A 176,563-nucleotide genomic window follows, 5' to 3' on the forward strand; every position below is an offset into this window, starting at 1 on the left:
GGGCCGTGGACGCGGATGCGGCTCCGGCGGGGGCCGCGGGGCGGCGGACGCAGGCCCGGGCGAGGGCGCGCCGCCCGGACGGGGCCGTGGACGCGGATGCGGCTCCGGCGGGGGCCGCGGGGCGGCGGACGCAGGCCCGGGCGAGGGCCCGCCGCCCGGACGGGGCCGTGGACGCGGATGCGGCTCCGGCGGGGGCCGCGGGGCGGCGGACGCAGGCCCGGGCGAGGGCCCGCCGCCCGGACGGGGCCGTGGACGCGGATGCGGCTCCGGCGGGGGCCGTTGGATGCGGATCAGGCCCGGGCAGGGGCCACGCACGCGGGGCAAGGCCCAGGTACGGCGCGCGACGCGAGCAACGCTCAGGCAGGGCAGGACACGGGCAGGGCCCGGGCGGAGCGCGACCCGATCAGGGCTCGGGCGGCGGCCCCCGACGCATATCACCCCCGAGCAGGAGCCACACACCCGGGCAAGGCCCAGGTACGGCGCCGCGACGCGAACAACGCTCAAGCGGGGCAGGACACGGGCAGGGCCCGGGCGGAAGTCGCGCACGCCCGGGGCGGAGCCCAGGACCGAACCCCAGACGCCCAGCAAAGTCCAGGCCCAGGCCACCCACGCCGGGCAAAGTCCAAGCCCGGGCGCCCGCGCCGGGCAAAGCCCACACCCACGCCGCCCGCACCGGGCAAAGCCCACACCCACGCCGCCCACGCCGGCGGAACCCGGACCGGGCGGCCGGCCGCCCGGTCGGCCCCGCCGTTACCGGCAGCCGCAGGCCGCGAGGGCTGTGGCTGCCCGGTCCAGGGCGGCCTGGGCGGCGTCCGCGGACGGGGTTTCCTCGGTCAGGAAGGCGAAGGCCAGCAGGTGGCCGTCGCGGTCGACGGCGGTGCCGGCCAGCGCGTTGACGCCGGTCAGCGTGCCCGTCTTGGCCCGGACCACCCCGGCCGCGCCGCCCTCGGTGTAGCGGCCGCTCAGCGTGCCGGTGAAGCCGGCCACGGGCAGGCCGGTGAGGACCGGCCGCAGTTCGGGGTGGGCCGGGTCGGCCGCCTTCCGCAGCAGCGCGGTGAGCAGGTCGGTGGTGAGCTTGTCGGCGCGGTTCAGGCCGCTGCCGTCGTGGAAGGCGGCGCCGGCCAGCGGCAGGCCGAGCCCCTTCAGCCGGGCGGTGACCGCGGCGGCGCCGCCGGTGAAGTCGGCCCGGCCGCCGGTGGCGGCGGCGGTCTGGCGGGCCAGCGCCTCGGCGATGTCGTTGTCGCTGTTGGTAAGCATGCGTTCGACCAGGTCGGACAGCGGGGGCGAGGAGACGGTCGCGAGGGTCTGCGAGCGGCCGGTGGCCTTGGACGGGCCGGGGGCGGTGGTGTGCACGCCGTGCGCGGCCAGCAGGCGGGCGAAGGTGCGGGCCGCCTCGGCCGCCGGGTCGGCCACCCGCGGCGCCGGGCCGCTCTCCGAGCCGTCGGTGCGGCCCTCGTCGGTCATCAGGGCGCTGACCGGGGCGAGGTTCTCGTTGACGCCGATGGGGTGCAGGACGGGACCCGTGTACAGGGTGGTGTCGTAGGACAGCGTCACCCTGCTCACGCCCCGCTGGGCCAGGGCCGCCGCCGTGCGGTCGGCCAGGGTGCGCAGGCTCGCCCGGCCGCGGGCGTTCTCGCGGGCGGTCAGCGTGGGGTCGCCGCCGCCGACCAGGACGAGTTCCCCGGTGTCGGGTTCCAGGGCGGCGCGGGTGGTGAGGCGGTGGTCGGCGCCGAGGGCGGAGAGCGCGGCGACCGCGGTGGCGATCTTCGTGGTGGAGGCGGGGGTGAGCGCCTCGCCGGTGTCCCGGCCGTACAGGCGCCGCCCGGTGGTGACGTCGACGACGGACGCGGACCGGCGCGCGCCCAGGGAGGCGTCGGCGAGCAGCGGGTCCAGGACGCCGGCGAGGGCGGGCCCGTCGGCGGCGGACTTCACCACGGGGCCGCCGCCGGTGAGGCCCGCCAGCACCGGAGGAGCGCTGGGCGCGGCCGGGGCGCCGTCGGGCGCGCCGGAGGCGGCGGAGGTGCCGGACCGGCCGGACGTACCGGACCGGTGGCCGTGATCTGCGCCACCCGCGCGCTCCAGGGCGATGGCCCGGTCGCGCTCGGCCGTACGCTGACCCGTGGAGTCCCAGGGGCCGGCGGCGGTCACCACCCCGGCGGCCAGCGCCAGCCCGGCGGTGGCGGCACCGGCGGTGAACTGCCAGGTCCGCGGCACGGCCGGGCGCTCGCGGACGGTCCACGCGGGCCGCGCGATCCGCGGCCCGGCGGCCTTCAGCGCCCGCGCGAGACGCGGTCGTGCGGCCCGCGCGAGGCGTGCCAGACGCGGTCCCGCCGCCCGCCAGGCCCTCAGCTCCGGCACGACCACCAGCCCCTTTCGCGATCACACACCTGCGTGAGGGACACTTAATCACCAGAACTATGTGCTGATCATGGAGGAGCCACCGGTGGAGTTCGACGTCACGATCGAGATTCCGAAGGGTTCGCGGAACAAGTACGAGGTGGACCACGAGACCGGTCGTATCCGCCTGGACCGCCGACTCTTCACGTCGACGAGCTACCCGGCCGACTACGGCTTCGTCGAGAACACCCTCGGCGAGGACGGTGACCCGCTGGACGCGCTGGTCATCCTGGACGAGCCGACCTTCCCCGGTTGCCTCATCAAGTGCCGCACGATCGGCATGTTCCGGATGACGGACGAGGCCGGCGGCGACGACAAGCTGCTGTGCGTGCCGGCGTCCGACCCGCGGGTGGAGCACCTGCGGGACATCCACCACGTGTCGGAGTTCGACCGTCTGGAGATCCAGCACTTCTTCGAGGTCTACAAGGACCTGGAGCCCGGCAAGTCGGTCGAGGGCGCCAACTGGGTGGGCCGCACCGAGGCCGAGGCCGAGATCGAGCGGTCCGTCAAGCGCTTCCAGGAGCACGGCGGTCACTGACCGGCGCGCTGCCATCGGGCCGCGGGCCCCCCCGCGGGGGGCACGCGGCCCGTTCGTGTCGCGGCGCCCTCGGCCGGTCGTGTCGCGGCGCCCTCCGCCGGTCGTGTCGCGGCGCCCTCTGCCGCGCATACTGAGAATTACGGAATGTGTCGTTCAGGGAGCGTTGCTCAGTGACGGATGCGGAGGACCGCAAGCCGCAGTCGGACCAGGCCGGGAGCGCCTTCACACCTCCCAGGGGAACGCCGGTGAACCAGGTCACCCAGGTGATGCCGGTGGTTCCCGCCCCGCCCGCCACCCCGCCGGCCGACGGGGAGTCGTCCACGACGTCCGAGTTCGCCGTCCCCAGGGGGCTGGCCGTGCCCAAGGCGGGCAGCGAGTCGGAGACCACCTCCGAGTTCGCGCTCCCGGCGGGCCTGGAGGCGCCCGAGCCGCCGGCGGCCGAGCCGGAGGGCTCCGCGTTCAGCCGGCCGAGCCTGTACAGCGCCCGGCAGGCGCCGCCCGCCTTCACCCCGCCGGGCGGGACCCCGGCGGTCAGCCTCACCAAGGACGTCCCCTGGCAGGACCGGATGCGCACCATGCTGCGCATGCCGGTGGCCGAGCGCCCGGCGCCCGAACCGGTGCAGAAGGCCGAGGAGGGCGGCCCGGCCGTCCCGCGCGTGCTCGACCTCACCCTGCGCATCGGCGAGCTGCTGCTCGCGGGCGGGGAGGGCGCCGAGGACGTGGAGGCGGCGATGTTCGCGGTCTGCCGCTCCTACGGCCTGGACCGCTGCGAGCCGACCGTCACCTTCACCCTGCTGTCGGTCACCTACCAGCCGTCCCTGGTGGACGACCCGGTGACCGCCTCGCGCACGGTACGGCGTCGCGCCACCGACTACACCCGCCTGGCGGCCGTGTTCCGGCTCGTGGACGACCTGAGCGACCCGGAGACCCATGTCTCCCTGGAGGAGGCCTACCGGCGGCTGGCGGAGATCCGCCGCAACCGGCACCCCTACCCCGGCTGGGCCCTGACCGGGGCCGCGGGGCTGCTCGCGGGCGCGGCCTCCATGCTGGTCGGCGGCGACCTGGTCGTGTTCGTGGCCGCGGCGCTCGGCGCGATGCTCGGCGACCGGCTGGCCTGGCTGTGCGCGGGGCGCGGGCTGCCGGAGTTCTACCAGTTCACGGTGGCCGCGATGCCGCCGGCCGCGATCGGCGTGGCGCTCACGGTGGCGCACGTGGACGTGAAGGCCTCCGCGGTCATCACCGGTGGGCTGTTCGCGCTGCTGCCCGGGCGGGCGCTGGTGGCCGGCGTGCAGGACGGCCTGACCGGCTTCTACATCACCGCCTCCGCGCGTCTGCTGGAGGTCATGTACTTCTTCGTCGGCATCGTCACCGGGGTGCTGCTGGTGCTGTACTTCGGCGTGAAGCTGGGCGCGCAGCTCAACCCGGACGCGGCCCTGGGCGTCAACGAGCGCCCGGTGGTGCAGATCGTCGCCTCGATGCTGCTGTCGCTGACCTTCGCGGTGCTGCTCCAGCAGGAGCGCTCCACGGTGCCGCTGGTGACGCTGAACGGTGGCGTGGCGTGGGTGGTCTACGGCGCCATGCACTACGTGGGAGGCATCTCGCCGGTGGCCTCCACGGCCGCCGCGGCAGGCCTGGTGGGGCTGTTCGGGCAGCTGCTGTCGCGCTACCGGTTCGCCTCCGCGCTGCCGTTCACCACCGCCGCGATCGGTCCGCTGCTGCCGGGCTCGGCGACGTACTTCGGCCTGCTGGCCATCGCGCAGAACAACATCGACAAGGGGCTGGTGTCCCTGGCCAAGGCGGTGTCGCTGGCCATGGCCATCGCGATCGGGGTGAACCTCGGCTCGGAGATCTCCCGGCTCTTCCTGCGGCTGCCGGGCGGCGCCGCGGCGGGACGCCGGGCGGCCAAGCGGACCCGGGGCTTCTGAGCCGCGCGCCGCACCGCCCGGCCGCCGCACCGCCCTGCCGCCGCGCACCCGGCGCCGCTACGGCGCGCGGTAGTACCCGCCCTGGTCCGGGTGGCGCACGTCCTGGCCGTACTCGTGACCGTCGCGGCCGTACCCGTTCCCGCCGGACCCGTTCGCGTCGTACCCGTTCCCGCCGTACCCGTTCCCGCCGTACCCGTCGGCGCCGCGGCCGTACTCGTTCCGCTGCTGCTCGCCGCCGTAGGGCTGCTGCGGGTACTGCTCCCCGTAGTGCTGCTGGTCGTGGCCGTACTGCTGGTCGTGGCCGTACTGCTGGTCGTGGCCGTACTGCTGGTCGTGGCCGTACTGCTGCTCCGGCCGGGGCGCCTGGTCGCCGTACGGGTACGGCGGCTCGATGCGGCGCAGCCGGGTCGTGGCGTCGTCCGTCACGGGCTGCTGGTACGCCTGCTGGTACGGCTGCTGCCCGTACGGCGCGGGCGCCTCCGCCTCCTGCCGGAAGGCCGGCCCGGACGGCCCGGACGGCCCGGACGGCTTGTCGCCCCGCTTGGCGCGGGCGCGCAGGTACTCGATGGCGATCGGGACCACCGAGACGAGGACGATCAGGATCAGGATCGCCTCGATGTTGTTCTTGACCACGTCGTGCTTGCCCAGCCAGGAGCCCAGCAGGGTCACGCCCGCGCCCCACAGCACGCCGCCGATGACGTTGAAGGTGACGAAGGACCGGTACCGCATGCCGCTGACGCCGGCGATGATCGGCGTGAACGTGCGCACCACCGGTACGAAGCGGGCCAGGACCAGGGACTTCGGGCCGTACTTCTCGAAGAACTCGTGCGCCTTGGTGACGTTCTCCTGCTTGAACAGGCGCGAGTCGGGGCGGTTGAAGAGCGAGGGCCCGACCTTCTTGCCGAACATGTAACCCGCCTGGTCGCCGAGGACGGCGGCAAGGCAGATGAGGGCGATCGCGGCCCACAGCGGGAAGTCCATCTTGCGGGAGGTGATCAGCAGACCGCAGGTGAACAGCAGGGAGTCGCCCGGCAGGAAGAACCCGATGAGCAGACCGGACTCGGCGAAGACGATGAGGAGCAGGCCCCAGATGCCGAAGGTGTCGAGGAGATGGTTCGGATCCAGCCAGCTCGGTCCGAGGGCAAGCGTCGTCACGGTTCCGGGCTCCTGAGGGGGTGAGGGCGTACGGCGGCGGGTCGGCCTCCGTGGTGCTGCCGCACAAAGCTATCAACGCCCGGTGGGCCCGCCGGGTTCCACGGGTGCCGGCGGGCCCGGCCCGGGAGCGACCGCCCCTCACCGCCCGCTGCCGGGCCGGTGCGCTCAGGCGGCGTGCCGGGCCGCGTTCGCGAGGATCGCCTCGCGCAGATAGGCGGCCAGCCCGGGCCGGATGCTCTCGTACGTCGCGGTGAAGCGCGGGTCCGCGACGTACATCTCGCCCAGGCAGGTGTGCATCTCGTACCCGCAGTCGTAGAAGCTCGCGGAGACGAACCGCCGGTGCTCCTCGGCCACGTCCATGGCGGCCCGCGAGCCGGCCGGCTCGCCCGCCTCGAGCAGCCCGGCCATCCTGCGGTGGATGGCGTCCTGCTCGTCGTTGATCCGCTTCCAGTCCTCCTTCGTGTACGACGCGGTACGGCGCCGGGACTGCCGCCAGGCCTCGGTGTCGCCCCAGCGCTCCTGGACCTCGCCGGCGTACCGGTCGGGGTCGAAGTCCCCGAACACCTCGAACTTCTCCTCAGGGGTCAGGTTGATCCCCATCTCGCGCGCCTCCAGTGCGTGCTCCACGGCCGCGGCCATCTTGCGCAGCTTCTCGATCCGGTCGGTCAGCAGCTCGTGCTGGCGGCGCAGGTGCGCGCGCGGGTCCGTGTCCGGGTCGTCGAGCAGGGCCGCGACCTCCTCGAGCGGGAAGCCGAGCTCCCGGTAGAACAGGATCTGCTGCAGCCGGTCGAGGTCGGCGTCGCTGTAGCGCCGGTGGCCCGCGTGGCTGCGCCCGCCCGGGACGAGCAGGCCGATCTCGTCGTAGTGGTGCAGCGTGCGCACCGTCACCCCGGCGAAACCGGCGACCTGTCCCACGGAGTAGCCCACTTCCGCTCCCTTCCCTTCTTTTCCGTGCACCCCCAAGGCTGCGGCCTCACGCGGCGTGAGGTGCAAGTCCGTGCGGCGCGAGCCCCCCTCACGGCCCGGACGGGCCGGACGACCCCGGACGGCCCCGGAAGGCCTCGGACAGCCCGGACGGCCCGGACAGCCCCGGACAGCTCGGACGGCCCGGGCGGTCCGGACGGCCCCGGATGTTGCACCCGTTTTGTCGGCTTGATCCGCTTATGGTGTTGCGGTGGCCCAGGACAGCGCACGGCAGGCACCCGCCGCTCCCGCGGCGCCCGCCCGCGCCCTGCTGGCCTCGTTCCTGCCCGCCCTCGCCGTCGGCATCGGCTCCAGCGTGCTGTACCTGCTGATGAGCGGGCTGGCCGAGCGGCTGCAGGAGGTGCTGTGGGGGCCCCTGCCGGACGCGCTGGGCATCGGCCCGTACTCCGCGGTCTGGATCCTGGTCATGCTGACCGCGACCGGCGTCCTGGTGGGACTCGTGGTGTGGAAGGCGCCGGGCCACGCGGGCCCCGACCCGGCCACGCTGGGCCTGACCGCCGTCCCGCTGCCGGTGGGCACGCTGCCGGGCCTGGCGATCGCGGCCATGCTGATGCTGGCGGGCGGGCCGAGCCTCGGCCCGGAGAACCCGATCATCGGGGTGAACGTGGCGCTGGCGTTCTGGCTGGGCCACCGGCTGGCCCCCCGGGCGCCCGGCCCGCTGTGGCCGCTGCTGGCGGAGGCCGGCACGATCGGCGCACTGTTCGGCACCCCGGTGGCGGCCGCGCTGGTCGTCTCCGAGGCGCTGGCCGGGCGGCCGATGAGGGGCGCGCTGTGGGACAACCTGTTCGCGCCGCTGACCGCCGGAGCCGCCGGCGCCATGACGACAAGCCTGATCGCCCACCCCACCTTCGACCTGGGCCTGCCCCCGCTCGGCCACCCCGGCTGGGCCGACCTGCTCGCCGCCGTGGTGATCGCCTGTGCGGGCGCCCTGCTCGGTCTGACCGCCGTGTACGCCTTCCCCCACGTCCATCGCGCCTTCTCCCGGCTCGGGCATCCGATGCTGGCCCTGCCGCTCGGCGGGCTCGTACTGGGCGGGCTCGGCGTGCTGGGCGGTCATCTGACCCTGTTCAAGGGACTGTCGGAGGTCAAGGAACTCGCGCACGACCCCGGCGGCTGGACGGCGGGGCAGTTCGCCGGCATGGCCGTGGTGAAGCTGGCCGCCCTGCTGGTCGCCGCCTCCTGCGGCTTCCGCGGCGGGCGGATCTTCCCGTCGGTCTTCATCGGCGCCGCCCTGGGACTGGCCGCCCACGCCCTCGTGCCCGGCGTGCCCGAGACGCTGGGCATCGCGGCCGGGGTGCTGGGCATGCTCCTGGCCATCACCCGGCAGGGCTGGGTGAGCCTGTTCACGGCCGCGGTCCTCGTGGCCTCGCCGACCATCATCGCCCTGCTGTGCGTCGCCTCGCTGCCGGCCTGGCTGCTGGTGACCGGGCGACCGCAGATGCAGCTCAAGGAGGACGGGACGGCGATCAGATGACCGTCCCGGCCGATGGTTCCACTTCCCAGGAGGCCGTTGCATGCCGCTGCACCCAGGACACGACAGGCCCGACGAGCGCCCGCTGTCCGTCAACCCGTTCTACGGGCTGGCCAACCCGGCCGCCGAGATGGCCGAGGCGCCGCCCAAGCACCGGCTCGCCGAGACACCCCTGACGCCGTCGACGGCGTACCAGCTGGTGCACGACGAGCTGATGCTGGACGGCAACTCCCGGCTGAACCTGGCCACCTTCGTCACCACGTGGATGGAGTCGCAGGCCGGGGACCTCATGGCCGAGTGCCGCGACAAGAACATGATCGACAAGGACGAGTACCCGCGCACCGCCGAGCTGGAGCGGCGCTGTGTGGCGATGCTCGCCGACCTGTGGCACGCGCCGGACCCGTCGGCGGCCGTGGGCTGTTCGACGACCGGGTCGAGCGAGGCCTGCATGCTCGCCGGGATGGCGCTCAAACGGCGGTGGGCCCGGCGCAACGCCGACCGCTACCCCTCGCCGGACGCCCGCCCCAACCTGGTCATGGGCGTCAACGTCCAGGTGTGCTGGGAGAAGTTCTGCAACTTCTGGGAGGTCGAGGCCCGCCAGGTCCCGATGGAGGGCGAGCGGTACCACCTGGACCCGCAGGCGGCCGCCGAGCTGTGCGACGAGAACACCATCGGGGTCGTCGGCATCCTCGGTTCCACCTTCGACGGCTCCTACGAGCCGATCGCCGACCTGTGCGCGGCCCTGGACGCCCTCCAGGAGCGGACCGGCCTGGACGTCCCGGTGCACGTCGACGGGGCGTCCGGCGCGATGGTGGCGCCCTTCCTGGACGAGGACCTGGTGTGGGACTTCCGCCTGCCGCGCGTGGCCTCGATCAACACCTCGGGACACAAGTACGGGCTGGTCTACCCGGGTGTGGGATGGGCGCTGTGGCGGGACCAGGCGGCGCTCCCCGAGGAGCTGGTCTTCCGGGTCAACTACCTCGGCGGCGACATGCCGACCTTCGCGCTCAACTTCTCCCGCCCCGGCGCCCAGGTCGTGGCCCAGTACTACACCTTCCTGCGGCTGGGCCGTGAGGGGTACCGGCAGGTGCAGCAGACGACCCGGGACGTGGCGCGCGGGCTCGCCGGCCGGATCGCGGAGCTGGGCGACTTCCGGCTGCTCACCCGCGGCGACGAGCTGCCCGTGTTCGCCTTCACGACCACGCCGGAGGTGAAGGCGTACGACGTCTTCGACGTCTCGCGGCGGCTGCGGGAGAGCGGCTGGCTGGTGCCCGCGTACACCTTCCCGCCGAACCGCGAGGACCTGTCCGTGCTCCGGGTCGTCTGCCGCAACGGCTTCTCCACCGACCTCGCCGAACTGTTCCTGGAGGACCTGCGCCGGCAACTGCCCGGTCTGCGCCGCCAGCCGCACCCCCTCACCCACGACAAGGCGGCAGCGACCAGCTTCCACCACTGAGACCAGCCGGCCCGTTCCGGGCGACCTCCAGGCCCCTGGCCCGGGCCGTCGCGGCCACCCGGGCCGGGGGACGGGTTCGCCGGTCCGGGGCCGCCCGGGCCGGGGGGCGTCGCGGGCGGGTGGGGCGGCTAGTGCTGCGACCGGAAAGGTTCACCGGCTCACGACGCCCGGCACGGCACCTCGCCGCGTTGTCGCATCACCCGAGTACGTCCAGTACGCGGGTGATGCTCCGCCTTGCGATGCACCGCACCGGACGCCGCGAGCTTTCCGGCAAACCTTTCCGGCCACAGCACTAGAAGGGGAACGCGCTCCGGCCGTGCTGGACGGAGATCCACTTCACCGTGGTGAAGGCGTCCAGCATCGCCTCGCCGTTCAGCCGGCCGATGCCGGAGTGCTTCTCGCCGCCGAACGGGACGATCGGCTCGTCGTGCACCGTGCCGTCGTTCACGTGGAACATGCCGGAGTCGACGCGCTTGGCGAAGGCGACGCCCCGCTCCACGTCCGCGGTGTGCACGGCGCCGCTCAGGCCGTAGGGCGTGTCGTTGACGATGCGCAGCGCCTCGTCCTCGCCGTCGAACGGGACGAGGAAGACGACCGGGCCGAAGACCTCCTGCCGCAGCAGGGCCGAGTCGGCGGGGACGTCCGTGAGCACCGACGGCTCGACCAGGTTGTCGGTCGTACGGCCGTGCACCAGGGCCGTCGCGCCCTCGGCGACCGCCTGCTCCACGACGCCGGACACGGCGTTCGCCTGGGTGGAGTTGATCACCGGGCCGATCACCGTGTGCGGGTCGCGCGGGTCGCCCACCTTCAGCGACTTCACCTTGGCCACGAACTTCGCGGTGAACTCCTCGGCCACCGAGCGGTCGACCAGGACGCGGTTGGCCGCCATGCAGACCTGCCCCTGGTGGACGTAGCGGCTGAAGACGGCCGCGTCCACCGCGTACTCGACGTCGGCGTCGGCGAGGACCACGAGCGCGCTGTTGCCGCCCAGTTCGAGGACCGAGCGCTTGAAGTGCCGGGCGCAGACGGTCGCGACGTGCCGGCCGACCTTGTCCGAGCCGGTGAAGGAGATGACCTTCGGCACCGGGTGCTCGAGGAAGGCGTCGCCGATCTCGGCGATGTCGGTGACCACCACGTTGAGCAGGCCGCCCGGCAGACCCGCGTCCTCGAAGATCTTCCCGACCAGGGTGCCGCCGGTGACCGGGGTGTTCTGGTGGGGCTTGAGGACCACGCCGTTGCCGAGGGCCAGGGCCGGCGCGACCGACTTCAGCGACAGCAGGAAGGGGAAGTTGAAGGGGCTGATCACGCCCACCACGCCGACCGGGACGCGGTAGACGCGGTTCTCCTTGCCGTCGGCCGGGGACGGCAGGATCCGCCCCTCCGGGCGCAGCGCCAGATGGACCGCCTCGCGCAGGAACTCCTTGGCCAGGTGCAGCTCGAAGGCCGCCTTGAGCCGGGTGCCGCCGAGCTCGGCGATGATCACCTCGGCGATCTCCTGCTCGCGCTCCTCGACCAGGCGCAGCGCCTTCTCGAGGACCGCGCGGCGGGCGTAGGGGTTGGTGGCGGCCCACTCCTTCTGCGCGCGGGCGGCCGCTCTGTAGGCCTGATCCACCTCGTCCGCCGTGGCTATGGTGATCGAGGCCAGCTTCTCGTCGTCGTACGGGTTGAAGTCGATGATGTCCCAGGACCCGGTGCCCGGGCGCCACTCGCCGTCGATGTACTGCTGGGCCAGGTCGGTGAAGTAGGACGACATGTGATCCCTCAATCCCCTGCTGCCGAGGCGGTGAAGCAGTCGGAGCCGAGCAACTTCCGATCACTTCTTCACGGTCTGATCGTTCACACCTGATCGTTCACAGCCGATCCTGCGCGGTCTGATCGAACGTCATCGTACTTGCGCGGCGGGACAGTTGGCTGCCGGCTTCGATGTCCCGCCGACGTCCTGCGGACGTTCCGGGGAGGTCCCGCGGACGTCGCCCCGCGGCAGGGCCCGCTAGGAGAGCTGGAGCAGCCCGCGGAGCACGTCGCGGCTCGCGTCCGGCCCCGGACTGTCGTGCTGCAGCTGCTCGATCGCCTTCTCGTACTGGGCGACGTCCTCCCGCTTGTCCAGATAGAGGGCGCTGGTGAGCTGCTCCAGATAGACGACGTCCGACAGATCGGACTCCGGGAAGCTGAGGATGGTGAACGCGCCCGACTCGCCGGCGTGCCCGCCGAAGCTGAACGGCATCACCTGCAGCCGCACATTGGGACGCTCGGAGACGTCGATCAGGTGCTGCAACTGGCCGCGCATCACCTCGCGGTCGCCGTAGGGGCGCCGCAGGGCGGCCTCGTCCAGGACGATGTGCAAGTCGGGGGCGTTCTCCGAGACCAGGTACTTCTGCCGCTCCAGGCGCAGCGCCACACGCCGCTCGACATCGGCCTCGCTCGCGCCCCGCATGCCCCGCCGGACCACCGCGCGGGCGTACGCCTCGGTCTGCAGCAGCCCGTGCACGAACTGCACCTCGTAGACGCGGATCAGCGACGCCGCGCCCTCCAGGCCCACATAGGTGGGGAACCAGCTCGGCAGCACGTCGGAGTAACTGTGCCACCAGCCCGCGACGTTGGCCTCCTTGGCGAGCGAGAGCAGCGAGGTGCGCTCGGCCTCGTCCGTGATGCCGTACAGGGTCAACAGGTCTTCCACGTCCCGGGTCTTGAAGCTCACCCGGCCCAGTTCCATGCGGCTGATCTTCGACTCCGAGGCGCGGATCGAGTACCCCGCCGCTTCCCGCGTGATCCCCCGTGCTTCACGCAGCCGCCTGAGTTGCGAGCCGAGCAGCATGCGCCGCACCACCGATCCTGGCTCTCCCGCGCTCACGTTCGCCAGCCTCCCCAACCGTCTTCAGGGGCCGCAGTCTGCCACTAAATCACTCCGAGCTGTACTCGTGCGATTACGGAAACGGAAAGAGAGCCAAGAAAACGCACAGCGAGAGGCAAGAAGGAGGCAAGCGACGGACGAGAAGATGGCGGAAAAAATGACCAGCAAGCGGTACAGGAGTGTCCAATTCGGTCGCGTGCACGTGCATCTGCCCTTGCATCTGCTGTACGCATCCGAAACCATGGTCCCGCACCACCGCCGCATCGCTTCGACCGCGAATTCCCGGGAGTGCCTCGCATGGGGACGAATGGATCGACCATGCTCGAGCCGTTACGGCAGGGCCTTCCGCCGCTGGACCCCGCGGCCGTGTCCAGCGCCGCCTCCTGCGCTCTGCCCGCCCGCTACGAAGCCGTGCGCGAGGCCCGGAAGTTCACCCGCGTCACTCTGGACCAGTGGGAACTGGCCGACCGCTTCGACGACGTCTGCCTGGTGGTCTCGGAACTGGTCACCAACGCCCTCCGGCACGCGCTGCCGGCGTCCGCGCCGCGCTGTCGCGAGCCGGGCCGGGAGGCCTCGCCCGTGCGGCTGCACCTGCTGCGCTGGACCGGACGCCTGGTCTGCGCGGTGCGCGACCCGAGCCAGGACAGCCCGGTCGCCCGGGAGACGGACGACTTCTCGGCCGAGTCGGGCCGCGGCCTGTTCCTCGTCGACTCCTTCAGCGACGGCTGGGGCTGGCACCCGATGGCCGGCGCCCTCGGCGGCAAGGTCGTCTGGGCGCTGTTCCGGCTCCGCCCCGGCGAATGACGCTCCGCCGCGTCCGCGCATGCCGCTTTTCTACGCGCGTCACCCGGTGCGCGGCGGCGGGTGCACGGCGGCGTCCGCCGCACCCCCCGGGTCTCAGCCCGCGATCAGATGGTCGAACTCGCCGTCCTTGATGCCGAGCAGCATCGCCTCGATCTCCGCGCGCGTGTAGACGAGCGCCGGACCGTCGGGGAAGCGGGAGTTGCGCACGGCCACCTCTCCGCCCGGCAGCCGCGCGAACTCCACGCAGGAGCCCTGCGAGTTGCTGTGCCGGCTCTTCTGCCAGGCCACCCCGCGCAGCTGCGTGGCCGCCATGCCGTTGTACACGTCGTACTGCCCGTACACGTCCTCAACGTCGTGGTCCACAGGTCGCTCCCCGGTGGTGCACTGGCCGTGCGGTGCGGCCATTGATGCATCGGTCAACTGACCCGGATCATAACCCCGTTCACCTGCAGATGCATGAGCATATGCACGTGCACGTGGAGTGGTTCGATGGTTACAGCTTTGACGTTCGCTTTACCGAGACTGCCGTGCGCGGCCGTCCCGCGACCGCGGCCGTCCCTCGTACGCGGCCGTCCCCCCGGCCGCGGCCTCACGGGAGCCGTTCCAGCGCCTGCCCCAGAGCCCGCAGCACATGCGAGCGCCAGCCCCCGTCCATGATTCTGCGTGCCATCATCTGGGCGGGGTCGTCCGGATCGAATCCCTCGTGCACAAGGAAGAGACGCGTACCGCGGCCTTCCTGTTCCAGCGTCCATGTGAGGGTCCAGTGGACGGTGCCGGCCGGATCGGCGTCGGCCCAGCGGACGGACAGCGTCCGCCCGGCCTCGTAGGCAAGCACCTCGACGTCGACGGCCCCGGAGAAGTTCGTGTTGGGCCGCGGGACCGAGGTCATCCGGTAGCGGTGGCCGACCTCCAGCCGGAAGCCGTCCGCCCCCTCCATCTGCCACTGCGCGAGCAGCGCGGGCTCGGTGAGGGCACGCCAGACCTTGGCGGGCGGGTGGGGGTAGAACCGGTCGACCCGGATGGTGGTGAGGTCGTCGGACGCGGAGGTGTCGTGGGGGTCGGGCGGAGTGGTCATGGGCGGTCATCGTCGGGCATGCGGTCGAGCAGATCGCCGAGGTCCTTCATGCGGTCGCGCCAGAACCGCTCGTACGGGTGCAGCCAGTCCTGCACCTCGGCGAGCGGGGCCGCCTCCAGACGGTAGATGCGCTGCCGGCCGGAGCGCTGCTCGGAGACGAGACCGGCCTCCCGGAGCACCTTGAGGTGTTCCGAGAGGCTGGGGCGGCGCATCGCGAAGTGGTCGGCCAGGGCCTGGACGGGCTGGGGGCCGTCCTCCCGCAGCAGTCGCAGCACCTCACGGCGCGTGGCGTTGGCGAGCGCGGCGAAGACGCGGTCCTCGGCGGCGGTTCCCGTCCCGTTCATCAGGCCGTCAGAAGCCTTCCTTCTCCGTCAGGAGCATCAGGCCGTTGCCGTCGGGGTCGCGGAAGGCGGCCATCCGCCCCCAGGGGAGGTCGTCCGGCCCCTGCACGGACACCCCCGCCCGCGCGAGCCGCGCGCAGTCGGCGTCGACATCGGTGGTGACCAACATGATCCCGCGGGCGGAGCCGGGCACGAAATCCCCCATGCCCGGGCCGGACAGCGTGAACACGGTCTGCGCGCCCGCGGGGGCGACCTGGAGCCACCGGCCCTGGGGCATCTCCCGGTCCACGACGACGTCAAAACCGAGGACGTCCTGGTAGAAGCGCAGGGCCCGGTCCTGGTCGGTGACGGGGAGGGTGACGAACGAGGCGTGAGTGATGTTCATGGGAAGGACAATAGGTAGGAGTTTCCCTACGTGTCAACCGTAGGAATTTCCCTACCACTATGGGGGCGGGCCCGGCAGTTGGTAGCTTGCTGCGGTCGTACCGGCCGCCGGGCGGCCGACCGGTTCAAGCTTGGGGGCACGCAGTGACCAGGACGACGAGGGCGGCCACGACGGCCGGGGCGGTGCGCATCGCGGCGGCGGGTCTGCTCGGCGCGCTGGCGCTGACCGCGTGCGACAGCGGCGGCTCCGGGGACGACGGCCCGGCCGCATCCCGCGCGACCAGGACCGCGGACACCGGTGGCGGCACGGGCGGCGACGGCAAGAGCGGCGGCGCGAGCGGCGGTACGACGGCCAAGGCGGGCGAGCTGGACGGCAGTTGGCTGACGACCAGCGGCGGCCGGGCCGTGGTGCTGATCCTCCACGGCAGCCGGGCGGCGCTGTTCTCCACCGACCGGACCACCTGCTCGGGAACCGTCTCCGGGGCGGCCGGCGGGCAGGTGATCCGGCTCGACGCGCAGAAGTGCGGGGCGCGCGCCGAGGGCACGGTGGACTCTGTCAACAGGACGACGCTGCGCGTTACCTGGAAGGGTGATCTTGGGCAGGAGTCGTACACCCGGTCCGAGGGGCCGGCGCTACCCTCGGGTCTCCCCACGGCGAGTATCGGCTCCTGACGTTCACCAAGGCCGGTGGCGGGGCGGGCAACCGTGCCGCACGCTCGTACGTGATGATCCTTGAGCATCGTCACGACCCAAGGAACCACCTCATGCGCGCCATTCCGATCACCGTCACCGCTCTCGCCGCGGCCCTTCTCCTCACCGCGTGCGACAGCGGCGGCGGAAGCAGCAGCGGCCCCGACACCGGCAGCAAGAACACCGACGGCACGGCCTGCCGGATCGGCCAGGTCGGGCTGCAGGTCGGCCCCGCCAACGAGGCCCCCGCCGCCGGGGACACCGGCAACGTGCCCGTCACCCTCACCAACCGGGGTGCCAAGTGCACCCTGGAGGGCTTCCCGGGCATCGTCCTGTCCGCCGGGAGCACCTCCGCGACCGTACCGGCGGACAAGGCCGGCCGGCCGCAGAAGCTGACCCTGGCCAAGGACGACACCGCGTCCTTCACCCTCACCTATGTGCGGGGCGAGGAGGGCGACGCCAAGAGCCTGCGCGCCTCGTCGCTGAAGATCGCCCTGCCGGGCACGGCCGACGCCCAGAGCTTCAAGTGGTCCTACGGACCGGTACGGGGCAAGCAGGCCGTCACCGACCCGGACGCGTCGGTGACGGCGTTCCAGCAGGCTGGAGACTGACGCGGCACCCCCGCCGCCCGTCCTGGGCCCGACCGTCTCCGGGGCCGACCGTCTCCGGAGCCACCCGTCCCGGGCCGACCATCCCGAGGCTGCCCGTCCCTGGGCCGCCCGTCTTCCGGGCCGCCCGTCTTCGGGGCCGACCGTCTTCCGGGTCGCCCGCCCTGGGGCCGCCCGTCTTCGGGGCCGGCACCTGGCCGGCCGGACCACCGCCATCCCGGGACCGACGCCCGTCCGGCGGGCACTCACCCGAGGCGGGCGGCGTGCGTCAGCGCAGTGGGGGGCGTGGGGGACGCGTCTCCTGGGGACGGGGCCCGACCCGAGCCCGGTCCGCCGCGCGGGCGCCCTCCGTCCAGCCCGCCGCGTCGCTCACCCCGCGCAGCCGGGTCGTGGTGGTCTCCGGGAACATGCGCTCGAGCCGGTCGCTCACCGCGACGTCCCGGCTCGCCAGGACGGGCAGCAGGTCGTCGGTGACCTGGGCCCGGGCGGCGGTGGCGAGGCGGGTGCCGATGCGGTGGGCGTAGGCGGCGAGGAAGGACTGCCGGAAGGTCTTGGTGCGTCTGCGCCCGCCCGCGCGCTGGGCGGCCTCCGCCCGGGTCATCGCGGCGGTGGCCTGCACGAGCAGCGAGGTGTAGAGAAGTTCGACCGCGTCGAGGTCGGCCTCGAAACCGACGACGGTGGAGAAGCCGAAGGGTTCGTTCCACACGGCCCGGCAGTGGTTCGCGTCGGCGACGGCGTCCAGCAGCACGGCCTTGGCCTGCTCGTACGGCGGCTCGACGCCGATCCGGCAGGCGCTCGGCGCGTCGGGCGAGGGCGCATGGGCGGCGAGCAGCGCCTCGTCGATGCTGTGCCGGGCCATCAGCTCCTGCGCCTTGGCGCTCAGCGCCTCCGCCTCCTCCGGGTAGCCGGTCGCCTCGGCCTTGGCGAGCAGCGCGCGGATCCGGGCGAGCATGCGGGACCCGGCCGCGTCGGCCGTACGCCCGTGCGCCCCGCCCGGCCTTCCCTCGCCGCCGCCGTACTCGTCGAGGGGCTCCAGGGCGGGCAGGCGCAGCAGCAGGCGGTAGAGCTCCAGGACGGCGGTGGCGTACGAGAAGCGGTCGGTGCGGGGCGGCTCCCCCGCGGGCAGTGCGGCGAGCTGGGCGGTCCAGCGGGGTCCGCGCGGCCGGTCGCGCCCGGCCTGCGCCCGGACGAGCGCGGCCGCCAGCCGTACGTGCGTGTCGTCGAGCTCCCGCCGCACGATCCGCACGACGTCGGCGGGCTGCCAGCCGCGCCGCCAGGCCGCCGCGACGAACTCCTCGCCGCGCCGGGCGAGTTCGGCGTCGGCCGCCGGGTCCGCGGCCAGCAGCGAGGCCGCCGCGTCCAGGTCCTCGTCGGCGGTGGTGCCGAGGGCGGCGCGGAAGGCGCGGTCGACGGTGGTCGGGGTGCTCACACGCCGATCGTGCCACGGGGGTACGACAACCGGGCGGGCGCGGGTCGAGCGCACTGTCCACAGCCTGTGGACAACGGGCGGTAGGGCGATGGACGGGCCGGAAGGCCGGACAGAGCCCGGGCGACAGGGACCGGGCGGAGGGCGAGCGGTAGCCGACGGCGGGGGCGGACGGCGGGGAACGGACGGCGAGGACGGACGGACCGGCCACCCTCAACTGTCAACCCACGGTTGACGGCAAGCCCGGCGTCAACCTACGGTTGACACATGACGAACCCCTCCATGCGGCCGACCGTCCGTCTGGACGACCTCATCTCGGCCATCAAGAAGGTCCATCAGGAACCCCTCGACCAGCTCCAGGACGCCGTACTCGCCGCCGAGCACCTCGGCGAGGTCGCCGACCACCTCATCGGGCACTTCGTCGACCAGGCCCGGCGCTCCGGCGCCTCCTGGACCGACATCGGCAGGAGCATGGGCGTCACCCGGCAGGCCGCGCAGAAGCGGTTCGTGCCGAAGGAGTCCGCCGATCCCGACCCCAGCGGGGGCTTCAGCCGCTACACCCCGCGCGCCCGCAAGGTCGTCATGGCCGCCCACGAGGCGGCCCAGGCGGCCCGCAGCCCCGAGGGACTGCCCGCGCACCTCGTGCTCGGCCTGCTCACCGAGCCGGAGGCCCTGGCCGCCCGGGCCATCACCGGCCAGGGCCTCTCCCTGGACGCGGTCCGCGAGGCCGCGACCGCCGCGCTGCCGCCGGCCTCCCCCGACGCGCCCGAGCTGGTCCCGTACGGCCCGGCCGCCAAGAAGGCCCTGGAACTCACCTTCCGCGAGGCCCTGCGCCTCGGCCACAACTACATCGGCACCGAGCACATCCTGCTGGCCCTGCTGGAGCTGGAGAACGGCGAGGGCCTGCTCAGCGGTCTCGGCCTGGACAAGGCGCGCACCGAGGAGTACGTCGCGGCGGCGCTCGCGGAACTGCTGAAGGACCGCGAGCCGGAGGAGCAGCGGCAGCAGGAGGAGCAGCCGGAATCCCGCCGCGCACCCCGGCAGGACGGCGAGCAGGCGTAGGGGCCGCTCCGGCTGCCCTCCTCTCCGTCCGGTCTCCGTCCGGTCTCCGTCCGGTCTCCGTCCGGTCCGTCCGGTCTCCGTCCGGTCTCCGTCCGGTCCGTCCGGCTGCTCACCTCTCCGTCCCCCTGAATCCGCAGGCCGGGGCCGTTGTCAGCGGTGCCTGCGACACTCGCGGCATGACCGGCCGATGGGCTCTGGCTCCGACCGAGGACGGTGGCGCGGAGGTCGCCCCCCTCGGTCCCGGCGGGCTGCCCGCCGGGCCGGTGCGCCGGGAGCCGGACCTCGTCGCGGCCGTACGCACGCGGCCGGACGTCACGCGCTGGGTGTGGCGCGCCACCCAGGAGGTCTATCCGCGTCTGCTCGCCGCGGGGGTGCGAGTGGAGCGGTGCTACGACATCGAGGACGCCGAGACGCTCCTGCTCGGGCATGAGGGGCGGCACGGGGAGCCCCGCTCGGCGGCCGCCGCCCTGGCGCGGCTGCGCGGCGGTCCCGTGCCGCCCGACCCGCCGCAGCGGTCCGCCGCACCGGGCGCACAGTCCCCGCTCTTCGAACCGCCGGTGGCACGTCCGCCGCTGGAGGACCTGCTCGCGGTCTACGCCGAGCAGCAGCGGCGGCACGACCGGACCACGCACCCGGACCGGATGCGCCTGCTGACCGCCGCCGAGTCCGCGGGCATGCTGGTGGCCGCCGAGATGAACCGCGCGGGCCTGCCGTGGAGCGCGCAGGTGCACCGGGAGGTGCTGCGCGAACTGCTCGGCGAGCGGTACGCGGGCGGTGGCGAGCCGCGCCGCCTGGCCGAGCTCGCCGACGAGGTCTCCGCGGCCTTCGGGCGCCGGGTGCGGCCGGACCTGCCCGCCGAGGTGATCAAGGCGTTCGCCCGGGCGGGGATCAAGGTCAGGTCCACCCGGCGGTGGGAGATCCGCTCCGTGGACCACCCGGCGGTGGCGCCGCTGCTGGAGTACAAGCGGCTGTACCGGATCTGGGTCGCCCACGGCTGGTCGTGGCTGCAGGACTGGGTGCGGGAGGGACGGTTCCGGCCGGAGTTCCTCGCCGGCGGGACGGTGACCGGCCGCTGGGTGACCCACGGCGGTGGCGCCCTGCAGATCCCCAAGGTCATCCGCCGGGCCGTCGTCGCCGATCCCGGGTGGCGGCTGGTCGTCGCCGACGCCGACCAGATGGAGCCGAGGGTGCTGGCGGCGATCTCCCGCGACCCGGGTCTGATGGAGGTCGCCGGCCGGGAGAGCGATCTGTACCAGGCCGTCTCCGACCGCGCCTTCTCCGGCGACCGTGCGCAGGCCAAGCTCGCGGTGCTCGGCGCGGTCTACGGCCAGACCTCGGGCGACGGCCTGAAGAACCTGGCCGCCCTCAGACGCCGCTTCCCCAAGGCCGTGGCCCATGTCGACGAGGCGGCACGGGCCGGTGAGGAAGGGCGGCTGGTGCGGACCTGGCTCGGCCGGACCTGCCCGCCGCCCGCCTCCGCGGCCACGGAGGCGGACGAGGACGCGACCGGAGAGGCGGGACTCCCCCAGGACGACCCGGCCGAGCCGCCCGGACGGGGCGGGTGGGGCGGGTCGGGCGGCCGGGGCGGACGCGCCGGACCGTCCGGGCACCCGGACTCCCCCGACGACACCGAACAGGGCTGGATGCCCGGGTACGCCTCGGGCGACGCCCGCGCCCGGGGCCGCTTCGCGCGCAACTTCGTCGTCCAGGGCAGCGCCGCCGACTGGGCCCTGCTGATGCTCGCCGCGCTGCGCCGGGCCTGCCGGGACATGGCGGCCGAACTGGTCTTCTTCCAGCACGACGAGGTGATCGTGCACTGCCCCGAGGAGGAGGCCGGCGCGGTCGTCGAGGCGATCCGGGAGGCGGCGGAGCTGGCGGGACGGCTCACCTTCGGCGAGACCCCGGTGCGCTTCCCGTTCACCACGGCGGTGGTCGAGTGCTACGCCGACGCCAAGTGAGCACGCACGGGCGGGTTCCGCCTCACACCGGCTCCGGGGCGGGCGGCGCCCCGGCGAGGAGCCTTCTCAGTTCGCCGGTGACGGCCCTGTCGTCCGTGCCGTCCAGGGCGGCGAGCGCCGCCCGCCACTGGGCGTACGCCTCCTCCGGGCGCCCCTGCTCGCGCAGCAGAAGCCCCTGCTGGTGGCGGGCGAGGCCGCCGGTGTAGCGGTCGGCGCGGGCGTCGGCGCGGCGCAGCAGTTCGGCGCACTCGCGGTGGGCCCGTTCCACGTCGTGCAGCCGGCGCAGCGCGCGGACCAGACCGAGCCGGGTCTGCGACTCCCCGTGCCAGTCGCCGTGGCCGCCCAGGATGCGCAGGCTCTCCTCGAAGTGCCGTGCGGCGGCGGCCGGTTCGCCGAGCGTCAGACGGGCGTACCCGATGTTGCAGTGCGCGGTGTGCTGCACGATCACCGCGCCGATCGCGTCGCCGATGGCGAGCGAGCGCAGGTGCTGCTCGATGGCGGCCCGGGGGTCGGTGTGCTCGTAGAGGTTGCCCAGGTGGCTGTGGGTGACGGCCTCGCCGTAGGGGTCGTTGAGCCGGCGGGAGTACGCCAGGCTCTGCCGCAGGGCCTCGCCCGACTCGGCGTACCGGCCGAGTCCTTCGAGCAGCAGGCCCCGGTTGTTCAGGCCGCGCCGGACCCGCGAGGCGACGCCGAGCCGCCGCCAGATCGCGAGGGAGCGGTCGTTGAGGGCGAGGGCCTCGCTGTGCCGGCCGGTCAGGAAGTGCAGCCCGGCGAGATCGCCCAGCGCGTACGCCTCGGCCGCCTCGTCGCCCAGCCGGCACGCCACGTCGAGCGCGGCCCGCCCGAGCACCTCCATCTCGGCCACCCGCCCGCTGCGCTGGGCGTACGGGAAGAACAGCCGCAGCAGCGTGGAGAGGTGGGCGGCCCGTCCCCGGCCGGGGTGGCCGCCGCCTGAGCCCGCGTGCCCGTCGGCGCCCTCGGCGCCGTACCGCTCCGCCAGGGCGACGACGTTCTCCAGCTCCGCGTCGGCCCAGGCGAAGGCTTCCTCGGCGGAGCCGAAGGGCGGCACGCCGAGCACGTCGTCGGGGTGCCCGGGCGGCCGGCTCGCGGTCGGCCGGCGCCGGTCGTCCCGCTCGTGCCCCGGCTCGAGGAGGGCGGTGAGCAACCGGTCCGAGACGGCGGCGTACCAGCGCAGCGCCACCTGGACGGGATCGGCGCCGTCGCGGGAGGCGGCGGTCCCGGAGACGGCGGTCCCGGAGACGGCGGTCCCGGAGACGGCGGTCCCGGAGACGGCGGGCGCGGAGACGGCGGGCGCGGAGACGGCGGGCGCGGAGACGGCCGGGGGCTGGGCGTCCGGCTGGGCGTCCGGCTCGGCGTCCGGCTCGGCGTCCGCGAGCTCGCGGGCGAAGTCCCGTACCAGGTCGTGCGGGGCGTACCGGCCGTAGGCGGGCTCCTCCAGGAGGGCCACGTCGACGAGGCGGTCGAGGGCGGCCTCGGCACGGGGCTCGCCGGTGCCGGTGAGGCGGGCGAGCAGCGGCGCGCCGTACGAGGGCAGGTCGAGCGCGCCGATGCGGCACAGGGCGAGCGCGGCGTCCCGGTCGGCCTCGCGGTCGGAGGCGGCGAGCGCGTCGTGGGCCACGGCCAGCGAGCGGCGCACGCTCAGGTCGTCGTACTCCAGGTGCCGCAACCTGCTGCCGGTCTCGGCCAGTTGACCGGCCAGCACGTCCGGGGTGAGGGCGCTGCGGGCGGCCAGGCGGGCGGCGACGACGCGCAGGGCCAGCGGGAGCCCTCCGGTGAGTTCGACGAGCGGGTGCCACGCGCCCGGCGCACCGCCGCCCGCCTCCGTGCCGTCCCGTCCGGACACCGCGCGCAGCAGCGCCGCGCTGTCCTCCCCGGACAGCGGCGCGAGCGGGAAGCGACGGGCGCCGTCGAGGGCGGCCAGCGGGGAACGGCTGGTGACGATCACCGCGCAGCCCGCCCCCGCCGGCAGCAGCGGCCGTACCTGTGCGGCGCTCGCGGCGTCGTCCAGGACCAGCAGCGTGCGGGTCGGCGCGAGCAGGGAGCGCAGCAACGCGGCGGCGTCGTCGGGGTGTTCGGGGATGTGCCGCGGGTCGGCGCCCAGGTCGCGCAGCAGGGAGCGCAGCGCCTGGGCGGGGCCGAGCGGTTCCATCCCGGGGGTGGCGCCGTGCAGGTTGACGTAGAGCTGACCATCGGGGAAACGTTCCAGCAGCCCGTGCGCCACCTGGAGCGCCAGGGCGCTCTTGCCGACGCCCGCCATACCGCTGACCACGACGACGCGGGCTCCCTCGCCGCCCCGGCCGGTCAGCTCCCGGCGCACGGCGCGCGACACGTCGTCCCGCCCGGTGAAGTGAGCGGGCGGGGGTGGGAGTTGGGCGGGCCGGGGTGGTGGTGGGGCGTGGGTGGCTGGGGTGGTGGGGGTGTCGGGGGTGGCGCCGGTGGCTCGCCCGGCAGGCGATTCGGGCTCGCCGGGTCCACGGCCCTCGCCCGGCCCGACCGACTCGTGCGAACCACCGGACTCGTGCGAACCACCGGACTCGTGCGAACCCCTCGACTCGTGTGACCCGCGGCATTCTTTCGGCACACCAGACACATGTGGCCCACCGGACGCGCCCGGCCCGTCAAAGCCCCGCGGCCCTTTTCCTTGCGACCTCTGCGACTCCCGGGCCTCGGTTGACTCCCCGACCTCCGTGGACTCCCCACCCTCCGGAGACTCCCCGCCCTCCACGGACTCCCCGGCCTCCCGCGCCCCTCCGCGCCCGTCGCCCGGAGCGCGGAGCACCTCCAGGTGCGCCTCGCGCACAGCCGCCCCCGGTTCGACGCCCAGTTCCCCGACCAGACGGGCGCGCAGGTCGCGGTGGACGGCCAGGGCCTCGGAACGGCGGCCGGTGCGGTGCAGGGCGAGCATCAGCTGCCGGTGATACGCCTCGCGCAGTGGATGCTGGGCGGCCAGGGCCGCGAGTTCGGGCACGAGGCCGGCCGCCCGGTTGCCACCCAGGGCGAGCTCGGCGTCGTAGCGCCACTCCAGGAGCAGCAGCCGCTCCTCCTCCAGCCGCTGGACGACGCCGTACCCGCCCGGGACGGTGGGCAGGCCGCTGAGCGGCGTGCCGCGCCACAGGGTGAGCGCCGCCGTGCAGGCGCGCACCACCGCCGCCCAGTCCGCTCCGGCGTGCGCCGCGCGTGCCTGCGCGAACCGGGCCTCGAAGAGATGGAGGTCCAGCTCGCCCCGCTCGGCCCGCAGCACATAGCCGGGCGGTACGGTGCGCAGCCGTCCGGGGTCGTCGAGCAGACGGCGCAGCCGCGTGACGTGGTTGTGCAGCGAGGCCCGCGCGGAGGCCGGCGGGTCGCCGTCCCACAGCGCCTCCTCCAGCGCCTCGGCGGAGACGACGCGCCCGGCCTCCAGCAGCAGCGCCGCGAGCAGCGCGCGCACCTTGGGGCTGCCGATGGGCCGGACGGCGGGCCGGGGAAGGAGCCTGCCCGCCGTACGGGCCTGGCCGGCATCGTCGGTCCGGTCGCCCTGGCCGGCCTGGCCGGCCCGGCGGGCCTGGCCGACCTGGTCGGCGCCGCGGGCCGGCCGGCCGGCGCCGTACTCCTCGTGCGCGACGGGCTCGTACAGGATGGGCGGTCCCAGCAGTCCGAACCGCAGCCCGTACCGCGTCACGCCGTCCACCGTCCTCCAAAGGGGCCGCCGACGGCCGTGCCTCGACGGCGGGCGCTTCCCGTCGCCCTCGGCCGGGCGGCGGCCGGTCCGCACCCACCGGGCGAATCATTGGCCACATGTTAGCGATCCGTTGGCCCGATCTGATGTGATCATTCCATCGGATCCGGACCGACGGTGCGCGCGTAGGACGCGCAACTCGGGGGAGTGTCGCCGCCGGCCCTGGTCCGGGAACGCGAGGGGTCCCGGTCGGCAGAGGTGAACGACCGGGGCCTCGTCCGCGCCCGGCCACCGCACGGACCGCGCCTTCCCGGCGACGCCTCGTCGGCCCGCCCGACCGATCCCCGCAGGACCGCAGCTTCCCCGGCGGCGCCTCGTACGCTACCCCTGAAGATCGACACCCGGCCCGGGGCGCCCGCCGCCCACCCGCCGCACCGTGCCTCAGGGGGAGAAACCGCCATGCGTCTGCGCTGTGCCGTACTCGACGACTTCCAGGGCGTCGCCACCACCGTCGCCGACTGGTCGCCGCTCCAGGACCGGGTGGAGGTGGTGTCCTTCACCCGGCACCACACCACCGAGGACGAACTGGCCGCGGCGCTGGCGGACTTCGACATCGTGGTCACCCTGCGCGAACGCGTGCCCTTCCCCGCCTCGCTGCTCGACCGGCTGCCGCGTCTGAAGCTGCTGGTCGCCTCCGGTATGCGCAACTCGGTGATCGACTACGCGGCGGCCCGGGCCAACGGCGTGACCGTCTGCGGCACGGAGAGCTCCTCCACCCCGCCCGTCGAACTCACCTGGGCCCTGCTGCTCGGCCTGGCCCGGGGCATCGTCACCGAGAACGAGGCGCTCCGCTCCGGCGGCCCCTGGCAGTCCACGCTGGGCGCCGACCTGCACGGCCGCCGGCTGGGCCTGCTCGGTCTGGGCAAGATCGGCGGCCGGGTCGCGCAGGTGGGCCTGGCCTTCGGCATGCACGTGACGGCCTGGAGCAGCAACCTCACGCGGGAGCGGGCCGACGAGGTCGGCGCCGAACTGGCGGCGTCCAAGGAGGAACTCCTCGCGACCAGCGACTTCGTCTCCGTCCACCTGGCCCTCGGCGACCGGACCCGCGGCCTGCTGGGCGCCCCGGAACTCGCCCTGATGAAACCCACCGCCTACCTGGTCAACACCTCGCGCGCCGCGATCGTCGACCAGGACGCCCTGCTGGCGGCCCTGCACGAGGGACGCATCGCCGGCGCGGCCGTGGACGTCTTCGACACCGAACCGCTCCCGGCCGGCCACCCGATGCGCACCGCGCCCCGCCTGCTGGCGACCCCCCACCTGGGCTATGTCTCACGGGCGAACTACGAGCGCTACTACGGGCAGGCCGTGCAGGCCGCCGAGGCGTACCTGGCGGGCACCCCCGTACGCGTCCTGGGCTGAGCCCCGGGCCCCCGGGGCCGGCCGCCGGCCCACGGGGGCGTCCCGGGCCCGCTGTCGTGCCCCGGGCCCGCGGTCGTGCCGTCGAACCTGCTCGAATCGTGGCGCGGAAGGTCGCGGCGGCCGGCCCGTCCGGCGCAGCCTGGTGGCTCGCAGATCGCGGCCGGGGGACGTCGGCGCAGGTCGGCGTACGTCGGCGCTCGATGAAGGGGAACGCATGACCAGCAGTTGGACCCACGTGGTACGGGCGGTGGCCGTCGTCGCGCTGGCGGCCGGCGGGATGGCGGGCATGGGCTCCACCGCGCAGGCCGCCCCGACCGGATGCGACGCGCACGCCCTCTCCAACGGCTACTACGTGTACTGCGCCGGCGGGAGCGGACAGTACCGCGCCGCCGTCACCTGCTGGTACAACCACGGCACCCAGAGCCGCAGCCGGTACGGCGTGTGGCGTAACGCCGGAGGACTGCCCTCCCAGGTCAGCTGTCTGAGCAGCGAGGAACTGGGCGGCTACCGCACCGAGAAGAAGGGCTGACCCGGCCCCGCCGTGCGCGCCGGAAGGCCGCCCCGCACCCGGGAGCGGCCTTCCGGCGGACGGGCTACTTCGTGAAGCAGATGTACTTCCACGGCCCGTAGGTCGTGGAGTTCACGCTGTCGCCCGAGGTGCCGTTGATGTAGGCGGAGCGCACACGGGCGCGGATGCCGGACTCCCGGGGTGCCGCGAGCCTGACGGCGGACTTGCCGTTGGCGGCCAGCGCGAAGTACTCGCTGCCGGAGTCGTACCACTTGCCCTGGTAGTAGACCTCCACCTCGAACCGCTGCTTGCGGCCCTTGTAGTAGGTCATGGTGGTGGTGAACGTCGGCGCGGTGTTCTTGTGGAACCAGTGGTAGTCGGTCTTGCCGATCCTGCCCGTCCGGTAGTGCTTGGAGACGGCCGTCGCAATCCTGACGCGGGCGTAGGACTCGACCTTGACCGTCCTCGGCGCGTAGCGTGCGTCGCCCTTGAAGACCGCGGTGACGGTGGTGTCGCGGGTCATGTCCACGGTCGCGGAGAGGTCGCCGTGGGAGTTGACCCTGCCGGTCCTGAGGAGCTTCTTCGGCTTGTCGCCGCCGTAGGGGTCGGCCCACAGTTCGACCGTGCGGTTGGTGTAGGTGGTCCCCAGGTGGGCGGTGAAGGAGACGTCGGTGCCGTAGGCGTAGACGCTCTTGTTGTGGTTGAGCGTCAGGGCCGGGGTGGCGCGCGAGACGTTCACCGCGGTCGAGGCGGACGCCGGCAGGTGGTCCGCGTCGCCCGCGTAGGACACCTTGTACGTGACCTTGCCGCCGGCGGGGGGCGTGTCGCTGAAGGAGAACTTGCCGCCGGCGCCGAGCTTCCTGGTGCCCAGCGACTTCCCGGACGGCGAGGCCAAGTCGGTGCGGGTGACGGTGAGCGGGGTACCGGCGGGCAGCGGCAGCGTGGACTTCAGCGAGCCGGAGACGGTCAGCGCCTTGGCCCGTGGCGCACTGGCCGGGGCGGTGACCGCCAGCGTGCCGGTGTACTTGCGGGGCTCGGTCACCACCGTCAGCGCGAGCCGCTCGCCGTTGTCTACTACGGCGAACAGACGGCTGCCGTCGGGGGCCCACGCGAGCGTGTGCCGGTCGAAGGTGAGGGTCCGCTGCAGATTGCGCACGCTGGCCGGCCGGTCGGCGCCCTTGGCGAAGACGTACGTCTCGCCCCGGTCCTCGAAGTCCTGGTGCGCGCCGGCGACGGTGCCGTCCGGGGCGATGGTGACCGACTCGGGCTCCTCCGGCAGGGGGTAGCTGCGCATGTCGGTGAGGTCGGTGAGCCGGTACTCGGACAGGCCGAGGTCGCCGCGCTTGGCGACCACGAGGCCCGTTCCGTCCGGGGTGAGCGCGGCGTCGTGGTAGAAGCCGCCCTTCTCGGCGGTGGTACGGATCTGCGGGGTGCCGCTGCTGATGTCGTACAGCACGATCGGGGCGTTGCTGATGCCGCCGTCCAGGGCGACCAGCGTGCCGGGCACCTTGGGCGAGGTGAGCAGGATCGGCGGGCTGGACCAGTCGAAGCCGCCGGCGAGGTCGAGGTGCACGGCCGGGGCGTCGCCCGTCAGGTCGACCGCTCCGAGACCCGAGTCCCACTGGTCCCCATAGGAGAACCAGATCCGCCCCTCGGCGACCGCGACACGGGAGGGGTCGGTGCCGGTGCCGGTCGGGTACTCCGCGGTCTGCCGCAGCGTCGCCGTGTCGACGGCGACGATCTTGTCGGCGTCGGTGACGGCGGCGTACAGCGTGCCCGAGTCCGGGCTCAGCGTCATGTGCGTGACCCTGGGCAGGCCGCCGAGCGTGGTCACGACCTTCCCGGCGTAATCGGTGACGACGATCTTGTTGTCACCGCTGATGAAGGTGTGCCGGTGGACACCGTCCACGACGATGTCCTGGAAGCCCCCGTCGTTGATCGGGATGCTGCCGCTGGTGTCCGCCGCCGCGGTGCCCGCGGAACCGAGCGACAGAGCGACCGAGCCGACCAGGACCGCCAACGCGGTCGCGGCCGGAAGCGTGCGTCTGAGCACGAGGCTGTGACCCCCACCCTGGGAAGAGGCCCGCGAGTCCGGGCCCGAAGATCGAACATGAGATCACTCATGAGACACGCGTCGGGGCGAAGGGGTTGTAGCACAGGGGGAGTTGAAGTGCCGGCCCACCACACCGCGGAGCCGAACAGACCCGGCCGGCGCCGTCGCGCCCGCTGAACGAGAAAACCCCAGGTCAGAGCATTCCTGACCTGGGGTTTCAGTGGAGCCGCTTTCGGGATTCGAACCCGAGACCTACGCATTACGAGTGCGTTGCTCTGGCCATCTGAGCTAAAGCGGCGCGTTGCCCGCACCCATGGTGCGATCGGCAACGTCGGTAAGTCTACACAGTTTCGATGGGTGCTTCGTACCCGGTTCGGGTGCGCCGCCGCGGGGGCGGGGGGAGGGGCTATGAGCAGCGCTTTCCCGGGGGCGGCGGGGTGCCGCGGAGCAGGTAGGCGTCGATCGCGGAGTCGATGCAGCGGCTGCCGCGGCCGTACGCGGTGTGGCCGTCGCCGTCGTAGGTGAGCAGGCGGCCGGAGGCGAGCTGGCGGGCCAGGGACTGGGCCCAGTGGTAGGGGGTCGCCGGGTCGCGGGTGGTGCCGACGACCACGATGGGCGCGGCGCCCTTCGCCTCGATGCGGTGCGGTGCGGCGGTGGGGGCCACGGGCCAGTACGCGCAGTTCAGGGCCGACCAGGCCAGCCCCTCGCCGAAGACCGGGGACGCCTTCTCGAAGGCGGGGAGGGACTTCTCCACCTGGTCGGGGGCGGTGAAGGCGGGTGGGAGGTCGAGGCAGTTCACGGCGGCGTTGGCGAACATCAGGTTGCTGTAGTGGCCCTCGGAGTCGCGCTCGTAGTAGCTGTCGGAGAGGGCGAGGAGGGCGGTGCCGTCCTTGTCCTTGCCGGTCATCGCGGAGTTCAGCGCCTCGCGCAGCTGCGGCCAGGCGCTCTGGTCGTACATCGCCGCGATCACGCCCGTGGTGGCCAGCGCCTCGCCGAGCCGGCGGCCGTCCGGGTCGCCGGTGGAGAGGGGGGAGGCGTCCAGCCGGCGGAAGAAGGCCGCGAGGCGGTCGCCGGCCTGCCTCGGCGTCGTGCCCGGGCCGCCCAGCGGGCAGTCGCTCTGCCGCACGCAGTCCCTCGCGAAGGCGGTGAACGCCGTCTCGAAACCCGCCGCCTGGTCGAGGTTGACCTGACGCGAGGGCAGGGACGGGTCCAGTGCCCCGTCCAGGACCAGACGCCCCACCCGGTCCGGGAACAGCCCGGCGTAGGTGGCGCCCAGGAACGTGCCGTAGGAGGCGCCGACGTAGGTGAGCCGGCGGTCGCCGAGCACCGCCCGCAGGAGGTCCATGTCGCGGGCCGCCTCCACGGTGGACACGTGCCGCAGCAGCCGGGGGTCGTGCGCTCCGCAGCCCTCCGCGAACTTCCGGTACGCCCCGACGAGCGCGTCGACCTCCTTGTGGTCGTCGGGTGTCACGTCGGTCTGCGTGTAGGTGTCCATGTCCCGGTCGTCCAGGCACTCGACGGGCTCGCTGCGGGCGACGCCGCGCGGGTCCATCGCGACCATGTCGTAACGGGCACGGATCTCGGCCGGGTAGCCGGTGGCGGCGTACTGCTGCAGGTAGCCGATGGCCGAGCCGCCGGGCCCGCCCGGGTTCACCAGGAGCGAGCCGAGCGGTTTGCCCTTGCCGGTGGCCTTCTTGCGGGCCACGGCCAGCCGGATGTCGCCCCCGGTGGGCCGCGCGTAGTCCAGCGGCGCCTTCAGGGTGGCGCACTGGAAGCCGGGGACGCCGCAGTCGCGCCAGGTCAGCTTCTGCGCGTAGTACGACGCCAGGGTCGAGGGAGTGGCCTTCGGCAGCGCGGGCAGCACCGTGTCCGCCGCCGGAGGGGTCCTGTGACGGGTGCCGTCCGCGGAGCAGGCCGAGACGAGCAGGGCCGCCGCCGCGGCGAGGACACCGGCCCTGCGGACCGTGCGGGACAGAACCGGACCTCGACCGTCCGGGCGGAGGGCGCGCCTGATGTGCATCGAACGAGCGTAACCGTCCGCGATCCCGGGGGCACTGTATGCGCACAGCGTGGCTCGTAAGAGTGAGGGGAGGGCCGGTGCGCGGGGGCGGAGGCTGGCAGAGGCAGAGGCGGAGGCGGGGCACTGCCCGTCTTCCTCCCGCTCAGCCCGCTCAGCCCGCTCAGCCCGCTCTGAGCGCCATCGTCATCGCCTCCACCGCCAGGAGCGGCGCCACGTTGCGGTCGAGGGCGTCGCGGCAGGCGGCGATGGCCTCTATGCGGCGCAGGGTGGACTCCGGGGAGCTGCCGCGGGCGAGGCGCTCCAGGGTGTCCTCGGCGTCGGCATTGGCGATCGCCACACGGGAGCCGAGCTGGAGGGCGAGCACATCGCGGTACAGGCCGGTGAGGTCGGTCAGGGCGAGGTCGAGGCTGTCGCGCTGGGTGCGGGTGCGGCGGCGCTTCTGCTTGTCCTCCAGGTCCTTCATCACGCCCGCCGTGCCGCGCGGCAGGCGGCCGCCCTGGGCCGCGCCCAGGGCGGCCTTCAGCTCCTCGGTCTCCTTGGAGTCGAGTTCCTCGGCGAGCACCTTGGCGTCCTCCGTGGCGGCGTCGACCAGCTCCTGGGCCGCCTTGAGGCAGCCGCCGATCTCGTCGATCCGCAGCGGGAGCCTCAGCACGGTGGCGCGGCGCTCGCGCGCGGCCGGGTCGGTGGCCAGGCGGCGGGCCCGGTCCACGTGGCCCTGCGTGGCGCGGGCGGCGGCGGCCGCGACGTCGGGTTCCACGCCCTCGCGGCGCACCAGCATGTCGGCGACGGCGGCCACCGACGGGGTGCGCAGGTTGAGGTGCCGGCAGCGGGAGCGGATCGTGGGCAGGACGTCCTCGATCGAGGGCGCGCACAGCAGCCAGACCGTGCGCGGGGCGGGCTCCTCGACCGCCTTGAGGACGGCGTTGGCGGACTTCTCGTTCAGCCGCTCGGCGTCCTCGACGAGGATCACCTGCCAGCGGCCGTTCGCGGGCGAGGTGAACGACTTGCGGACGGTGTCACGCATGTCCTCGGCGAGGATCTGCGTGCCGACGGCGGCGACCGTGGTGACGTCGGCGTGGGTGCCGATCAGTGCCGTGTGGCAGCCGTCGCAGAAACCGCAGCCGGGGGCGCCGCCCAGCGCGCGGTCGGGGCTCACGCACTGCAGGGCGGCGGCGAAGGCCCGCGCCGTCCGGGTGACCCCGGCTCCGGGCGGTCCGGTGAACAGCCAGGCGTGGGTCATCTTCGACGCCTCCGGCGGCGGAGCGTCACCGGAGGCCGCCGTGACCAGGGCGTCGGCGTCCCGGGCGGCGGCGGCCAGCTGCTCGCCGACCTTCTCCTGCCCGACGAGGTCGTCCCACACGCTCATGGGTCACGCCGCCCTTTCGTCGTCCTGTTCCTTGCTGCCGGTCCTTGCTGCCGGTCCTTGCTGCCGGATCCATTGTGCGGGGAGCCACTGACAACGGGGGGCGGGCGGCGGGCCACGGACGACATGGACCGTGCTGGGCGTGGACCGTGCGGGGCATGGACCGTGTGCGCCGTGGCGCGGCGCGGGCCGTGCGGGGCGGGGGCCGGCGTCAGCGCCTGCGGCCCCCGGTCCCGGCGGGGCAGGGCCCGTGTCAGCGCCTGCGGCCCCGTCCGCGGCCACCGCGGCCACCGCCCTGTCCGTCCCCGCGGCCGTCGCCGGAGTCCTCGTCGTCCCCCTCGTGCGGTCCCAGCAGTTCGTCCGCGAGCGTCGGCAGGTCGTCCAGGGGGGTCTCCTCGGCCCAGTCCGGCCGGGGTCGCCGGCGTGCGCCGCCCTCCTCGACCTGGGGAAGCTCGCGCGTACGTTCGTCGCCCCCGCCGGCGGCGCCACCGGACCGCCCGGTGTCCGCCGGCCGCTCGTCCCGGAACAGGCCCGGCGGCACCCGGTCCGCCGGGTTCGCGTCCGCCGCGACCGCGGGCAGCACCGCCGTGTCGTCGACGGCCGCCTCACCGGAACCGACCGGCGGCAGCACCGCCGTCTCGTCGGCCGCACCCGCGGGCGGCACCGGCGGCAGCACCGCCGTCTCGTCCGCGGCCGGCGCCGGGGCGCTGGGCGCGGGCGGCTTCGGCAGCTTGGCCGTGACCTCCGACTCCGACTCCCCCGCGGCCCACGCGGCACGCCCGGAGGCGGCGCGCGCGGCGCCCGGGGAGCCGCTCGGGGAGGCGTCCGTGGAGATGTCCGTGGAGGCGTCCGTGGAGGCGTTCTCCGCGGGCACCGCCGGCACCGCCGGCAGGACCGCCGTCTCGTCCACCGGGCCGCCCGACGCGTTCGTCGGCGTCACCACGGGGGTCGGCACGGTCACCGCGTCCGGCGGCACCGCCGCCGCGGGAGCCTGTGGCGGTGCCGCCGCGGCCGCGGGAGCCTCCGGCCGGCGCGGGCCCGCCTGCGCGGCCGCGGCCGCCTGCTCCGCCGCCCGACGGGCCTCCTCGGCCCGCAGCAGGGCCTCCTCCGCCTTGCGCTGCTTCTCCAGCCGCCGCTCCTCGGCCTCGGCCCGCAGCCGGGCCTCCTCCTCGGCCTGCCGGCGCCGCCGCTCCTCCTCGGCCTTCCTGCGCGCCTCCTCCTCGGCCCGGGCCCGCTCCTCGGCGAGCAGCCGGGCCTGTTCCTCCTCGGCGCGGCGGCGGGCCTCCTCGGCGCGCTGCCGGGCCTCCTCCGCCTGCCGCTCGGCCTCGCGCCGCTGCGCCTCCTCCAGCTCGCGCCGCTTGCGCTCCTCCTCCTCGGCGCGCAGCCGGGCGAGCTGCTCCTGGCGCTCCCGCTCCAGGCGCTCCTCCTCGGCCTTCCTGCGCGCCTCCTCCTCGGCCTTGCGGCGTGCCTCTTCCTCCGCCTTGCGGCGCGCCTCCTCCTGGGCCTTCAGCTCGGCCTCGGACAGCGGGAGCATCTGGTCCAGCCGGTGCCGGACGACGGTGGTGACGGCCTCGGCCTCCTGGCCGGCGTCCACCACCAGGTAGCGCCCGGGATCGGCGGCGGCCAGCGTCAGGAATCCGGCGCGCACGCGCGCGTGGAACTCGGCCGGCTCGGACTCCAGCCGGTCGGGCGCCTCCGTGAACCGCTCCCGGGCCGTCTCCGGCGAGACGTCCAGCAGGACCGTCAGATGGGGCACCAGTCCGTTCGTCGCCCACCGGGAGATGCGGGCGATCTCCGTCGGGGACAGGTCCCGCCCGGCGCCCTGGTAGGCGACGGAGGAGTCGATGTAGCGGTCGGTGATCACCACCGCGCCGCGCTCCAGGGCGGGCCGTACGACCGTGTCGACGTGCTCCGCGCGGTCGGCGGCGTAGAGCAGTGCCTCCGCGCGGTGCGACAGCCCCTGGGAGGACACGTCGAGCAGGATCGACCGCAGCCGCTTGCCGACCGGGGTGGCGCCCGGTTCGCGGGTGAGGACGACCTCGTGGCCCTTGGCCCTGATCCAGTCGGCGAGGGCCTCGGCCTGGGTGGACTTGCCCGCCCCGTCTCCGCCCTCCAGCGCGATGAAGAAGCCGGAGGAGGCGGGTGCCGTCACCGGGTCGTCGCCGCCGCGCAGGGCGTCCACCAGGTCCTGCCGCAGCGGGACGCCGGAGCGGTCGTCGACCTTGGCGAGCACCAGCGCGGCCACCGGCAGCAGCAGCGCGCCGACCAGCATCAGCGTGAAGGCGGCGCCGCCGTGCGCGAACACGAACCGGCCGTTCTCCAGTCGGTGCGGGCCGATCCCGGCGGCGACCACCGGCGCGAGCACGGCGCCGAGCGCCACGAAGACGCGCACCACCGCGTGCAGGTGCTCGGTCATGCGGGGCCGGCGGTAGTCCTCGGCCTCCTGGTCGAGCAGCGCGTGTCCGGTGTTGGCGGCCACGCCCGCGCCGGTTCCGGCCAGGGCGAGGACCAGCAGGACGGTGGTGACGTCCGGGACGAGCCCGGCGGCGAGCAGGGCGACGCCGGTGAAGGCGATCGCCAGGGCCAGCAGGCGGCGCCGCGACAGCGACACGAGCGCCTTCGGCGCCGTACGGATGCCGGCGACGACCCCGCCGGTCAGGGCGAGCACCGCCAGCCCGTAGAGCACCGGGCCGCCGCCGAGGTCCTTGGCGTGCAGCGCGCAGACGGCGACCGCGGCGGCGATCGCCCCGGCCACCGAGGCGCAGGCGAGCACGAGCAGCGGCACGGCGCCGGTGCGGCCGTTGTCGACGCCGGTGCCCGTCCTGGGGCGGCGCAGCCCCTCGAGCGGCGACCGCGCGCGGGGGGTGCGGGTGCCGGGCAGCTCCAGGTGGGTCAGCACGGACAGGGAGGCGGCGAACAGCCCGGCGGCCACATAGGCGCCGAGGGCCGCCTGGTGCTGGTCGAACCAGGCGATGCCGGTGCCCAGGAGGTTGTTGAGCAGCGAGGCGAGGACCAGGGCGGCGGCGGCCAGCGGGACGGCCGCGAAGGTCGTGCGCAGGGACAGGCGGCGCAGGGCGTCCAGGTGGTCGGGCAGCGGGCGGACGGTGGCGCCCTCGGGCGGCGGGGCGGGCAGCAGCGCGGGGGCCGCGCTCTCCCGGCACACCGTCCACAGGCGCTCGGCGACCCCGGTCACGAAGACGGTGACCAGGAGCAGGACGAGGGCGTGGCCGGGCGTCCAGTCGATCCACAGCGGTGCGACGAGCAGCAGCAAGGCCCGCGCCCCGTCCGCGCCGACCATGGTCCAGCGCCGGTCGAGCGGGCCCTCCTGGGAGGTCAGCGAGGTGAGCGGGCCGAGCAGGACCGCCCCGAAGAGCACGGTCGCCAGGATGCGCGTCGCGAACACGGTCGCCACCGCCAGCGCCACGCCCCGGTAGCCGCCGCCGAGGGAGCCCTCGGCGACCGCGGCCTGGAGGGCGAGCAGGACCAGGACGAGGAGCGCGAGGGTGTCCGCGACGCCCCCCACCAGATGGGCGCTCCACAGCCGTTTCAGCTGCGGACGGCGCAGCAGGGCGCGGACGGCGCGCTCACGGGAATCCGCTACCAGGGCGTCGTCGGGGGCCGGGGTGTGGGCCGTTGGCTGCTCGGCTCGCGTCATGCGGTCAGCCTATCGGGACGTACCGACAGCGCGTGGTGACCGTCCGAACGTGCGCACGCCCCGGCACCGATGTGGTGCCGGGGTGTGCGAGCGGTGAAGATCCCTGTCCGCACGCGGGGCGCCGGGTCAGTCCTCCGCGGCCTGCGAGGCCGCCGCCTTCTTCGCGGCGGTGGACGCCGTCTTCTTGGCGGCCGTCTTCTTGGCCGTGGTGGTCTTCTTCGCGGCGGTCTTCTTGGCGGCGGTCTTCTTCGCCGCCGTGGACGCCGTCTTCTTCGCCGTCGTCTTCTTGGCCGCGGTCTTCTTCGCGGTCTTCTTGGCCGGGCCCTTGGCGCGCTTCTCCGCGAGCAGCTCGTACCCGCGCTCCGGTGTGATCGTCTCCACGCTGTCGCCGGAGCGCAGCGTCGCGTTGGTCTCGCCGTCGGTGACGTACGGCCCGAAGCGCCCGTCCTTGACCACCACCGGCCTGCCGCTGACCGGGTCCTCGCCCAGTTCCTTCAGCGGCGGCTTGGCCGCGGCGCGACCGCGCTGCTTGGGCTGGGCGTAGATCGCCAGCGCCTCCTCCAGCGTGATCGTGAAGATCTGGTCCTCGGACTGCAGGGAGCGCGAGTCCGTGCCCTTCTTCAGGTACGGGCCGTACCGGCCGTTCTGCGCGGTGATCTCCTGGCCCTCGGGGTCGGTGCCCACCACCCGCGGCAGTGACATCAGCCGCAGCGCGTCGTCCAGGGTGACGGTGTCCAGCGACATCGACTTGAACAGCGACGCCGTGCGCGGCTTGACCGCGTTCTTGCCCGTCTTGGGGGTGCCCTCGGGCAGGACCTCGGTGACGTACGGGCCGTAGCGGCCGGCCTTGGCGACGATCGTGTGACCGGTCGCCGGGTCGGTGCCCAGCTCGACGTCGCCGCTCGGCTTGGCGAGCAGCTCCTCGGCGAGTTCGACGGTCAGCTCGTCGGGCGCCAGGTCGTCGGGGATGTCGGCGCGCTGGTGCTCCTCGGTGTCCTTCTCGCCGCGCTCGATGTACGGGCCGTAGCGGCCCACCCGCAGCACGATGCCGTTGCCGACCGGGAACGAGGACACCTCGCGGGCGTCGATCGCGCCCAGGTCGGTCACCAGCTCCTTGAGGCCGCCGAGGTGGTCCCCGTCGCCGTTGCCGGCCTCGGCCGCCCCGCCGTTGTGGGTGCCCTCGCCGAAGTAGAACCGCTTGAGCCACGGCACGGCCTGCGCCTCGCCGCGCGCGATGCGGTCGAGGTCGTCCTCCATCCGGGCGGTGAAGTCGTAGTCGACGAGCCGCCCGAAGTGCTTCTCCAGCAGGTTGACCACGGCGAAGGACAGGAAGGACGGCACCAGCGCGGTGCCCTTCTTGAACACGTAGCCGCGGTCGAGGATGGTGCCGAGGATCGACGCGTACGTCGACGGCCGGCCGATCTCGCGCTCCTCGAGCTCCTTGACCAGCGACGCCTCGGTGTAGCGGGCCGGGGGCTTGGTGGCGTGCCCGTCCGCGGTGATCTCCTCGGCGCTCAGCGCGTCGCCCTCGGAGACCTGCGGCAGCCGGCGCTCGCGGTCGTCGAGCTCGGCGTTCGGGTCGTCGGCGCCCTCGACGTAGGCCTTCAGGAAGCCGTGGAAGGTGATCGTCTTGCCGGACGCGCTGAACTCGACGTCCCGGCCGTCGGCCGAACGGCCGGCGATGCGCACCGTGACGGAGTTCCCGGTCGCGTCCTTCATCTGGGAGGCGACCGTGCGCTTCCAGATCAGCTCGTAGAGCTTGAACTGGTCGCCGGTCAGCCCGGTCTCGGCCGGGGTGCGGAAACGATCACCCGAGGGGCGGATCGCCTCGTGCGCCTCCTGGGCGTTCTTCACCTTCCCGGCGTACGTCCGCGGCTGCGGCGGCAGGTAGTCGGCGCCGTACAGCTGCGTGACCTGGGCGCGCGCGGCGGAGATCGCCGTCTCGCTCAGGGTGGTGGAGTCCGTACGCATGTAGGTGATGTAGCCGTTCTCGTACAGCTTCTGGGCGATCTGCATGGTCGCCTTGGCGCCGAAGCCGAGCTTGCGGCTCGCCTCCTGCTGCAGCGTCGTCGTACGGAACGGGGCGTACGGCGAGCGGCGGTACGGCTTGGACTCGACGGAGCGCACGGAGAAGCGGGTGTGCTCCAGTGCGGCGGCGAGCGCGCGGGCGTTCGCCTCGTCCAGGTGCAGGGTGTTCGCGGTCTTCAGCTGCCCCAGGGAGTCGAAGTCGCGGCCCTGCGCGACCCGCCGGCCGTCGACCGACTGCAACCGTGCGACCAGGGACGACGGGTCGGACGGGTCACCCGCCCGGCCGGTGGAGAAGGTGCCGGTCAGGTCCCAGTACTCGGCGGAGCGGAACGCCATGCGCTCGCGCTCCCGCTCGACCACGAGCCGGGTCGCGACCGACTGGACGCGGCCGGCCGACAGCCGCGGCATGACCTTCTTCCAGAGCACCGGCGAGACCTCGTAGCCGTAGAGGCGGTCGAGGATGCGCCGGGTCTCCTGGGCGTCGACCAGGCGCTGGTTGAGCTGGCGCGGGTTGGCGACGGCCTCGCGGATGGCGTCCTTGGTGATCTCGTGGAAGACCATGCGCTTGACCGGGATCTTCGGCTTGAGCACCTCCTGGAGGTGCCAGGCGATGGCCTCGCCCTCGCGGTCCTCATCGGTGGCGAGGAAGAGCTCGTCGGAGTCCTTCAGCAGATCCTTGAGCTTCTTGACCTGCGCCTTCTTGTCCGCGTTGATCACATAGATCGGCTGGAAGTCATGTTCTACGTCCACACCGAGGCGCCGGACCTCGCCGGTGTACTTCTCCGGGACCTCCGCGGCCCCGTTCGGAAGGTCGCGGATGTGCCCGACACTCGCTTCGACGACGTAGCCGGGGCCGAGGTAGCCCTTGATCGTCTTCGCCTTGGCAGGCGACTCGACGATGACGAGTCGGCGGCCGCCCTGTGCGGTCTCGCTGGTCGGGGACAACTTCGCTCTTCTCTCCGGTCGGCGCTGGATCTCCCCAGGCCTTGATTTTCCCGGGGTCGGGTCGTGCTGACGCTGCGGAGTGTGACGGTACATCCCGCCCCCGTGTCAAACGGGAAAAGCCCGCAACGGCCACTCGAACGGTAACCCGACTACCGCCCTTCCTGCCGCCCGGAGTGTCCACCAGCACTTTCGCGGCGATGCGGAGTGTGACGTCCCGGTTACCGGGACCGCGGCGCCGCGGCGGTCCTCACAGACGGGTGAAGCACCACGTCCCGACCGCCAGGGCCGCCACGGCGGTGCCGCCCGCGAGGGCCGCGGACGCCGTCCGGTTCACACCGGCGGCGACCGGCCGGCGATGCCGCACCCGGACCGTCGTCCAGAGCAGCAGCGCCGCTCCGAGCAGGGCGAACACCGACCCGGTGAAGATCGCCGGCCCCGTCTCCATCTACGTCCCCTCCCACCTTCCGGATACCCCGGACGGGGAGGCTGGCACGCGCGGACGACACCCGGGCCAACGCCCGGTGAACTCCGGGCGGACGGCCCGGCCGGCCGCGCACCGCGGTCACGCGCCGCGCGCCGCGGTCACGCACCGTGGCCGCGGCGGGTGTCCGACGTGACCGAAAAACAGTTCATTCGGCGGGCTCGAGAAATCCCTGTTCGACCAGGAGCCGGATCTGGGCGGGCGTGCGGTCGCGCAGCACCACCGGGTCCTCACCCATCAGCTGTGCGATGGCGTCGAGGATGCGGCCCGCGCTCAGCGTGCCGTCGCAGACGCCGGCGAAGCCCGCGCCCACGGTGTCCACGGCGGTGGCCCGGCGCATCCCGCGCTGCTGGCGCAGCACGACGTGCTCGGGGTCCTCGGCGCCGGGCAGCCCCACCTGCTCCTGCACGATCTCGCGCACCAGCCGGAAGTGCGCGTCCAGCAGTGCCGCGTCGTCGTGCTCCCGCAGGTAGTCGAGCCGGCGGAAGTGCGCCCGGACCGTGTCGCCGAGCGGCTGCTCGACCGGGTGCGGCCACTCCTCCACGGTGACCGAGGGCACGGCGGCCCCGGCCCTGCGCAGGGTGATCCAGCCGAAGCCCACGGCCCTGACCTTGCGCGCCTCGAACTCCTCCAGCCAGGCGTCGTAGCGCGCCTGGTACTCCGCCGGGTCGACACGGTGGTCTCCGGCGTCCCTGAGCCACAGCTCGGCGTACTGCGTGACGTCCTGCACCTCGCGCTGCACGATCCAGGCGTCGCAGCCGCGCGGCACCCACGACCTGACCCTGTCCTGCCAGTCCTCCCCCTCGACGTGCTGCCAGTTGGCGAGGAACTGGGCGAACCCGCCCTCGTTCAGCCGCGCTCCCGCCTGCTGGACGACCGTGCGGCACAGATCGTCCCCGCCCATGCCGCCGTCGCGGTAGGTGAGCCGGGCGCCGGGAGAGATCACGAAGGGCGGGTTCGACACGATCAGGTCGAACCTCTCGTCGTCGCGCAGCGGCTCGAACAGGGAGCCCTGCCGCAGGTCGGCGGCCGGGGCGCCGGACAGCGCGAGGGTGAGGGCGGTGATGTGCAGGGCGCGCGGGTTGACGTCCGTGGCCGTCACGCGGGTGGCGTGCCGGCCGGCGTGCAGCGCCTGGATGCCGGAGCCGGTGCCGAGGTCGAGCGCGGACGCCACGGGCGTGCGGACCGTGATCCCCGCCAGGGTGGTGGAGGCGCCGCCGACACCGAGGACGACGCCCTCCTCGCGGCTGCCGATCCCGCCCGCGCCGCCCACCGCGCAGCCCAGGTCGGACACGATGAACCAGTCCTCCCCGTCGAGTCCGCCGTACGGCCGTACGTCCACGGTCGCGGCGACCTCGTCCGCGCCGGCGCGCACCAGCCAGCCGGTCTCCAGGCACGCCTCGACGGGCAGGACGTCCGCCACGCGGGCGTGCGGCACGGGCTGCTGCAGCAGGAACAGCCGGACGAGCATCTCCAGCGGCGTGTCCCCGCGCGTGGCCCGCAGCGCGGGCACGGTCTCGCTGCGGGCCAGCGCCGCGTAGGCGGGCGCGCCGAGCAGGTCGAGCAGTCCGTCGGCGGTGAAGGCGGCGCCGAGCAGGGCGTCGCGGAGCCGGGCGGCGACGTCGGGGCGGTCGGCGGCGGGCAGGGCGGGCAGGCGGGAGTCACTCACGCCCACCATTGTGTCGGCTCGCACGGACATCGCACGCGCGCGTGCGGCGCCCCTCGCGGCCGTCCCGGGTCACGGCCGGGCGTTTTCCGGGCGGCCGGCGGTGCCGGGCAGTCGGCGGGTCCGGGCGGCCGGCGGGCCCGGGGCCTCGCGGGCCCGGACGTACGGCGCCTCGCGGGCCCGGAGGTTACGGCGTCCCGGCGCCCGCGGGTCCAAGGCCGCGCGGGCCCGGACGTACGGCGTGCCGGGCGCCCGCGGGTACGGCCCCGGGCGCCCGGGTCAGCCGTTGGTCGCCGGGGCGCTCGCCGAGGACGCGGCGGACTTGCAGCTCGGCTGCCGGGCCATCGCCTTGCCGACGTCGCCCTCCTCGAGGTTCTTCAGGGCGTCGCTGCCGGTCCTGCTCAGCTTGTCCAGCTGGGTGGCGATCTCCTTCAGACCGTCGGCGAACTTCGCCTGGTCCTTGGTGTTCAGCTTGTCCACCTGCTGCTTCAGGGAGACGTAGGAGGCGCTGAGCGCGTTGAGCTCCTTGACGGCGTCCTGCTGCTTCTTGCGGCCGTTGTCGACGTCGGGGGCGCCGGCCCGGTTCACCGCGGCGCCGATCGCCTTGTAGGCGTCGGCCATGTCCTGGAAGGCCTGTGCGTCGGTCTTCTGCACGGTCTTCGTCGGGCTGTTGTCGGAGGTCTCCTTCTGGATCGCGGCGCTGGCGGCCTCGATCTTCTTCGCCTGCGGCTGCACCGCGTCGCACACCTGCTTGGCCCAGGAGTTCAGCGCGTCGTTCTTGTCGTCGCCGCCGTTGCTGCTGCATCCCGTCAGTGCCAGTACCAGTACCGCACCGCCGGACAGCGCGGCCGCGAGCTTCTTGTTCACCGGTTTGGTCCCTTCCATGGCTCTCGGCCCCGGAACATACACGCCGTATGGGCGACAACCGGGAGTCGGACGCCCGGTACGACCCGTCTTGCAGCCATTTGCACCAAGCGAGAGAAGGCTCACGGGGACGGCGCGTCCGCGCAGACGGCGGGCGGGCGACGCGTGGTGCGCGCCGCCCGCCCGCCGCTCGAACCGGGCCGGAACGAAACCGCCTACGACACCACCGCGGGATCGGCCGGCTTGGACACCCGCTCGGCGTCGTCCTCGTCACCCACGGCGATTCCGCGCCGCTTGGAGACGTAGACCGCGCCGACGATGACGATCAGCGCGAGGACCGCGATGCCGATCCGTACGCCGAGGTTCTTGTCGTCGCCGTAGCTGAACTTGATGACCGCGGGCGCGATCAGCAGCGACACCAGGTTCATCACCTTCAGCAGCGGGTTGATCGCGGGACCGGCGGTGTCCTTGAAGGGATCGCCGACCGTGTCGCCGATGACGGTGGCGGAGTGGGCCTCGCTGCCCTTGCCGCCGTGGTGGCCGTCCTCGACGAGTTTCTTGGCGTTGTCCCAGGCGCCGCCGGAGTTGGCGAGGAACACCGCCATCAGCGTGCCCGCGCCGATGGCGCCCGCGAGGTAGGAGCCGAGCGCGCCGACGCCGAGCGTGAAGCCGATGAAGATCGGCGCCATCACGGCGAGCAGTCCCGGGGTGGCCAGTTCGCGCAGGGCGTCCTTGGTGCAGATGTCGACGACCTTGCCGTACTCGGGCTTCTCGCTGAAGTCCATGATCCCGGGCTTCTCGCGGAACTGCCGTCGCACCTCGAACACCACCGCACCCGCCGACCGCGACACCGCGTTGATCGCCAGCCCCGAGAAGAGGAAGACGACCGCCGCGCCGGCGATGAGCCCGACGAGGTTGTTGGGCTGCGAGATGTCCATCATCAGGCTCAGCGGAGCGCCCGCCCCGGAGAGTCTCTCGCCCACGTCCTGCGCCCCGGTGGTGATCGCGTCGCGGTAGGACCCGAACAGCGCCGAGGCCGCCAGGACGGCGGTGGCGATGGCGATGCCCTTGGTGATGGCCTTGGTGGTGTTGCCCACCGCGTCCAGGTTGGTGAGCACCTGCGCCCCGGCGCCCTCGACGTCGCCGGACATCTCCGCGATGCCCTGCGCGTTGTCGGAGACCGGGCCGAAGGTGTCCATGGCGACGATCACGCCGACCGTGGTGAGCAGGCCGGTGCCGGCCAGCGCCACCGCGAACAGCGCCAGCATGATCGACGTACCGCCGAGCAGGAACGCCCCGTAGACGCCGAGGCCGATCAGCAGGGCGGTGTAGACGGCCGACTCCAGGCCGACGGAGATGCCGGCGAGGACGACGGTGGCCGGGCCGGTGAGGGAGGTCTTGCCGATGTCCCGGACGGGACGCCGGCTGGTCTCGGTGAAGTAGCCGGTCAGCTGCTGGATCACGGCGGCCAGCAGGATGCCGATGGCCACGGCGACCAGCGCCAGGACGCGCGGATCGCCGTCCTTGCCGCTGATGGCCGCGTCGCCGACACCGGTCAGATCGGAGTACCTGGACGGGAGATAGGTGTAGACGGCCACCGCGACCAGCGCGAGCGAGATCACCGCGGAGATGAAGAAGCCGCGGTTGATCGCGGACATGCCGCTGCGGTCGGCCCGGCGCGGTGCCACCGCGAAGATGCCGATCATGGCCGTGATCACGCCGATCGCCGGCACCAGCAGCGGGAAGGCGAGCCCGTCGTTGCCGAAGGCCGCCTTGCCGAGGATCAGCGCGGCGACCAGCGTGACGGCGTACGACTCGAAGAGGTCCGCCGCCATACCGGCGCAGTCGCCGACGTTGTCGCCCACGTTGTCGGCGATGGTCGCGGCATTGCGCGGATCGTCCTCCGGAATGCCCTGCTCGACCTTGCCGACCAGGTCGGCGCCGACGTCGGCGGCCTTGGTGAAGATGCCGCCGCCGACCCGCATGAACATCGCGATGAGCGCCGCGCCGAGGCCGAAGCCCTCGAGCACCTTCGGCGCGTCGGCCGCGTACACCAGCACCACACAGGAGGCGCCCAGCAGGCCGAGCCCCACCGTGAACATGCCGACGACGCCGCCCGTGCGGAATGCGATCTTCATGGCTTTGTGCGAGACGGCGGTGAGATCCTTTTCGGGCTCGCCTTCCGCCGGAGTCGCCTCCCGGGCCGCCGCGGCGACACGCACGTTGGTGCGTACGGCGAGCCACATGCCGATATAACCGGTGGCGGCCGAGAAGGCGGCGCCGATCAGGAAGAACACCGACCGTCCGGCGCGCTGATTCCAGTCGTCCGCGGGCAGCAGCATGAGCAGGAAGAACACCACGACGGCGAAAACGCCGAGGGTGCGCAGCTGACGGCCCAGATAGGCCTTGGCGCCTTCCTGCACCGCTTCCGCGATCTTCTTCATGCTGTCGGTGCCCTCGCCCGCCGCGAGCACCTGGCGCACCAGGACGCCGGCGACCACGAGCGCGGCCAGCGCGACGACCGCGATCACCGCCACGATGATGCGATTGTCGTCGGTGAGCACCGCGGCTGCGAGGGTTGTGGGTTGGCCCAACTGATGAGGGGTAGAAAGCCCCGCCATTCGTCCTCCTTGACGCTTGGGCTGAGCTCAAGATGTGGACGGATTGTAGGTACCGGAACACGATCAAAACAGTGCGCGGTAAAGGGAATCGGCCTTCACATGCTCCTCAGCAAATGATCGGCCTGCCCTCACGGAACCCGAAAGCGGTAATGCCCCTGAAGCATTGACGCTTGATCCATTATCGGCCTATTGATCGTGAAGGAATTCACGAAATCGCTGTACGCCTACTGTATGCCTGGTCGCCGTCATACCGACATGCCGAAGGCCCCCCTTCGGCGGGGCCCTTCGGTAGTGGCGCCGGGACCGGAGGCGGCCCCGCGGCCGAACGGGCGGCGCGCCGCCGGCGAACGAACGGTTCGCAGCGCGAACGGACGACGTGCGTTCACTTCGCGCGGGAACGGACTGCGGACGGGCGGCCCGGACCGGGACAGGGGATCACAACGGGGACAGACGGGGCGGTGCCGGAGGCGACCCCGACTCGGCCGAGCGGTCGGCGGGTGGGTGGTCCCGGGCGGTCCGCGGGTGGGTGGTCCCGGGCGGTCCGGACGGCGGGTCCCGGGCGGCGGCCCGAGCTCGGACAGGGCGGGCGGTCCGGGCTCGGCCGAACGGGTGCGCCGTCCCGGTCAGGCGGACGGCCCGAGCGGGCGGTCCGGACGGTCGGAGCCCGGACAGGCGGGCGGTCCGGGCGCGTTGGGCGGGTGGGCCGCTCGGGTCAGGTGAGTTCCGCGGGCGGCGGTGTGGTCGGCCAGGTCATCCTGATGGACCCGCCGTGCTCGCCGGCCGAGACCTGCACGTCGTCGACGAGGCCGCTGATGACCGCGAGGCCCATCTCGTCCTCCTCGGCCTCGTCCGCGGCCCCCGGGGCGCCCCCGGCGGCGTGCGACGCGTGCCGCGCCTCGTCGCCGACCTCGATGGAGAACTGTTTCTCCTCCTCGATCAACAGCACCTTCACCGGTGCCACGATCCCGCTGTTCTGGTGCAGCCCGACGGCACGGCTGCAGGCCTCACCGACGGCGAGCCGCACCTCGTCGAGGGCGGCCTCGTCCACTCCGGCCCTGCGCGCCACCGCTGCCGCCACCAGACGGGCGGTCCTGACGTGTTCGGGCAGCGCGCTGAAGCGGAGTTCGACGGTGGCCATGCATCCCCCTCTGAGCTACGGGCGTGCTACGCGAGGGGCCGGGCCGCACTCGGGCCCGGTCCCCCGCGGATACTTCCTCCACCCCGGGCCGCCGGCCCGGGACCGGCGGTCAGTCGGTGGCCGCCACCGCTTCCTCGACCGAGCTGTGAATGGGGAACACCTTGGTCAGGCCGGTGATGCGGAAGATCTTGAGAATGCGCTCCTGGTTGCAGACCAGGCGCAGCGAGCCCTCATGGGCACGCACTCGCTTCAGACCACCGACCAGCACGCCGAGCCCGGTGGAGTCGAGGAAGTCCACGCCCTCCATGTCAACGACGAGGTGGAAATTCCCGTCGTTCACCAGCTCGACCAGCTGCTCGCGCAGCTTGGGCGCGGTATATACGTCGATTTCGCCACCGACCTCGACGACCGTACGATCGCCGACGGTACGGGTCGACAGGGACAGGTCCACGGATCCTCCAGCACCTTGCTATCGAGCGGTCGCCCCTCGGGCACCTCGGCTTGAAGCCCCCGGGACGGTTCGCCAGCCGCGATGGCATTCAATCACTTACCGGCAGGCGTGCACGACGCCTTGGCTCCATTGTCCGTCACGCCGGTGACACACTCGGTGCCGATGGCCAAGAATCACCGATCCGATCGATCCCCGACGGACCCCGCAACCCGCCTGACACCGGGCGCGGTTCTGGACCGGCTCGCCTCCGGGCCGAGCCGGGCTGCGCGCATCACTCATACGGAGCACTTGCCCCCGCGGGCGGGTCGCCATGCCGTCTGGCCCGACCGGATTCGGCCGGAGGTCATCGCGGCCGTCCAGAGCTGCGGAATCGCACACCCGTGGGCCCACCAGGCACGCGCCGCGGAGCACGCCCTCGACGGCGAGAGCGTGGTCGTGGCCACCGGCACCGCCTCGGGCAAGTCGCTCGCCTATCTCGTCCCGGTGCTCTCCACCCTCCTGGACGGCGCCGAGGCCGCCAACGGCCGCGGCGCCACCGCCCTCTACCTGGCCCCCACCAAGGCACTGGCGGCCGACCAGTGCCGCGCCGTGCGGGAGCTGGCCCGGCCCCTGGGCAACGCCGTGCGCCCGGCCGTGTACGACGGCGACACCCCGGTCGAGGAACGGGAGTGGATCCGCCAGTACGCCAACTACGTCCTGACCAACCCCGACATGCTGCACCGCGGGATCCTGCCCTCCCACCCGCGCTGGTCCTCCTTCCTGCGATCCCTGAAGTACGTGGTGATCGACGAGTGCCACACCTACCGGGGGGTCTTCGGCTCGCACGTCGCCCAGGTGCTGCGGCGCCTGCGCCGCCTGTGCGCGCGGTACGGCGCCTCCCCGGTCTTCCTGCTGGCCTCCGCGACCGCGGCGGAGCCGGCGGTGGCCGCCCGGCGGCTCACCGGCCTGCGCGTGGTCGAGGTGGCCGACGACGCCTCACCCCGCGGTGAACTGGTGTTCGCCCTGTGGGAGCCCCCGCTCACCGAACTGCGGGGCGAGAAGGGCGCCCCGGTCCGCCGCACGGCCACCGCCGAGACCGCGGACCTGCTGACCGACCTCACCCTGCAGGGCGTCCGCTCGGTCGCCTTCGTGCGCTCCCGGCGCGGCGCCGAGCTGATCTCGGTGATCGCCCAGGAGCGGCTGGCGGAGATCGATCGTCCGCTGGCCGGGCGTGTCGCGGCCTACCGGGGCGGCTACCTCCCCGAGGAGCGCCGCGCCCTGGAACGCGCCCTGCACTCCGGCGAACTGCTCGGTCTGGCCGCCACGACCGCGCTGGAGCTGGGGGTCGACGTCTCCGGTCTGGACGCCGTGGTGATCGCCGGGTATCCGGGGACCCGCGCCTCGCTGTGGCAGCAGGCGGGCCGGGCGGGCCGGGCCGGCCAGGGGGCGCTGGCGGTGCTGGTCGCCCGGGACGACCCGCTGGACACCTTCCTCGTGCACCATCCGGAGGCGCTGTTCGACCAGCCGGTGGAATCCACGGTCCTCGACCCCGACAACCCTTACGTCCTGGCCCCGCACCTGTGCGCCGCCGCCGCCGAGCTGCCGCTCACCGACGAGGACCTGGACCTGTTCGGCCCCACCGGGCGGGAGCTGCTGCCGCAGCTGGAGGCCGCGAAGCTGCTGCGCCGCAGGACCAGGGCCTGGCACTGGACGCGCCGGGAGCGGGCCGCGGACCTGGCCGACATCCGCGGCGCGGGCGGACGGCCGGTGCAGATCGTCGAGGCCGGCACCGGCCGGCTGCTCGGCACGGTCGACGAGGCCGCCGCGCACACCACGGTGCACGAGGGCGCCGTCCACCTGCACCAGGGCCGCACGTACCTGGTGCGCTCCCTGGATCTCGCGGACTCGGTGGCCCTGGTCGAGCGGGCCGATCCGCCGTACACGACGGTCGCCCGGGACACGACGTCGATCTCCGTCCTGGAGACGGACGTCGAGGTGCCCTGGGGCGCGGGCCGCCTGTGCTACGGCTCGGTCGAGGTCACCAACCAGGTGGTCTCCTTCCTGCGCAGGCGGGTCATCACCGGTGAAGTGCTGGGCGAGTCGAAGCTCGACCTCCCTCCTCGTACGCTGCGCACCCGCGCGGTGTGGTGGACGGTCACCGAGGACCAGCTCGACGAGGCGCGGATCGCCCCGGAGATCCTCGGGGGCGCGCTGCACGCCGCCGAGCACGCCTCCATCGGCATGCTGCCGCTGTTCGCCACCTGCGACCGCTGGGACATCGGCGGCGTCTCCGTGCCGCTGCACCCGGACACGCTGCTGCCCACGGTCTTCGTCTACGACGGCCACCCCGGCGGAGCGGGCTTCGCCGAGCGCGCCTTCCACACCGCCCGGGCCTGGCTCACCGCCACCCGCGAGGCCATCGCGTCCTGCGAGTGCGACGCCGGCTGCCCCTCCTGCATCCAGTCCCCCAAGTGCGGCAACGGCAACGACCCGCTGCACAAGCGCGGCGCCGTGCGGCTGCTGACGGTGCTGGTGAAGGGCGCACCGGAAGTACCGGAGGAACCCGAGAAGCCCGAAGAATCCGAGGAACGGCAGAAACGGCAGGAATCCCAGGACCGCCAGGAAAAGGACACCGGCGCTTAGCCCACGCGGGTGACGGCGGGCCCGCTCGGCTCAGCGAGCCGGCGGACTCTGCGCCCCGGAAGGACCAGGCGGACCCAGTGGTCCCGGCCGGTCCGGTGGACCCAGTGGTCCCGGCCGGTCCGGCGGGCCCGGCGGGCCCGCTCTCGCCCGCACGCGGGCCGTGAACGGTCCGCGTTCCGACAGCGCCGTGACGTCGGAGGTGTCGCCCACGATCACGCACCGGACGAGCGTGCCGCCCTGGGCCCGCGCCACCCGGTCCGCGCGGGCGCAGGCCGCCGTGCCGCCCTCCGCCCAGTGGCCGGCCGCCGCCAGCGCCGCCAGGTCGGCGGCCCCGGCCGCCCGGTGCCGGGTGACCACGGCCTGCCCGAGGGCGAGACCGGCACCGAACACCACGCAGAGCAGCGCGACCGCCCCCACGCTCCACACGGTGGCCGACCCACGGTCGCGCTCGGCCGGCGGAAGGAGCGGGAACCGGCCCCGGCACAGAAGCCGGCACCGGCGCAGCACACGTCTCATCGTCCCGCCTCCCGCCCGGCCCCCGGCACCGCCGTCTGCTCGGCCTCCGCCACGGCCTCCTCCCTCAGCTCGAAGGGCAGCGCGCCCATCCCCGGCGGGTCGGCCACGACGACCACCCGGACCTGGTCGCCCTCCCGGGCCACGGTCACCCTCGCGCCGCGCGGCGCCACGCCCCGGGCCAGCGCGGTGACCGCCCCGTCCGGGTCCTGGCGGGCGGCCGCCCGGGCGCCCGCCCGTGCCGCGTCCACGCACTCGATCTGCGCGAGGACCACCAGCAGCCCCCACACCAGGGCGGTGACCACCAGCACCAGCACGGGCAGGACCATCGCGGCCTCCGCCGTCACGAACCCCCGGTCACCGCACCGCCCGCCCCGGCGTTCACGTCCGCGCACTGAGCGCCCGCCTCACGATGTTCTGCAGCTCCGTCCTGACCTGCCCGCTCGTCACCACCTCGTAGAGCAGCACCGCGAAGGCCACCGCCGCGATGATCCCCATCGCGTACTCGGAGGTGACCATCCCCGCGTCCCGCCGCATCCGGCCCACCAGGGCACACAGCCGTGCCCGTGCCTTTCCGTACATCTCAACCCCCGTGAGTTCCTGGTTGGTTGGTCGTCGTCCGCGAGCGCGCTCGTCGCCGCCCGCCGCTCGGTGCCGTACTCGCCGCCCTCTCAGCCACCACCTCCGCTCAGCAGCCCGCCCGCGAGTCCGATCAGCACGGGCAGCACGCCGACCGCGACGAAGGCGGGCAGGAAGCACAACCCGACCGGCGCGCTGACCAGCACGGCCGCCCTGCGGGCCCGGGCGGTGGCGGCACGCGCCCGGTCGGCGCGCACGTCCGCGGCGAGCCGGGCGGCCGGCCCGGCGGCGGGCAGACCGGACTCGTCGGCCCGGTCCAGCAGGCGGGCCAGCGCACCGGCTCCCGGTATCGCGGCGAGCCCCCGCCAGGCGTCGGACGGTTCACCGCCGAGCCGTACCTCGGCGGCTCCGCGCGCCAGCCCCTGTCCGACGGGCCCGCCCAGCGCCTCGCCGACGGCCTGGGCCGCGATCACCGGACCGGCTCCGGCCGCGATGCAGGCGGCCACGAGATCGGCGGCGAGCGGGAGTTGGCGGGCGGCCTCGGCCTCGTCGAACCCCTCGGCGGGCCGTACCGCAGCCCGGCACCGCTCCCACCACCACAGCCCCGCCGCGCCCGCCGTCCCGGCCAGCGCCCCGGTGGCTCCGCCCACCACGACCCACCCCGCGAGCGCGACCACGGCCGGCACCGGCAGCTTCCGAACGGCGGTGGATGCGGTCGACCACCGCCCCAACCACCGGCGTTCGGCCGCCGGCGGCGCTTCGGCGCCCAGCAGCGAGGCCGTCCGCCGTCGCGCCGCGCGCCCGCGGCGCACCGACACCGACCACCGCACCAACGGCACCACGATCAGGAGCAGGAGCACCAGGAGCGCCGCTGCTCCCTCTACCGTCCCCAGCCTGTGGACGACTTCGGCACTCATGCCGACTCCGCCCGTCGCACGATGCGCAGGGCCCACCACAGCCCCGCGGCCTCCAGCGCCCCTCCGACCAGCAGACAGCCCAGGCCCGCCGTGGTGTGCAGCAGCACGCGCAGGGGGTCGGCGCCCATGGCGGTGCCCAGCAGCAGGCCCAGGGCCGGCAGGCCGGCGAGCATCAGCGCGGTGGCGCGGGCGCCCGCCAGCTGGGCGCGCAGTTCGGCCCGTTGGTCGCGTTCGGCGCGCAACGCGCCTTCGAGGCGGTCCAGTCCGGCGGTCAGGCCCGCGCCCTGGTCCACGGCCACCCGCCAGCAGGCGGCGAGTCCCCGCAGTCCCTCGGCTCCCGGCTGCCGCGCCGCCGCGGCCAGCGCGCCGGGCACGTCCCCGCCGAAGCGGGCCGCGGCGAGCACCGCCGCCTGGGCGTCCCCCAGGCCACCGGAGTCCCGCGCGGCGCGCAGCAGCGCCTCGGCGGGCTGCCGCCCGGCCCGCACCTCCCCGGTGAGCGCCCCGCACAGGGCGATCACCGCGTCCGCGCGCCGCTCCCGTGCCCGGCGGGCGGCCCGGGCCAGCCGGGTCCGCCGCAGCAGCGGCACCGCGGCCGCCCCCGCGGCGACCGGCAGCACGGAGGCGCCGAGCACCGCCAGCACCAGCCCCGCGGCCGGCGCCCACCACTCGGGCCGCAATCGCCGCCGCAGGCGGGCCAGTTCGCTCAGCGTCCACACCCGTGCCGGTGGCCCGGTAGCCACCGCGGCGCCGCCCGCGAACAGCAGCCGGGCCCGGCGCGCTCCCGGGCGCCGTCCGCCGAACAGCCACACCGCCGCCCCGGCGCACAGGACGGCCACCGCCGTCGGCACCGGGTCCGCCTCCGGCCCCGGCCAGGCACCGCCCGCGGACCGCACCCCCAGGGCCACCGCGGTCAAGGACGACTCATACGACATCTCCACCCCTCCCCCGAGCGACATCTCCGCCCCCTCCCGAAGCCGCCCCGGGGTCGAGCAGCCCCCGCAGCCGCTCCCACCCGGGCTCCCGGACGAACGCCCGGCTGCCCCAGCGCAGCGCGGGCACCGTCCGCACCAGACCGGACGCGTCCCGCTCCAGCACCCGCACCTCGGCGATCCGGCGCCGCCCGGCGCGGTCCCGCACCAGGTGCAGCACCACCGACAGCGCGGCCGCCAACTGGCTGTGCAGCGCGGCCCGGTCCAGCCCGGCCGCCGTGCCGAGCGCCTCCAGCCGGGCGGGCACGTCCGCGGCGGCGTTCGCGTGCACGGTGCCGCAGCCGCCGTCATGGCCGGTGTTCAGCGCGGCCAGCAGATGGACGACCTCGCCTCCGCGGACCTCGCCGACGACCAGCCGGTCCGGCCGCATGCGCAGCGCCTGCCGCACCAGGTCCTCGAGCGTGACCAGGCCCGCGCCCTCCTGGTTGGGGGGCCTGGTCTCCAGCCGGACGACGTGGGGGTGGTCGGGCCGCAGTTCCGCGGAGTCCTCGGCGAGCACGATCCGTTCGCCCGGGCCGACCAGTCCGAGCAGCGCGCTCAGCAGGGTGGTCTTGCCGCTGCCGGTGCCGCCGCTGATCAGGAAGGACAGCCGCGCCGCCATCAGGGCCCGCAGCACGCCGTCGCCGCCGGGCGGGACCGTGCCGGCGGCCACCAGCTCCCCGAGGGTGAAGGCACGCGGCCGTACGACGCGCAGGGACAGGCAGGTGCAGCCGACGGCGACCGGGGGCAGCACCGCGTGCAGCCGGGTGCCGTCCGGCAGCCGGGCGTCGACCCAGGGCCGGGCGTCGTCGAGCCGGCGTCCGGCCACGGCGGCCAGACGCTGCGCGAGGCGCCGTACGGACGCCGCGTCGGGAAAGGACACACCGGCCCGTTCCAGTCCGCCGCCGCGGTCCACCCACACCCGGTCGGGGGCACAGACCAGGACGTCGGTGACCGAGGGGTCGGCGAGCAGCGGCTCCAGCGGCCCGCTGCCGATCAGCTCGGACCGCAACTGCTCGGCCGCTCCGAGCACTTCCGCGTCCCCCAGCACCCGCCCCTGCTCGCGCAGCGCCTGCGCCACGCGCGCGGGCGTCGGCTCGGCGCCGCTCTCGGCAAGCCGGCGCCGCACACCGGCCAGCAGCTCCCCGGGCAGCGCGGGACCGGCCGGCACAGCACCGGACAGCGAGGCACCGGACAGCGTGCGACCGGGCGGCACGGAACCGGCCGGCGAGGCACCAGGCAGCACAGGACCGGGCGGCGACGCACCGGTCAGCACGGCACCGCCAGCGGGCCACCGGCCGCCCCGCACGCCGGGCACGGCGGGCGCAGCGGGCCCGGCGGACGCAGCGGGCACGGCGGACGCACCGGGCACGGCGGACGCACCGGGCGCAGCGGGCACGGCGGGCGCAGCGGGCCCGGCGGACGCACCGGGCACGGCGGACGCACCGGGCACGGCGGACGCACCGGGCCGCCGGAGAGACGGCCGCCGCTCCTGCGCCGCCCTCACGCGGCACCCGCCTCGAGCAGGGCCCGCTCCCAGAAGGCCGTGCAGAAGCGGGCCAGCGGCGACCGCGCGGCGGCGCCGGGCGGCTTCCCGCTCTCGCCGGCCCGCAGCCCGGACTCCACCGGGACCTCGCCGGCCAGCGGCAGTCCGAGCAGCCGGGCCACCTCGCGGTCGTCGAGGCCGGGCGCGTACGGCCCCCGTACCGCCACGCGCAGGTCGCGCAGCACCATGCCCACCGCGGACGCGACCCGCTTGGCCGCGGCGACCGCGCGCAGCTCGGCGGGGACCACGAGCAGCCCGAGGTCGAGCTGGGCGAGGATCTCGGCGACTCCTTCGTCGACCCGGCGGGGCAGGTCGACGACCACCGCGCCACCGCCCCGGCGGGCGGCGGCCAGCACCGCCCGGACCGCCTGGGGCGGGACGGCCACGCAGTCGCCGCGGTCCCAGCTGAGCACCCGCAGCGCGTGCAGCTCGGGCAGCGACTCCTCCAGCGCGCCCCCGCCGACCCGGCCGCGCGAGGCGGCGAACGCGGGCCAGCGCAGCCCCTCGGCCGCCTCCCCGCCGAGCAGCACGTCGAGCCCGCCGCCCAGCGGATCGGCGTCCACGAGCAGGGTGCGCAGGCCCTCCCGCGCGGCGGTGACGGCGAGCGCGCAGGCCAGTGTGGACGCTCCCGCTCCGCCCCGGCCGCCGATGACGCCCACGGTGAGCGCGGGCCGGCCGGCGCCCTCGGCGACGTCGGCGATGCGGTCGACGAGCCACTGCTCCCCGTCGGGCAGCATCAGCACGTGGTCGGCTCCGATCTCGACGGCGCGCCGCCAGACGCCCGGGTCGTCCTGGTCGCGGCCGACCAGCACCACTCCGCGCCGGCGCGCCGCGCCCCGCACGCGCCGTGCGGCGTCGTCGCCCACCAGCACCAGCGGCGCGGCCTCCCAGCCGCCCGTGCGCTCGGGCACCCCGTGGTGGACCTCGGGCGTCGCACCGGCCGCCGCGCACAGGCGCAGCAGGTCGTCGAGGAGCTCGGTGTCCTCGGTGACGATGAGCGGTCCGCCGGGCCGTCCGACGGCTCCGGACGGCGGATCGTGTGTGACGGTTCGGGACACGGGCCCGTCCCCCTTCGCAGCATGTGCCGCGCGGCCCTCACGGGCCCCGCGAACCCCGGACAGGTGAGAACCGGCGAGCGGTCCCCCTAGGGCGGCCGATACGAACCGGCCATACGCGCCCGCAAACGGGAACCGGCCATGAACTCGCCCGGAACTCGCCGCGAGCGGTGCGCGCAGGAATCACGGTGCGGCGATCCGGGAAATCATGTGGATCTTGGTCCAAAACTGTGGACAACTCGGTGGATGTGAATATCGCCTTCACCCAAACCGGCGACCTCTGTACTGGTTTCCCGTGCGACTTCCCCAGCGCAGTCCCACGACTACGGACCGTGACGGATCATGATGTCGCAGGTCGGGGAGGTGCGACGGGGGGAGGTGGGGCCGGCGGTGGCCTGCCGAGGCGCGAAAACCCGTCCGGACATGCGACGACCCCCGCCGGGGGGGAGAGCGGGGGTCGTCTCCACGGCCGACTCGGGGGGGGAGGAGTCGGACCGGGTTAGCACGGTCGCGAACGATCCGTGACTTCCATGGTGTACCCGAGAGCCCTCTCAGGCAAACCCACGCGCCCACCTTACGCCGAATGGGCTGCCCCTATGCTCAGGGGCGTGGAAAACCACTCCTTGCCCCGCACAGCGGCCTTCTTTGATCTGGACAAGACGGTCATTGCGAAGTCGAGCACGCTCACCTTCAGCAAGTCGTTCTACCAAGGCGGTCTGATCAACCGCAGGGCCGTCTTGCGTACCGCGTACGCCCAGTTCGTCTTCCTCGCCGGCGGCGCCGACCACGACCAGATGGAGCGGATGCGCCAGTACCTGTCCGCGCTGTGCCGCGGCTGGAACGTGCGGCAGGTCAAGGAGATCGTGGCCGAGACGCTGCACGACCTGATCGACCCGATCATCTACGACGAGGCCGCGTCCCTCATCGAACAGCACCACCGGGCCGGACGCGACGTGGTCATCGTGTCCACGTCGGGCGCGGAGGTGGTCGAGCCGATCGGCGCGCTGCTGGGCGCCGACCGCGTGGTGGCCACCCGGATGGTGGTGGGCGAGGACGGCTGCTTCACCGGCGAGATCGAGTACTACGCGTACGGCCCCACGAAGGCGCAGGCGATCCGGGAGCTGGCCGAGTCCGAGGGGTACGACCTCGACCGCTGCTACGCCTACAGCGACTCGGTCACCGACCTGCCGATGCTGGAGTCCGTCGGGCACCCGCACGCCGTCAACGCCGACCGGGCCCTGCGCAGGGAGGCCGTCGCGCGCGGGTGGCCGGTCCTCGACTTCCACCGGCCGGTACGGCTCAAGCAGCGGCTGCCCGCGTTCTCCGTGCCGCCCCGTCCGGCCCTGGTGGCGGCCGCGGCCATAGGAGCGGCGGCGGCGACCGCGGGACTCGTCTGGTACGCGAGCCGGCGCCGGAACGCGGTCGCCTGAACCGCGGCCCCCGGCAGGGGGCCGGTTTCCTGGGTAACGAGTAATGGGCACGGCATTCGGCCGCACGGCGAATCACGTCCGTTTGGCTCCTGTTTGCGCCCAAAAGTAAAGAAGCGTGGGCAGGGCTTCCGCTTGCTCCCGGCTTGCAGTACAAAGGACTTAACGGCCCGCGAGACCGAAGGACATCCGAGAGGATCACCTTCAAAGCGCATTTGGCCCCACGGACCGAGCATGAACACCGGGCACCCACGCGACGTCGACCCGTCGATTACGGGCCAGCCGCACCAGGTGACGGGCGAAGTTCCCGACCTGATGGGCGACATATCGAGGACGCTTGGTAACTCGGTGGTCATGCCAGCGGCGGTACGAGTCCTCGTACCGCCGCATTTTCGCGCCCGCCTCGCCCGCCCGCACGGGACCGCCTGGGCCCCCCGGCCCGCCGAGACCGCCGGACCGCCGGACTGCCGGGACTGCCGCCCCCCTGGGCCGGTCAGGCCGCGCCGCGCTGGAGCGCCTCGCACACCGCCGTCGACTCGCGCGCACCGAGCTCGATCGCCCTGCCGCAGTGGGCGATCCAGGCGGCCATGCCCTCCGGGGTGCCGGAGAGATACCCGTCGAAGGCCGCGAGGTAGGCCGCGCGCCCCAGTTCCGCGTGTCCCACCTCGGCCGGGCAGACCGCCTTGGGGTCCAGTCCGCTGCCGACCAGGACGATGCGCTCGGCGGTCCGCGCCACGAGCCCGTTGTGCGAGACGAAGGGACGCAGCGCCAGCAGCTCCCCGTGCACCACGGCCGCCGTCACCAGGGCGGGCGCGGAGCCACCCGCGATGATCAGCTCCGACAGGCCCTCCAGGCGCCCGGAGACCTCCCCCGCGTCCGGCAGCGCGGACTCGACCAGCGGCTCGTCGACGGCCTCGTCCCGCCGGCGCGGCCGTCCGACGGCGTCGTCCTTGCTCGCCGCGGCCACCAGGTGCAGCCGGGCCAGGACGCGCAGCGGCGACTGGCGCCAGATGGACAGCAGCTGGCCGGCCTCGGCCGTCAGCCTCAGTGCCGCACCCATCACGCGTGCCTCGTCGTCGCCGCTGAAGTCGGTGCGCCGGCGCACCTCCTCCAGGGCCCAGTCCGCGCCGGACAGGGCCGCGGAACCGCGGGCGCCGCGCAGCGCCGCCTCGGAGGTGATCTCGTTGCTCCGGCGCCGCATGACCCGGTGCCCGTAGACCCGGTCCACGGCCTTGCGCACGGACTCCACGGACTCGGCCACCCCGGGCAGCGAGCCCAGGGCGGCGAGGGGGTCCGCCCGGTCCGGGCCCGGACGGGAGCTGGCGGGAGGATCGGCGGGCGCGCCTGTCGTACTCATGAGTACGACATTACGCACCCGGGCGCCGCCCCCACGAAGGAGTGGTCTTCTTCACGCACCCATGCCACTGACCGCAGCCATTCCACTACGCTTGGTGAACATGAAAATTGCTTTCGTCGGGAAGGGCGGCAGCGGCAAGACCACTCTGTCCTCCCTGTTCGTGCGCCACCTGGCGGCCTCCGGGGCCCCCGTCGTGGCCGTCGACGCCGACATCAACCAGCACCTGGGGGCGGCCCTGGGCCTGGAGGAGGCCGAGGCCGCCGCGCTGCCCGCGATGGGCGACCACCTGCCGATGATCAAGGACCTGCTGCGCGGCACCAACCCGCGCATCGCGTCCGCCGAGACGATGATCAAGACGACCCCGCCCGGCGAGGGATCGCGCCTGCTGCGCGTGCGGGAGGACAACCCGCTCTACGACGCCTGCGCGCACCCGGTGGAACTCGACGGCGGCACCGTCCGCCTGATGGTCACCGGCCCCTTCACGGACGCCGATCTGGGGGTCGCCTGCTACCACTCCAAGACGGGCGCGGTCGAGCTGTTCCTGAACCACCTCGTGGACGGCCGCGACGAGTACGTCGTGGTCGACATGACGGCGGGCTCGGACTCCTTCGCCTCCGGCATGTTCACCCGCTTCGACATCACGTTCCTCGTCGCCGAGCCGACCCGGAAGGGGGTGTCCGTCTACCGCCAGTACAAGGAGTACGCCCGCGACTTCGGCGTCGTGCTGCGCGTCGTCGGCAACAAGGTGCAGGGCAGGGACGACCTGGACTTCCTCCGCGCCGAGGTCGGCGACGACCTGCTGGTGACCGTCGGGCACTCGGACTGGGTGCGCTCCATGGAGAAGGGCCGGCCGCCCCGGTTCGGACTGCTGGAGGACGCCAACCGCCGCGCCCTGCGCATGCTGCACGTCGCCGCCGACGCCACGTACGAGCTGCGCGACTGGGACCGCTACACGCGCCAGATGGTGCACTTCCACCTGAAGAACGCCGCCTCCTGGGGCAACGAGCGCACCGGGGCCGACCTGGCGGCGCAGATCGACCCCGGGTTCGTCCTCGGCGAGAACGTCACCGCTCCCGTCTGACCGCGCGCTACGGCCTGGGCGCCCCGGGCACGCCCCTGGGCGCCGGGGCCCGGTGACCGGACAGGAAGGACGCCCAGCCCTGCCGGGGGGTCTCCCCGACCTTCAGACCGCGCAGCTTGTCCAGCGTCTGCGGGTCCTGGGCGTCCAGCCAGTCGGCCAGCCGGCGGAACGACACGCAGCGCACCTCGGGCTTGTTGCACACCTCCTTCACGACCTCCTCCACGGCGCGCATGTAGGTGCCGCCGTTCCAGGACTCGAAGTGGTTGCCGATGATCAGGGGCGCGCGGTTGCCGTCGTAGGCGCGGTAGAAGCCCTTGAGGAGGCCGTCGCGCATCTGGTCGCCCCAGTAGCGGTACATGGCGGGGTCGCCCTGGGTCTGGGTGCCGGACTGGTTGACCATGAAGTTGTAGTCCATGGTCAGCTGCTCGAAGGTGTGGCCGGGGAAGGGGACCAGCTGCATCGACAGGTCCCACAGGCCGTAGCGCTTCTTCGGCCAGACCTGGTCGTTGACGCCGCTGGTGTCGTAGCGGAAGCCGAGCTGGCTCGCCGCCTTCATGAAGTTCTTCTGGCCCTCCAGGCAGGGCGTGCGCGCGCCGACGAGTTCCTTGTCGTAGTCGAAGGGCAGCGGGGCGGCGTCGCGCAGGCCGGTGTTCGTCCTCCAGGTCTTCACGAACTGCTTGGCCTGGGCGATCTCGCTCTTCCACTCCTCCACCGACCACTGGCCGACCCCGCCGTCGGGCCCGCAGAAGTGGCCGTTGAAGTGGGTGCCGATCTCGTTGCCCTCCAGCCACGCCAGGCGCAGCTGCTCGACGGTGTCGGCGATGCCCTTCTCGTCGTTGAAGCCGATGTCCGAGCTGCCGGGGGCGTGCTGCGGGGGGTGGTACAGGTCGCGCTTGTCCTCGGGCAGCATGTACACGCCGCTGAGGAAGTACGTCATCGTCGCGTTGTTCTCCTTGGCGACCCGGCGGAAGTGGGAGAACAGCTTCTGGCTGTCCTCGCCCGCCCCGTCCCAGGAGAAGACGACGAACTGCGGGGGCTTCTCACCGGGCTTGAGCCGCTCCGGTCTCGGCAGGTGCGGCTGGGGCCCGGTGTACGCGGTGGACCCGTCGCCGATGAGGCGGACGGCGCTCCCGGGCGCCGGCGCGCCCTGTCGCGGGCCGTGCGCGCCCTGCCTGGGAGCCTCGCGGCCACTCGCACAACCGGCGAGTGACGAGGCGAAGGCCGCGGCGGCGACGACCCCCGCGGCGATCCTCTGGGTGGCGGCCATGTTCGGCCCACCTTCTTCCTTCTCTCGGCCGGCGCCGGGACGGCGCGTGCTGGTGGTGTGCCGGGCGAGCCGACAGCGCCGTCAAGGTCGCATGAGAAGGAAGAGCGAATTAATACGACAAGCCGATAAAAAGCCCGCTTCACTCATCGAGGTGATTCGCTGCGCCAATCGCGCCAAGAATAAGGACTTTACCTTTACGTGGCATTACGTTCGCTTTACCTGGTGTTGGCTCGGCCGATCCCTGTGTGCCGGCTCAGCCAGACCCCGCGGGACCAGCAATCCCGCGACCGCGCCACCCGGAGGAAGAGGGAACATGTCAGCCTGCGTCCCCCCGCCCACCGCCGACTCGGCCCGGACCGAGCGCTCCCACCCCCCGCACAGCCCGCCCCGGCGGCCGCGCCGCTTCCGTGTCGCGGGCGCCGACCTGTCCGCCGCCGTCGCGGTCTTCCTGATCGCCCTGCCGCTGTCCCTCGGCATCGCCCTGGCCACCGGCGCCCCGCTCCAGGCCGGTCTGGTGGCCGCCGCAGTCGGCGGACTCGTCGCGGGACGCATCGGCGGCTCCCCGCTGCAGGTCAGCGGCCCCGCCGCCGGGCTCACCGTGGTCACCGCCGACCTGATCCACCGCTACGGATGGCGTACGACCTGCGCCGTCACCGTGCTCGCCGGCCTCGCCCAGCTCGGCCTGGGATGCCTGCGGGTGGCCCGCGGCGCCCTCGCCGTCAGCCCCGCCGTCGTCCACGGCATGCTGGCCGGGATCGGGGTGACCATCGCCGTCGCCCAGCTGCACATCGTCCTCGGCGGCAGCCCGCAGAGCTCCGTGATCGACAACCTCCTCGCGCTGCCCGCGCAGCTGGCCGGCCCCGACCCCGCCGCTCTCGCCGTCAGCACGCTCACCCTGGCCCTGCTGCTGCTCTGGCCCCGGCTCCCCGGCCGCGCGGGCCGGCCGCTGCGCCGTGTGCCGCCCGCGCTGGTCGCCGTCGCCGGGGCCACCGCCGTCGCCACCCTGGCGGGGCTGGCCCTGCCCAGGGTGGACCTGCCGTCCTGGCACAGCCACGCCCTCGCCGGACTGCCGCAGGGGCCGGTGGCCGGCCTCTTCGCCGCGGTGCTCAGCACGACTCTGGTGTGCAGCGTGCAGTCACTGCTCGGCGCGGTCGCCGTGGACAGGCTGGCCGCCGCCCGCTCCGGACCGGGCACCCGCGTCGCCCGGTCGGACCTGGACCGGGAGCTGCTCGGGCAGGGCGCCGCCAATGTCGTGTCGGGCGCCCTCGGCGGGCTGCCCGTGGCGGGGGTGGCGGTGCGCAGTACGGCGAATGTGCGCGCGGGAGCCGTGAGCCGGAACTCCACGATGCTGCACGGCGTTCTCGTAGTGATCGCCGCGCTGCTGATGGTCCCGCTCCTGGAGCTCATCCCGCTCGCCTCGCTCGCCGCCCTGGTGATGGCCGTCGGCGTCCAGATGGTGTCCCTGCACCACATCCGCACGGTGACCCGCCACCGCGAGGTGCTGGTGTACGCCGCCACCACCCTCGGCGTGGTCGCGCTCGGCGTCCTGCAAGGGGTGGTGCTCGGGATCGCCGTGGCGGTCGCCGTCGCCCTGCACCGCCTGACCCGCACCCGTATCACGCACCACGAGCGGGAAGGGGTCCACCACGTCCATGTGCGGGGCCAGTTGACGTTCCTCGCGGTGCCGCGCCTGAGCCGGGTTCTGCACCGAGTGCCCCAGGGGGCCGACGTGGTCGTCGGGCTGGACGGCTCGTTCATGGACCACGCGGCGTACGAGTCGCTGCAGGACTGGCAGCGGACGCACACCGCGCAGGGCGGCTCGGTCCAGCTCACCGGGCGCCGCGCGGGGGTCCGGATCGCCGAGCCGACCGGCCCCGCGGGCTCCGTCTGCCGCTGCCGGCCGTGGACGCCCTGGCGCAACCACCAGTGCGAGGGCGGCCCGCGGCGGGTGTCGCCGGCCCCCGCGCCCGCCGGGGCCGGCGGCCGGCCGTCCGCCGGCCCCGGCTCCCCGCTGCCCGCCGCCGGTGACGGCGCGCGGACGGCCACCGGCCGCCGGGCCGGCACCACCGGTGACCACGGGACCGAGGCCGGCACCGGCCCCCACGCCGGCACCGGAACCAGCACCGGCACCAGTACGGGCGGGCAGGCCGGACACGCCCGCGGCACCGCCGGCACCGCCGCGGCCACCCCTGTCACCCACGCCCCGGCCGCCACTCCCCTCCCGGCGCACCACCCCGGCCTGAGCAGGCAGCAACTGGCGCGCGGCATCAGCATGTTCCAGCGCGCCACCGCCCCGCATGTGCGGGACGAGCTGGCCCGGCTGGCCCGGGAGGGACAGCAGCCCTCCCAGCTCTTCCTCGCCTGCGCCGACTCACGGCTGGTCACCTCGATGATCACCTCCAGCGGCCCCGGCGACCTCTTCGTCGTGCGGAACGTGGGCAACCTCGTGCCGCCGCCGGGGCAGGACGGCGGCGACGACTCGGTGGCGGCCGCCATCGAGTACGCGGTGGACGTGCTCGGGGTGCGCTCGATCACGGTGTGCGGCCACTCCGGCTGCGGCGCCATGCAGGCACTGCTCACCTCGGGCCACGGCGGTGACGGCGACGACGGCCCCCGCCCCGGCACCGGAACCGGCCCCGCGACCGGCCCCGGCACCCCCGAGCCCTCTACGTCACTCGGGCGCTGGCTGCGGTACGGGCTGCCCAGCCTCCAGCGGCTGGCCGACGAGAACCGCCCCGCCCCCGGACTGGCCGGACGGCGGCCCGCCGACACGGTCGAACGGCTCTGCCTCGTCAACGTCGTGCAGCAGCTGGAGCACCTGCGCGCCCACGACTCGGTGGCCCGCGCGCTGCGGGAGGGCGCGCTGGAACTGCACGGCATGTACTTCCACGTCGGTGAGGCCCAGGCGTACCTGCTCACCGGCACGGACGACGGAGCCGCGGTGTTCGCGGGCGTGGACGTGGGCGCCGGCGGGGACCCGAGTACGACTGCGGAGCCGGGCACGACCACGGATCCGGACACGACCACGGACCCGGGTACGCCCGCGGCCCCGGGCACGACCACGGCCCCGGGCACGCGCGCGATCACGGGCGCGGTCGGGAGCCCCGCGAGCCCCGCCCACAACCTGTCCGGCCCGGTGTGCGACACGCCCGGCGTGGCGGCGTCGGCCGTGGTGGCCCGGGGTCATGCTGAACTCGGGCGGCCCGGCGTCCGTGGGAAGGAGTGACCGGGAAGTGAATGCCGCGGCCACCCATTCGGGGAGACAGGTCTAAACCAATTGTCCGTCGACCCTTGTCATCCGACCCCCGCGTCTGATGAGCTGTGGCCCGGGACACAACGGACACCCTGGGAAAGGGAGATGTCGTGAGCAACGAGAGCCTGGCCAACCTGCTCAAGGAAGAGCGCAGGTTCGCGCCCCCGGCCGACCTGGCCGCGGGCGCCAACGTCACGGCGGAGGCGTACGCGCAGGCCAAGGCTGACAGGCTCGGCTTCTGGGCCGAGCAGGCCCGCCGTCTGACCTGGGCCGAGGAGCCCACCGAGACGCTCGACTGGTCCAACCCGCCGTTCGCCCAGTGGTTCAAGGACGGCACGCTCAACGTGGCGTACAACTGCGTGGACCGGCACGTCGAGGCGGGCCACGGCGACCGGGTCGCGATCCACTTCGAGGGCGAGCCCGGCGACAGCCGCGCCATCACCTACGCCCAGCTCAAGGACGAGGTGTCCCGGGCCGCCAACGCCCTGCTCGAACTGGGTGTGCGCAAGGGCGACCGGGTCGCCGTCTACATGCCGATGATCCCGGAGACCGCGGTCGCCATGCTGGCCTGCGCCCGGATCGGCGCCGCGCACTCCGTCGTCTTCGGCGGCTTCTCCGCGGACGCGCTCGCGACCCGCATCCAGGACGCCGACGCCAAGGTCGTGATCACGGCCGACGGCGGCTACCGGCGCGGCAAGCCGTCCGCGCTCAAGCCCGCCGTCGACGAGGCGATCGCGCGCGTCGACAACGTCGAGCACGTGCTGGTCGTCCGCCGCACCGGCCAGGAGGTCGCCTGGACCGAGGGCCGGGACGTGTGGTGGCACGAGCTGGTGGACGGCCAGTCCGCCGAGCACACCCCGGAGCCGTTCGAGGCGGAGCACCCGCTGTTCATCCTCTACACCTCCGGCACGACCGGGAAGCCGAAGGGCATCCTGCACACCTCCGGCGGCTATCTGACGCAGGTCGCGTACACGCACTGGGCCGTCTTCGACCTCAAGCCGGAGACCGACGTCTTCTGGTGCACGGCCGACGTCGGCTGGGTCACCGGCCACTCGTACATCGTGTACGGCCCGCTCGCCAACGGCGCCACGCAGGTCATGTACGAGGGCACGCCCGACACCCCGCACCAGGGCCGGTTCTGGGAGATCGTCCAGAAGTACGGGGTGACGATCCTCTACACCGCGCCGACCGCGATCCGCACGTTCATGAAGTGGGGCGACGAGATCCCCGCGAAGTTCGACCTCAGCAGCCTGCGCGTCCTGGGCTCGGTCGGTGAGCCGATCAATCCCGAGGCGTGGATCTGGTACCGGAACAACATCGGCGGGGACCGCACCCCCGTGGTCGACACCTGGTGGCAGACCGAGACCGGCGGCATCATGATCTCCCCGCTGCCGGGCGTGACCGAGGCCAAGCCCGGCTCCGCCCAGCGGCCGCTGCCGGGCATCTCGGCCACGGTGGTCGACGACGAGGCCAACGAGGTGCCCAACGGCGGCGGCGGTTACCTGGTGCTGACCGAGCCGTGGCCGTCGATGCTGCGCACCATCTGGGGCGACGACCAGCGGTTCATCGACACCTACTGGTCCCGCTTCGAGGGCAAGTACTTCGCCGGCGACGGCGCCAAGAAGGACGACGACGGCGACATCTGGCTGCTGGGCCGCGTGGACGACGTGATGCTCGTGTCCGGGCACAACATCTCCACCACCGAGGTCGAGTCCGCGCTCGTCTCCCACCCGTCGGTCGCCGAGGCGGCCGTGGTGGGCGCGACGGACGAGACGACCGGGCAGGCGATCGTCGCCTTCGTGATCCTGCGCGGCACCGCCGCCGAGACCGAGGGCCTCGTGGCCGAGCTGCGCGACCACGTCGGCAGCACCCTCGGCCCGATCGCCAAGCCGAAGCGGATCCTGCCGGTGGCCGAGCTGCCCAAGACCCGCTCCGGCAAGATCATGCGCCGGCTGCTGCGCGACGTGGCCGAGAACCGGCAGCTCGGCGACGTCACCACGCTGACGGACTCCACCGTCATGGACCTCATCCAGGCGAAGCTCCCGACGACGTCCGCCGAGGACTGAGCACCTCACCCGGACGAGGAGCGCGGCGGGCGGCCGAGGACACACGGCACGTCCCCGAGGGGCACCCGGCACACACCGGGTGCCCCTCGCGCGTCCCCGGTCCGTTGTCCGTTCCCGGCCGCGAGGGGGCCCGCAGGACGACACCGGACCGCACCGGCCCCGCTTGGGTAGGCTGGGCACAGCGACCGCAACGCAACAAGGTCCTCAGGTGCGCCGGGAAGTCTGGTCGGCATGTGCTCGTCCCTGCCCACCCGGAGGTTCCCGTGGCCGCCCCCCGTCCCACCCCCGCCCCCCGCAAGGTGTTCGGACGCCTCTCCCTGCCCGAGCGCACCTTCGTCATGGACGCCCTGCGCACCGAGACGGTCGGCGGTGTCCTGCTGCTCCTCGCCGCGGTCGCCGCGCTCGTCTGGGCGAACGTCCCCGCGCTGAGCGCCAGCTATGAGAGCGCCGGCCACTTCCACCTCGGCCCCGCCGCCCTCGGCCTCCACCTCTCCGTCGAGCACTGGGCCGCCGACGGGCTGCTGGCGGTCTTCTTCTTCGTCGCCGGGATCGAACTCAAACGCGAACTCGTCGCCGGCGACCTCAAGGACCCCAGAGCGGCGGTCCTCCCGGTCGTCGCCGCGCTGTGCGGGATGGCCACCCCCGCGGCCGTCTACACCCTCACCAACCTCGTCGGCGGCGGCTCCCTCGACGGCTGGGCGGTGCCCACCGCGACCGACATCGCCTTCGCGCTGGCCGTGCTCGCGGTCATCGGCACCTCGCTGCCCAGCGCCCTGCGCGCCTTCCTGCTGACGCTCGCCGTCGTCGACGACCTGTTCGCCATCCTGATCATCGCGGTCTTCTTCACCGAGCGGCTGGACTTCGCCGCGCTCGGCGGCGCGGCGGTGGGCCTCGCCGTCTTCTGGCTGCTGCTGCACAAGGGGGTGCGCGGCTGGTACGTGTACGTGCCGCTCGCCCTCGTCATCTGGGGGCTGATGTACAACAGCGGCGTGCACGCCACCATCGCCGGCGTCGCGATGGGCCTGATGCTGCGCTGCACCCCCCGCGAGGGGGAGGAGCGGGAGCAGGCCCCGGGCGAGCGCGTCGAGCACTTGGTGCGCCCTGTGTCGGCGGGCCTCGCCGTGCCGCTGTTCGCGCTGTTCAGCGCGGGCGTGCCGATGTCCGGCGGGGCGCTCGCGGAGGTGTTCACCCGGCCCGAGACGCTGGGCGTCGTCCTGGCCCTCGTCGTCGGCAAGACGCTCGGCATCTTCGGCGGCACCTGGCTCACCGCCCGGTTCACCGGGGCCCGTCTCGGCGACGAACTGGCCTGGGCGGACGTCTTCGCCCTCGCCGTGCTGTCCGGCATCGGCTTCACCGTCTCCCTGCTGATCGGCGAGCTCGCCTTCACGGACGACGCGGCGCTGACCGACGAGGTCAAGGCGGCCGTGCTGACCGGCTCCCTGATCGCGGCGGCGAGCGCCACGCTCCTGCTGAAGCTGCGCAACGCCCGCTACCGCCGGCTGTCCGAGGAGGAGGAGCGGGACGAGGACCTCGACGGCATCCCCGACGTCTACGAGCAGGACGACCCCGACTACCACCTCCGTGTGGCCGCCATCCTGGAGCGCAAGGCCGCCGAGCACCGGCGCATCGCCGCCCGCAAGGCCGCCGAACGGGCAAGCCGGCTTGCCGAAGTGCCGGGCGGGGCAAGCGAGGAGGACGACCGTCCGGCATGATCTGACGGGACGGTACAAAGTTCTCGCAGCAGACTCGCAGAAACAGGGAGACCGCGATGAGCGCACCCGACGGCAGCCCGGTCGGCGCCGAACGCAGCATCGGCCAGCTGTTCGCCTCGGCCACGACCGAGATGTCGGCGCTGGTGCACGACGAGATCGCACTCGCCAAGGCCCAGCTGAAACAGGACGTCAAGCGCGGGGCGACCAGCGGCGGCGCCTTCAGCGCGGCCGGCCTGCTGCTGCTGTTCTCGCTGCCCATGCTCAACTTCGCGCTGGCGTACGGCATTCGGACCTGGAGCGGCTGGAACCTCGCGGTCTGCTTCCTGCTGTCCTTCGCCGCCAACGTCCTCGTCGCCGGCGGCCTCGCCCTGATCGGCGTGGTCTTCGCCAAGAAGGCCAAGAAGAGCAAGGGGCCGCAGAAGGTCGCCGCGTCGGTGAAGGAGACGGCGGGCGTCCTGCAGAAGGCCAAGCCGCACCCGCGCCCGGAAACCCCCGCTCCGGCGGACCGGTCCCCCCAGGCCATCGAGGCTGTGGCACGCTCGTCCTCATGACGGAGCCCGCCACCCCTTCGGCGCAATCGGCACACTCGGCGCAGACCGTACGGATCGAGGCCGTCGGCGGCCGCACGGTCACGCACCGCGACGTCGCCGCCAACGGCGCGCGATTCCACATCGCCGAGCTCGGCGACGGACCGCTGGTACTGCTGCTGCACGGCTTCCCGCAGTTCTGGTGGACCTGGCGGCACCAGCTGGTCGCCCTGGCCGACGCCGGCTTCCGGGCGGTGGCGATGGACCTGCGCGGCGTGGGCGGCAGCGACCGCACCCCGCGCGGGTACGACCCGGCCAACCTCGCCCTCGACGTCACGGGCGTGATCCGCTCGCTCGGCGAGCCCGACGCCGCGCTGGTCGGCCACGACCTCGGCGGCTATCTGGCCTGGACGGCGGCGGCGATGCGCCCGAAGCTGGTGCGCCGCCTCGCGGTCGTCTCCATGCCGCACCCGCGGCGCTGGCGCTCGGCGATGCTGGCCGACGTCCGGCAGACCGCGGCGAGCTCCTACATCTGGGGCTTCCAGCGGCCCTGGATCCCCGAGCGGCAGCTCACCGCCGACGACGGCGCGCTCGTGGGCCGGCTGGTGCGCGACTGGTCGGGCCCCCGGCTGCCGGACGACGAGGCGGTCGACAGGTACCGGCGGGCGATGTGCATCCCCTCCGCGGCGCACTGCGCCATCGAGCCGTACCGCTGGCTGGTGCGCTCCCTGGCCCGGCCCGACGGCATCCAGTTCTACCGCCGGATGAAGCGCCCGGTGCGGGTGCCCACACTGCATCTGCACGGCTCCCTCGACCCGGTCCAGCGCACCCGCAGCGCGGCCGGCTCGGGCGAGTACGTCGAGGCGCCCTACCGCTGGCGCCTGTTCGACGGGCTCGGCCACTTCCCGCACGAGGAGGACCCGGTGGCCTTCTCCACCGAACTCGTCAACTGGCTGAAGGACCCCGAGCCCGACCGGTGACCCCGCCGGCGCGGTATCCGGACGCGAACGGCTGTCCTACGAACGGCCACTTGCCCGGCGCATAGGCCAATTGGGGCCGCCGGGGGCGGTTATCGACCTTGGGGCGGGGGCAGACGTCGGGGTATGGGCTGGACGCACGACTACAGTGACGCAGCACGCACCCGCCGTTCCACGGGCGGCGGACTCGGCTCCCACCAGCGGGGCGCCCCGCAGCTGACGGGCACCGACCTCCGGGTGGGCATTCCGCGCATCCTGCGCCGCCGCGCCCGCTGGGTCTCGGTACGCCTGCGTCACCCGCGCGGCTGACCGCGCCGGCTACAGCGCACAGCTGTCGCTGTCCACCTGCCGGTTCGCACTGCGCCCCTGGACGATGTCCGACCGGATCTCGTCCGTCGTGAGCGCGTAGCCGGTGTCGGCGTCGTCGAGCGACTTGGCGAACACCACGCCGTACACCTTGCCCTCGGGGGTGAGCAGCGGGCCGCCGGAGTTGCCCTGGCGGACGGTCGCGTAGAGCGAGTAGACGTCACGGCGGACGGTGTCGCGGTGGTAGATGTCCGGTCCGTTCGCGGTGATGCGCCCGCGCACGCGCGCGGCGCGCACGTCGTACGAGCCGTTCTCCGGGAACCCGGCGACGATCGCGCCGTCCCCGCTGTGCGCCTGACCGGACGTGAACTTCAGGGCCGGCGCCCGCAGATCCGGCACGTCGAGCACGGCGATGTCGCGGCGCCAGTCGTACAGGACGACCTTCGCGTCGTACCGCCTGCCCACGCCGCCCACCTGGACGGTGGGTTCGTCGACGCCGCCGACGACGTGCGCGTTGGTCATCACGCGGCGGTCGGCGAAGACGAAGCCGCTGCCCTCCAGGACCTTGCCGCAACCGTGCGCGGTGCCCACGACCTTGACCACGGACCGTCTCGCGCGGCCCGCGACCACGCTGTCGCGCAGCGCGGGGTCCGGGGGCCGTACGTCGGTGATCGGCTCGTTGGCGAACGGGCTGAAGACCTGCGGGAAGCCGTTCTGCGCGAGGACCGAGGTGAAGTCGGTGAACCAGGTGTCGGCCTGCGCGGGCAGCACCTCCGAGACGCCGAACAGCACCCGGGAGTTGCGCACTTCCTTGCCGACCGTCGGTATCGTCGTGCGGCCCAGGAGCGAGCCGATCAGCCAGGCGACGAGCAGCAGGGCCGCCACATTGACCAGGGCGCCGCCGGTCGCGTCCAGGGCCCGTGCCGGGCTCCAGGTGATGTAGACCCGCAGTTTGCTGCCCAGATGGGTGGTCAGCGCCTGTCCGACCGAGGCGCAGACGATGACCACGATCACCGCGACGACGGCCGCGGTGGTGCTCACCGGTGTGCCGTCCGTCAGGGCGTCCCAGACGACCGGCAGGCCGTACACCGCGACCAGGCCGCCGCCCAGGAAACCGATCACCGACAGGATGCCGACCACGAATCCCTGCCGATAGCCCACGACCGCGAACCACACGGCGGCGACCAGCAGCAGGATGTCCAGCACGTTCACCGCGTCGAGCCTCGCCTCATCGTCTTCCCGTCACCGGTCACCACAGCTCGGCCGGGGACCCGGCCCGCCGCACGGCGGCAGCGGACACGGACACGGCGTCCCCCGAGGCAGCACGGCACGGAGCCCACCCTGTCATGACCGCCAGTCGAGCGGGACCTGCTTGTCCCGGTCCCACGGGCGCTCCCACCCCGCGTAGTGCAGCAGACGGTCGATGATTCCCGCGGTGAAGCCCCAGACGAGGGCCGATTCGACCAGGAATGCCGGACCCCGGTGGCCGCTGGGGTGCACGGTGGTCGCACGGTTGCGCGGGTCCGTGAGATCCGCCACGGGGACCGTGAACACCCGGGCGGTCTCGGCGGGATCGACCACCCCGACCGGGCTGGGCTCCCGCCACCAGCCGAGCACGGGCGTGACGACGAAGCCGCTGACCGGGATGTACAGCCGGGGCAGCGCGCCGAACAGCTGGACGCCGCCCGGGTCGAGCCCGGTCTCCTCCTCGGCCTCGCGCAGCGCGGCGCGCAGCGGGCCCTCGCCCTGGGGGTCGCCGTCCTCCGGGTCGAGCGCCCCGCCCGGGAAGGACGGCTGACCCGCGTGGGAGCGCAGCGAGCCGGCCCGCTCCATCAGCAGCAGCTCGGGCCCGCGCTCCCCCTCGCCGAACAGGACGAGCACGGCGGACGGGCGTCCCGCGCCGTCCTCGGGCGGCAGGAAGCGGCTGAGCTGGACGGGCCGGATGGTCTCGGCGACCCGCACGACCGGCTCCAGCCAGCCGGGCAGCCCTTCCTTGCTGAGCACCACCGGATCGCCCCGCGTCTCGCTCGCCCACGTCATCGCCGCCCCCGTCCCGTCCGTCCTGCCGTGTCCAACGCCCGAGCGCGCCGAGATCGTTCCACCGGCCGCCGCGGGCGGACGCGGTCCTCGGGGACGGGCGGCACTGCCGTACGCGCCGTCACCCGGCCCCCAGGGGCGGGGCCGGCCTGCCGCCCGCGTCCAGGTAGGACTGCGGGGGCTTGAGCCGCTGGCCGGGGAAGCCGCCCTTCTCGTACTTCAGCAGCTTCCTCGCCTTCTCCGGGTCGGTCTCCCCTTCTCCGTACGCCGGGCAGAGGTGGGCGATCGGGCAGGCGCCGCACGCCGGCTTGCGCGCGTGGCAGATGCGCCGGCCGTGGAAGATCACGCGGTGCGAGAGCATCGTCCACTCGCTCTTCGGGAAGAGCGCGCCGACCGCGGCCTCGATCTTGTCGGGGTCGGTCTCCTCGGTCCACTGCCAGCGCCGCACCAGCCGCTGGAAGTGCGTGTCCACGGTGATGCCGGGGCGGCCGAAGGCGTTGCCGAGGACCACGAAGGCGGTCTTGCGGCCGACTCCGGGCAGCTTGACGAGGTCCTCCAGCCGGTCCGGGACCTCACCGCCGAACTCCTCCACCAGGGCCTTGGACAGGCCCATCACCGACTTGGTCTTGGCCCGGAAGAAGCCGGTGGGCCGGAGGATCTCCTCGACCTCCTCGGGGTTGGCCGCGGCGAGGTCCTCCGGGGTGGGGTACCGGGCGAACAGCGCGGGCGTCGTCTGGTTGACCCTGAGGTCCGTGGTCTGGGCGGACAGCACCGTGGCGACCAGCAGCTGGAAGGGGTTCTCGAAGTCCAGCTCCGGGTGGGCGTAGGGGTACACCTCGGCCAGCTCGCGGTTGATCCGGCGGGCGCGCCGGACCAGGGCGGTGCGCGACTCGTTCTTCGGCGGCCGGGGCGCGATGGTCCGGGCGGGCGGGGCGTTGCGTACGGTGGCGACGGCTTTCTCCGGGACGACGGCGATCTTCTTGGGCGGCGTGGCCTTCCTGACCAGGGGCTCGGCCTGGGCGGTGGTCTTCCTGGCGGTGGCCTTTGTGGCCTTCTTGGCGGTGGCCTTCTTGGCGGTGGCCTTCTTCGCGGGGGTCTTCTTCGCGGCGGTCTTGCCGGCGGTGGTGGCGGACTTCGCGGCAGTGGCTTTCTTCGTGGCCGCCTTCTTCCCCGGTTTCTCGGCGGCAGCCTTCTTGGCGGCGGCCTTCTTGGCGGCCGCCTTCTTGGCGGGAGCCCTCTTCACTGGGGCCTTCTTGGCCGTGGGCTCCTCCGCGGGGGCGTTCCCGCCGACGCGCCCGCCGCTGGTCCTGGCGGCGCCGGTCTTCGCGGCGCCGGTCTTCGCGGCGCCGGTCTTCGCGGCGCCGGTCTTCGCGGCGCCGGTCTTCGCGGCGCCGGTCTTCGCGGCGCCGGTCCTCCCGCCGGCAGCCGCCGTCTTTCCGGTGGGCGCCCTTTTCGCCGCCTTCGCCGGTTCCGTGCCGCCGTCGGGCTCGTGTTCGCCCACAGCGGAATCCTGATGTTCAGCCACCCGCCCAGCCCCCTCGGCCTGTGCTCTCACCGGCGATTTGGACACCCGGCCAGCCTAAAGCCCGGCACGGACATCCGCCCCGGACCCCGAAGATCGGCGCCCGATTGGACCCCTGCCGCTTACCGCGGGACACCTGTGCGGCATCCTTGTGACAGATCACACTGTTTGGACCGTCCGGCAAAATGGGGAACACGGTCCCCTGGCACACGGGGGAGCAAGATCCCCTGAGCAGGTCGACAAGGAGAGAACTCGTGGACGACGTTCTGCGGCGCAATCCGCTCTTCGCGGCGCTCGACGACGAGCAGGCCGCGGAGCTCCGCGCCTCCATGACGGAGGTGACCCTCGCACGGGGCGACTCGCTGTTCCACGAGGGCGACCCGGGCGACCGTCTGTACGTGGTCACCGAGGGCAAGGTCAAGCTGCACCGGACGTCGCCCGACGGCCGGGAGAACATGCTGGCCGTGGTCGGCCCCGGCGAACTGATCGGAGAGCTGTCGCTCTTCGACCCGGGCCCGCGCACCGCTACGGCGACCGCGCTGACCGAGGTCAAGCTGCTGGCCCTCGGCCACGGCGACTTCCAGCCCTGGCTCAACGCCCGGCCCGAGGTGGCCGGCGCCCTGCTGCGCGCCGTCGCCCGCCGGCTGCGCAAGACCAACGACCAGATGTCCGACCTGGTCTTCTCCGACGTTCCGGGCCGTGTCGCCCGCGCCCTGCTGGACCTGTCCCGCCGCTTCGGCGTGCAGTCCGAGGAGGGCATCCACGTCGTGCACGACCTGACGCAGGAGGAGCTGGCCCAGCTGGTCGGCGCGTCCCGCGAGACCGTGAACAAGGCGCTGGCCGACTTCGCCCAGCGCGGCTGGCTCCGCCTGGAGGCCCGCGCGGTGATCCTCCTGGACGTGGAGCGCCTGGCGAAGAGGTCGCGCTGACCTCGGGGGCGTACCGGCATCGGAGCCGTGCAGGCTCCGAGCCCACCGTGACCCGGGGGGCGCACTGACCCCGGGGACGCAGTGACGCCGGGGACGCGCTGGCCCAGGGGACGTAACTGCCCCCTGGGCCCTGCGAGTCCCCGTGGCTAGATGATGCCGTGCTCGCGCAGGTAGTCGAGCTGGGCGCGCACCGACAGCTCCGCCGCCGGCCACAGCGAGCGGTCCACGTCGGCGTACACATGGGCGACGACCTCGGCGGGGCTGCGGCAGCCGTCCTCGACCGCCGTCTCCACCTGCGCCAGCCGGTGGGCGCGGTGGGCCAGGTAGTACTCCACGGCGCCCTGGGCGTCCTCCAGGACCGGGCCGTGCCCCGGCAGGACGGTGTGCACACCGTCGTCGACCGTGAGGGACCTGAGCCGGCGCAGGGAGTCCAGGTAGTCGCCGAGGCGGCCGTCGGGGTGCGCCACGACCGTCGTGCCACGCCCCAGGATCGTGTCGCCGGTGAGGACCGCCCGGTCGGCCGGGAGGTGGAAGCACAGGGAGTCCGCGGTGTGGCCCGGGGCGGGTACCACCCTCAGCTCCAGGCCGCCGACCTCGACCACCTGCCCGGCGCCCAGGCCCTCGTCGCCCAGCCGCAGGGCCGGGTCCAGGGCCCGCACCCGGGTGCGGGTGAGTTCCGCGAACCGGGCGGCGCCCTCGGCGTGGTCGGGGTGACCGTGGGTCAGCAGGGTCAGGGCGACGCGCTTGCCGGCCTTCCCCGCCATGTCGACGACGTTTCTGAGGTGGCCCTCGTCCAGCGGTCCGGGGTCGATCACGACCGCCAGCTCGGAGTCGGGCTCGGAGACGATCCAGGTGTTGGTGCCGTCCAGGGTCATGGCGGACGCGTTGGGCGCGAGCACGTTGACGGCCCGCGCGGTGGCGGGACCGGTGTGGACGCCGCCCCGGGGCTGTCCGGGGAGCGCTGCTGCGTCCGTCATGCGGAGGGACCTTCCTCGACGTCGGTCGTGGGCGTACGGGGACGGGGACGGGGCGGGCTCACCCCTGGCCGGCCGGCGGAGGACCGGCGGCGGGACCGGTGCGCGCCGCGGCTCCGGTGTCCGCCGTGCCGGTTCCGGCCGCGGCTCCGGTGTCCGCCGTGCCGGTCGGGATGTGCTTGGTGAACTCGTCGTGGCCCGGCCAGGACAGGACGACCTCGCCGTGCACCAGACGGGCCCGTGCGAGCACCGGGGTCAGGTCGCGCTCCGGCGCCGCCGCGAGTGCCTCGGCGGAACTGCCGTGGGGGATCAGCTGGCGCAGGGTGGCGATGGTGGGCGGCATCATCAGCAGCTCACCCCTGTCGTACGAGGCCGCGGCGTCCTCGGGGCGGATCCACACCGTGCGGTCGGCCTCCGTGGAGGCGTTGCGGGTGCGCTGGCCCTCGGGCAGGGCGGCGACGAAGAACCAGGTGTCGTAGCGGCGCTGTTCGAACTCGGGAGTGATCCAGCGCGTCCAGGCGCCCAGCAGGTCCGAGCGCAGGGCGAGGCCGCGCCGGTCCAGGAACTCGGCGAAGGACAGCTCACGGGCGACCAGGGCGGCCCGGTCGGCCTCCCAGTCCTCCCCCGTGGTGTCGCCGACGACGGAGTCCGGGCCGGGCCCGGCGAGCAGGACGCCCGCCTCCTCGTAGGTCTCCCGCACGGCGGCGCAGACGATCGCCTGCGCCTCGTTCTCCGCCACGCCCAGCCGGCCGGCCCACCACGCGCGCGTGGGCCCCGCCCAGCGGATCTGATGGTCGTCGTCACGGGGGTCGACTCCCCCGCCGGGGTACGCGTATGCGCCCGCGGCGAAGGCCATCGAGGCGCGTCTGCGCAGCATGTGCACCACCGGACCGGCGTCGGTGTCCCGCAGGAGCATCACCGTGGCCGCACGCCGCGGCGTCACGGGGGTGAGGGTGCCGTCCGCGAGCGCGCGGATGCGGTCCGGCCAGTCGGGGGGAAACCACTGCCCATTCGCCATGGGCGGAGGCTATCCCGTGGGGAGCGAATGTTCGAGGGGCGCCCGAGGTCAGGGCCGGTGGAGCCGCGCCCGGAGCCGCCCTGACGGTCACCGCCGGGGGCGGCTCCGCCGGGCCCCTCCGGCGTCGGCCCGTACGGCACCCGTACCCGACGCGCCCCCAGGGCTCGGCCCGTACGCGCCACTCGATCTGCCTCCGTATCGGGCCCGTACCCGCACCCGATACGCCGCCGAACCAGACCCGGCCTGCACCCGATACCTCCGAACCAGGCCCGGCCTCCACCCGCTACCTCCGAACCGGGCCCGCGGATGCCTACGGCACCAGCTCGACCTGGATCTCCACTTCCACCGGCGCGTCCAGCGGCAGCACCGCCACGCCGACCGCGCTGCGCGCGTGCACGCCCTTGTCCCCCAGCACCTCGGCCAGCAGCTCGCTGGCGCCGTTGAGGACGCCCGGCTGCCCGGTGAAGTCCGCGGCCGAGGCCACGAAGCCCACGACCTTCACCACGCGCGCGACGCGGTCCAGGTCGCCGGCGACGGACTTGACGGCGGCCAGCGCGTTCAGCGCGCAGGTGCGGGCCAGGTCCTTGGCCTCCTCCGGGGTGACCTCCAGGCCCACCTTGCCGGTGACCGGGAGCTTGCCCTCCACCATCGGCAGCTGGCCGGCCGTGTACACGTACGGGCCGGAGCGCACGGCCGGCTGGTAGGCGGCCAGCGGCGGCACGACCTCCGGCAGCGTCAGACCCAGTTCGGCCAGCCTGGCCTCGACCGCGCTCATCCCTGCTTCTCCCGCTTCAGGTAGGCGACGAGCTGCTCGGGGTTCGGGCCCGGCACGACCTGCACGAGCTCCCAGCCGTCCTCGCCCCAGGTGTCCAGAATCTGCTTCGTGGCGTGGACGAGCAGCGGCACGGTTGCGTATTCCCACTTGGTCATGTGGCCGACTGTAGCCCCTGCGGTCCGCCGCACCGGCGGCCGACCACGACGACAGTTGTCCACAGCCTCCCGCGTGACCCGTGGGCGGACTGGTTAGGCTCGAAGACGTGAGCAGGCTCCAGGTCGTCAGCGGCAAGGGCGGGACCGGAAAGACGACGGTCGCCGCCGCCCTCGCGCTGGCCCTGGCCACGGAGGGGAAGCGCACGCTCCTCGTCGAGGTCGAGGGCCGGCAGGGCATCGCACAACTCTTCGAAACAGAGGCATTGCCCTATGAGGAACGGAAGATCGCGGTCGCACCCGGGGGCGGTGAGGTCCACGCCCTCGCCATAGACCCGGAACTGGCGCTGCTGGACTACCTCCAGATGTTCTACAAGCTGGGCGGCGCGGGCCGGGCCCTGAAGAAGCTCGGCGCCATCGACTTCGCCACCACCATCGCGCCGGGCCTCAGGGACGTCCTGCTGACCGGCAAGGCGTGCGAGGCGGTCCGGCGCAAGGACAAGGGCGGCCGCTTCGTCTACGACTACGTCGTCATGGACGCGCCCCCCACCGGACGCATCACCCGGTTCCTGAACGTCAACGACGAGGTGGCCGGTCTTGCCAAGATCGGCCCGATACACAATCAGGCGCAGGCGGTCATGCGCGTGCTGAAGTCGCCCGAGACGGCCGTGCACCTGGTGACGCTGCTGGAGGAGATGCCGGTCCAGGAGACCGTGGACGGCATCGCGGAACTGCGCGCCGCCCGGCTGCCGGTGGGCCGCATCATCGTGAACATGGTGCGTCCGCAGGTGCTGGACGCCGCCGACCTGGAACTCGTACGGACGGTTCCGCGCGCCGCGCTGGCCCGGTCGCTGTCCGCGGCCGGCCTGGGCGGCGCCCGCCGCGGCGGCGGTGCCGAGCGGCTGGTGGAACCGCTGCTGGACCAGGCCGGGGAGTACGCGGAGCGGTACGCGCTGGAGCAGGAGCAGCGGTCCGTCCTCGCCGAACTGGGTCTGCCGTCGCACGAACTGCCGCTGCTCGCCGAGGGCATGGACCTGGCGGGCCTGTACGAACTGGCGACCGAGCTGCGGAAGCAGGGGATGTCATGAGCCCGGACCCGGCGCAGGCGCGGGAGACCGAACGTTCCTCCGGCGAGGGGCGCGAGACGCCCGGCGCCCGGCGGCTGGCACCCGCGCGCGTGCTCGGTGTCGACGCGCTGATCGACGACCCGGGGACGCGCATCGTGGTGTGCTGCGGCTCGGGCGGCGTCGGCAAGACGACCACGGCGGCGGCCCTCGGGCTGCGCGCCGCCGAGCGCGGCCGGAAGGTGGTCGTGCTGACCATCGACCCGGCCCGCCGGCTCGCGCAGTCGATGGGCATCGACTCGCTCGACAACGTCCCGCGCCGGGTGAAGGGCACGGAGGGCGACGGCGAGCTGCACGCCATGATGCTCGACATGAAGCGCACCTTCGACGAGGTCGTCGAGGCGCACGCGGACCCCGAGCGGGCCGCCGCCATCCTGGCCAACCCCTTCTACCAGTCGCTCTCGGCGGGCTTCGCGGGCACGCAGGAGTACATGGCGATGGAGAAGCTGGGGCAGCTGCGGGCCCGGGACGAGTGGGACCTGATCGTCGTCGACACGCCCCCCTCGCGCTCGGCGCTGGACTTCCTGGACGCGCCCAAGCGGCTCGGCTCCTTCCTCGACGGCCGGCTGATCCGGCTGCTGACCGCGCCCGCGAAGCTGGGCGGACGGGCGGGGATGAAGTTCCTGAACGTCGGGATGTCGATGATGACCGGCACGCTCGGCAAGCTGCTGGGCGGTCAGCTGCTGAGGGACGTCCAGACGTTCGTGGCCGCGATGGACACCACCTTCGGCGGGTTCCGCACGCGCGCGGACGCGACGTACAAGCTGCTCCAGGCGCCGGGCACGGCCTTCCTGGTGGTCGCGGCCCCGGAGCGGGACGCGCTGCGCGAGGCCGCGTACTTCGTGGAGCGGCTGGCCGCGGAGAGGATGCCGCTGGCCGGTCTGGTCCTCAACCGCGTGCACGGCAGCGGCGCCGACCGGCTGTCGGCCGAGCGGGCGCTCGCCGCCGCGGAAAATCTTGAGGAAGCCCGCATTGTGGATCAGGCGGACGGGAAAGCTGGACTTCGTAACTCTCCCGAAACGTATGGCAGTTCAGAGGCTTCCGGCCCCTTCCCCGCTTCCTCTCCCACGGCGGGGGAGCCGGCGTCCGGCCACCGTCCGGACGATGCGCCGACGTCACCCGGCACATCCGAGACCCCGGACGCACCCGATGCCTCGGATGCGTCCGACGACGAGACGTCCCACGACGACGCACCCCACGACGAGGCGTCCGCCGGCTCCGCCGAGTCCGCCGACCGGGTCGCGGCGGGCCTGCTGAGGCTGCACGCCGAGCGCATGCAGCTGCTCTCCCGCGAGCAGCGCACGCGTGACCGCTTCACCGCGCTGCACCCCGAGGTGGCGGTCGCCGAAGTGGCCGCGCTGCCCGGCGATGTGCACGACCTCGCGGGGCTGCGGGACATCGGGGACCGGCTCGCGGACAACCGGCGCGAGCTGCCCGACGCGGCCGGCTGACCAGAAGCCGCGCTGACCAGGAGCCGTGGCACGGCGGCCGTCCGACCAGGAGCCGCGGCACGGAGGCCGCCCGGCCGGGGGTCGCGGCACGACGCCGGCCCGGCCGGCAGCCGCGGCACGGCGGTCGCGTCACGCCTGGGGGACGCCTCCCGCCGCGCGACCCGGCGGCACCCGCGCGGGTGCCGCCCTCAGCTCACCGCCGCGTAGTTCTCGTACACCTGGTCGTCGTCGAGGGGCACCAGGCCGGCCCCGCGCTCGTACTCCGAGCGTGCCGTCTCGAGCAGCCGGCGCCACGAGGTGACGGTCGGCCGCCTGCGCAGCAGTGCGCGGCGCTCCCGCTCGGTCATGCCTCCCCACACACCGAACTCGACACGGTTGTCGAGCGCGTCGGCGAGACATTCGGTGCGTACCGGGCATCCGGTGCACACCGCCTTGGCCCTGTTCTGTGCTGCTCCCTGAACGAACAGTTCATCCGGATCGGTAGTGCGGCAGGCCGCCTGCGCACTCCAGTCGGTTACCCAGCCCATACCGGCGCCGTCCTCTCCCGAATCGAGGCTCCCCCACGGCGGCAGCGGCATATTCACCGCCGCCAGTTGAGGACGTTACGGAAGGTGGGCACGGCGCAACACCCCCAGCGGGCCCAATCTTGAATGGCCCGAACGGACTATGGGTTGGCCGCAGATCACCCGGGGGAGTGAGGTGACGACATACGCGACATTCCCCGTCACACAGGGGCATTCGCCTTGCGCCACAAGGGACGCGGGGTGTCACACAAGGCGAATTCGGGCACGCATTCCACACGCTTTCGCCGCTCTCGCCGCCCCGGCCGGCCTCACCCCCCGGAACCATGCCGACCAACAAAGTCGGAAGGAGCCGGAACATTTCGAGGCCGCCGCACGTATGGATACGTGGCCGCACCGTTGTGACAGTTGAGAGCAGCTTAGGCCAACGCCTGGACGCCTGTCCGGCGAATGGGAAGGTCGGCATCCCACGGTGCCGTTCCGTGATCCGCCGGGGAGCTCATGTCACGATCCGGCACCCGAACATCCCGAGGGGCACCCGCTCCCGCGGAACCCTCAGCACGACGGATTAGGCTGCCCTCATGCCAAAGAAGCGCTCGGGCGGAGGCCTGTCGCCCACGCAGCAGGCCGCCAAGTTCCTCGGTGTGAGTGTGCTCGCGGGGGCCGTCATGGCCGGCATCGCGCTGCCCGCGGCCGGCGCGCTCGGCCTGGCCGCCAAGGGGTCGGTGCAGGGGTTCGACGACATCCCGGCCAACCTCAGGCGCCCGCCGCTCAGTCAGCGCACCACGATCCTCGACGACCAGGGCCACCAGCTCGCCCAGGTCTACTCCCGCGACCGTACGGTGGTCGAGCTCAAGGACATCTCGCCCTACATGCAGAAGGCGATCGTCGCCATCGAGGACTCGCGCTTCTACCAGCACGGCGCGATCGACCTGAAGGGCGTGCTGCGCGCCCTCAACAAGAACGCGCAGAGCGGCGGGGTCGCCCAGGGCGCCTCCACGCTCACCCAGCAGTACGTGAAGAACGTCTTCGTGGAGGAGGCGGGCGACGACCCGACGAAGGTCGCCCAGGCCACCCAGCAGACCCTCGGCCGCAAGATCAAGGAGCTGAAGTACGCGATCCAGGTCGAGCAGGACCTGGGGAAGAAGAAGATCCTCGAGAACTATCTCAACATCACCTTCTTCGGCGAGCAGGCCTACGGCGTCGAGGCCGCCGCCCAGCGCTACTTCTCCAAGCACGCCAAGGACCTCACCCTCCCCCAGGCGGCCCTGCTGGCCGGCATCGTGCAGTCCCCGAGCCGCTACGACCCGGTCAACGACGAGGCGGAGGCCACCAAGCGCCGCAACGTCGTGCTGCAGCGCATGGCCGAGGTCGGCGACGTCTCCCAGGCGGAGGCCGACAAGGCCAAGAAGGAGCCGCTGGGCCTGAAGGTCACCCAGCCGCGCAACGGCTGCATCACCGCGGTCAAGGGCGCCAGCTTCTTCTGCAAGTACGTCGAGCAGGTCTTCCTCAACGACCCGGTCTTCGGCAAGACCCGCGCGCAGCGGGCCAAGATCTGGAACCAGGGCGGCCTCACCATCCGCACCACGCTGGACCCGCAGGCGCAGGCCTCCGTGCAGGACTCGCTGAAGTCCCACGTCTACCAGTCGGACCGGGTCGCGGCGGCGTCCGTGCTGGTCGAGCCCGGCACCGGCAGGATCGTCGCGATGGGCCAGTCCAAGCCGTACGGCTACGGCAAGAACGAGACCGAGATCAACTACTCGGTCGGCAGCGACATGGGCGGCTCGAACTTCGGCTTCCCGACCGGTTCGACGTTCAAGCCTTTCGTGGCGGCGGCCGCGCTGGAGCAGGGCAAGCCGCCCACGCAGGAGTACTCGTCGCCGTACAAGATGCCGTACCCGAGCCCGGTCCAGGCCTGCAACGGCAAGACCTGGGTCAACCAGGACCACGACAACGTCGAGAACGAGAGCACCTCGGAGCACGGCCCGTACGCGATGAAGGAGGCCATGGCGAAGTCGGTCAACACCTACTTCGTGCAGATGATCTCCGACATCGGCCTGTGCCCGGTGGCCGACATGACCGACAAGCTGCACGTGGTGCAGGGCAATGGCGACAAGCTGCCGCAGGTGCCGGCGATCGCGCTCGGCTCCAAGGGCATCTCCCCGCTGACGATGGCGAGCGCGTACGCCGCCTTCGCCTCCCGCGGCATGTACTGCACCCCGGTCGCCATCGAGTCGATCACGCGGAAGATCGGCGACGAGGAGAAGTCGCTGCCCGTGCCGCGGTCGACCTGCTCCCGCGCCATGTCGGAGAAGACCGCCGACACCGTCAACACCCTGCTCCAGGGTGTGGTCGACTCCGGCACCGGCCGCCAGGCGGGCCTGTCCGACCGCGACAACGCCGGCAAGACGGGTACGACGGACGAGCGCAAGAACGCCTGGTTCGTCGGCTACACCCCGAACCTGTCGGGCGCGGTCTGGGTGGGCAGCGCCACCCAGAAGGTGAAGATGACCGACATCACCATCGGCGGTGTCTACAACAGCCTGGTCTACGGCGGCCAGGTACCCGGCCCGATCTGGCGGGACGCGATGACCGGCGCGCTGCAGGGCAAGCCGGCCCCGTCGTTCAACCTCGTCGACATCCCGGACGCCAAGGACCGGGACAAGGACAAGCACAAGGACAGGGACCGGGGAAAAGGCCGGGGCCGCGGCAACGGGGGAGGAAACGGTGACATCGGCGGCCTGATCGGCGGTCTCTTCGGCGGCCCCACCGACGGCGGCACCGGCGGCAGCGACGCCGGCAACACCAACGGCGGCACCGTCCCGAACCCGACCTTCTCCGTCCCGCAGGGCTTCGTCCAGGGCCAGAACGGCAGCACGAACGGGAACGGCAACGGGGGGCGGCGAGGCTGAGGCGGCCCCACGGCGATGAGGCCGCGCGGGCCCCGGCCCGCGGCCGCCCTCTCCTGGGGCAGCCCCGCGTACGTCCCTTCCTGGGCCTGGGGTCAGCCGGCCAGACGCCGCTTCACGGCCGCGGCGACGCGCCCGCCCTCGGCCTGCCCGGCGACCTTCGGGTTCACGATCTTCATGACCGCACCCATGGCCCGGGGCCCCTCGGCCCCCGCCGCCCTGGCCTCCTCGACGGCCTGGGCCACGATCGCGTCCAGCTCCTCGTCGGACAGCTGCTTGGGCAGGTACGCGGCAAGCACCTCGCCCTCCGCGCGCTCCCGCTCGGCCGACTCCGCACGGCCGCCCTGGGCGAAGGCCTCGGCCGCCTCCCGGCGCTTCTTGGCCTCCTTGGTGATCACCTTGAGAACCTCGTCGTCGGAGAGCTCGCGCTTCTCCTTGCCCGCGACCTCCTCCTTGGTGATCGCGGCGAGCGTCAGCCGGAGCGTCGAGGAGCGGAGCTCGTCGCGCTCCTTGATCGCGGCGTTGAGGTCTTCGTGCAGCTTCGACTTGAGCGTGGTCATGACTCCGATTGTCGCAGCTACGACCCCGCATCCGCGCCGATTTACCGGGCGCCCCGGCCCCGCTCCCGGCGGACTCCCCCCGTCGGCCCACCCGTTGGCGGCGGACCGCCGCCCGGCCCGACCCGGCTGATTACCACCGCACGGCCCGCGCCTGAGACGATGGACACATGCGCGCGCGATACGGAGTTCCCCTGGGCATCACGGCGGTCGCTGCCGCCGGTCTCCTCTACTCGGCGGGCTTCGAGGCCCGCTCCTTCCGCCTGCGGCGGGTGACGGTCCCCGTCCTGCCCTCGGGCATGCGCCCGCTGCGCGTCCTGCAGGTCTCCGACATCCACATGGTCGGCGGCCAGCGCAAGAAGCAGCGCTGGCTGCGCTCGCTGGCCGGCCTGCGCCCCGACTTCGTGATCAACACCGGCGACAACCTCTCGGACCCCGAGGGCGTCCCGGAGGTCCTGGACGCGCTCGGCCCGCTGATGCAGTTCCCGGGGGCGTACGTCTTCGGCTCCAACGACTACTACGGCCCCAAGCTGCGCAACCCCGCCCGCTACCTGCTGGAGAAGGCCAGCGGCCGCCACGGCCTCAACGGCAACGCCCCGGCGGTCGGCGTGATCCACAACCCGTGGGAGGACCTGCGCGACGGCTTCGACGCGGCGGGCTGGCTCGACCTGACCAACACACGCGGCATCCTCAAGGTCGAGGGCGTCTCGGTCGAGCTGACCGGCCTGGACGACCCGCACATCAAGCGCGACCGCTACGCCAGGGTGGCCGGCGGCCCCTCGGGCTCGGCCGACTTCTCGATGGGCGTGGTCCACGCCCCCTACCTGCGCGTACTCGACGCCTTCACCGCCGACGCCTACCCCCTGATCCTGGCCGGCCACACCCACGGCGGCCAGCTCTGCATCCCGTTCTACGGCGCGCTGGTCACCAACTGCGACCTCGACACCGACCGCGTGAAGGGCCTGTCCACCCACACGTCCGAGGGCCACACGTCCTACCTGCACGTCTCGGCCGGCTGCGGCACCAACCGCTACACCCCGGTCCGCTTCGCCTGCCCCCCGGAGGCGACGCTGCTGACGCTGGTCGGCAAGGAGTAACCCGATCAGCACACCCCAATAGCCCCTTATACCCCTCTTACCTACCGTGAGGTCATGCCCGCCCGCATACCTCCGGCCTCCCGCGCCTCGCGCGCCTCACATGCCGCCCGCACCGCCCGCACCGCCCGCACCCGGCGGGTCCCCCCGGCTCCCCCGACTCCCCCGATCCCCCGGGACATCCCGGACCTCCCCGCGATCCCCCGCCTGGCCGCCCTGACCCCCTCGGCCGTCCCCGCGACGGCGGTGGTGGCACCCACCCGCCGGCGCCGGGCGGCGGCCTACCGCCTCCTGGTCGCGGCGACGACGGCGGCGGCCGTGGCCGTGGAGATCGCCCTCGGCTCCCCGGCCCGGGTCCTGAGCCACTTCGCGGTGCAGAGCGGCGTCTTCGCGGCGCTGGTCCTCGCCCTGTCCGCCCGCAGGGCCTGGACCGCCCGCCACCCGCTTCCCTCCGGGGTGACGGGGGCGGCCCTGCTCTACGTCACCGTGACGGCCCTGGCCCACCACCTGCTCCTGCCCCGCGGCGCCCCGTCGTTCTCGTTCACGGGCACCCCCGGCACCCACCCGCTCTGGCAGACGGCGGCGACCCACGTCCTCACCACGGCCACCCCGGTCGCGGCCCTCCTGGACTGGCTCCTCCTGACCGCCCCGGCCCGCCTCCACCTGCGCCAGGCCGGCCCCTGGCTGCTGTACCCCCTGGCGTACCTGGCCTTCACCCTCACCCGCGCCGAACTGCTCCCCCCAGGCGCCCCCGACCGCTACCTCTACCCCTTCCTCACCGCCGACCGGCACGGCTACGAGCACGTCCTGGGCAACGCCCTCCTGCTCAGCCTCTCCGTCTACGCCCTGGCCCTGCTCCTGGTGGCCGTGGACCACGCCCGCCCGGACCCGACCCACCACCCCGCCAAAACCGGATTTCGTCTCCAGCCACCAGTGGGCTAAAGTAAACGACGTCACCGCGACGAGCAGTGACATCGGGGTGTAGCGCAGCTTGGCAGCGCGCTTCGTTCGGGACGAAGAGGTCGTGGGTTCAAATCCCGCCACCCCGACACAGGTCAGAGGCCCATTCGCATGATCGCGAATGGGCCTCTGAGGGTTTGTACAGCAGCGGAGTACAGCAACCTCTATGGCTCTTGCTGGCCGTCCTCGCCCGGCCGCTCTTCCTGCTTGCGCTTGCCCTTCTTCTTGCCATCCTTCTGCTTGCTGCCACCCAGCGCCTTCCCGAGCTTCCGGAGCGCCCGCCGGGTCTCCGACGAGGGCACGTGGGTGTACACCTCCATCGTCACCGCAATCTCGGAGTGGCGAAGGATCTGCATGGCGATCCGGGGATGCACATCGAGGGCGGCCAGGAGCGAGGCGCAGGTGTGCCGGGTGTCGTGCACGCGGATCTGCCGGACGCCGGCACGGTCGCACCGCCGGTTGAACTCACGGGTGAAGTTCCGCGGCTCGACCGGGGTGCCGTAGCGGGTAGTGAAGACGAGATCCGATTCCGTCCAGAGGTCACGCGCCGCCACCTTCGCCGCCTCCTGTTCCTTCCGCCGGAGCCGGAGGGCGGTCAGGCAGATGTCCGGCAGCGGAAGCACCGCCTCGGACGCCTCGGTCTTGGCCGTGTCGGTGTGGATCAGACGCCGGCGGACCCGCTGAAGCTGGTGCCGGATGTGCAGCTCCCCCGTGTCCAGGTCCACGTCCGACCAAGTGAGCCCCAGGACCTCCCCCTTTCGGAGACCGAGGACGAGGATCAGGACGTACGCCGCGTACAGGTAGTCTCGCCACTTCTGCGCGTTCTCCAGGAAGGTGCACGCCTCCTCGACCGACCACGGGTCCGGACGCTTGCGCCGAGCCCGCTGGACCTTGACCAGCTGGGCGACGTTCTTCGAGATGCGCTCTTCCACCATGGCGTTGGTCAACGCACTGCGGAGGATCGTCCGCGCATCGTTGACCGAGCGCTTCGAGAGCGTCTGTCGGCAGCACTTCCCCTTGGCACAGCAGCGCCGCTTTTCCTCGGGCCGCTTGGGCCCGCAGCGAGCGCAGGAACTTCGTCCAAAACGGCTTCGATTCGCTGTCGCCGACCATCAGCCCGAGGATCTCGCGGTGCCCGGTGGCGGAGATCCCGGTGGCGATGACCACGGCCTGCGATGCGATCCGGTGGTTGACCCGGGCCTTGCAGTAGGTGGCGTCCAGGAAGACGTAGGGGAAGACGGTGTGGTCCAGCGGCCGTTCCTTGAACGCGGTCAGTTCCTCGTCCAGCTCACCGCAGATGCGGGAGACCTCGGACTTGGAGATCCCGCTATCCGCACCGAGTGCTTTGACCAGGTCATCGACCGAGCGGGTCGAGACACCGTGCACGTATGCCTCCATCACCACAGCGAACAACGCCCGGTCGATCCGCCGCCGGCGTTCCAGCAGAGACGGGAAAAATGACCCGCTGCGCACCTTCGGGATCTTCAGGTCCAGGTCGCCGGCCTGCGTGGTCAGCAGCCTCTCCCGGTGTCCGTTGCGCCAGGTCGTGCGCGTCTCGGCGTGCTCGCGCGGCGCGGCACCGATCACATCGGTGGCTTCGGCCTCGATCAGCTCCTGCAGGATGCGCTCGTACGCCACCCTGATTGCTTCAACTCCGTCGGCCCGACGTAGTGACTCAAGCAGCCGCATCAATTCAGACTGGGACAAGGCCATCGCGTGCTCCTCCGGTCGAACTGCCCGTTCACCAAGGAGACTTGCGCGATGGGCCTGCCCTTGTTCAGGGAGCATGCAAGGCCAGCGGATGCACGCCCCGGGCAAACACCCGCGCGTTCCGGGACCCTGCCCGGCTACACCACTTCATGGGACGCGATCCGATCAGGCCATGACCAGCCTCGGTGGCAACCCCGAGTGGGAGATGCTCGTCCGGGCATGGCTTCAGCGCGTCGCCGAACAACAACCAGGAATCTCAAGCCGCGGTCCTCTCCGCCTCACCGCACCGTCACGGTGACGAGGCCGGGATCCGGGAGTTCCGTCGGAGGGGTGTCGCCGTACCAGGAGAACTCCAGGGCCGAGAGCTTGCCGTCGCTCACCCAGACCAGCAGTTCGCCGAACAGCTCGCCGGAGTCGTCCGTGACCGTACCGGTGGCCGGGATGACGCCGTCCTCGATTGCCGCTTCCGGAACACCGGGCGGCACGTCCAGATCGACGCTCGGGGACTCACTCCCCCAGGGACGGGTGACACGGGTCTGCGCCAGTTGGTTCCTCAGCTCCTGCGCGCCCGGGAACTCCGCCGAGAGGAGCTTGACGAGGACGCGCTGTTCGAGGGGGGAGAGCGGTCTGGTGGCAGGGCGGTCCGTCATGGTGTCTTTCCTGGAAACTTGTCTTGGATGAACGCGGTTCCGACGCGGGGTATCCCGTTGACCATGGCGCCGCGGATGGTGACCGTTTCTCCGTCGATTGTACGGTCGACAACGAAACCACCGGATTCTGGAAGGTCGTCGCTCTCCCCGAGACTGTTGACGATACGCCGGAACGCTTCGGAGCGTCCTCCCGAATTCTTTACTATCTCCTCGAAGCCGTGCTTCGGGGGATCGATGACGTGTTCGAGCTTTCGCGGCGTATTGTCCATCTCGAAGGCCTTGTCAAGCGCCTCCTGAGTGCACTTCACCAATCCCGTCGGGTCGATCCACCGGAAGGGGTTGAGTATGTACACGTGATGGTTCGGCGCCGGATCAAGACCGAGTGGGTCGGGCGAAAGATAGCGTGCGGTTTCCGGATCGTAGAAACGGAAGTAGTTGTAGTGCAGCCCGGTTTCGGCATCGTGATACTGGCCGGGGAAACGCAGGGGGCAGTCCACGGAGCCGGTCTCCGCCCCGGAGCCGATCGGTGTCCCCCACAGCGAGGTACGCCGTCGCCACGCCACGGCTCCGTCCGCCGTAACCAGCTCGGTCGGCGTGCCTGCCGCGTCGGTGACCACGGCGTGGAAGCGAGGGGCGTGATCGGCGGCGGTCTCCTCCGCCAGCCGGGCCAGGAAGGAGGTCTCCGCGGCGCATCCGGAAGGCCGGTGGTGGGTCTGGGCCAGCGGGCGGTGCGTGCCGGGGGCGTACTCCCAGGTGGTCGTCGTGCCGTCGGGGTCTGTCTGCTCGGCCAGGCAGGTGTCGTCCCAGGTGAACTCCGTGCGCTCGGCCGGAGAACCGTCCTCGGCCAACCGGTACTTGGCGATGCGCCGGCCCAAGGGATCGTAGGAGTAACACCAGCGACTGCCGTCCGGCGTGACGACCTCCGTCAGGCGGTCCTCGGCGTTCCAGGCGTACGTCCAGGTCCGTCGCTCCCCGTTCAGGAGCCTGCGGATCTTGGCGACGAGCCGGCCCTGGCTGTCGTGGTCGTACGTCGTGCTGCCCGAGCGGCGGATGACCGTGCCGGTGAACTCCCTGTCACCTGGTGCCTCGTGCGCGGGTGCGGCGGCGTGCGACACGTTCCCCACCGTGTCGTATGCGTAGGTCTCGGTCCAGCCGAGCGCCCGTACGCCGGTGACGCGGCCCGTGGAGTCGAGATCGAAGCTCCGTGTGCCGGCCGTGAGTTCTCGGATCTCGGTGAGGTAGCCGTCGGCACGGTAGGCGTACTCCCGATGCTCCAGGAGGCGGCGGGCCTCGCCCGCGACCGGTGCCGACGTCAGCGACTGGACGGCGAGACGACCAGCCGCGTCCCAGCTCTGGGTGAGGGACACGTCGGCACCGAGACGGCGCTCCGTCTCACGACCGACGGCATCGTAGGCGAAGGAGAGGCTCCCCGCGAAGGAGGCCAGCGCGGTGGGACGCCCCGCCGCGTCGTACGTCCAGCAGGAGATCAGGCCGGAAGGGGTGGTGCGGCGGATCCGCCGTCCCAGGGCGTCGTAGGCGTGTGTCGTCGTCCGGCCGTTCACGGTCTCCGACAGCACCCTGCCAAGCGCGTCCCGCTCGTACACCAGCTCCGCCTCCGGACCGGCGGCGCGCGCGAGATGACCGGTGGGGGCGTACGCGTACGTCGTGACGTCTGCTGTGCCGCTCCGCTGTTCCAGGATCCTGCCGAGGGCGTCGCGGGTGAAGGCCGTGGTCTCGCCCGCACCGTTGGTCCGCGACAGCAGGCCGCCCACGGCGTTGTGCGTGTACGTGACGGTGCGGCCGTTGAAGTCCGTCTCGGCCACGAGGCGACCGGCCTCGTCGTAGGTGTACGACCAGGTGTGACCCAGCGGGTCGCGGACGGCCGTCAGGCGGAGTTCCGTGTCATAGGCGAACTCGTAGTGCGCCCCGTTCGGGTCGGTCCTTGTTGCGGGCACGTCGAAGTGGTGCGGGGTGTGCAGGGTGGTGTTGCCAGCGGCGTCCGTGTGGGAGAGCAGGTTGCCCTCGCCGTCCCAGGACCAGGTCTCCCGGGCCCCGTCGGGATGTTCGCGCCAGGCGGGTTTGCCCTCCGTCGTCCAGCCCAGGCGGGTACGGTTCCCGAGTGGGTCCGTCACCTCGATCACCCGGCCGAAGGAGTCTCGGCGGATGGTCGTCGTGTGGCCCAGCTCGTCGGTGAGGGCGAGGGGCAGGCCGGCGTCGTCGTAGGCGAAGGCGCGGGTGTGCCCGAGGGCGTTGGTGACCGCCGTCGGGCGACCCGCCGGGTCGTACGCGTACCGGCTCTCCGCGCCGAGCGGGTCGATGGTCGTCAGCAGGTTGCCCCGCTCGTCGTACGTGTGCCGCCAGAGGGCGCCGCCCGGCTCGGTCACCTCGGTCGGGAGACCGAGCGCGTTGTACACGGCCCACGCGACCGATCCGTCCGGCAGGGTGAGTTCCGTCAGATTGCCGACGTCGTCGTACGTGTACCGCGTGGTGTGGCCCAGTGGGTCCGTCACCGCGACAGGACGGGCGCCGTACTCGTCCCATTCCGTGCGGGTGACGTGTCCGAGCGGGTCCGTCTCCTCCACCACGAGGCCCTCGGCGTTGTACCGGTGGACCGAGGTGTGGCCCTGGGAGTCGGTGTACGTCGTCGTGCGGGTGGTGTCGTCGTACGTCAGGGTGCCGGAGAGGATGCCGTCGATGCCCTCGGTGCGGGCGACCCGGCCGCGGTCGTCGTAGACGTACGAGAACCAGGTGCCGTTGCGGTCGGTCCAGTGGGTGACGCGGCCCTCGGAGTCGTAGGTGAAGCGCAGGGGCTCGCCGCTGGAGTTGATGATCTCCGTGAGGTTGCCGGCGGTGTCGTAGCCGTAGCGCATCACGACCGTGCCCTCGTCGGGCGCGGTGGACGGGCGGTAGCGGGAGGGGGGTTCGTCCAGGAGGCGCAGGGCGGTGATGCGGGGGCCCTGGGTGTCAACGGCGACGTAGTAGCCGCCTGAGTGGCGGATGCCGAACGGGATGCCGTTGTCGTCGCGTTCGACGTCGATGCGGTTGTCGTTGCGGTCGCTCCAGGAGTCCAGGGCCAGGTGGAAGACGCCGAAGGAGGGGGAGGGGACGGGGGCGGCGAAGGTGCGGGTCACGCCCGTCGAGGGGTCGGTGACCGTCATCGCGCCGTCCGGTTTGCCGTCCCACTCCAGAGGCCAGCGTGGGCCCTTGGCCGGCATCGTCGGGACGCCAGGCTGCGGCACTGGGTAAACCAGGCGCATGCCGTCGGCCGCGGCGAAGACGACGCCCTCGCCGTCGATCTGGAGACACTCGTCCAGGGTGGAGATCCAGGTCGGGCCGAAGCAGACACCGCCCCGGTACGAGGAGAGGTGGGTGCGCGTGAACTCCAGAGGCAGGCTGCCGGGCAGGGTCAGGTCCGTCTGTGTCATCAGCATGGCGCCGGTCGCCACGTCGATCGGCTCGCCCACGCACGGGGTCCGCTCGGCGTTGCGGGCCGCCGGGCCCAGCTCCACCAGGTCCGGGCGGAGCGACGGCGGGCGCAACAGGAGCGGGGTGGTGTCGGCGAGGCCGCCTTCCATGCTCGCCTTGAGCAGGCCGCCGCCCGCTCCCAGCGCGCCGCCGAAGATCATGCCGTCCTTGGCGGCCTGGTTGACCTCGTCCAGGCTGAAGCCGTGCTGCAGGCCGGTCGCCATCTTCAGTGGCTGGGCCACGGCCAGGTCGACGGCGACCGATTCGACCCCGCCGAAGGCAGCGGCGACGAGGGTTCCCGCAGCGATCTCGGCCACCGTGGTGGTGACGGCGACGCCCATCGTGGCACCGAACTCGATGACCGCCTCCGCTGCCGCTACGGCGGCCCCGGAGGCCAGGCCGGCGGTGAAGAAGGCCAGTGCCACTCCGCCCGCGATGACTGCCGCGTCGATGCCGATCTGCGTCCACAGCTTGTTGATGGCGTCGTCGATGGCATCGGCGAACTTCTCCAGCGCCTTGGCCATCTCCCGCGCGGAATCCGCCAGATCCTTCAGCCAGCCGCCGCCCTCGTCCTTGGCGTAACGGCCCCAGAACTTGCTGAACGCCTCGATCGACTCACCGGTGTTGTGATGGATGATCGAGGACGCGCTGCGGTGCACGGGTGCGCGCACGTCGTCCACGGAACCGGCGAAGGTGCGCCAGGCTTTCGCGGCGTCTCTCAGCTTGCCGGCGTCGGCCTCGGGCCACCACATGCCCAGCTCGAGAAGAATGTGACGGGCTTTGTCCTCAACGCTCACCGGCACCGTCGCTCTGCTTGTCGGTCTTCACCTTGGTGAACATGCCGGCGATCAGCTGGTCGTTGTCCACCTGACCGTCCGAGAGGTCCACCAGGGCCTCGTGAATGCTCGTCAGACCGAGCACGAGCACACCCGCCGCGCTCTCGATCTTCTTCTGCTGCGGCTTGTAGGCGTTGCCGAACTTGTCACCCTGTTCGTCGTGGCCCCAGGGCTCCCCCAGACCGTCGAGGGTGTGTATCAGCGTGGTCAACGCCTTGCTCAGATCGATGGCCCCTTGGTGGAAGGCCGGTGCCGCCGCCTTGATGTCGGCGGTCTTGATGTCCAGCACCTTGCCAGGGACCTTGCCGTCGCCCACCGATGAACCCCCGTTCGCGGTCGCGGTATCCGGCCATAGGACAAGCGGGTAAAGGAAGTGTCATGTCGACCCGCGCGTATAGGTGCCCGCCGAGTGTTCGTCTCGGAGTCCTCCTGCTGGTTGGCCGTGATGGCGTTCCCAGGAGTGGGTGGGTGATCACATCGTTAGTCGGGGAGATGACCAGGAGGCCGCGGTGATGCGGGCCTGCGCCTCCGCCGGAACCCGAGGTCGAACGGGTGGCGCGTAGGCGTGCAGAGCCCTTCGGGACGCACGCCCTGGGAGCCATCTGGGAGCCGACCCGCTCCCCGATCCCCATCCCGGCCACGCGACACCAACCGAGCCCACCGCTCCCACCTGCGAAGACGCCATCAAGGCTGGCAGGCTCACCCACCGAACCTCATTCGGGACGAAGAGGTCGTGGGTTCAAATCCCGCCACCCCGACAGTGAAGTATCAGGTCAGGGGCCTGATCCGCTTAGCGGGTCGGGCCCCTGAGTGGCTCCCTGGGGCCTTTTGGGAGCCGTTTGGGCGCCACCTTCGGAATCCGGCTCCCATTCCTCTCGCACGGTGGCAGCGTCTGGACGCACCACGGGGATCCCGAAGGGCACACGCGCGACTGAGGTGCGGCACAGCCAGGCGGCCGCTGATACGGACAGCCCGTGTGTGCGCCTCCGTTCCTGATGCGCCACCCTGGGGGCTCGTCGGTCGCCGTACTGACCACCCCGCGGGACGGGCGCGGACAGATCGTCCGGATTCACGTCCCCCGGCGCGGGGCGAGCGAGTTGGACTAAGGCGCGCTTGGTTGGGACAGCGTGCTCGACGTTACCCCTGGCCTTCGTCGTCCAGGCTGCCGACACTCACCCCTTCCTGGTCGGTACGAGAGGTCGGAATGCGGCGAGGGCGGCTTCCCAGTCGGATGCGACCGGGTCGTCCGGAGGGAGGGCGGGAAGGTCCTCTGCCGCGCGCAGCACGGCGGAGGCGAGCTCCGGCGCTGTCGTCCGTGCGGCGACTCCGTCCTTGCCGGCGACCGACAGGCCGTCTTTGGTCCGTCGCACGACAAGGCCGAAGGAGGTGTCGGCACCGGTGAAGCTCAGCATGCGGGCGTAGCCTCCAGCATGCCGTCGATGTCAAGACCACCCGTGGCGACATGGGCGGCCGCGGACGCGTCGGTGAGGTTGCCGGCGCTGTCGTACGCGTAGGTTTCGCTCCAGCCATGGGCGCGTACACCCGTCACTCGGCCCATGGTGTCGATGTCGAAGCGGCGCGTGCCCGCTGTGAGGTCTGTGTGAGGGTCACGCCACTGCCCAAGTGACGTTGTGTCTCGCGCCCTGCCGCGTCATGCGTAAAGGTCAGCGCGCCCGCTTCGGACCGCAGCTGTGTCGGCCTGCCCACCGGATCGTATGTCCAGTGCGAGGCCAGTCCCGATGGGGTATCGCGTCGGACCCGGCGCCCCAGCGCGTCGTAGGCGTACGTGGTGGTGCGGCCGTTGACGGTCTCGCTCACTTTGCGATCCATCGCATCCTGGGTGAGCGCGACGTCCGTGTCCGCCTTCACCGACTGCGCGAGGCGGCCGTCTGCCGCATGAGCGAATGTCGTGACGTCCTCCGCGTCCGATCGTGGGTTTCGAGTTTCGGCGTCCGAATCTCACACCTGCTGCCGGATGGAAATCCGATCCGCCCTGACATGAGACGTGCAGTCGCTCCGGGAACAGGGAGTCCGGCCGGCACTGTTGTATCGACCGCGGGACCGACGCTGCACGGGCGGGGAACTCGGAAGCCACGAGGTCAGGTCATCTGCCCCGACAGCATCCGGGCCTGGGATCGCGACAGGCCCGTCGTGCGCTCGGAACAAGACGTACTGCTGCAGGAGGACTGCTTGATGACTGATCGGCCCTTGACGCTCATGGCGGTGCACGCCCACCCCGACGACGAGGCCACCGGAACCGGAGGGATCCTCGCGCGGTACGCGGCGGAAGGCATCCGCACCGTACTCGTGACGTGTACCGACGGCGGTTGCGGTGACGGACCGGGGGGTGTCAAGCCGGGCGATCCCGGGCACGATCCGGCGGCCGTCGCATTGATGCGCCATCAGGAACTCGAGGCAAGCTGTGATGTCCTGAAGGTCAGCGATCTGGAGATGCTGGGGTACGCCGACTCCGGGATGATGGGCTGGCCGAGCAACGACGCGCCCGGATCCTTCTGGCAGACCCCCGTGCAGGAAGGCGCCGCCCGGCTCGCGGAACTGATGAGGCATTACCAACCCGATGTGGTCGTCACCTACGACGAGAACGGCTTCTACGGCCACCCCGACCACATCCAGGCCCACCGCATCACGATGGCGGCGCTGGAGATGACCGCGCTGACACCGAAGGTGTACTGGACCACGATGCCCCGCTCGAAGATGCAGCGGTTCGGCGAGATCATGCGCGAGTTTCATCCGGACATGCCGGAGCCGGATCCGGCCGAGGCCGCCGCGATGGCCGAGATCGGTCTCCCCGACGATGAGATCACCACGTGGGTGGACACCACCGCGTTCAGCGATCAGAAGTTCGACGCGTTGGCCGCGCACGCCAGTCAGGGCGAGAACATCTTCTTCCTCAAGATGGGCAAGGAGCGGTTCGGCGAGTTGATGGGCATGGAGACCTTCCTGCGTGTCCAGGACGCCACCGGCACGGCCCTGCCCGAGAACGATCTCTTCGCCGGACTGCGCTGATCCGCTCTGCCGGGGTGGGCGGGTGGGCGGGTGACTCAGCGTGCGTCAGATGGCCCCGGCGAGTGGGCGTGGATCTCGCTCCAGCCGTGGGCACGCGTACGGCTGAAGCGGCCCACGTCATTCAGGGGGACGATCCGGCAGGGGGTGGTGGTTCAGGTGCCGGCGGGCTGTTCCGGCGGGACCGGTGTCGTCACTCCGGCGCGCACGGCGCCCGTGGACGACGGGGCGATCCGGGCCACGCTTCCGTCCCTGGCGTTGCGGGCGATGAGCGCGGGGGCGCCGGTTGCGGTTGGGATGTGCCGTACAGACCAGCCCGTCGTCTCGAAATAGGTCCGCACACGCGCCATCGCCTGAGTCGTTTCCTCCTCTGTGAGCGGCAGGGTCGACCAGGCGTGGTGGACGAAGGCGTCCTCGGATTCCTGATGGGCGCTGACGCCGTCTCCCGCCGGGGCCGGGGCGTGTCGTACGCGCAGTGCGTCGTAGATCCGGCTGGAGTGGGCGAGAGCCAGTTGCCTGGCGTGCTCGTCGGCCTGCGTGCGGAGGAAGGATGCGGGGTCGGCTGTGGACCCTTGATTGGATGCAAAGCAGGGGGAAGTCACGGAGATGGCTGCGAGGCCCTCGCCTTTGGCACGATCCACAACGCCAGTGAGAGCTGTCATCCAGAAGTCATCAGGTTCGGTTCGCATGCTGACCGAGGGGAAGGGATCGGACCAGTCGCCATCCTGTGACTGGAACTTGTAGCCCAACTTCACCCAGGCGTCTCGCGCCTGGCGTACCAGCGACTTGGCTTCGCTGCCTGGAACTCCGGTCAGCTGATAGGTGAGTCGATACTGCACGCGGTCGTCTGGTCCGCCATCATCTCGGGCGATGCATGCACCCAAAGGGCGAAGGCCCGTACGCTTGAGGCTCGGCTTGGGCGACATACCCTCCACCGCCTGATGAACGATCTCTTCCGCGCGTGCGCTTGCTTGCTGCTCGTCCATGGTGGCCTGCCTGGATTTCTTTGCGCCATTCCCGTTGCCGCCCTGCTGGCTCCCGCAAGCCGTGATGGCGACTGCCGCACACAGCAACACGATGATTGACGTAATTCGGTTCGGTTTCACCTGGCCCCTCCAGTTGCGATCTTTGCCATGTTCTTCAGTGAATCCGCCTCCCAGTACTGAGAGTGGGCAGGCATGAGTTCCCAATCCCAACCCGGAAGATGCCCATCGCCGACCTTGAAAGTGCGCCCACCGAATTCATCGGATGTCGGATCCGTCCCGTACATGACCGAGTGGTCGTCAAAGAGGTGCCTGTATGCGTTTGGATTCAGGGGTGCCAGCGGGCCGGCATCCGGTGGGGCCATGTTGACCATGTCGTTCCGAGCAGTTGCCGCCCAGACGTGATCCGCTGGAATATGCAGGTCTTTGGCGTTATCAACCCCAGCACCCGGGCTGCCGACCAGAATCGCGTTGTTCACCGGCAGGTCCGGGTAGTCACGCATTGTCTCGCCGACCACCAGAGAGCCGTAACTGTGACCCAAGATAGTGGAATTCACATGCTCTCCATGATGGGCCGCGTCAAGGCCAGCCAGAAAGTTGCTGAGCGGCCCGCGCGCATTGTCTGCCCAGTGGGTGTCGTAGGTCGCATCGGGCACGAGGCTCTGGGGAGGATCGTAACCAAGCCACAGTATCGAAGCCGTCGAATGTGTGGGATCCGTGATGCGGGCCTGGTCTTGAAGTAGTTCAGCTCTTGAAATGAGACCGTGGACACCGCTCAGGTTCGAACCGGTTCCGGGGACGTATGTCACCACATTATCGGCAGTGTTCGGGTTTCCGATGGAAACGACGGCATGCCCGAGATTATGGTTGTCGAATCCGAGTAGATAAGGTCGGGTGCTTTCGTCTCCGACGAAGTCATCATAACGGCTCTGAATCGCGTCCATGCCGTCGATCCGCCCCTGCAGATCCTTCCGCTTCGCTTCCCACTTCTGCCATGCGGCTTCGCTTTCAGGGGTCGTGACGGGGACCTCCACCTCTTCGCCCGTGTTGGGGTTGAGCTGGTGGATGGTCTGGTAGCGGGCGGGCTCCTTGGCCATCCAGGCGTCCAGTTCGACCTGGGCGGTGCCCCGGGTCTCGGCCAGCACGGTTCGGTTCGCCTCGTCGCGCACGGTGGCGGGAAGGCCGTCCATCCACCCGATCGAGTCGGGGTGGACAGCCATGTAGTCGGCCCGCTGCTCGTCGGTGAGGTTCTTCCACCACTGAGCGTTCTTCTCGGGAGTGCCGTGCTTGGGGGGTTCCTTGATCGAGTGCAGGTAGTCCTCGGCTCCCTGGAGTACGCCCGCAGTGTCCTTCTTGACGTCGGCCCAGTCCCGGCCGGAGACGGTCAGGTCGTCGTCGGCCTTCAGCGCCCGCAGCTTCGGTGCCCACTTCTCGTCGGCCGCCGTGGCTTCTTTGAGGGCGTCGGCGATGAGGTCGGCGTACTCCTGCGCGTACCGGGCGTTGGGGTTGGGGTCGAACCTGGCCGCCTGGCGGCCGATCGCGTCGGCGGTCTGGTCTCCGATCAGGGCGGTCATGGTGCCGCCTGCCGGGATCTCTCCGTCCGTCTTCTCACCGGCCGGCGGGTAGCTGACCGAGCCGTCGGCGTTCACGGTGAAGTTCCTGGCGTGCGCCTCCTCGACCGCGGCGTCCAGCTTCCCCTTGGCCGCCTCCATGCCGTACGCGAATCCGTCGAGCGCCGTGCCGATCAGGCCGCATTCGACCTGCGTGTAGTGGAAGTTCTTCGCCAGTTCCCGTAGTTGGCCATCGGCCGCGGTCGCGGCCTCCCCCTCGTTGGCCGCCCTCATGGCGGCGAGTATCTGCAGATCGATGCGGTTCTTGGCGGCGCCGGCCATGTCGCTCACCGCGCGGAAGCCGCTCGCCGCATCCGCGTACTCGGACGGCTTCAGCGCTTTCAGTGTCGCGTAGTCCATGAGATCCGGTCACCGGCCCTTCGCCTGGCCGCCGACCGCCGGCGTGTCCGCGTACTCCGTCTTCAGCTTCGCGATCTCGGCGCTGATCGCCTCGTCCGTCCTGAGCTGATCGTGACCCACCTTCTCCAGCAGGCCGGACAACCTCTCGCAGCGTCCGCTCACATGCCGGACGTACTGCTCCCAGGACGTGTGGACCTCCCGCCGGGCGGCGGCGGTCAGGCACCCGGCGTCCTTGCCGAGGCCCTTCTGCGCGTCCGCCAGTTTCGCCAGCGCCTTGCCGATGTCGCCCCGCAGCCCGCCGACGCCGACACCCGCCTTGGACCACGCGGCCTTGTCGGACCTGAGCCTTCCGGGCCCGCCGGCACTTCCCCCGCCGCCGGGGTCGGCCACGTGGTCGATCTGCATGTGGCCGGTGCCCCGTTGGGCCGCGGCGGTCTTGAGCTGCTCCCATTCGTCCCACGCCATGCGTGGCCCCTCCCCCGTGTCCCGTCGTACGTCGCCGGGATCCTGTCAATGTGCGCCCGCAACGCTGCGGTGGTCGAAAGCACAGTAATGACGCCGCCTCAAGTGACCCATCGGTACCGGCCACCAGCCCGTATGAGTACGCGTACTCATACGGGCTCGGTGTCGCCGGTGAGTGTCGGGGCGAGGTGCGGGTGGCGGGTCTGGGTGGCGTCGAGTTGGTTGTGCGTGCAACTGGCCGGGGTTTCGAGGCGTGTTGGTAGGGTGATCGTCGAAGCCGAGTGATCGCGGCGTGAAGTACTCGGCCATCGCTCTCCTGCGCCCCAGGTCGATGAGGACCGCATTCCGGCCGGGGCGACCGGGCGCGATGGCCGTGGTGACGGGGGATTCCGTAAGGTGCGGGCGCCAGGTGATCGGGCGACCGCGCCCGCAGGTGGTGCCTTCTGCTCCGATGCGCGCAGAAGGGCTTCTTGGCTACTGGGACGAGAATCCCCGAGCTGCGACATGTCGGCGTATACGGGGGCATGTTGTCCCTCATACGCAAGAAAGGGAGCATGATATGAAGCTGCGAATCGGTCGTGTCGGCGCGGGGGCGATGGCGTTGGCCGCTGCGGCCACGTTGATGGCGGGTGCCGGGAGCGCCTCCGCCACGACGGATCCCGGGGTGCCGTGGGACCACACGTACTCGGCTCCGGGTGTGCGGGTCTACGTCAAGGAGTACGGCGACGTCATCTCCGTGTGCGACACGAAGGCGAACGGGGAGCCGGCCACGGTCCAGGTCCGCGCCACCGACGTGTGGCCCTACAACTACGAGATGACGGCCAGCGGTGGCGTCAACAGCTGCAAGAGTCACCGGGCCAGCGACGGCGGCAAGTACAACCTGAGCGAGCGCGGCATAGACCTCGCCTTCGACGGCGACGGCGGCTACTGGTCGGGCGAGGGCTACTTCCTGAACGACCACTGATACGCCGGTCGGTGCCTGACCCGTGGGCGCAGGTCGTCCACGGGGTCGCTGCGGCACGGACGGGGGGCAGCCCGCGCGGGGTGTCCCCCGTCCGGCCGACGGGGCGCCGGCCCGCACGCGCCGTCGGAGGTCGTGCCGGCGTCGTCATGTGGGCGCCACGCGGATCGGGGCGGTGGTTCGCCGGGGGTTCACCGGGGGCTGGTGCAGTGGGGCGCGTTGGCACCCCTCCGTCCCGTTCGGGACGCCTCAAGGAGTCGATCCATGCACAGACCGTCCCGTAGCCGTCTCGCCACCGCCACCGCGCTGCTGGCCGCCGTCGCCGTCACGGTCTCCGCGGGCGCCGGCGCCACCGACACCGCACACCAGGCCAGGAACGCCGTCCAGGGCGGCAAGGCCAGGAACGTCATCCTGCTGATCGGCGACGGCATGGGCGACTCCGAGATCACCCTGGCCCGCGACTACACGGTCGGCGCCGGCGGCCGCCTGAACATGGACCGGTTCCCGCTCACCGGCGCTTACACCACCTACGCGGTCCACGCCGACGGCACCCCGGACTACGTCACCGACTCCGCGGCCGGCGGCACCGGCTGGGCCACCGGCGTCAAGACGGTCAACGGGCGGATCTCCAAGACGCCCGGCACCGACAAGGCCGTACCCACGGTTCTCGAGCTGGCCCAGAAGAACGGCTACGCCACCGGCAGTGTCACCACCGCCGAACTCACCGACGCCACCCCGGCCGTCCTCGCCTCCCACGCCACCGACCGTTCCTGCCAGGGTCCGGCCGACATGGCCAAGTGCCCCGCCGACACCATCGCCGCCGGCGGCCCCGGGTCGATCGCCGAGCAGTCCGTCAGCCACAAGGTCGACGTGCTCTTCGGCGGCGGCAGGCAGCGGTTCGAGCAGAAGGTCACCGACGGCCGGTACAAGGGTCTGACCGTCACCGATCAGGCGCGCAGGCTCGGCTACCAGGTGGTCACCGACGACGCCTCGATGAAGGCCGCAAAGCCCGGCAGGCCGGTGCTCGGCCTGTTCGCCGGCGGCAACGTGCCGGTCGAGTGGACCGGCAGGGCGGCCGCCGTCGGCGGGACGGACCCCCAGCGGTGCGTCACCTCCAACCCGGGCCGCCCGTCGGGCACTCCGAGTCTGGCGGACTCCGCCACCAAGGCGATCCAGCTGCTGGAGGCCAAGCAGAAGCACGCCCGGAACGGCTTCTTCCTCCAGATCGAGGGCGCCTCGATCGACAAGCAGGACCACTCCGCCGACCCCTGCGGCCAGATCGGTGAGACGGCCGCGTTCGACCGCGCGGTGAAGGTCGCCCGCGACTACGCGGCCAAGCACCCCGACACGCTCGTGGTCACCACCGCCGACCACGGCCACACCAGTCAGATCGTCCCCCTGGAGGCCACCCCGCCGGGGCTGTCCTCGACCCTGGTCACCGACGAGGGCCGGCGGCTGAAGGTCAACTACTCGACCAACACCCCGGGCCGGTCCCAGGAGCACACCGGCACCGAGGTCCGTATCGCGGCCCAGGGCCCGCTGGCCTACCGCGTCCTCGGCGTCACCGACCAGACCGACCTGTTCACCACGCTGCGCGAGGCGCTGCGCCTGAGGTGAGCGCGCGGTGTCCCGCACCGGCGTCCCGCACAGGAGCCCCGCACCCGTGTCCCGCACCGGTGTCCCGCACCGACAGGAGAGCGTGCCGTCCGCCGGGCGGCACGCTCTTCGTCAGTCCCCCGCGCCGACCGTGGGCCGTGCCGTGGGGAAGCGCGGTGTCGCCGGGGGCTCCCCGACGGCTCGGGTGGGAGCCGACGACGGAGTGGGGAACGCCGGCGGGGTCGGCCGGACGCGGGGGCTCGGGGGCGCGGAGCGCGGGGGCACCGAGCGCGCGTCCGGGGTCTGCGGGGGGTTGGGGGCCGTCGACGGGAAGGGGGACGCCGAGGGGGAGGGGCGCGCAGGGGTCGAAGGGCGGGGTGTGGGCGTCGACTCGGTGGTGGGGGCCGGCGGGGCGAGCGGGGTGACCGGGCGGGGCGGGGGGGTGTGGGCCGTCAGGCGGAGGGGAACGGCGATCAGGGCCGCCGCCGCGCAGGTGAGGGCCGCACCGGCCGCGGTGCGCAGCAGGCGGCGGCGGGTCGCGGTGCGGCGGACCCGCTCGTAGTGGCCGGGGGGCGGCGCGAGGTAGTCGGGGTGGGCGGGGCGGAGGATGACCGTCAGGGGGTCGTCGGGGCCGGGGCCGCGCTCCGGGACGTCGTCAACGCGTGTGGTCAAGGCTCCTCCTCAGGTGGTCGCGGAGCAGTTCGCGGGCCGCGTGGAGGTCGGCCTTGACGGTTCCTTCCTTGCGCCCGGTCAGCACGGACACCTCCCGGATCGGCATGTCAGCGTAGTAGTGGAGGAGGATCGGGACGCGGAGCCGTTCGGGCAGCGACTGCACCAGCAGGCGCACCGACGGGTCGGCCGGCTCGGCGTGCGGGCGGATGGCCGCCTCCACGGTGACCCGGCGCACCGCCCGGCGCTCGCGCTCCAGTTTGCGCCAGTGGTCCCGGACCAGGTTGGCCGCGGTGACGTAGAGGAAACCGCGGGGTTCCTCCACGGACGTCCAGCGGGCCCACAGCCGGGTGAACGCCTCCGAGGCGACCTCGTGCGCCGTCTCGTCGTCGTCGACGAGACGGCGGCACCAGCCGGCCAGGCGCGGGTACAGGGCGGCGAACAGCTCGGACGCCGCCCTGTCGCGGGACCTTCTCGAGGACCTTTTCAACGCTCTCCAGAGTTCTGCGGGCTCCGGGCTCGGGGCTCGGGGCTCCGGGCTCAGGGCTCGGGGCTCGGGGCTCGGGGCTCCGGGCTCCGGGCTCAGGGCCGTGGCGGCGGCTCGGGCCGGGTCGCGGGTCCGGGCGCGCTGCGGACGGACGGACCCGTGGCCCGTCCCGTGCCGCCCGGCGGTCAGTTCGCCGTCGTACTGCCAGTCCCGGGCGTCAGGGCGTGGCGGTCAGGGCGGCGAAGACGATCACGTTGTCCCGGTAGCCGTCGCCGGCGCGTGGGCCGCCGCAGGTGATGAGCCGCAGCTCGGGGCGGTTCACATTGCCGTAGACCTCGTCCGTCGGGAAGTGCGACTTGGCGACCGTCCGTACGGAGCCCACGGTGAACCGCGCCGACGTGCCGTTCCCCAGGCGCACCTCGATCCGGTCGCCCCGGTGGAGCCGCGCCAGGTGCCGGAACACCCCGTCGCCGTAGCGGCCGACCGTCACGTGGCCCAGGAGGACCGACGGGCCGAGCTGCCCGGGAGTGGGCGAGTGGCCGTACCAGCCGGCCTGGTCGTGTGCCGTGACGGGCGGCACCCGCACCGTGCCGTCGGGCGCCAGGCCCAGGCGCATGACGGGGGTGTCCACGCCGATGGCGGGGATGCGCAGCCGGACCGGGACCGAGCGGGCCAGGGCGTGCGCCGCCGCCCCCGTGGTCCCCGCGGAGGAGGGCGGGTGCGACGGCGCGCCGGCGGACCGCTGCGGTGCGGTGGCCCCCGTCCGCGGGGGGTGGGCCGCACCGGTGCCGTGGTCGGCGCCGCACGCCGTGACCGCCAGGAGCAGGGCGGCCGTCATCGCGGCGGCGCGCACGCGCCCCAGGAACGGGCCGCCGGGGTCTGTCCGCCCGGGACACACGCGCCCGGCGGGGGCCGACGCATCGCACGCCCGGCCTCCGGACGCGTGCCCGGCGGACGCCCGCCCGGCGGACGCCTGCTCCGCGGACGCGTGCCCGGCGGTGGCTCGCCCGGAGAGCCGGATCATGCCCTGGTCGCCCGCCGGCGGCGTACGACGAGGAAGCCCGCGCCGCCCACCGCGAACGCCGCGGCGGCGCCCCCCGCGATCAGCTCCGTGCCGGTGCCGGAGACGGCGGACGCGGACTTCTCCGACACTCCGGTGTCGGGCGCGCCCTTGGGCACGACGGCGACCTGGCCGCCGCGGGACGGCGCGCGGGTCGGCGCCGCGCTCGGGACCGGGCGGGCGGGGGCCGGCGCCGCACTGGGCTCCCCGGTCCTGGGCTCGGTGGGGGCCGGGGAGGCGGGGGCCGGGTTCCGGGTCGGGGCCACGGTGGGGACCGGGGAGGCCCCGCCGGCGAAGGCGGGCACGGTGCTCGCCAGTACGGCGGTGCACGCGAGTGCCACGGCGCTGAGGACGGTGCGGCGCATGGGGTGCTCTCTTTCGCTCATGGGTCGGTCGGTTCCGGTTGGTTCGGTCGGTTCGGTCGGTTCGGTCGGTTCGGTCGGTTCCGATCGGTGGACCGGACCGCCCTGCCGGCCGGCGGACCTGATCGGACCGGACCGGACCGGACCAGATCGGACCTGATCGGACCGGACCGGGTCGGATCGAGCGGAGAGACGAGGCCGGGGTGGGGCGGGTTGTAAAGGGACGGCAAAGTCCCCAACGGGGGCCCGGAGTTCGGTTTCTGGATGCGGTGAACTTTCATCTTTTTTCGCGAAACGGCCATCCGATCGCCGCTCCGCTCCGTATCACCTACAAGGAACTTCCGGTGGGAGGAATGACATGGCGATCTTCAGCGCGCTGTTCCCTGCAAAGCACCGTGACCACGGTGGACGCAGCGGCCACGGTGGCCACGGCGGCCACGACCACGGCAGCGGATCCGGGCACGGCGGATTCTCGGGCCACGGACGCCGGCACGGCCGCGGCGACCACAGCGGTGGCCACCGGGGTCACGGTCACCACTGACCTCGGACCGAGCGGACCGGTGATCGAAAGACCCGGTCCGCTCGGACGTCCGGTCACGAGGAACACCTGCCATGGCGCGTCTTCTGCGGCGTCTGCTGTCAGTGGGCGGGGAGTCCGACGCCGTTGTCGAGGCTGCCCCGGCGCTGACGCCGCGCGAGGTGTTCCGGCGTTTCTGGCCGTATACGCGAGGGCGCCGGCGGTGGCTGGTGCCCCTCGTGCTGTTCAGCATGGCCGGGCCGCTCGTCGACGCGGGCGAGCTCTGGCTGTTCAAGGTCGTGGTGGACGAGGTGCTCGTTCCCCGCGACCTCACTCCGCTGTTCTGGATCGCGCCGACGTACCTCGGGCTCATCCTCGCCTCCGGCGTCCTCGGCTTCGCGGACGACATGATCTCGGCGAACGTCAGCGAGCGGTTCCTGCTCACGTTGCGCGCAGACGTCTTCCGCCATGTCCAGGGGCTGTCGCTGGGCTTCTTCGAGCGGCGGCGCCTCGGTGACGTGCTGTCGCGGGTCACGGGCGACGTGGACGCCGTCGAGACGTTCCTGCTGTCGGGGATCGCCGACGGGCTCTACTACGTGCTCCAGCTCGGCGTCTTCCTCGGCCTGCTGTTCTACCTGGGCTGGGACCTCACGATCCTGGCGCTCGTCATCGTGCCGCTGTTCTGGGGCGCCGCCCGGCACTTCTCCCGGCTGATCAAGGAGGCGTCGCGGGAGCGCAGACGGCGCAGCGGCTCGCTGACCGCGGTCGCCGAGGAGTCGCTGGGCAACGTGGCGCTGGTGCAGGCGTACAACCGGCAGGCCTGGGAGGAGCGCCGCTTCGAGCGGGAGAACGTGGGCAAGTACCGCGCGGCGATGGCCTCGGTGCGGATCCGGGCCGTGTACCGGCCGCTGGTCGAGCTGATCGAGGTGTGCGGCGCCCTGGCCGTCATGGGTTTCGGCACCTGGAAGCTGGCCCAGGGCCAGCTCAGCCTGGGCGGGCTGCTGGTCTTCCTGGCGCTGATCGGCAAGCTCTACGGCCCGGTCCGCGACCTCTCCCGGCTGGGCGCCACCTTCTACGCCGCCGCCGCCTCCGCCGAGCGCATCGCCGAACTGCTCGACCAGCGGCCGCAGGTCGTGGAGTCCCCCACCGCCCGGCGGACCGGGCGGACACGCGGCGGGATCGAGTTCGACGGGGTGTCCTTCCGCTACCCGGGCACCTCCCGCTGGGCGCTGTCCGACGTGTCCTTCCACGTCGCGCCCGGCGAGACCCTGGCCCTGGTCGGGGCCAGCGGGGCCGGCAAGTCCACGATCGCCAAGCTGCAGCTCCGCTTCTACGACCCCGACCACGGCACCGTCCGGCTCGACGGGACCGACCTGCGGGAGCTGTGCCTGGCCGACGTGCGCGACAACGTCGCCGTGGTGCTGCAGGAGACCCTCGTCCTGCACGGCTCCGTACGGGAGAACATCGCCTACGGCCGGCCCGACGCGAGCGAGGCGGAGATCGTCGCCGCGGCGCGGGCGGCCGACGCCGACGAGTTCATCCGGCTGCTGCCCGAGGGCTACGACACCGTGGTCGGCCAGCGCGGCCGGACGCTGTCCGGCGGGCAGCGCCAGCGGCTGGCCATCGCCCGCGCGATGATCAGGGACGCGCCCGTACTGCTCCTGGACGAACCCACCACCGGCCTCGACGCGCAGTCCGGACGCCGGATCATGGAGCCGCTGCGCCGGCTCATGGAAGGCCGGACCACCGTGGTCATCTCGCACAACCTGCTCACCGTCCAGGACGCCACCCGGATCGTGGTCCTGGACCACGGACGGGTCGTGGAGTGCGGCAGCCACGACGAGCTGTTCGTACGCGACGGGACGTACGCCCGGCTCCAGCGGCTGCACGCGCTGACCGCGCCGCCGGTCGCTCCCGCGGCACCCGCCGCTCCCGCGGGGTCCGCGGCGCCCGTTGCTCCCGCGGCGCCCGCGGGATCCGCGGGGCCCCCGGCGGACGTCCGGCGGGGCCGGAACGGGACGGTACGGCCATGACCGCCACGCGCATCGAGTCCGCCACCGGGTTCGCCACCGCCACCGGGTCCGCCCTCCCGCTCGCGCCGGGCACGCGACCGATTGCCGGGTACGAGGTCCTGGCGCATCTGACCCGCACCGGCTGGCTCGACCTGTACGACTCCTGGAGCGCGGAACGGGCCTGCCGGTGCGTCATCAAGGTCGTACGTCCCGACCGCGGCGCCGAGGAGCATCTGGCCGAGCGGCTGCTGCGCGAGGGCCGCTGGCTGCGGGAGTTCACCCACCCGCACCTGGTCCGGGCGTACGAGTCCTTCACCTCGCCGCAGCCGCTGGTCGTCCTGGAGACGCTGACCGGCGAGACGCTCGCCCACCTCGTGCACCGGCTGCGGCGGCGGCCGTCCGCCACCGACGTGGCCCTGCTGGGCACGCAGCTGTGCTCCGCGGTCCACTACCTGCACGGACGGAACCTGCTGCATCTGGACCTCAAGCCGTCCAACGTGGTCGTGGAATGCGGGCACGCCAAGCTGCTCGACCTCAGCGTGGCCCGCCCGCCCGGGGACGCACCGCCCGGGGTGGGCACGTTCAGTTACCTGGCCCCGGAGCAGGCCCGCGGCGGGACCCTCACCACCGCGGCGGACGTGTGGGGCATCGGGGTCACGCTGTACGAGGTGGCGAGCGGGGACGTGCCGTTCGACCGGGGGGAGACCCTGCCGAGCGGGGAGGGGACGTACGGCCGTGGCACGGGGGACGACGACTGGTACCCGCAACTGGAGGCGGACGCCCCGCCGATCGCCTCGCGGCGGCGGCTGCCGGCACCGCTCGCCGCGGCCATCGACGGCTGCCTGCGGGAGGACCCGGCGGACCGACCCACGGTGCCGGAGCTGTGCGCGGCACTCGCCGCGCTGCTTCCCGGCCCCCAGCCGGGCGAGGCCTGACCGGCCGCGGGCGGGCGAGGCCTGTACCTGGCCCGCCGCACCGGGTGCCTGCGCCTGACGGCGGCGGCAGGTCGCGGGACAGGTCGCGGGCGGGCCTGGCGCACCTGCCGGCCGCGGCGACCGGTCCCGGCATCGCCGCGCCCGCCCGGCCGCGTCCGGGACGCCCGCCGGGCCGGCGTCCCAGGGGGCCGCCCGGCCGTGTCCGGGGCATGGGTGCGGGCGGCGGCTGTGGCGCGGTCGTAAGCCTCGGCATGTCCGTGTGGCGGTCCGGTCATGGCCTGGGCACCGCCTGTGGCCGGGAGCCGGCGCGCGTCCGTGACGCCTGGTCCGCGTGGCAGCCGTCCGTGTCGCCGCCCGCCCCTGCGCCGCCCGCCCGTGCGGGCGCCGGGCGCCGGTCCGTGTCGTCGTCCGCTGGTCGCGGCCTTGCGGACGGACCCGTAGCTCCCTGGGCCGACGGCCCGTCAGGCCTCCGCGCCCGCGGCGAAGCGGGCCGTGGCCAGGACCGTGCCGTCGGGTGCCGTCAGCCGGGCGCCGGCCAGGGTGGCGGGGTCCACGGCGGCGGGGGCGCCCCAGGAGCCCTGGCCCTCGTGCAGGGTGAAGGTGCCCACCCGGATGACGCTGCCGTCCTTGCGCACCAGCTGACAGGCGGCCTTGCCGCTGTACGCCGGGCCGGCCCGGGGGAGCTCGACCGACATGTAGACCCAGCCCGGCGTTCCGGGGTGGGCGTAGACCTCGCCGGCCGGGCGCCCGACTGCCGCCCGGGCGGACGTCAGCCCGCCCCACATCATGCCGGGGCCCTGTCCCGCGGACTGGGCGGGCCGCACGGTCACGGTGTCCTCGATCGCGGTGCCCACCGCCCAGCCGCCGAACCCGACGGCGAGGGCCAGCGCGGCGGCGAGCCCCGCGGTCCAGGGCCGCACCCGGGCGAGCGGTCCGGTCCGCGCCGCGCCACCGGCGTACGCCAGGGCGCCGGAGCGCACCGGCTGGGCACCTGGCCCCCGGCCCTGCGGCCGCCCCTCCCGCCCAGGGCCCTCACCCCCGTGCACCTCGGGCCCGTGCGTTTCGGGTCCGTGCACCTCGGGTCCGTGCGTTTCGGGTCCGTGCACCTCGGGTCCGTGCGTCTCGGGTCCGTGCACCTCAGGCCCGTACGTCTCGGGTCCGCGCGTCTCGGGCGCGAGTGCCCCGCCCGTCCCCGCGCGTGCCCGCCGCCTGCGGATCAGGCCCGTGCGCCCACGCCCGCCGCGTGTGCCCGCCTGGTGCCCGCCTGTCTCCTGCCCCTGTGCCTCCCGCGCCTGCGCGTCCCGCCCCTGTACGTCCGCCGCGCACACGTCCGGCGCACGCACATCCTGTGCACGCACATCCTGCGCGCGTGCCCCGTTCGCCGTCGCCGCGAGCCGGGTCAGGGCCTGGGCGACCCTGGTCTCGAAGCCGACGGGCGGCTCGCTGCACGGCAGCAGGCCGATCAGCCGGTCGCCGGTCTGGGTCAGCTGCTCCACGTGCTCGCGGCAGTCCGCGCACTGCTCGAGATGCGCGACCGCGCCGGCCCGCTCCCGTCCCGGCAGCACGCCGAGGGCGAGTTCGGCGCCGAGCTCGCGCAGCTTCTCGCAGGTCACGTCAGCGGCCATGGTCACCTCCCCGGGGCGAGGGGGAGGCGAGCATGTGCCGCAGCTTGCCCATCGCCGCCCGGATGCGGGTCTTGGCGGTGCCCAGCGGAATCTGTTCCCAGTCGGCGATCTGCTGGGCGGTCATGCCGTAGATGCCCGCCATCACCAGGGCACGGCCCTGTTCGGGAGGCAGCTCCGCGACGGCGGCCCGCAGCCGGGACGACGCCTCGTCGGCCAGCGCGAACTGCTCGGGCGTCTCGCTGACCACCCCCAGAACGGCGTCGAGGTCCTCCGGGGCCAGCGGTTCCGGCCGCCGGGAGCGCACGGTGTCGATGGCCAGGTTGTGGGCGATCGTCGTCAGCCAGGTCATCACCGAGCCGCGGCGGGAGTCGTAGATCTGCGCGTGCCTCCAGGCCCGCTCGAAGGTCTGCTGGGCGATGTCCTCGGCCAGCTGCGGGTCCCCGGTGACGGCGATCGCGACGCCGAAGACCCGGTGCTGGAACCTCCTGACGAAGCCGACGGCGAGTTCCGGATCGCCGGTGGCCAGCCCGGACAGCAGAGCCTCGTCCGGGAGACGGCCCACGGGGAACGGGAACCTCGGCATGTCCGTATATACGGTTCGCCGACGCCCGGGGATTGCCCGACCGTTTCGGAATCCCATGTTCCGATTCTGCTCCCGTGCGGCGGAACGCGCGCTCAGAGGAGATCGGCCAGGCGGTGCACCTGATCGGGGTCGAGGCCGTAGCAGTACAGGACGACCTCGTCGGCTCCCAGGTCGCCGTAGGCGGTCAGCGCCTCGCGGATCTCCCGCGCGGTGGTGAGCAGCCCGGAGACCATGCGGTCGGGCGCGCCGGTGAAGGCGTAGTACGCGTGCATGCGGGCGCGGGCGTCCTCGACGGTCCGGTCCGGGCCGAGGGCGACGTTGACCTGCGCGACGATGCGCGGGGCGCCGGTGCGGCCGTACCGCGTCCACTGGGCGCGGACGGTGTCGAAGAGGCCGCCGGCCCAGGACGGGGGCGCGGCCGCGAGGAAGCCGTCGCCCCAGCGGGCCACCCGCTCCAGGGCGGCGGGCCGGAAGCCGCCGAACAGCACCTCGGGCCCGCCCGTGCGGGCGGGGGCGGGGCCGATCGGACCGGTCCGCTCCACGGCCTGCCCGCCGTCGTCCACCGCCTGCCCGCCGTCGTCGTACGGTGCGCCGGACCACAGGCGGTGGAGCAGCGCCATCTGCTCGTCCATGCGGCGGCCCCGGGTGCGGATGTCGGTGCCCGCGGCGCGGTGGTCGTCCTCCCGGCCGCCGACGCCCAGGCCCAGTACCAGCCGGCCGCCGGTCATCCGGTCCAGGGTCGCCGCCTGTTTGGCGAGCAGGGGGGTGTCGCGCAGTGGGGCGAGCAGGACCTCGGTCTGCACGCGGATGCGGGAGGTGGCGCCGGCCAGGACGGCGAGGGCGACCAGCGGTTCGGGGTTGTCGTACACCAGCCGGTCGAGCAGGCCGAGGGTGGTGAAGGGGCCGGCTTCGGCGCGCCGGGCCCAGGTGAGAAGGCCGGCCGGGTCGCCGATGGGCAGGCCGATACCCACGTTCATGAGGAGCCTCCAAAAGGAGAGGAAGGGTCGACAAGGGCTGCTGCCGCCCCTCCGGCACCTCGATGAGGTGGAACGCTCCCGCTCTGCGGCGTACTTCCGGGGAGGTCGCTTCGAAGTGCCACCAGCCTAGGGGCGGTCGGGCGCCGCGGGCCACTGGATTTACGGCCGGGACCGGGATGCACGGCCGGGACCGGGATGCACGGCCGGAACCACGATGCACGGCCGGAACCACGATGCACGGCCGGAACCGCGATGCGCGGCTGGAACCGCCCCCGCCGGTGCGGCAGTCTCCTCACTCGTGGGGAGCGTTCCGTATCAGAGTGGTGCGCCGGGCGGCGCCGGCGCGCACATGGTGGTGTGCGGGGACGACGCGCTCGCGCACCGGCTGGCCGCCGAACTGCGCGGTGTGTACGGCGAGCACGTCACGCTGGTCGTGCCGCCCGCCGAGCGTGCGGTGCGCCCGCCGGTGGTGGGGCGGGCGCGGGGCGCCTCGGCGCTGCTGGACCGGGTGGTGAGCGCGACCGTGGGCCGGGCCTCGGGCAACGGCACGGGCGGCGGGGGCGGTCCGGGGAGCGGGGCCGGCAGCCGGGCCGGTGCCGGGTCCCGGCCGGGCGCGGGGCCGGGCAGCGGGGACCGGCCCCCGGCGGCCGACCGCGTGCTGGAGGCCGGTGAGGCGACCGAGGCGGTGCTCGCGGAGGCGGGTGTGGAACGGGCGGCGGCGCTCGCCCTGGTGTACGACGACGACGAGACCAACATCCGCGCCGCCCTCACCGCCCGCCGGCTCAACCCTCGGCTCCGGCTCGTCCTGCGCCTGTACAACCGCCGATTGGGCCAGCACATCGAGGAACTCCTCGACCAGGCCGCCACCTTGGCGACGGGCGACGGCGACGGCGAGGACGGGTACGCGGCGGGCGGCGACGCCTCCACGACCGTGCTGTCGGACGCCGACACCGCCGCGCCCGCGCTGGCCGCGAGCGCCGTGGCCGGCACCACCAAGGTCGTGCAGACCGACGGGCTGCTGCTGCACGCGGTGGAGCGGCCGCCGCCCGCGCCGGGGCAGGTGGCCGATCCCGGGCTGTGCACACTGGCGCTGCTGTCGGCGACCTCCAGCGACCCGGCGGGCGCGGACGGGTCCGAGGGCAGCGGGGAGCAGCGGCCGCGGCTGCTGCCCGACGAGGCGATGGTGCGGGAGGCCACCGGGCGCGGGACGGTGGTGCTGGAGCAGGTGTCCTACGCCGCGGGGCCGCCGTTGCCCGCCGGGCGCGGCGGTGGTGTGGTCACGGCGCTGACGTCGTTGTTCTCGCGGCGGCTCCGCTGGTCGCTGGCGGGGCTGGTGGCGTGTGTGTTCGCGCTCGCGGTGGCGCTGTGGCTGGTGACCGGGGTGCATCCGCTGGGGGCGCTGTATCTGACGCTGCTGGACCTGTTCGCCATCGACGACCCCGCGCTGGGGCAGCCGACCGGCCGGCAGGTCCTCCAACTGCTGTCCGGGCTGGTGGGGTTGCTGCTGCTGCCGGTGCTGCTGGCGGCGGTGCTGGAGGCGCTGGGCACGTTCCGGACGGCGTCCGCGCTGCGCAGACCGCCGCGCGGACTGGGCGGGCACGTGGTGCTGCTGGGACTGGGCAAGATCGGTACCCGGGTGCTGACGCGGCTGCGGGAGCTGCACATCCCGGTGGTGTGCGTGGAGTCCGGCCCGCACGCCCGGGGCCTGGCCACGGCGCGGCGGCTGCGGGTGCCGGTGGTGCTCGGGGACGTCACCCAGGAGGGGGTGCTGGAGGCCGCGAAGATCCACCGGGCGCACGCGCTGCTCGCGGTGACCAGCGCGGACACCACGAACCTGGAGGCGGTGCTGTACGCGCGGTCGTTGCGGCCGGATCTGCGGGTGGTGCTGCGGCTGTACGACGACGACTTCGCGACCGCGGTGTACCGGACCCTGCGGGCCGCGCATCCGGGGGCGCTGACCCGGAGCCGGAGCGTGTCGCACCTGGCGGCGCCGGCGTTCGCGGGGGCGATGTTCGGGCGGCAGATCCTGGGGGCGATCCCGGTGGAGCGGCGGGTGCTGCTGTTCGCCTCGGTGGTGGTGGGCGGGCATCCGCAGCTGGAGGGGCGGACGGTCGCGGAGGCGTTCCGGGCGGGGCACTGGAGGGTGCTGGCGCTGGACACCGCCGCCCGGACGGGCACCCCGGGCGGGGAGCGGCGCGAGTCCTCCGGGGAGGGCACGGGCGAGGACGGCGGGCGGGGGCTGGTGTGGAACCTGCCGGGGACGTACGTGCTGCGCGGCGAGGACCGGGTGGTCCTCGCCGCGACCCGGCGCGGGCTGGCGGAGCTGCTGGGGCGCAGGTCCCGCGAGCCCGCGGGCGGGTGAGCCGACCGACGCGGGCGCGTCGGCGGGGCCGGTCAGCCTGACAGGTGGCGGGCCGGTCAGCCGAGCGGGCGGCGGGGCCGGCCAGCCCGGCAGGTGCGGGGCCGGCCAGCCCGGCGTGGCGGGGCAGGTCAGCCCGGCAGGTGGCGGGCGGCGAAGTCAAGTTCCAGGCGGAGCTGCTTGATGCGCTCGTCGACCACCAGGGAGCCGTGGCCGGCGTCGTAGCGGTAGACCTCGTGGGGGACGCCGCGGGCCTCCAGGCGGGTGACGTAGTTGTCGACCTGGCGGATGGGGCAGCGCGGGTCGTTGACGCCGGCGGAGATGTACACCGGGGCCTTGACCTGGTCCACGTAGGTGAGGGGGGAGGAGGCCTCGAAGCGTTCGGGCACCTCCTCCGGGGTGCCGCCCAGCAGGGTGCGGTCCATGGCCTTCAGGGCCTCCATCTCGTCGTGGTAGGCCGTCACGTAGTCGGCGACCGGGACGGCGGCGATGCCCAGGGTCCACGCGTCCGGCTGGGTGCCCAGGCCGAGCAGGGTGAGGTAACCGCCCCAGGAGCCGCCGGTGAGGACCAGGCGCTCGGGGTCGGCCAGGCCCGAGCCGATCGCCCACTTACGGACCGCGGCGATGTCCTCCAGCTCGATCAGGCCGACCCGGTGCTTCAGGGCGTCCGTCCAGGCGCGGCCGTAGCCGGTGGAGCCGCGGTAGTTGACGCGGACCACCGCGTAGCCGTGGTCGACCCAGGCGGCCGGGCCCGCGGCGAAGGAGTCGCTGTCGTGCCAGGTGGGACCGCCGTGGATGTCGAACACCGTGGGGAACGGGCCGGTGCGGCCGGCCGGCTTCTGCACCAGGGCGTGGATGCGGCCGCCGGGGCCGTCCACCCACACGTCCTCCACCGGGACCGAGCCGGGGCACTTCATGCCGGGCGGGTCCAGCACGACCCTGCCGTCGGTGGAGCGGACCGCGGGCGGCTCGGCCGCCGAGGACCACAGGTACTCCACGCTGCCGTCCGGGCGGGCGGTCGCGCCGGAGACGCTGCCGCGCAGGGTGGGCACGCGGCTCAGCTCGCGTGTCGCCAGGTCGTAGCGGTACAGCTCGCTGCGGGCCTCGTAGCCGTGGGCGATCAGCAGGCCGCTGCCGTCGGGGTACCACTCGGCGCTGACGTCGCCGGGCAGGTCCAGGGCCAGGTCCGTCTCCTCGCCGGTGGCGACGTCCCAGATCAGCGGCTCCCAGCGGCCGCGCCGCTGGTGCCCGATGAGCAGCCGGGTGTCGCCGTCCACCGGGGCGAAGCCCAGCACCTCCAGACCGAGCTCGACCGTGCCGCCCTTGGTGTCGTCCAGCTCCGCGACCGCCGAGCCGTCCGGGCGCAGCACGCGCAGCGCCGAGTGCATCGCGTCCCCGTGCTCGGTGTGCTCCACGGCGATCAGCGTGCCGTCGTGCGAGAGGTCGCCCACGCCCGCGGACTCTCGGTGGCGGTAGATCTCCACCGGAGCCGCACCGGCCCGCGCCAGGTGGATCGTCGTGCCGTCCTCGTCCGTGGAGCGGCCCACCACCGCGGTGCGGCCGTCCCGGCCGAGCGCCAGGCCCGCCGGGTAGGAGGGGGCGAGGCCCGGCACGGCCGGCTCGTCGGGGCCGCCGGAGAAGGGCTGGCGGCGCCAGACGCCGAACTCGTCGCCGTACGACGGCAAGTCTGAAACGGAGGAACCCATGCCGTCGTCGAACCACCAGATCCACTCACCGTCGGGTGAGAGAACCCCTTCCGTGGTGCCGTCCGGCCGGTCGGTGACCTGCCGCTGGTAACCGGTCTTCCGGTCCCACGCGTACAGCTCATACGTCCCGGTCGCGTTCGACACGAACAGGCAGCGGTTGGGGGCGTCTTCCGCCCAGTGGGGCAGGGAGACGCGCGGTGCGCGGAACCGCTTCTCCCAATCGGGCATGGCTTCTGTGTCGCTCATGCCCCCTATCAAACCCGATGTGTCGGACCTGGTGCACAGCCCTTCTCAAGACTTCGAAATCCTTTCGAATTCGGGGCCGAGAATGTTTTGTTCGGGATCAAGTTCGAAGTAAAATCGAAAACAATGCACAACAAGGTTCGAGTGGTGGGCTGCGGTCGGAAGTCGGCAACCCGTACGGAAGACGAGAACTCCCTTTCCATCAGCGCCCAGAAGCGCGATCTCCAATACTGGGCCGATACGCCCGGACAGAACCGCATCGTTATCGGTTGGGCTCTGGACACGAATACCTCCGGAACAACCAATCCTTTCAAGCGGGAACAGCTCGGCCCGCGACTGACGGACCGCATGGACGAGTGGGATGTTCTGGCATTCCCTCGCATCGACCAGATTTCCCGCAAGGTCCGGTACTTCTCCGAACTTCTCGACTGGGTTGAGGACAACGGAAAGCACTCCGTCACCGTTGACGGAAGTCTGAACACTCAGGCGGCCGGTGGTAGCGCCGTCGCCAAGGTTTCCGTTCTGGCCGAAGAAGAACACCGGGAGATCCGGAAGAACGTCACCACCGGAATGCAGACCCTGCGGGAACCGGGACGCTTCACCGGCGGCCCTCAGCCCTTCGGTTACCTCTCCATCGATTCCGACGACGAACACCGAATCCTCACTCCAGAACCCTTATACGCCGAACTCCTCCGCGAGATAGCCGGGCGCGTACGCGACCGCAATCCACGTACGCCATAGCCGACGACCTCAACAAGCGGAGCGTCACAGCCATCGCTAAGGCCCTGGGAATCTCCCGCGCCACCTTGTACCGGCACATCGGCGAGAGCACCTGAGACGAACGCACAGCGACGCGGCCAGTACCAGCCACTGACCACTGCCCGAAGCATCTGGGCCGGGGCCGTGCCGCCGGCACACCCCCTGAGCGAGTAGATCAGCGGCGCAGCTGAGTCGTTCCGCCATTCGTCCGGCAATCAGGAGCGATCTACTCGTCGGTCAGAGAGTCGGGCGTCGACCGCTCATAGACCGTCACCCTCCGCCCACGGACCTGCTTGTCAGACACTGCCGTGAAGTACTTCTTCAGTACGGAGATCTTCGCCTTGTCCCGATCGGCCGAAACCGGTTTCGCCACCTGAGCTGCGTCCGTCACGAGCAGGATCCTTTGCTGGGCCAGCATCGCAGCACGTATGCGGTCTGGGCTTGCCTCGACGCCTTTCAGCGTCCCGGACCCTTCTGGGCTCTCCGCGAGAGCTATGTCCCGCAATCCCGCGAAGGCCTTCGGCGACACGGATTTGGTGTCGCGACGTGCCGACGGTACGAAGAGCACCGCGCTCCCGGTCCCCTTCATCCGCTGCACGTCCGATGCCACCGCCAAGACGTCGTCCACTCTGCTAGCCGGAGACCGCTTTGCCAGTGACTGGGGCAGCAGTGCCACCATCGCCGCGACCACCGCTGCGGGGAGAATCCACATCGAGGCTCTGGGGAGCCGGGGCCGGACTGCGTGTATTGCCGAACCGAGGGCTGCGCCGATCAGCAGTGCCAGGCCCAGCAGACTGTAGAGAACGTACCGATCCAAGAACAGAGGCTTGAACAGGGAAAGAGAGATGAGGCCGATCTGTGGCACCGCCAGCAGTGGCAACCCGACGGCTGCCACAGACAGTCGGCCTGCCTGCGGCCGATCCAGCAGGGCACCCACGCCACCAATGGCCAGGAGGACCGCAGGCCCGATCAGCATGTGCCAGGACAGCGGGGGGATCCACGACACTTGTGCGGACTGGCCTCGGCTGAAGACGACCAATGGCAGCACACAGGCCGTGGCGACCGCAGAAGCTGCCGTCCAGCGAACCCAGACTCCGCGCCCGGCTCGGGTCCACAGCAGAGTCGCCAGGTGTGCCAGAAGCATCATGAGCGAGAGCCAGTTCAGAAGCCCCATCAGCACGACCGTGCCACCGTAGGCAGTCCAGTGCAACGTCCGGGCACGCCGTTGGAGCCGGATCACGAGCAGCAAGGTGGACACGCCAGCCCCTGCTGCGACAAGTGCGTACGGCCGACCCTCTTGGAGGTAGAACTGCACAGAGGGCAGCAGTCCGAATGCCATCCCTCCCGCCAAGCCTACCCACACGCCGGCTAGCTGCTGGCCGATGACCGCTACACAACCCGCCGCCATTGCCGTGGCCAGCACCGAGGGCAGCCGAAGCGTCGTGGTGCTGGGTCCGAAACATTCGAACAGGGCGTGCATCAGCAGGTAGTAGCACCCGTGCACGACGTCGACGTTTCCCAGCATGTGCCAGATCTCGGCCGTGGAGCGTTGGGCCACCTGCCAGGTCGCGGCCTCGTCCCGCCACAAACTGCCCTGCCTCGACAGCCCCCACAAGCCAAGGGCGAAGGTCCACAGCACAGGTATCAGCCAGACGAGTCTGTCTCGGCGAGGTGGGATGGCAGTTCCAGATGGCGTGAGCGTTGCACCGCTAGCCGGGTAGCGCGGCGAGGAACGTAACCTGCGGTCACTCGACATGTATGAGGGCTTCCAGAGTGGCTGTTGAACAGAGCGGAGTGCCAGGAGTCACTGACTGACCACGAATCGTACGCACCCCAACATCCTGCGCGGCCTCGTGCTCACTACCTCGGAGCTGAACGAGACAGCCTCACCCCACGCCGCAACGACATTCAGGACCACGTGCGGGGTTGGGATGCCATCGGGCTGGGCTACCTCCTCCCCGAAGCAGGTCCGTCCGGGAGGGCCCCGGTCACGCCCTATCCCGTCGTCACGATGTCGCGCATGCGGAGCGTCGCTGAGCGTCCGCGGGGTCCGGCGCCAAAACACCCGTGCCACATCGGCCGGTTACGTTACCAAGGCTTACAGGAAGCTTGGCCAGTCAGAACCGCGACAAGCAACCCCGCGCCGCATTCAGCCCACGGGTCCCGGAGGCGCCGAAAACGCGCCGCTGTCCGAAATCCATTGCCGCTCATTTTGTGCCAGCTTTACCACCCAGGTCACTGGTTTCGGCCAACTCTTCCACGGTGAACGATCACCCTGTTGCGCCGCGACCACCGTCCGTATCAAAGTCTTGACTCGTTCGGATCAATCTCTTACCGAAAGGTGGTTCATTCATGAACAAGAGAAGCGCGCTCAAGGCAGCTGTCGCCTCCGCCGCCCTCATATTCGCCGCAGCCACTCCGGCGCTGGCTACGACTATCGACGTCGCCGGCGGCAAGTGGAGCTACGACCAGGGCGCCAACACGGCCTGGTCGAACTTCAAGCACCCGAGCAACTACCACGCGTCTTCGGTGAAGATTGGCAGCCAGACCTTCAAGAGCGGCTGCACGGTGCCGGGGCAGTGGTCCCTGGCCTCGGGGACGAAGAACGGCGGCGGCATCTCGTACTACTACGACCCGAGCTGCTGAGTCTCCTGCTCGAACCCCGAGTTTGTGTGCGCGGTGACGTGACTCATGCGTGCACAGCTTGTTTCAGCTGTGGGGGTGAGCGCCCCTCGCCCCCACAGCTGCTTTCTTCTGATTTCAACTTCCCGGTTGCGCCAGGGCGCTCTTATCCTAGGTATCACATGCTGCATCGAGGCATAAGGTTCGTACACGCTGCCGTCTTGGCCTTCTCTGCAGCGATGGCTTTCCTGTTCATCCGGGGGCTGGACGAGACCGGGGTACTGGGAAACTCGGCCCTGGTTGAGGTATTCGACTCCAGTGGCGCGACGAACGGGACGCACGTCGTCCAAGCTATCGAGTCGTTTTCTGCAAAACATGGTGTCGGGGTGGCACGCGAGGTTCCCGATCTGAGAAACCCCGACGGCCTTCGCCATCTGTACATTGCCTCGGGTCGGACCAATTCAATGACAGCGGCATGGCTGGACAATGGATATCCGGAATTCAGCAGACATTATGCATCGCGGGTGCACCAGATATCCGAGATCGCACAACTGGATCCGCGAGGATCCTACTACGTGTTCGGATCGTCAGCAGCCGCTGACGCCCTGGTGGCCAAGTTCAATGACCTCGGCCTGAACGCGAGCGTCACTCACCCCTTGTCATACGCCGAACTGGCCGACCGGTATTCGGGCGATCCCCTGTTCCGGTCATTCTGTGTGGTCGCGCTCGCGGCACTGACGATGACAGGTGCTAGCGTGCTGCTGAGCGCGAAAGCATACGGGGTCCTGCGTATGCAAGGCATGTCCTTCTTCGCCATCCTGTTGCGCGATCTGAGACGTCTGGTGGTCTTCTGGCTCGCAGCGGCCGGCGCTGTGGCCGTGGTAACGCTTGCCGCCCTCGGCTTCTACAACGGCTTCGCATGGTTGGGACTGTTCACCTCCGTGGCCATCATGATCGCCGCACTGCTACTTGTCGTGACACTCCTGGCGCATGCTGCCGCCCTCGCTCTGACCTTCAAGGTAGACATACTGTCTGCCCTCAAAGGCCAGCTGCCGTCGTGGGCAGCGTCCATTAGCGTCTACCTCGTGCGCATCCCTGCGCTCCTGCTTGCTCTCAGCATCGCTACGAACGTCACCCTCGCCGGCCGGAACGTACTGCTGCGCCTGGAGAACCGGGAAGCGTATGCCTCCGCCGGCGACGCCGTCTCGATCCGACTCAGCGGCGCGTATGCGATGCACACGGACGAATTGGATGACCACGTGGGGCCGTGGCTGCGCCAAGCCGACAAGCGTGGCGAGGTCACCCTGGCCGGACGCAGAGACCTCCAGGTCTCCACTCCAGGTGCACATCTGCCTCCCGGGGAAATCCTCATCGTCAACGACACGTATCTCGACAAGCAGCCAGTTTTCGACCCGGCAGGACGGCGTATCACCTATGAAGCGCGCAGCAAGAAGGCGCCTGACTCGCGCTCAATAAGGGTCATCATCCCAGATCCCCTTGCATCTCGCACGCCGGTCATCATGAAGGCGGCATCCGACATCTTGGACCCGCATCAAAATCGCCGCATCCCCCTTAAGGCGTTCAGGAGCAAGAGGGGCCAGCGCCTCTTTGGCTACAATACGGGCGCTTATGTTTATAACTCGGCACACAGCCCCGATGAGGATCGGTCCATGGTGCGCGACCCGATCGTGATCGCCGTCCCCAATGGTTCACATTTCCTCAGCAATGATGCCTACACCACATATGCCACTCAAGCCGGTGTGGTCTTCTCTGATCCAAACGATGTACTGAACGGCATCAAGGCGAACAAGCTGGAGAACTACATCAATTCCATGAGTCCCGTCGGACAGAAGACAGCTCTGGATCTCAGGAGCGCAGTCAACGAACTGCGGCTGCAAATATTCAACCTCGTCGTTGCTGTGATCGTTCTGCTTGTAGCAGGCGTTGGCGTATGCATCATCTACTCCCGCAAGCAAGCTCAGAACATATTCGTGCGACACATTAGCGGCTGGAGGTACGTGGCTACCCATCGCTTCATTCTCGCCATAGAGACGGCAATTGCAGTTATCTTTGCGACAAGGGTGCCCTTCGAAGCTTGGCAGCAAAAACAGGAACTGATGAAACTTGCCGCCAACGGCGCACCAGCCCCCTTCCAACCCATTCACCTGACCTCTCTAGACCTTGGTGTTATCACCGGTCTTGTCGCCTTCGAATTTGGTGCCGCGCTGCTCGCTCTGGTGTTCTTCCACCGCCGGACCGTGAAGGAAGGGGCGACTGTTGCGTAATCCTGTCAAGAATCGGCCCCTCTCCTTGCTCTCGGAGCGTACTGTGATAGAGATAGAGAATCTCTCCAAGTCCTTCGGAAATCGCGTCTTGTGGCACGGTATCAACCTCACTGTCAGCCACGGCGAAATGTTGGCCCTTGTTGGTCCGAGCGGATCGGGCAAGTCAACCCTTCTCAATTGTCTCGGGTTGCTCGACAAGCCGACTAGCGGGGCGATCCGATACGAGGGGAAGGACATTACCCGATTCGGAAAGGGCGAGACCCGTCGGTTCCGTCGCAACACCCTCGGCTACCTGTTCCAGAACTATGCTCTGATCGAAAATGCAACTGTTCACGAGAATCTCGAAGTTGCTGTCAGGCCCGGGCGCTCATCGCAGGGCAAAGGCGGCACGGCTCTTGCTGAGGCCCTTGACCGCGTGGGCATGCTGGGGCAGGAAAAAGAGAAGGTCCACCACCTCAGCGGTGGAGAACAGCAGCGTGTGGCCCTGGCCCGTCTGATGCTCCAGCGGCCCGCCCTTGTGCTCGCAGATGAGCCGACCGGCGCCCTCGACGAGGCCAACACCGCTGTAGTCATCGACGTCTTGCGCGAGATGAGTGGAACCGGATGCGCAGTCATCCTTGCCACGCATGACGCCGTCATCCGCGACGACTGTGACTTCGTGTTCGACGTGCACGAGTGCTCGCTCGTCGATGCCCCACGGCGTGAATCAGTCAGTTCCTGATACTTCAGCGTCGAAGGTTCACCACGGAGCCGCCCGGCCCCCTCCTGTGTCCTTGTCCGGAAGGGGCCGGGCGCAGCGTCTCTGCATAGACGCGACTACGCGTGATCTCGCAGAAACCCGTGCGGCCGGAGGGGCACGGCCAAGGGGGAGCGGCACGGCGACGGGGCTCACTGAGGGACCCCGTCCTTCCTGCTCAGACTGGACATACGTTCTCGACTACCGGCACAATCGATCGCCGTCCTTGTCGTCGAACCACCAGATCCACGCGCCGTCCGGGGAGAGCACACCGTCCGTGGTGCCGTTGGGCCGGTCCGTGACCTGCCGCTGCTCGCCGCTCGCCCGGTCCCAGGCGTACAGCTCGTACGTCCCCGTCGCGTTGGACACGAACAGGGAGCGGTCCGGCGCGTCCAGCGCCCAGTCGGGCAGCGACACCCGCGGCGCCCGGAAGCGCTTCTCCCAGTCCGGCATCTCCTCGGTCGGTTCCCACTGGTCCCGCGAGGCGGACCCGTTGCTCTCAGTCATGGCCCCATAGTGCCTGGCCGGAGGGGAAGTGCGCCGCCCCCTTCCCCAGCCTGTGGACAACTTCGACCCCCGGTGGGCCGCCCGCGCGCCGCGGCACCGTACCGTGGGGGCGTGTACCGGTTTCTGCTGACGCCCCGCTGGTGGGGCATCAACGTCTTCGTCCTGCTCGCCATCCCCTTCTGCGTCTTCATGGGGTCCTGGCAGCTGGGCCGGTTCGAGGACCGGGTGCAGGACCACCGGACGGCGACCGACCGGGCCGCCTCGCACCGCACGGAGGCGGCGGTCGCGCTGGACCGGCTGCTGCCCGTGGACAAGGCGACGTCCGGCCGGCGGGCCACCGCCACCGGCCGGTACGGCGAGCAGCTGCTGGTCCCGGACCGGGAGCTGGACGGCAGGCGCGGGTACTACGTGCTGACGCTGCTGCGGACCGGCTCCGGCAAGGCGCTGCCGGTCGTGCGCGGCTGGCTGCCGGGCACCGCCGCCCCGGACAGGGCCCCGGCGCCGCCCCCCGGCGAGGTCACCGTGACCGGAGCGCTGCAGGCGTCCGAGTCGCCCGGCGACGACGGGGTGAGCGCGGCGGGCGGGCTGCCGCGCGGGCAGACCGGGGTGATCGGCGCGGCGTCCCTGGTCAACCTCGTCCCCTACGACGTGTACGACGCCTGGATCACACTCGACAAGGCCGACGCGGGGATGAAGGCGGTGCCGGCCAAGGCGCCGGCCAACACCGGGCTGGACCTGAAGGCGTTCCAGAACCTCGGCTACACCGGCGAGTGGTTCGTCTTCGCCGGGTTCGTGGTGTTCATGTGGTTCCGGCTGGTGCGGCGCGAGGTGGAGGCGGTACGGGACGCGGAACTGGGGCTGACCGAGGACGCCCCGGGTCCGGCGCCCGCACCGGCGGCGGGCGGCCCGTCCGGCGTCTGACGCGGCGGGCTTCCGGGGGCGGCGGGTCCTTGGAGGCAGCGGGTGCCGGGGCGGTCGTCCGCGTCCCGCGGGGTCCGCGCGTCAACTGCGAGCGTCCGCTGCGCGCATCCCCTGCGCTCGTCTACTGCGCGCCCCCTGCCCGCGTCTACTGCGCCGGCAGCACTCCCGTGCGGTAGACGGTGCCCGCGCACGCGTTGGTCACCGTGACCGACAGCGTGGGCGAACCGGCCTCCGGGGTGTGGGAGACCACGACGCTGCCGTCGGCCGTGCCGTCCTCCCTGACCATCTGGGTGGAGGGACCGCTGTCCGCGCCGGTGGTCGCGGCGCCCGTGGCACCGGCGGCCTGGGTGGGGGACGGGTCGGGCGAGGGGCCGCCGGTCTCGGTGCCGCCGGTTCCGGTGCCGCCTCCGGTGGAGGCGGGACAGGACGCGGAGGGCACCCAGGCGAACTTCACCTCGTAGGCCGAGCCGGGGGCCAGGACCAGGCCGGCGGCCTGGGTGGAGGGGTCGGGCAGCCCGGCGGCCGCGTCGCCCGAGACGTGGTTCACCACGGTGATCTTCGTGGCGTCGGCCGCGCCCTGCGCGGAGGACGTCACCGCGCCCGCGCCGCCGACGGCGCACTTGGCGGAGGAGACGTTGGTGACGTGGAAGGTGCCGTAGACGATGCCGGCGGAGTCGGGGACGTCCGTCGTCGCCGTGGTGGAGCCGAGCTGGGCGGCCGTGCACACCGGGGTCCCGGTGCCGGTGGTCGACGAGGGGCTGTCGCCGCCGCCGGGCCCGCTGCCGGGCTCGCCGCCCTGGCCGCCCTTCTGCCCGCCGCCGGCGGTCTCGCGGCCCTTCTCCGTGGCCCTGCCCGAGGCATCGCCCCCGGTGCTCGCACCGCCGCCGGGGTCCTTGCTCGGGCCCTTGCCGCCCTGCGCCTCGGAGGTGTGCCCGGCCATGGCCGGGTTGGCCTCGGTGCCACCGGAGCCGGAGACGTGCACCAGGGCGGGAACGGCGGTGCCGAGGAACAGGGCGGCGGCGGCCATGCCGACCGCTGCCTGCCGCTTGCGCGCCCGCCGCGCGGGGACCGCGTGCCGCAGCCGGTCGAGGGCGCCGTCGCGCGGCTCGATGTCCCGCACCGCCTCGTGCAGCATCCTGCGCAGTGCCAGCTCGTCCGGCTCGTGCCCGTCGGGGCCGAGTTCGTCGGGGCTGTCGTTCACGGTTCCGTTCCCAGCGTGCGATGACGTGTGCTCTTGCTCCTGCGGACGCGTCGGCTCGTGCCACGCGTAGGGCTCGTGGCGCTCGTGCGACTCGCGCCCCTCACCGTTCTCGCTCATGCCCGCGCCCCCATGGCGACACGCAGGGCCGCGATGCCCCGGGAGCCGTACGCCTTCACCGAGCCGAGCGATATCCCGAGGGTCTCCGCGACCTGGGCCTCCGTCATGTCCGAGAAGTAGCGCAGCACCAGCACCTCGCGCTGGCGGCGCTGCAGGCCCTTCATCGCCTTGATCAGGGAGTCGCGCTCGAGCTGGTCGTAGGCCCCCTCCTCGGCGCTCGCCATGTCCGGCATCGGCTTGGACAGCAGCTTGAGGCCGAGGATGCGGCGGCGCAGCGCCGAACGGGAGAGGTTCACGACCGTCTGGCGCAGATACGCCAGCGTCTTCTCCGGGTCCCGCACGCGCTTGCGGGCGGAGTGCACGCGGATGAAGGCCTCCTGCACGACGTCCTCGCAGGAGGCGGTGTCGTCGAGGAGGAGCGCGGCCAGGCCCAGCAGCGACCGGTAGTGGGCCCGGTACGTCTCGGTGAGGTGGTCGACGGTGGTGCCGGCCGCCACGCTCTCCTCGGCGCCGTCACGCTGGTTCGGTATGCGGGCGGGCCGCGCGGCGGGCATGGGCGCGATCACCGGCATGCCGCCGGGCGCGACGGACATGCGCGGCCGGGCCGCCCGGGACGGCCTGAGCGCCGCACCCCCGCCCGCCGCCGGAAGTACCCCCTGCTCGAACAGCGCGGGGGAGAAGTCGAGAACCTCTGCCACGCCAGTTGGACATCTGTCACCCCGTCGAGGTTGTACGTGCCGGGCGTCACTTTTACGTCGAGTGTCCCGGCCGACAACGTTCTCGCGGCAGGCGGCACGACGGACCGTGCCTCATATGCCCTCATGCGTCCCGCTCTTCCCCTACTGTCGTAATGGCGGGGCGTCCCCACGCCCCGCAACGTCCCCACGCCCCCGAAGGGCGACCGCAAAGACGCTCCCCGCCCTCCGCGCGGTTGCGGTGGACGGGGAAGGAAAATCTTCGGACGCCGCAGAGGTGCGGATCAAGTGGTCCGGACCATCGGCTCCTGTCACTTGCCTTACTTGAATCTTACAAATAATCGGCGCCGCGACCAGCGGTTTACCTGCGGTAACGCGGCATTGCGGGCGACATCACGCGGTCTCGGCCGCCACCAGCTCGGCGATCTGGGCCGCGTTGAGTGCGGCTCCCTTGCGCAGATTGTCGCCGCAGACGAAGAGCTCGAGCGCGGTCGGGTCGTCCAGCGCCCGCCGCACCCGCCCGACCCACGTCGGATCGGTGCCCACCACGTCGGCCGGGGTCGGGAACTCGCCTGCGGCCGGGTCGTCGCACAGCACCACCCCGGGGGCCGTGGCGAGGATCTCGCGCGCCTTGCCGACGGTGACCTCGCCCTCGAACCGGGCGTGCACGGTCAGCGCGTGCGCGGTGACCACCGGAACCCGGACACAGGTCACGGCGACCGGCAGCCGGGGCAGCCCGAGCACCCTGCGGGACTCCTCCCGCACCCTCATCTCCTCCGACGACCAGCCCTCGTCGCACAGCGCGCCGGCCCAGGGCACCACGTTCAGCGCCACCGGCTCCGGGAAGGGCCCGGTGTCGTCCCCCACCACCCGCCGTACGTCACCGGGGCTCGTGCCCAGCTCCGTGCCCGCGACCAGGGACAGCTGGCGGCGCAGCGTCTCCACGCCCGCCCGCCCGGCCCCGCTCACCGCCTGGTACGAGGAGACGACCAGCTCGCGCAGCCCGAACTCGGCGTGCAGCGCGCCCAGCGCCACGATCATGGTGAGGGTGGTGCAGCCGGGGCTCGCGACGATCCCGCGCGGCCGCCGGCGCGCCGCGTGCGGATTGACCTCGGGCACCACCAGCGGCACGTCCGCGTCCGGCCGGAACGCGGACGAGGTGTCGACCACCACCGCTCCCCTGGCCGCCGCCACCGGCGCCCAGTGCGCCGCGACCTCGTCCGGCACGACGAACAGGGCGATGTCCACCCCGTCGAAGGCGTCCTCGGTGAGGGGGACCACCTCGACCTCCTCGCCCCGCACGGTCAGCTTGCGGCCGGCCGGGCAGGAGGGGGAGGAAGGGAAGGAGGGGGTGGTGCGGCCGCCCCGGTACGCGGGCGGCGCGGCGCCCGCGGGGGAGGCGATCAGGCGGATGTCGCCCCAGATGTCCGCGCGCTGGGACAGGATCCGGAGCAGCACCGCGCCGACGGCTCCGGTCGCACCCACGACCGCGAGCGCCGGTCGGTGGGTCATCGTCGTACGCCTCCGTGCGCGGGGGCGGCCGCCCGCCGCCGGGGAAGGCGGCGGGCGGCGCGCCGGCGGACGGTCATCGTCCGGTGCCGCCGTAGACGACGGCCTCGTCGCTGTCGGAGTCCAGCCCGAAGGCGGTGTGCACGGCGCGCACGGCCTCCGGCACGTCGTCCTTGCGGGTGACGACCGAGATACGGATCTCGGAGGTGGAGATCAGCTCGATGTTCACGCCCGCGTCGGACAGCGCGGTGAAGAAGTCCGCGGTGACGCCGGGGTTGGTCTTCATGCCCGCGCCGACCAGGGAGATCTTGCCGATCTGGTCGTCGTAGCGCAGCGACTCGAAACCGATGCCGGCCCGGTTCTTCTCCAGCGCGTCGATGGCCTTGCGGCCCTCGGTCTTGGGCAGCGTGAAGGAGATGTCCGTCAGGCCGGTGGCGGCGGCGGACACGTTCTGCACCACCATGTCGATGTTGATCTCGGCGTCGGCGATGGTGCGGAAGATGGACGCGGCCTCGCCGGGCTTGTCGGGCACGCCGACGACCGTGATCTTGGCCTCGGAGGTGTCGTGCGCGACACCGGAGATGATGGCCTGCTCCACCTGCTTGTCCCCTTGCTCGATCGGCTCGCTGCTGACCCACGTGCCCTGCAGCCCGCTGAAGGAGGAGCGGACGTGGATCGGGATGTTGTACCGGCGGGCGTACTCCACGCAGCGGTGGAGCAGCACCTTGGAGCCGGACGCCGCCAGCTCCAGCATGTCCTCGAAGGAGATCCAGTCGATCTTCCGGGCCTTCTTCACCACGCGCGGGTCGGCGGTGAACACGCCGTCCACGTCGGTGTAGATCTCGCACACCTCGGCGTCCAGCGCGGCCGCGAGGGCCACCGCCGTGGTGTCGGAGCCGCCGCGGCCCAGCGTGGTGATGTCCTTCTTGTCCTGGCTGACGCCCTGGAAGCCGGCGACGATGGCGATGTTGCCCTCGTCCAGCGCGGTCCGGATACGGCCCGGCGTGACATCGATGATGCGCGCTTTGTTGTGGACCGAGTCGGTGATGACACCTGCCTGGCTGCCGGTGAACGACTGGGCCTTGTGCCCCAGGTTTTTGATCGCCATGGCCAGCAGGGCCATGGAGATCCGCTCTCCGGCGGTCAGCAGCATGTCGAGCTCGCGCCCGGCAGGCATCGGGGAAACCTGCTCGGCGAGATCGATCAGCTCGTCCGTCGTGTCGCCCATCGCGGAAACGACCACGACAACGTCGTTGCCGTTCTTCTTCGCTTCCACGATCCGCTTGGCGACGCGCTTGATGCCCTCGGCATCGGCTACGGAGGAGCCTCCGTACTTCTGCACGACAAGGCCCACGTGCGCTCCTCGCTCAGTCCGTGTTCTGCCGCACGTACGCAGCTGCGGTGCGGTCGGCTCAGTCTATCGAGCGTCCGAAATTCCCCTTCGCGAAACCGCATGGTGAGACGTCGGACGCCCTTCGCTCAGGACGGCTCATGCCCAGGCGGACGTGAGCCACTCGGAAAGTGCGCGGGGTCACAGCGCCGCGGCGGTGGACAAGGGCGCGGGGTCACAGCGCCGCGGCGGTGGACAAGGGCAGGCACGGGTTCACTGCGCGACGGTGGGCGGGGGCGCGGTGCGCGTCACTTCGCCCCGCGCACGCCCAGCGGTCCGCCGATCTCCTGGGCCATCACCTGGCCGGCCTCGAACTCCAGGGTGTCGTCGCCCACACCCTGGTCGGTGTCCAGGCCGTCCAGCTCCTCCAGCGGCTGGTTCAGACGCACGTGGGCCACCACGGACTGCAGGGCGCGCAGGGTGGCGGAGGCCGTGGAGCCCCAGTTGGAGAAGTAGGAGAACTGCCACCACCACAGGGCCTCGGAGGTGCGGCCCGCCCGGTAGTGGGCCATGCCGTGGCGCAGATCGGCCACCACGTCGGCGAGGTCGTCGGAGATACGGGCGGGAACGGGGGCCCGGCGCGGCTCGTAGGGGTCGAAGACCTCCGAGTAGACGTCGATGGGCTCCAGCAGCCGGCCGAGGTTCTCCCGGAGCTGGTCCACGTCCTGCTCCGGGCCGGGGTCCGGCTCGTAGCGCTCGTCGGGCACGATGTCCTCGTGCGCGCCGAGCCGGCCGCCGGCCAGCAGCAGCTGGGAGACCTCGAGCAGGAGGAAGGGCACCGCCGAGTCCGGCTCGTCGCCCTTGGCCACCTCGGTGACCGCGACGAGGAAGCTCTCGATCTGGTCGGCGATCTGGACCGCGAAGTCGTCCGGATTCTGGCTGGTCGCGTGCAGCGTGGCGTCAGACATCTAGGAGTCGTCTCCCCTCGAAGGCACGGCCGAGGGTGACCTCGTCCGCGTATTCCAGATCGCCACCCACCGGCAGGCCGCTGGCCAGGCGGGTGACCTTCAGGCCCATGGGCTTGATCATGCGGGCGAGGTACGTCGCCGTCGCCTCGCCTTCGAGATTCGGGTCCGTGGCCAGGATCAGCTCCGTGACCGTGCCGTCCGCGAGGCGGGCGAGCAGCTCCCTTATCCGCAGGTCGTCGGGGCCGACGCCCTCGATCGGGCTGATCGCCCCGCCGAGGACGTGGTAGCGGCCGCGGAACTCGCGCGTGCGCTCGATCGCGACGACGTCCTTCGGCTCCTCGACGACACAGATGACCGACGGGTCGCGGCGGCTGTCGCGGCAGATCCCGCACAGCTCCTCCTGCGCGACGTTGCCGCAGGTCGCGCAGAAGCGGACCTTCGCCTTCACCTCGAGCAGGGCCTGGGCGAGCCGCCGTACGTCCGCCGGTTCCGCCTGCAGGATGTGGAAGGCGATCCGCTGGGCGCTCTTGGGACCCACGCCGGGCAGCCGCCCCAGCTCGTCGATGAGGTCCTGGACCACGCCTTCGTACAACGGACTGCCGTCCTTCCTGACGGATTCCTCGGTGTCGGTTTTCCTCGGTACGTACGGTAGTTGCCCGCGGGCCGCCTCAGAAAGGCAGCCCGGGGATGCCGCTGCCGCCGCCCAGGCCCTGGGCGAGCGGACCGAGCTTCTGCTGCTGCAGCGCCTGGGCGTTCTCGTTGGCCGCCTGGACCGCCGCCACGATCAGGTCGGCGAGGGTCTCGGTGTCCTCCGGGTCCACCGCCTTGGGGTCGATCCGCAGCGAGCGCAGCTCGCCCGCGCCGGTCACCGTGGCCCGGACCAGACCGCCGCCGGCCTGCCCGTCGACCTCGGTCTGCGCCAGTTCCTCCTGGGCCCGCTGCAGGTCCTGCTGCATCTTCTGGGCCTGCTGGAGCAGTTGCTGCATATTGGGCTGGCCACCACCGGGAATCACGATCGGCTCCTGCTTTCGTACGGCTGTCCGGACCGGGGCTCCTCCGCGGACTCCCCGCTGGCACGAGCCTACGTGGTCCGGCCAGGTGGCGCCCCGCCACTCTTTCGAGTGAGTCCCGGGTGAGTCGTATACCCGACCAAGGCCCTCTTCCGGGCGGAAAAGAGGTGCTTGGTGTCTCTTCGCCACCCATTGGGGGGTAGGAAGGGTCCGGCGCCGCGGCCCGCGGCCGTGTCCGCGCCTGCCAGCGTCACGCACCGTGATCATGAGGGAGTGCCGGGTGGGTCAGCCGGAGATGCAGCCCGAGCGTCCGCCGCAGGACGGGCGGGACGACGGGACGGCCGGACGGCGGCCCGGTGATCTGACCGGGCGGCCGTTCCCGCACGGCGACTGGGGCGAGCCCGCCGAGCGGCTGGAGGAGCTGTACCGGTGGGTGGAGCGGGGGGCGCTGCAGACGGCGGCGTGGTACCTCGCGGAGCGGGTGTGGAAGCGGCGCGGGGCACGGCTGCTGCGGTGCGGGACGGCGGCGGGCGCGGTGGCCGGCGCGGCGCTGCCGCTGCTGGACCTGACCGGGGTGGCCGGCGGGGCGGCGCCGTGGGGCTATCTGGCGCTGCTGCTGTCCGTGGCCTGCGTCGGGACCGACCGGTACTTCGGTGTCACGTCCGGGTGGATGAGGGACGTGGCGACCGCGCAGGCGGTGCAGCGGCGGTTGCAGGCCCTTCAGTTCGACTGGGCCGCGGAGAGCGTGCGGGAGGTGCTGGGCCCGGCCGAGGGCACGGCGAGCGAGGCCGCCGAGCGGTGCCTGGTGGTGCTGCGGCGGTTCTCCGAGGACGTGACGGAGCTGGTGCGCACCGAGACGGCCGACTGGATGGTCGCCTTCCGCGTCGGCGCCGCCCCGATGGGGCTGCAGAACGCGACGGCTCACGCCCGCCGCCCCGACCCGGGCCCCGCGTACTCCCGCTCCCCGCTCTCCCCCGGCGCGGCCCGCCCGAACATGCCGCGCCAGCGACCGCCCGAGCCCCGCTGAGGGCGCGGGGCGCCCGGGGTGCCCGGGACGCCCCGGGCACGCGGTCACTGCCTCGTGTAGACGAGCTGCTCCCCGCTGTCCGTGTTCACCCGCCGCAGGGTGCCGTTCGGCAGGAGGGTCACCTGCGTCGCCGCGCCCGGTGTGCAGGCCGACATCGGCTGACCGGTGGTGACGGTGGAGGGGCCGATCTCCAGGGGGCCGTCCGCGGCCGGCCGGCGGGTGAGCCGGGCCTCGAAGACGCAGTGGTAGCTGCCGCCGCCGTCGGTGGGGCCGTCGGCGACCAGGGTGAGCACGGTGTCGCCCACCTCTCCCGGGCTGATGGTCAGCTGCCGGGGGTTGGCGCCGAGGGCGTTGTCGATGGTGGCCGTCCAGCTGCCGAGATAGGCCTTGGGGACCGCCCCGCCGGCCGGGGAGGGCGAGTCCGCCGGGGAGGGGCCCGGGGTGTCCGCGCCGGAGGTCACGGGCGCGCTGGTGACCGGCGAGGGCCGGGGCCCGCCGCCCTTGTCCTCGCTGCCGCCGCGCATCAGCGCGTACACCGAGCCGCCGGCGCCGAGCGCCACCACCAGCGCCACCGCGACCAGCGCCGCCGTGGACCGGCCGCCGCGACGCGGCTCCTGCCCGGACAGCGGGCCCGGACCGTACGGCGGGGTCGCGCCGAACGGCGGCGGACCGTAGGGCGGGGTCGCGCCCGGGCCGCCCTGGGCGTGCGGCACCGGCCCGCCGGCCTGCTGCGGGTAGCCGTAGGCGGCGGGGTGGGGCCGGGAGTGCTGGTGGGGTTGCTGGGATTGCTGCTGGGGGAAGCCGTACGCCGGGTGCGCGGGCGCGGCGTACGGCGTGGGCCCGGCGTTCGGCGCGGGCGCCGGACTCTGCCCCTGCGCCGGCACCTGTCCCTGCCCCGCGGTCATGGTGGGGAGGTGGTCCACCTGGGCCGGTGGCCCGCCGCCGGGCGGTCCGGGCGGCGGAGCGGCGGGCGCACCGGGCGCGGCGGGCACACCGGGTACGGCGGGCGCACCGGGCGCGGCGGGCACACCGGGTACGGCGGGCACACCGGGTACGGCGGGAACGCCTGGGGTGCCGGGCCCGCCGGGAACGCCACCGGGAGCGGCGGAAGCCGAGGCGCCGGCGGTGACGGCGTGCCCGGGCGAGGACCCGGGCGCGGGCCGGGGTGCGGCGGCTCCCACGACGTCGGCCGACGGGGCGGCGGGGACCGGCCCGGCCGCCCCCGCGGCAGCGGCGGCGTCCTCCCCCGGCGCCTCCCGCCCCTGGGCCCGTACCTCCTCCGGGTTCTCCGTGTCCAGCAGCCGCACCGCGTGCCGCCCGAGCTGGGCCACCAGGGCGCTCGGCAGCCACGGGTCGCGGAACCGGCCGTCGGCCACCGTGTCCCCGGCGCCGGTGCGCTCCAGGATCCGGTCCAGCGAGGGGCGGGCGGCCGGGTCCTTCCTGAGGCATTCGCGGACCAGGTCGGCGAGCCCCTCCGGCAGCGCCTCCAGGTCGGGCTCCTCCTCGGCGATGCGGAACATCAGCGCGTGCACCCCGCTGTCGGCGCCCCCGAAGGGCAGCGCGCCGGTGGCGGCGTACGCGAGCACGGAGCCGAGGCAGAAGACGTCGCAGGCCGGTGTGACCCGGTCGCCCCGCACCTGCTCGGGCGCCATGAAGCCGGGCGAGCCGACCAGCGCCCCGGTCCGGGTCAGTCCGCCGTCGGCGACGGTCTCCAGCGCCCGGGCGATGCCGAAGTCGATGACGCGCGGCCCGTCGATCGTGACCAGGACGTTGGAGGGCTTGAGGTCGCGGTGGATCAGCCCGGCGGCGTGGATGTCCTTGAGGGCGCCCGCCAGCCCGGCCGCGAGCACGCGCACCGAGCGCTCGGGCAGCGCGCCGTGGTCGTGCCCGACGATCTGCTGCAGGCTGGGCCCGGCGACGTAACCGGTGGCGACCCAGGGCACGGGGGCCTCGGTGTCCGCGTCCAGCACGGGGGCCGTCCAGTACCCGCCCACCCGTCGCGCGGCCTGCACCTCCTGCCGGAACCGGGCCCGGAACTCCTCCCGCTGCGCCAGCTCCTGCCGCACGAGCTTCACCGCGACGGTCCGCCCCCGGTCGGACCGGGCGAGGTAGACCCGCCCCATGCCGCCGGCCCCGAGCCGCCCCAGCAGCCGGTACGCCCCGATGTGCTGCGGATCCCCCGGCGCCAGCATCTCCACGGCGCGACCGCCTCCCCCCGGTATCCCCCGATACGCCCCTGCGCGACAGATCGAGGATAGTGCGGGGACGCGGGGCGACGAGCGGCCCCGGGTCTACGGTTCCGTAACAGCGGAGGCAGCCGTACCGCACCACCGGCCCCGCACGGCCGGCCCCCGCACCGCCGCCCGCCGCCTTCGCCGGCCGCCCGCTCCCCCTCCACGCCCGACAACCTGTCGTGAAAACCGCGCGACCGCAGACAGGACGCCCATACTGCGTCCGCATCCCGGACACCTACCCTCGCTCGCATGACCCCTCAGCCTTCTCAGCCGAACCCCGCGGCGGGTGCCGCCGTCAAGGCCGCCGACCGCGCCCACGTGTTCCACTCCTGGTCCGCGCAGGAGCTCATCGACCCCCTGGCCGTGGCCGGCGCCGAGGGGTCGTACTTCTGGGACTACGACGGCAGGCGCTACCTGGACTTCACCAGCGGGCTCGTCTACACCAACATCGGCTACCAGCACCCCAAGGTCGTCGCCGCCATCCAGGAGCAGGCCGCGCGCATGACGACCTTCGCGCCGGCGTTCGCCGTGGAGGCCCGGTCGGAGGCGGCGCGGCTGATCGCCGAGCGGACGCCGGGCGACCTGGACAAGATCTTCTTCACCAACGGCGGGGCGGACGCCGTCGAGCACGCGATCAGGATGGCGCGGCTGCACACCGGGCGGCCCAAGGTCCTGTCGGCGTACCGCTCGTACCACGGCGGCACCCAGCAGGCCGTCAACCTCACCGGCGACCCGCGCCGCTGGCCCTCCGACAGCGGCTCGGCCGGGGTCGTGCACTTCTGGGCGCCCTTCCTGTACCGCTCCCGCTTCTACGCCGAGACCGAGGAGCAGGAGTGCGCGCGGGCGCTGGAGCACCTGGAGACGACCATCGCCTTCGAGGGGCCGTCGACCGTCGCCGCGATCGTCCTGGAGACCATCCCGGGCACGGCCGGGATCATGGTGCCGCCGCCCGGCTACCTCGCCGGGGTGCGGGAGCTGTGCGACAAGTACGGCATCGTGTTCGTCCTGGACGAGGTGATGGCCGGCTTCGGGCGGACCGGTGAGTGGTTCGCGGCCGACCTGTCCGGCGTGGTCCCGGACCTGATGACCTTCGCCAAGGGCGTGAACTCCGGGTACGTGCCGCTGGGCGGTGTCGCGATCTCCGGGGCGATCGCGCAGACCTTCGGCAAGCGGCCCTACCCGGGCGGCCTGACGTACTCCGGGCATCCGCTGGCGTGCGCGGCGGCCGTCGCCACGATCAACGTGATGGCCGAGGAGGGCGTCGTGGACAACGCCCGGCGACTCGGCGCGGAGGTCCTTGAGCCGGGGCTGCGCCAACTGGCCGAGCGCCACCCGAGCGTCGGCGAGGTGCGCGGCGTGGGCATGTTCTGGGCGCTGGAGCTGGTCCGCAACCGTGAGACGCGGGAACCGCTGGTGCCCTACAACGCGTCCGGGGAGGCCAACGCGCCGATGGCCGCGTTCGGCGCCGCCGCGAAGGCGCACGGCCTGTGGCCCTTCATCAACATGAACCGCACCCACGCGGTCCCGCCGTGCAACGTGACCGAGGCCGAGCTGAAGGAGGGCCTGGCGGCCCTGGACGCGGCGCTGTCCGTGGCCGACGAGCACACGGCGTAGGGCGGACCCCGGCTCGGACACGAGCCGGGCGGGCGGCCAGCCCGGCCGGACTCGTGCCCGATCCGCGGGCGAGCCCGCGCCGGAGCCGTGCCCCGGTCCGCGGGCGAGCCCGGCCGGGACACGAGCCCCGCCCGGCAGGCGAACCCGGCCGGGAAGGACCGGCCCGAGGGCGGCCCCGATGGGCGGTCTCCGGGCCTCGGGCGGAACCCGAACGCGTAAGGTGGCGTGCTCGTAGACATGCACGCGTACCCACTGGGGCGAGTACGCCACCGCACGCGTAAGGGAGACGCCCGGACCATGCCCGGCATCAGCGGCAGTGCCGCCGTGACGCGCAGCACCCTGCGGCAGCAGATCGCCGACGCCCTCAGGGACGAGGTGCTGGCCGGGCGGTTGCAGCCGGGGCAGGAGTTCACCGTCAAGGAGATCGCCGAGCAGTACGGGGTCTCCGCGACGCCGGTGCGCGAGGCGCTGGTCGACCTGTCCGCGCAGGGCCTGCTGGACGCCGACCAGCACCGCGGCTTCCGGGTGCACGAGTACTCCGCCGCCGACCTGCGCCAGATGATCGAGGCCCGCGCCCTGGTCACCGGCGGCATGTTCGAGGAGCTGGCGGCCGGGCGGCCCGAGTTCTGGCGCGACCCGCTCCCCGCGCGCACCTCGGCCACGCTCACGGTGGTCCGGCGGCGCGGCGAGGAGGCCCGGCGCGCGGCCCTCGCGGGCGACCTGACCGTGCTGATCGGCTACGACCTGCGCTTCTGGCGCGAGCTCGGGGTCCTGTACGGCAACCCGTACCTCGCCGACTTCCTGCACCGGCTGCGCGTGCGGTCCTGGGCGGGCGCGGTGCAGCATCTGCGACGGCTGAGCGATCTGCGCGGGGTGCTGTGGTCCGGGCACACCGAACTCGTCGACGCCCTGGTCGCACGCGACACCGCGGCCGCCCGCGCGATCGTCGCCGCGTACGACGCGCACTCCCTCGCCCTCGTCGAGCGGCTGGCGGGCGCATGAGCGGGACCGTCACCGGCGTCGTCGACCTGTCCGTCGTCATACCGGCCTACAACGAGGAGCGGCGGCTCGGGCCGACCCTCGACGCCGTCACCGGCTATCTGAGCGACAACGAGGGCCGGTTCGGCCAGTGGGAGGTCGTCGTCGCCGACGACGGCTCCACCGACGGCACCGGCGCCCTGGTCACCGCCCGCCGGGACCCGCGCGTACGGCTGGTCGCCGGCGCGCGCAACCGCGGCAAGGGCCACGCCCTGCGCCTGGGCGTCACCGCCACCCGGGGCCGGCGGGTGCTCGTCACCGACGCCGACCTCGCCGCCCCCATCGAGGAGCTGGAGCAGCTCGACAAGGCGCTCGGCGAGGGCCACGCCGCCGCCATCGGGTCCCGCTCGGTGCCCGGCGCGACGATAGAGAGCCGCCAGCACCGGGTGCGCGAGCTGCTGGGCCGCGCCGGGAACCTGCTGATACGCCGGGTCGCGGTGCCCGGCATCCGGGACACCCAGTGCGGTTTCAAACTGTTCGAGGGCGACCGCGCCCGCGAGGCCTTCGCCGCCTCCCGGCTCAACGGCTGGGGCATCGACGTGGAGGTCCTCCAGCACTTCCGGCGCGCCGACTGGTCCGTCGCCGAGGTCCCGGTCCGCTGGTCCCACCAGGCCGGCTCCAAGGTCGGCCCCCTCGACTACGGCCGGGTCCTCGCCGAGCTGGGCCGGCTCAAGGCGCGCTCCGTCCGCCCGGCCGACCTCTTCGCCGTCGCCCTGTTCCTGCTCATGGCGGTGACCCTCTACTCGGGCCGGCTCTTCGACCCCGCCCACCGCTATCTGCCGGACTCGCTGCAGGACCAGAACCAGTGGGAGTGGTTCTTCGCGGTCACCGCCGACAACGTGGCCCACCTGCGCAACCCGCTGTTCACCGACCTCCAGGGCTTCCCGGACGGGGTGAACCTCATGGCCAACACGGTCATGCTGGGCCTGTCCGTGCCCTTCGCCCCGCTCACCCTGGCCTTCGGCCCGGCGCTCTCGCTCAGCGTCTGCATGACCGCGGGCCTGGCCGCGACCGCCGCCGCCTGGTACTGGCTGATCGTCAAACGGGTGACACGGCAGCGGGGGGCCGCCTGGGTCGGGGCCGCCCTCGCGGCCTTCGCGCCGCCGATGGTGAGCCACGCCAACGCCCACCCGAACTTCGTGGTCCTGTTCATGATCCCGCCGATCGTGGACCGCGCGCTGCGGCTGTGCGAGGGCACCCGGGTGCGGCGGAACGGGATCGTGCTCGGGCTGATGGCGGCGTACCAGATCTTCCTGGGCGAGGAGCCGCTGCTGCTGGCCGCGATCGGCATGACGCTGTTCGCGGCGGCGTACGCGGTGGTGCGCAGGGATGTCGCCGGGGCGGCCTGGCGCCCCCTGCTGAAGGGCCTCGGGACCGGCGCGGCGGTCTGTCTGCCGATCGTCGCCTTCCCGCTGTACTGGCAGTTCGCGGGCCCGCAGAGCTACAGCGGCGTGCTGCACGGCGACAACGCGGGCAACAGCCCCCTCGCCCTGCTGTCCTTCGCCGAGCGCTCCCTGCTCGCGGGCGACGCGGAGCGGGCCGACGCGCTGTCCCTGAACCCCACCGAGCAGAACGCCTTCTACGGCTGGCCGCTGCTGCTGCTGGCCTTCGGGATCGTCGTACGGATGTGGCGACGGCCTGTCGTCAGGGCGCTGGCGGTGACGGCGGCCGGCGCGGCGCTGTTGTCGCTCGGTCCGAAGTTCCGCATCCCGCTGACCGACACGGTGTACCCGGGGCCCTGGGCGCTGTTCGCCCACAGGCCGCTGTTCGAGTCGGTGATCGAGGGCCGGCTGGCGATGATCTGCGCGCCGGTGCTCGGCATGCTGCTCGCGATCGCCCTGGCCCGGCTGTCGGCGACGCCGAGGATCGGCACCCTCTACTGCGGGCTGCTCGCCGTCGCCCTCGCGCTGCTGCCCCTCGTCCCGGCGCCGCTGAAGGCGGTGGACCGCGCGCCGGTGCCGGAGTTCGTCTCCGCGGGCCTGTGGAAGTCGTACGTCCGCGACGGCGAGTCGCTCGTCCCGGTGCCGCTGCCCGACCCGGGCGCGGCGGAGGCGCTGCACTGGCAGACGGCGGCCCACCTCGGTTTCAAGCTGCCCGGCGGCTACTTCAACGGGCCCTACGGCCCCGACCGCATCGGCATCTACGGCGCCTCGCCCCGCTACACCTCCAACATGCTGCGGGACGTGCGCTACACGGGCGTGGTGCCGGCCATCGGCGCCCAGTGGCGGGCCCAGGCCCGGCGGGACTTCGCGTACTGGCACGCGGGCGCCCTGGTCGTGGCCCCGCAGGAGAACGACGACAAGCTGCGCCGGGTCGTCACCGAGCTGGTGGGACGGCCGGGGAAGTGGACCGGCGGGGTGTGGGTATGGGACCTGCACGAGGGGAGCTGAGGCACGAGGGGAGCTGAGGGGGGCGGCCACCGACTACGCTCTACACCCCCCGGCCCCCGCGCCGGCCCCCGTGCCGCCGACCACCGAACGCACCCGGTTCTGCCCTATGCGAGGAGTCCTCCTTGGCCTGTGACCTGTGGCTGGTACCGCTCGTCGACGTGTTGTGCCACACCCCCGACAACCCGTTCGCCGAGGAACTCGCGCAGTACGACAAGGTGCTCGCCGAGAACGGCCTGCCCCCGGTACCGGTGTACCAGTACATGCCGGGCCTGTCGGGCGAGGTGGCGCCGGTGGCCGGCTTCGACTACGACGCGCTGCACTTCCTGCGCCGCGCCTACCTGCTCCAGGTCTGCGGCCTGCCGCTGACCCCGGTCGACGAACTGGGCGGGGACTACGAGCAGTTGCTGGAGATGTTCGAGTCGACGGCCCAGCAGTCCCACCTGGTCTGGCACTACGACCACGCGGGCGCCTACGTCCCGCTGGACTTCCCCCAGCCGCTGTCCAACGACGAGCTGCTGGCCGGCGGCGGGCCGCTGGGCTCCTCCCAGGCGCTGCTGCGGGAACTGGAGCACGTGGCCCCGTCCCTCGGCATCGACCCGGCCAACCCCCCGGCCGCCCCGGAGCCGCCGCTCGGCCCCACGGAGCTGGAGCAGCCGGCCGCCCCCGCCCCGTACGACCCCAGCCCGTTCGCCCGGGAGCGGCACGTCTGGCTGGGGCTGCACGCGGCGGCGACCCGGAGCATGGCCCAGGGCTCGATGATCGTCTTCAGCTGAGCCGGGACCGGGCGGACGCGGACCAGACGGACGGACACCGGGCGGACGCAGACCGGACGGACGGACACCGGGCGGACGCGGACCGGACAGCCGGACACCGGCCGGACATCGGACGGACGGCGGGGTGGCGCGGAGGCCGGACGGACGGACGGCAGGGTGGCGCGGGGGCCGGACGGCGGGGCGATCGGGTGACCCGGGGGTGCCGGGTCACCCGTACCGCTTCCGCCTACAGGAACGAGTTGATCTCGATCGTCTCGTCCCGGCCCGGGCCGACGCCGATCGCGGAGATCGGGGCGCCGGACATGTCCTCCAGCGCCTTGACGTAGGCCTGGGCGTTCTTCGGGAGGTCGGCGAAGGTCTTGGCCTTCGTGATGTCCTCCTGCCAGCCGGGGAGGTACTCGTAGACCGGCTTGGCGTGGTGGAAGTCGGTCTGGGAGTAGGGCAGCTCCTCGACGCGCTCGCCGTCGATCTCGTAGGCGACGCAGACCGGGATCTGCTCCCAGCCCGTGAGCACGTCCAGCTTGGTGAGGAAGAAGTCGGTCAGGCCGTTGACCCGGGTGGCGTAGCGGGCGATCACCGCGTCGAACCAGCCGCAGCGGCGGTCGCGGCCCGTGGTCACGCCCCGCTCGCCGCCGATGCGGCGCAGCGCCTCGCCGTCCTCGTCGAACAGCTCGGTCGGGAACGGGCCGGAGCCGACGCGGGTCGTGTACGCCTTCAGGATGCCGATGACCCGGCCGATCCGGGTCGGGCCGACGCCGGCGCCGGTGCAGGCGCCGCCCGCGGTCGGGTTGGAGGAGGTGACGAAGGGGTACGTGCCGTGGTCGATGTCGAGGAGGGTGCCCTGACCGCCCTCGAACAGGACGACCTTGTTCTCGTCGAGGGCCTGGTTGAGGACCAGGACCGTGTCGGCGACGTACGGCTCGATCTGCTCGGCGTAGCCCAGCAGCTCCTCGACCACCTGGTCCACGGCGATGGCGCGGCGGTTGTAGAGCTTGGTCAGGATCTGGTTCTTGACGTCGAGGGCCGCCTCCACCTTCTGGGTGAGGATCGACTCGTCGTACAGGTCCTGGACCCGGATGCCCACGCGGTTGATCTTGTCCGCGTAGGTCGGGCCGATGCCGCGGCCGGTGGTGCCGATCTTGCGCTTGCCGAGGAAACGCTCGGTGACCTTGTCGACCGTCACGTTGTACGGCGTGATGACATGCGCGTTACCGCTGATCAGGAGCTTGGACGTGTCGACGCCGCGCTCGTTCAGACCGCTCAGCTCGGAGAGCAGGACCGACGGGTCCACGACGACGCCGTTGCCGATGACCGGAGTACAACCGGGGGACAGGATTCCGGAAGGGAGGAGGTGCAGTGCATACTTCTGGTCGCCGACGACGACCGTGTGGCCGGCGTTGTTGCCGCCCTGGTAACGCACCACGTAGTCCACCGAGCCACCGAGCAGGTCGGTGGCCTTTCCCTTGCCTTCGTCACCCCACTGAGCACCGAGCAGCACAAGTGCGGGCACGCGCGTACACCCCTTCCGGGCGGGGCATGTCCAGGATCAGGGGCGTACGCGGGCTCACCGCCGCGTACACCGCGCGACCGTCGTTGGCCGCACCACCGTCGGACCGGATGCCCCGGAATAGACGAAGCCCCTGGCGCAATAGCGCAAGGGGCTCTTGCACAAAGATGCTACCCGAGGAAGCGAGGCAGGACCGAGGTGGCGACCTATCCGACGTCCGACCAGCTGCTGGTGGTCATCGACCCGGTGGCCCGGCACACGGACGGGGAGTCCGTACGGATCGCGAAGGACGTGCTCAGCGCGGGTGCGGCCACGAAGGTGTGCCTGCCGGAGGGACCGGAGGAGTTCGCCCGCGCGCTGGAACGGCGCGGCTCGCGGCGGCCGGTGGTGGTGGGCGACGACCGGGCACTGCTGCGGGCCGTCGCCGTGCTGCACCGCCGGCGGGAACTCGCCTCGTGCGCACTGTCGGTGGTGCCCGTCGGGGGTGCGATGTCCCTGGCCCGCTCGCTGGGTGTGCCGGCCGGACCGGTGGCGGCCGCGCGGGCGGTGCTCGAGGGCGCCGAGCGCCGGCTCGACCTGCTCGTCGACGACAGCGACGGGGTGGTGCTGGGGACGCTGCGCATCCCGCCGCTGTCCCCGCGGGACGTTCCGGCGGGACCGGCGGCGGTCGGCGCGGGGGCGGGCGCCGCGAGCCGTGACTGGCTGCGGACCTGCCAGTCGCTGGTCCGGACCCTGGTGGCACGCCCTGTCCGCACGACGGCACAGGCCCAGCCCGGGCCCGCCCGGCTGCGGGTGGAGGTCGACGGGCGGACGGTGGTGGACCTGGACCAGCCGGTGGAGGCGGTCTCGGTCGCGCCCGGCAGCGCGGGAGCGGCGACCGTCGAGGTGCGGCCGCTGTCCGGGCCCGGCGCGGAGGCGTCCCCGCTGCTGGCCGAGGGGCGCACGGTGACGGTCACGGGAGCGGACTTCCGCTACCGCGCGGACGCGGTGGTCTCGGGGCCGGTGCGCCGGCGGACGTGGACGGTCCGGGAGGGAGCCTGGGGGCTGACCCTGCCCCCGCGGGGGTGAGCGGGGCGGGCTGTGGTCGCTGGGGCGGCGGGCCGGGGCCCTTGGGGCGAGGGGCGAAGGGGGTCAGCGGGCCGCGGTGGTCGGGGCGGCGGGGGCGAAGGGGATCCGGGGGTCAGCGGGTTCCGAAGAGTTCGTCCCGCCGCGCACGCCAGCGGTCCATCATCGCGGCGATCTCGGTGTCCACGAACTCGAAGAAGGCCAACGTCTCGGCCAGCCGGCGGCCGGCCGGGGTGGCTTCGCCGAGGCTCTGCACGCCCTCGCGCAGGGCGTGCTCCCAGCGCTTGATGACCGCCTCCCGGCTGGTCAGCGCCTCGTACCACTGGTCTCCGTGCACCCGGTACCGCTCGCGGCGGGAACCGGGCTCCCGCTCCCGCGAGACCATGTGCACCTGCGCCAGGTAGCGCACGGCGCCCGAGACGGCGGCTGGGCTGATCCTCAGCTGCTCGCCGAGCTCGGCGGAGGTCAGCGTGCCGGAGTCGGACGCGAGCAGAGCGGCGAAGACCCTGGCCGGCATCCGCGGCACGCCCGCCTCGACGAGCTGGGCCGCGAAGTGCTCCACGAACCGGGACACCGCCTCGGGGTCCCGCTCCACCGCCTCCGGGTCCACCTCGGGTGATCGGGCGGCCGTTCCCGGCACCTGCGAGGCTCCCCGGTCCGCCGGGTCCGGCCCACCCGCCCGGTCCGGCCGGTCCGGCCGCGGGGACCGCTCGGCCCTCCCCTTCCGCTGTGTCATTCCCGGATCATCTCCCCTGATCAGGCACCACCCTCGCGCACCGGCGCCGGCCACGTCGCGTACAAGCGCAGTTTATACGGTTCCTTAACTTCACAAATTTGTGAAACAAGCGTACGTTGCGAAGCATGACGAAGGCAATCACCGTCTCGGGTCTGCACAAGTCGTTCGGTGCCACCCACGCGCTGGACGGACTCGACCTGGACGTGGAGACCGGCGAGGTCCACGGCTTCCTCGGCCCCAACGGCGCCGGCAAGTCCACCGCGATCCGCGTGCTGCTCGGACTGCTGCGCGCCGACTCGGGCGCCGCCCAGGTACTGGGCCGCGATCCGTGGCAGGACGCGGTGGAGGTGCACCGCCGCATCGCGTACGTGCCCGGGGACGTGACCCTGTGGCGCAACCTCTCCGGCGGCGAGGTCATCGACCTGTACGGCCGGCTGCGCGGGGGCCTGGACGCCCGGCGCCGCGCGGAGCTGATCGAGCGCTTCGAGCTGGACCCCACGAAGAAGGGGCGCACCTACTCCAAGGGCAACCGGCAGAAGGTCGCCCTGGTCGCCGCCTTCGCCTCGGACGTCGACCTGCTGATCCTGGACGAGCCGACGTCCGGACTCGACCCGCTGATGGAGGAGGTCTTCCAGCGCTGCGTGGAGGAGGAGCGCGCCCGCGGCCGCACCGTCCTGCTGTCCTCCCACATCCTCAGCGAGGTCGAGGAGTTGTGCGACCGGGTGAGCATCATCCGCAAGGGCCGCACCGTGGAGAGCGGTTCGCTGGCCGACCTGCGCCATCTGACCCGCACCAGCGTCAGCGCCGAACTCGCCGGGCCGCCCAACGGACTCGCCCGGCTGCCCGGCGTCCACGACCTCGACGTCCAGGGCAACCGGGTCCGCCTCCAGGTGGACACCGACAAGCTCGACGGAGTGCTCCGCTCGCTCAGCGAGTCGGGCGTGCGCTCGCTCACCTCCACCCCGCCCACGCTGGAGGAACTCTTCCTGCGGCACTACCAGGACGACGCCCGCACGGACGCCGCCGGAACCACGCCCGGAGCCGGGGCCGGGGCCGGGGTGGGGGCCGGAACCGGGGCCGGGGCCGGAACCGAGGCCGGAACCGGGGCCGGGGTTGGGGCCGGAACCGGGGCCGGGGTTGGGGCCGGAACCGAGGCCGGAACCGGGGCCGACGGGACGGTGGCCCGATGACCGCCCCTGCCTTCCCCTCACTCGCGGCGCGCCCCGGCGGCGCCCGCCGGCTGGCCGGCACGGCGACCCTGCTGAGGTTCTCCCTGCGCCGCGACCGCGTGATGATCCCGGTGTGGGTCGCGGTGAACGCGCTGATGGTGCTCTCCATGCCGAACACGCTGAAGAGCCTGTACGCCACCCCCGCCGAACGCGCCGAACTGCTGGGCCAGGTGGCCGGCAACACCTCGCTGCGCGCCATGGTCGGCCCCGTCTTCGGCGACTCCCTGGGGGCGCTGACGGCCTGGCGGGTGGGCGTGTACGCGGGAGCGCTCGCGGCCGTGACGAGCCTGCTCGTCGTCGTACGGCACACCCGGGACGAGGAGGAGAGCGGCCGTCAGGAACTGCTGTCGTCCGGCATGGTCGGCCGCCGCGCGCCGCTGACGGCGGCACTGCTGGCGGCGGCGGTCGCCAACACGGCGCTCGGGCTGCTGATCGCGGCCGGGCTCGCCGGGCAGGGGGCGTCCGGAGCGGCCGCCCTCGGACTCGCGGTGGCCGGCACCGGCATGGTGTTCGCCACGACGACGGCGATCGCCGCCCAGCTCACCGAGAGCGCGCGGGCCGCCCGCGGCCTGGGCGCGGCGGTGCTGTGCGCGGCCTTCGTGCTGCGGGCGGCGGGCGACTCGGCCAGTGCCGACGGTTCCTCCGTGTGGACCTGGGCGTCCCCGCTGGGCTGGCTGGAGGAACTGCGGGCCTATGCCGGCGAGCGCTGGTGGGTGCTGCTGCTGTTCGCCGCCGCCGTCGTCGTGCAGGGCTGGGTCGCCTACGCGCTGGCCGGGCGGCGGGACGTCGGCATGGGCTTCCTGCCCGCCCGGCCCGGACCCGCCGAGGGCGGGCTCGGCACCGCGGGCGCGCTGGCCTGGCGGCTGCACCGCGGCGGCGTGCTGGGCTGGAGCGCCGGCTTCTTCCTCGCCGGAGCCGTCTACGGCTCGATGACCGACGGCGCGGCCGATCTCGTCGGCGGCAACGAGAAGGCGCGCGAGATCTTCGAGCGCATGGGCGGGCAGTCGGCCCTGACGGACGCCTTCCTCGCCGCGCTGGTCGGCATGCTCGGCCTGGTCGCCTCCCTCTACATCGTCTCGTCCGTGCTGCGGCTGAGCGGTGAGGAGACGTCCGGGCGCGCCGAACCCGTGCTGGCGGGCGCGGTGGGCCGGCTGCGCTGGGCCGCGGGCCATCTGCTGATCGCCTTCGGCGGCTCGGCGCTGATCATGCTGCTGGCCGGCCTGGGCTTCGCCGTCGGCTACGGCAGGGAGATCCTGCCCATCCTGGGCTCCTGTCTGCTCCAGGTCGCCGCGGTCTGGGTGATCGGCGGCATCGCCGTGCTCCTGTACGGCGTCCTCCCGCGCGGCGCGGTCGCGGCCTGGGCCGTGGCGGGCGCGGTCCTGCTGATCGGCTGGATCGGACCCGCCCTCGACGTCCCGCGGGCCGTGCTGGACCTCTCGCCCTTCGGTCATCTGCCCAAGCTGCCGGGCGGGCACATGGAGTGGGCCCCGGTGGGCGTCCTCCTCGCGCTCGCGGTGGTGCTGGTGGCCGGCGGCCTGGCGGGCCTGCGCAGACGCGACCTGACCACCTGACCGGCCGGTCCCGGCCTTCCTGCCCAGGGACCGGCCGGTCCCGTCCGGACCGGCGTCCTAACGGACCTCCACGCTCAGCCCTTTCAGACCGCGGATCACGAAGTTGGGCTTGCGGACGGGCTCGGCGGCGAGGGTCAGGGTCGGGGCCCGGTTCAGCAGGGCCGTCATGGAGGCGGTCAGCTCCAGCCGGGCCAGCGGCGCGCCGATGCAGTAGTGGATGCCCGCGCTGAAGGAGATGTGGGGGTTGTCCCGGCGGGCGAGGTCCAGCCGCTCCGGCGCGGCGAAGACCCCGGCGTCGTGGTTGGCCGAGCCGAAGAGCATGGCGATCTCCGCGCCCCTCGGGACGACCGTGCCGTCGATCTCGATGTCGTCGAGCACCCACCGCTCGAAGAGCTGGAGCGGGGTGTCGTAGCGCATCAGCTCCTCGACGGCGGAGGGGACGAGGGAGTGGTCCGCGCGCAGGGCCGCCAGCTGGTCCGGGTTGCGGAAGAGCGCCCACCAGCCGTTGACCGTCGCGTTCACCGTGGCCTCGTGGCCGGCGTTGAGCAGCAGGACCGCCGTGGAGATCATCTCCTGCTCGGTCAGCCGGTCGCCCTCGTCGTGTGCCGCGATCAGCCCGGAGATCAGGTCCTCGCCCGGCTTCTCGCGGCGGGCGGCGATCAGCTCCCGCAGATACTCCGAGAACTCCACCGACGCCCGCACCGCCCTGGCCGCCGTCTCCTCGGACGGGTTCAGCTCGTACATCCCGCAGATGTCCGCCGACCAGGGGCGCAACTGGGCGCGGTCCGCCTCCGGGATGCCCAGCATCTCGGCGATCACGGCGACCGGAAGCGGCTCGGCCACATCGGTGAGCAGGTCACCGCCGCCCGCCTCCACCAGGGCGGCGACCAGCTCGTTCGCCAGGCCGTGGACGTACGGCCGCAGCCGCTCCACCGTCCGCGGGGTGAACGCCTTGGACACCAGCCGCCGGATCCTGGTGTGGTCCGGGGGCTCCAGGTCGAGCATCCCGTGGTCGTTGAGCACATGGAACGGCTCGTGCTCCGGCGGGGGCGCCGTACGGCCGAACTCCTCGTGGGTGAACCGGTGCTGGTAGCTGCGGCCCAGGCGGCGGTCGCGCAGCAGCGCCGAGACGTCCGCGTGCCGCGGGACCAGCCACTGGTCGCTGGGCTCGTAGTAGTGCACGCGGCCCCGCGCGCGCAGTTCGGCGTAGGCGGGGTAGGGGTCGGCGACGAAGGCCGGGTCCCACGGGTCGAAGGCGAGGTCGGAAGGGGCTGCCATGGACGGACGGTAGCCCGCCGTCCCGTCCCCTGACCAGGGTCAGCCGGGCGTCACCAGCCGCGCCTCGTAGGCGAACACCGCCGCCTGCGTACGGTCCCGCAGGCCCAGCTTGACCAGGATCCGGCTCACGTGGGTCTTGATCGTCGACTCGGCGACCACCAGCCGCTCCGCTATCTCCGCGTTGGACAGGCCCTGCGCGATCTGCACCAGCACCTCCGTCTCCCGTTCGGTCAGGTCGCCGTACGCCGCGTGCGCGCCGGCCGGCAGCCTCGGGGTGTCGGACATCTTCGAGAACTCGGTGATCAGCCGTCTGGTGACCGAGGGGGCCAGCAGTGCCTCGCCGGCCGCCACCACCCGCACGCCGTCGGCGAGCTGCCGCGCCGAGGCGTCCTTGAGCAGGAACCCGGAGGCTCCCGCGCGCAGCGCCTGGTACACGTACTCGTCGAGGTCGAAGGTGGTCAGCACGAGCACCTTCGCCGTGCCGTCCGCGGCGACGATCTCCCGGGTCGCCTCGATGCCGTTGAGCTCCGGCATGCGGATGTCCATCAGCACCACGTCCGGCGCCAGTTCGCGCACCCGCTCCACCGCCTCGCGCCCGTTGACGGCCTCGCCGACGACCTCGATGTCCGGCATCGCGTTCAGCAGCACCGAGAAGCCCTCGCGCACCATCATCTGGTCGTCCGCGATCAGCACCCGGATCGTGTCCGCCGTCATGCACCGGCCCCGCTGTCGTCCGTGCCCTGCCACACCGTGGCGACCGGCAGGAACACCACCACCTCATAGCCACCGTCGCCGGTCGGGCCCGTCTGTATCTCACCGCTGAGCATCGAGACGCGCTCGCGCATGCCGGTGATGCCGTGGCCGGCGCCCGGCGAGGGCTTGACCATGGACGGCTCGGGCGCCGGCCCGTTGACCACGCGCAGTCCGAGCCCGCCGAGGACGTAGCCGATCTCGACCCGCGCGCTGGCGCCGGGCGCGTGCCGCAGAGTGTTGCTGAGGGCCTCCTGAACGATCCGGTACGCCGACAGCTCCACGCCCTGCGGGAGTTCACGCACCGCGCCGGTGACCGTCTTCTCCACCTCCAGGCCGGCCTCCCGCACGTTGGCCAGCAAGGTGTCGAGGTCGGCGAGGGTGGGCTGCGGGGCCTCGGGGGCCTCGTAGTCCTCGGCGCGCACCACGCCGAGCACACGGCGCAGCTCGGTCAGCGCCGCCACCGCGTTCTCCCGGATGGTGGCGAAGGCCTTCTCCAGTTCCGGCGGCGGATTCTCCACCCGGTAGGGGGCGGCCTCGGCCTGGATCGCGACCACCGACATGTGGTGGGCGACGACGTCGTGCAGTTCACGGGCGATCGTGGTGCGCTCCTCGAGCAGGGTGCGGCGGGAGCGCTCGTGCGCGGTCACCGTCTGCTGTGCGGTCACCTCGCGCTCGGCGCTGCGGCGTATGTGCCACACGGTGACGGCCAGCATCGAGAAGGCCGACAGCACCAGCATGGGGGCCGAGTTGTCGATGGCGTGGTAGCCGGAGGCGGTCTCGGCGAGGAAGGAGTAGAGCGCGGTGAGCACCCACATCCACGCCGCCGTGCGCGGCCGGGTGCGTATCGCCACCACCGTCATCACCGTCAGGTGGGTGACGTAGGCGCCGGGCTGCCAGGGCCAGTCGCCGAAGGCCCCGGCGGTCACCGAGGTGACCGCGGCCGCCACCAGGGACAGCCAGAACGCCCCGACCGGCCGGGCCAGCGTCAGCAGCACCGGTATCAGGGCCAGCAGGCCGGACACGGGCGCCTGCGGGCCGTCGCCGTCGGCCGTCCAGCCGACGAACATCGCCAGCAGGCCGGCCGCGACCACCAGCGCGTGCGGCGCCCAGGCCGCGTATCCGCGGGTGCGGCCGGACAGCCGCCTGGTGAGCCGGCCGCCGCCCGTCCTGCGGGGCAGTGGGCGGTAGGCGAAGGCGTCGTGGAACAGCTCCTGCCTCAGCCCGCGCAGGGCGTCCGCGGCCAGCCGGAACTCCGGGCTGCGTGGCTGGGACGCGCCGTTGCCGTCCGGCGTCGTCCGCGTCTGGGTCGTCTCGGTCACGATGAGAACGGTAGGCGCAGGCGGGGGTCGCGGTCGTCCCCAGTGAGAGGGGTCCTTCGCCGTCCGCCTCAAGTACTACGGGTACTCCGCGCACGTCGGCGCTCCCCCGGCCGGGACGCCGGGCCGCCCACGCCGGCTCTCCCGCCGCGGGCACTCCCGGCCGTCCGCGGCGCCCGTCCCTGCGGCGCCCGTCCCCTCGGCCCCGGCCCTGCTGCGCCCGTCCCGCGTCAGTATCCGGCGGGGCGGACCAGGCCCGACTCGTAGGCGAAGACCGCCGCCTGGGTACGGTCCCGCAGGCCCAGCTTCACCAGGATGCGGCCGACATGGGTCTTCACGGTCTGCTCGGCCACCACCAGCCGCTCGGCGATCTCCGCGTTGGACAGGCCGTGCGCGATGAGGGTGAGCACCTCCGTCTCCCTTTCGGTCAGATCCCCCACACGCGTCTTCAGCGGGGTGCGGGGCCTGCCGTTCATCCGGGAGAACTCCGCGATCAGCCGGCGGGTGACCCCCGGGGCGAGCAGGGCGTCGCCAGCCGCGATCACCCGGACGGCCTCGGCGAGCTTGTCCGCGGAGGCGTCCTTCAGCAGGAAGCCGGAGGCACCGGCGCGCAGTGCCTCGTAGACGTACTCGTCGAGGTCGAAGGTGGTGAGCACCAGCACCCTCGTGTCCGGCGTGGCGGCGCCGGTGGTGATGCGGCGGGTGGCCTCGATGCCGCCGAGCTCGGGCATGCGGATGTCCATGAGGACGACGTCCGGGGCGAGTTCGGCGACCTGGGCGACGGCGTCCAGGCCGTTCACCGCCTGGCCGACCACCTCGATGTCCGGCTGGGTGTTGAGCAGCACGGTGAAGCCCTGGCGGACCATCTGCTGGTCGTCGGCGATGAGGACGCGGATGCTGCCGCTCGTCATGGGGTCTGCTCTCCTGTCGCGGGCGGGGGGCCGTCGGCCGTCGTGTCCAGGCGGGCCGTCTCCTGGTGAGTCGTCCCCTGATGGACGGCCGGGGCGGCCGGCGGTTCCACGCGGACGACGACGGGCCCGTCGGGCTCGGGGTGGATGACGGGCGCCTCCCCCGACGCGGGCGGGGCGGGGACGGTGAGCGGGGTGGCGCCGTCACGGGGCAGGAAGGCGGAGACCGAGAAGCCTCCGTGCAGGGTCGGCGCCGCGTCGACGTGCCCGCCGAGCATCGCCGCCCGCTCCCGCATGCCGAGCAGGCCGTGCCCGGCCCCCGGTGAAGGCGTCACGGGCTGCCCGGGACGGGAGTTGACCACGTTGAGGTACAGGCCGTCCGGGACATGGACCAGCTCCACGCGGACCGTAGAACCCGGCGCGTGGCGCAGGGCGTTGCTCAGCGCCTCCTGGACGATGCGGTAGCCCGACAGCTCCACGCCGGGCGGGTACGGGCGCTTCTCGCGGCGCGTGTCGGTGACGTCCAGGGCGACCGTGAGGCCCGCGGCACGGGTGTTGTCCACCAGGGTGCCGAGCCGGTCGAGGGTGGGCTGCGGGGAGTCGGGGGCGGTGCCGGACTCGCCGAGCCCGTAGGGGTCCTGCGGGTTGTCCGAGCGCAGCACGCCGAGCACGCGGCGCAGTTCCGCGAGGGCCTCCAGGGCGTTCTGCCGGATGCCGGCGAGGTTCTCCCTCAGCTCCGGTGAGGGGTTCTCCGTCAGGTGCGGCGCCACCTGGGCCTGGATGGAGATGACCGACATGTGGTGGGCGACCACGTCGTGCAGTTCGCGGGCGATGCGGCTGCGCTCCTCGAGCAGGGTGCGCCGGGCCCGCTCCTCCGCGGTGAGGGTGGTCTGGCGGCCCAGCTCCGCCCGGGCCTCGCGGCGCCCGCGCAGAGCGGTGCCGAGCACCACCACGACCGCCGACAGCACCATGGCGAGCACACCGGTGGGCTGCTGCCCGGCCGAACCCCACAGGGCCTGCAGCACATAGGTGACCAGCACGGTCAGCGCGAACGCCTCCACGGCGACGCGCAGGCGCACCCGCAGCGCGAGCAGCAGCAGCACGAACAGGTGGGCGACGATGCCGGCCGCGCTCCACGGCCAGGGGAAGTCGTGCACCTCTCCCGCCGCCAGGGGTGCGCTCAGCACCACCGCCCCCAGCACCGTGGCGGCCAGGGACAGCCACCATGCCGGGACGGGCCGCCACAGGGCGAGCGCCATCGCGCCGCTCTGCCCCACGGCCACGGGGAAGGCGTAACCGAAGCCGAGGCCGCCGTTGTCGGAGAGCTGCCCCAGGCCGCCGACCAGCACGCCGAAGGCCGCCAGCCACACGATGCCGTGCGGCAGCCAGCGCAGCCACACGGAGGGCGGCAGCGGATCCTGGCGCACGGTCCACAGGTCGTCGCGCAGCACCCGCAGCCCTCGCCCGGCCAGGCTCCCCCATCGCATCACGCGCCCACCCTAGGGCCTGGTGCGGTGACCGCCCCGGGGCTTTGCGACCGCACGGTCCGGGGAGCGCGCCGGCCGCCGCCCCGCTCGAAGCCCCGGAAGGCCGCCCAGCAGACTGCCAGCGCGAGCGTGAGGACGGGGAGCCAGGCCAGGCGGGCCACCACCCAGCCGGGACCGTCGGGAACGGTGTGCAGCCCGGCCAGTGGTCCCACTGGAAGGAGTACGGCGGTCGTCGCCATCAGGGCCGTCTGGTGCCAGAGGAAGACCGTCATCGCGGAGAGGTTGACCAGTGCCACGGCCGCCCAGGCCGCCGGGCGGCGCATCGCCCGGCGCAGCGGTGCGCGCAGCAGCAGGGCCAGGCCGCACTGCGCCAGGCCGAAGGCGACCGCGGCCAGGGTCGGCGGGTTCAGGTTGGAGACGGCGGCGCCCGGGACGCCGACCATCGACGCCGGATAGCCCGCCAGGGCGACGAGGACCGCGGTGGCCGCCGCGCCGCCGGTCAGCAGCGTCCAGCCCGCGCGACGGCGGTCCAGCTCGCCCCGGGTCCAGGCCGCGCCCACGGTGAACGGCACCAGCCACCCGGCGGGCAGGTTCAGCCAGCCCAGCCAGGCGGGGCCGCCGAGGCCAAAACGCAGCAGGTCGACATGGAGGACGACGGCCGCCGGCCACAGCGGGTTGAGCCGGGTGAGCAGCGGGGTCGCGGCCGTGAGGGCGGCGAACACCAGCAGGAACCACAGCGGGGACAGGGCGAGCCCGACCAGGGCACGGACCGTGCCGGGGTCCGCGCCGGTGAGGAGCAGGGTGGCCGAGGTGACCGCCCACAGCGTCAGCACGGCGGCGACCGGCCGGAACAGGCGGGACAGCCGGGCGCGCAGCCACTGGCCGTAGGGGACGCCGCGGGCCCGGGACGAGCCGTATCCGCGTGTCGCCACATGGCCGCCGACCAGGAAGAACACCGCGAGGGTCTGGAAGAGCCAGGAGACGGGGGCCAGAGCGGGCATGTGCTGCAGCGGGCTCGTGGTGCGCAGGGCGGGGTGCGTACCGCTGCCGGTGCCGGAGACCAGGGCGGTGACCAGCCAGTGGCCGAGCACCACGCCGAGGATCGCGCACGCCCTCAGGGCGTCCACCGCCCGGTCCCGGCCCTGCGGGGTCGCGGCGTGGACACGGAGGGCGGCGGCGCGCAGGCCCCCGCGTACGGCGGGACGAACGGGTACCGGGACGTCGGTCACCTCGCACCTCCTTCCGCGGTGCCGAGGACGATCCTGCCGAGGTGGGCGAGGGACGGGGAGCCGGGAGTAAGGTAGGCGCTGTGACCGCCCCGCCCGGCGTCGAAGACGCGGGCGCCGAAGGCGGGGTCCATCGGGTCGGCGCCGAGGCCGAGCGTGGTGCCGAGGAGGTCGGCGCGCACATGCGGCACGTGCGCCACCCAGTCGCCGGCGCCCCGGGCCGCCCACACCCGGGCGGGGGTGCGCAGTTCCGCCACGGAGTCCGCGCCGGTGCCGGGACTGCCGATCAGGGCGATGTCGTCCACGTCCAGGCCGGCCGCGGCGCGCCCGCACACCACCGAGCCGTAGGAGTGGCACACCAGCGTGATGTGCGGTGCCCTGCCCAGCACGTCGCGCAGGCCGTGTATCAGCCGCCGCAGGCCCGGGGCGGCCTGCTCGGCGCGGCCCGTGGTGAGGACCGTGGAGCTGACCGTGCCCGGTGTCTCGTAGCCGAGCCAGGCCACGACCGCCGTGCGCGTCATGGCGGGGGCCTGCCGGGACAGCTCGCGGGACAGGGACAGGGCACCCTGCCGGAACCGGCCGTAGGTGTCGAGCGAGGTGTCTGAGCCGGGGACCAGGACCGCGACGCGGTCGGCGTGCGCCAGGTCGCCGAGCACCTCCGTGGCACGGCCCTGGCCCCGGCCGTCGAAGGCGAGCAGGTGCCGTCCGGGCGCCGCGAGCGAGGCGTCCGCGGACGCACGGTGCGTGTCGCCGTGGGCGGCCGCCATCCGGGACGCCAGGGCCGCGTTGGCCCGGTTCGCCGCGTAGGCCGCCTCCAGGGTGCTCCGGGTGAGGGGCGCGAGCGCCGCCGGGGGCGGAGCGGGTATCCGGGGTCGGGCGGCACCCGAGAGCGGCACCACCACCGCGGCGGCGACGAGCACCGCCAGGAAGGCCCGGCACAGGCGCCGGGCGCGGTGCCCGGAGGCGGTGCCCGGCGGAGCCCCGCCCCCGCACGCGCCCCCGCCCTCACCCTTGCCCTCGCCGTCCCCCCGCGCCGCATCCCCGTCCGCGGGCATGTCCGCACTCACGTCGGCACTCACGTCCGCGCGCCTGTCCGCACTCACGCCGGCGCGCATGTCCGCGACCCCGACCGGCCGTGCAAGCCCCATGGCTCGTCCCCCTCCGTTCCGGGCCCGCCATCGGGCCGGCACGGAAGGGAAATTACGGATCGTGCGTCGTCGCCCGCGTCCCGCCGGAGGGGTGTTCCGCGCCGTGGCTCTCAGGTACTACGGGTATGACCGGGTGCCCGGCGCCGCACTTCCGGACCGCGGACGGCGAGCGCCCGGCCCGGGACGGGCCGGGCCGGGGACGTCCCGGAAGGGCCAGGGATATCCCGAGGCGGCCGGGGATGTCCCGAGGCGGCGTGGGATGCCCGGGAGAGCCGGGATGCCCGGGAGAGCCGGGACGGCCCGGGGCGGCCCGGATTCACCACGCCAGCTGGGCTATCTCCTCCGCCACCACCGCGCACGCGTCCACGGCCGGGTCGATCAGGGGGAAGTGGCCGACGCCCTCCAGCAGGGTCAGGCCCACCACCTCGCCGGCCTTCGCCGCCGCCTCCGCGTAGGACTCGGCGACGGCCTGCGGTACGACCACGTCCGTGCGCCCCTGGACGAGAGTGGTGGCGATGCCCGTCGGCAGCAGCAGCGCCGGATCGGCATAGGGCTGGCGCTCGGTGAACTTCTCCTCGCCTCCGAGCAGTTGGAGGGCCGCCTGGCCGCACACGTCCAGTTTCCCGGCCACCGAGAAGTCGGCGATCGGGGCCAGGGCGACCACGCCCCGCAGGGGCGCCGGGCCCTGGGTGCGCCAGGGGGCGTCCGCCGGCAGGAGGTGCCGGGCCGCCGCCCACAGCGCGAGATGGCCTCCGGCCGAGTGCCCGGTGACCACCGTGCGCCGCGTGTCCGCCTGCGGCAGCGTCTCGCGCACCAGCGCGGGCAGCGTGTCGAGCGCCGCCGCCACGTCGTCGAACGTGTCCGGCCAGCGGCCCGCGACCGGGCCCGCCGCGGTGTCCTCGGCTCCGTCCGCGGGACCGCGCCGGTACTCGACACTGGCCACGGCGAAGCCCCGGCGGGCGAGGAAGGCGGCGAACGGGCTGATGTGCCGGCGGTCGTAGGGGGCCCGCCAGGCACCGCCGTGCAGCACCACCACGAGCGGGACCGAGGCGGCGGCGCCGGCGGGGCCGGTACCGGCTCCCGCGCCAGTGCCCGTCCCAGTGCCGCCGCCGCTGCCGCTGCCGCGCGGTGCGTAGAAGTCGATCACCTGGTCGGGGTGCTCGCCGTACGCGGCCGTCGCGTCGGGGTCGACGGGCGCGTGCGAGAAGGCCGAATCCTCCTCCGCGGCGGCTCGCCCCGCGGTGTCGGCATCCCAGGGTGCGGCGTCGTCCGGCATGCTCCAACCTCTCAACGGCAGAACGGGATTGGCGGACCAGGCAGGTGATCCGCGGTTGGCGGGGACGGTACCAGGCCGGCCACGTGCGCCCACACGCGGATGTCACGCTCGGTGAGCCCCGCGACCGCGGGGCTCACCGGCCCACGCCGCGAGCCCCCGGCCCCGCCCCCTACCGAGCCCGACCGAGCCCGATCGAGCCCGACCCACGAACCCAGGTTCCGGCCGCGGCCCCGACCCGCGAACCCCGGTCCCGGTCCCGCCCCCGAGCCCTTACGCCCCTCCCCTCTCCAGCACCTCAGCCAGCACCCGCGCCGCCCGCTCCGCGTCCGCGAAGCCGACGTACAGCGGGGTGAACCCGAACCGCAGCACGTCCGGGTGGCGGAAGTCGCCGACCACGCCCCGCCCGATCAGCCGCTTCATCACGTCCCCGGCCTCGGAGACGGCGTCCCCGGCGCCGGGGGCGGGACAGCGCAACGCCACCTGGCTGCCCCGCTCCTCGTGCGCCACCGGCGTCAGACACTCCACGCGCCCGTCGGGCACGTACGCCGCCACGCACTCCAGGAAGAAGTCCGTCAGCGCGAGCGACTTGGCCCGCACGGCCTCGATCCGCACACCGTCCCAGACCTCGAGCGCCGCCTCCAGGGCGAGCATGGACAGGATGTCGGGCGTGCCCACCCGGCCGCGCCGCGCCCCCGCCACCGGCTCGTACTCCGGCCGCATCCCGAAGGGCTCGGCGTGCGAGTTCCACCCGGGCAGCGGCGAGTCGAAACGGTCCTGCAGCTCGCGGCGCACATAGAGGTACGCGGGCGATCCCGGGCCGCCGTTCAGGTACTTGTACGTACAGCCGACCGCCAGGCCGACCCCGTGCTCGTCCAGCCCCACCGGCAGGGCGCCCGCGCTGTGGCACAGGTCCCACACGGCGTACGCCCCCGCCGCGTGCACGGCGGCCGTGAGGGAGGGCAGGTCGTGCAGGCGGCCGGTGCGGTAGTCGACGTGGTTCAGCAGGACGGCCGCGGTGCGGTCGGACAGGGCGCCGGGCACCTCGGCCGGGGCGACCGGGCGCAGTGTGCAGCCCGTCATCCGGGCGGCCGACCGTGCGATGTAGCCGTCCGTGGGGAAGGTGGTCGCGTCGACCAGGATCTCGTCCCGCCCGCCGCGCCCGTCGCCCGCCGTGCCGCCGGCCGCCGTGCTGCCGCCGCTCGCCGTACCTCCGCCGTCCGCCGTGCCCCCGCCGTCCGCGCGGGCCATCCGTACGGCCGCCACCAGGGCCTTGAAGACGTTGACGCTCGTGGAGTCGCCCACCACGATCTGGCCCGGCGCCGCCCCGACCAGCGGGGCGATCAGGTCGCCGATCCGCTCGGGCGCGGTCCACCAGCCGCTCTCCTCCCAGGAGCGGATGCGCAGCCGCCCCCACTGGCGGCGGACGACGTCCGCGACCCGGTCCGGCACGTTCGCCGGGAGCGCGCCCAGCGAGTTGCCGTCCAGGTACACCACCTCGTCGAGGACGAAGCGGTCGCGCAGCGCGGCCAGTTCGTCCGCGGCGTCCAGTTTCTCCGCCTTCGACGCGAGCTCGGACCACGCTCCGGTGTCAGACATGGGACCTCGCCGTCCACAGCTCGGGGAAGACGTTCTTCTGCGCCCGCTTCTCCAGCCAGGCCACACCGGCCGAGCCGCCCGTGCCGGGCTTGGCCCCCATGGCGCGGCGGGTCGCGACCAGGTGGTCGTTGCGCCAGCGCCACACCAGTTCGGCGACGTCCGTCAGCGCCTCGCCGAGACGGGCGAGCGCGTCGTCGCCGTCACCGGAGTACACCGCCGTCCAGACGCCCTCCACCTCGGGGGACGGCTCGTAGCGCAGCGCCACGTCGCGGTGCAGCACGGCGTCCGGGACGGCGTGCCCGCGCCGGGCGAGCAGCCGCAGCACCTCGTCGTACAGGCTGGGCTCGTGCAGCGCCTTCTCCAGCTCGGCGTGGACGCGCGGTGCGCCGCGGTGCGGGACGAGCATCGACGCGGACTTCTCGCCGAGCAGGAACTCCATGCGGCGGTACATGGCCGACTGGAAGCCGGAGCCCTCGCCGAGGGCGCCGCGGTAGGAGTTGAACTGGGCGGGCGTGAGCTGCCCGAGGGGCTTCCAGGAGGCGTTCAGCGCCTCCAGTTCGCGCACCGACCGCTTCAGCGCGGCGATCGCGGTGGGTACGTCGTCCGAGCGCAGGGCGCGGGCGGCGGTCTCCCACTCGTGCACGATGACGGTGAACCACAGCTCCATCACCTGGGTGGTGACCAGGAAGACCATCTCTCCGGGATCGTCGGAGAGGGTGTGCTGCAGGTGGGTGAGCACGTCCGCCTTGACGTAGTCCTCGTACGGCGTCGTGCCCTGGAAGTCGAGATGCGGGGTCTCGGGCTCAGAGGCCTCAGCGGGCTGAGGGTTCGGATGAGCCTGGTGGGCCATCGCTGTCTCCTGTTGAACTCCGGGTAGCGGTCCGCCCCTGCCGATGCCGGCACGGGGGCCCCGGTCCCCACCGGCATCCTGCGCACCACGCGCGCGGTTCGCAAGGCCCGCCCGGCGCGCTCGCGCGGGCGGGCGGGTGAGCGGGCGGCGGGGTACCGCGGGCCGGACGGCGGACCGGGGTCCGCCCGTGGGTCCCTGGGTCCGGCGGACCATCGGCCTCTCCGTCCGGCGGCCGTGCAGTCGGCGGCCCCCGGGACCCTGGGTCCCGGAGGCCCGGCCGGTCAGGAGGCCCGGAGGTCAGGAGGCCCGGAGGTCAGGAGGCCCGGAGGTCAGGGGGCCCGGAGGTCGGGCGGTCCCACAGCCCGGCCTCCCCGCCCGGCGGCCCGGACCGGCGACCCGGACCGGCGGCCCATCCAGGCGCTCCCGCTCAGCCCAGGGTCCGGGCGGCCGTCTCCGAGGAGTCCTTCAGGAACTGCGAGCAGCGCTCGTACTCCTCCTGCTCGCCGATCTCCCCGGCGGCGCGGGCGAGGGCGTGCAGGGCGCGCAGGAAGCCCCGGTTCGGCTCGTGCTCCCAGGGGATCGGGCCGTGGCCCTTCCAGCCGTTGCGGCGCAGGGCGTCCAGGCCGCGGTGGTAGCCCGTACGGGCGTACGCGTACGACTCCACCGCCGCGCCCCGCTCGAACGCCTCGTCGGCCAGCTGCGCCCATGCCAGCGAGGACGCCGGGTACCGCGCGGCGACCTCGGCGGACGGGGTGCCCTTCGCCAGGAGCTCGCGGGGGCCCGGGTCGTCGGGCAGGTGGGTGGGGGGCGGGCCGCCCAGGAGGTTCTCGTGAATCGTCATGGGTTCAGTCTGCTGCATCGGTGTCGGGGTCCGTCGGCGCGTCGGCCCTGGGGGAGATGGCGGGAGGGAAGGCGGTGGGAGGGGAGGCGGTGGCGGCCGGGCGGGCCGCGCCCCGGGGCCGGCCGCCCTCCAGCGGGGGCGCGGTCACACTGCCGTGGACGCGGCACTCGGGCCTGCGGCAGTCCGGGGCGGGGCGGCGGACCGTGGCGAAGGCGAGGACCGCACCGGCCACCAGCAGGCCCGCGCAGATCGGCATGGCGCGGCGGAAGGAGGCGTCGAAGGCGTCCGCCGAGCGGTACGCCTCCGGGCCCATCCCGGTCAGCAGCGGCAGCGCGGCCACCGCGAGCAGGCCGGCCGCGCGGGCCGCGGTGTTGTTGATGCCGCTGGCCAGGCCCGCCCGGGAGGTGTCCACCGAGGCGAGCACGGCGGCGGTCAGCGGGGCGACCAGGACGACCATGCCGGCGCCCATGACGAGCAGGGCGGGCAGGACGTCGGTGAGGTAGTCGGCGTCCTTGCCGACTCGCAGCATGAGCAGCATCGCCACCGCGCACAGCAGTGGGCCCGCGGTGAGCGGCAGGCGCGGGCCGACGCGGTCGGCGAGGGCGCCGGAACGGGCGGAGAACAGCAGCATGAGCACGGTCGTCGGGAGCAGGGCGGTGCCCGCGCGCAGCGGGGAGTAACCGGCCACGACCTGGAGCTGGAGGGCGGTGAGGAAGAAGAAGCCGCCGAAGGCCGCGTAGACGCACACGGTGACCAGGTTGACGGCGGTGAACTGGCGGGAGGCGAAGATGCCGGGCGGCAGCATCGGATCGCTGCGGTGCCTCTCCACGTGGACGAAGGCGGCGCCGGTGAGGATTCCGGCGGCCGCGGTCAGGGGCACGGCGAGCGAGCCGTGGCCGGCCTCGATCAGGGCGTAGGTCACCAGGGCGAGGGAGAGCGCGCCGAGCGCGGCGCCGAGCACGTCGAAGCGGCCGTCGGCGCGCTCGCGGGCGGACTCCGGGACATGGCGTACGGCGACGGGCGCGCAGATCAGGGCGAGCGGGACGTTGAGCAGGAAGATCCAGCGCCAGCCGGGGCCGGCCACGAGCCAGCCGCCGAGGAACGGGCCGACGGCGGCGCCGATGCCGCCGAGGCCGGACCACAGGCCCACGGCTCTGCCCCGGTCGTCGGGGTGGAAGGACGCCTGGATGAGGGCGAGGGAGCCGGGGGTCAGCAGGGCTCCGCCGACGCCTTGCAGGGCGCGGGCGGCGATGAGGACGGTGGCGTTCGGCGCGATGCCGCACAGGAGCGAGGCCGCGGCGAACCAGAGGACACCGGCCACGAAGACGTGGCAGCGGCCGTAGCGGTCGCCGAGGGAGCCGCCGAGGAGGAGCAGGCCGGCGAGGGTGACGAGGTAGGCGTTGACGGTCCACTGGAGCGCGGCGAGGCCGGCGTCCAGGTCCTCGCCGATGCGCGGGAGGGCGACGTTGACGACGGTCGAGTCCAGCATCGCCATGCTGGAGCCGAGCACGGTGGCGAGCAGGATCCAGCGGCCCGTGGGGCTGGAGATCCTCACGGCCGGGGTCCGCTGCGGCTGTGCGGGGTCTTGCCCGCCGGTGCCCGTGCCCATGCCTGGATCCTCCCCCGCCCGGCGCCGGCGGGCCAGGTCTGGGGGACGGCCGCGCGCCGCGGGGGCGGGCTCACGCGGCCCTCGCCCGCGAAGGAGCGGCCACCTCAGGACGGGCGGCCACCGCCGGACGAACGGCCGCCCCCGGACGGGCGGCCACCACAGGACGAACGGCCCCGCCCGGACGGGCGGCCGCCACCGGGCGAACGGCCACTCCCGGCGCCCGGACGAACGGCCGCCCCCGGAGAGGGTGCGGCCGCCGTCCGGCACGCGGCTGTGGTGTTACTTCAGCCGGGTGCCCGAGGAGCGCAGGTGGGTGCAGGCCTCGACCACACGCCGGGACATCGAGGCCTCGGCCAGCTTGCCCCAGGTACGCGGGTCGTACGTCTTCTTCGAGCCGACCTCGCCGTCGACCTTCAGGACACCGTCGTAGTTCTTGAACATGTGGTCGGCCACGGGACGCGTGAACGCGTACTGCGTGTCGGTGTCGATGTTCATCTTCACCACGCCGTTCTCCAGCGCGGTGCGGATCTCCTCCTCCGTGGAGCCGGAGCCGCCGTGGAAGACGAAGTCGAACGGCTGGCTGCCGGCCGGGCGGCCGAACTTCGCCGCGACGCCCTCGTTGAGCTCCTTCAGCAGGTCGGGGCGGAGCACGACGTTGCCCGGCTTGTAGACGCCGTGCACGTTGCCGAAGGAGGCGGCCAGCAGGTAGCGGCCCTTGTCGCCGAGGCCCAGCGCCTCGGCGGTGCGGACCGCGTCGTCGACCGTGGTGTACAGCTTGTCGTTGATCTCGTGGCTGACGCCGTCCTCCTCGCCGCCGGTCGGGGTGATCTCGACCTCGAGGATGATCTTCGCGGCGGCGGCGCGGGCCAGCAGCTCCTGCGCGATCTTCAGGTTGTCGGCGAGGGTCTCCGCGGAGCCGTCCCACATGTGGGACTGGAACAGCGGGTTCCGGCCGCTCTTGACGCGCTCCTCGGAGATGGCGATCAGCGGACGCACGTACCCGTCGAGCTTGTCCTTCGGGCAGTGGTCCGTGTGCAGCGCGATGTTGACCGGGTACTTCTCCGCGACGATGTGCGCGAACTCGGCCAGCGCCACGGCGCCGGTGACCATGTCCTTGCTGTACTGGCCGCCGAGGAACTCGGCACCACCCGTGGAGATCTGGACGATGCCGTCGCTCTCCGCCTCCGCGAACCCGCGCAGGGCCGCGTGCAGGGTCTGGGAGGACGTCACGTTGATGGCCGGGTAGGCGAACTTGCCTGCCTTCGCCCGGTCGAGCATCTCGTTGTAGACCTCGGGGGTTGCGATGGGCATCTGTCCGCTCCTTGTATGTGCGGGTGCTTCTGCGTGCTTACGGCCCTGACCTAGGGGGTGACGTCATCGTCGGCCCCATCTTCGCAGAAGAGACCCGATGCTCAGGCCATCCTGTCCAGCCTGTGGATGACCGGGTCGCGGCGCCGGACCCGGTCGGCACGTCAGTCCAGGCCCAGGTCGTCCTTCGAGTAGGCGAACAGGTAGGGGACACCGGCCTGTTCGGCGATCGCCTCGGCCGCGCCCGTCGCCCGGTCCACGATCGTGGCGACCGCGACGACCTCGGCGCCGGCCTCCCTGAGCGCCTCGACGGCGGTCAGCACCGAGCCGCCGGTGGTCGAGGTGTCCTCCACGGCCAGCACCCGGCGTCCCGCCACCTCCGCGCCCTCGATACGGCGCTGCAGACCGTGCGCCTTGCCGGCCTTGCGGACGACGAACGCGTCGAGCGTCCGCCCGCGCGCGGCGGAGGCGTGCAGCATCGCGGTGGCCACCGGGTCCGCGCCCAGGGTCAGACCGCCGACCGCGTCGTAGTCCAGGTCCGCGGTCAGGTCGAGCATGACCTGACCGACGAGCGGGGCGGCCACGCCGTCGAGGGTGATGCGGCGCAGGTCGATGTAGTAGTCCGCCTCCTTGCCCGACGACAGCGTCACCCTGCCGTGCACCACGGCCTTGTCCTTGATCTGCTGCAGCAGCTCGCCACGTGCGTCACTCATGGCAGTCAGCTTAAGCGCGGCGCCAGGTCCAGGTCGTCGTCGCCTCCAGCGGTTCCAGCGGCGTGACCAGGCGCGGGTGGGTGTTCAGGCCGTCGGGCGGCCCGGTCTGCGGCTCCACGCACACCGCGCTGTCCTGTTCGTCGTAGACGACGACCCACTCCTCGGGGCTGGTCACCTCCAGCTCCAGCTGCCCCGGCCAGGTCAGGGTGACGGCGACGCCGCCCCGCATGCCGAAGCAGTCGTCCCAGGGGCCCGGCTTCGGGTCGGTGCGCCGGCCGGTGGGCAGGTGGTCGTCGCCGCGCTCCTCCTGCCAGGCGGGGCTGAAGTCCAGCCGTACGTCCTGCGCGCCGAGGTTGCGGCGGAACCACGGGTGCCAGCCGATCTGGGCCGGGAAGGACGACTCGTACGTCTCCACGGACATCGTCAGGGTCAGCGCGTCCTCGGCCAGGGAGATCACCTGCGTCACCCGGCCGCTGTACGGCCAGGGGTCGGTGAGGTCGTACGTGATCACGGCCTCGCGCGCCGAGGTGCGGGCGGTGCGCCAGGCGCCGTCGCGGGCGGTGCCGTGGATGGCGTGCGGCGGGGAGTTGAGCGGCATCTGGTGCACGGTGGCGCCGTCCCGGAACCGGCCGTCGCGGATGCGCCCGCACCAGGGGACCATCGGGAAGCAGCCGAAGCGCTCGCCCTGGCGGAGCAGTTCGAGGCCGCCGACGCGCAGTCCCCCGATGCGGCCGCCGTTGCCCGGCTGCACGGTCGCCTCCGCGTCACCCGCGGTCAGCGTGATGTCTTCGTTACTCACGGAACGAGGCTACTGGGCCGATCAAGACCACCTTCCCGCCGCGCCCGGCGAGTGGCCGCGCGCCGGGCGGGTGGCCGCGCGCCGGTCTGCCCGTCCGCGCCGGACAGCCGACCCAAGCACGTCTGCCCGCCCGCGGCCGGCGGCCGGCGCGCGCCCGTCTGCCCCGCCAGTGCAGGGTGGTCGACCCGCACCCGTCTGGCCGCCCGTGCCCGGCGGACGGCCCGCACCCGGCCGCCGGCCGACGGTCGGGGCACACCCGTCTGCCCGCCCGCGGCCGGCGGTCGGGTTGAACCCATCCGCCCCGCCCGGCGGCCGACGTCTGCCCGTCCGCGCCGGGCGGCCAGCGCGCACGTTTGTCCGCCCGCGGCCGACGGCCGACCCGCACCTGTTCGCCCGCGCGCGGCCGACGGTCGGGTCACGCCCGTCTGCCCACCTGCGGCCGACGGCCGACCCGCACCCGTCCGCCCCGCCCGGCGGTCGGCGGTCGGGGCACGCCCGCCTGCTCAGCCCAACCCAGCAGTCCACCCGAGCCCGCCTACCCGCCCGGACCCGTCCGCGCGGGGCGGCCGGCGCTCGCCGGTCTGCCCGTCCGCGGCCTTCAGCCCCGCGCGGGCTCAGCGGCGGCGGCGCAGGGCCCGGCCGAGGACGATCGCCGAGGCGACGACCAGCGCCGCGGCGGGCGCCGCCCAGCGCAGGGCCGGGTTGCCGGAGACGGTGAGCGGGGCGGGGACGGGGGCGTAGCGGCCGCGCGGCGGCGCGTGGTCGACCTCCTCCGCACTGCGCCCGATCATGGTCCGGCGAGCGTGCGCCGCCTCGGCCGGCGACTCCTCGGCCTCCTCGAAGGTCGCGGAGACGCTCTCCGGCAGGCTTTCGGAGGGGGTCGCCTCGGCGGTGTCGTCCGGCTCCGTGCCCTCCTCCCGTTCGCCTCGGTCCTCGCCCGGTTCCTCGTCGTCGGCGAGCGGGTCGAGGGAGGGCGGTGGGACCTCGGTGTCGAAGACCGAGGTGTGTTCGGCGGGCGCGGGGGGCCGCGGCCCGGCCTCCTGCCCGGGCGGCGCGGAGCCCTCCACCGGCGGCGGCACGGGTGCGTCGTCGGCGTCCGGGGCCGCCTCGAACTCGCCGGCCGACTGCGGGGCGAAGTCCTCGGTGGCCAGGGCTTCGGGGGTGCCGAATCGCGGGATGCTGGACTCGTCGGTGCCGGACTCGTCGGCGGCGGACACGTCGTCGGCGGACACGTCGTCGGCGGACACGTCGTCGGCGGACGCATCACCGGCGGACGCATCACCGGCGGGCTCGGCGACCCCGGTGCCGGGTCCGTCCGTCGCCGTGTCGCCCGCTGCCTCGGCCAGGTTCTCCGCGAAACGGTTCAGCAGGCGGGTCATGGCGGTCCGCACGGACTCGGGGGCGAGTTCGGTGACGCGGCCGTCGGCCGTGACGGTGCCGTCGACGACGAGGGTCGAGCCGGAACCGCTCCCGCGGACGGCGAGGATGAGCGCCAGCTTCACCGCGCCGGCGCCGCGGGACTCGGTGGCCTCGCCCTCCACGGCGTACGTCCCGTCGTCCCGGGCGCCGATCCGCAGGCTGCCGCGATAGGTGATGGAGTGACTGCCGATCCGCACCTTCAGGCGGCCGGCGACGGGCTCGGTGCCCGCGTCCTGCTGGAGCCCGGGAACCGCCCGGGCCACCCGCGCGGGGTCGGCGAGCGCCTCCCGCAGCCGCTGGACCGGAACCGGAACGAACACCTCGTGCTCCATGTCAGCCGAGCGTACCCAGTGGCGGCCGGTAAAGCCCTCCCCTTGACCGCAACCGGTGCCGTGTTCGAGCCCGCGGCCCCGAGGAGCCCCGCCAGGGACGACACGGGGCGGAGGGCACGCCACGGACGGCACGGCACAGCACGGCGCGGCGCGAACGCCCCCCGGGCCCGCCGGCAAGAGAGCCCTCGGGAAGCCCGGACGGACGGCGCGGGAGGCGCCGCACGGATCGGGCTCCACGGGAAGGGCCGCATGCGAGGCGCCGCACGAGAAGGCGCAGGACGGGCCGCACCAGACGGGCCGCACGGGACGGAACGGTTCGTCAGTCGCCGTAACGAGGACTGACCAGCGTCGACGGAAGCAGGCCCGGGACGCAGGTGCGGCGGGCGGCACGGGCGTCCGCCGCCAGGGCGGCATCGGTGAGGGTGTGCGGACGGGGGCCCCGTGGGTCCAGCCGCAGCACGGGGGTCGCGCGGGAGGCCAGGACGAAGCCCCAGTCCGCGGGGGGTCGCGCCCGGGCGGCCGTGCGATCGGATCCGGCGGCGGCGCCGGGTCCGGCGCCGGGTCCGGGGTCGTGGCCGGGTCTGGGTCCGGGTCCGGGTCCGGGCTGCGCACCGCCGTCCACGCGGTAGACGGCGGTGCGCAGCCCGGCCGCGCGGACCGTCGCCTCCACCGTCCAGAACGCGCGCGGGCGCGCGGAGACCGGCCCCGCGTGCACCGCCAGGCGGCCGCCGGGGGCCAGCGCCCTGCGCACCAGGCCGTAGAACTCCTCGGCGTACAGCTTGGCGCCGGCCGTGATGCCGGGGTCCGGCAGATCCTCGATCACCACGTCGTACGCCGACGGTGGGGCTCCGCGCAGCCACTGGAAGGCGTCGGCCGTGGTCGCGTGGAGGCGCGGGTCGGCGTACGCGTGCCCGTTGAGCCGGGACAGGGCCGGGTCGGTGCGTGCCAGGCGGACGATGCCCGGTCCGGGTTCGACGAGGTCCACGCGGGCGACCCCGGGGTGGCGGAGCACCTCGCGCGCGGCCAGGCCGTCCCCGCCGCCGAGGATCAGCACGCGCGTGTGCGGGCCGGCCAGCGCCGGATGGACGAGCGCCTCGTGGTACCGGCGCTCGTCCCGGCCGCCGGCCCGCAGCCGTCCGTCGAGGAACAGGCTGAGGGGCCGCCCGCGGGTGCCGCCGGTGAGGACCACCTCCTGGACGCCGGTCCCGCCCGCCACGCGGACCCCGGCGCCGTACACCGCCTGCCGCGCCGCCCGCTCGAAGTCGCCGACCAGGGCGGCGGCGGTGCCGAGCACCGCCAGCACGGCGAGGGTGGCGGCCGGCAGCAGCCACCGGCCGCGCGGGCCGAGGTCCCGCCGGAACAGACCGAGCACCAGGGCACCCCCGGCGACCACGTTGACCGCGCCCGTGAGCAGCGCCCCGGTCAACTGGCCCAGCCGGGGCAGCAGGAGAAAGGGAAAGGCGAGTCCGCCGACGAGCGCGCCCACGTAGTCCGCGGCGAACAGGTCGGCGACCGCGCCGCCCGCGTCCTGGCGGCGGATGCGCTGGATCAGCTCCATCAGCAGCGGCACCTCGGCACCGATCAGCAGGCCGATGGCCAGCGAGAAGGCGACCAGCAGGCAGCGCGGGCCGTCGGTCCACACCCCGCCCCAGCCGCCGGTGAAGGCGAAGACCGCGTACAGCACCATGGCGCTGCAGCCGCCGACGAGGGCGAGCGCCGCCTCGATCACGCCGAAGGCCACGGCGGCGTGCCGGCGCAGGCGCTTGGCGGCGAGCGAGCCGATGCCCATGGCGAACACCATGACGGACAGCACGACGGAGGCCTGGGTGACCGAGTCGCCGATCAGGTACGAGGCGAGCGCGACGAGTTCGAGCTCGTAGACGAGTCCGCAGGCCGCGCAGACGAAGACGCCCACGAGGACGAGGAACCGGCCCGTGCCCGGCCGGACCGGGAGCCCGGCACGCCCGGCCGGGCACGGTGCCGTCCGGACGCGAGCGACGGCGGCCCGGGCCGCTCCGGACGACTCCGGACCTGACAGCTCCGGACCGGACGACTCCGGACCGGACGACTCCGAACCGGACAGCTCCGAACCGGACAGCTCCGAACCGGACGACTCCGCTCCGTACGGCTCCGCTCCGTAGGGCTCGGGGCCGGACGGAGCCCCGGAGGGTGCCGGGGCGGGCGGGGCCGGGGCGTGCGGTTCGATCACGACTGCGACGTTACGTCACGGGTGAGGGACGCTTCGTCACCCACACGTGTGGAAAACCGCCTCGCCGTGGCATCACCCGTTCGACAGCGCTCAGTTGACCGGCATCGGAGCGCGCCGGCGCTCCCCCACCCTCGTCCGGGTGGCCACCAGCTGGCCGTCCTGCGGGTAGGCGTGCCAGGTCCGCCAGTGCACCTGGCCCTCGTGGCGCTGTACGAGCATCGCGGTGAACGCGTGCGGGCTGCCGGGGAAGACGCCCGCGAGACCGTGGGGGTGGTCGGAGACGAGGTCGAGCAACTCCTGGGCGCGGCCCGCGAACCGGACGGGCGAGAGCAGCTCGACGCGGGCCGCGAACTCGTACTCCCAGTCGCCGACCCGCTTGGCGACGCCGAGCGGAAGGGGCGTGCTGGGGCCCGCGAGGCACGCCACCGTCTCCGAGCACAGGCCCCGCTCCTCCTCCAGGAGCACCTGGTGGGACGCGCCGAGCAGCCGCAACTGCAGCCTGGTGTCGTCCAGTTCGAGGTCCAGGGTGGCCAGCGCGGGCAACGGCTCGCGCCCCAGTGCCCAGGCGAGGTCGGCCGCGCGCGTGTCGGTGTAGGAGGTGTTCAGGGTCGTGAGCATGGATCGGCTCCGCTAGCACGCAGAAGAAGGTGAGGAATGGGCCGGCGCCCCGTCGGCACAGGGAGGCGGCCCGGTCAGCCCAGATCTGGTGGGGTGGGCGCAGGGCGTCCCAGGGGCTGCGTCGGTGACGTAGAGGGAATCATGAACGGTGGCGTCGCCACAGCGTTTTTACCCAACTTCGTGGTGTTTCCATCCCCTAGAGGGCTGCACAGCTCAACTGTTCAACCAAGCTTCGCGCCTGGGCGCGCGACCGGGCGCGTGGAAGCACGTGGCGGCGCTCGGGCGCCCGCCGGACGCGCCGGTCCGGCGGACGCCCCAGGGATGCGGTTCCCCCTTCGGAGCTCGGCTGCCCCGTGTCAGCTGCCTCCACCGCATCCGCCCCCGCACGACGACCCGCCCCCGCAGGAGGAACCGCCGCCGCACGAGGAGTGCCCCCCGCAGGAGTGGCCGCCGGAGTGGCCACCGGAGTCGTGCCCGCCCGAGTGATGACCCGAGTGGTGCCCGCCCGAGTGGTGTCCGGACGACGAGCCGTCGTCCCCCGCCCACCAGCTCGTGCCGCCGCCACCCGTGCCGCCGCTCGCGCTGTACGACCGCGCCCGCCGTCGCCCGTTCCTCCCGGCGCCGTACGACCGCACCCGCAGTCCGCGCGTCCCGGCGTTGCGGCCGGCTCGACGGCTCCTGCGCGCCGCGGACGCGGCGGCCACGAACAGCACGGCGATCACCAGGACGATGACGAAGGTCATGGCGTCCCCCTTTCTCCGTCCCCCGGGCAGTGCGCCGGAGGTCCCCCGAAGCGGCCCCCCGTGGGCGCCTCGCACTTGCGTGACCGGGACATGCCCGGCCGCTCCGACGGCCAAAGCACACTTGAGGAAGTTCTGAGGGTCAGCACACAGAAAAGGCCCCCGACCTGCACCGATGCACAGATTGAGGCCGGCTGGTCGCCGGTGCGGGAACACGACGCCGGCCACCTGCCCCAGGGCGCCCCGAACCCGACACCAGCCGTGCCCCTGTTGAGGAAGTCCACGGCTTCGGCGCAGGATGGCCGCCATGACCTCCAGCGCACGCCCGCTCCTCAACCGCCGGCTCGCCGAGTTCGGGACGACGATCTTCGCCGAGATGTCGGCGCTGGCCGTACGGACCGGCGCGATCAATCTCGGGCAGGGCTTCCCCGACACCGACGGCCCGGAGGAGATCCGCGAGGCGGCCGTGCGGGCGCTGCGCGACGGGCGCGGGAACCAGTACCCGCCGGGCCCCGGCGTCCCCGAGCTGCGCGCGGCGGTCGCGGCGCACCAGCTGCGGCGCTACGGGCTGTCGTACGACCCGGACACCGAGGTGCTGGTGACGGCCGGCGCCACCGAGGCGATCGCCGCCGCGCTGCTGGCGCTGCTGGAGCCGGGCGACGAGGTCGTCGCGCTGGAGCCGTACTACGACTCGTACGCCGCCTGCATCGCGATGGCCGGCGGCCGGCGCGTCCCCGTCACCCTGCGGCCGCACCTCGAAGGGGAGGCGGCCTTCCGTCTCGACCTGGACGAGCTGCGCGCGGCGGTCACCGACCGGACCCGGCTGCTGCTGATCAACACCCCGCACAACCCGACCGGGACGGTGCTCACCCGCGAGGAACTCACCGCGATCGCGGAGCTCGCCGTGGAACGCGATCTGCTGGTGGTCACGGACGAGGTGTACGAGCACCTGGTCTTCGACGACGCCGAGCACGTGCCGCTCGCCTCCTTCCCCGGGATGCGCGAGCGGACGGTGACGATCGGCTCGGCGGGCAAGACGTTCTCGTTCACCGGCTGGAAGGTCGGCTGGATCACGGCGTCGCCCGCGCTGGTGACGGCGGTCCGCTCGGCCAAGCAGTACCTGACCTATGTGGCGTCGGGGCCGTTCCAGTACGCGGTGGCCGAGGCGCTGGCCATGCCGGAGGCGTACTTCGCCCGCTTCCGCGAGGACATGCGGGCCCGGCGGGACCTGCTGACGGAGGGACTGCTTCAGGCGGGCTTCGGCGTCTTCCGCCCCGCCGGCACCTACTTCGTCACCACCGACATCCGCCCGCTGGGCGAGACCGACGGCTTCGCCTTCTGCCGCTCACTGCCGGAACGGGCGGGCGTGGTCGCCATCCCCAACGCCGTCTTCTACGACCACCGCGAACAGGGCGCCCCCTTCGTCCGCTTCGCCTTCTGCAAACAACCGGAAGTCCTCCAGGAGGCAGCCGCCCGCCTCAAGACCCTGGCTTGACGGCCTACGCGAAGCGGCAGGAAGCAGAATCCAAGGGACTCCCCTACGTCTGGGTCCTCTCTGATTTCTGGTCGGCGCGCAGCCCGGTCTCCTCGGCCTCGCCGAAGTGACGCCGAGCTCGCCGAAGTGACGCCGGGCCCGGCCCGCATGGCCAGCAGCCGCTCGCGGGTCCGGCCGGGCGCGCGAGAGCCCGGTCCTGGGCGTGGCCGGTGGGCCTGTGTCCTGGCCGGGCTCTCGGTCGCTCGCGGGGCGTGCCTGGACGCCTCCGCGGTGTCGGCGTGCGGGCCGGAGGGACTACTCCTCCTCTTCGTCCCCGGGCGTGTCCGCGTCGTTGACGTCCTGCTCCAGGCCGAGCTGCTCGACGAGCCAGCGGTCGAACTCGATCGCCGCCCGTACCCAGCTGACCGTGGAGGAGACGAAGTGCTCCAGGCTCACGCCCATCCCGATCAGCATCTGGGCCTCACCGATGAGGCGGACGGTGCCGTCGTCGTGCGTGTGCGTGTAGACCTTGGGCCACAGGGTCCGGCGGTTCCAGTCGTCGACGGACTCCAGCAGCTGCGGCTTCTCGTCGATCTTGTGCGGCCGGTCGTAGAAGGTCCGCACCGAGAAGACCTGCTGGTCGGCCTCGCCGCGGAACATGAAGTAGGTGCGGAACTGCTCCCACGGCGCCGCGAGGTCACCCTCCTCGTCGACGACGTACTTGAGCTCCATCTGGTCCAGGAGCTGCTTCACGAGGTCCTGATCCGGGACGACGGGGCCCGCCGGTCCTTGGGGCTGCGGCTCGGGCTGGCCCCCGAAGTTCGGAATCGAGGACGGGTCGATGCTCACCGTGTTTTTCCCTTCGTACGGATCCCGCCATCCTCCCCCATCCGGGGAGGGTGGTGGCAAGCCCACCGGGGCCCTGTCAGCCCTGGGCTGACACGATCCGGCCGACGGGTGGACGTCTGTGGATGGAGTGCGGATGGAGGTGGAGTCGTGGCCCGGGCACGGAGCGGACCGGCGAGGCCGTCCGGCCCGTCCTCGTCGCCTTCGTGGGCCTTGTCCTTGTCCCTTGTCCTGTCCGACTCCGAGTACCCCGTGGTGGACGAGGCGCACGGCACCGCCCTGGACCACTTCACCGACTTTCGCCTTCACGGGGTGACCGGCGCACGGACCGCGGCCCGTCACCCCACCGCCGGGGGTGACGGGCCGGGCGGGCGCGGGAGGACGGTGGCCGCGCCCCGGACCGGTCCAGGGCGTGGGGCCCGGTTACAGGGTCTTGCCCGTCGCCGGGCCCACCAGGAGTCCGTCGCCGAAGCGGTCGACGCGGACCGTGTCGCCGTCCTTGATCTCGCCGGAGAGGATCTCCTTGGCGAGCCGGTCGCCGATCGCCGTCTGCACCAGGCGGCGCAGCGGACGCGCGCCGTAGGCCGGGTCCATGCCCTCGTCGGCCAGCCACGCCAGCGCCTCGGGTGTGACGTCCAGCGTGAGACGGCGCTCCGCGAGCCGCCTGGCCAGGCGGTCGATGCCCAGCTTCGCGATCCGGGTCAGCTCCTCCTTGGTCAGCGCCGAGAAGACCACCAGGTCGTCCAGGCGGTTGAGGAACTCGGGCTTGAACGAGGCCCGGACCACCTCCAGGACCTGCTCCTTCTTCTCCGCCTCGCTGGTGAGGGGGTCGACCAGGAACTGGCTGCCCAGGTTCGAGGTCAGCACCAGGATGGTGTTGCGGAAGTCGACCGTACGGCCCTGGCCGTCGGTCAGGCGCCCGTCGTCCAGCACCTGCAGCAGGATGTCGAAGACCTCGGGGTGGGCCTTCTCCACCTCGTCCAGCAGCACCACGCTGTACGGCCGGCGCCGGACCGCCTCCGTGAGCTGGCCGCCCTCCTCGTAGCCGACGTATCCGGGCGGTGCGCCGACCAGCCGGGCGACGCTGTGCTTCTCGCTGTACTCCGACATGTCGATGCGGACCATCGCCCGCTCGTCGTCGAAGAGGAAGTCGGCGAGCGCCTTGGCCAGCTCGGTCTTGCCCACGCCCGTCGGGCCGAGGAAGAGGAACGATCCGGTGGGCCGGTCCGGGTCGGCGATGCCCGCGCGGCTGCGGCGGACGGCGTCGGAGACGGCGCGCACGGCCTCGGTCTGCCCGATGAGCCGCTTGCCGATCTCCTCCTCCATGCGCAGCAGCTTCTGCGTCTCGCCCTCCAGCAGCCGCCCGGCGGGGATGCCGGTCCAGGAGGCGACGACGTCGGCGATGTCGTCCGGGCCGACCTCCTCCTTGACCATGGTGTCCCGCGCGGCCTCCTCCTCCGCCTGCGAGGCGGCCTCCAGTTCCTTCTCCAGGCCCGGGATCTCGCCGTACAGCAGCTTGGAGGCGGTGTCGAAGTCGCCGTCGCGCTGGGCGCGCTCGGCCTGGCCGCGCAGGTCGTCCAGCTTCTCCTTCAGCTCACCGACCCGGTTGAGGGACTGCTTCTCCTTCTCCCAGCGGGCGGTCAGACCGCGCAGCTCCTCCTCCCGGTCGGCGAGGTCGCGCCGCAGCTTCTCCAGCCGCTCGCGCGAGGCCGCGTCGGTCTCCTTGCTGAGCGCCAGCTCCTCCATCCTCAGCCGGTCCACGGCGCGCTGGAGCTCGTCGATCTCGACGGGCGAGGAGTCGATCTCCATGCGCAGCCGGGAGGCCGCCTCGTCGACGAGGTCGATGGCCTTGTCGGGCAGGAAGCGGGAGGTGATGTAGCGGTCGGACAGGGTCGCGGCGGCGACCAGCGCGCTGTCGGCGATCTGCACCTTGTGGTGGGCCTCGTAGCGGCCCTTGAGTCCGCGCAGGATCGCGATGGAGTCCTCGACGGTCGGCTCGGCGACCAGCACCTGCTGGAAGCGCCGCTCCAGCGCCGGGTCCTTCTCGATGCGCTCGCGGTACTCGTCGAGCGTGGTCGCGCCGACCATGCGCAGCTCGCCGCGGGCCAGCATGGGCTTGAGCATGTTGCCGGCGTCCATGGCGGAGTCGCCGCCGGCGCCCGCGCCGACGACCGTGTGCAGCTCGTCGATGAAGGTGATGATCTGCCCGTCGGAGTCCTTGATCTCCGCCAGCACCGTCTTGAGCCGCTCCTCGAACTCACCGCGGTACTTCGCGCCCGCGACCATCGCCCCGAGGTCCAGGGCGACCAGCCGCTTGTCCTTCAGGGACTCGGGCACGTCGCCCTTGACGATCCGCTGGGCGAGCCCCTCGACGACGGCGGTCTTGCCGACGCCCGGCTCGCCGATGAGGACCGGGTTGTTCTTGGTACGGCGGGACAGCACCTGCACGACGCGGCGGATCTCCTGGTCCCGGCCGATCACCGGGTCCAGCCTGCCCTCGCGCGCCGCGGCCGTGAAGTCGGTGCCGAACTTCTCCAGGGCCTTGTACTGGCCCTCGGGGTCGGGTGTGGTCACCCGGCGCCCTCCCCTCACCTTCCGGAATGCCTCTTGCAGTCTCTTCGCGCTCGCGCCCTGCCGGGCGAGCACCTCGCCGGCCGCACCGCCCTTCTCCGCGATGCCGATGAGCAGGTGCTCGGTGGACACGTACTCGTCCCCGAGATCCCTGGCCCGGGACTGCGCGTCCGCGATCACGGCGAGCAGCTCGCGGCTGGGCTGCGGGGGCGCGACGGTGGAGCCGGTCACACTGGGCAGCCCGGCGAGCACCCGCTCGGCGCCCGCCCGCACGGACGCCTGGTCGGCGTCGACGGCGGACAGCAGGTCGATGATGTTCTCGTTGTCCTGCCCCTCGAGCAGCGCGAGGAGCAGATGGGCGGGGGTGAGGTCCGGGTGGCCCTCGGTCACGGCCCGGTTGCCGGCCGCGTTGATCGCCTCCCGGCTCCTGTTGGTCAGCTCGGCGTCCACGGTCGCTTCACTCCTCCTCGGCGTCGGCTCGGCTTGTCGCCACGTCTCCCAGTGCTGACTCGTCCTACGTGCACAAAGTTGAGTCTATTCCACTCAAGGCAGAACCGGGAGGGCCGCCCGGACCGTCTTCCTGGGCCCCGGCGGCCCCGCCGGGTTAGGTTCCGGTGCATGGCCTCCACCACGTATTCCCTCGACCCGGGCGCACCCGACGCCTCCTACCTGAGCTTCTGGCGGGAGCGGCACCTGTGCACGCTGACCACGCTCCGCCCGGACGGCACCCCGCACGTCGTGCCGGTCGGGGTGACCTACGACCCTCGGGCGCGGCTCGCCCGGGTGATCACCAACAAGGCGAGCGCCAAGGTGGCGCACGTGCGGGCCGCCGGTGCGCAGGGGGCGCCGGTCGCGGTGTGCCAGGTGGACGGGCGGCGCTGGGCGACGCTGGAGGGCCGCGCGTACGTCCGCACGGAGCCGGAGCGGATCGAGGAGGCCGTACGGCGCTACGCGGAGCGTTACGAGCGGACGCCGGCGCCCAACCCGTCCCGCGTGGTGATCGAGATCGAGCTCACCCGGGCACTGGGACGCGGGTGAGCGGGCCGGCGGACGGCCCGGCGGACCGCGGCGGACGGGCCGGCGGAAGGACCGGCGGACGGGCGGTGAACGGCCCGGCGGATGCCGAGGGGGCGCGGCACGGCGGGGCCGGGCCCACGCGCCGGTACACGCGGGGCAGCGGGCGAGCCCACGGGCGCGCGAGCCGACGGGTGCGCGAGCCGACGGGTGCGCGAGCCGACGGGTGCGCGAGCCGGCGGGCCCGCGAGTGGCGTGATCCGGCCGGTGCGTGACCGGGGCGATACCCGGATCTTCCGGGCGAAACTGCAGCGGCGTCACCGTGTTCAGGTCACGGTGACGCCGCTGCGGGGGGAAGCACCTGAGCGATCTTTTACGACGGGGGAATCGCGTCAGGCACTGCGGGGGGTGGCTGAGATGGTCCTGATGTCGGCGGGCTCCGGCGCCACCTGCCGGTGGTCCCGCTGGTCCAGATTGACGAAGATCATTCCATATCGGATGGCACACCGTACGGGCTGCGGCGCCCCCCGAGGACGTCGCAGACACCGGTACGCCCGTACGTCTCCGTCCTCGTCCCGCGTGACGACGACCGGCTCGCCGAAGACGGTCACCATCAGCGAGTCACCGCTGTGGGGGATGGCGGTGACCAGGTCGATGAAGTGCCAGCCGGAGCGGTACGCGGTGGCCATTTCGCGGCGGAAGGAGCGGTCGTCGGGTGGTGTGGTCACATCAGCTCCCGGATCCACCTGTCACGGCTTCGGCGCCGCCGGCGGTCGCGGAGTTCTCGGCCACCAGCGGCCAGGTGCTGTTCGCCCGAACATCGCTCTTCGCCCCGGAGAGGCCGCTCAGCGCGCCGAGGGCAACAACGGCGGAGAAGGCGGCGACAAGCACCGAGCGAAGCAGTCTGTTACGCATAATCGGCTTCGTCCTCACTTGAAGGTCCCCTTTTCCCCCGTCACGTATGACGATGGCTCATTCGGGCACGTCATGGCCACACAATCGGTGCATCATGTTCCTGCATGTTCAGGACCCTGGGGGGTGGAGATTTGGCTACGAATCACATAAATGCGACACATCCCCATGCGATGAACGAGCTGTGCCCGGAGGGCAGTCGGCTCTACGCCGCCGCCCTGCGCGCTGGACGGATCGCCCGCACGGACGCCGAGCCCGCGCCCTGCCTGGTCGAATTCGCCCTGCTCCACCCCGATCCCGACGACCCCAACTGGCTGCGCCCCATGCCCCCGGCGCTCGCCCTCGCCCAGCGGCTCACCCCCATCGAGCGGGAGATCAACGAACGCCGCCGGACCGCGATGGAGATCGCGGACGCCTTTGAGCCGTTCATGGCCCTCGGCGGCCAGGCCGCGTCGGGCGGCGGCTCGATCACGGTGCTCGAGGGCAGCGAGCGGATCAACACCGCGCTCAACCTCGCCACCGCCCAGTGTCACACGGAGATGCTCACCGTCCAGCCGAGCGACCGGGTCTCCGAACGCAGTGTCCTGCGCGGGCTGGAGCGCGACCGGCCGCTGATCGAGCGCGGGGTGCGCATCCGCACCCTCTACCAGCACACCGCCCGCTACAGCCAGGAGAAGCTGGCCTACGCCGCGCGGCTGGCCGACGGCAAGGTGGAGTACCGCTCGATCGACGAGCTGGTGGAGCGCCTGATCATCTGCGACGAGACGGTCGCCTTCATCCCCACCCGGGACGACCAGCAGGTGGCGCTGGAGCTGCGCCACCCCGGCCTGGTCCGCTACCTGATCAAGGTCTTCGAGTTCATGTGGAGCCGCGCGGTCCCGCTCAGCGCCGGCACCCCCTACGAGACCGCCCCGGACGGCATCACGGAGATCCAGCACTCCATCGCCAAGCTCCTGGTCGAAGGCCATGTCGACGAGGCCATCGCACGCCGGCTCGGCATGAACGTGCGCACCTGCCGCGCCCACATCGCCAAGCTGGCCACCGCGCTGGGCAGCGGCTCCCGCGCCCAACTCGGTTACCTGATCGCGCAGTCGGGCATCCTCGAGCAGGGCCACTGAGCCAGGCGGCGGGAGCGGGCGGCGCGAGCGGGGCCCGGCAGGGCACTCTCAGGGCGGGCGCACTCTCACCGGGCGCACTCACCGGGCGGTGGGGGACTTCCCGCCCGCGGCACCGGGGACGCCCACCGCGGCCGTCCCGGCCGTCCGCGGCGCCCCGTCCAGGCCGGCCTGGGCGATCCGCACACCCAGCTGGGTACGGCTCGCGGCCCCCAGCGTCTCCGACAGCCGCGCGATGTGGGCCCGGCAGGTGCGCACGCTGATGCCCAGCCGTTCGGCGATCACCGCGTCCTGGTGGCCCTCCGCCAGCAGCGCGGCGATGGACTGCTCGCGGTGGGAGATGCCCTCGATGCCGGTCTCGGGCAGCGGCGCGGTCAGCGGGATCGCCAGCCGCCACAGCCGCTCGAAGACCGTCACCAGATAGCCCACCAGCGCCGGATGGCGCAGCTCCAGGGCCATCGTCCGGTCGGAGTTGGCCGGCACGAAGGCGACCGTGCGGTCGAACAGGATCAGCCGGTCGATGACCTCGTCCAGGGTGCGCGCCTCGACCGTGTCGCCCATCAGCTCCAGGTAGTTGAGCAGGCCCTGGCCGTGCCGGGCCACATGCGTGTAGAGGTCGCGCATGCGCACCCCGCGGCGGCGCAGCTCCAGCGCCCGGTGCAGGCCCTCCGACAGCTCGTGCTCACGGCGGATGCCGCCGGGCTGGACGGTGAGCACCTCCGTGGTGCACGCCTCGGTGGCCTCGTCCATCGCCGCCTGGATGCGCGACAGACCGTCCAGCACCCGGATCGCGGCGCCCTCGCCCGCCGCGGGCGGCGCCTGCACCTGGCGGCCCAGCCCGGCGTACCGCTCGAAGGCGGCCACCACCGAGCCCACCCGGCGGTGGCTCTCGCTGACCTGGTCGTACATCCCGCGCAGCAGCCGGGTGATGACCTCCTGCGGCGCGGTCGGCACCAGGAAGTCCATGTCGTCGGGGTCGGGGTGGAGCAGGGCCAGCTCAAGCAGGCACGGCACCGGCTCGGCGTCCCGGCGCGGCACCCGCCCGCGCCGCACGGCCCGGGAATACACGCGATCCCCGGCCTCGCACAGTCGGTCGGCACCGTGTGGATGCTCGGTCCCGTGCCCGGCCATGGCCCATCACACCCCCGGTTTCCGCGGCTTCCGCAGCGCAACTATGCGCGGACCGGACCGGCTGTGCAACACGGCTCCCTGGAGCCCGCCCACCCAAAACCGCCGGTTTCACCCGGTGTGCACCGGCCTCCGTCTGGCGCATTGCAGCAAGGTGACGGCGGCCGGCGAACCGTGACGGGACAGGCGCGCGGGCCTACTTGAGACCGGCCTGGGAGCAGGCGGACTTGAACTGCGCGGTGCAGATGTCGGACACCTTGTAGATGCCGTCGGCGACGACCGTGTCCTTGATGTTGGACTTGGTCAGCGCGACCACGGACACCAGCTGGGAGGGGATGTCCTTGTTGGTGGGGCTGGTGACCTTGTCCCGGGTCAGCGAGTCGAACTGGATGTCCTTGCCCTGCACCTTGGCCACGGCCATCTCGGCGGCGTTCTCGGCCTCCGCCGGGTAGGACTTGTACACGCTCATGTACTGCTCGCCGGTGAGGATCCGCTGCACCGCGACGAGTTCGGCGTCCTGGCCGGTGACCGGGGGCAGCTTGCTGACGCCGGCATTCGTGAGCGCCTTGATCACAGCGCCCGCCATGCCGTCGTTGGCCGCCAGGACACCGCGGACGTTGCCCTTGCCGATCCTGCCGATCGCCTGGGCCATGTTCGCCTCGGCGTTCTCCGGCTTCCAGTCCTTGGTGTCGTAGGACGCGGCGATCGTCACCTTGCCGTTGAGCTGGTTCAGGGCGCCCTGCTTGAACTGCTTGGCGTTGGGGTCGGTGGGCGAGCCGTTCATCATCACGATCTTCGCGGCGCTGCCCCCCTCGGAGCCCATCGCCTCCAGCAGCGAGCGGCCCTGCACCTCGCCGACCAGTTCGTTGTCGAAGGAGATGTACGCGTCGATCGGGCCCTCGGCGAGCCGGTCGTAGGCGATGACCGGGATGCCCGCGTCCTTGGCCTTCTTCACCACGCCGGCGATGGCGTGCGAGTCCACCGCGTCGACCAGGATGACGTCGACCTTGTCGTCGATCATGCGCTGCATCTGGCTCGCCTGCTTGTCGGCGTCCGCGTCCGCGTTGGCGTAGTCGACGCGGCCCTGGTTGCGCGTCAGCTCGGCGACCTTGTTCTTGATGATGGGGTAGTCGAACTTGTCGTAGCGGGTGTTGGCCGTCTCCGGCAGCAGCAGACCCACCGTCACGTCGTTGCCCTTGGTGGGACTCGCGTCCGCACTGCTCCCGGAGCCGCCGAGCGCCCCGCAGGCCGTCAGCGAGAGGGTCAGCGTGGACGCGGCCACGGCTATGGCGATACGACGCATCGAGGTACTCACTTCTGGTGCCTTCCGGACGAGGGCGCAGCATTGCGACCCAGGTGACTGAAAAGCCAACGCGGAGGCGGGCACCGGCGTCAAGCGAAACCACTTAACGAGATGACAACACCACGCTGCGCGAGCCCTGTGAAGACCCTGCGGAATCTCACGTAACCCCCTCCAAACACCCTTTACGGACCCTCCACGGCACGGTCGCCCGTCCTCCGCCCCGGGCGGGCCCGGCGGGCGCCCGTCGAGCAGGCGAACGAACGAAGTCGGCCACACTCGCACCGGCCCCCGGAAACCCGCGAGAAGCCGCCCACAGCCCCACACGGGACTCCCACGGACGTACAACGGACGAACCCGGGGACAGCCCGGGGACAGCCCGGGGACAGCCCGGGGACAGAGTGGGGGGGGGGGGGGGGGGGGGGGGGGGGGGGGGCCCGCGGGGGGGGGGGGGGGGGCGGGGGGGGGGGGGGTGGGGGCCGGGGTCCGGTGGGGGGTGGCGAGCAGGTCGTTCAGGTGCCAGGTGCGCTGG

At 72.9% G+C, this 176,563-nt stretch carries 142 protein-coding genes, 2 tRNA genes and 2 pseudogenes; 49 read left to right on the forward strand and 97 right to left on the reverse strand.

Annotation, left to right across the window (positions count from 1 at the left end; all coding sequences use genetic code 11):
- Positions 1-750: 750 nt before the first annotated feature.
- Entirely contained in the window at positions 751-2,364 is a 1,614-nt protein-coding gene (gene dacB / locus ACI2LW_RS08805; RefSeq protein ID WP_404730470.1) for a D-alanyl-D-alanine carboxypeptidase/D-alanyl-D-alanine-endopeptidase, read from the reverse strand.
- Positions 2,365-2,443: 79 nt separating this feature from the next.
- On the opposite strand from dacB, the gene ACI2LW_RS08810 reads away from it, so the two are divergent.
- Complete coding sequence (locus ACI2LW_RS08810; protein WP_404730601.1) at positions 2,444-2,935, forward strand: inorganic diphosphatase; 492 nt, start codon at positions 2,444-2,446, stop codon at positions 2,933-2,935.
- 170 nt (positions 2,936-3,105) lie between these two features.
- A complete protein-coding gene (locus ACI2LW_RS08815) occupies positions 3,106-4,860 on the forward strand; it encodes a threonine/serine exporter ThrE family protein (protein ID WP_404730471.1) in 1,755 nt (584 codons plus the stop codon).
- Positions 4,861-4,917: 57 nt separating this feature from the next.
- Here ACI2LW_RS08815 and ACI2LW_RS08820 read toward each other — a convergent pair whose 3' ends face one another.
- Entirely contained in the window at positions 4,918-6,015 is a 1,098-nt protein-coding gene (locus ACI2LW_RS08820; RefSeq protein ID WP_404730472.1) for a DedA family protein, read from the reverse strand.
- Positions 6,016-6,180: 165 nt separating this feature from the next.
- On the reverse strand, positions 6,181-6,942 hold the full coding sequence (locus ACI2LW_RS08825; RefSeq protein WP_404730473.1) for a MerR family transcriptional regulator: 762 nt from the start codon (positions 6,940-6,942) through the stop codon (positions 6,181-6,183).
- 247 nt (positions 6,943-7,189) lie between these two features.
- Between ACI2LW_RS08825 and ACI2LW_RS08830 the strand changes: the two genes are divergently transcribed.
- Both ACI2LW_RS08830 and ACI2LW_RS08835 read left to right on the forward strand, forming a co-directional pair.
- Positions 7,190-8,473, forward strand: a complete 1,284-nt coding sequence (locus tag ACI2LW_RS08830; protein WP_404730474.1) for an ion channel protein — start codon at positions 7,190-7,192, stop codon at positions 8,471-8,473.
- 40 nt (positions 8,474-8,513) lie between these two features.
- Positions 8,514-9,926 carry a glutamate decarboxylase gene (locus ACI2LW_RS08835; protein WP_404730475.1) on the forward strand — a complete coding sequence of 471 codons (1,413 nt, stop codon included), beginning with the start codon at positions 8,514-8,516 and terminating at the stop codon, positions 9,924-9,926.
- Between the two features lie 292 nt (positions 9,927-10,218).
- Here the strand turns inward: ACI2LW_RS08835 and ACI2LW_RS08840 are convergent, their stop codons facing one another.
- Together ACI2LW_RS08840 and ACI2LW_RS08845 are read right to left on the reverse strand one after the other, a co-directional pair.
- Complete coding sequence (locus tag ACI2LW_RS08840) at positions 10,219-11,679, reverse strand: aldehyde dehydrogenase family protein (RefSeq protein ID WP_404730476.1); 1,461 nt, start codon at positions 11,677-11,679, stop codon at positions 10,219-10,221.
- Positions 11,680-11,916: 237 nt separating this feature from the next.
- Positions 11,917-12,741: a helix-turn-helix domain-containing protein gene (locus ACI2LW_RS08845; RefSeq protein WP_404730602.1), complete on the reverse strand. Its 825-nt coding sequence runs from the start codon at positions 12,739-12,741 to the stop codon at positions 11,917-11,919.
- A gap of 333 nt (positions 12,742-13,074) precedes the next feature.
- Between ACI2LW_RS08845 and ACI2LW_RS08850 the strand changes: the two genes are divergently transcribed.
- The gene (locus tag ACI2LW_RS08850) at positions 13,075-13,581 is read left to right on the forward strand and encodes an ATP-binding protein (RefSeq protein WP_404730477.1); all 507 of its coding nucleotides are present in this window, start codon (positions 13,075-13,077) and stop codon (positions 13,579-13,581) included.
- Between the two features lie 93 nt (positions 13,582-13,674).
- Here the strand turns inward: ACI2LW_RS08850 and ACI2LW_RS08855 are convergent, their stop codons facing one another.
- From ACI2LW_RS08855 to ACI2LW_RS08870, 4 genes are all read right to left on the reverse strand, one after another.
- On the reverse strand, positions 13,675-13,944 hold the full coding sequence (locus ACI2LW_RS08855) for a DUF397 domain-containing protein (RefSeq protein WP_404730478.1): 270 nt from the start codon (positions 13,942-13,944) through the stop codon (positions 13,675-13,677).
- Between the two features lie 226 nt (positions 13,945-14,170).
- Positions 14,171-14,656, reverse strand: a complete 486-nt coding sequence (locus tag ACI2LW_RS08860; protein WP_404730479.1) for an SRPBCC domain-containing protein — start codon at positions 14,654-14,656, stop codon at positions 14,171-14,173.
- The gene (locus ACI2LW_RS08865) at positions 14,653-15,000 is read right to left on the reverse strand and encodes an ArsR/SmtB family transcription factor (RefSeq protein WP_404730480.1); all 348 of its coding nucleotides are present in this window, start codon (positions 14,998-15,000) and stop codon (positions 14,653-14,655) included. Before ACI2LW_RS08865 ends, ACI2LW_RS08860 begins: the two co-directional genes overlap by 4 nt.
- Positions 15,001-15,007: 7 nt before the next feature.
- A complete protein-coding gene (locus ACI2LW_RS08870; RefSeq protein ID WP_404730481.1) occupies positions 15,008-15,382 on the reverse strand; it encodes a VOC family protein in 375 nt (124 codons plus the stop codon).
- A gap of 143 nt (positions 15,383-15,525) precedes the next feature.
- Between ACI2LW_RS08870 and ACI2LW_RS08875 the strand changes: the two genes are divergently transcribed.
- Positions 15,526-16,053 carry a hypothetical protein gene (locus ACI2LW_RS08875; RefSeq protein WP_404730482.1) on the forward strand — a complete coding sequence of 176 codons (528 nt, stop codon included), beginning with the start codon at positions 15,526-15,528 and terminating at the stop codon, positions 16,051-16,053.
- Positions 16,054-16,145: 92 nt separating this feature from the next.
- Positions 16,146-16,682 (forward strand): DUF4232 domain-containing protein, encoded by a 537-nt coding sequence (locus ACI2LW_RS08880; RefSeq protein WP_404730483.1) that lies wholly within the window; start codon positions 16,146-16,148, stop codon positions 16,680-16,682.
- A 265-nt stretch (positions 16,683-16,947) separates the two neighbouring features.
- On the opposite strand, the gene ACI2LW_RS08885 is transcribed toward ACI2LW_RS08880, so the two are convergent.
- A complete protein-coding gene (locus ACI2LW_RS08885; protein ID WP_404730484.1) occupies positions 16,948-18,108 on the reverse strand; it encodes a DUF2786 domain-containing protein in 1,161 nt (386 codons plus the stop codon).
- Between the two features lie 264 nt (positions 18,109-18,372).
- Between ACI2LW_RS08885 and ACI2LW_RS08890 the strand changes: the two genes are divergently transcribed.
- Positions 18,373-19,167 carry a Clp protease N-terminal domain-containing protein gene (locus ACI2LW_RS08890; RefSeq protein ID WP_404730485.1) on the forward strand — a complete coding sequence of 265 codons (795 nt, stop codon included), beginning with the start codon at positions 18,373-18,375 and terminating at the stop codon, positions 19,165-19,167.
- Between the two features lie 176 nt (positions 19,168-19,343).
- Entirely contained in the window at positions 19,344-21,125 is a 1,782-nt protein-coding gene (locus ACI2LW_RS08895) for a bifunctional 3'-5' exonuclease/DNA polymerase (RefSeq protein ID WP_404730486.1), read from the forward strand.
- Positions 21,126-21,147: 22 nt separating this feature from the next.
- Here the strand turns inward: ACI2LW_RS08895 and ACI2LW_RS08900 are convergent, their stop codons facing one another.
- Positions 21,148-24,804: a BTAD domain-containing putative transcriptional regulator gene (locus ACI2LW_RS08900; protein ID WP_404730487.1), complete on the reverse strand. Its 3,657-nt coding sequence runs from the start codon at positions 24,802-24,804 to the stop codon at positions 21,148-21,150.
- A gap of 456 nt (positions 24,805-25,260) precedes the next feature.
- Here ACI2LW_RS08900 and ACI2LW_RS08905 point away from each other — a divergent pair, with 456 nt between their 5' ends.
- Both ACI2LW_RS08905 and ACI2LW_RS08910 read left to right on the forward strand, forming a co-directional pair.
- Complete coding sequence (locus ACI2LW_RS08905) at positions 25,261-26,220, forward strand: D-2-hydroxyacid dehydrogenase family protein (RefSeq protein ID WP_404730488.1); 960 nt, start codon at positions 25,261-25,263, stop codon at positions 26,218-26,220.
- A 214-nt stretch (positions 26,221-26,434) separates the two neighbouring features.
- Positions 26,435-26,749 (forward strand): hypothetical protein, encoded by a 315-nt coding sequence (locus ACI2LW_RS08910; RefSeq protein WP_404730489.1) that lies wholly within the window; start codon positions 26,435-26,437, stop codon positions 26,747-26,749.
- A 64-nt stretch (positions 26,750-26,813) separates the two neighbouring features.
- Here ACI2LW_RS08910 and ACI2LW_RS08915 read toward each other — a convergent pair whose 3' ends face one another.
- From ACI2LW_RS08915 to bldG, 12 genes are all read right to left on the reverse strand, one after another.
- Complete coding sequence (locus ACI2LW_RS08915; protein WP_404730490.1) at positions 26,814-28,781, reverse strand: YncE family protein; 1,968 nt, start codon at positions 28,779-28,781, stop codon at positions 26,814-26,816.
- Between the two features lie 221 nt (positions 28,782-29,002).
- Positions 29,003-29,079 (reverse strand) — tRNA-Thr (locus ACI2LW_RS08920).
- Positions 29,080-29,187: 108 nt separating this feature from the next.
- Positions 29,188-30,801, reverse strand: a complete 1,614-nt coding sequence (locus ACI2LW_RS08925; protein WP_404730491.1) for an alpha/beta hydrolase — start codon at positions 30,799-30,801, stop codon at positions 29,188-29,190.
- Positions 30,802-30,961: 160 nt separating this feature from the next.
- A complete protein-coding gene (locus ACI2LW_RS08930) occupies positions 30,962-32,167 on the reverse strand; it encodes a DNA polymerase III subunit delta' (protein WP_404730492.1) in 1,206 nt (401 codons plus the stop codon).
- A gap of 250 nt (positions 32,168-32,417) precedes the next feature.
- Entirely contained in the window at positions 32,418-35,819 is a 3,402-nt protein-coding gene (gene tmk, locus ACI2LW_RS08935; RefSeq protein WP_404730493.1) for a dTMP kinase, read from the reverse strand.
- Between the two features lie 126 nt (positions 35,820-35,945).
- Positions 35,946-38,792 carry a type I DNA topoisomerase gene (gene topA, locus ACI2LW_RS08940; protein WP_404730494.1) on the reverse strand — a complete coding sequence of 949 codons (2,847 nt, stop codon included), beginning with the start codon at positions 38,790-38,792 and terminating at the stop codon, positions 35,946-35,948.
- Positions 38,793-39,039: 247 nt separating this feature from the next.
- A complete protein-coding gene (locus ACI2LW_RS08945) occupies positions 39,040-39,237 on the reverse strand; it encodes a hypothetical protein (RefSeq protein WP_404730495.1) in 198 nt (65 codons plus the stop codon).
- A 184-nt stretch (positions 39,238-39,421) separates the two neighbouring features.
- Positions 39,422-40,951, reverse strand: coding sequence for a methyltransferase (locus ACI2LW_RS08950; protein WP_404730603.1), 1,530 nt, complete (start codon positions 40,949-40,951; stop codon positions 39,422-39,424).
- 267 nt (positions 40,952-41,218) lie between these two features.
- A complete protein-coding gene (locus ACI2LW_RS08955; protein ID WP_404730496.1) occupies positions 41,219-41,824 on the reverse strand; it encodes a small secreted protein in 606 nt (201 codons plus the stop codon).
- 194 nt (positions 41,825-42,018) lie between these two features.
- Positions 42,019-44,424, reverse strand: a complete 2,406-nt coding sequence (locus ACI2LW_RS08960; protein ID WP_404730497.1) for a sodium-translocating pyrophosphatase — start codon at positions 44,422-44,424, stop codon at positions 42,019-42,021.
- A gap of 712 nt (positions 44,425-45,136) precedes the next feature.
- On the reverse strand, positions 45,137-45,562 hold the full coding sequence (locus tag ACI2LW_RS08965; RefSeq protein ID WP_404730498.1) for an ATP-binding protein: 426 nt from the start codon (positions 45,560-45,562) through the stop codon (positions 45,137-45,139).
- A gap of 109 nt (positions 45,563-45,671) precedes the next feature.
- Positions 45,672-46,013, reverse strand: a complete 342-nt coding sequence (gene bldG, locus ACI2LW_RS08970) for an anti-sigma factor antagonist BldG (RefSeq protein ID WP_404730499.1) — start codon at positions 46,011-46,013, stop codon at positions 45,672-45,674.
- 81 nt (positions 46,014-46,094) lie between these two features.
- Here bldG and ACI2LW_RS08975 point away from each other — a divergent pair, with 81 nt between their 5' ends.
- Complete coding sequence (locus tag ACI2LW_RS08975) at positions 46,095-48,635, forward strand: DEAD/DEAH box helicase (protein WP_404730500.1); 2,541 nt, start codon at positions 46,095-46,097, stop codon at positions 48,633-48,635.
- A 30-nt stretch (positions 48,636-48,665) separates the two neighbouring features.
- On the opposite strand, the gene ACI2LW_RS08980 is transcribed toward ACI2LW_RS08975, so the two are convergent.
- The 7 genes from ACI2LW_RS08980 to ssd form a co-directional block, all read right to left on the reverse strand.
- Positions 48,666-49,052 carry an Rv3654c family TadE-like protein gene (locus ACI2LW_RS08980; protein WP_404730501.1) on the reverse strand — a complete coding sequence of 129 codons (387 nt, stop codon included), beginning with the start codon at positions 49,050-49,052 and terminating at the stop codon, positions 48,666-48,668.
- 95 nt (positions 49,053-49,147) lie between these two features.
- On the reverse strand, positions 49,148-49,543 hold the full coding sequence (locus ACI2LW_RS08985; protein WP_404730502.1) for a TadE family type IV pilus minor pilin: 396 nt from the start codon (positions 49,541-49,543) through the stop codon (positions 49,148-49,150).
- Positions 49,530-49,730: a DUF4244 domain-containing protein gene (locus ACI2LW_RS08990; RefSeq protein ID WP_404730503.1), complete on the reverse strand. Its 201-nt coding sequence runs from the start codon at positions 49,728-49,730 to the stop codon at positions 49,530-49,532. Before ACI2LW_RS08990 ends, ACI2LW_RS08985 begins: the two co-directional genes overlap by 14 nt.
- Before the next feature lie 89 nt (positions 49,731-49,819).
- Positions 49,820-50,644: a type II secretion system F family protein gene (locus tag ACI2LW_RS08995; protein WP_404730504.1), complete on the reverse strand. Its 825-nt coding sequence runs from the start codon at positions 50,642-50,644 to the stop codon at positions 49,820-49,822.
- Positions 50,641-51,576, reverse strand: a complete 936-nt coding sequence (locus ACI2LW_RS09000) for a type II secretion system F family protein (protein ID WP_404730505.1) — start codon at positions 51,574-51,576, stop codon at positions 50,641-50,643. Before ACI2LW_RS09000 ends, ACI2LW_RS08995 begins: the two co-directional genes overlap by 4 nt.
- Entirely contained in the window at positions 51,566-52,783 is a 1,218-nt protein-coding gene (locus ACI2LW_RS09005) for a TadA family conjugal transfer-associated ATPase (protein ID WP_404730506.1), read from the reverse strand. The genes ACI2LW_RS09000 and ACI2LW_RS09005 overlap by 11 nt, the downstream gene beginning before the upstream one ends.
- 332 nt (positions 52,784-53,115) lie before the next feature.
- A complete protein-coding gene (ssd, locus tag ACI2LW_RS09010; protein ID WP_404730507.1) occupies positions 53,116-54,216 on the reverse strand; it encodes a septum site-determining protein Ssd in 1,101 nt (366 codons plus the stop codon).
- Positions 54,217-54,809: 593 nt separating this feature from the next.
- Between ssd and ACI2LW_RS09015 the strand changes: the two genes are divergently transcribed.
- Positions 54,810-55,643, forward strand: coding sequence for an HAD family hydrolase (locus ACI2LW_RS09015; protein ID WP_404730508.1), 834 nt, complete (start codon positions 54,810-54,812; stop codon positions 55,641-55,643).
- Positions 55,644-56,133: 490 nt separating this feature from the next.
- On the opposite strand, the gene ACI2LW_RS09020 is transcribed toward ACI2LW_RS09015, so the two are convergent.
- Positions 56,134-56,997: an oxidoreductase gene (locus tag ACI2LW_RS09020; RefSeq protein ID WP_404730509.1), complete on the reverse strand. Its 864-nt coding sequence runs from the start codon at positions 56,995-56,997 to the stop codon at positions 56,134-56,136.
- Positions 56,998-57,097: 100 nt separating this feature from the next.
- Here ACI2LW_RS09020 and ACI2LW_RS09025 point away from each other — a divergent pair, with 100 nt between their 5' ends.
- Positions 57,098-58,078, forward strand: coding sequence for an ATP-binding protein (locus ACI2LW_RS09025; RefSeq protein ID WP_404730510.1), 981 nt, complete (start codon positions 57,098-57,100; stop codon positions 58,076-58,078).
- 7 nt (positions 58,079-58,085) lie between these two features.
- Here ACI2LW_RS09025 and ACI2LW_RS09030 read toward each other — a convergent pair whose 3' ends face one another.
- The gene (locus tag ACI2LW_RS09030) at positions 58,086-59,345 is read right to left on the reverse strand and encodes a hypothetical protein (RefSeq protein WP_404730511.1); all 1,260 of its coding nucleotides are present in this window, start codon (positions 59,343-59,345) and stop codon (positions 58,086-58,088) included.
- Positions 59,346-59,658: 313 nt separating this feature from the next.
- Between ACI2LW_RS09030 and ACI2LW_RS09035 the strand changes: the two genes are divergently transcribed.
- The 6 genes from ACI2LW_RS09035 to ACI2LW_RS09060 all read left to right on the forward strand — a co-directional run bounded on the left by ACI2LW_RS09035 (position 59,659) and on the right by ACI2LW_RS09060 (position 68,189).
- Positions 59,659-62,571: a bifunctional SulP family inorganic anion transporter/carbonic anhydrase gene (locus ACI2LW_RS09035; RefSeq protein ID WP_404730512.1), complete on the forward strand. Its 2,913-nt coding sequence runs from the start codon at positions 59,659-59,661 to the stop codon at positions 62,569-62,571.
- Positions 62,572-62,708: 137 nt separating this feature from the next.
- Positions 62,709-64,664, forward strand: a complete 1,956-nt coding sequence (gene acs / locus ACI2LW_RS09040) for an acetate--CoA ligase (protein WP_404730513.1) — start codon at positions 62,709-62,711, stop codon at positions 64,662-64,664.
- Positions 64,665-64,927: 263 nt separating this feature from the next.
- A complete protein-coding gene (gene nhaA, locus ACI2LW_RS09045) occupies positions 64,928-66,376 on the forward strand; it encodes a Na+/H+ antiporter NhaA (RefSeq protein WP_404730514.1) in 1,449 nt (482 codons plus the stop codon).
- A 56-nt stretch (positions 66,377-66,432) separates the two neighbouring features.
- Positions 66,433-66,927, forward strand: coding sequence for a phage holin family protein (locus ACI2LW_RS09050; protein ID WP_404730515.1), 495 nt, complete (start codon positions 66,433-66,435; stop codon positions 66,925-66,927).
- Positions 66,924-67,883 carry an alpha/beta fold hydrolase gene (locus tag ACI2LW_RS09055; RefSeq protein ID WP_404730516.1) on the forward strand — a complete coding sequence of 320 codons (960 nt, stop codon included), beginning with the start codon at positions 66,924-66,926 and terminating at the stop codon, positions 67,881-67,883. Before ACI2LW_RS09050 ends, ACI2LW_RS09055 begins: the two co-directional genes overlap by 4 nt.
- Before the next feature lie 123 nt (positions 67,884-68,006).
- The gene (locus tag ACI2LW_RS09060) at positions 68,007-68,189 is read left to right on the forward strand and encodes a hypothetical protein (protein ID WP_404730517.1); all 183 of its coding nucleotides are present in this window, start codon (positions 68,007-68,009) and stop codon (positions 68,187-68,189) included.
- Between the two features lie 9 nt (positions 68,190-68,198).
- Here the strand turns inward: ACI2LW_RS09060 and ACI2LW_RS09065 are convergent, their stop codons facing one another.
- The 3 genes from ACI2LW_RS09065 to nth all read right to left on the reverse strand — a co-directional run bounded on the left by ACI2LW_RS09065 (position 68,199) and on the right by nth (position 71,466).
- A complete protein-coding gene (locus ACI2LW_RS09065) occupies positions 68,199-69,398 on the reverse strand; it encodes a MarP family serine protease (RefSeq protein WP_404730518.1) in 1,200 nt (399 codons plus the stop codon).
- A gap of 132 nt (positions 69,399-69,530) precedes the next feature.
- Positions 69,531-70,226 carry an NUDIX hydrolase gene (locus ACI2LW_RS09070; RefSeq protein WP_404730519.1) on the reverse strand — a complete coding sequence of 232 codons (696 nt, stop codon included), beginning with the start codon at positions 70,224-70,226 and terminating at the stop codon, positions 69,531-69,533.
- Positions 70,227-70,344: 118 nt separating this feature from the next.
- Positions 70,345-71,466, reverse strand: coding sequence for an endonuclease III (gene nth, locus ACI2LW_RS09075; protein WP_404730604.1), 1,122 nt, complete (start codon positions 71,464-71,466; stop codon positions 70,345-70,347).
- 533 nt (positions 71,467-71,999) lie between these two features.
- On the opposite strand from nth, the gene ACI2LW_RS09080 reads away from it, so the two are divergent.
- On the forward strand, positions 72,000-72,674 hold the full coding sequence (locus tag ACI2LW_RS09080) for a Crp/Fnr family transcriptional regulator (RefSeq protein WP_404730520.1): 675 nt from the start codon (positions 72,000-72,002) through the stop codon (positions 72,672-72,674).
- Between the two features lie 146 nt (positions 72,675-72,820).
- On the opposite strand, the gene ACI2LW_RS09085 is transcribed toward ACI2LW_RS09080, so the two are convergent.
- From ACI2LW_RS09085 to ACI2LW_RS09100, 4 genes are all read right to left on the reverse strand, one after another.
- Positions 72,821-73,651, reverse strand: coding sequence for an MBL fold metallo-hydrolase (locus ACI2LW_RS09085; protein ID WP_404730521.1), 831 nt, complete (start codon positions 73,649-73,651; stop codon positions 72,821-72,823).
- Positions 73,652-73,709: 58 nt separating this feature from the next.
- Entirely contained in the window at positions 73,710-74,666 is a 957-nt protein-coding gene (locus tag ACI2LW_RS09090) for an NUDIX hydrolase (RefSeq protein ID WP_404730522.1), read from the reverse strand.
- Positions 74,667-74,976: 310 nt separating this feature from the next.
- On the reverse strand, positions 74,977-75,441 hold the full coding sequence (locus ACI2LW_RS09095) for a RidA family protein (protein ID WP_404730523.1): 465 nt from the start codon (positions 75,439-75,441) through the stop codon (positions 74,977-74,979).
- Complete coding sequence (locus tag ACI2LW_RS09100; RefSeq protein WP_073947089.1) at positions 75,438-75,596, reverse strand: DUF4177 domain-containing protein; 159 nt, start codon at positions 75,594-75,596, stop codon at positions 75,438-75,440. Before ACI2LW_RS09100 ends, ACI2LW_RS09095 begins: the two co-directional genes overlap by 4 nt.
- A gap of 107 nt (positions 75,597-75,703) precedes the next feature.
- On the opposite strand from ACI2LW_RS09100, the gene ACI2LW_RS09105 reads away from it, so the two are divergent.
- Together ACI2LW_RS09105 and ACI2LW_RS09110 are read left to right on the forward strand one after the other, a co-directional pair.
- Positions 75,704-76,681: an ArsA family ATPase gene (locus ACI2LW_RS09105; RefSeq protein WP_404730524.1), complete on the forward strand. Its 978-nt coding sequence runs from the start codon at positions 75,704-75,706 to the stop codon at positions 76,679-76,681.
- Positions 76,678-78,168: an ArsA family ATPase gene (locus tag ACI2LW_RS09110; RefSeq protein ID WP_404730525.1), complete on the forward strand. Its 1,491-nt coding sequence runs from the start codon at positions 76,678-76,680 to the stop codon at positions 78,166-78,168. The genes ACI2LW_RS09105 and ACI2LW_RS09110 overlap by 4 nt, the downstream gene beginning before the upstream one ends.
- 188 nt (positions 78,169-78,356) lie before the next feature.
- Here ACI2LW_RS09110 and wblA read toward each other — a convergent pair whose 3' ends face one another.
- A complete protein-coding gene (gene wblA / locus ACI2LW_RS09115) occupies positions 78,357-78,695 on the reverse strand; it encodes a transcriptional regulator WblA (protein ID WP_351840789.1) in 339 nt (112 codons plus the stop codon).
- Positions 78,696-79,270: 575 nt separating this feature from the next.
- Here wblA and ACI2LW_RS09120 point away from each other — a divergent pair.
- Positions 79,271-81,601 (forward strand): transglycosylase domain-containing protein, encoded by a 2,331-nt coding sequence (locus ACI2LW_RS09120; protein WP_404730526.1) that lies wholly within the window; start codon positions 79,271-79,273, stop codon positions 81,599-81,601.
- A 92-nt stretch (positions 81,602-81,693) separates the two neighbouring features.
- Here the strand turns inward: ACI2LW_RS09120 and ACI2LW_RS09125 are convergent, their stop codons facing one another.
- Positions 81,694-82,158, reverse strand: a complete 465-nt coding sequence (locus ACI2LW_RS09125) for a GatB/YqeY domain-containing protein (protein WP_404730527.1) — start codon at positions 82,156-82,158, stop codon at positions 81,694-81,696.
- A gap of 167 nt (positions 82,159-82,325) precedes the next feature.
- Between ACI2LW_RS09125 and ACI2LW_RS09130 the strand changes: the two genes are divergently transcribed.
- From ACI2LW_RS09130 to ACI2LW_RS09140, 3 genes are all read left to right on the forward strand, one after another.
- Entirely contained in the window at positions 82,326-83,252 is a 927-nt protein-coding gene (locus ACI2LW_RS09130) for a metallophosphoesterase (RefSeq protein WP_404730528.1), read from the forward strand.
- Between the two features lie 54 nt (positions 83,253-83,306).
- Entirely contained in the window at positions 83,307-84,191 is an 885-nt protein-coding gene (locus tag ACI2LW_RS09135) for a Pr6Pr family membrane protein (protein WP_404730529.1), read from the forward strand.
- Positions 84,192-84,224: 33 nt separating this feature from the next.
- Positions 84,225-84,298, forward strand: a tRNA-Pro gene (locus ACI2LW_RS09140).
- Positions 84,299-84,373: 75 nt separating this feature from the next.
- On the opposite strand, the gene ACI2LW_RS09145 is transcribed toward ACI2LW_RS09140, so the two are convergent.
- The 8 genes and pseudogenes from ACI2LW_RS09145 to ACI2LW_RS09180 all read right to left on the reverse strand — a co-directional run bounded on the left by ACI2LW_RS09145 (position 84,374) and on the right by ACI2LW_RS09180 (position 92,700).
- Positions 84,374-85,156, reverse strand: coding sequence for a site-specific integrase (locus ACI2LW_RS09145; RefSeq protein ID WP_404730530.1), 783 nt, complete (start codon positions 85,154-85,156; stop codon positions 84,374-84,376).
- Between the two features lie 91 nt (positions 85,157-85,247).
- Positions 85,248-85,922: pseudogene (locus ACI2LW_RS09150) on the reverse strand (IS256 family transposase); the annotation flags it as partial.
- A 275-nt stretch (positions 85,923-86,197) separates the two neighbouring features.
- Positions 86,198-86,569: a hypothetical protein gene (locus tag ACI2LW_RS09155; protein ID WP_404730531.1), complete on the reverse strand. Its 372-nt coding sequence runs from the start codon at positions 86,567-86,569 to the stop codon at positions 86,198-86,200.
- Positions 86,566-90,786, reverse strand: a complete 4,221-nt coding sequence (locus ACI2LW_RS09160) for a DUF6531 domain-containing protein (protein ID WP_404730605.1) — start codon at positions 90,784-90,786, stop codon at positions 86,566-86,568. Before ACI2LW_RS09160 ends, ACI2LW_RS09155 begins: the two co-directional genes overlap by 4 nt.
- Before the next feature lie 34 nt (positions 90,787-90,820).
- Positions 90,821-91,186, reverse strand: coding sequence for a hypothetical protein (locus tag ACI2LW_RS09165; RefSeq protein WP_404730532.1), 366 nt, complete (start codon positions 91,184-91,186; stop codon positions 90,821-90,823).
- Positions 91,187-92,042: 856 nt separating this feature from the next.
- On the reverse strand, positions 92,043-92,282 hold the full coding sequence (locus ACI2LW_RS09170; protein ID WP_404730533.1) for a hypothetical protein: 240 nt from the start codon (positions 92,280-92,282) through the stop codon (positions 92,043-92,045).
- Positions 92,276-92,419, reverse strand: a complete 144-nt coding sequence (locus tag ACI2LW_RS09175; protein ID WP_404730534.1) for a hypothetical protein — start codon at positions 92,417-92,419, stop codon at positions 92,276-92,278. The genes ACI2LW_RS09170 and ACI2LW_RS09175 overlap by 7 nt, the downstream gene beginning before the upstream one ends.
- Positions 92,416-92,700 carry a hypothetical protein gene (locus ACI2LW_RS09180; RefSeq protein WP_404730535.1) on the reverse strand — a complete coding sequence of 95 codons (285 nt, stop codon included), beginning with the start codon at positions 92,698-92,700 and terminating at the stop codon, positions 92,416-92,418. The genes ACI2LW_RS09175 and ACI2LW_RS09180 overlap by 4 nt, the downstream gene beginning before the upstream one ends.
- 363 nt (positions 92,701-93,063) lie before the next feature.
- On the opposite strand from ACI2LW_RS09180, the gene ACI2LW_RS09185 reads away from it, so the two are divergent.
- Positions 93,064-93,897, forward strand: a complete 834-nt coding sequence (locus tag ACI2LW_RS09185; protein ID WP_404730606.1) for a PIG-L family deacetylase — start codon at positions 93,064-93,066, stop codon at positions 93,895-93,897.
- A gap of 152 nt (positions 93,898-94,049) precedes the next feature.
- Here ACI2LW_RS09185 and ACI2LW_RS09190 read toward each other — a convergent pair whose 3' ends face one another.
- From ACI2LW_RS09190 to ACI2LW_RS09200, 3 genes are read right to left on the reverse strand one after another with little or no spacing between them, the layout of a single operon-like run.
- On the reverse strand, positions 94,050-95,000 hold the full coding sequence (locus tag ACI2LW_RS09190) for a hypothetical protein (protein WP_404730536.1): 951 nt from the start codon (positions 94,998-95,000) through the stop codon (positions 94,050-94,052).
- The gene (locus tag ACI2LW_RS09195) at positions 94,997-96,847 is read right to left on the reverse strand and encodes an alpha/beta hydrolase (protein ID WP_404730537.1); all 1,851 of its coding nucleotides are present in this window, start codon (positions 96,845-96,847) and stop codon (positions 94,997-94,999) included. The genes ACI2LW_RS09190 and ACI2LW_RS09195 overlap by 4 nt, the downstream gene beginning before the upstream one ends.
- A gap of 9 nt (positions 96,848-96,856) precedes the next feature.
- Positions 96,857-97,312, reverse strand: coding sequence for a hypothetical protein (locus ACI2LW_RS09200; protein ID WP_404730538.1), 456 nt, complete (start codon positions 97,310-97,312; stop codon positions 96,857-96,859).
- A gap of 556 nt (positions 97,313-97,868) precedes the next feature.
- Here ACI2LW_RS09200 and ACI2LW_RS09205 point away from each other — a divergent pair.
- Both ACI2LW_RS09205 and ACI2LW_RS09210 read left to right on the forward strand, forming a co-directional pair.
- On the forward strand, positions 97,869-98,273 hold the full coding sequence (locus tag ACI2LW_RS09205; protein WP_404730539.1) for a hypothetical protein: 405 nt from the start codon (positions 97,869-97,871) through the stop codon (positions 98,271-98,273).
- 261 nt (positions 98,274-98,534) lie between these two features.
- On the forward strand, positions 98,535-99,887 hold the full coding sequence (locus ACI2LW_RS09210; RefSeq protein ID WP_404730540.1) for an alkaline phosphatase: 1,353 nt from the start codon (positions 98,535-98,537) through the stop codon (positions 99,885-99,887).
- A 111-nt stretch (positions 99,888-99,998) separates the two neighbouring features.
- Here ACI2LW_RS09210 and ACI2LW_RS09215 read toward each other — a convergent pair whose 3' ends face one another.
- The 4 genes from ACI2LW_RS09215 to ACI2LW_RS09230 form a co-directional block, all read right to left on the reverse strand.
- Positions 99,999-100,538: a hypothetical protein gene (locus tag ACI2LW_RS09215; protein ID WP_404730541.1), complete on the reverse strand. Its 540-nt coding sequence runs from the start codon at positions 100,536-100,538 to the stop codon at positions 99,999-100,001.
- Complete coding sequence (locus ACI2LW_RS09220; protein WP_404730542.1) at positions 100,522-101,025, reverse strand: RNA polymerase sigma factor; 504 nt, start codon at positions 101,023-101,025, stop codon at positions 100,522-100,524. Before ACI2LW_RS09220 ends, ACI2LW_RS09215 begins: the two co-directional genes overlap by 17 nt.
- A 214-nt stretch (positions 101,026-101,239) precedes the next feature.
- Positions 101,240-101,860 carry a class F sortase gene (locus ACI2LW_RS09225; RefSeq protein ID WP_404730607.1) on the reverse strand — a complete coding sequence of 207 codons (621 nt, stop codon included), beginning with the start codon at positions 101,858-101,860 and terminating at the stop codon, positions 101,240-101,242.
- A gap of 182 nt (positions 101,861-102,042) precedes the next feature.
- A complete protein-coding gene (locus ACI2LW_RS09230; RefSeq protein ID WP_404730608.1) occupies positions 102,043-102,447 on the reverse strand; it encodes a sortase-dependent protein in 405 nt (134 codons plus the stop codon).
- Between the two features lie 609 nt (positions 102,448-103,056).
- Between ACI2LW_RS09230 and ACI2LW_RS09235 the strand changes: the two genes are divergently transcribed.
- The gene (locus ACI2LW_RS09235; RefSeq protein ID WP_404730543.1) at positions 103,057-104,994 is read left to right on the forward strand and encodes an ABC transporter ATP-binding protein; all 1,938 of its coding nucleotides are present in this window, start codon (positions 103,057-103,059) and stop codon (positions 104,992-104,994) included.
- Positions 104,991-105,908, forward strand: coding sequence for a serine/threonine-protein kinase (locus ACI2LW_RS09240; protein WP_404730544.1), 918 nt, complete (start codon positions 104,991-104,993; stop codon positions 105,906-105,908). The genes ACI2LW_RS09235 and ACI2LW_RS09240 overlap by 4 nt, the downstream gene beginning before the upstream one ends.
- A gap of 461 nt (positions 105,909-106,369) precedes the next feature.
- Here the strand turns inward: ACI2LW_RS09240 and ACI2LW_RS09245 are convergent, their stop codons facing one another.
- The 3 genes from ACI2LW_RS09245 to ACI2LW_RS09255 form a co-directional block, all read right to left on the reverse strand.
- Positions 106,370-107,533: a hypothetical protein gene (locus ACI2LW_RS09245; protein WP_404730545.1), complete on the reverse strand. Its 1,164-nt coding sequence runs from the start codon at positions 107,531-107,533 to the stop codon at positions 106,370-106,372.
- Positions 107,523-108,116: an RNA polymerase sigma factor gene (locus tag ACI2LW_RS09250; RefSeq protein WP_404730546.1), complete on the reverse strand. Its 594-nt coding sequence runs from the start codon at positions 108,114-108,116 to the stop codon at positions 107,523-107,525. Before ACI2LW_RS09250 ends, ACI2LW_RS09245 begins: the two co-directional genes overlap by 11 nt.
- Before the next feature lie 92 nt (positions 108,117-108,208).
- The gene (locus ACI2LW_RS09255) at positions 108,209-109,093 is read right to left on the reverse strand and encodes an LLM class flavin-dependent oxidoreductase (RefSeq protein ID WP_404730547.1); all 885 of its coding nucleotides are present in this window, start codon (positions 109,091-109,093) and stop codon (positions 108,209-108,211) included.
- A 349-nt stretch (positions 109,094-109,442) separates the two neighbouring features.
- On the opposite strand from ACI2LW_RS09255, the gene ACI2LW_RS09260 reads away from it, so the two are divergent.
- Positions 109,443-111,455, forward strand: a complete 2,013-nt coding sequence (locus tag ACI2LW_RS09260; protein ID WP_404730609.1) for an NAD-binding protein — start codon at positions 109,443-109,445, stop codon at positions 111,453-111,455.
- 128 nt (positions 111,456-111,583) lie between these two features.
- On the opposite strand, the gene ACI2LW_RS09265 is transcribed toward ACI2LW_RS09260, so the two are convergent.
- Positions 111,584-113,404, reverse strand: a complete 1,821-nt coding sequence (locus ACI2LW_RS09265) for a prolyl oligopeptidase family serine peptidase (RefSeq protein ID WP_404730548.1) — start codon at positions 113,402-113,404, stop codon at positions 111,584-111,586.
- A 123-nt stretch (positions 113,405-113,527) separates the two neighbouring features.
- Here ACI2LW_RS09265 and ACI2LW_RS09270 point away from each other — a divergent pair, with 123 nt between their 5' ends.
- Positions 113,528-114,142: a recombinase family protein gene (locus ACI2LW_RS09270; RefSeq protein WP_404730549.1), complete on the forward strand. Its 615-nt coding sequence runs from the start codon at positions 113,528-113,530 to the stop codon at positions 114,140-114,142.
- 244 nt (positions 114,143-114,386) lie between these two features.
- Here ACI2LW_RS09270 and ACI2LW_RS09275 read toward each other — a convergent pair whose 3' ends face one another.
- Positions 114,387-115,916, reverse strand: coding sequence for a hypothetical protein (locus ACI2LW_RS09275; protein ID WP_404730550.1), 1,530 nt, complete (start codon positions 115,914-115,916; stop codon positions 114,387-114,389).
- A gap of 596 nt (positions 115,917-116,512) precedes the next feature.
- On the opposite strand from ACI2LW_RS09275, the gene ACI2LW_RS09280 reads away from it, so the two are divergent.
- From ACI2LW_RS09280 to ACI2LW_RS09290, 3 genes are all read left to right on the forward strand, one after another.
- Positions 116,513-116,806 carry a lactococcin 972 family bacteriocin gene (locus tag ACI2LW_RS09280; RefSeq protein WP_404730551.1) on the forward strand — a complete coding sequence of 98 codons (294 nt, stop codon included), beginning with the start codon at positions 116,513-116,515 and terminating at the stop codon, positions 116,804-116,806.
- A gap of 215 nt (positions 116,807-117,021) precedes the next feature.
- Positions 117,022-119,067, forward strand: coding sequence for a hypothetical protein (locus tag ACI2LW_RS09285; RefSeq protein ID WP_404730552.1), 2,046 nt, complete (start codon positions 117,022-117,024; stop codon positions 119,065-119,067).
- Between the two features lie 43 nt (positions 119,068-119,110).
- Complete coding sequence (locus ACI2LW_RS09290) at positions 119,111-119,788, forward strand: ATP-binding cassette domain-containing protein (RefSeq protein WP_404730553.1); 678 nt, start codon at positions 119,111-119,113, stop codon at positions 119,786-119,788.
- 231 nt (positions 119,789-120,019) lie between these two features.
- Here the strand turns inward: ACI2LW_RS09290 and ACI2LW_RS09295 are convergent.
- Positions 120,020-120,310 (reverse strand): annotated as a pseudogene (locus ACI2LW_RS09295) (TolB family protein); the annotation flags it as partial.
- A 111-nt stretch (positions 120,311-120,421) separates the two neighbouring features.
- Here ACI2LW_RS09295 and ACI2LW_RS09300 point away from each other — a divergent pair.
- On the forward strand, positions 120,422-121,231 hold the full coding sequence (locus ACI2LW_RS09300; RefSeq protein WP_404730554.1) for an SURF1 family protein: 810 nt from the start codon (positions 120,422-120,424) through the stop codon (positions 121,229-121,231).
- A gap of 145 nt (positions 121,232-121,376) precedes the next feature.
- On the opposite strand, the gene ACI2LW_RS09305 is transcribed toward ACI2LW_RS09300, so the two are convergent.
- The 7 genes from ACI2LW_RS09305 to ACI2LW_RS09335 form a co-directional block, all read right to left on the reverse strand.
- The gene (locus tag ACI2LW_RS09305) at positions 121,377-122,549 is read right to left on the reverse strand and encodes a hypothetical protein (RefSeq protein WP_404730555.1); all 1,173 of its coding nucleotides are present in this window, start codon (positions 122,547-122,549) and stop codon (positions 121,377-121,379) included.
- On the reverse strand, positions 122,546-123,121 hold the full coding sequence (locus tag ACI2LW_RS09310) for a SigE family RNA polymerase sigma factor (protein WP_404730610.1): 576 nt from the start codon (positions 123,119-123,121) through the stop codon (positions 122,546-122,548). The genes ACI2LW_RS09305 and ACI2LW_RS09310 overlap by 4 nt, the downstream gene beginning before the upstream one ends.
- Positions 123,122-123,637: 516 nt before the next feature.
- On the reverse strand, positions 123,638-124,756 hold the full coding sequence (locus ACI2LW_RS09315; protein ID WP_404730556.1) for an aspartate-semialdehyde dehydrogenase: 1,119 nt from the start codon (positions 124,754-124,756) through the stop codon (positions 123,638-123,640).
- A 73-nt stretch (positions 124,757-124,829) separates the two neighbouring features.
- A complete protein-coding gene (locus ACI2LW_RS09320; RefSeq protein WP_404730557.1) occupies positions 124,830-126,107 on the reverse strand; it encodes an aspartate kinase in 1,278 nt (425 codons plus the stop codon).
- Between the two features lie 284 nt (positions 126,108-126,391).
- Positions 126,392-127,051: a DUF5063 domain-containing protein gene (locus ACI2LW_RS09325; protein WP_404730558.1), complete on the reverse strand. Its 660-nt coding sequence runs from the start codon at positions 127,049-127,051 to the stop codon at positions 126,392-126,394.
- The gene (recR, locus tag ACI2LW_RS09330) at positions 127,044-127,643 is read right to left on the reverse strand and encodes a recombination mediator RecR (RefSeq protein WP_141359690.1); all 600 of its coding nucleotides are present in this window, start codon (positions 127,641-127,643) and stop codon (positions 127,044-127,046) included. The genes ACI2LW_RS09325 and recR overlap by 8 nt, the downstream gene beginning before the upstream one ends.
- A 76-nt stretch (positions 127,644-127,719) precedes the next feature.
- Positions 127,720-128,064, reverse strand: coding sequence for a YbaB/EbfC family nucleoid-associated protein (locus ACI2LW_RS09335; protein WP_404730559.1), 345 nt, complete (start codon positions 128,062-128,064; stop codon positions 127,720-127,722).
- Positions 128,065-128,341: 277 nt separating this feature from the next.
- Between ACI2LW_RS09335 and ACI2LW_RS09340 the strand changes: the two genes are divergently transcribed.
- Entirely contained in the window at positions 128,342-129,088 is a 747-nt protein-coding gene (locus ACI2LW_RS09340; RefSeq protein WP_404730560.1) for an SLATT domain-containing protein, read from the forward strand.
- 44 nt (positions 129,089-129,132) lie between these two features.
- Here the strand turns inward: ACI2LW_RS09340 and ACI2LW_RS09345 are convergent, their stop codons facing one another.
- Positions 129,133-131,286, reverse strand: coding sequence for a protein kinase (locus ACI2LW_RS09345; protein ID WP_404730561.1), 2,154 nt, complete (start codon positions 131,284-131,286; stop codon positions 129,133-129,135).
- Positions 131,287-131,571: 285 nt separating this feature from the next.
- Here ACI2LW_RS09345 and ACI2LW_RS09350 point away from each other — a divergent pair, with 285 nt between their 5' ends.
- From ACI2LW_RS09350 to ACI2LW_RS09365, 4 genes are all read left to right on the forward strand, one after another.
- Complete coding sequence (locus tag ACI2LW_RS09350) at positions 131,572-132,936, forward strand: aspartate aminotransferase family protein (protein ID WP_404730562.1); 1,365 nt, start codon at positions 131,572-131,574, stop codon at positions 132,934-132,936.
- 297 nt (positions 132,937-133,233) lie between these two features.
- Complete coding sequence (locus ACI2LW_RS09355) at positions 133,234-133,938, forward strand: GntR family transcriptional regulator (protein ID WP_404730563.1); 705 nt, start codon at positions 133,234-133,236, stop codon at positions 133,936-133,938.
- Complete coding sequence (locus tag ACI2LW_RS09360) at positions 133,935-136,364, forward strand: glycosyltransferase (RefSeq protein WP_404730564.1); 2,430 nt, start codon at positions 133,935-133,937, stop codon at positions 136,362-136,364. The genes ACI2LW_RS09355 and ACI2LW_RS09360 overlap by 4 nt, the downstream gene beginning before the upstream one ends.
- Before the next feature lie 122 nt (positions 136,365-136,486).
- Positions 136,487-137,137, forward strand: a complete 651-nt coding sequence (locus ACI2LW_RS09365) for a hypothetical protein (RefSeq protein WP_404730565.1) — start codon at positions 136,487-136,489, stop codon at positions 137,135-137,137.
- A 226-nt stretch (positions 137,138-137,363) separates the two neighbouring features.
- Here the strand turns inward: ACI2LW_RS09365 and ACI2LW_RS09370 are convergent, their stop codons facing one another.
- Positions 137,364-138,647, reverse strand: coding sequence for an adenylosuccinate synthase (locus ACI2LW_RS09370; RefSeq protein WP_404730566.1), 1,284 nt, complete (start codon positions 138,645-138,647; stop codon positions 137,364-137,366).
- A gap of 195 nt (positions 138,648-138,842) precedes the next feature.
- Here ACI2LW_RS09370 and ACI2LW_RS09375 point away from each other — a divergent pair, with 195 nt between their 5' ends.
- Entirely contained in the window at positions 138,843-139,712 is an 870-nt protein-coding gene (locus ACI2LW_RS09375) for a diacylglycerol kinase family protein (RefSeq protein ID WP_404730567.1), read from the forward strand.
- A gap of 112 nt (positions 139,713-139,824) precedes the next feature.
- On the opposite strand, the gene ACI2LW_RS09380 is transcribed toward ACI2LW_RS09375, so the two are convergent.
- Entirely contained in the window at positions 139,825-140,319 is a 495-nt protein-coding gene (locus ACI2LW_RS09380; RefSeq protein WP_404730611.1) for a GbsR/MarR family transcriptional regulator, read from the reverse strand.
- A gap of 251 nt (positions 140,320-140,570) precedes the next feature.
- On the opposite strand from ACI2LW_RS09380, the gene ACI2LW_RS09385 reads away from it, so the two are divergent.
- Positions 140,571-141,635 (forward strand): ATP-binding cassette domain-containing protein, encoded by a 1,065-nt coding sequence (locus ACI2LW_RS09385; RefSeq protein WP_404730568.1) that lies wholly within the window; start codon positions 140,571-140,573, stop codon positions 141,633-141,635.
- Positions 141,632-143,245 carry an ABC transporter permease gene (locus ACI2LW_RS09390; RefSeq protein ID WP_404730569.1) on the forward strand — a complete coding sequence of 538 codons (1,614 nt, stop codon included), beginning with the start codon at positions 141,632-141,634 and terminating at the stop codon, positions 143,243-143,245. The genes ACI2LW_RS09385 and ACI2LW_RS09390 overlap by 4 nt, the downstream gene beginning before the upstream one ends.
- A gap of 57 nt (positions 143,246-143,302) precedes the next feature.
- Here ACI2LW_RS09390 and ACI2LW_RS09395 read toward each other — a convergent pair whose 3' ends face one another.
- The 19 genes from ACI2LW_RS09395 to ACI2LW_RS09485 form a co-directional block, all read right to left on the reverse strand.
- On the reverse strand, positions 143,303-144,523 hold the full coding sequence (locus ACI2LW_RS09395; protein WP_404730570.1) for a cytochrome P450: 1,221 nt from the start codon (positions 144,521-144,523) through the stop codon (positions 143,303-143,305).
- 39 nt (positions 144,524-144,562) lie between these two features.
- Positions 144,563-145,237, reverse strand: a complete 675-nt coding sequence (locus tag ACI2LW_RS09400) for a response regulator (protein ID WP_404730571.1) — start codon at positions 145,235-145,237, stop codon at positions 144,563-144,565.
- Positions 145,234-146,595 (reverse strand): sensor histidine kinase, encoded by a 1,362-nt coding sequence (locus ACI2LW_RS09405; protein WP_404730572.1) that lies wholly within the window; start codon positions 146,593-146,595, stop codon positions 145,234-145,236. Before ACI2LW_RS09405 ends, ACI2LW_RS09400 begins: the two co-directional genes overlap by 4 nt.
- Before the next feature lie 227 nt (positions 146,596-146,822).
- Positions 146,823-147,503: a response regulator gene (locus tag ACI2LW_RS09410; protein WP_404730573.1), complete on the reverse strand. Its 681-nt coding sequence runs from the start codon at positions 147,501-147,503 to the stop codon at positions 146,823-146,825.
- On the reverse strand, positions 147,500-148,987 hold the full coding sequence (locus ACI2LW_RS09415) for a sensor histidine kinase (protein WP_404730612.1): 1,488 nt from the start codon (positions 148,985-148,987) through the stop codon (positions 147,500-147,502). Before ACI2LW_RS09415 ends, ACI2LW_RS09410 begins: the two co-directional genes overlap by 4 nt.
- Positions 148,987-150,216 (reverse strand): acyltransferase, encoded by a 1,230-nt coding sequence (locus ACI2LW_RS09420; RefSeq protein ID WP_404730574.1) that lies wholly within the window; start codon positions 150,214-150,216, stop codon positions 148,987-148,989. The genes ACI2LW_RS09415 and ACI2LW_RS09420 overlap by 1 nt, the downstream gene beginning before the upstream one ends.
- Positions 150,213-151,292: an alpha/beta hydrolase gene (locus ACI2LW_RS09425; protein WP_404730575.1), complete on the reverse strand. Its 1,080-nt coding sequence runs from the start codon at positions 151,290-151,292 to the stop codon at positions 150,213-150,215. The genes ACI2LW_RS09420 and ACI2LW_RS09425 overlap by 4 nt, the downstream gene beginning before the upstream one ends.
- A 385-nt stretch (positions 151,293-151,677) precedes the next feature.
- Entirely contained in the window at positions 151,678-152,637 is a 960-nt protein-coding gene (locus ACI2LW_RS09430; protein ID WP_404730576.1) for an alpha/beta hydrolase, read from the reverse strand.
- Between the two features lie 270 nt (positions 152,638-152,907).
- Positions 152,908-154,233: a kynureninase gene (locus ACI2LW_RS09435; RefSeq protein WP_404730577.1), complete on the reverse strand. Its 1,326-nt coding sequence runs from the start codon at positions 154,231-154,233 to the stop codon at positions 152,908-152,910.
- The gene (locus tag ACI2LW_RS09440) at positions 154,226-155,083 is read right to left on the reverse strand and encodes a tryptophan 2,3-dioxygenase family protein (RefSeq protein WP_404730578.1); all 858 of its coding nucleotides are present in this window, start codon (positions 155,081-155,083) and stop codon (positions 154,226-154,228) included. Before ACI2LW_RS09440 ends, ACI2LW_RS09435 begins: the two co-directional genes overlap by 8 nt.
- Positions 155,084-155,510: 427 nt before the next feature.
- Complete coding sequence (locus ACI2LW_RS09445; RefSeq protein WP_404730579.1) at positions 155,511-155,924, reverse strand: DUF3151 domain-containing protein; 414 nt, start codon at positions 155,922-155,924, stop codon at positions 155,511-155,513.
- Positions 155,925-155,928: 4 nt separating this feature from the next.
- A complete protein-coding gene (locus tag ACI2LW_RS09450) occupies positions 155,929-157,533 on the reverse strand; it encodes an MFS transporter (RefSeq protein WP_404730580.1) in 1,605 nt (534 codons plus the stop codon).
- A 279-nt stretch (positions 157,534-157,812) separates the two neighbouring features.
- Positions 157,813-158,844 carry a class II fructose-bisphosphate aldolase gene (gene fbaA, locus ACI2LW_RS09455; protein ID WP_404730581.1) on the reverse strand — a complete coding sequence of 344 codons (1,032 nt, stop codon included), beginning with the start codon at positions 158,842-158,844 and terminating at the stop codon, positions 157,813-157,815.
- A 161-nt stretch (positions 158,845-159,005) separates the two neighbouring features.
- The gene (gene pyrE, locus ACI2LW_RS09460) at positions 159,006-159,554 is read right to left on the reverse strand and encodes an orotate phosphoribosyltransferase (RefSeq protein WP_404730582.1); all 549 of its coding nucleotides are present in this window, start codon (positions 159,552-159,554) and stop codon (positions 159,006-159,008) included.
- A 10-nt stretch (positions 159,555-159,564) separates the two neighbouring features.
- Positions 159,565-160,353 carry an aldose 1-epimerase gene (locus tag ACI2LW_RS09465; protein ID WP_404730583.1) on the reverse strand — a complete coding sequence of 263 codons (789 nt, stop codon included), beginning with the start codon at positions 160,351-160,353 and terminating at the stop codon, positions 159,565-159,567.
- 614 nt (positions 160,354-160,967) lie between these two features.
- Complete coding sequence (locus ACI2LW_RS09470; RefSeq protein WP_404730584.1) at positions 160,968-162,104, reverse strand: SRPBCC domain-containing protein; 1,137 nt, start codon at positions 162,102-162,104, stop codon at positions 160,968-160,970.
- Between the two features lie 319 nt (positions 162,105-162,423).
- Positions 162,424-164,142: a polyamine aminopropyltransferase gene (locus tag ACI2LW_RS09475; RefSeq protein WP_404730613.1), complete on the reverse strand. Its 1,719-nt coding sequence runs from the start codon at positions 164,140-164,142 to the stop codon at positions 162,424-162,426.
- A 261-nt stretch (positions 164,143-164,403) separates the two neighbouring features.
- On the reverse strand, positions 164,404-164,931 hold the full coding sequence (locus tag ACI2LW_RS09480; protein ID WP_404730585.1) for a DUF2617 family protein: 528 nt from the start codon (positions 164,929-164,931) through the stop codon (positions 164,404-164,406).
- A gap of 356 nt (positions 164,932-165,287) precedes the next feature.
- Positions 165,288-165,674: a hypothetical protein gene (locus tag ACI2LW_RS09485; RefSeq protein WP_404730586.1), complete on the reverse strand. Its 387-nt coding sequence runs from the start codon at positions 165,672-165,674 to the stop codon at positions 165,288-165,290.
- A gap of 295 nt (positions 165,675-165,969) precedes the next feature.
- Between ACI2LW_RS09485 and ACI2LW_RS09490 the strand changes: the two genes are divergently transcribed.
- The gene (locus ACI2LW_RS09490) at positions 165,970-167,166 is read left to right on the forward strand and encodes a pyridoxal phosphate-dependent aminotransferase (protein ID WP_404730587.1); all 1,197 of its coding nucleotides are present in this window, start codon (positions 165,970-165,972) and stop codon (positions 167,164-167,166) included.
- A 294-nt stretch (positions 167,167-167,460) separates the two neighbouring features.
- Here ACI2LW_RS09490 and ACI2LW_RS09495 read toward each other — a convergent pair whose 3' ends face one another.
- The gene (locus ACI2LW_RS09495; protein WP_404730588.1) at positions 167,461-167,994 is read right to left on the reverse strand and encodes a YbjN domain-containing protein; all 534 of its coding nucleotides are present in this window, start codon (positions 167,992-167,994) and stop codon (positions 167,461-167,463) included.
- A gap of 420 nt (positions 167,995-168,414) precedes the next feature.
- The gene (gene clpB / locus ACI2LW_RS09500) at positions 168,415-171,012 is read right to left on the reverse strand and encodes an ATP-dependent chaperone ClpB (protein ID WP_404730589.1); all 2,598 of its coding nucleotides are present in this window, start codon (positions 171,010-171,012) and stop codon (positions 168,415-168,417) included.
- 168 nt (positions 171,013-171,180) lie between these two features.
- On the opposite strand from clpB, the gene ACI2LW_RS09505 reads away from it, so the two are divergent.
- Positions 171,181-171,600 carry a pyridoxamine 5'-phosphate oxidase family protein gene (locus ACI2LW_RS09505; protein WP_404730590.1) on the forward strand — a complete coding sequence of 140 codons (420 nt, stop codon included), beginning with the start codon at positions 171,181-171,183 and terminating at the stop codon, positions 171,598-171,600.
- 368 nt (positions 171,601-171,968) lie between these two features.
- Here ACI2LW_RS09505 and ACI2LW_RS09510 read toward each other — a convergent pair whose 3' ends face one another.
- Both ACI2LW_RS09510 and ACI2LW_RS09515 read right to left on the reverse strand, forming a co-directional pair.
- Positions 171,969-172,304 carry a hypothetical protein gene (locus tag ACI2LW_RS09510; protein ID WP_026252727.1) on the reverse strand — a complete coding sequence of 112 codons (336 nt, stop codon included), beginning with the start codon at positions 172,302-172,304 and terminating at the stop codon, positions 171,969-171,971.
- Between the two features lies 1 nt (position 172,305).
- Positions 172,306-172,491, reverse strand: coding sequence for a hypothetical protein (locus ACI2LW_RS09515; RefSeq protein ID WP_404730615.1), 186 nt, complete (start codon positions 172,489-172,491; stop codon positions 172,306-172,308).
- Positions 172,492-172,661: 170 nt separating this feature from the next.
- Between ACI2LW_RS09515 and ACI2LW_RS09520 the strand changes: the two genes are divergently transcribed.
- Positions 172,662-173,606, forward strand: a complete 945-nt coding sequence (locus tag ACI2LW_RS09520) for a helix-turn-helix transcriptional regulator (RefSeq protein WP_404730591.1) — start codon at positions 172,662-172,664, stop codon at positions 173,604-173,606.
- Between the two features lie 78 nt (positions 173,607-173,684).
- Here the strand turns inward: ACI2LW_RS09520 and ACI2LW_RS09525 are convergent, their stop codons facing one another.
- Together ACI2LW_RS09525 and ACI2LW_RS09530 are read right to left on the reverse strand one after the other, a co-directional pair.
- The gene (locus tag ACI2LW_RS09525) at positions 173,685-174,734 is read right to left on the reverse strand and encodes a LuxR C-terminal-related transcriptional regulator (protein ID WP_404730592.1); all 1,050 of its coding nucleotides are present in this window, start codon (positions 174,732-174,734) and stop codon (positions 173,685-173,687) included.
- Positions 174,735-174,927: 193 nt separating this feature from the next.
- A complete protein-coding gene (locus ACI2LW_RS09530) occupies positions 174,928-176,034 on the reverse strand; it encodes a sugar ABC transporter substrate-binding protein (RefSeq protein ID WP_404730593.1) in 1,107 nt (368 codons plus the stop codon).
- Positions 176,035-176,563: the final 529 nt, after the last annotated feature.

The sequence above is a fragment of the Streptomyces sp. NPDC004065 genome (assembly GCF_044903565.1).
Taxonomy (GTDB): Bacteria; Actinomycetota; Actinomycetes; order Streptomycetales; family Streptomycetaceae; genus Streptomyces.

What these genes read in the sequence shown, in the direction of transcription:
- ACI2LW_RS09110 (WP_404730525.1), top strand. Translation starts at nt 76,678, where the DNA reads ATGAGCCCGGACCCGGCGCAGGCGCGGGAGACCGAACGTTCCTCCGGC.
- ACI2LW_RS09135 (WP_404730529.1), top strand. Translation starts at nt 83,307, where the DNA reads ATGCCCGCCCGCATACCTCCGGCCTCCCGCGCCTCGCGCGCCTCACAT.
- ACI2LW_RS09030 (WP_404730511.1), bottom strand. Translation starts at nt 59,345, where the DNA reads ATGGCCGCCACCCAGAGGATCGCCGCGGGGGTCGTCGCCGCCGCGGCC.
- ACI2LW_RS09000 (WP_404730505.1), bottom strand. Translation starts at nt 51,576, where the DNA reads ATGTCGTATGAGTCGTCCTTGACCGCGGTGGCCCTGGGGGTGCGGTCC.
- ACI2LW_RS08880 (WP_404730483.1), top strand. Translation starts at nt 16,146, where the DNA reads ATGCGCGCCATTCCGATCACCGTCACCGCTCTCGCCGCGGCCCTTCTC.
- ACI2LW_RS09180 (WP_404730535.1), bottom strand. Translation starts at nt 92,700, where the DNA reads ATGGATCGCAAAGTGAGCGAGACCGTCAACGGCCGCACCACCACGTAC.
- ACI2LW_RS09520 (WP_404730591.1), top strand. Translation starts at nt 172,662, where the DNA reads ATGAACGAGCTGTGCCCGGAGGGCAGTCGGCTCTACGCCGCCGCCCTG.
- ACI2LW_RS08955 (WP_404730496.1), bottom strand. Translation starts at nt 41,824, where the DNA reads ATGGAAGGGACCAAACCGGTGAACAAGAAGCTCGCGGCCGCGCTGTCC.
- ACI2LW_RS09485 (WP_404730586.1), bottom strand. Translation starts at nt 165,674, where the DNA reads ATGACCTTCGTCATCGTCCTGGTGATCGCCGTGCTGTTCGTGGCCGCC.
- ACI2LW_RS09245 (WP_404730545.1), bottom strand. Translation starts at nt 107,533, where the DNA reads ATGGCCGCTGACGTGACCTGCGAGAAGCTGCGCGAGCTCGGCGCCGAA.
- ACI2LW_RS09200 (WP_404730538.1), bottom strand. Translation starts at nt 97,312, where the DNA reads ATGGCGTGGGACGAATGGGAGCAGCTCAAGACCGCCGCGGCCCAACGG.
- ACI2LW_RS09015 (WP_404730508.1), top strand. Translation starts at nt 54,810, where the DNA reads ATGCTCAGGGGCGTGGAAAACCACTCCTTGCCCCGCACAGCGGCCTTC.
- ACI2LW_RS09235 (WP_404730543.1), top strand. Translation starts at nt 103,057, where the DNA reads ATGGCGCGTCTTCTGCGGCGTCTGCTGTCAGTGGGCGGGGAGTCCGAC.
- tmk (WP_404730493.1), bottom strand. Translation starts at nt 35,819, where the DNA reads ATGACGCGAGCCGAGCAGCCAACGGCCCACACCCCGGCCCCCGACGAC.
- ACI2LW_RS09160 (WP_404730605.1), bottom strand. Translation starts at nt 90,786, where the DNA reads ATGTGGTGGCCCGAGGCCGACGCCGGCAAGCTGAGAGACGCCGCGAAA.
- ACI2LW_RS09395 (WP_404730570.1), bottom strand. Translation starts at nt 144,523, where the DNA reads ATGGCAGCCCCTTCCGACCTCGCCTTCGACCCGTGGGACCCGGCCTTC.
- ACI2LW_RS09070 (WP_404730519.1), bottom strand. Translation starts at nt 70,226, where the DNA reads ATGACGTGGGCGAGCGAGACGCGGGGCGATCCGGTGGTGCTCAGCAAG.
- ACI2LW_RS09205 (WP_404730539.1), top strand. Translation starts at nt 97,869, where the DNA reads ATGAAGCTGCGAATCGGTCGTGTCGGCGCGGGGGCGATGGCGTTGGCC.
- ACI2LW_RS08890 (WP_404730485.1), top strand. Translation starts at nt 18,373, where the DNA reads ATGACGAACCCCTCCATGCGGCCGACCGTCCGTCTGGACGACCTCATC.
- ACI2LW_RS09285 (WP_404730552.1), top strand. Translation starts at nt 117,022, where the DNA reads ATGGCTTTCCTGTTCATCCGGGGGCTGGACGAGACCGGGGTACTGGGA.
- ACI2LW_RS08925 (WP_404730491.1), bottom strand. Translation starts at nt 30,801, where the DNA reads ATGCACATCAGGCGCGCCCTCCGCCCGGACGGTCGAGGTCCGGTTCTG.
- ACI2LW_RS09035 (WP_404730512.1), top strand. Translation starts at nt 59,659, where the DNA reads ATGTCAGCCTGCGTCCCCCCGCCCACCGCCGACTCGGCCCGGACCGAG.
- ACI2LW_RS09270 (WP_404730549.1), top strand. Translation starts at nt 113,528, where the DNA reads ATGCACAACAAGGTTCGAGTGGTGGGCTGCGGTCGGAAGTCGGCAACC.
- ACI2LW_RS09410 (WP_404730573.1), bottom strand. Translation starts at nt 147,503, where the DNA reads ATGACGAGCGGCAGCATCCGCGTCCTCATCGCCGACGACCAGCAGATG.
- ACI2LW_RS09400 (WP_404730571.1), bottom strand. Translation starts at nt 145,237, where the DNA reads ATGACGGCGGACACGATCCGGGTGCTGATCGCGGACGACCAGATGATG.
- ACI2LW_RS09385 (WP_404730568.1), top strand. Translation starts at nt 140,571, where the DNA reads ATGACGAAGGCAATCACCGTCTCGGGTCTGCACAAGTCGTTCGGTGCC.
- ACI2LW_RS09440 (WP_404730578.1), bottom strand. Translation starts at nt 155,083, where the DNA reads ATGGCCCACCAGGCTCATCCGAACCCTCAGCCCGCTGAGGCCTCTGAG.
- ACI2LW_RS08945 (WP_404730495.1), bottom strand. Translation starts at nt 39,237, where the DNA reads ATGGAGACGGGGCCGGCGATCTTCACCGGGTCGGTGTTCGCCCTGCTC.
- ACI2LW_RS09515 (WP_404730615.1), bottom strand. Translation starts at nt 172,491, where the DNA reads ATGCGTAACAGACTGCTTCGCTCGGTGCTTGTCGCCGCCTTCTCCGCC.
- ACI2LW_RS08995 (WP_404730504.1), bottom strand. Translation starts at nt 50,644, where the DNA reads ATGAGTGCCGAAGTCGTCCACAGGCTGGGGACGGTAGAGGGAGCAGCG.
- ACI2LW_RS08845 (WP_404730602.1), bottom strand. Translation starts at nt 12,741, where the DNA reads ATGCTGCTCGGCTCGCAACTCAGGCGGCTGCGTGAAGCACGGGGGATC.
- ACI2LW_RS08840 (WP_404730476.1), bottom strand. Translation starts at nt 11,679, where the DNA reads ATGTCGTCCTACTTCACCGACCTGGCCCAGCAGTACATCGACGGCGAG.
- ACI2LW_RS09170 (WP_404730533.1), bottom strand. Translation starts at nt 92,282, where the DNA reads ATGCTGAGCTTCACCGGTGCCGACACCTCCTTCGGCCTTGTCGTGCGA.
- ACI2LW_RS09480 (WP_404730585.1), bottom strand. Translation starts at nt 164,931, where the DNA reads ATGCTCACGACCCTGAACACCTCCTACACCGACACGCGCGCGGCCGAC.
- ACI2LW_RS08835 (WP_404730475.1), top strand. Translation starts at nt 8,514, where the DNA reads ATGCCGCTGCACCCAGGACACGACAGGCCCGACGAGCGCCCGCTGTCC.
- ACI2LW_RS09155 (WP_404730531.1), bottom strand. Translation starts at nt 86,569, where the DNA reads ATGACGGACCGCCCTGCCACCAGACCGCTCTCCCCCCTCGAACAGCGC.
- ACI2LW_RS09240 (WP_404730544.1), top strand. Translation starts at nt 104,991, where the DNA reads ATGACCGCCACGCGCATCGAGTCCGCCACCGGGTTCGCCACCGCCACC.
- ACI2LW_RS09020 (WP_404730509.1), bottom strand. Translation starts at nt 56,997, where the DNA reads ATGAGTACGACAGGCGCGCCCGCCGATCCTCCCGCCAGCTCCCGTCCG.
- ACI2LW_RS08860 (WP_404730479.1), bottom strand. Translation starts at nt 14,656, where the DNA reads ATGACCACTCCGCCCGACCCCCACGACACCTCCGCGTCCGACGACCTC.
- fbaA (WP_404730581.1), bottom strand. Translation starts at nt 158,844, where the DNA reads ATGCCCATCGCAACCCCCGAGGTCTACAACGAGATGCTCGACCGGGCG.
- ACI2LW_RS09315 (WP_404730556.1), bottom strand. Translation starts at nt 124,756, where the DNA reads ATGACCCACCGACCGGCGCTCGCGGTCGTGGGTGCGACCGGAGCCGTC.
- ACI2LW_RS09470 (WP_404730584.1), bottom strand. Translation starts at nt 162,104, where the DNA reads ATGGAGCACGAGGTGTTCGTTCCGGTTCCGGTCCAGCGGCTGCGGGAG.
- ACI2LW_RS09120 (WP_404730526.1), top strand. Translation starts at nt 79,271, where the DNA reads ATGCCAAAGAAGCGCTCGGGCGGAGGCCTGTCGCCCACGCAGCAGGCC.
- ACI2LW_RS09085 (WP_404730521.1), bottom strand. Translation starts at nt 73,651, where the DNA reads ATGACGGACGCAGCAGCGCTCCCCGGACAGCCCCGGGGCGGCGTCCAC.
- ACI2LW_RS09230 (WP_404730608.1), bottom strand. Translation starts at nt 102,447, where the DNA reads ATGCGCCGCACCGTCCTCAGCGCCGTGGCACTCGCGTGCACCGCCGTA.
- ACI2LW_RS09130 (WP_404730528.1), top strand. Translation starts at nt 82,326, where the DNA reads ATGCGCGCGCGATACGGAGTTCCCCTGGGCATCACGGCGGTCGCTGCC.
- ACI2LW_RS08950 (WP_404730603.1), bottom strand. Translation starts at nt 40,951, where the DNA reads ATGGTGGGCGTGAGTGACTCCCGCCTGCCCGCCCTGCCCGCCGCCGAC.
- ACI2LW_RS09250 (WP_404730546.1), bottom strand. Translation starts at nt 108,116, where the DNA reads ATGCCGAGGTTCCCGTTCCCCGTGGGCCGTCTCCCGGACGAGGCTCTG.
- ACI2LW_RS09055 (WP_404730516.1), top strand. Translation starts at nt 66,924, where the DNA reads ATGACGGAGCCCGCCACCCCTTCGGCGCAATCGGCACACTCGGCGCAG.
- pyrE (WP_404730582.1), bottom strand. Translation starts at nt 159,554, where the DNA reads ATGAGTGACGCACGTGGCGAGCTGCTGCAGCAGATCAAGGACAAGGCC.
- ACI2LW_RS09100 (WP_073947089.1), bottom strand. Translation starts at nt 75,596, where the DNA reads ATGACCAAGTGGGAATACGCAACCGTGCCGCTGCTCGTCCACGCCACG.
- ACI2LW_RS09530 (WP_404730593.1), bottom strand. Translation starts at nt 176,034, where the DNA reads ATGCGTCGTATCGCCATAGCCGTGGCCGCGTCCACGCTGACCCTCTCG.
- ACI2LW_RS08910 (WP_404730489.1), top strand. Translation starts at nt 26,435, where the DNA reads ATGACCAGCAGTTGGACCCACGTGGTACGGGCGGTGGCCGTCGTCGCG.
- ACI2LW_RS09025 (WP_404730510.1), top strand. Translation starts at nt 57,098, where the DNA reads ATGAAAATTGCTTTCGTCGGGAAGGGCGGCAGCGGCAAGACCACTCTG.
- ACI2LW_RS09350 (WP_404730562.1), top strand. Translation starts at nt 131,572, where the DNA reads ATGACCCCTCAGCCTTCTCAGCCGAACCCCGCGGCGGGTGCCGCCGTC.
- ACI2LW_RS09305 (WP_404730555.1), bottom strand. Translation starts at nt 122,549, where the DNA reads ATGAGCGAGAACGGTGAGGGGCGCGAGTCGCACGAGCGCCACGAGCCC.
- ACI2LW_RS08930 (WP_404730492.1), bottom strand. Translation starts at nt 32,167, where the DNA reads ATGAGCGTGTGGGACGACCTCGTCGGGCAGGAGAAGGTCGGCGAGCAG.
- ACI2LW_RS08895 (WP_404730486.1), top strand. Translation starts at nt 19,344, where the DNA reads ATGACCGGCCGATGGGCTCTGGCTCCGACCGAGGACGGTGGCGCGGAG.
- ACI2LW_RS09435 (WP_404730577.1), bottom strand. Translation starts at nt 154,233, where the DNA reads ATGTCTGACACCGGAGCGTGGTCCGAGCTCGCGTCGAAGGCGGAGAAA.
- ACI2LW_RS09280 (WP_404730551.1), top strand. Translation starts at nt 116,513, where the DNA reads ATGAACAAGAGAAGCGCGCTCAAGGCAGCTGTCGCCTCCGCCGCCCTC.
- ACI2LW_RS09095 (WP_404730523.1), bottom strand. Translation starts at nt 75,441, where the DNA reads ATGAGCGCGGTCGAGGCCAGGCTGGCCGAACTGGGTCTGACGCTGCCG.
- ACI2LW_RS08965 (WP_404730498.1), bottom strand. Translation starts at nt 45,562, where the DNA reads ATGGCCACCGTCGAACTCCGCTTCAGCGCGCTGCCCGAACACGTCAGG.
- ACI2LW_RS09450 (WP_404730580.1), bottom strand. Translation starts at nt 157,533, where the DNA reads ATGGGCACGGGCACCGGCGGGCAAGACCCCGCACAGCCGCAGCGGACC.
- ACI2LW_RS09265 (WP_404730548.1), bottom strand. Translation starts at nt 113,404, where the DNA reads ATGAGCGACACAGAAGCCATGCCCGATTGGGAGAAGCGGTTCCGCGCA.
- ACI2LW_RS09430 (WP_404730576.1), bottom strand. Translation starts at nt 152,637, where the DNA reads ATGCCGGACGACGCCGCACCCTGGGATGCCGACACCGCGGGGCGAGCC.
- ACI2LW_RS09060 (WP_404730517.1), top strand. Translation starts at nt 68,007, where the DNA reads ATGGGCTGGACGCACGACTACAGTGACGCAGCACGCACCCGCCGTTCC.
- ACI2LW_RS08905 (WP_404730488.1), top strand. Translation starts at nt 25,261, where the DNA reads ATGCGTCTGCGCTGTGCCGTACTCGACGACTTCCAGGGCGTCGCCACC.
- ACI2LW_RS09225 (WP_404730607.1), bottom strand. Translation starts at nt 101,860, where the DNA reads ATGACGGCCGCCCTGCTCCTGGCGGTCACGGCGTGCGGCGCCGACCAC.
- ACI2LW_RS09210 (WP_404730540.1), top strand. Translation starts at nt 98,535, where the DNA reads ATGCACAGACCGTCCCGTAGCCGTCTCGCCACCGCCACCGCGCTGCTG.
- ACI2LW_RS09255 (WP_404730547.1), bottom strand. Translation starts at nt 109,093, where the DNA reads ATGAACGTGGGTATCGGCCTGCCCATCGGCGACCCGGCCGGCCTTCTC.
- ACI2LW_RS08870 (WP_404730481.1), bottom strand. Translation starts at nt 15,382, where the DNA reads ATGAACATCACTCACGCCTCGTTCGTCACCCTCCCCGTCACCGACCAG.
- ACI2LW_RS09390 (WP_404730569.1), top strand. Translation starts at nt 141,632, where the DNA reads ATGACCGCCCCTGCCTTCCCCTCACTCGCGGCGCGCCCCGGCGGCGCC.
- ACI2LW_RS09195 (WP_404730537.1), bottom strand. Translation starts at nt 96,847, where the DNA reads ATGGACTACGCGACACTGAAAGCGCTGAAGCCGTCCGAGTACGCGGAT.
- ACI2LW_RS08960 (WP_404730497.1), bottom strand. Translation starts at nt 44,424, where the DNA reads ATGGCGGGGCTTTCTACCCCTCATCAGTTGGGCCAACCCACAACCCTC.
- ACI2LW_RS09355 (WP_404730563.1), top strand. Translation starts at nt 133,234, where the DNA reads ATGCCCGGCATCAGCGGCAGTGCCGCCGTGACGCGCAGCACCCTGCGG.
- ACI2LW_RS09125 (WP_404730527.1), bottom strand. Translation starts at nt 82,158, where the DNA reads ATGACCACGCTCAAGTCGAAGCTGCACGAAGACCTCAACGCCGCGATC.
- ACI2LW_RS09415 (WP_404730612.1), bottom strand. Translation starts at nt 148,987, where the DNA reads ATGCGATGGGGGAGCCTGGCCGGGCGAGGGCTGCGGGTGCTGCGCGAC.
- ACI2LW_RS09445 (WP_404730579.1), bottom strand. Translation starts at nt 155,924, where the DNA reads ATGACGATTCACGAGAACCTCCTGGGCGGCCCGCCCCCCACCCACCTG.
- ACI2LW_RS09360 (WP_404730564.1), top strand. Translation starts at nt 133,935, where the DNA reads ATGAGCGGGACCGTCACCGGCGTCGTCGACCTGTCCGTCGTCATACCG.
- ACI2LW_RS08975 (WP_404730500.1), top strand. Translation starts at nt 46,095, where the DNA reads ATGGCATTCAATCACTTACCGGCAGGCGTGCACGACGCCTTGGCTCCA.
- ACI2LW_RS09185 (WP_404730606.1), top strand. Translation starts at nt 93,064, where the DNA reads ATGACTGATCGGCCCTTGACGCTCATGGCGGTGCACGCCCACCCCGAC.
- ACI2LW_RS09310 (WP_404730610.1), bottom strand. Translation starts at nt 123,121, where the DNA reads ATGCCGGTGATCGCGCCCATGCCCGCCGCGCGGCCCGCCCGCATACCG.
- ACI2LW_RS08990 (WP_404730503.1), bottom strand. Translation starts at nt 49,730, where the DNA reads ATGTACGGAAAGGCACGGGCACGGCTGTGTGCCCTGGTGGGCCGGATG.
- ACI2LW_RS09505 (WP_404730590.1), top strand. Translation starts at nt 171,181, where the DNA reads ATGGCCTCCACCACGTATTCCCTCGACCCGGGCGCACCCGACGCCTCC.
- ACI2LW_RS09090 (WP_404730522.1), bottom strand. Translation starts at nt 74,666, where the DNA reads ATGGCGAATGGGCAGTGGTTTCCCCCCGACTGGCCGGACCGCATCCGC.
- ACI2LW_RS09050 (WP_404730515.1), top strand. Translation starts at nt 66,433, where the DNA reads ATGAGCGCACCCGACGGCAGCCCGGTCGGCGCCGAACGCAGCATCGGC.
- ACI2LW_RS09490 (WP_404730587.1), top strand. Translation starts at nt 165,970, where the DNA reads ATGGCCGCCATGACCTCCAGCGCACGCCCGCTCCTCAACCGCCGGCTC.
- ACI2LW_RS08865 (WP_404730480.1), bottom strand. Translation starts at nt 15,000, where the DNA reads ATGAACGGGACGGGAACCGCCGCCGAGGACCGCGTCTTCGCCGCGCTC.
- ACI2LW_RS09325 (WP_404730558.1), bottom strand. Translation starts at nt 127,051, where the DNA reads ATGTCTGACGCCACGCTGCACGCGACCAGCCAGAATCCGGACGACTTC.
- wblA (WP_351840789.1), bottom strand. Translation starts at nt 78,695, where the DNA reads ATGGGCTGGGTAACCGACTGGAGTGCGCAGGCGGCCTGCCGCACTACC.
- ACI2LW_RS09525 (WP_404730592.1), bottom strand. Translation starts at nt 174,734, where the DNA reads ATGGCCGGGCACGGGACCGAGCATCCACACGGTGCCGACCGACTGTGC.
- ACI2LW_RS09260 (WP_404730609.1), top strand. Translation starts at nt 109,443, where the DNA reads ATGGTGGTGTGCGGGGACGACGCGCTCGCGCACCGGCTGGCCGCCGAA.
- ACI2LW_RS08850 (WP_404730477.1), top strand. Translation starts at nt 13,075, where the DNA reads ATGGGGACGAATGGATCGACCATGCTCGAGCCGTTACGGCAGGGCCTT.
- ACI2LW_RS09275 (WP_404730550.1), bottom strand. Translation starts at nt 115,916, where the DNA reads ATGTCGAGTGACCGCAGGTTACGTTCCTCGCCGCGCTACCCGGCTAGC.